Raw genomic sequence first — 227,457 nt, 5'->3', positions numbered from 1 at the left:
TCACCCAGCAGAGGGCCACGATCACCGTCATCACCAGCGGATAGCCGAACGTCCAGTGCCTTTCCGGCATGTAGTCGAAGTTCATGCCGTACACGCCGCAGGCCATGGTCGGCACGGCCAGGATCGCGACCCAGGCACTGATCCGGCGCATGTCCTCGTTCTGGGCGATGGTGACCTGGGCGAGATGGGCCTGAAGTATGGAGTTGAGGAGTTCGTCGAAGGCGGTGATCTGCTCGGTGACCCGGTCGAGGTGGTCGGCGACGTCCCGGAAGTACGTCTTGATCCGGGGGTCGACCTGCGCCGTCGGCTGGGTGGCCAGCTCCTGCATCGGCCGGTCCAACGGCGCCACCGCGCGCTTGAGTTCCAGCAGCTCACGCTTGAGCTGGTAGATCCGCCCCGCCCCGCCGCTGCCGCGCACGGAGAAGACCTCGCTCTCGACGTCGTCGATATCGACCTGGACCGCGGCCGTGACATCGAGGTAGTCGTCCACGACGAGGTCGGCGACGGCATGCAGCACGGCGGACGGGCCGAGCGCCAACTGCTCGGGCACGCACTCCAGTTGCTCACGGAGCGGGCCCAGTGAGCCATGTCCGCCGTGCCGTACCGTGATCACGAAGTCGGTGCCGGTGAAGACCATGATCTCGCCGGTCTCCACGACCTCGCTGGTGTCGGTGAGCCGGTCGTGATCGACATAGCGGACCGTCTTGAAGACGGTGAACAGCGAGTCGTCGTAGCGCTCCAGTTTGGGCCGTTGGTGGGCGTGGACCGCGTCCTCGACGGCGAGCGGATGCAGCCCGAACAACTCGACAATTCCGGCGAATTCCTTCTCGGACGGCTCATGCAGCCCGATCCAGACAAATCCACTGCCGGATTCCCGGACCCGGCGGATCGCCACATCGGCCGGGTGGTTGCCGTCCTGCCGCACGCCGTCCACGTACACCGCGCAGTTCACCACGGCGGTGCCGAGCGGCGAGCGCGCCGGGTGGCTGAGGTCGACCCCCCGGGTGCGCGGCTGCGGCAGCCGGACGGCCTTGCGGAGATTGCTGATCATCGACACCCGGCCAGTATGGCCCGCGGGGGGTCGTGAACGGTACGGCAAAGGGGCTGTTTTTACGCAGCGGCGCGGAGCGGGAACGCTCGGTTGCCGAGCGCCTTCCGGCGTCGGGCGGAGCCCCGGCACCGGGTCGTCCGCCCCGGTCCGGGCCGCCGCTCCACCCCCGCTCCGCACAACAAGGCCTGGGGTACGGGCCTTCGGGAGACGGGTACGGGCCTTCAGGAGACCAGGGCCGGCTGCCGCTGCTCCGGACCCGCGCCGCCCTCCGGTGCCGCCGGCTCCGCCCGCTCCGCCGCCTCCTGGGCGCGGACCCGCCGCGGCAGCAGGAACAGCAGGCCGAAGACGAGGACCAGGCCGCCGCAGACCCACCACAGGGCGTGGGTGGTGCCGTCGACGAAGGAGGCCCGCAGCGCGTCCGCGGCCCCGGCGCCGGTGCCTGCGCCGCCCGGCTGTCCCGTATCGCCGACGCCCCCGAAGAAGGCCACCGACGACAGGCCGAGGCCCAGCGCCATCCCCAGCTGGCCGGTGGTATTGAAGATGCCCGAAGCCGAGCCGGAGTGCTCGGCCGGCACCTCGGAGATCACCGTGTCGGTGATCGGGGCGACGATCAGCCCCATCCCGGCGCCCATCAGGAGCATCGCCGGGGCCAGCTGCCAGGACTCCAGCGCCGTGCCGTAACGCCCGGCCTCCCAGAGGTAGACCAGCGCACCGGACAGCATGATCAGCGCACCGGCCTGGAGGACCTTGCGGCCGAAGCGCGGCACCAGCCGCTGCACGGACACCCCGGCCGCGGTGGAGCAGGCGAGCGAGAACGGCACCCCGGTCAGTCCGGCGTGCAGCGGGCCCCAGCCCAGCCCCAGTTGCATATGGAGCGTCCAGACCAGGAAGAAGAGGCCGCTGACGACACCGAAGGCCAGCTGGACGCCGGCGCCGGCCGCGAAGGTCCTGACCTTGAAGAGCGGGAGTTCGACGAGGGGTGAGCCGTTCTTGCGGGCCTTGGCGCGCTCGTAGCGGACGAACACCGCCAGGACGAGCGGGCTCGCGGCCATCGAGACGAAGCCCCACAGCGGCCAGCCGGACTCCCGTCCCTGGGTGAGCGGGTAGAGCAGCATCAGCAGGCCCGCGGTGGCCAGCACGGTGCCGATCAGGTCGACGCGCAGGGCACGCGGGGCCCTGGACTCGGTGAGGAAGCGGCGGCCGAGCAGGATGCCGGCGATCCCGACCGGCAGATTGATCAGGAAGATTGGGCGCCATTCCAGACCGAAGAGGTTGCCCTCGGTGAGCAGGGCGCCGATCAGCGGACCGCAGACCGCGCCGAGGCCGATCACCGCGCCGAACATCCCGAAGACCTTGCCGCGCTCGTGCGCCGGAAAGGTGACGTGGATGATCGCCAGCACCTGCGGCACCATCAGTGCGGCCATCGCGCCCTGGAGCACCCGCGCGCCGACCAGCATCCCCGGGCCCGCCGCGAAACCGCACAGGGCGGAGGCGAGGGTGAAGCCGCCCATGCCGAGCAGGAACAGCTTCTTGCGGCCGTGGATGTCGCCGAGCCGGCCGCCGGTGATCAGGCCGAGGGCGAAGGCGAGGGCGTAGCCGGCGGTGACCCACTGGACGGCGCTGAAGGTCGCGCCGGTGTCCCGCTGGATGCTCGGGATCGCGATATTGACGATGGTCGCGTCGACCAGGTCCATGAAGGCGGCCGTCAGGACGACGGCGAGCGCGATCCGGCGTCTGCGGCCGGCCGCTCGCGCGGCCGCGGCGGCCGTCTCGGGGGCAGCGGGGACGGACGTGGTCATGACGTTCTCCAGGGGAACCGTGCGGAAGGGAGCGGAAGCCGGTGCCGAAGCCGTGGGTGCTGCGGATACCGGAGCCGATGGCGCCGGGCGGTGGCCGGCCGTCGGCGTCGTCCTCGACACTAGGCGGGATATAGGACAGCTCCGGTCCTACAGGGACCGGCATCATCGGTCCCATGAGTGAGACATCTGCGCGGCTGCTGAATCTGCTGTCCCTGCTCCAGACCCCGCGTGAATGGCCGGGCAGCGAGCTGGCCGGGCGGCTGGGGGTCACCTCCCGGACGATCCGCCGCGATATCGAACGGCTGCGCGAGCTGGGCTATCCCGTGCACGCCACGATGGGCGCGGAGGGCGGCTACCGGCTGGCCGCGGGCACCGCCATGCCGCCGCTGCTGCTGGACGACGAGGAGGCGGTGGCCATCGCGGTCGGCCTGCGCTCGGCCGCGGGCCACACCATCGAGGGCATCGAGGAGGCGTCCGTACGGGCGCTGGCCAAGCTCGAACAGGTCCTGCCGGCCCGGCTGCGGCGACGGGTGGGCACGCTCGGCACGGCCACCGTCCCGATGCCGGCCGGCGGCGGCCCGACCGTCGATCCGGAGCATCTGACGGTGCTCGCCGCGGCCATCACCAACCACGAGCGGCTGCGCTTCCGCTACCGGGCGGGCGCAGGACGGCACAGCAGGCGCCTGGTGGAGCCGCACCGCCTGGTCGCCTCGGGGCGCCGCTGGTATCTCGTGGCGTACGACAACGACCGCGAGGACTGGCGGATCTTCCGGGTGGACCGGCTGAGCGAGCCGTTCCCCACCGGTGTACGGACCCCGCCGCGCGAGCTGCCCGCCGCCGACGCGGGCGCCTATGTCCGGGAGCGGATGCAGGGGATGAGTGCGTCCCACCGGGCGGTGGCGACCGTGTGGGCACCGGCCGCGGAGGTGACCGCCCGGCTGGGCGGCCCGGCGGCGGGCGAGGTCGTCGCGGTCGGCGAGGCGTCCTGCCGCTGGCACAGCAGCGCCGACTCGCTGGAGTGGCTGGCGCTCCGGCTGGCCCTGCTGGGGTACGAGTTCACCGTCCACGAACCGCCGGAGCTGGCCGCGTATCTGCGGGCGATGGGCGGCCGGGTGAGCCGTGCGGCGGGGGCGGCGGAGGCGGCGGAGGTCGGCGGCGAGGAGGGCGGGCAGGCGGAAGGGACAGGGTGACGCATCCGAAGGAATACCCTAGGGGGGTATATGGTTGACTCGGGTAACGCGCACCCGCAGCACACCGAGGAGCAGGCATGACCACCGCGGTCGAAGAGCACGGCGTCGAATTGGAGATCGGCGGGATGACGTGCGCCTCGTGCGCCGCCCGTATCGAGAAGAAGCTCAATCGCATGGAGGGGGTCACCGCCACCGTCAACTACGCCACCGAGAAGGCCAAGGTGACCGTCGCGGCGGGCAGCGGTGTGGCGGCCGCCGACCTGATCGCCACCGTGGAGCGGACCGGCTACACCGCGGTCCTCCCGGAGCCGCCCGCCGCGGCGCCGGAGGCCGCAGGGCCCACCGGCGGCGAAGGCCGGAGCGGGACGGACGGCCGGGCCGACGGCGACGGGCCCGCCCCGCTCCGCCGGCGTCTGCTGATCTCCCTCGCGCTGTCCGTCCCGGTGGTGCTGATGGCGATGGTGCCGCCCCTCCAGTTCACCAACTGGCAGTGGCTTTCGCTGACCCTGGCCGCGCCGGTGGTGGCGTACGGCGCCTGGCCGTTCCACCGGGCCGCCTGGACGAATCTGCGGCACGGCAGCGCCACGATGGACACCCTCATCTCGATGGGCACCCTCGCCGCACTGGGCTGGTCGGTGTGGGCGCTGTTCTTCGGCACCGCGGGCATGCCCGGGATGACGCACCCCTTCGAGCTGACCATCGCCCGCACCGACGGCAGCGGCAGCATCTACCTGGAGGCCGCGGCCGGGGTCACCACCTTCATCCTGGCCGGCCGCTACTTCGAGGCGCGCTCGAAGCGGAAGGCGGGTGCGGCGCTGCGGGCGCTCCTGGAGCTGGGCGCCAAGGATGTCGCCGTGCTGCGCGACGGCCGCGAAGTGCGCATCCCCACCGCCGGCTTGAGGGCCGGCGACCGTTTCACCGTACGGCCCGGGGAGAAGATCGCCACCGACGGGACGGTGGTGGAGGGCTCCTCCGCCGTGGATGCGTCGATGCTCACCGGCGAGTCCGTCCCGGTCGAGGTCTCCCCCGGCGACACCGTCACCGGCGCCACCGTCAACGCGGGCGGCCGGCTGGTCGTCGAGGCCACCCGGGTCGGCACGGACACCCAGCTCGCCCGGATGGCGCGGCTGGTCGAGGACGCCCAGAACGGCAAGGCCGCGGCCCAGCGGCTGGCCGACCGGATCTCCGCGGTCTTCGTCCCGGTCGTGATCGTGCTCGCCCTCGGCACCCTCGGCTACTGGCTCGCCACCGGCGGGGGCGCGGTGGCCGCCTTCACCGCGGCCGTCGCCGTCCTGATCATCGCGTGCCCGTGCGCGCTGGGGCTTGCCACGCCGACCGCGCTGATGGTCGGTACCGGCCGCGGCGCCCAGCTCGGCATCCTGCTCAAGGGGCCCGAGGTGCTGGAGTCGACCCGGCGGGTGGACACCGTCGTCCTGGACAAGACCGGCACGGTCACCACCGGTGTGATGACACTGACCGGGGTCCACCTCGCCGAGGGCACCACCGAGCCGGAGGTGCTGCGGCTGGCCGGCGCGCTGGAGCACGCCTCCGAGCACCCCATCGCCCGCGCCATCGCCGCCGGCGCCGAGCAGCGGACCGCGGAGGGCGACGCTGCGGCGGGCACCCTGCCCACCCCCGAGGACTTCACGAACGTCCCGGGCCTGGGCGTCCGGGGCGTGGTCGAGGGACACGCCGTCCTGGTGGGCCGTGAGCAGCTGCTGAACCAGGGGTCCCAGTTCCTGACGCCCGAGCTGGCGGCCGCCAAGGCCGCGGCCGAGGCCGAGGGCCGTACGGCGGTCACCGTCGGCTGGGACGGCGCGGCGCGCGCGGTGCTGGTCGTCTCCGACGCGGTGAAGCCCACCAGCGCCGAGGCGGTGCGCCGGCTGCGGGACCTGGGGCTGACGCCGGTGCTGCTGACCGGCGACAACCAGGCCGTCGCGGCGGCGGTCGCCGCCGAGGTCGGGATCGACGAGGTGATCGCCGAGGTGCTCCCCGAGGACAAGGTGGCGGTCGTCGAACGGTTGCAGTCCGAGGGCCGCTCGGTGGCCATGGTCGGCGACGGCGTCAACGACGCGGCGGCGCTGGCCCGCGCCGACCTGGGACTGGCGATGGGCACCGGCACCGACGCCGCCATCGAGGCCGGTGACCTCACCCTCGTACGGGGCGACCTGCGCGCCGCCGCGGACGCCATCCGGCTGGCCCGCGCGACGCTCGGCACCATCCGGACCAATCTGTTCTGGGCGTTCGGCTACAACGTGGCGGCGCTGCCGCTGGCCGCGGCCGGGCTCCTCAACCCGATGATCGCCGGGGCCGCGATGGCGTTCTCCTCGGTCTTCGTCGTCGGCAACAGCCTGCGGCTGCGACGCTTCCGGGCGCTGTCCCGGTAGCGGGGAGCTTCCGCGCGCTGTCCCGGTGGCGGAGAGCGCGCGGGCGCTGTCCCGGTGGCGGAGAGCCTCCGGGACGCGCCCGCGAGCGGAGCAATACCCCGGGGAGGCCGTGGCTCTCCCGTTGGATCGGGCGGGCTGCTGCCCCTGCGTGATCCCGCCCCGCCGTCCGCGGGGCGCCCCTCACCCGTACGGGGCGCCCCGCGGACCCGGCACCACGGACCCGGCACCGCAGGCCGATCCCCCCGGTTCTGACAACTGTCTCCAGTTCTGGCGACCGAAGATTGGCAGTTCACGCAGCCGCCGGCCGGCACCGAGGGGTGAGACTGGTGACATACCGCCCACCCACGTACAGGGGAATTCATGACCGGGTCACGCGTCCTGGCTCTCGGCCATTACCAGCCCTCCGGCGTGCTCACCAACGACGACCTCGCCAAGATGGTCGACACCGACGACGCCTGGATCCGCAGCCGGGTCGGCATCCGTACCCGCCATGTCGCCGCCCCGGACGAGACGGTGGACTCCATGGCGGCCGCCGCCGCGGCCAAGGCCCTGGCCAACAGCGGCCTGGCCCCGCAGGACATCGACCTGGTGCTGGTCGCCACCTGCACGGCCACCGACCGCAGCCCGAACACCGCGGCCCGGGTCGCCGCCCGGCTCGGGCTGGACGCCCCCGCCACGATGGACCTCAACGTCGTCTGCGCCGGCTTCACCCATGCGCTGGCCACCGCCGACCACGCCATCCGCGCCGGTTCCGCGACCCATGCGCTGGTCATCGGGGCGGAGAAGTTCACCGGGGTCGTCGACTGGACGGACCGCTCGACCTGTGTGCTGGTCGGCGACGGAGCGGGCGCCGCGGTGGTCAGCGCCTCCCCGGAGCAGGAGATCGGTCCGGTGCTGTGGGGATCGGTGCCGCAGATGGGCGGCGCGATCCGTATCGAGGGCGAGCCCGCCCGGTTCGCCCAGGAGGGCCAGACCGTCTACCGCTGGGCGACCACCCAGCTGCCGGCCATCGCCCGCAAGGTGTGCGAGCGCTCCGGGATCGCGCCCGCCGATCTCGCCGGCGTGGTGCTGCACCAGGCCAACCTGCGGATCATCGAGCCGGTCGCGGAGCGGCTCGGCGCGGTCAACGCGGTGGTCGCCAAGGATGTCGTCGAATCCGGGAACACCTCCGCGGCATCCGTGCCGCTCGCCCTGTCCAAGCTGGTCGAGCGGCGCGAGATCAGCTCCGGTGCCCCGGTGCTGCTGTTCGCCTTCGGCGGCAACCTCTCGTACGCGGGGCAGGTCATCCGCTGCCCGTGAGGCGGGCGGTGCCGCGTCCGATTCGTTCAAGACCGTGGCCCGGCGGGCCGCCTACGCTCGCCGTATGACCACCACTTCTTCCTCCACCACACCGTCCACACCTCGGTTCGCAGCCGTCGGCATGGTCGTGGCCGACATGGCCGCGGCCCTCGCCTTCTACCGCCGCCTCGGCCTGGACGTCCCCGCCGAAGCGGACGGCGCCCCGCACGCCGAGGCACAGCTCCCCGGCGGTCTGCGGCTGATGTGGGACACCCAGGACACCGCGCGTGCCATCGACCCGGACTGGACGCCGCCGCAGGACGGCACCCCTACGGGGCTCGCGTTCGAGTGCGCAGGACCCGACGGGGTCGACGCGGTCTACGCGGAGCTCACCGCCGCCGGCTATACGGGCGAGAAGCCGCCGTGGGATGCGTTCTGGGGACAGCGTTACGCCGTCGTACAGGACCCGGACGGCCATGGGGTCGATCTGTTCGCGCCGCTTCCCCAGGGGGCGGGCGGGGTGCACCCGTAAGCCGGGTACCTCCGTAAGACAGTCCTCAGCCGATGTCCCCGGGGTGCTCGCGCAGGTACAGCGCGCCGCAGCTGTGGCAGAACGGCTCGCCCCTGCGCGTGCCCCAGACCTCGGCCGTTTGGGTGGCCGCGGCCGGTGCCAGCTCCCGCCCGCACATCGCGGTGGTGCCTTCCAGCCGCACCATGTGCCAGATCTTCACCGGCGTGTCCGCATGCGGCAGAACGCCTTCCTCGTACTCGGCGCGCATCTCGTGCTCCATGGCGGTGCACCTCCTACGCCCACGATGCGCCAGCCGGTCGGCGCCCACAACGGCAGTCGGGGCCCGACCCCCGGCCGGTGAACCCGCGCAGGCGCGTCAGAACACGGACCATCCGGTCAGCGTCGTGAAGTGGTCCAGGGCCGCGGCGCCCGCCACGGAGTTGCCGCGGGCGTCGAGTCCGGGGCTCCATACGCACAGCGTGCAGCGGCCGGGGATCACGGCGATGATGCCGCCGCCGACACCGCTCTTCGCGGGCAGCCCGACCCGGTAGGCGAACTCCCCGGCCGCGTCATACGTCCCGCAGGTCAGCATCACCGCGTTGATCCGCTTGGCCTCGCGGGCCTCCAGCAGGCGGCTGCCGTCGGCGCGCAGCCCGTGACGGGCCAGGAATCCGCCGGCGACGGCCAGATCCCGGCAGCTCATCTCGATCGAGCACTGCCAGAAGTAGTGCTCGATGACGCTGGGGACGGGGTTCTCCAGATTGCCGAAGGACGCCATGAAATGCGCCAGCGCGGCATTACGGTCGCCGTGTTCGGCCTCGGAATCGGCCACCGCCTGGTCGAAGGCGAGGTCCTCGTTGCCGCTCTCCTCGCGCAGGAAGTGCAGCATCGAGGTGCTGGCGTCGCCGGTGAGGGTCTGGAGCCGGTCGGTGACCACCAGGGCTCCCGCGTTGATGAACGGGTTACGGGGGATGCCGTTCTCCGCCTCCAGCTGGACGAGCGAGTTGAACGGCGTACCGGACGGCTCGCGGCCCACCCGCTGCCAGATGCTGTCGTGGCCGCCATGACTCTGGGCCATCACCAGCGCCAGCGAGAACGTCTTGGAGATGGACTGCACGGAGAACGGGGTCTCCCAGTCGCCGACCCCGTACACGTCGCCGTTGATATCGGCCACCGCGATCCCGAAACGGTCCGCGGACACCCGCTCCAGCGCCGGTATGTAGTCGGCGACCCGGCCCTGCCGCACGTACGGCCTGGCGTGGGCAGCTACCTCCTCGAGAACGGCCTGGTAGTCCATGACGGACACGCTAACCCGGGGCGAGCAGCACCCCCATCGGGGCCCCCGCCAGCGACTTCACCTCGCGGGCGAGGTGCGCCTGGTCCGCGTATCCGGCGCGCACCGCTACCTGTGCGTACGGCATCCCGGAGCGCGCCAGGTCGAGCGCGCGGACGAGCCGGAGCACCCGGGTCAGGGTCTTGGGGCCGTAGCCGAACGCGTCCAGGCTCAGCCGGTGCAGCTGGCGTTCGCTGAGAGCCACGGCGCGGGCCACCTCGGCGACGGGGCGGCCGCGGGCGAGCGCCGCGGCGACGGCGGAGGTACGGCCCCCTGTCGTGGTGGCATCCCGGAGGCGGGCCGCGGCGGTCTCCTCCAGAAGGCGGCCCACACCGCTCCCGCTGTCGGCCGCCCCCGCCTCCGCCAGCCGCCCGGCCAGCCCCCGTACCCGGCCGGCAGGCCACAGGTCCGCCAACGGCACCCGTTGATCGCGCAGTTCGTGGGCCGGTACGCCGAAGACGGCAGGGCCCTGGCCCGGCGCGAAGCGCAGCCCCACGATGGGGGTGCCTCCCCTGACCTCGGGGACACCGGGGAGGGCGCCGGGCACGACGTCCCCCGGGAGGTGCGGCCCGGTGTCGGGTCCCGCCACCAGCAGCCGGCCCCCGCTCCAGATCAGATCCGTACAACCGTCGGGCAGCACCGGGCGGGCCGGCAGGGTGGTGCGGGTCCACAGCACCGCGCCGGCCGGCCGGGCCGCCCGCTCCCGGTATCCGCCCGATACGCCGAATGGCTCGTCCGTGTCGCGCTCTTCGCCCACATCCCCCAGCCTGGCACGGGAACCCCACGGCCGTCCGCGCCGTTGATCCCTTACGACACGGACCGCACCGGAGGTGGCACATGGCAGGGTTTCTCGACCGCGCCAAGGAGCAGGCACGGCACGGACTGGAGCAGGGCAAGCAGAAGGTCGACGAGGTGCAGCAGAACCGCGCCGGCAACGAGCTGCTGAGAAAGCTGGGCGCCGCGTACTTCGCCGAGCGGCGCGGCAGCGGCTCGCCCGAGGCGACCCGGGACGCGCTCAACACCCTCGAGGCGCATGTCAACGCGCACGGGGACGCGTTCCTGCACTCGAACGGGTAGCGCAGGGCCCGGACAATGGGCAGCGTGACCAGCACCGCCCCCGGCCCGCTGCCGGACCCGCACGCCCTGCGCCCCCGTCTGCCCTCGCCCGTCCAGGAGATCGAGGACGAGCCGTTCGCGTGCCGCGGCGTACGGCTGCTGCTCAAGCGGGACGATCTGATCCACCCGGATCTGCCGGGCAACAAATGGCGCAAGCTGGCACCGAACCTGCGGGCCGCGGCCGCGGCGGGCGACCGCGCGCTGCTGACCTTCGGCGGCGCGTACTCCAACCATCTGCGGGCCACCGCGGCGGCCGGCCGGCTGCTCGGCTTCACCACCATCGGTGTGGTCCGCGGCGACGAACTGGCCGGCGCACCACTCAATCCTTCGCTGGCCCGCTGCGCCGCCGACGGTATGCGGCTGTACTTCCTCGACCGCGCCCGCTACCGCCGCACCGGCGATCCGGACGTGCTCGCCACCCTGCACGACCGCTTCGGCGACTTCCGGGTCATACCGGAGGGCGGCAGCAACTCCCTTGCCGCACAAGGCTGTGCGGAGCTGGGCCGGGAGCTGCGCGGGGTCGCGGACACGGCGGCGGTGGCCTGCGGAACGGGCGGCACACTGGCCGGGCTCGCCGCGGGGCTGGGTCCGGGGCAGCGCGCGCTGGGGCTTCCCGTACTCAAGGGCGGCCGCCCGCACTTCCTCCAGGAGACGGTCGAGGAGCTACAGCGCGCGGCGTTCGGCGGACCGCGCGGCGACTGGCGGCTGGACGACCGCTTCCACTGCGGCGGCTACGCCCGCCGCACCCCGGAACTGGACGCCTTCGCGGACGCCTTCGAGGACCGGCACGGGCTGCCCGTGGAGCGGGTCTACGTCGCCAAGCTGCTGTACGGGCTGACGACGCTGGCCGAGGAGGGCGCCTTCGCCCCCGGTAGCACGGTGGCCGCCGTGATCACCGGCACGCCCTGAACCGGAGTTCCCGGCCGGGACCGCGCCCCGCCCGCGGCCTGTCGGCGGCCTGTCCGCGGCGTCCCGTCCCGGCCGCCCTCGCGGCTACGAGGCGCCCTCCCGGTAGGCCGTCGCCTCCTCCAGATCCAGCCTGCGCAGCAGCGTCCGCAGCATCTCGTCGTCGATCCGGCGGGCGTCCCGCAGCTGGACGAACACCCGCCGCTCGGTGTCGATGATCTCCCGGGCCAGCCGTCGGTAGGTCTCGTCGGCGGACTCCCCGGTCACCTCGTTGACCGCGCCGAGCCGCTCCCACACGGAGTTGCGGCGCCGCTCCATGATCGTGCGCAACCGGTCGGCGAGCGGTCCTGGCAGCGCGTTGCGCTCGTTCTGGAGGAGCTCCTCCAGGCGCTCCTCGGCGGCGCGTGAGGCCTCGTTCTGCGCCTGCGCCTCGGCGAGCGTCTCGGCCTGGAGGTCCGGACCGGGCAGCTTCAGCACGCGGATCAGCGGCGGCAGCGTCAGTCCCTGGATCACGAGGGTGGCGATGACGGTGGTGAAGGCCAGGAAGAGCACGAGGTTGCGGGCCGGGAAGGAACCGTCGCCGGGCACGGTCGGCGGGATGGAGAACGCGATGGCCAGCGACACCACACCACGCATCCCCGCCCAGGCGACGATGACCGGTCCCTTCCAGGTCGCGTCCGGCTCGCGGGCACGGATCCGGGCCGACAGGGCGCGGGGCAGATACGTCGTGGGAAGGACCCACACGAAGCGCGACACGACCACGACGACGAACACCACGACCGCGTACCAGACGGCCTGCGCCGCGCCGAACTCCCCCAGTCCGCGCAGCACCACCCGCAGCTGGAGCCCGATCAGCGCGAAGACCGCGGACTCCAGGACGAAGGAGACCACCTTCCAGACGGCGTCCTCCTGGAGCCGGGTCTCGAAGTCGACCTGCCAGGAGCGGTGCCCCAGGTAGAGGCCGACCACGACGACGGCGAGCACCCCGGAGGCGTGGAGCTGCTCGGCCGCCGCATAGGCGAAGAACGGGATGAGCAGCGAGAGGGTGTTCTCCAGCAGCGCCGACTCGCGCAGCCGGACGCGCAGCCAGTGCAGCGGCACCATCAGGACGACACCGATGCCGATACCGCCCAGCGAGGCGACGGCGAACTCCTTGATCCCCTCGCCCCAGCCGGCGCCGGCCCCGAGGGCCGCCGCCAGCAGGACCTTGTACACGGTGATCGCGGTGGCGTCGTTGAACAGCGATTCGCCCTGGAGGATCGTGGTGACCCGGTGCGGCAGCCCGAGCCTGCGGGCGATGGCGGTGGCCGCGACGGCGTCCGGCGGAGCGACGACGGCCCCCAGGACCAGTGCCGCGGCCAGCGGCAGACCCGGGATGACGAGGTAGGCGACATAGCCGACCAGGAACGTCGCGACCAGGACATAGCCGACCGACAGCAGCGCCACCGGCCGCAGATTGGCCCGCAGATCCAGATAGGAGGCGTCCAGCGCCGCACTGTGCAGCAACGGGGGCAGCACCAGCGGCAGCACGATGTGCGGATCGAGGGTGTAGTCCGGGATTCCCGGGATGTAGGACGCCACGAGCCCCGCGGTGACCAGAACCAACGGCGCCGGGACGGGTGTGCGGCGCGCCAGCCCGGCGATCCCCGTGCTTCCCGCGACCAGAAAAAACAGCGGCATCACAGCCATCGGTCCCGTCCCGTCCCCGTACCCTTCGCCGCCCGTCCCGGCGATCTAACCTGGCCATCATGAGCGAGTGCACCCACGTTGCCGAGCTGCCGCGCCCCGAACCGGCCCCCCTGAGCGCCACCTGCCTGGAGTGCCTGGCTGTCGGCAGCCACCCCGTACAGCTGCGGAAGTGCCTGGTCTGCGGCCATGTCGGCTGCTGCGATTCGTCGCCGTACCGGCATGCGACCCGGCATTTCGAGGAGACCGGCCATCCCGTGATGCGGACGCACGAACCGGGCGAGTCCTGGTGCTGGTGCTTCACCGACCAGAAACTGGTGTGAAGCATCTCCGGGCACCCGTTTAGCCTGCACCTATGATCCGCGAAGCGACCCCCGACGACGTCCCCGTCATCCTGGCCATGATCGGCGAGCTGGCGGCGTACGAGCACGCCTCCGAGGCCGCGCAGGCCACCGAGCCGCAGCTCGACGAAGCCCTCTTCGGACCGCACCCGGCCGCCTTCGCACTGATCGCGGAGGCCGACGGCGCCCCGGTGGGCTTTGCCCTGTGGTTCCGGAACTTCTCGACGTGGACCGGCACGCACGGTGTCTATCTGGAGGATCTGTACGTCCGTCCCGAGGCGCGCGGCGGCGGCCACGGCAAGGCGCTGCTCGCGGCCCTCGCGGAGATCTGCGTGGCCCGCGGATACAAGCGTTTCGAGTGGCCAGTCCTGGATTGGAATGAACCGTCCATCGGTTTTTACCGGTCCGTCGGTGCCCAGCCCATGGACGAATGGACGGTCTTCCGGCTCACTGGAGAGGCACTGCACAACCTTGCGGGCGGCTCGCGGGTCAACGGAGCGTAATCGGCATCGATTTGACAGTGCACACCCCTAGCCACTGTCCGTACCCGTGGCTTTACAATCAGTGACAGCGACGGCGCCGGGCGACCCGGGGCCGGATCGCCGCCGGACGGCAGCCGTGCGCCTTCCGGGCGACACCGGCCCGCAGATCGCGATAGCGTCTCAGCCGAACCATGTGCAGCGCCGGATCGTTCTCCTTTCATCCGAGGGGAGAGAAGACCGGCGCGAAATATCCCGAACAACGCGAAAATCGCGCATTCCAGCTCAACCAGCTTGTGCCACCTTGGAGGTGAGGGTGTCCCAGATCGCAGGCGAGCCCGGGACTCAGGACTTCGTGGAAGTCCGTCTGCCCGCTGCGGGTGCCTACCTGTCCGTGCTGCGAACGGCCACGGCCGGCCTCGCAGCCCGCTTGGACTTCACCCTCGACGAGATCGAGGATCTGCGCATCGCGGTCGACGAGGCCTGCGCGATCCTGCTGCAACAGGCCGTCCCCGGCAGTGTGCTGAGCTGCGTCTTCCGTCTCATCGACGACGCACTGCAAGTGACCGTGTCCGCCCCGACGACCGACGGCCGTGCCCCCGAGCGCGACACCTTCGCCTGGACGGTGCTCTCCGCACTGGCCGGCAAGGTCGATTCCACCGTCGCCGAGGACCGTACGGTCACCATCAGTCTGTACAAGGAGCGCGGCGCCGGTCCCGGACCGTCATGACCGAACAGGGGGCCCCGTGAAAGATCTCGAACGCGGCGGGCGGATGGCGTCCAGTGCGACCATCCCCGAGCAGCAGGCCCGGCCGCATCCGGTGGGAGTGGACGACCACGGCGGCCGGTTGGACGCGGCGGAGCAGGCAGAGCGGGCGGACCACATGGAGCAGAGCGAGCAGCCGGGACAGCAGGCGCATCAGCACGATGCGCCGGCCCCCGAACACCAGGTGCAGGAACCACAGCATCCCCAGGCGCAGCCGCACGACCGCAGCGGCGCCCGGGCGATGTTCTACGAGCTGCGCAAGCTCCCCGACGGCTCCCCGGAGCGCGCGGAGCTGCGCAACACCCTCGTCCGTATGCACCTCCCGCTCGTCGAGCATCTCGCCCGGCGGTTCCGCAACCGTGGTGAGCCGCTGGACGATCTGACCCAGGTCGCCACCATCGGCCTGATCAAGTCCGTGGACCGCTTCGACCCGGACCGCGGCGTGGAGTTCTCCACATACGCCACCCCCACCGTCGTCGGCGAGATCAAGCGGCACTTCCGCGACAAGGGCTGGGCGGTCCGCGTCCCGCGCCGCCTCCAGGAGCTGCGGCTGTCGCTGACCACCGCGACCGCCGAGCTGTCCCAGCGGCACGGGCGGGCACCCACGGTCCATGAGCTGGCCGAGCATCTGGCGATCTCCGAGGAGGAGGTCCTGGAGGGGCTGGAGTCCGCCAACGCCTACAGCACCCTCTCCCTGGACGTCCCGGACACCGACGACGAGTCCCCGGCCGTCGCCGACACCCTCGGCGCCGAGGACGAGGCGCTGGAGGGCGTGGAGTACCGCGAGTCCCTCAAACCGTTGCTGGAGGACCTCCCACCGCGCGAGAAGAAGATCCTGCTGCTGCGCTTCTTCGGCAACATGACCCAGTCGCAGATCGCCCAGGAGGTCGGCATCTCCCAGATGCACGTCTCCCGCCTGCTGGCGCGCACCCTCGCCCAGCTACGCGACAAGCTCCTCGTCGAGGAGTGAGCGACGAATGAACGGGGCGGGCGGGGTCTTACGGGCTCCGCCCCTCGTGCGTTGCGGGCCCGGTCCCTCCCGTCAGGCCCGGCCGTCCGGACGGGCAGCACACGGGACGGCCCTCAGGGCGTCTCCCGCGGCCCGATGCCCAGCGCCTCGGTGGCCGTCGGATTGACCAGCAGGACGAGCACGACCAGCGCGGCCACGGCCAGCCCGACGCCGGCCGCGATCAGCGCGCCGCCACCGTTGACGAGCGTCCAGGCCACCGGCAGCGCCACGATCTGGGTGATCAGCGAGGGGCCCCGGCTCCAGCGGCGGCGCAGCCACAGCCCCCGCGCGGCCACCAGCGGCAGCACCGCGAGCGCCAGGACGGTCAGCCCGCCCATCACCGCCTGCTGCGGACTGTCCGGCGAACCGGCGAGACCCATGATCAGCATGTACGCGCCGAGGGCGGCCAGCGCGAGCCCTTCGACCGCGGTCAGCGCCGCCGCGGCGCTCAGCCGGGCGGGCCGCGGACCGGTCGGCTCGGGCGCGGTGGGGGCGCCGGCGGCTCGGGAAGCGGACTGTTTCTGCTGACTGCTCACCCCAGCAGGGTAGCGCCGGCGCTCCGGCCTGCGGGGCCGCCCCGGACCCGGACGGGACGTAGGGCCGGTACCAGCAGGTAGGTACGCTGCTCCATATGCGCGCACTTCTTGTGGTCAATCCCGCAGCAACCACCACCAGTGCCCGCACCCGTGAGGTACTCACCCACGCGCTCGCCAGTGACCTCAAGCTGGAGGTCGCACAGACGCAGTACCGCGGGCATGCCCGTGATCTTGCCCGGCAGGCCACGGAGGGCGGGGAGACCGACCTGGTGGTGGCGCTCGGCGGCGACGGCACGGTCAACGAGGTCGTCAACGGTCTGCTGGCGAACGGCCCCGATCCGGACTCGCACCCCCGGCTCGCCGTCGTCCCCGGTGGCTCCACCAATGTCTTCGCCCGCGCGCTCGGACTCCCCAACGACGTGGTGGAGGCGACCGGCGCCCTGCTGGACGCACTGCGCGACGGCAGCGAGCGCACGATCGGCCTGGGGCTCGCCGCGGGCACACCGGGCAGCGAGGACGAGGGCGTACCGGAGCGCTGGTTCACCTTCTGCGCGGGCTTCGGATTTGACGCCGGTGTGGTCGGCCGGGTCGAGCAGCAGCGCGAACGCGGCAAGCGTTCGACCCACGCCCTGTACGTGCGACAGGTCGTACGACAGTTCCTGGCCGAGGCGAACCGCCGGCGGAACGTCATCACCCTCGAACGCCCTGGCGGGGCCGAGGGTGCGGCGGAGCGTGTCGAGGACCTCGCGCTGGCCATAATCTGCAACACCGCCCCGTGGTCCTACCTGGGCAATCGGCCGATCTACCCGTCCCCGGACGCCTCGTTCGACACGGCCCTGGATCTGTTCGCACTGAGCAAGCTCTCCCCGCCCGCGGTGACCCGATACGCCACCCAGCTGCTGACGTCAACACCACAGCGCGGGCCCCGCGGCAAGCACGCACTCTCACTTCACGACCTCACGAACTTCACCTTGCATTCGCAGGTCCCACTCCCCTTCCAGATGGACGGTGACCACCTGGGGCTGCGTACGAGTGTGACGTTCACAGGCGTTCGCCGTGCACTGCGTGTGATTGTGTGAGCAGTAGGGCCTAAAGTCCTTTCACTCGAACGTTTAGGCTGGTTCCCACCCCCTGGAATGACGGCTGTGAGCTAGGCGACACCAAGGAATCAAAAAAAAGTTTCCGGAAGGGGTTGTATCCGCCGCCGAGGTTTGCGAGTCTCTTCATGGCGATCGGGACGGCCGCTTTACCGGCCCCCTTGAGAGCCCGAATCCTCCTCCTCATTCCACAGGACCGCACCAGTTCTCAACTGGAATTCGGCCCTTCCCTTGTGGAGGGATTCGTGAAAGCGTTCACATTCACAAGCAACGATCCCGTCACACGAGGAGATGGAGCAGCCATGGACTGGCGTCACCGCGCCGTTTGCCGCGAGGAAGACCCCGAGCTCTTCTTCCCTATCGGCAACACCGGTCCTGCGCTGCTGCAGATCGAGGAAGCCAAGGCCGTCTGCCGCCGCTGCCCCGTCATGGAGCAGTGCCTGCAGTGGGCGCTCGAGTCCGGCCAGGACTCCGGCGTCTGGGGTGGTCTGAGCGAGGACGAGCGCCGCGCGATGAAGCGCCGTGCAGCTCGCAACCGGGCGCGCAACGCCAGCGCCTGAGCCAGTAGCCCCGTGGCCCCCGAGCCGCAGCGCGCAGTACACCCGATGCACCCCCGGAGCTGACAGGCCCGGTCGTTATCGCATCGCAACAGCTTTGAGCCCCGGACCAGATGGGTCCGGGGCTTCCTGCTGTTCAGGGCCGGTCCGCGGGCGGCACCCGTGGGCCGGCCCGGTTGTCAGTGCGGCTTCTCGGCGCGCACGGGCACGTCGAAGATGACCTGCGTACCGCGCTCGGGCGCGGGCACCATGTCGAACTTTCCGCCCAACTCCCCCTCCACCAGGGTCCGTACGATCTGGAGCCCCAGGTTGCCGGCGCGATGCGGATCGAATCCCTCGGGCAGGCCGCGGCCGTTGTCCTGGACGGTGACCAGCAGTCGCGGCTCGGTTCGGCTGCCGCCGCGCACCGCGGCGACCTCGACCGTGCCCTGCTCCGCCTGGTCGAAGGCGTGCTCCAGGGCGTTCTGGAGCACCTCCGTGAGCACCATCGACAGCGGTGTGGCCACCTCGGCATCCAGGATCCCGAAGCGGCCGGTGCGCCGGGCGGTCACCTTGCCCGGGGAGATCTCCGCGACCATGGCCAGCACCCGGTCCGCGATCTCGTCGAACTCGACCCGTTCATCGAGGGTCTGGGACAGCGTCTCGTGCACGATCGCGATCGAACCGACCCTGCGTACGGCCTCGTTGAGCGCGTCGCGGCCCTGTTCGGAATCCATTCGGCGGGACTGCAACCGCAGCAGCGCGGCAACCGTCTGCAAATTGTTCTTCACCCGGTGGTGGATTTCCCGGATGGTGGCGTCCTTCGTGATCAGCTCCCGCTCGCGACGTCTCAGTTCGGTCACATCACGCAGCAGAACCAGTGAACCGCTGTGCATCCCCTTGGGTTTGAGCGGAATGGCGCGCAATTGAATGACGCCTTCTTCGCCCTCGACCTCGAATTCCCGGGGAGCCCAGCCGCTGGCGAGCTTGACCAGTGCCTCGTCCACCGGGCCGCGGGCGGGCGCCAGTTCGGCGGTGGTCTGGCCGAGGTGATGGCCCACGAGGTCGGCGGCGAGGCCGAGCCGGTGGTAGGCGGAGAGCGCATTGGGGCTGGCGTACTGGACGACACCGTCCGCATCGAGCCGGATCAGTCCGTCGCCGGCCCGCGGCGAGGCATCCATGTCGACCTGCTGGCCGGGGAAGGGAAACGTTCCGGCAGCGATCATCTGGGCGAGGTCGGACGCGCTCTGGAGGTAGGTGAGCTCCAGCCGGCTGGGGGTGCGCACGGTCAGCAGATTGGTGTTGCGGGCGATCACACCGAGCACCCGGCCCTCGCGGCGTACCGGGATGGACTCGACGCGTACCGGAACCTCCTCCCGCCACTCCGGGTCGCCCTCCCGCACGATGCGGCCCTCGTCCAGGGCGGAGTCCAGCATCGGGCGGCGGCCGCGGGGAACGAGATGGCCGACCATGTCGTCCTGATAGGAGGTCGGGCCCGTATTGGGCCTCATCTGGGCGACCGATACATAGCGGGTGCCGTCGAGGGTGGGGACCCACAGCACGAGGTCGGCGAAGGAGAGGTCGGAGAGCAGCTGCCACTCCGAGACCAGCAGATGGAGCCACTCGAGGTCGGTGTCGCTCAGAGCGGTGTGCTGGCGTACGAGATCGTTCATGGAGGGCACGTCTTGGAGCCTACCGGCGTACGGTGTATCTGTTGTGTCTGCACGGGCATGGACAAGTGAGAATGGTCTAGTCCAGAATTCAGCACAGACCTCCGCTCTCCCCGCACAGGAGGGCGGAACGAGGCCGAAAGCGCTCTCTGCCCTGACTGCGCCGAGGCCTCCGATCGACCGGTCCCTGGACGGGACCGCACCCCTACCGCACACAGGGGTGCCTTCCGCCCGCAAGGCGGGGCCGGCCGATGTCAGCTCCGGGCTGCGGTGCCGGACAGGTTGAGGGTCCTGTCCCGGCGCCGCGGCCCGCGGGTGCTTGCGGGGCCTTCGGCGGGCCTTCCCGCCCACCCCTCACACGCCGGGCATTCAGCGGCCTTCCAGCTCACCCTCTCCGACCAGGCCTTCAGCCAGTCGGCTCGCTCGCACTCTCCGGCCAGGCCTTCAGCGCCAGCTCGGCGATCGCCTCCAGTTCCGTACGCTCCGCGCCGTCCCGTGCCCCCTGGGACATGCCCTGGATAACGGCACCGACGAAGGCGGCCAGCGCGCCCGCGTCCGTGTCGGGAGGAAGCTCGCCGGAGGCGATGTCCGCCCGGATGGCGTCGGCGATCTCCCGGACGTTCGACAGCCTCTTCTCCCGCAGGGAGGCAGCGACTTCGGATGACGCGGGCGAAATATTCAGGGCGGCGCTGATGACGAGGCAGCCGCGGGGGCGGCCGGGCAGGGTGTATTCGACCGCGGCCTCGCGCAGCCCCCGTTCGACACCCCGGCGGGCGGTCGGCTCCTCGGCGACAGCGCGGGAGAGAAAGCCTCCGTAGTGCCGTCCGTACTCGGCCACGACCTCGTCGAACAGTGCCCGCTTGTCGCCGAAGGCGGCGTAGAGGCTGGGGGCACCGATGCCCATGGCGCGGGTGAGGTCGGAGATCGAGGTGGCCTCATAGCCCCGCTCCCAGAAGGACCGGACCGCCTGTTCCAGCGCCGTATCCCGGTCGAAGGACCGGGGCCGGCCGCGCTGCTTGCTCTCCTTGGTCGCCATGACGGAATTCTATAGCGGTCGGTACGGAAGGCGTGCTACGGTTTTTCTGTAGCGAGCGATACATAAAGCGCTCGGCGCAAGGAGCTGCGTGTTCCCGTGGGGGGCGCGTTCACATTCGGACCGGGGAGGGGCACGCCATGGGTGCGCTCAGCGGCAGGACGGCATTGGTGACCGGCGGCGGCAGGGGGATCGGCCGGGCGATCTCGGAGCGGCTGGGGAGGGACGGCGCGCGGGTGGCCGTGCATTACGGGCACGACGAGGCGGCGGCCAAGGACACGGTCTCGGCGATCGAGGCCGCGGGGGGCCAGGCCTTCACGATCCAGGCCGAGCTGGGGGCGGCAGGAGACGCCGAGGCACTGTGGACCGCGTTCGACGCACAGGCCGAGGGCGTGGACATCCTGGTCAACAACGCCGGAATCAACAAGGCGGTCGACGGAACACTCAAGGGCATCGGCGAAATGACGGCCCCGGATTTCGACCACCTCTTCGCGGTCAACACCAAGGCGCCGTTCTTCATCGTCCAGGAGGGGCTGACCCGTCTGCGGGACGGCGGGCGGATCATCAACATCTCGACGGGACAGACGCATGGCGCGGCCAAGCCCGAGCTGATCGCCTACGCCATGTCCAAGGGGGCGGTCAATGTGTTCACCTCGACCCTCGCCAAGATCGTGGGCCCGCGCGGGATCACGGTCAACGCGGTGGCGCCGGGGGCGGTGAACACCGATATGAACGCCGCCTGGCTGCGCGGCGAGGCCAATGCCGAGGCGCAGGAGCGGGTCAAGGGGATATCGCCGCTGGGCCGGATCGCGGGCCCCACCGAGATCGGCGACGTCGTGGCCTTTCTGGCGTCGGACGACAGCCGCTGGGTGACGGGCCAGTGGATCGACGCGACGGGGGGTGCGCTGCTCTGACGGGCCGCCGTCCGGGCGTACGGCCGGGTGGCCGGACGGTCACCGGATCGCCGGGAAAACGTGCCCGGCCGTTCGGATGCGCCGACGGGTTCCGGAGGTCACCCTCTGCTAGATTGGTCTATACCACATGAGACCATTCTCCAGAACGGCAGGCCAAGCGTGGAAGTTGTCATCGTTCCGGACGCCACGGCAGGCGGCGAGCTGATCGCGGGGGCCCTCGCCACCCTGCTGGGCCGTAAGCCCGACGCGCTGCTCGGTGTGGCCACCGGCTCTACCCCGTTGCCCATCTACGAGGCACTGGCAGCGAAGGTCCGGGCCGGCGCGGTGGACGCCGCACGGGCGCGCATCTGCCAGCTCGACGAGTACGTCGGCCTGCCCGCCGGGCACCCCGAGTCCTACCGTTCGGTGGTGCTGCGCGAGGTGGTCGAGCCGCTCGGCCTCGGCGAGGACTCGTTCATGGGGCCCGACGGTTCGGCCGAGGACGTCCAGGCCGCCTGCGAAGCGTACGACCGTGCGCTGAGCGAGGCCGGCGGGGTGGACCTCCAGCTGCTCGGCATCGGCACGGACGGCCACATCGGTTTCAACGAACCCTGCTCGTCGCTGGCTTCGCGTACCCGTATCAAGACGCTGACCCGGCAGACCCGGGAGGACAACGCCCGGTTCTTCGACAGCCTCGACGAGGTGCCGCACCACGTCATCACCCAGGGCATCGGCACCATCCTGGAGGCCCGCCACCTGGTGCTGCTCGCCACCGGCGAGGGCAAGGCCGATGCCGTGGCCCACGCCGTCGAGGGCCCGGTCGCCGCGCTGGTCCCGGCGTCGGCACTGCAACTCCATCCGCATGCCACGGTCGTCGTGGACGAGGCCGCGGCCGCCAAGCTGAAGCTCGCCGACTACTTCCGCGCCACTTACGCCGCGAAGCCGGGCTGGCAGGGCATCTAGGGCGGGGACGGGTCTTTCGGCGCGTCCTGGGGCAGGGCATCCCGCCGGGGCGCGGACGGTGCGCGGCCGGAGTGCAGCCGGGACACGGGGCCGGGGTGCAGTCGGGACACGACCCAAGGAGGTCCGGTGGGACGTCCGGCCGCGTGGTCTGCGCGTACCGGTTGTGAGCGCTGAGCGAGCGGCAGTTTCCGCAGGGACGAGCGGCGGGGTCCGCAGGGACGAGCGGCAGGTCTCGCCGGGTGTCCCTGCCGGGGCGACGGCGTTCCGCGTCGGTTTCTACGGAGTGTGGTGGTGCTCGCCCCCGTTCGTGGGGCTGAGGCCCGTGAGGGCTTCGGCGGCGGCTCGGCCGCAGACGCGGGCGGCGCCATGGGTGGCGATATGGGGTGCGCCCCGGGGCGGCGACTGGGGGACGCCCATTTCGACGACCGCGGTGTCGGGGCGGGCGGCGAGGAGGGTGCGCAGCGCGTCGGCCATCCAGGGGTGGCGGTGGACATCGCGGACCACGGCGACGACGCGGCGGTCACCGGCCGCCGTGAGCAGGTCGTCGATCAGCGCGGCGGGACCGGCCGCGGCGGCGGACTCGGCGGTGCAGGTGGCGGTCTCGGTGCCCGGGAGAAGGCGGGCCAGTTCGGCGGCGACGCCCCAGGGGGTGTCGTCCCCCACGGCGATGTTGGCAAGGGGGGTGAAGGCGGCGATGTATGCGGGCGCGGTCAGGGGCTCGTACGGGCCGTCGGCGGTGAGACGCAGGGCACGCCGGGCCGCGGTGAGGCCGATACCGGGCGCGGGCGCGGCCCCCTCCCCCGCGCTCGCGCTCCGGGTCCAGCGCGCCAGGGCGTGCACCCGTGCCGCGGCGTCGGCGAGCCGGCTCTCCGGCAGCTCGCCGTCGTGCACCGCCCTCACCAATGCGTCACGCAACCGCAGCACGGTGTCCTCGTCCGCCAGTCCGCCGCCCACACAAATGGCGTCGGCACCGGCCGCGATGGCCAGCACACTGCCGCGTTCGATGCCGTAGGTGGCGGAGATGGCCTGCATCTCCATCCCGTCGGTGACGATCAGCCCGTCGAAGCCGAGGCCGCCCTCGGCGGCGGGGGCGCGCAGCAGACCGTGCAGCGCGGCCGGGCTGAGCGTGGCGGGGCGGTCGCCGTCCAGGGCCGGCAGCAGGATGTGTGCGCTCATCACGGCCCGGGTGCCGGCGGCGACGGCGGCGCGGAACGGCACCAGTTCCCGTTCCTGGAGGGTGGCCAGATCGGCGGCGATGTGCGGCAGATCGTGGTGGGAGTCGACGGCGGTGTCGCCGTGGCCGGGGAAGTGCTTGGTGCAGGCGGCGACGCCGGCGGACTGGAGGCCGTCGACGTAGGCGGCGGTGTGCCGGGCGACCAGCTGCGGATCGGCGCCGAAGGAGCGGACGCCGATGACCGGGTTGGCGGGGTTGGAGTTGACGTCGGCGGAGGGCGCCCAGTTGAGGCTGATGCCGCAGTCGGCCAGCCGGCGGCCGAGTTCACGGGCGACCTCGCGGGTCAGTGCAATGTCGTCGACGGCGCCGAGCGCATGGTTGCCGGGGAAGGAGGAGCCGCCGCGCACTTCGAGCCGGGTGACATCGCCGCCTTCCTCGTCGACGGCGACGAGGACGTCCTCCCGTTCGGCACGCAACTGCTCGGTCAGCGCGGCGAGTTGGGCGGGGTCGGCGACATTACGTCCGAAGAGGCCGACCGAGGCCAGTCCCTCGCCGAGCCGGCGCAGCAGCCAGTCGGGGGCGGTGGTGCCGGTGAAGCCGGGCTGGAGGACGGCCAGCGCGTCGCGGGTGAGGGTGTCGGCGGAGCGTACGGAGCGTACGAGAGGCGTCATGGGCTGCGTTATCCCTTCACTGCGCCGGAGGTGAGACCGCCGACCGCCTTGCGTTGCAGGAACAGGAAAAGGACCAGGATCGGAACGGCGAAGATCGAAGCGGCAGCCATGGTGGCACCCCAGTCGTCGCCGAACTGGCTCTGGAACTGGGAGAGCCACAACGGCAGGGTGCCCATGGCCGGCTCCTTGTTGAGGACCAGTACGAGCGGGAATTCGTTCCAGGCGGTGATGAAACCGAAGAGCGACGTGGCCATCAGGCCGGGGGCCAGCAGCGGGAAGACCACCTTGAGGAACGCCTGCCGGCGCGAGCAGCCGTCGACCATCGCGGACTCCTCCAGCTCCTTGGGCACCGCGGCGACATAGCCACGAAGCGTCAGAAGGGTGAAGGGCAGCACCATCAGCATGTAGAAGCAGGTGAGCGGCACGAGGCTGTTGAGCAGGTCCGCGTCCCGGACGATCAGGTAGACCGAGATCACCATGACCTCCCAGGGGGCCATCTGGGCGATCATGAAGGTCAGCAGGACGCCCTTGCGGCCCTTGAAGCGCATACGGGTCAGGGCGAAGGCCCCGCAGAGCGCGATGACCAGCGACAGACCGACGGCGAGCACGGTCACCAGGACCGAGTTCCCCGCCAGGGTCCAGAAGTGCGGGGCGTTCACGGCCGTCGCGAAGTGCTCGACGGTGCCGTGGAAGGGGAACCATACGGGGTCTTCGGTGATGATGTCCCGGGTCGGCTTGAAGGCCGTGCTGAACATCCAGTAGACGGGGAAGGCGAAGCCGAGGGCGAGCACGATCGCCGTGGCGTTGGGCCAGATGCGGCCGGCGAGCGAGCGCTTCACAGCTCCTCCTCCTGCTTGAGGGTCAGACGCAGGTAGTACGCGGTCATCACCAGCAGCACCACGATCGTCAGCAGCGAGATCGCGGCCCCCATGCCGAAGTGGAGGTTTCCGACGCCCTCGGTGAAGGCGTAGATGGGCAGCGTCTCGGTGAGCCGGTCGGGACCGCCCTCGTTGATCGCAAAGATCTGCGGGAACGCCTTGAAGACCCAGATGATCTCCAGGAACGTCGTGGCCAGGAAGAAGGGCTTGAGGAACGGGAAGGTGACAGAGGTGAAGACCTTCCAGGTGCCGGCGCCGTCCATCCGGGCCGCTTCGTAGAGCTCCCTGGGGATGGTCGTGGTGGCGGCGTAGAGGTTCAGGGCCACGAAGGGCAGCGACTGCCACACGATCAGTACGGTGATGACGAAGAAGGTGGACAGCTGGGTGCCGACCCAGTCGTAGTGGGCCATGGCGTGCCAGCCGGCCTGGTCCAGCAGCCAGTTGACGACGCCGTAGCGGGAGTCGAAGAGCCACTGGAAGACGGTGGTGGCGGCGATCACCGGCATGGCCCAGGCCAGCACCAGCGCCAGGGACAGCGTGAGGCGCATCTTCTTGCCGAGCCGGGCCAGCAGCAGTCCGATCAGCACGCCGAGGACCATGATCAGGACGACATTGACCGCGGTGAAGACGAGGGTGCGGACGGTGACCCGCCAGAACTGCTCGCTGCCCAGGATCTCTTGGTAGTTCCCCGTCCCGCGCCAGTCGGTGAGGTGCTGGATCAGCTCCTTCATATTGAGGTTCTGGAAGGAGAGCAGGAGGTTGCGGACCATGGGCCAGCCCAGGAAGACCGCGGTCGCGAGCAGAGCCGGCAGCAGCAGGAGGTACGGGGCACGGCGGGCGGACGGATGAGGACTGTTACGGGCGGGAGGACGCGGAGCACCCCGCCCGGCCCGCCGGCCGCCTCCGCGCCGCGTGGGCGGTGCGCCTTCCTTGCCGGTCTGCGGCGCGGTCTTGTCCACCGCGTCGTCGAGCTGCACTGCCATGGGCCCTGCTCCCCCTTGCTGCCGTGAATCCTCGGTGCTCCTGCGGGAACGCCGCACGCCTGCGGGGCCGGGAAACGGCCGGCCCCGCAAGCAGCCGCCGGTTACTGCTTGGCGAGCCGTGCGTTGATCTCGGATTCGACGTCCTTGGCGGCATCGGCCGGGGACTTACCGCCGAGGACGGCCGTCATATAGCTCTTGATGGGGTTCGGCAGGTTCTCCACCGCGGCCCACTGCGGAATCAGCGGAGTGGTGCCGCCGGACTTCTCCGCGGCGGGCGCGGCGGCCGCGGCGGCCGGATTCTGCTGAGCGGCACCGGCCAGATCGGCGGACTTCGGGGTCCAGCCGGACTCCTTGACCATCTGTCCGTCGTTCTGCTTCGACAGGGCGACCTTCAGGAATTCCTTGGCAAGTTCCTGGTTCTTGCCCATACCGGCGACGGCGAAGTTCGAGCCGCCGAGGAAAACGCCCTCGGGCTTGGCCGCGGTCTCACCGGGGATGGTGAAGAAGCCGATGTCCTTCTTGATTTCCGGGTTGGCCTTGACGGCGGTGGCGGCCTCGTAGCCCATGGCGACGAGGGCGCCGGTCCTGCCCTTGGCGAAGACCTCACCCTGCTGCGGGGTGGCCTCGTCCTTGTTCTTGGGAGCGGTACTGAAGGCCTGGTACTGCTTGTAGATGTCCATGGCCTTGGAGACCTTGGGGTCACCGAGGTTGGAGACCCACTTGCCGCCCTGCTTCTTCACCAGGTCGGCGCCGGTGCCGATGGTCAGGCCGTCGAGGAAGTACCAGTTCTGGCCGGGGAGGTACAGCGGCTCGGCGTCGGTCTTCTTCTTGATGGTGTCAAAGGCCTTGAAGAGCTCATTGCGCGTCTTGGGGGTGCCCTTGAGGCCGGCCTCGGCCCAGATCTTCTTGTTGTACATCACCACGCGGTTTCCGGCGAACCACGGCAGTGCGTACTGCTTTCCGTCCACGAGCGAGGCCTTGTTGAAAGCATCGTTCCAGTCGGAGCCGATCTCCTTCTTCAGATCACCGAGTTCGGCCAGGGCACCCGCCTTGGCGTAGGCGGCGGTCTGGGTGTTGCCGATTTCGACGACGTCCGGCGGGGCGTCCTCGGAAAGGGCGGTGCTCAGCTTCTGCTGAATGCCGTTCCACTGCTGGACCTTGAACTCGACGGTGGCCCCGGTCTCCTTCTTGAACTGCTCGGAGACCTGTTTGGTCCACTGCGCCGGATTCGAACCGCTCATCACCCAAACGGTCAGCTTCTGGCCCTTGAAGCCATCCGCGCCCGCCTTGTTGCCGTCGCCGGCCCCACAGGCAGCGACACTCACCAGCATTCCCGCGACCGCCGTCGCCGCTATGAGCCCACGCTTCATTGCGCTCTCCCCCAAAGGCCGGGTGTGGTCTTTAATGGTTTAGACCAGTGCCCGCAGCTTGGCCTAGACCTTTTGGGGTGTCAAGGGTGTATAAGAGTCGCTGTCAGGTCCGTTACCGGACCGACACCTGGCAAGCCGGGACCTGCAAGGAAGCGCGGGAAACGCACCCGTGCCACGATGTGAGCCGCTACGTACGGAGGAGCCGGTGACGGCAGCGCGACAGGAGTCGGAGAGGCGGGTCATGGAGACGGACGGGGGCAACGGCGCCGAGAGCGGCGGTGGCACCGGCACGCGGACCGCGCGGGTACCCAAGTACTACCGCCTCAAGCGGCACTTGCTGGAGATCACCGAGACCTTGCCGCCCGGCACCCCGGTCCCACCCGAGCGCACCCTCGCCGCGGAGTTCGACACCTCGCGCACGACGGTGCGTCAGGCCCTCCAGGAGCTGGTCGTCGAGGGGCGGCTGGAGCGCATCCAGGGCAAGGGCACCTTTGTCGCCAAGCCCAAGGTTTCCCAGGCGCTGCAACTGACGTCCTATACGGAGGACATGCGGGCCCAGGGCCTGGAGCCGGCCTCCCAACTGCTGGACATCGGCTATGTCACCGCCGACGACCGGCTGGCCGGCCTGCTGGACATCTCCACCGGCGGCCGGGTGCTGCGCATCGAGCGGCTGCGGCTGGCCAGCGGCGAGCCGATGGCCATCGAGATCACCCATCTGTCGGCGAAACGCTTCCCCGCGCTCCGCCGGAACCTCGTCAAGTACACCTCCCTCTACACCGCACTGGCCGAGGTGTACGACGTCCGGCTGGCGGAGGCCGAGGAGACCATCGAGACCTCGCTGGCCACCCCGCGCGAGGCCGGTCTGCTGGGCACGGATGTCGGCCTGCCGATGCTGATGCTCTCCCGGCACTCGCTCGACGCCCAGGGGCAGCCGGTGGAGTGGGTGCGCTCGGTCTACCGGGGCGACCGCTACAAGTTCGTCGCCAGGCTGCGCCGCCCCACGGACTGACCCGCCGCCCCGGGGTCCGCCCCGGGGCCCGGCGCACCCCTCAGCAACCCCTGCGCATTTCCACCACATCCACCCCAAACGGGATGAATCAGTCAGTCGGCGGTACCGCGGAAGTGTCCCTCGTGTGGATTCTCCATACCGATATGCGGACAGCTAGTGACGCGCGCCACGCCGCTGCCATAGATTTCCAGCCGATTACGCAGGAGACAGCCAGGGGACGGAGCCGCGGTCATGACACAGTCAGCCGAATCACCGGGTCGCAGACAGGTGGTCACACCCTCGCGTGTGGTGACCGGGATCTGCCTGATCGTCCCCTTCGTGGCGATGCTGTGGGTGAGTTCCTACGCCAGGGTCGAGCCGAGGTTCATCGGGATCCCGTTCTTCTACTGGTACCAGATGGCGTGGGTGCCGATCTCGACCGTGCTCACGATGATCGCGTACAAGCTGGTCCAGCGTGAGCTGCGCGCCCGCAAGGGAGGTGCGGCCCAGTGACTCTCACCACGACCGCGGCGAGCACCTCCGAGGCACTCGCCGCTTCCTCGGCCAAGGGCGTCAACGGCGTGGCCCTCGCCGTCTTCGTCTTCTTCTTCCTGGCCGTGACGGTCATGGGCTTCCTGGCCGCCCGCTGGCGCAAGGCCGAGCAGTCCGCCAACCTCGACGAATGGGGGCTGGGCGGCCGCAGCTTCGGCACCTGGGTGACGTGGTTCCTGCTGGGCGGTGACCTCTACACCGCGTACACCTTCGTGGCCGTACCGGCGGCGATCTACGCGGCGGGCGCGTCCGGCTTCTTCGCCGTGCCGTACACGATCCTGGTCTACCCGCTCATCTTCACCTTCCTGCCCCGCCTCTGGTCGGTCTCGCACAAGCACGGCTACGTCACCACCTCCGACTTCGTCCGCGGCCGCTTCGGGTCCAAGGGACTGTCGCTGGCCGTGGCGCTCACCGGCATCCTCGCCACGATGCCGTACATCGCCCTCCAACTGGTCGGCATCCAGGCCGTCCTGGACGTGATGGGCATCGGCGGCGGCGAGCACACCAACTGGTTCGTCAAGGACCTGCCGCTGCTGATCGCGTTCGCCGTGCTGGCCGCATACACCTACTCCTCGGGGCTGCGCGCCCCGGCGCTGATCGCGTTCGTCAAGGACGGCCTGATCTATCTCGTCATCACCGTGGCGATCATCTACATCCCGATCAAGCTGGGCGGCTTCGGCGAAATCTTCGACACGGCCGGCAAGGCGCTCGCCCAGCCCGGCGCCGTCCCCGGCAAGCCGCGCGGCGAGCTGGTCAGCGGCCCGAACGCCCAGTGGGCGTACGCGACCTTGGCGCTCGGCTCGGCGCTGGCGCTCTTCATGTACCCGCACTCGATCACCGCGACGCTGTCCTCGCGCAGCCGCAACGTGATCCGCCGCAACACCACCATCCTGCCGCTGTACTCCCTCATGCTGGGCCTGCTGGCGCTGCTGGGCTTCATGGCGATCAAGGCCGGTACGGACATCCAAGGCAACCCGCAGCTGGCCATCCCGCAGCTGTTCGAGGACATGTTCCCGAGCTGGTTCTCCGGCGTGGCGTTCGCCGCGATCGGCATCGGCGCGCTGGTGCCCGCGGCCATCATGTCGATCGCCGCGGCCAACCTCTTCACCCGCAACGTCTACAAGGACTTCCTCAAGCCGGGCGCCACGCCCGAGCAGGAACACAAGGTCGCCAAGCTCGTCTCGCTGCTGGTGAAGGTCGGCGCGCTGGTCTTCGTCCTCACCATGGACAAGACGATCGCGATCAACTTCCAGCTGCTGGGCGGCATCTGGATCCTTCAGACCATGCCGTCCCTGGTCGGCGGCCTGTTCACCCGCTGGTTCCACCGCTGGGCACTGCTGGGCGGCTGGGCGGTCGGCATGCTCTACGGCACGCTCGCGGCGTACGGCGTCGCCAGCCCGACCCAGGCCCACTTCGGCGGCTCCAGCAAGGAGATCCCCGGCATCGGCGAAATCGGCTACATCGGCCTGACCGCCTTCGTCCTGAACGTCGTGGTGACGGTGGTCCTGACCATCGTCCTGAAGGCCGTAGGGGCCCCCGAAGGAACCGACGAGACCAGCCCCGCCGACTACACGGCGGACGCCGGCGACAAGGGCGTCTCCGTCGAACTGCCGCCGACGGCGGCGGAGGCACCGGCGGGGCACTGAACCGCCGGCCCGCACACGGCCACGGGCCGTCACGTCCCTTGAGGGGCGCGACGGCCCGTCGTCGTTTCAGACCCCGGGTCGCACACCGCTCAGGTTCAGTTCACCCACGTAAATCCGACCATGGCCGAGGCCACTGACAGGCACTGCGTGATCACTCACGACACACTAGATATGGGGGTGCACGCGAAGGGCCACCCCCACATGTATGCTCGTCCTCGCTGTCGCCGCAGGGGAATCCGGTGGGAATCCGGAACTGTCCCGCAACGGTGTTGGAGCGGGCTCGGCCGGCCGGACAACGGCCCCGGCACGCCGCCCGTGAAGTCCGAAGACCTGCCGACGGTACGCCCGCACCGCCATGGGTGCGGACGTCGATACGTCCGGGCCCCGAGGGTTGGGCCGGTGGACGCCGCGCGGTGTGCCCGCGCACCCCTGACCGTCACGGGGTGCCGCATGCCCGCGTGCGCCCGTCGCGTCCCGCCCCTCCCGGCCCCCGCCGAGTGAGGGAGAGCAGCACGTGACCATCGCGCCAACGGAGCCCGCGTCAGACGCCGAGGTCGTGCCGCCCGCGGTAGCCACGCCTGCCGGCACCGCCGACGGCGGACCGGGCCAGGACGGTCCGGGTGTCGCCCTGCTGCGCACCCTGACCGAGCTGACCGAGGATCTGACCGCGACCGACCCCGGCAAGGTGGCCGCCGCCGCCCTGCGCGGCCGGCATGCGGGCTCCGACGAGGCCGAACTGCGGTCGCTGGCCACCGATGCCGCGGCCGGTCTGATCGGTGACGAGCCGCAGTACTCCAAGCTCGCCGCGCGTCTGCTCACGCTCGCCATCGCGGAGGAGGCGGCCGGACAGGGGGCGGTCGCCTTCTCCGCCTCCGTCGAGGTCGGCCACCGGGAGGGCCTGATCGCCGACGAGACCGCGGAGTTCGTGCGGACCCACGCGGCCCGTCTGGACGCGCTGGTCGACAAGGCGCTGGCCGACGGCGCCGACGACCGGTTCGGCTACTTCGGCCTGCGCACCCTGCACTCGCGCTACCTCCTGCGGCACCCCACCACCCGTCAGGTCGTCGAGACCCCCCAGCACTTCCTGCTGCGGGTGGCCTGTGGCCTCGCCGAGGACCACAGCGACCGCGCCCTGGACGATGTCGCCGAGCTCTACCGCCTCACCAGCTCGCTGTCCTACCTGCCCTCCTCCCCCACCCTGTTCAACTCCGGTACCCGCCACCCGCAGATGTCGTCCTGCTACCTGCTGGACTCGCCGCTGGACGAGCTGGACTCGATCTACGACCGGTACCACCAGGTCGCGCGGCTCTCCAAGCACGCGGGCGGCATCGGCCTCTCGTACTCCCGTATCCGCGCCCGCGGTTCGCTGATCCGCGGCACCAACGGGCACTCCAACGGCATCGTGCCGTTCCTGCGCACCCTGGACGCCTCGGTCGCGGCCGTGAACCAGGGCGGCCGGCGCAAGGGCGCCGCCTGTGTCTACCTGGAGACCTGGCACGCGGACATCGAGGAGTTCCTGGAGCTGCGCGACAACACCGGTGAGGAGGCCCGCCGTACGCACAACCTGAACATCGCGCACTGGATCCCGGACGAGTTCATGCGCCGGGTGGAGGCGGACGCCGACTGGTCGCTGTTCTCGCCGTCGGACGCCCCGGAACTGGTGGACCTGTGGGGCGACGAATTCGACGCCGCCTACCGCAAGCTGGAGGCCGAGGGCCGGGCGCTCAAGCAGATCCCGGCGCGGGTGCTGTACTCCCGCATGATGCGCACCCTGGCGCAGACCGGCAACGGCTGGATGACGTTCAAGGACGCCGCCAACCGGACCGCCAACCAGACCGCCGAGCCCGGCCAGGTCGTGCACTCCTCCAACCTGTGCACCGAGATCCTGGAGGTGACGAACGACGGGGAGACCGCCGTCTGCAACCTGGGCTCGGTCAACCTCGCGGCGCACCTCGGCGAGAACGGTGAGATGGACTGGGCGCGGCTGGACGCCACGGTCCGCACCGCCGTCACCTTCCTCGACCGCGTGGTGGACATCAACTTCTACCCGACCGAGCAGGCCGGGGCCTCCAACTCCCGCTGGCGCCCGGTGGGTCTGGGCCTGATGGGCCTTCAGGACGTCTTCTTCCGGCTGCGGCTGCCCTTCGACTCGCCCGAGGCGCGGGAGCTGTCGACCCGGATCTCCGAGCGCATCATGCTCGCCGCCTACGAGGCGTCCGCCGACCTCGCCGAGCGGCACGGCCCGCACCAGGCGTGGTCCGCGACCCGCACCGCCCGCGGTGTGCTGCACCCGGACCACTACCCGAACGCGGAGCCGCGCTGGGCCGACCGCTGGGCGGCGCTGCGCACCCGTATCGCCGCGACCGGTATGCGCAACTCCCTGCTGCTGGCGATCGCGCCGACCGCGACCATCGCCTCCATCGCCGGCGTGTACGAGTGCATCGAGCCGCAGGTCTCCAACCTCTTCAAGCGCGAGACGCTGTCCGGTGAGTTCCTCCAGGTCAACGCCTATCTGATCGAGGAGCTCAAGGCCCTGGGGATGTGGGACGGGCGGACCCGTGACGCGCTGCGCGAGGCCAACGGCTCGGTGCAGGACGTCGAGTGGATCCCCAAGGAGATCCGGGCGCTGTACCGCACCGCCTGGGAGATCCCGCAGCGCGCCCTGATCGACATGGCCGCGGCCCGTACGCCCTACCTCGACCAGAGCCAGTCGCTGAACCTCTTCATGGCCGCGCCGACCATCGGCAAGCTCAGCTCGATGTACGCCTACGCCTGGAAGCGCGGCATCAAGACGACGTACTACCTGCGCTCCCGTCCGGCGACCCGGATCGCGCAGTCGGCGCGCGGCGGAGCCGCCGCCACCCCCGTGCCCGTACCGCAGCAGGCCACCGACCCCGAGGCGGTCGCCTGCTCCCTGGAAAACCCCGAGTCCTGCGAGGCCTGCCAGTAATGCCCCACCCGTCACCCGACCACCGCCCCTCAACGACGGCGCTGCGCGCCGAAGGCCCCAACGCACCCGAGACGAACGCCGCCGCCCACACGGCCACCACCGGCACGAAGAACCTCCTGGACCCGGGCTTCGAACTCACGCTGCGCCCCATGCGGTACCCGGAGTTCTACGACCGCTACCGCGACGCGATCAAGAACACCTGGACCGTGGAGGAGGTCGACCTCCACTCCGACGTCGCCGACCTCGCCAAGCTCTCGCCGGGCGAGCAGCACATGATCGGCCGGCTGGTCGCGTTCTTCGCGACCGGTGACTCGATCGTCTCCAACAACCTCGTGCTGACGCTCTACAAGCACATCAACTCCCCCGAGGCGCGGCTGTACCTGAGCCGTCAGCTCTTCGAGGAGGCCGTGCACGTCCAGTTCTACTTGACGCTGCTGGACACCTACCTCCCCGACCCGGACGACCGCGCCGCCGCCTTCGCAGCCGTGGAGAACATCCCGTCCATCCGGGAGAAGGCCCAGTTCTGCTTCAAGTGGATGGACTCGGTCGAGAAGATCGACCGGCTGGAGTCCACGTCCGACCGGCGCCGCTTCCTGCTGAACCTGATCTGCTTCGCGGCCTGTATCGAGGGGCTGTTCTTCTACGGCGCCTTCGCCTACGTCTACTGGTTCCGCTCGCGGGGCCTGCTGCACGGCCTGGCCACCGGCACCAACTGGGTCTTCCGCGACGAGTCCATGCACATGGAGTTCGCGTTCTCCGTGGTGGACACCGTCCGCGAGGAGGAGCCCGAGCTCTTCGACGACAAGCTGGAGCAGCAGGTCACCGACATGCTCAAGGAGGCCGTCGAGGCGGAGCTCCAGTTCGGCCGCGACCTGTGCGGTGACGGCCTGCCGGGCATGAACACCGACTCGATGCGCGAATACCTCCAGTGCGTCGCCGACCAGCGGTTGCAGCGGCTCGGCTTCGCGCCGGTCTACGGCTCGGAGAACCCGTTCTCCTTCATGGAGCTCCAGAACGTCCAGGAGCTGACCAACTTCTTCGAGCGCCGGGCATCCGCCTACCAGGTCGCCGTCGAGGGTTCGGTCTCCTTCGACGACGACTTCTAGAAGACGTACCGCGACGCCCCTTCGCCCCCGCCGCCCGCCGTTTGTGAGCGTTCTGTTACCTCGGCAACCGGAACCAGGGCCGTCACCTCTACCTGGGCATGAAGGGCACGAAGGAGCGTCGCCGGTTCATCGACTACCCACGCCAGGGACGGGAGGGTCCGCGCCGCTGGCTGCCGTCATGGCGCCAGTGGCTCGGCACCCTCTCGCTCGGCATCATCGGCCTGGCCGGGCTGTTCGCCGTGGTCTACGCGACCGTCGATATCCCGAACGAGAATGAGCTGGCGGGCAAGGAGGCCACCGTCTATTACTGGGCGGACGGCAGCCAGATGGTGAGTGTGGGCGCCGTCAACCGGCAGAACGTCACCCTCGACAAGGTTCCCGACTCCGTCGAGAATTCCGTGATCGCGGCGGAGAACGCCACCTTCTACACCGACGCCGGTGTCTCCCTCCAGGGCATCGGCCGTGCCCTGGTCAACATGGTCTCCGGCGAGGAGACCCAGGGCGGCTCCACCATCACCCAGCAGTATGTGAAGAACACCTATCTCTCGCAGGACCAGACGGTCACCCGCAAGATGAAGGAATTCATCATCTCGCTGAAGGTGAGCAACCAGAAGCCCAAGCAGGAGATTCTGCGCGGCTACCTCAACACCAGCTGGTTCGGCCGTGGTTCGTACGGCATCCAGGCCGCCGCCCACGCGTATTACGGCATTGACGCCAAGGAACTGGATCCCAGCCAGGGCGCCATGCTGGCGGCCTTGTTGAAGGGTTCGGAGCAGTACGACCCCGGACTGAGCGAGGCCAATCACGCGCGGGCCGTGGCACGGTGGAAGTGGATACTCGACCGGCAGGTCTCCACCGGGAAGATGAGCGAGAAGGAGCGGGCGAAGTACGACACCTTCCCCGAGCCCCGGGGGCTGTCGAAGCCCACCAGCCAGGCCGGCCAGACCGGTTATCTCGTCGATGTCGCCAACAAGTTCATCAAGTCCGACACCGGTCTGACCGACAAGGACCTGGCGCGCGGCGGCTATCGCATTCACACGACGTTCGACAAAAAGCGCACCCACCGGCTGGAAAAGGCAGTGAAGGACGTCCGCCGGGAGAACATCGATCCGCAGCAGCGCGCGGCCGACAATTATGTGGAGTTCGGCGCGGCCTCCGTGCGCCCCAAGGACGGGGCGATCGTCGCCCTCTACGGCGGTGCGGACGCCACCCGGCACTTCAGCAACAACGCGGACACCAGCGCGGTCCCGGCCGGCTCCGCCTTCAAACCGTTCGTGCTGGCGGCCGCACTCCAGCGGCCGGCCGACGAGCCGGCGGACGCCACGGCGCAGCCGGTGGTGGACCGGAAGACCGCGGTGCCGGATCTGAGCAGCGCGCTGATGAAGGCCCAGAGCCCGCCGTTCGTGCAGGCCGGACAGCGCATCGGGCTGGAGCGGATCCGGGACCTCGCGGTGGCCGCGGGGCTGCGCAAGGAGAGCATGGCCCGCCTGGAGCAGACCTTCCCGCTGGGCACCTCGGCCCCCAGCGCGATACGGATGGCGAGCGCGTACACCACGTTCGCCAACGGCGGGCTGCACACCGACCCGTACGCGGTGTCCGAGATGACCCACGACGGCAAGAAGGTACCCGGCCTCCAGCGCCGCGAGCCCGTACAGGTCCTCGACGCCGGGGTCGCCCAGCAGGTGTCCAGCGCCCTGGAGGGGGTGGGCTGGCGGAGCCTGGTGCAGGACAGCGGGACGGCCCAGCAGCCGGTCGCGGCCGGCCGCACGGAGCAGGGCGACCGGATGAAGTCGGCCTGGTTCATCGGCAGCCCGTTGGGCGTCGGCCCGGACTTCGGTCCCGGACCGGACAAGTGGGGCGGTGCCCGCCCCGGCCGGGTGCCCGGTGCCGTCGACGACAACGAGCCGACCACCGCCGTCACCATGTTCCGCAACAAGCCGGGAGCGCCCGAGCTGCTGCCGATGCAGGGCGTCGGCGGAGCGGGCACCGGGCTGGGGACGAGCATCCCGCCGAAGATCTGGCGCGCCTACCAGCAGGCGCCCTGAGCGAGCGGGGCGTCCGGCCGGCGGGCCGGGCGCCCCGCTCCGCCCGCGTCAGCCGTTGGCGACGACGGGGTAGCGCGGCTCCAGCTCGGCCATCTGCTTCAGCGCGTCCTTGCGGTCCCGCTTGCTGAGCCGGTCGATGTAGAGGTAGCCGTAGAGGTGATCGGTCTCGTGCTGAAGGCAGCGCGCGAAGTAGCCGGTGCCCTCGATCGCGACCGGCTCGCCCTTGGCGTCCTGGCCACGGACCACGGCGTAGTCGGGGCGGGCCAGCGAGGCGTAGGCGCCGGGCACGGACAGACAGCCCTCGTTGGAGTCGTCCAGGATCCGGCGCTCGGCCGGCAGCTCGTCCAGCACCGGGTTGCAGATCGCGCCGACGTGCCGGACGCCCTGGTCGTCCAGGCAGTCGTAGACGAAGACCTTCAGGTCCACACCGATCTGGTTCGCGGCCAGGCCCACGCCCTCGGCGGTCCGCTGGCTGGCGAACATGTCGTCGATGAGCTGGGCGAGCCGGTCGTCGAACTCCGTGACGTCCTTGCACGCCTTGTGGAGCACGGGGTTGCCGACGACCGTGATCGGCCGCGAGGTGCCACGCTCACGGTGGGCGGTCTCCCGCTCCTCGGCGTCCGTGACGTCGTCGCTGAATGCTTCGTCCACGCGCTGGTCACCATCTTGATCAAACACAGGCTGCTGGGCCATCTCCGCCGTACGCCTTCCTGAAAACCCTGAGTAGTCGCCCTACAGCCTACGGGGGCGCGGTCGGACTCTCAGCAGACCTCTTCCAGATCCCGCCATTCCCGGGTGTCCGGGCTGTCCGCGACCCAGCCGTCCAGCAGGCCGCGCACCAGGGCGGCGGGCGCCGCGATACCGCACTCGCGCTCCGGCACCCACAGCGAGCCCGAGCCCGCGGTGCGGTGTCCCAGCGGGCCGGGGTGACCGGGCTCACTGTGGTCGTGCGGGTCCAGATGCTCGCCGTCGCCCTCGTCGCTGGGCATCCGGCTCTCCGAGCACGTACGGCACAGCAGCCGGACCGAGGACGACCAGTCCTCGGCCGCGAAGCCCGCATCGGCCGCCAGCCGCTCCAGGGCGTCCCGGTCGGCCTCCGTGGCGGCCTCCAGGAGCACCACCCAGGTGGGGACCGGGGAGGGCGCCCACAGCTCGATCTCGTCGAAGACGGGATAGGCCCTCGTGGCACCGTCGGCGCCCGTGGCGGTGGTCCGCTCGCCGTGCGGGACGCCGTCGTGCAGCACCACCTCGCCCCAGCGCCGCCCGGAGGACGGCAGCGGGATCGACAGCACCTCGATACGGGCCGGGTCCAGCCGGCGGCCCCAGACCACCTCGGCCTCGCCCTCCGGGGAGAGCCGGACGGCAGCGCTGCCCAGGGCCATACCGAGCGGTTCGCCGGACGGCGAGCCCGTGCCGGGGACCTTGAGTCCGTAGGCCTGCCAGGAACGGCGGGCCAGCGGCCAGTCCTGTAGGGCGGTGGCGGCGATACCGACGTTCCACCAGTCGGGCGCCCCGGTCTCGCGGTCCAGCAGCGCGACCGCGCGCAGCCCGGCGGCTCTGGCCTGCTCCCAGTCGTGCCGGAACTTGTGCAGCAGGGCGAGGTTGAACCAGGACTCCGACAGCCACGGCTCCATGTCCGCGGCACGGGTCAGCAGCGCCCCCGCGTCCTCGTAACGGCCGTCGCCGATCAGCGTGAAAGCGCGGTCGGTCGCCTGCCGCCACGAGGCGGAGGGCCGGTGCCGTACCTTGCCGAAGATCCTCACGATTCCCGCCTGCTGGTTGCTCTTGATGCCGCTGAGGAGGGGTCCCGAGCGACGTCCGGGGCCTTCTGAGGGGCCCACTCGACAACCTGCCACAGATTGCCGTCGGGCTCAGCCTGGTTTGCTGGTCCCCCTGCGGCTCCTTGCCCTTCGCCGACCCCCTGAACCCCCTGAAAGGGGCTTCCTTCGCATCCAACCATGCCCATCTCGGAGGCCGCTCATTACCCATGGGTTCCACGACCTCGGGCACTTTGTGAAGGCGCAACGACGGGGAGGCGGCCCGCGCGAGCGGAAGACGGCCCCCGCAGGCCGCCGATGACCGCCGATGACCGTCCACGGCCCGTTTCCGGCCGCACCGGGGCACTACGCATACGGGAGGGCGTCGCACAGGCCGGAAGACTGGACGCGGCCCGTCCGGCGGCGCCGGACCCCGCCGCGACAGTCGGGCATCTCACACCGCCCGGCCACCGCACGCCAGGACCCTGGCCAGCGCCTCGACGACCCGGGGCTCGTGGTCCTGGGCGGTGGCCAGCCGCAGCCGCTCCAGGGCGCGCAGCGAGCCGCCCGGTCCCGCGGACTCCCCGGACAGATCGTCGTAGGCGTTGACGGTGCGGACGATACGCGCCGTGACCGGCTGGTCCCGGTACGGGTCGGCCTGCCGCTCGACGATCACCGCGACCTCCGCGGGGACCCCGGTCTGCCGGACCACGGCGCCGCCCAGCAGGGCGATCCGGCGCTGTTCGGCCGGCGGCAGCGGCGAGGTGGCCCCGTCCGGCACCGGGTCCAGGAGCGAGAGCTGGCCGATGTCGTGCATCAGGGCGGCGTATTCGAGAACGTCCAGATCCGGTTCGTTCAGCCCGAGTTCGCGGCCCACGGCGCGGCTGAGCGCGGCCACCCGGCGGGCGTGGCCGTGCGGGGTGTAGCCGGCGATCTCGGTGGAGCGGGCCAGCGAGGCGATGGTCTGGCGGTAGGTGGTGCGGACGGCCGCGAAGCGCCGGAAGGCGAACTGGGTCAGCAGCAGGGGCAGACAGAAGACCGGCAGCGCCCACAGCCCGGCGACCGCGGTGGCCAGCGAGATCACCACCCCGGTGGCACAGATCGCCGAGCCGATCCCGGGCAGCGCCCGCAACTCGTCGCGCAGCAGCGGCCCGTACGGCCAGCCGGTACGGGCGCGGGCGAGCGCCGCCGCCAGCACCGCGTCGCACAGCGCGGTCAGCGCCATCAGGCCGGTCATGAAGAGCGGATAGACCGGCCCGGAGGCCACCCAGGTGCCCAGCGTCCCGGTGTTGTAGAGCGGCTGGAAGCAGGTGGCGGCGAAGCCGATGGTCAGTATCCGGCGGGCGAGATGGTCCAGCGCCGGTCCCCGGCCGCGGGCGATCTGCGGGACGAGTCCGACCAGACCGGCCGCCAGGACCACGGCGACGGTCTGCGGTACGCCATGGGTCGTCGGCCGCCCGCCGGCCTCACCGAGCAGGGCGTACGCGAGCGCGCCGGCCGCACCGAGCGGGGCGCCCTCCCGTTCTCCCGGCGCCCGCCCGCCCCCGGCCGCCGGTGCGGGGCCCCAGCCCGCCAGCTCGCCCACCGCGATCAGCACCCCGAAGGCCAGCGCGATCCCGGGCTCGGCCAGGCCCTCCCAGAGCGTCTGGCCGAGCGACCAGCACGCCAGCGCACCGGCCGGGGCGTAGACCGCGGCGATCACGGCGCCGCCCCTTGCGGCCGGCATACCGGCGCGCGGGGGACGGGTGGCGCGGCCGTCCGCCGTCCGGCTCCCGGGCGGCCGGACCGTCCGGGGCCCCTCCGGGACGCCGCTCACCGCGCACCGTCCCGCCCGGCTCCTTCGGGCCGCAACTCGGGCCGCGGCGCCCGGCGCTGCCCGCCGGCGGCCGCCTCCCCGGCCCTCTGCGCCGTGCCGGCGCCCTGCTCCGCGACGGCGCCCTGCCCCTCGCGCACCGCACCGGTCTCCGCGTCCGCCGCCGTCACCAGGTCCGGGTGCCAGCCGTACCGGTCGAGCGACGCCGCCAGCGCCCGGACCATCCGCGCGTCGAACTGCTCCCCGGCACATTTGCGCAGCTCCTCCACGGCCGCCGGCACCGGCCGGGCCCGGCGGTAGGAGCGGGTCGAGGTCATCGCGTCGAAGGCGTCGGCGACCGCCACCACCCGTGCGCACTCCGGGATGTGATGGCCCCTCAGGCCGTACGGGTAGCCGCGGCCGTCCAGCCGCTCGTGGTGGTGCAGGATCGCCGCCCGCGCCTCCTCCAGGAAGCCGATACCGCGCACGATCTCGTGTCCGTACTCGGGATGCAGCTCGATGACCCGGCGCTCCTCGGGCGTCAGCGGCCCGTCCTTGCGCAACAGCCGGGTGGGGACGCCGAGTTTGCCGACGTCGTGCAGGATGCCGGCGAACCGCAGCACCTCCACCCGGTCCTCCGCCATGCCCAGCTCCCGGGCGATCATCACCGACGCGCGCCCGACCCGCTCGCTGTGCCCGCGGGTGTAGCGGTCCTTGATGTCCACGGCCTGCACGAGGGCGCGGATGGTGGCCTGATGGGCGGTGCGTTCACGGTGGTACTGGGCGAAGACCCAGCACGAGAGGCACATCGGCAGCAGCACCAGCAGCGCCGCCACGGGCCCGTACGAGCTGCGCCACAGGACCGCCATCATCAGCCCGGCCAGGCCGTGCACCAGATGCGGCCCCAGCGAACGGGTCAGCGCACCGCGCCAGGCGGTGCGCAGCGGGTGCCGCTCGGCGGCGACCAGCACACCGCCGTCGAGCACCGCGAGCACCGCGCAGAAGGTCGCGGCGGCGGCTGCGGCCGGCAGCAGCAGAACGGGGAACTGCGGTGCGGACAGCGGATGGTGGCCGATGGCCCGGAAGACCTGGGCGGCCGCGCAGCAGGCCAGCGCCAGCTCGGCGGCGTGCCAGAGCCGGCGGGCGGCGGCCGAGCGCGCCTCGGCCGGCCCGGTCAGCGCGCCGGGGACGGCGGCCAGCGCGGCCAGCGGCGGCGGCAGCAGAAAGACCCCGGCGAGCAGGACGGGGCTGGCCCAGCCGGCGACGGAGCCGCCGGACGCTCCGGCGGAAGCCGGGCCGTACGGCGCCCGGCCGCCCAGCAGCGGGCAGCGGTGCAGCTGTTCACACAGTGCGTACAAGATGGCCAGGGCCAGGGTGCTGCCCCAGGGGGCGCCGGCTCCGAGCCGTGACGCCGGGGCGGCACACAGCGCCGCGGCCAGTGTGGCGCAGCCGATATACCCTCGCGCGGCCGCCGGAAGTCCCCGCATCGCGCCCTCCTCACCGTGCCCACCGCTCTCCCCCACGCCCTTGAGGAGCAGAGAGACCCCGTTGCCCTGCCTCCGCAGTGCGCTGGGGTCCGGTGAGAATAGAGGGGCTGGGGCACCGGGGAAGGTGCATCAGCGGATCGGGCGGGACGAATCGCCCCGCCCCTCACCCCTTAGGGTGATGTGCCGCCTTATTCGGCCCGCGCGGTTTTGGTCCGTGCATCGGCGGAACCGGTCGCCTCGGCCGGACCGGTCCCCTCCTCGGATGCGGCCGCCCGCTCGCGCTGTGCCTGTTCCTTCTTGGCCTGTTCGAGCACGCTCACCTCGGGCACGGTCTCCCCGGCCCGGATGAGGTCGATCCGGCCCATGACCTTGGAGCGCAGATCGCTGGGGACGTCGTCATGGCCGCAGCAGCGCTTGACGAGCTTCTTGACCGCCTGCTCCAGGCCGTACTTCTCCAGGCACGGCGAGCACTCGTCGAGATGCACCTGGAAATCTGCGCACTCCCCCTCGGGCATCTCCCGGTCGAGATACTCGTAGAGGTGATCAAGGACCTCTGAGCAGTCCTTCTCATGCGGGTCTCCGCAGCTCATGATCCCGAGCCTTTCCGGTCGTGCGACTCCGACGTGCGCGCGGACTGCGGGTCCGCGGCCGCCGCCCCCGCCGGAACCAGCCCGCGCTCGCGGGCGTAATCCTCCAGCATGCCGCGCAGTTGGCGCCGGCCGCGATGCAGACGGGACATCACCGTGCCGATGGGCGTCCCCATGATGTCCGCGATCTCCTTGTACGCAAAGCCCTCGACATCCGCGAGGTAGACCGCGATACGGAATTCCTCGGGGATCTCCTGGAGCGCGGCCTTCACGTCCGAGTCGGGGAGATGGTCCAGCGCCTGGGACTCGGCGGAGCGCAGCCCGGTCGACATATGCGACTCGGCGCGCGCCAGCTGCCAGTCCTCGATCTCCTCGGCGGCGCTGCGCTGGGGCTCGCGCTGCTTCTTGCGGTAGGAGTTGATGAAGGTGTTCGTGAGGATGCGGTACAGCCACGCCTTGAGGTTGGTGCCCTCCCGGAACTGGTGGAAGGACGCATACGCCTTGGCGTACGTCTCCTGCACCAGGTCCTCCGCGTCGGCCGGGTTGCGCGTCATGCGCAGCGCGGCGGAGTACATCTGGTCCAGGAACGTCAGCGCGTCCCGCTCGAAGCGCGCATTGCGCGCGGCGGCGCTCTCCTGAGCCTTCTCCTCAGCCGTGCCGTCGGTCCCTGCGTCGGTACCGGTGACCGGACCCACCTCCTCCAACCCCGTCATGGATCCGGATGCGGACCCACCCGATTCGGAGAATAGACGACGATCCGGTACCGCCGCCGCTCCAGCCAGGGCGGGCTGCGTCACCTGCACCTGCGACCACGGCAGGTCAGCGGCCGGGCGGGCCGGGCAAGCGATTCCCATGCGGCGGACTCCCATTCCTCGTGCTTCACCGGACGTACTCGAGTACTACGCCTGGCACAACAGCCACGTCCGCCGGGGCATTCCCGGGGCCCGCATCAAGATCGGAGTCCCGGACCCGCGACCCGGAACGGCAAACCCGCTTGCCGCTCCGGCAAGCAGGCGCAACGGTCAGCCGAACATCCCGTCCAGCCAGGCCGCCACCGCGTCCGTGATCACGGCCATCGACTCCGCCTCGCCCACGCCCGCCTTCTTCGGCACCGCGAAGCCGTGGTCACCGTGCGCCACCTCGGTGATCTCCGTCCCCGGCGGGAACTCCTCCGGCCGGCCGAACGGATCCCGGCCGCCCTGGACGACCAGCGTCGGCACCCCGGCGCCGGTGAGCTCGTCGGCCCGGGACTTCTCCGGCCGGCCCGGCGGATGCAGCGGAAAGCTGAGCGCGAGTACCGCGTGTGCGCCCAGTTCCCGCGCCGTACGGCAGGCCACCCGGGCACCGGCACTGCGGCCGCCGGCGACCACCGGCAGCCCCGGCTTCTCCAGTGCCGGCCACAGCGCGGTCCATCCGGTGTCCAGGGTCTTCGGCGCGGGCGCCAGCTTCTTGCCCGCCACCCGCCACGGCTGCTCGACCAGCGCCACGGTGTACCCACGGGCCGGCAGCGCGGCGGCCAGGGCCCTCAGATCGCGTGCCTCGATGCCCCCGCCGGCGCCATGGCTCACGGCCACCACGGCCCGCGCCGGGGTGGCGTCGCGGTGCCAGGTGATCCGGGCGTCGCCCGCCGGTGTCGCGACCGTCTCGGTCTCCATCGCCCCTGTGCTCATACGCCCATCCTGCCCGTGCCTCGGCCGGAAGGTCGCCGCAGCACGCCAGGGCGGCGCCCGGGGACCTGCGGGCGGCCGGCACCGCGCGCCCGTCGCGGGTCAGAACAGCGTGCCCGCCTCGGGGCCGTCGAGCTCGGCGACCAGCTCGGGCCCGTTGTTGCGGACGTTGCTGACGCCGGTCGGGACGGGATGGGCGCGCATCAGCCCGGCCGGCGGCGGCGTCAGCAGGTCACGCACCTCGTCGGGGTCGGTACGGTCCGGGTCGAGCCAGGCGTCCCAGCGGTCCGGTGTCAGTACCAGCGGCATCCGGGGGTGGATCTCCGCCAGGGACTGCGGCCCCGGGCCGCCGCTCGCCCCGGCCAGCGGGGTGGTCTCGGCCTCCGTGGTGACGACCGTGCAGGTCACCCACCAGGCCAGCGGATGGTCGCCCGGCAGCGTCCGGTCCCGCCAGAATTCGTACAGCCCGGCCATCGCCATCACCGTGCCGTCGGCGGGCGTGACGAAGTACGGCTGCTTACGGGGCCGCTTCTTCTTGCCCTGCTCCTCCAGCTGCCGCTCCGCGGCGTCGGTGACCCACTCGAAATACCCGTCACCGGGGAGCAGGCACCGACGGGTCGCGAAGGCCTGCCGGAAGGACGGCTTCTCATGCACCGTCTCGGCCCGCGCATTGATCATCTTTGCGGCGGCCTCGGGTGATTTCGACCACGACGGGACCAGGCCCCACTTCAGCGTCCGCAGCTGGCGCGCCGGGCCGCCCGGCGGGAAGCCGTCCGCCGCCGCGCCCTTGAGGGGACGTTCGAGCACCGCGTGCACCTGGGCCGTCGGAGCAACGTTCCAACTGGGTGCCAGGGTCTCCGTCGGCTCCCACTGCTGAACGCCGAAGATTCCCACCAGTTCCTCGGGCCGTCGACTCGCTGCATACCTACCGCACATGCGTGCCACACTGCCATGCCACACGAAGGGGAGACATGGACACCGACCACCTCACCGACATATGGAGCCGGGTCTTCGGGACCCAGCCCGCCCCGTCGCTCTGGCTGGTGATCGTCACGGCGGTGCTCGCGCTGGGCGCCGTCGTCCCGCACACCGCCTGGCGGCTGGCACGCAACGCCATCACCATCGCCCACGAGGGCGGGCACGGACTGATCGCCCTGCTCACCGGCCGTCGCCTGGACGGCATCCGGCTGCACTCGGACACCTCGGGTCTGACCGTTTCGCGTGGCAAGCCGACCGGCCTGGGCATGGTGCTGACCGCCGCGGCCGGGTACATCGCACCGTCCCTGCTCGGCCTGGCGGGCGCCGCGCTGCTCGCCGCGGGGCACATCACGGCGCTGCTGTGGGGCGCGACCGCGCTGCTGCTGGCGCTGCTGGTCATGATCCGTAACGCCTACGGCGTGCTCACCGTCGTACTGACCGGCGCCGCTTTCGTGCTGGTCTCCTGGCTGACGACGGCGGATGTGCAGGCGGCGTTCGCCTATGCCGCGGTGTGGTTCCTGCTGCTGGGCGGAGTGCGGCCGCCGTTCGAACTGATGGGCAAGCGGCGCAAGGCACGCGCCGCGTCAGCGGCCCCTCCAGGGGTGGCGGTCGGGCGACGGGCGGGCGGAGCCGTGGACTCCGATCCGGACCAGCTGGCGCGCCTGACCCATGTTCCGGCGGCCCTCTGGCTCGGCCTGTTCCACGTGGTGACGCTGTGCTCCCTGATCGGCGGCGGGCGCTGGCTGCTCGGCCTGTGACGCCAACCGCCCCGGGGCGGCGGCCGGTTCCCGTACCGCCACGCCCAGGGGCGCCCACCGCATCCCCGCCCCCGGCACGGGAGCGCACTGCCCGTGCCATGTTCCGGAGGGGTTGCGCCGCTTTTGATCAAGATCGGCACCCTTGGCCAGCCATTAAAGTAAGGGCATGACCGAGAGCCCCGCACACCCCGCCCCATGGCCCGCCCCCCTCGCCGCCGGGGCCGTTGATGCCACCGTCACCGTGCCCGGCTCCAAATCGGTCACCAACCGCGGCCTGGTCCTGGCCGCCCTCTCCTCCGAGCCCGGCTGGCTGCGCCGGCCGCTGCGCTCCCGTGACACGCTCCTGATGGCCGAGGCGCTGCGCACCCTGGGCGTCGGCATCGAGGAGACGGCGTCCTCCAGCTCCGCCGGCTCCGCGGACTCCGCCGGGCAGCCCGGCGGCGGCGAGGCCTGGCGGATCATCCCGGCAGGCCTGCACGGCCCGGCCACCATCGACGTCGGCAACGCCGGCACGGTCATGCGCTTCCTCCCCCCGGTCGCCGCGCTCGCCGACGGCCCGATCCGCTTCGACGGCGACCCGCGCTCCTACGAGCGTCCGCTCGGCGGCGTGATCGACGCGCTGCGCGCCCTGGGCGCCCGGATCGACGACGACAACCGCGGCGCACTGCCGATGACCGTCTTCGGCAGCGGCGCACTGGACGGCGGTCCGGTCGAGATCGACGCGTCCTCGTCCTCCCAGTTCGTCAGCGCCCTCCTGCTGTCCGCACCGCGCTTCAACCAGGGCGTCGAGGTCCGGCACGTGGGCGCGGCGCTGCCCTCCATGCCGCACATCCGGATGACCGTCGACATGCTGCGCAGCGTCGGCGCGCAGGTGGACACCCCGGAGGCGGGCGGCGAGCCGAACGTCTGGCGGGTCACCCCCGGCGCCCTGCTCGGCCGCGATCTGGTCGTCGAGCCGGACCTGTCCAACGCCCAGCCGTTCCTGGCCGCGGCGCTGGTCACCGGCGGCCGGGTCACCATCCCTGACTGGCCCGAGCACACCACCCAGCCCGGCGACGCGCTGCGCGAGATCTTCACCGCCATGGGCGGTTCCTGCGAGCTGACCGACCGCGGGCTGACCTTCACCGGCAGCGGCCGTATCCACGGCATCGACGTCGACCTGAGCGAGGTCGGCGAGCTGACGCCGGGCATCGCCGCGGTCGCCGCCCTGGCCGACTCCCCCTCCACGCTGCGCGGGGTGGCGCATCTGCGGCTGCACGAGACCGACCGGCTGGCCGCGCTCACCAAGGAGCTCAACGAGCTCGGCGGCGATGTCACCGAGACCGCGGACGGGCTGCACATCCGGCCGCGTCCGCTGCACGGCGGGATCTTCCACACCTACGAGGACCACCGGCTGGCCACCGCCGCGGCGGTCATCGGCCTGGCGGTCGACGGTGTGGAGGTGGAGAACGTCGCCACCACCGCCAAGACCCTGCCCGACTTCCCCGCGATGTGGACGGACATGCTCGATCCGGCGGCCGTCCCCGCCCGGAGAGTCTGAGGGGTACCGCCGCCATGCGCCGCTACGGCAAGAACCCCGACGAGGACGACATCCGCGTCCGTCCCAACCCCAAGGGCAACCGCCCCCGGACGAACATCCGGCCCAAGCACGAGGACGCCGGTGAGGGTCTGGTGCTGACCGTCGACCGCGGCCGTCTGACCTGCCTCATCGAGGGCCGTACGGTCACCGCGATGAAGGCGCGCGAACTGGGCCGCAAAAGCGCGGTGGTCGGCGACCGGGTCGCCGTCGTCGGCGATCTGACCGGCACCAAGGACACCCTCGCCCGTATCGTCCGGGTCGAGCCGCGTTCCTCGACACTGCGCCGTACGGCCGACGATGACGACCCGTTCGAGCGGGTCGTGGTCGCCAACGCCGATCAGCTCGCGATCGTCACCGCGCTCGCCGACCCGGAGCCGCGCCCCCGGCTCATCGACCGCTGTCTGGTGGCCGCCTTCGACGCGGGCCTCGACCCGCTGCTGGTGCTCACCAAGTCCGACCTGGCTTCCGCGGACACCCTGTTGGAGTCCTACGGCGATCTCGGTGTCCCCTACCTCGTCACCAACCGCGACGAACTCGCCGACGGCAGCGCCGCCGACCGGGTCAGGGCGGCGCTGACGGGCCGTATGACGGCGTTCGTCGGACACTCCGGGGTGGGCAAGACCACCCTGGTCAACTCCCTGGTCCCGAAGCGCCGTCGGGCCATCGGCCATGTCAACGCGGTCACCGGCCGCGGGCGGCACACCACCACCTCCGCGCTGGCGCTCCCGCTGCCCGACGACTCGGGCTGGGTCATCGACACCCCGGGCGTACGGTCCTTCGGGCTGCACCATGTCGACCCGTCCCGGGTCATCCACGCCTTCCCGGATCTGGATCCCGGCACCGCCGGCTGCCCGCGGGCCTGTAGCCACGACGAACCGGACTGCGCGCTGGACGCATGGGTCGCCGACGGGCACGCCGATCCGGCCCGTCTCTACTCCCTGCGCCGTCTCCTGGCCACCCGCGAGCGACGCGAGGGCGACTGACCGCCGAAGTTTGCTGACGCCCGTCCGAGGTAAAGGCATAATCACACCAAGCCCGGCGTAGTGGTCCACCAGGCCCCGATCGCCAGGACGGGGCCGGAACGAGTGATGTTGACGTCCCGTCGATGCTCACGTAGGACCGGCCCCAGCTGACGGAGGCAATGGCACATGGCGTGGCTGCTCGTCGTGGTGGCGGGGATCCTGGAGACCGGCTTCGCGGTCTGCCTCAAGCTTTCGCACGGCTTCACCCGCCTCTTTCCCACCATCGCCTTCGCGGCCTTCGCCCTCGGCAGCTTCGGTCTGCTGACGCTGGCGCTGCGCAAGCTCGACGTCGGGCCGGCGTACGCGGTGTGGACCGGCATCGGCGCGGCCGGTACGGCGATTTACGGCATGGCCTTCCTCGGCGATGTGGTCTCCACCCTGAAGATCGTCTCCATCACCATGGTCATCGTCGGCGTGATCGGGCTACAGCTGTCGGGCTCGGCGCACTGATCCCGGGGCCTCGTCTCGGCACAGCGACCGGTGCCGGCCCCCGTTGCTCGGTGACGCCCGTCAATTCCTGCGGGCGCGTCACCCGCAGGACCCACGGCCGTGACACCCCGTCATCCCCGGTCGGCCGGCGGCGCGCCGACCGGCATCCGGGCGAAGGCCCCCCGTACGAGCCGGGACACCGCCTCCGTCTCCAGTTCCCGCCGCGCACGCTGTGCCGGTATGCGGCCCGGCGCCGGCACCATGCCGGGAGTCGGCGGGGCGACCACACAGGCCAGGGTCAGCCGCGCCGCGGTCTCGCAGGCGGTCCCCAGGGCGGGCAGCTCCTCCGCGGGCCAGTCGGGCTCCAGCGCCGCGACCGCCTGGTCGCAGAACCTGCCGACGAGCTCCGCGGGGCCCGGCAGCGGCCCCTCCACGGGCGCCGCGGCAGGCTGCGCGGGGACGCCGGGCCGGACGGCCGGTAGCTGTACGGCGTCGGCGGGCGCCGGCGCAGGGGTCGGCAGCCGGTCGCCCCAGCAGCCGGTCAAAGCGGCTCTGACCAGGGGATTGGCGCGGGCGGTGCGCAGCGTCCAGGCGGCCGCGGCCACCACCCGGCCCGCCGCGTCGCCCCGCGTTCCGGCGGCCGAGGCTCCCCGGGACAGCGCCCGTGCGACTCCGGCGAGATAGCTCTCGGTCTCCCGGCGGACCAGGGCGTGGGCGAGCCCTTCCTTGCTGCCGAACTCGTTGTAGAGGGTCTGCCGGGAGACCCCGGCGGCGGCCGCGACATCGACCATCCGTACGGCCGCCCAGGGCCGGTTCATCAGTGCCGTGTAGGCGGCATCGAGCAGGGATTCACGCGCTGCGGGCATCCGTCGCCTCCCACGGCTGCCGGCCCAGTCGGCCGGTGTGCGCACAGAATTGACGCGGCGCCAGATGCTGTCAAGGGTCGTCGCAGCACCCGCTCACCGGCGGGGCCCGGGGCCGTCACACGCCCGGCGGCGCATGGTCGTGTGGCTCCTGCGTATACCAATCGATACTGTTCGCACATGCCCGACTATCACGATGATCTTCGCCTCGGCCATGTCCTCGCGGACGCCGCGGACGCCGCCACCATGGAGCGCTTCAAGGCCCTTGACCTCAAGGTCGAGACCAAACCGGACATGACACCGGTGAGCGAGGCGGACAAGGCCGCCGAGGAACTCATCCGCGGCCAGCTCCAGCGGGCCCGGCCACGCGATGCGGTACTCGGCGAGGAGTTCGGCAGCGAGGGCGCGGGGCCGCGTCGCTGGATCATCGACCCGATCGACGGCACGAAGAACTATGTCCGCGGAGTGCCGGTCTGGGCGACGCTGATCGCGCTGATGGAGCGCGGCGAGGGCGGTGACCGCCCGGTGGTCGGCATCGTCTCCGCGCCGGCGCTCAACCGCCGCTGGTGGGCCGCCGACGGCCTGGGGGCCTTCACCGGCCGCAGTCTGACCTCCGCGAGCCGGCTCCAGGTCTCGAAGGTCGGCCGCATCCAGGACGCCTCCTTCGCCTACTCCTCGCTGACCGGCTGGGAGGAGCGCGGCAAGCTGCCCAGCTTCCTCGATCTGAGCCGGGACTGCTGGCGCACCCGGGCCTATGGCGACTTCTGGCCGTACATGATGATCGCCGAGGGTTCGGTGGACATCTGCGCGGAGCCGGAGCTGTCGCTGTGGGACATGGCGGCCTGTGCGGTGGTCGTGAAGGAGGCCGGCGGACAGTTCACCGGTCTGGACGGAAAGCCGGGTCCGCACAGCGGCAACGCCGCGGCCTCCAACGGTCTGCTGCACGAGGATCTGCTGAGTTACCTCGGCGACTCTGCCCGCTGACCTGCGGCGGGGCGGGGGATTCGGACACCCGTCCCGCAGTTGCCCCTTGTTGCATCGGCACCGGCATGTGAACATGAGAATCCCCCACTTTGTGAACTTGTGAATCCCTTCGCAAGCACACTCACCAAGGAGGTGGCTCCACTCCATGCCCATGCACGTCAAAGACGCCATGAGCACGGTGGTCCTCACCATCGGGCCCGCTCACACCCTCCGTCAGGCGGCGCAGCTGATGGCGGCCCGCCGCATCGGCGCGGCCGTGGTCCTCGACAACGACAACAGCGGCATCGGCATCCTCACCGAGCGCGACATCCTCAATTCCCTCGGCGCGGGCGAGAACCCCGACCGGGAGACCGCCCAGACCCACACCACCTCGGACGTGGTCTTCGCCGCTCCGGACTGGACCCTGGACGAGGCCGCGGATGCCATGGTGCGCGGCGGCTTCCGCCATCTGATCGTGCTCGACGACCATGAGCCGGTCGGGGTGGTTTCCGTACGCGACATCATCCGCTGCCGGTCGGCCGCCACGGAGCGGGCCCGCGCCGTACCCGCCTGAGCCGCGAACGGCCCCGGGCACGAACACCCCGGAGCCACCCGCACGAAGAGGCCGGAGCCCACTGGCGTCCGGCCTCTTCGTTTATTACGGCAAGCGACAATTGAGCAACCCCCACGGCAATCAACCACGTCCGCGAGAGCGGCGGCGGCTTAGCCGCAAAGGGCGCGCCCGTCAGCCGCGCAGGGCCTGGACCGCGGCTTCCAGCCGCTTGCCGTAGTCCGCGTCCGCCTTGCGGAAGTTCTCGATCGCCCGCTGGGCGATGTCGTCGCGGGAGACCTGGGAGATGAAGCCCGCCAGGTTGTCGATCAGGCGCCCCTTCTCGTCCTCCGACATCAGGCGGTAGAGCGTGCCGGCCTGGACGAAGTCGTCGTCCTCGGCATGCGAGGGCGCGGCCTGCTCGCCGGTGGGGCCGGTCACGGCGGCCGGCTGCCACAGGGGCCGGCCGGTCTCGGCCGGGCCGCCGAAGCTGTTGGGCTCGTAGTTCTTCTGTCCGGCGTGACGGCCGTCGTAGAGGGCACCGTCCCGGCCGTGGCTGCGCGCCTCGGTGGCGTGCGGGCGGTTCACCGGGAGGTGGTCGGCGTTGATGCCGACGCGGTAGCGGTGCGCGTCGCCGTACGCGAAGAGACGGCCCTGGAGCATCTTGTCGGGGGACGGGCCGATGCCCGGCACGAAGTGGTGCGGGGAGAAGACCGACTGCTCGACCTCGGCGAAGATGTTCTCCGGGTTGCGGTTGAGCTCCAGCTTGCCGATCTCGATCGGCGGGTAGTCCTCGTGCGGCCAGACCTTGGTCAGGTCGAACGGGTTGAAGCGGTAATCGGCCGCGTCCGCCGCGGGCATGATCTGCACCTGGACGGTCCAGCTCGGGAAGTCGCCCCGCTCGATGGACTCGCGCAGATCGCGCTGGTGGCTGTCCGGGTCGAGGCCGGAGGTCTCGGCGGCCTCGGAGGTCGTGAGGTTCTTGATGCCCTGGTCGGTCTTGAAGTGGTACTTGACCCAGAAGACCTCACCGGCGGCGTTGTTCCACTGGAAGGTGTGCGAGCCGTAGCCGTTCAAGTGGCGGTAGGAGGCGGGGATGCCGCGGTCGCCGAACAGCCACGTGACCTGGTGGGTGGACTCGGGCGAGAGGCCCCAGAAGTCCCAGACGTTGTCCGCCTCCTGCGAGCCGGTGTACGGGTCGCGCTTCTGGGTGTGGATGAAGTCGGGGAACTTGATGGCGTCCTTGATGAAGAACACCGGGGTGTTGTTGCCGACGAGGTCGTAATTGCCCTCTTCGGTGTAGAACTTCAGCGCGAAGCCGCGCGGGTCGCGCACCGCGTCGGCGGAGCCGAGGTTGCCCGCGACGGTCGAGAAGCGCAGGAAGGTCTCGGTCTGCTTGCCGACCTCGGAGAGGAACGCGGCGCGGGTGTACTCGGTCACATCCGCGGTCACCGTGAAGGTGCCGTACGCACCGGCGCCACGGGCGTGCACGATGCGCTCCGGGATGCGCTCACGGTTGAAGTGCGCGAGCTTCTCGATCAGGAGCTGGTCCTGGATGAGGCCGGGCCCGCCGATGCCGGCCGTCTCGCTGTTCTGGTTGTCCCCGACCGGAGCCCCGGACTCCGTGGTCAGCGGTCCGGTGGTGCTCTCTACCGACACGTGCGCCTCCTGAAAAGTCTTCTCCACCTGCCCTTGGCTTGCGCCGGTCACGATCCTACATTGGACAATGTCTAAGTCAAGAAGAAGCCGAAACTCACACTCGATCCGGCGATGGACCTGCGCTGCTACCCTGGCTGTATCTGACTGATGGGTGATTGGCATGAGTGACCTGCTGGAACGGCTCCGAGGGCGCGGCTGGCGGCTGACCGCGCAGCGACGCGTCGTCGCCGAGGTCCTCGACGGGGACCACGTCCACTACACCGCCGACGAGGTGCACGCGCTGGCATCCGACCGGCTTCCCGAGATCTCGCGCGCCACGGTCTACAACACCCTCGGCGAACTGGTCTCGCTCGGTGAGGTGATCGAGGTGAGCACGGACGGCCGGGCCAAGCGCTACGACCCCAACGCCCACCACGACCACCAGCACCTCATCTGCTCGCAGTGCGGCACGATCCGCGACGTCCACGTCCAGGGCGACCCGCTCTCCGCACTGCCCGAGCCGGAGCGCTACGGCTTCCAGGTCTCCGAGGTCACCGTGACCTACCGGGGCATCTGCCCCAACTGCCACGCCACGTCCTGACACCAAGGGGAGCCGGCCCCCGTCCGGGCCCTCCCCGCACCGCGTCACGCCGTACCCCCCCCCGAGCCCGCGTCCCTCCGGCCGCGGGCCGCTTCGCGTGCCCGGCCCGCCCACCGACCCCCGCTGCCACCCCGCACCCCACCTCCCCCACCGCACAGCCATGCCCGCACGCCCCTTGCCCGAATCTGACGCACCGTCATATCGTCGGCCGCGCCGCGCTTTCCGGCCACCGGGCCCGACCGGGCCCGCGCCCCGCACCACGGCGGCACCCTGTCCGCACTCCGCAAGGAGCACCCCGTGGGAGAGCCGCACCCTTCCCCCGCAGCGCACCGCCCACCCGCCGAGCCGTCCGCCCCTCGCCCACCGGCCCTGCGCGCCCGCGCCCTGACCCGCTCGTTCGGTCGCGGCCGCGCGGCGGTGGCCGCCCTCGGCCCCGTCGACGCCGAGATCGCACCGGGCGAATTCGTCTGTCTCGTCGGCCCGTCCGGCTGCGGCAAGTCGACCCTGCTGCGGATCGCCGCCGGGCTGCTGCGCCCCAGCGAGGGCGAGCTGGAGATCCGCGCGGGCACCGACCGGCCGGCCGCAATGATCTTCCAGGACTACGGCATCCATGACTGGAAAACCGTGCTGGCCAATGTCCGCTTCGGCCTCGACATCCAGCGCTTGCCCCGCAAGGAGGCCGACGCACGGGCCCGCTCCTGGCTCGCCCGGATGGGGCTCGCCGACTTCGCCGGCGCCTATCCGGCCGCGCTCTCCGGCGGGATGCGCCAGCGCGTCGCCATCGCCCGCGCGCTCGCCGTGGAACCGGAGATTCTGCTGATGGACGAGCCGTTCGCGGCCCTCGACGCCCAGCTGCGCACCCTCCTCCAGGACGAGCTGCTCGCCCTCACCCAGACCACCCGCACCACCACCCTCTTCATCACCCACAGCCTCGAAGAGGCCCTGGTGCTCGGTGACCGGGTCCTGGTGATGTCCGCCCGGCCCGGCCGGATCATCGCCGAACGCCGCCCGCCGTTCGGCCGTCCACGCACCGGCGCGGTCCGGGACACCCCCGAATTCACCGCCCTGAAGGCCGAGTTATGGCAGCTGCTGCGCAACGAGGTCGAAGGGTCCGCCACGGCACACCCGACCGCCGAGGGGGCCGTCCCCGCATGACCACCGCCCTGCACCCGCCCGGCCCCGGCCACGAGGACGGCCGGCCCACTCCGGCCGGCCGTCTCCTCGTCCGCCGCCCCGGCCCCCAGGAGCTGCGTCCCCGGCGTACCCACCGCCGCCGGCGCACCCTGGAGATCTCCCTCGCCGTCGCCGTCCCGCTGCTGCTCGTCCTGCTGTGGCAGCTGGCCGCCGACCGGGCCTGGATCGACGACCGCATCTACCCCGCGCCGTCCACGATCCTGGCCGACGGCTGGCAGCGCGCCCTGGCCGGCGACCTGTGGCCGGACGTGTGGGCCACGCTCCGGCGCGTGCTGGCCGGGTACGCCGTCGGCACCGTCTCCGGCTACCTCCTGGGCCTGCTGATGGGCTCGCTGCCGCTCGTACGGGCCGCCCTGGAGCCCCTCCTGGACGCCCTGTACGTCGTGCCCAAACTCGCCCTGCTGCCGGTCTTCCTCAACATGTTCGGGCTCGGCGAGGGGCCGCAGGTCGCCCTCGTCGCCGCCACCGTCTTCTTCTTCGTCTGGATCTCCACCATGGCGGCGGTGCTGGCCATCCCCTCCGGGCACCGCGACGCCGGCCAGGTGTTCGGCGCGAGCGCCTGGCAGATGTTCCGGCACGTCCTGCTGCCGGCCTCCCTGCCCGCCGTCCTGGTGGGCGCCCGGATCGCCGCGGGCGTGGCCGTCCTCGTCATCGTCGCCTCCGAGCAGATCGCCGCCACCGACGGCCTCGGCCATCTGATCTTCGACTCCCGTGCCCTGTTCCAGAACGACGTGATGTGCGTCGGCATCGTCTGTGTGGCCGTCCTCGGGGTGCTCTTCTCCGAGCTGGTACGGCTGGCCGGGCGCATCCTCACCCCCTGGGCACCGCGCGACCGCGGCCGGTCCCAGAGCTGACCCACCGCACCGACCCGTCCGTCCCGACGCCGCCCCGCACGGAGGTCCCATGCGCACCCGCACCACCACCGTCGCCGTGCTCCTCACCGCCCTCGCCCTCGGCGCGGGCTGCGCCGCCCACAAGGACGACGGCGCCCCCGCTGCCGGTCCCCGCACCATCAAGCCCGTACAGGGGTGCGGCAAGGCCTCCTGGACCGACCCCGCCGACCTCGCCCCGGGCCGCACCCCCGCGCGCTGTGACAAGGGCGCCCCGGCCCCGCGCCCCCTCGCCGAGCGCCGTACGCTCACGGTCGCCACCGGCACCCTCAACGCCGAGTACGTGGCCCCGCTGCGGCTGGCCCTCGCCAGGGGTGAGTTCCGGAAGGAGGGCCTTGACGTCCGGCTGAAGGTCCTGCCCACCCCGGAGGCGCTGCCGCTGCTGGCCAAGGGCGATCTGGACGCCCTGTGGGCGGCTCCCGAGGCCGCCGTTGTCAACGGCATCAACGGCGGTTTCGACATCCGCTGGGTGGCCGGCAACTTCTCCCCCGCCCCGCGGTCCAAGAGCGGTCTGTGGGTGCGTCTGAAGAGCGGGGAGAACGCCTCTTCGGTCTCCCTCAAGGGATCGAGGATGGGCACCATGATCGGGAAGGGCTCCGTGATCATGTACCCGATGGCCGCGTCCTTCGCCCGGCACGGCGCCGACCTGCACTCCGCCGCCTTCCAGCAGCTCGGCTCCGCCGACGTACTGACCGCCCTGACCGGCGGCGGGGTGGACTCCGCCTGGCTGCTCGACCCGGTCTGGCGGCGGGTCGACGGCGACCGGAAATACGCCTTCCTCGGCGGCCAGCCCCAGGGCGAACCGCTCGGCGGCGCCCTGTACGGGCCGACCCTGCTCCAGCGGGACCCGGACGCCGGGGTCGCCTTCCTGCGGGCCTACATCCGCACGGTCAACACGTACTTCGCCGGCGACTACAAGGCCGACCGGTCATTCGTCACCGGGCTGGCGGACCTCCTGGACCTCGACCGGACGATCCTCACCTCGGTGCCGTCGCTCCGGATGGACTGGGAGATCAGAAAGGGCACCGCGGACCGGCTCCAGAAGGCCTACCGGGACGCCGGCGTCACCAGGGGCGCCCCGCTGCCGGAGCACAGGCTGGTCGACCGCAGCCTGTATGCGGAGGCGGTCGGCCACCGGCTGCGACGGTAGAACGGCAGACATGACGAAGGCCCGGATTCTCAAGGAATCCGGGCCTTCGTCTTTTCAGTAGCGGGGACAGGATTTGAACCTGCGACCTCTGGGTTATGAGCCCAGCGAGCTACCGAGCTGCTCCACCCCGCGTCGTTGTTGCCGTAACTCTAACCCCAGGCCGACGACCAGCGCAAATCCCTTCCGCACGGCCCAGGGCCCGGCCCCGTGGACCGGGTCCTGGACCGCATGTGCGTGCCCGTAGCACCCGCTATGCGCTGAGCTCCTCCTGGAGCGCCGTCCGCAACCGCGCCGCACGCTCCGCCACCTCCGGCGGCCCCAGCTCGACGGCGCGCGCACACCAGCTCTGCGCCTCCGCGAGCGCACCGCGCCGGGCGGCGAGCAGCGCCAGCCGCAGCGCGGCCCGGCCATGGCCGCTCTCGGCGGCACGCTGCCACCACAGGGCGGCCTCGGGAAGGCTGCCCTCACGGGCCAGCAGCAGCCCGAGGTTGAAGGCACCGTTACGGCTGCCGGCCTCGGCGGCCGCGCGGTACCAGTCGGCGGCCTCGACGGCATCCCCGCGAGCCGCCGCGAACATGCCAACCCGCACCTGGGCACGACGGTGGCCCTGCCGCGCGGCCCGCTCGTACCACTGCACGCTCTCGTCGTCCGCCGTGCGCTCGCTGTCGGCCAGCCCCTCGCCCGCTGCCGCCGCCCTGCGGTCGAGCAGATCCGCGAGCCGGAAGGCCGCCTCGGCGCTGCCGCCGCCGGCCGCACAGCGCAGATTCCGCTCCGCGTCCTGAAGCTCACCGTCCCGCAGCTGCACGATGGCGACCTGGAGGGCCGCCTCCGTGTGCCCGGCCGCGGCCGCCCGCTCGTACCAGGTGTGTGCCGTACGCTCCGCACCGCGGCCGGCGAAGAGGATGCCGAGGTTGAACGCGGCATCCACGCTGCCCGCCTCGGCCGCCTTGGAGAACCACGGCTCGGCTCCCGCGGCGTCCCCGCGCTGGAGCAGCAGGATGGCCAGCGCGTTGGCGGCCTCACGGTGCCCGGCGTAGGCGGCCCGGCGGTACCACTGCTCACCGCGCCCCTCCCGGCCCTGCTCGGCGCAGAGCAGCCCGATGTTGTAGGCGCCGTTCACATCGCCGGCGTCCAGCGCGACGCGGTACCAGCGCTCGGCGCTCTGGAGTTCACCGCGGTCGGCGTGCAGCGCACCCAGCGCATTGGCAGCGTTGCCATCGCCGTCCTGGGCCGCCCGCCGCCACCACTCCGCGGCGCTCTCCTCGTCCCCCGCGTCACGCAGCAGGAAGCCCAGCGCACAGGCCGCACGGGCCTCGCCGTCCTTGGCGGCGGACAGATACCAGCGGCCCGCCTCCTGGACATCACCGCGGTCCTCCAGCAGCGCGCCCAGTTGCAGCGCCGCCCGCCGGTGGCCCCGCGCGGCGGCCTGGCGGTACCACTGCTCGGCCTCCTCCTGCTGGGTCAGCTCGCCGTACGCGGGCACCGCACGCCGTTCCGCGTCGCGGCCGTCCTCGATGAGCCGCGCGAGGCGGTAGGCGGCCTCGCGGTGGCCGCGCTCTGCGGCCGTACGGAACCAGCGCTCGGCGCCGATGTCGCCGCGGTGCTCCAGGAGGTCGGCGAGGGCGTATGCGCCCAGGCAGTGGCCGGACTCCGCGGACTGGCGCAGCCAGTACTCGGCCGCCGGCTCGTCACCGCGTTCGCGGTAGTGGCGCCCGAGGGCGTGCGCGGCGGCGGCGGAGCCGGCGACGGCCGCGATGCGCCACCAGCCGGCCGCCTCGTCCCCGTAGCCCCGCTGGTGCAGCAGGACGCCGAGGTTGTTGGCCGCGGCGCGGTCACCTGCGGCGGCCGCGGAGCGCAGATGCGACTCGGCGCCGTCGAGGTCACCGCGGCGCAGCAGCATCGCGCCGAGCGCGCTCATGGCGGCGGTGTCGCCCGCCTCGGCGGCCCGGCGGTACCCGGACTCGGTCACGGCATCGGACGCTTCGGCGGCCTCCGCGGCCTCCATCGCGTCCATGTGCAGCTCGGATTCGCGCCCGTCGTCGGGCGCATGCACAAACCGGTCCGTCTCCAACAACCTTGCCTTGTCCCCCATAAGACCCATCGTCGCATCACCTGTAACCCGCGTACACCTGGTATACCGCAGCCAGTGAGGTCACTTCAGCGGTTTGTCGACTTCCCGACACGACGACTTGTCAAACTCAAGCACACACCTTCCCCACATCGGCCGTGCGACCCGCTGTGACCGGTAACGACCTGAACACATGCCGAAGGCCCGGATCCTTGAGGATCCGGGCCTTCGGTCTTCCGTAGCGGGGACAGGATTTGAACCTGCGACCTCTGGGTTATGAGCCCAGCGAGCTACCGAGCTGCTCCACCCCGCGTCGTTGTGACTTCAAGGTATCACGGTAACGGGATGCCCCAGCACCACCGCGCCCCTGTGGCCGCCGGTGCGGAACCGGCGGCCACAGGGGCAGGGCATACGGCCGGCTCAGCCGCCCGGCTTGCCGCCCTTCTCGGACGCCTTCGCCGCGCGGTCCAGCGCCGCCTTGAGCTTCTTCTGGGCCTCGCCGTAACCGGCCCAGTCGCCCGAGGCACGCGCCTTCTCGCCCTCTTCGTAGGCCTTCTGGGCGTCGCCCAGGGCCTGCTGCACCGTCTGGCCGGACGGGGGCTGCTTACCGGTGTCGCCGCCCGGCGGTTCCTCGGTGCCCGTACTGGGCGCCTTCTTTCCGAAGACCACATCCAGCGCGTCCTTGAGGGAGTCCTCCAGGACGGGCTTGTTGTCGCCGTAGCTGACCAGCACCTTCTTCAGGAGCGGGTAGTTGGTGTTGGCGCCCCGCAGATACACCGGTTCGACGTAGAGCAGTCCGCCGTCCAGTGGCACGGTCAGCAGATTGCCGTACTCGATCTCCGAGTCGCCGAACTTCTTGAGGATGTTCAGCTCGTTGGCGATGACCGGATCGGAGTTGAACTTCGACTGCACCAGCTGCGGGCCGGGCACCGGTGTCTCCGACGGCAGCTTCAGCAATCTGATCTTGCCGTAGTCGCCGCTGGTCGCGTTGGCGTCGACGGCCATGAACGCACCGAGGTTGTCGCGCTTGTTGGGCGTGAAGGTCGTCGTCAGCGAGAACTGGCGGTTCTTCTGGTCCGGCATCTTCATGCTCAGGTAGTACGGCGGTACGGCGTTGCCCGACTTGGTCGTCGGGTCGTTCGGGATCTGCCAGCGTTCGGAGCCGGTGTAGAAGGTGCCCGGGTCGGTGACGTGGTACGTGGTCAGCAGCTGACGCTGCACCTTGAAGAGGTCCTGCGGGTAGCGCAGGTGCTCCTTGAGCGCCGGGCCGATGGCACTCTTCTTCTCGACGGTGCCGGGGAAGGACTTCATCCAGGTCTTGAGGACCGGGTCCTTGTCGTCCCACTGGTAGAGCTTGACCGAACCGTCGTAGGCGTCCACCGTCGCCTTGACGGAGTTACGGATGTAGTTGACCTGGTTCTGCTGGGCCACCACCGCCCGCTGTCCGTCGGTGAGCGAATCGGCCGTGCTGTCCCCGAGCGTGGTGCGCGAGGCGTACGGATAGCCGTTGCTGGTGGTGTAGGCGTCCACGATCCACTTGATCCGGCCGTCGATGACCGCCGGGTAGGCGTCGCCGTCGATGGTCAGCCAGGGGGCGACGGATTCGACGCGCTCCTTGGGCGTGCGGTTGTACAGGATCCGCGAGCCCTTGCCGATCGCGCCGGAGTAGAGGATCTGCGGCTCCCCGAACGCCACCGCGTACGCGGCACGGTTGACCGGGTTGGCGAGGTTGACGCCGCTGTTGCCCCGGTAGCTGTAGCTCTTCTCGCCGCTGTCGTCGGAGTAGTCCAGTTCCTTCTGCGGACCTCCGACGATGGAGTACTGCGAGGTCTTCTCGCCGTAGTACACCCGCTGCTGGTACGGGGGGAGCTGCCCCTTGGACGGCAGATCCGACTCGGTGTACTTCGGACCGCCGCCTTCGGAGGCCTCGGTCCCCTTGGCCGCGACCGCGCCGTAGCCGTGGGTGTACTTGAAGTGGTCGTTGATCCAGTTGCGCTCGGGGATACCGGCGATGTTCAGCTCGCGCAGACCGATGACGGTGTCCTGCTCGGCGCCGCCCTTGTCCTTGTAGCGGTCGACGTCGAGGGTGGAGGGGAACTGGTAGTACCCGCGCACCTGCTGCTGTTGCTGGAAGGCCGGCGAGACCACGTTCGGGTCGAGCAGCCGCATGCTGGCCGTGGTGTCGGCGTCATCGCGCAGCCGCTGGCTGTCCGCCTTGGCGGTGGGCTGGTAGTCGCCCTTGTACGGCGTGACCTCGGAGTCCTGGATGTCGTACGCATCCCGGGTCGCCTTGATGTTCTGCTTGATGTACGGCGCTTCCTTGGCCTGCTCGTTCGGCTGGACCTGGAACTTCTGCACGATCGCCGGATAGAGCCCGCCGATGAGGACCGCCGAGAGCACCATCAAGCCGAAGCCGATCACCGGCAGCTGCCACGTCCGCCGCCAGAGGGTGGCGAAGAACAGCATCGCGCAGATCGCCGCGATGAAGAACAGGATCGTCTTCGCCGGGAGATAGGCGTTGGCGTCGACATACCGCAGGCCCGTCCAGTTGTCGGCCGACTTCAGGCCGCTGGACTTGACCGCCAGGCCGTACCGGTCGAGCCAGTAGGCGATCGCCTTGAGCGAGACGAAAATGCCCAGCAGCACCGACAGATGGCCGGTGGCCGCCGCGGTCGCCCGCGAGCCGGGGCTGGTCAGCCGCAGCCCGCCGTAGAGGTAGTGCGTCAGCGCCGCGGCGACCAGGCACAGCACCGCACAGGCGAAGCCGAAGCTCAACAGGAAGCGGTACCAGGGCAGGTCGAAGGTATAGAAGGCGATGTCCTTGCCGAACTGCGGGTCCGTCTTGCCGAACGGCACGCCGTTGACCCACAGGAGCCAGGTACGCCACTCGCCGGAGGCGGAGGCCCCGGCGATCAGGCCGATCACCGCGGTGACCGCGATCAGCGCCCACTTCTTGAACGGGGCGATCCCCATCCGGTAGCGGTCCAGGCTCTGCTGCTCCACGGACATCGCGCTCAGCGGCGGCCGCAGCCGGTGCGCCAGCCAGACGTTGACGCCGACGGCCACGGCCATCAGGACGCCGAAGGAGAAGAACAGGCCGATCTTGGTCCACAGGGTGGTGGTGAAGACCGAGGAGTACTTGACCGAGCGGTACCAGAGCCAATCGGTCCAGAACCCCGCAAACATCACGAAGAGCATGGCCAAAACGGCCAGCACACCCAACGTCATGAGCAGGGTCCGGATCCGCCGCGATGGTCGGCCGACTCTGATCCGTGGCCCTGTCGGGCCTCCGCCGCGGTCCGGCATCTGGAAAGCCAAGGTGCGCACCTCGAAGTTCGCTGTCGTGTTGAGCAGGCCCGGCGATAGTAGGACCCACCGATGCAACTTACGAAGGCTTTACTCAGTTCCCGCTTTCCGGGGTACACAAGGCACGATGTTGAGCATGACCAACCTCCCCGTTGACGGCACCCCCCTCGCCGCCGACCCCCTGACCCGCGCGGTGCTCGAGATCGACGAGTACAGCGCCGGGCTCGGCTGGGATCAGCCCGCCCGACTGTTCGCCCTCGTCGACACCGCCAAGCTGCGCGAGCAGGAGCCCTCGCTCGCCGCCCAGCTCGGCATCGACGACTCCACCACCGCGTCCCTGACCCCCGTGGAACAGGACGAGATCCCGGCGGGCGTCCCGCTGGACGAGTTCCTCGCCACCATCGCCTGGCCGGATGCCGTGGCCGGCTGTGCGCTGACCGTGGAGCGGCTGATGCTGCCGCCGTCCGCGGAGGACTCCGAGCCCGCGGGCATGGACGAGGCGCAGCTCGCCAAGTGGGTCGCCCGGCACCCGGACCGCCAGGAGGTCCGGATGACAGTGGCCGTACTGCGCGACGGACGGCGTGAGTCGGCGCTGCGGCTGCGCGAGAAGGACTCCACGTCCGAGGTGCTCACCGGCTCGGCGCTGGTGCCGGGCCTCGCGGAAGCGCTGGCGGCGACGTTCGAGGGCTGACCGCGGCCGCCAGGGCTGACACCCGGGCCGGACGTGCGCGTCCGGCCCGGAGGGCTCCCCGGCCCTCCGGGCCGCTAGGACCGGGCTGCGGGGCTACAGCTCGGCAGCCCGGCGGTGTCGCCCTTGCGGATCTTCTCCAGCGCCTTGACGGCGTCGCCTATGGTGCCGACCTTGACCAGGGTGAGCCCCTGCGGGGTGTCCTTGGCCGCGGCGGCGCAGTTCTCCTTGGGCGTCAGGAAGAACTCCGCGCCCTTGTCCCGCGCACCGACCGTCTTCATCGAGATGCCACCGATCGGGCCGACCTTGCCCTTGTCGTCGATGGTGCCCGTACCGGCCACGAACTTGCCGCCCGTCATGTCCCCGGGCGTGAGCTTGTCGACGATGCCGAGCGCGAACATCAGCCCGGCGCTCGGGCCGCCGACATCGGCCAGCTTGACGTCGATGGGGAACGGGAAGATGTGATCCACCCCGGCCTGGATGCCCACGATGGCGCGGCCGTCGTCCGCCTTCTGCGTGGTGATCGCGATCTGCTTCGCGCCGGTCCGGGGCTTCTTGCCCTGCTTCTCCGCCGCGGCGGCGTCCTTGGCGGGGATGATCGTGAAGACGACCTTCCCGCCCGGCTTGTGACGGGTGACGAGCTTGGCGACATCGCCGGTCTGCCTGACCTCCGTGCCGTCCACCGCCTTGATCACATCGCCCGCGTGCAGCCGCCCGTCGGCCGGCTTGTCCTTGACGACGGACCCGACGACGGTCTGGCCGGCGAACGGGACGTGCAGCTGACTGAGGGCGGAGGACTTGGCGCTCTCCTGGGACTGGCTGAACTCCTCGGCGTTCTCCTGGTCGGCCTGCTCGGCCGTCTGCCCCTCGGGGTAGAGCGTCTTGTGCGGCACCACGGCGTTGTCGTGGTCGAGCCAGCCGTACACCGCTTCGAAGAGGTTCATGTGGTAGTCGGGGCCCGTGACGCGGACGGTGGTCATGTTGAGATGACCGGTCGTCGGGTACGTCTTGCGTCGCGAGATCTGCAACACCGGCTCACCGTCGTGATCACCGAGGGTGTTGACCGTCGGTCCCGGTGACATCTCGGAATACGGCACGGGGATCAGCACCCCGGCGCAGAGCAGCGCGATCAGCATCAGGGTCGAGGCGAGCAGCGTCGCGGTGCGGCGTGGCATGGAACGACAGTACGGGACGGGTATGACAACCGGCCCGCGGGGCCGTCCGTACGAGGTCGAACACCCGCCCGTACGCGGCCGTCACCCCGAAGGGTGGCGCTTGCTTCCGCGAACCACCGGAGAACGTCAGACGGGGTCCGAGGCGGGGTCGGGAACGGAATGCTCTCTTTCCATGGCGTCACGGAACCGTGCATAGCCCGCGAGCTCTGCCACATCCCCGGTCCTGCGGTTCCGTAGGGCCCAGCTGCTCCACGCCGCGGCAATCAGCCCGGCACCCACCGGAATCAGCAACCAGAGGAGCGCACCCATCAGCGACCTCCCAACCCCTTTTACGACCGCGATCGACGAATAAGCAGATTAACCATCTGCTGGGTCAACGCTTGCGCCAGGGGGCGGGTTACGCAACCGGAGCACAAGGCACCGGTTCGGCCTCGTGTTCGCAGGCCACCACCCCATGGCCACAGGGCCATTGCCCGCTGCGTCTTTCGTATCCCCTGCCCCGGGAACGCCTCGTTACGCACCGGGCAGATCTCCGTCTTGGAGGCCTAATCCCCTCCCGCCCCCAGAAGAAGGCGCTACGCGCCTACCCATTCTTCGGTGCCGTCGGAAAACGTCTGATGCTTCCAGATCGGTACCTCGTGCTTGAGGTCGTCGATCAGCTTGCGGCAGGCCTCGAACGCCTCGCCCCGGTGCGGGCAGGACACCGCGACGACCACGGCAAGATCACCGATGCGCAGATCGCCCACGCGGTGGACGGCGGCCAGCGCCCGCACCGGGAAGTCGGCGATCACCTTCTCTGCGATCCGGCGCATCTCCGCCTCGGCCGTCGGGTGCGCGGAGTAGCCCAGGCCGTCGACGTCGGCGCCGTTGTCGTGCGAGCGGACCGTGCCGACGAACAGGGCCGTGCCGCCCGCCGCCGTGTCTCCCACGGCCGCGAACACCTCGTCCACGGACAGCGCGGTGTCGCGGATCTCCAGGAGCCGGATCGGATCCGCCGCGGCCTGCTCACCGGGGTGGTCGCGGCCGGGGGACGAAGGGGAGGGCGTACCAGACATACCCCCATCGTGCCGTACGCGGGCACGGCGGGGAATGGCCCTTTCCGCCGGTCGTCCCGGCCGCCGTATGGAGACTCCTCCAGCCCGATGGAGGCTCCCCGGCCCGCCGGCCCGGTTCCGCTCAGAGGCGGCGGCGGGCCTTACGGGCGCGCCGCACCAGAGCGGCGGTGCCCAGGAGGGCGACGGTGGCGCCGGCGGCACCCGCGGCGGTGGCGTCCTTGCGGCCCAGCCGGCGGCCGGCGACGGTGTGCCGTCCGGCGACCTCTTCCAGGAGCTCGGCGAGCACCTCCTCGTTCGTCCACCGGGGCCGCCAGCCCGCATCGTGCAGCCGGCTGCCGCTGACCACCCACGGGTGCATCGTGTACGCGAGGTCCCCTGCGGGCGACGGCGTCAGGCCGATGCGGTGCAGCCGGGCGGCGGCGCCCAGGGCCACCGAGGACGGCAGCTCCATGCGACGGATGCCGGAGAGCTCCTCGACCTCCTCCTGCTCCAGCCAGCCGTCGCAGCCCACCGCCAGTTCGCCGTCGACCTTCTCCAGCGCGGCGAACTCCAGCGCGCTGACCAGGTCCTCGACATGGCAGAACTGCCAGGCGGGGCGGGATCCGGCGACGACCAGGAGGCGGGGCGATTCGAAGTAGCGGGTCAGCGCGGTGTCCGTGCCGCCCACCAGGACGGTGGGTCGCAGCACGGTGACGTTCAGGCCGGGGTGTGCACGCGGCGCGCGGTGTGCCAGGTGTTCGATCTCCAGGAGGTCGCCGACACCCGTGGCGTCCGCAGTGGCCCGCAGCTCGGCGTCCTCGGCCAGCGGGACGTCGTTGTCGGGCAGCGCCCCGTAGACCATGGCGGAGGTGCACAGCACCACCCGGTGGACGCCGGCGGCCGCGGCGGCGGTGAGCACGGTCTGGGTGCCGCGCACGTTGTACGCGGTGCGCGCCGCGTCGTCGGTCTCCAGGTCGAGGTCGAGCGCCAGGTGCACGACGACATCCGCGCCGCGCAGCTTCTCGGCGATGGCCGGGTCCCGGACGTCCAGGACGTGCCAGTGCGCCTCGGCGACGTCGCCGCGCCGCTCGTCGATGGCCACCACCTCCTTGACCTCGTCCGAGGCGACCAGGGCGCGCGTCAGCAGCGCACCCACTCCGGAGGCGGCTCCGGTGACGGCCACCACTGGCCGGCGCAGTGGCCGGTCCGTGGCCCCGCCTGCGGTGGTGCCTGTCTTCTCGGTCTGGGCCGCAGCGTTTCGCGCTGCGCGAACGGTCGGATCTGGGGAACTCACCGGGCGTCTCCAGCGGTTGTCTTCAGTGCGGACGTGTGGTCATGCGTGCGCACCAGGTGGCGTCCATCCTGCCCCAGCCACCGGGACAGCGAAGCACCGAGCCCCGAAGCGGTCCGGGTGTCTACGCTGGAGGTGATGTCGGGCAGCCGCCGTCGGCCACCTGGTCGGCGGCCCTACGAGCCGAGGAAACCCGTGAGTGACACCCCATTTGGATTCGGCCTTCCGCCGGAGGAGCCGGAGGACGGCGACAACGGCAAGAAGAAGGGCGGCCAGGGAGGTAGCCAGGGCCCCGCGGACCCCTTCGGGTTCGGCGGCGGGAGCGGCGGCGCGGACAACCCGTTCGCGGCGCTCTTCGGCGGCATGGGCGGCCCCGGCGGCGAAATGAACCCTGGCGACCTGGGCGCCGCCTTCCAGAAGCTCGGACAGATGCTCTCCTACGAGGGCGGCCCGGTGAACTGGGACATGGCCAAGGACATCGCGCGGCAGACCGTCGCGCAGGGCGCCGAGAACGGCAGCAAGGACGCCAGCCTGTCGCCGGGCGAGCGGACCGCGGTCGAGGAGGCCGTGCGCCTCGCCGACCTGTGGCTGGACGGTGTGACGTCCCTGCCGTCGGGCTCCGGCTCGGTGGTGGCCTGGAGCCGCGCCGAGTGGGTCGAGGAGACGCTCCCGGTGTGGAAGGACCTGGTCAACCCGCTCGCCGAGCGCGTCGGGGCGGCCATGGGCGACGTGCTTCCCGAGGAGATGCAGGCCATGGCGGGCCCGCTGCTCGGGATGATGCGCTCCATGGGCGGCGCGATGTTCGGCACCCAGATCGGCCAGGCGCTGGGCGTGCTCGCCGGTGAGGTCGTCGGTTCGACGGACATCGGACTTCCGCTGGGGCCGGCCGGCAAGGCCGCGCTGCTGCCCGGGAACATCGCGACGTTCGGCGAGGGCCTGGGCGTGCCGGAAGAGGAAGTGCGGCTGTATCTGGCCCTGCGCGAGGCCGCCCACCAGCGGCTCTTCGCCCATGTGCCGTGGCTGCGCTCGCATCTGTTCGGTGCCGTCGAGGGCTATGCGCGCGGCATCAAGGTCGACACGACCAAGCTGGAGGATGTGGTCGGCCAGATCGATCCGCAGCATCCCGAGGAGCTTCAGAACGCCCTTCAGCAGGGCATGTTCCAGCCCGAGGACACCCCGGAGCAGAAGGCGGCTCTGGCGAGGCTGGAGACCGCGCTGGCGCTGGTCGAGGGCTGGGTGGACGCGGTGGTGCACGCCGCCGCCAAGCCGCATCTGCCGTCCGCGGACAAGCTCCGTGAGACGCTGCGGCGGCGCCGGGCGAGCGGTGGCCCCGCCGAGCAGACGTTCTCGACGCTGATCGGTCTCCAGCTGCGTCCGCGGCGGCTGCGGGACGCCTCGCGGCTGTGGGCGTCGCTGACGGACGCGCGGGGCCTGGAGGGCCGCGACGGCCTGTGGGAGCACCCTGACATGCTGCCGACGGCGGCCGATCTGGACGACCCGGACGGCTTTGTGCACCACGAGCAGCCGGACTTCTCCGAGCTCGACAAGATGCTGGGCGAGGCCGCGAGCGGCGGCAAGCCGGCACCGGGCAAGCCCGCCCCGGGGAACGACGGCCCGGGGAAGGACAGCCCGGGGAACGACGGCCCGGACGAGGCTCCCGGTGAGGGCAAGGGTGACGACGCCACGTGAGTCTGCATGCGGAGGCGGCGCGGATGCTCAAGGAGTGGTCCGCGCCGTCCGACGGCCAGGAGCAGCTGCGGCTGGCGTACCTGGACCACCTCGCCGCTCATCAGGACGGCATGTGGAAGCCCTGCAAGGACGGGCATCTCACGGCCAGCGCGCTGGTGATCGATCCGGCCGGCGGCCGGGTGCTGCTCACCCTGCACCGCAAGCTGGAGATGTGGTTGCAGATGGGCGGCCACTGCGAGCCGGAGGACGCCACACCGGCCGATGCCGCGCTGCGTGAGGCGCGGGAGGAGTCCGGGATCGCGCAGGGGCTGACGCTGCTGCCCGGTGGCCCGGTGCGGCTGGACCGTCATCACACGCCGTGCGCGGTGCATCTGGACGTCCAGTACGCGGCGCTGGCGCCCGCGGACGCGGTGGCGGCGATCAGCGACGAGTCACTGGATCTGCGGTGGTTCGCCTACGACGAGGTGCCCGGCGTCGCCGATGCGTCGGTGGTGCGCCTGGTGGAGCGCACCCGGGCACTCCTCTAGCGGCAGCGGCCCCACAGCGCACGCACTCCGGCGCCCACCCCCGGAAGGGGCGGGCGCCGGAGTGCGTCAACAGTGCATCGACAGGCGTCAGTTGGTGAAGATGTTGCCCTGGTTCTGTCCCCGGGCGCCCTGCTGGCCCATGCCGAACTGGGCGGCCGCACCGGAGCCGATGACGGCGTTCTGCGGCGGCAGCAGCTCGCTGGGCTGGACCAGTGCGTAGCCCTGGCCGAGGAAGCTGAGCTCCCAGCCCTCGCCCGTGTTGCCGCGCCGCCGCCACACCCCGGAGGAGTGCGTCTGCGCCTGCATCTGCACGCGCAGCGAGGCGGACCAGGCGACCACCGCGTCGGCGTCGGCGTTGACGTACTTCTCCGGCGTGACCTGCATCATCAGCGGCTGGCCGGAGGTCATCAGGGCGACCTTGCCCCGTCCGGAGATGTTGAGCTGATACTTGCCGGTGCCGGAGATGCCGTACTGGCTGTCGACGGAGACGACGTCCCAGTGGAGGCCGGAGTCCAGTGCCAGGACGTAGCTGCTGTCGACGGTCAGGCCGTCGTGGTCGATGTCGACGACATGGACGTACTGGCCGAGGTTGGCCAGATAGACCGTGCCCTGCCCGGAGACGCGCATCAGGTCGAGGCCCTCACCGGAGTGCGCGCGGGCCCGGTGCTGGCCCTGGGTCTGGTAGTTGCCCTCGAATTCGAGCAGCCCCTGGTAGGCGACCATCGTGCCCTTGCGGGCGAGGACGTCCTCGTGGCCCTGGAGGGCGACGCGCAGCAACTGGCTGTTCTGTAGCGCGTAGCGGTCCTGGGTCTGTGCCTCGGTGAAGGCGAAAAGCGGACTCTGCATTGGGTGTTCGTCCTCCCCCTCAGCCCCGGGCCCGGAGCCGGTCGGTGCTGTCCTCGCTGGGCTGGACGACGACGAACCCCTCGCCGGAGAAGCCCAGTTGGTATGCCTCGCCGCTGCCGCGTCCGATCATCGAGGACGCCTTGAAGCTGCGCTTGCCCTTCATCTTCAGATGCGTCGACCAGGCGACCAGGGCGTCCGGGTCCACATAGGTCTCGTCCTCGCCGCGGCCGCAGTCGACGACGATGGGCGTGCCGCGGGAGGTCAGGGCGACCCAGCCGGTGCCGGAGATACCGACGTTGAAGAGTCCCTGGCCGGCGAACTTCGCCATGCCCTTGACGCGCTGTACGCCCCACTGGAGCTGGGTGTCGAAGGCGAGGAGGTTGGTGCCGTTGACGGAGAGCGAGTCACCGTTGAGGTGGATGCAGACCACGTCGGCGCCGTAGTCGGCGAGATAGAGCACGCCGTCGCCGGAGCACTTCATCAGGGGTGCGCCTTCGCCGGTGAGCCACTGGGAGGCCATCTGGCGGACGGCGGGCGGGTTCGGCTCGTACTGGACGAAACCTTCGTAGGCGACCATCGAGCCGGTGCGTGCGAAGACGTCCTGGCCGCTCTGCATGGCGATCTTCACCATGGCACTGCCGTGGTTCTCCATACGGGCGGCGGGCGGGGTCGGGACGTAGCCCGACAGCTGCTGCTGGTTCATGACGGGCTCCCTCAGACCTCGTAGGGCTGGACGACGATGAAGTTGCCGGGCGCGCCGCGGAACTGGAGGTTCACGGTCTCGCCGGAGTGGCCGGGGAAGGCGTGCCGGCGCAGGCTCACCTGACTGGAGATGATCACCTGCGAGGCCGCGGACCAGGCCACGATGGCGTTGGCGTCGGCGAAGGTGGTCGGGGTGACCGGCAGCACGACCGGGGTGCCCTGGGTCTTGACGACGAGGGTGCCGGTCCCCTGGAACTGCATGGTGAACAGGGCGCCACCGGGGATGCCGTGTCCCTCGATCCGGCGGACCTCGTGCTGAAGCGACTCATCGAAGGCGAGGACGCTCTCGGCGGACACACAGATGGCGTCGCCCTGGAGCTCGATGGGGTGGACGTGGGCGCTGTTCTCCGCGAAGAAGACCTGGCCCTGGCCGGTGCAGCGCATCAGCTGCATCTCCTGGCCGGTGGCGTTGCCGACGATCCGGCCGCGGAAGCCGGCGCCCTTGTAGCCGAAGTCGACCTTGCCCTGGTAGAGCACCATGCTGCCCTGGCGGGCGAGCACCGGCTGGCCGTCGACGCCGAGGTCGACGCGGATCAGCCTGCTGTTCTGCGGGGCCCAGCGCTGGCCGGTGGGAGCTTCCTTGTACTTGTCCAGTACGACGCCGAGGCCGGGGCCGCCGCCCTGGGGCACGGCCGGTGCCTGGCCGCCCGGGTACGGGGCACCCGGGGGCGGCCCCGGCTGTCCGTACGGGGCGGGCTGGCCCTGCGGGGCGCCGTAGCCGCCGGGCGGCGGGGCGGGCTGGCCGTAGGGCGGCGCCTGCGGGGCCTGCTGGCCGGGGAAACCTCCGGGCGCGGTCTGCGACTGCCCGTAGGGGTCCTGGCCGGGTGCCGGCTGGCCGTAGGGGGCCGGCGGCTGCTGGCCGGGCGGTCCGGGCACAGCGGGCGGGGCCATCGGCGCGGCGATGGTGGGCGCGTTGTGCACCTGCGGGGCCGTGGGCTGCGGTGCGGGCGCCGGCTGCGGTGCGGCCGGGGGCGCTTGGGGCGCGCCCTGCGGCGGGCCGAAGTCGGGCGCGGGCTGCGACGGTACGGGCGCGGCGGCGGGCGCCCCGAAAGACGGTGCCGGGGCCGCCGCTCCGGGGGGCGGCGCGAAGCCGGGCGCGCCCTGTGCTGCCGCGGGCTGCTCCGGCGCCGCCTCGGCCTCTTCGGCGACCTCGCCGCCGAAGTTCTTCAGCAGCGCGTCGAGTCCGCCGTCGAAGCCCTGGCCGACCGCGGCGAACCGCCAGACGTCCTTGAGGTAGAAGTCGCCGAGCATGACGGCGCGCTCGGTGCTGAACTCGCTGCCCGTGAAGGAGTAGCGGGCGACCTCTTCACCGCCGGCCACGATCCGGAGGTAGCCGGGGCCGATCTGGGAGACCTGGCCCGCTCCGTCGAGTGCGGCGGTGAAGGAGAGCTTCTGGATGTGCGACGGGATCTTGTCGAGGGTGACCCGGAACGACTCGCTGTCGCCGGCCTGCGCCCCGAGCAGCTGGATCGACTCCTCGGGCGACTTGGGCTGGTTGAAGAAGATGAAGTACCGGTCGTCGGACAGCCGCTCGTCGGCATCCAGACCGAAGCAGCTGATGTCGAAGGTCAGGCCGGGCCCGGCGATCTGCACACCGACGTACAGATCCGTTCCCGCCGTCAGATCACCGATTTTGGCCTTGTGGCCCCGCTGGAATTCCCTGGCCATACGTAACGCCCGTCCCCCGCTCCCGCTGTGAGTTCTTCTGCGCGGCCAGGCTAACCGCTGGCGCCGACAGCGGGCGATGCCGGGGCACGGCGGATCTCGTCCGGTTTCGCGCGGTCAATCACCACGGGCGGCGGGCAGATGGGGCAGCCGGTCTGCCGCGACCACTCCTTCGAGGTAGCCGCGGGCCCGCTCCGTACGGGGGTAGGCCTCCAGCAGGCGCCAGAACCGGGGGCCGTGGCCGGGGACGAGCAGATGGGCGAGTTCGTGCAGCAGGACGTAGTCGATGACGTACTCCGGCATGCCCTGGAGGCGGTGCGACAGGCGGATACTGCCCTCGGCAGGGGTGCACGAGCCCCAGCGGGTGTTCTGGTTGGTCACCCAGCGCACCGACGCGGGGCGGGCCCGGCCCTCCAGATACTGGCCGGACAGCCGCCCGGCGCGCTCGGCCAGCTCGCCGTCGCCCAGTATCCGCTTGCTCTCCTGGGCGGCGAGCTTGTCCAGCATGACGGTGACCCAGCGCTGCTCCTCGGCCTCGGACATACGGGCCGGAATCAGGACAACCGTGCGGTCGCCCTCGCGGTACGCCGAGACCGTTCTGCGCCGTCGTGAGCTGCGGCGCACCTCGACGGCGCTGGTGCCGGACCCCCGGGACGGGGGGCTCGGGGCAGCCCTGCGCGATGTGTCAGCGGCGCGGCGCAAGGGTGTCTCCCCTGGGCCGTGGGAAGGGTCGGCGGGCACGCGCCCGACGTTACCCGCTGGGGCTGCGGGAAGTCCCGCCCCGCGGACGGTTCGCCACCGAACCACTCCATGGCGTGCACCGCTTGTATGACGAATACCCACCGCCTGTGGATAACTTCCGCGGGGATCGGCCGTTCGGCGCATGCTGTGAGCCGGACGACGAAGGACGGGGGCGGAGATGGGACATCCGATGCTCAAGCCCGCGCTGCGGCGCGGCTGGCAGGACAGGGAAACGGTGCGCTTCGGCGTGGCGCCGGCGCATGCGAGGGTGGTCGGCCCGGTCGACACGGCGACCGGCAGCTTCCTCTCGCTGATCGACGGCACGCGCACGATGCAGCAATTGATCGAGGAGGCCGCACTGCTGGACCTCCCGCCCGAGCACGCACGGGGCGTGGTGGACCGGCTCGGCGCGGCCGGTCTGCTGGAGGCCCCCACCGCGGGCGGGGCGGCGGCCGAGGCCGTACGGGCGGACCACGCCGCCTTCGAGCAGCTGCGGCCCGACCTGGCTTCGCTGTCGGTGCGGCATCCGGAACCCGCGGGCGCCCTGGGCCGGATGGGGGCGCGGCGCGCGGTCCGGGCCAAGGTCAAGGGGGCCGGGCGGGTCGGCGCCGCGATCGCGGCACTGCTCTCGGCCTCGGGGATCGGCCGGGTGGAGGTGTTCGACGGCGGCATGGTCCAGCCGTGGGACGTGATGCCCGGCGGGCTGCCGGCCGAGCGGATCGGCGAGCGGCGCGGTGCCGCCGCGCAACGGCTGGTGCACCAGTCCTCCCCCTGGGGCCGTACCCCGCGGCCGCGGGTCCCGGTCAGCGAGTCCGGCGAGCCCGGGTTGTCCCTCGTGGTGCTCGCCCCGCGCGACGGGCTCGGCGCCTACGCCCCCGACCCCGTGATCTCCGAGCCGTTGCTCACTGCCGGAATCCCGCATCTTTACGCCGGGGTGATCGAGGGCACGGGTGTGGTGGGTCCGTTGGTGCTGCCCGGAGGTTCGGCCTGTGCCCGCTGCGATGAATTACGCCGTACGGACGCGGAGCCTGCCTGGCCGCGTCTGCTGGCGCAGTGGCGGTCGGGCCGTGGCTCCCCCGCGGTGCCGGCCTGCGATGCCGCGCTGGCCACGGCGGTCGCGGGGGTCGCCGCCGTCCAGGCGCTCACGTTCCTCGACGGTGAACTGCCGCCGTGCACAGGGTCGCGGATGGAGCTCGCGTCGCCATGTGCGAGCGTGCGGACGGTGCGTATCGAGCCGCATCGGGAGTGCGGCTGCGGCGCTGCCGTCCCGCTGAGTACGGCAGGCGCCTCGGCTCCTCGGCCGTGACACGCCACAATGACGGAGTAACCCCGGTTGGGGGACAGTGTGAGTTGGAGGGGCGCATGTCTGATCTTCCCCGCAAGGCGGTCACCCGCACCGCCAAGCTGGCCGCGCTGCCACTGGGGTTCGCCGGCCGTGCCACCTGGGGCCTCGGCAAGCGGATCGGCGGCAGATCCGCCGAAATCGTCGGCCGGGAGCTTCAACAGCGCACCGCCGAACAGCTCTTCAAGGTCCTCGGTGAGCTGAAGGGCGGGGCAATGAAGTTCGGGCAGGCACTGTCCGTCTTCGAGTCGGCGCTGCCCGAGGAGATCGCCGGCCCCTACCGCGCCGCCCTGACGAAGCTTCAGGAGGCGGCGCCGCCGATGCCGACGAGCACGGTGCACTCGGTGCTGGCCGAGCAGCTCGGCGAGGACTGGCGCGAGCTGTTCGAGGAGTTCGAGGACAAGCCGGCCGCGGCGGCCTCGATCGGGCAGGTCCACCGCGCGGTGTGGCACGACGGCCGTGAGGTGGCCGTCAAGGTGCAGTATCCGGGCGCCGGCCAGGCGCTGCTGTCCGACCTGGCGCAGCTGAGCCGGTTCGCCCGGCTGCTGGGCCCGCTGATCCCGGGCATGGACATCAAACCGCTGATCACCGAGCTGCGCGACCGGGTCTCGGAGGAGCTGGACTACTCCCTGGAGGCGGAGTCCCAGCGGGCGCATGCCGAGGAGTTCGCCGACGACCCGGATGTCGTGGTGCCCGCCGTGGTCCACCAGTGCGACGAGGTCCTGGTGACGGAGTGGATGGAAGGCATGCCGCTGTCGGAGGTGATCGCCGACGGCACCGACGAGCAGCGCAACCGGGCCGGTCAGCTCCTCGCACGCTTCCTCTTCTCCGGCCCCGCCCGTACGGGCCTGCTGCACGCCGACCCGCACCCGGGGAACTTCCGGCTGCTGGCCGGGGACTCCCCCGACGGCCCCGTCGAGGAGTGGCGGCTGGGGGTGCTGGACTTCGGCACCGTCGACCGGCTGCCCGACGGACTGCCGCCGACGATCGGCACCTCGCTGCGGATGACACTGGACGGCGAGGCGGACGCCGTCTACCAGCTGCTGTGCGAGGAGGGCTTCGTCAAGGAGTCCATCGAGCTGGATCCGGACGCGGTACTGGAATATCTGCTGCCGATCATCGAACCCGCCCAGGTGGACGAGTTCACCTTCACCCGGAGCTGGATGCGCCATCAGGCGACCCGGATCGGCGATCCGCGCTCCCCCGCCTACCAGTTGGCCAAACAGCTCAATCTGCCGCCCGCTTACCTCCTGATCCACCGTGTGACGTTGAGCACGATCGGTGTGCTGTGCCAGCTGGGGGCGGCGGTACGGCTGCGCGACGAACTCGAGGCATGGCTGCCCGGCTTTGTACCCGAGGAGGAGCCGGCCGGCCCGGAGGTGACCGGCATCGCCCTTGAGGACGAGGACATCAGTGTGGACCTCGGCAAGGAGGCCGTCGAGGAGACCCCGGCCTGAGCGGGCCCGCCGGGCGGCACGGGCCCGGCCGTCCGCCGCTCCTGCCACCGGAGCGGACGGGACGGCCCGAGCGCCCGCCGGCCCCGGTGCCGCCCGGTCTCACCACCAGCTCGAATCCAGGCGTCCCTCGATGGCCCCGATGTTCTCCCGCGCGCAGCTGTCACAGAAGTAGCGGCGCTCACCGTTCTCGACGGAGCAGGTCCAGGTCGGCGGAGAGCCCTCGGTGACCGCGCCACAACCGGCGCACGCTGTGTCCCCGTCAGCCAACTCCGCCTGTTCATGCGTCTTCTGGTCCACCAGCCGACGATATCCCCGCCAGCCCCGCGAAAGCGGGATACAACGCACGATGGGGCCCGCCCTGTCGGACGGACCCCATGGGTGGCGGTATCAGCACGCCGCCTTACTGCATCACGGCCATCGCCAGTGCACGGCGGGCACGGAGCGACGCGCGCTCGGCGCGCCGCTGCATACGCCGCGCGGCGGCGAGCCGATGAGCCCTGCGTTCCGATTCAGCCTCTTGGAGGCGTTCGTGCATATGCGCACGCGCCAGGGCTTCTGGGATGAGTTGCATGGCGAGATTCCTGTTCTGACGCGACTCGATCGCGTCGGCGTTCACATTCACGGGGACGGGGGTGTCGGTGAGGGAGGGGTTCATCGTGAGGTCCTGCTTCTGGGGATCCCGTGTGACGGGATGGTCGATCGTTCCTGTGCCGATGGAGTTCATGCCGCAACCGGGTTCTTGCGCGGACGGCCACGCGGACGCTTCCGGGGTACGACGACGCCCTGGACGAAGAGCTCGCCGCCCCAGACGCCCCACGGCTCACGACGGTCTTTGGCACCGGCGAGACAGGCCTCACGGACGGGACAGCTCTGGCACAGCGTCTTGGCGTACTCGACGTCGGCCGGGGACTCCGCGAAGAAGACCTCGGGGTCATACGTGCGGCACGGAACAGCGGCGCCGAGGCGGTCGATCTCGTCGTCGAGCTCGGTGAGGGGCAGCAAGGGGTTCTCCTGAGGGTCGGGCGGAGGGATCAGGTCGGTCGCTACGGACGGGGTGTGCGTCTGGAGTTGCACGGTGGTGTGTTCCTCGTCTGTTCGGCCCGGCTGGTGGCGGGCGCGTGGGCAAACAAAAGGGCCGCGGATCCCGGTGTGGGTTCCGCGGCCCTGGAAGGTGCCGACCTGATCGTGCCGATCAGGCTGGATCTCTCCAGGGTTCGAGGCCGCGGTAGGCCCACATTTCATGCTGCGTCTGGTACTGCTTCCGGGATCCGGCACCATTGGCCGCCGCGAAGACAAGGGCATTCGCCGATGCCGTCGTTGCTGCTACCGCAGGTGCCTCGGTCGGTCGCGCGGTGCGCTCACTGCGCGTCAGCACAGCGAGGGACTCGGGGCGCGCGACCTCGATACCGGACAGGCGGCCGAAGCCGGACAGACCGGTACCGGGGAGCGAGGAGCCGAGCGGGCAGGTGGCGACGACCGAGAGATCGGTCATTTTGTCGGTCTTGATGATGCTGATCACTGGGCTCGCCTCCTCTCGGCGTCTCGGTGGACCGGGAATCCCGTTCCAGGGTGTTCAAGTACAGCACGGATCCATCGGATCTCGGAAGATTCCGTTGTCTCCGTGCTTCCGAAGGCTATGGGGATGCGCTCCGCGCGCGCAAACTATTTTTCCGACGAGTTTTTCGCGGTGTCCTCGGAGCCGTCTTCCGAGGCCCCCACGAGCTCCTCGCCGGCACAGATTGCCAGCACATCACTGCCGTAGCGGTCGAACTTCCGCCGCCCCACTCCTGAGATGGCCGCAAGCTCCGATTCGGTTCCCGGAACGGCCTCCGCGATCGCCATCAGTGTCTTGTCGGTGAAGACGCAGTAGGCGGGCTGCCGGGAGCGCGCGGCCTGCTCGGCCCGCCACTCGCACAGCCGCTCGTAGAGCGCCTCGTCGAGCTCCGAGGGGCAGTCCTCACACCGCATCAGCTTCATCTCGCCCGCGTCCGTGAGGGTCCTGTTGCAGACCCGGCAGCGGGCCGGGCTGCGGTGCTTGGGACGCCGCGCCACCGCCGCCGCCCCGTCGCCTCGCTCGACGCCCCCCGAGACCGCGCCCGGCGTGCGACGGCCGGCCACCGCCCCGGAACCGGGCCGCAGGCCGCTGAGGAAGCGGCTGGCGCGGCGGGAGGCCCGCCCACCGGGAGAGCGCGCCAGCGACCAGGACAGGGCCAGATGCAGCCGGGCGCGGGTGACGCCGACATACAGCAGCCGGCGCTCCTCCTCTATCTGCTCATCGGTCTTGGCGTAGGTGATCGGCATCATGCCTTCGGTGAGGCCGACCAGGAAAACGGCGTCCCACTCCAGGCCCTTTGCGGCGTGCAGGGACGCGAGCGTCACCCCTTCGACCGTCGGGGCGTGCTGCGCGTTGGCCCGCTCGTCCAGCTCGGCGACGAGGTCGGCGAGGGTGGCCGCGGGCCGGGCCTCGGCGAAGTCCTCGGCGAGCCGCACCAGAGCCGCCAGCGACTCCCAGCGGTCGCGGACCGCCCCTGAACCGGCCGGCGGCCGACTCGTCCAGCCCATGTCGCTGAGCACCGCCCGCACCTCGGACGGCAGGTCCACGGCGTCGTCGAGCAGCGCGTCGTTGGCGCCGAAGCGGGCCGCGCCACGCAGCTTGACGCCGGCCTCGCGCACCTCGGGCCGCTCGAAGAACCGCTCGGCGCCCCGCAGCTGATACGGCACGCCGACGTCGGCCAGCGCCTGCTCGTAGACCTCGGACTGGGCGTTGATACGGAAGAGCACGGCGATCTCGCCGGCGGGCACACCGGAGGCGATCAGGTCACGGATCCGGCGGGCGGTGCCCTCGGCCTCGGCGGGCTCGTCGGCGTACTCCGTGTACACGGGCTCGGGCCCGGCCGCGCGCTGCGAGATCAGCTCCAGCCGCTGCTCGGCTGCGCGCCCCTTGGCCTGGGTGAGGAGGCCGTTGGCGAGGTGCACGACCTGGGGGGTGGAGCGGTAGTCGCGGACGAGCTTGACGACCGTCGCGTTCGGGTGGCGGGTGCGGAAGTTGAGGAGGTGGTCGGGGGTGGCGCCGGTGAAGCTGTAGATCGTCTGGCTGGCGTCGCCGACCACACAGAGGGTGTCGCGGTCCCCCAGCCAGAGCTCCAGCAGCCGCTGCTGGAGCGGGCTGACGTCCTGGTACTCGTCGACCACGAAGTGCTGATACTGGGCACGGACCTGCTCGGCGATGTCGTGCCGGTCCTGGAGCACACCGACCGTGAGCAGCAGCACATCCTCGAAGTCGATGCTGCCCCGCTCCCGCTTGAGCTGTTCGTACGTGCGGTAGATCTGCCCGATCTCGGCGGCGTCGCGCGGCGCCTCGCGACCGGTCTTGACGACCGCGGCCGGATAGTCGGCCGGCACGGTCTGGGTGACCTTGGACCATTCGATCTCGGCCGTGACATCGCGCAGCTCATTGCGGTCGAACCGGATGCCGCAGCGGGCGGCGGCCTCGGCGACGAGCTGGATCTTGCGGTCCAGCAGCCGCGGGACCTCGCCGCCGACGGCCTTCGGCCAGAAGAACTGGAGCTGCCGCAGGGCCGCGGAGTGGAATGTCCTGGCCTGGACCCCGCCCGCGCCGAGCTGCCGCAGCCGACCGCGCATCTCGCCGGCCGCGCGGGCCGTGAACGTGACCGCAAGCACACTCGCGGGCTGAAGGATTCCCGCCCGTACCCCGTAGGCGATCCGGTGGGTGATCGCGCGGGTCTTGCCCGTGCCGGCGCCGGCCAGCACGCAGACGGGGCCGTGCAGAGCCGTGGCGACCTCGCGCTGCTCGGGGTCGAGCCCGTCGAGCACCCCGTCGGCCGAGTCAGGCACCGGCGGGAAAAGAGAGGAGTGCGTTGCTGCTGTCACCCCGCCATGCTGCCAGGTCCACAGAGGCGTCCGGGACCCCTGTCCACAGCCACCGCACCCCGGTCCTACGCATCGCGGCCGCTGTGGACAACCGACGACGCGCCGGCGCGTCGGATGCTTTGCTGTGTGCAGGCGGTCGAGGGGGCGGGAGGCGACGGTCGAGCGCACGGGAGGCGAGCGGGCGTACGGCGGGCGCCCGCCCGCTCCCAGCCTTCACACGGTCCGCGTTCGGGTTCCGGCGCAGGTCCGGATGCGGGTCCGGGGCTCGGTTCGCGGCGTCGGGAGTGGGTCGCCCAGGGGCCCGGGAATGGCTGGGGCTCGATGTTCGTTGTGGTGCTTGGCCGCGCCGAGCAGGGCGTCGGGTGGTATTGATCAAGACTTAACGAAGGAGCGCGGGACGCATGGCGGGCACTGTGACGATGTACAGCACGACCTGGTGCGGCTACTGCCGTCGGCTGAAGGGTCAGATGGACCGCGAGGGCATCGCGTACACCGAGATCAACATCGAGCACGACCCGGAGTCGGCGGCGTTCGTGGAGAAGGCGAACGGCGGCAACCAGACGGTGCCGACCGTGCTGTTCCCCGACGGTTCGACGCTGACCAACCCGTCCCTGGCGCAGGTCAAGCAGAAGGTCGGGGCCTGACGGCTTCTCCGAGGGAGCTTTTTCTCGGAGCAAGCTTCGCCTTTGTGGTTCTCCGGAGGCCCTTCGCCTCTGCGGCGACGCGGCTTCCCGGAGGTTGCGTGGCTCCCCCGGCAGTGTCTCCCCCGGCAGCGGTGGTTTCCGGATGAGCAGCACCGTTCCGGGGTGGCAGCGCCGTTCCGCTGAGGGGTTCCGTTCCTTCTGAGGGGCGGGCCCGCGCCGGATGAGTGCCTACAGCGCGTACAGCATGTACAGAGGGCCGTCGGCCGGATCCATCATGTGGTGGATCCGGCCGGCGGCCCTCCGTGTGTGCGTGAGGGCGTCAGGCGTCCGGGCCGCCGTACAGCCGCCCGCCCGTCCGCCCGGTGCTCACGGCCTGGGCAGCGGCTTGCCGTACCAGAGCTCGATGAGGCGGGCGGCGATGGAGATGCCGTACGGCGGGAGGACCTCGCCGGATTCGAAGGCGGCGCGCAGATCCTCCCGGGAGAACCAGCGGGCCTCTTCGATCTCCTCGCCGTCGACCTGGATCTCGGAGGAGGTGGCGCGCGCCATGAAGCCCAGCATCAGACTGGAGGGGAACGGCCAGGGCTGGCTGGCGACGTACTCCACCTCGCCGACGACGACACCGGCCTCCTCGAAGACCTCGCGGGCCACCGAATGCTCGATGGACTCGCCCGGCTCGACGAACCCGGCGAGGGTGGAGAAGCGGCCTTCGGGCCAGTGGACCTGGCGGCCCAGAAGCGCGCGGTCCTCCTCGTCGGTGACGAGCATGATCACGGCCGGGTCGGTGCGCGGGTAGTGCTCGGCGCCGCAGGCCGGGCAGCGGCGGATGTGGCCCGCCGCGGCGATGACCGTGCGCTCGCCGCAGCGTGAGCAGAAGCGGTGCAGCCGCTGCCAGTTCTCCAGGGCGACGGCGTGGACGAGCAGTCCGGCGTCGCGCGGGGACAGCAGCAGACCGGCCTCGCGCAGGCCTGCCGGGCGCGCGGACTGGTCCATGCGGCCGGGCAGCGAGTCCTTCTGGAGGGCGAAGTAGCTGACGCCCTCGTCGTCGGTGCCGAGGTAGTAGCGGTGCGCCTCGGTCATGGGCGCCTCGAAGGACGGCGTCATGATCAGCTCGGTGCGGCCGTCAGGGGTGTCGTCGATCAGCGCCTGTCCGCCGGACACCACGAAGACGCGCGTCGTCGGGTGGCTCCAGGCCGCCGCCAGCCAGGCTTCGTCGAGGCGATGATGGGCGGAGCGGTCAATTCCGCTCGGCGCGCTGAAGGTGAGCGGCCGGCCGGCGGTGTGGTCGGTCCAGGTGGTCACTGCTGTTTCCAACTCCCCCTATGGCGTGGGTGATTGCTGCGTACGGGCGCGGAGCGGTACGGCGGTGCGCGGTCACGTCGTGCGCCAGGTCTCCGCCAGGTCGCCCCACAGGTGGGCGGCGGTCTCGACGCCCTTCATCAGCAGGTCGAGCTCGACCTTTTCGTTCGGTGCGTGCCAGCCGTCCGACGGGACGGAGATGCCGAGGAAGAGGACCGGGACGCCGAGGACGTCCTGGAGGTCGGCCGCGGGCCCGGATCCGCCCTCGCGGGTGAAGCGGATTTTCTGTTCGAAGGCCCGGCCCATGGCGCGGACGACGGACTGGAGCGCGGGGTGGTCGAGCGGGGTGAGGCAGGGGCGAGTGGCGCCCCAGAAGGTGATCTCGTGGCGGATGCCTGCCGGGAGGGTCGCCGCCACCCAGTCGCGTACGGACTGCTGCACGGCGGCCGCGCTCTGGCCCGCGACCAGCCGGAACGACAGCTTGAGCTGGGCGGCGGACGGCACGATGGTCTTGCCGCCGGGGCCCTGATAGCCGCCGCCGATGCCGTTTACCTCGGCGGTGGGGCGGGCCCAGATGCGCTCCAGGGTCGTGGTGCCGGCCTCGCCGAGAGGGGCGTGGGAGTGCGCGGTGCGCAGCCACTCCTCCTCGTCGAAGGGCAGCTCGGCGAAGAGTTCCCGCTCACGGTCGGTGAGCTCGATCATGCCGTCGTAGAACCCGGGGACAGCGACCCGGCGGTCGGCATCGTGCAGCGCGGCGGCCAGCCGGGCGGCCTCGGTGGCGGGGTTGGGGACCGCGCCACCGAACGAGCCGGAGTGAATGTCCTGGTCAGGGCCGTAGAGGTCGATCTGGCAGTCCGTCAGGCCGCGCATGCCGGTGCACACCGTGGGGGTGTCCCTGGACCACATGCCGGTGTCGGAGACGATCACCGCGTCACAGGCGAGGCGGTCGGCGTGCTTCTCGATCAGTGCCGGGAAGTTCGGTGAGCCGGACTCCTCCTCGCCCTCGATGAGCAGCTTGAGGTTGACGGCGGGGGCGGTGCGGCCGGTCGCGGCGAGATGCGCGCGCACGCCCAGGGTGTGGAAGAACACCTGGCCCTTGTCGTCGGCGGCGCCGCGGGCATAGAGCTTGCCGTCGACGGTCTGCGGCGTGAAGGGGTCGGTGTGCCAGCCGTCCTCGCGGGCGGCGGGCTGTACGTCGTGGTGGCCGTAGACGAGCACGGTCGGCGCGGCGGGGTCACCGGAGGGCCACTCGGCGAAGACCGCGGGCAGGCCGCCGGTCTCCCAGATCTCGGTGGCCGCAAAGCCGGTGTCGGTGAGCTTCGCGGCGAGCCATTCGGCGCTGCGGCGCACATCGCCGGCGCGCTCCGGGTCGGCGGACACGGAGGGGATGCGCAGCCAGTCGGCGAGGTCCTCGAGGAAGGCTTCGCGGTGGAGGGTGATGTACGCGCGGACGGCGCTGTCCGGGGTGTTGCTCATACGGCCGAGCCTATCGGCCTTCCGGCGGAGGCCGGTCGGCGGTCTCGCCGAGGAGGATGCGCTCCAGTCCGGCCCGGCCGGGCAGCCGTGCGGGTCTGACCACCTCGCCACTACGGACGTAGAGGAAGGCGGCGCCGACGGCGGACGGCGGCAGGCCGTACCGCTCGGCCCAGGCGAGGCGGTAGACGGCCAGCTGGAGGGGGTCGGCGCTGTGGGCACGGCCGGTTTTCCAGTCGACGATCTCGAAGCGGTCGCCGTCGGGGCCGGGCTCTTTGTAGACGGCGTCGATCCGGCCGCGGATCACGCGTCCCGCGAGGGTCAGCTGGAAGGGGGCTTCGACCCGGAAGGGTGTGCGGTGGGCGTAAGGGGTACGGGCGAAGGCCTCCTTGAGGGTTTCGAGGTCGTGCTCGTCGACGATTCCGGCCGCGTCGTCCTGCTCGGCGCCGGGCAGCTCGTCGGGGCCGAGCAGCGGCAGCGTGAGCTCTTCGAAGCGGGATTCGACCCAGGCGTGGAAGCGGGTGCCGCGGCGGGCGCCGGGCTGTGGCGGGCGCGGCATGGGGCGGGCGAGCTCGCGGGCGAAGCCGTGGGGGTCGGCGGCGAGGCGGAGCAGCTGGGTGGCGCTGAGCGCGGAGGGCAGCGGGACGTCTCGGACGGTGGCGCGGGAGCGGCGCAGCTCGGCGGCGAGCGCGTCCAGATCGCGGTCCCAGGACCCGACGGTGCGGCGTTCCTCGGGGAGGAGGGTGTGGGGGGCGGCATCGCCGGGGTGGACGGTGCCGGGGCCGGTGGGGGCGGTGAGATCGGGTTCGGTGGAGCGCTGGGCGACGATATGGGCGCGGAGGGGGGCGGGCCCGTCTTCGGGGGTGCCGTGCGGCGGGCCGTCGTGGGACGGAGTGCCGTCGTCGGAGGGGCTGGGGCCCGGCACCCCGTGCGGCGCGGCGTCGTCGTCGAACGGGGCGGTCACGGGCGCGCCGTACGGGGCCGCGTCGTCGAACGGCGGGGCGTCGTCGAACGGGCCGGCTTCAGCCGCGTCGTACGGGTCGCACGGGTCATACGGGCCGGTGGCCCAGGGCTCGTCCGGCGGTGGCGGCGGCCAGTCGGGGTTGTGGACGGACAGGGACGGCGGGGCGGCGGCGGGGACAGCCGGCTGTCCCGTCCTGCGGTCCAGATGGGCGCGGACCGTGGCCGCGGCGGTGCGGCGGCGGGCCGTGGCCGTGGGGTCGAGGGGCAGCGGCCAGGCCTGTTCCGTGGCGGCCTCGGAGAGGGCCGGGTTCTCCTCGCCGTCCTCGGGGGCCTCGGCCCAGTGCTCGATCTCGCCGTGTCCTGCTTCGCAGTGCGTGCGCAGTGCCTCCAGGAAGGCGGACGGGCCGCGCGGCCGTTTCTGCTGGGGGCCCCACCAGTGGCCGGAGCCGAGCAGCAGGGAGCGGGGGCGGGTGAAGGTGACGTAGCCGAGGCGGAGCTCCTCGGTCTCCTGGTGCTGCTTCATCGCCTCCTTGAAGGACTTCAGGCCGCGGGCGGCCCATTCTCCGACGTCGGGGAGGGTGGCGGCGTCGCCGCGCAGGGCGTGCGGGAGGACCTTGGGCCGGCTGGTCCAGGACTCGCGGGCCTGTTCGCTGGGGAACTGCTTGGTGACCAGGCCGGGTACGGCGACGACGTCCCATTCCAGGCCTTTGGACTTGTGGGCGGTCAGCACCTTGACGGTGTTGTCGCCGCCGGGCAGGGAGCTGTCCAGGCCCTTTTCGTACTGGACGGCGGTGCGCAGGAAACCGAGGAAGGCCAGCAGGGTGGCGTCGCCGTCGAGGGATTCGCCGCCCTGTTTGGCGGCGAATCCGGCGGCAATGTCGAGGAAGGTGCCGAGTGTTTCGCGGCGGCGTGCGGCGAGGGCGTGCGGTGAGGCGGACAGTTCGACTTCCAGGCCGGTGGCGGCCAGCACCCGGTGGAGCACGTCCATGAGCGGGTCGCCGAGGGAGCGGCGCAGGTCGCGGAGTTCGGTGGCGAGGTAGGCGAAGCGCACCCGTGCCTCGGCGGAGAACGGGAGCCCGTCGTCGGGTCCGTCGGCCTCCAGGAAGGTGTCGAGCGCGTCGGCGAGCGAGATGGTCTCGGCCGGGTCGACGCCTTCGACGGCCTCGGCGAGGCGCTGTCCGGGGTCGTCGGACGGCGCGGCGCGGTGGACGAGGGTGCGGGCGCGGCGGCCGAGGAGCGCGAGGTCGCGGGGGCCGATCCGCCAGCGCGGGCCGATCAGCAGGCGGACCAGGGCGGCGTTGGCCGTGGGGTCCTGGAGCACCTCGCAGACGGCGACGAGGTCGGCGATCTCGGGCAGATGCAGCAGCCCGGAGAGGCCGACGACCTCCACGGGGATGTCACGGCCGACCAGTTCGCCCTGGATACGGGCGAAATCGGCGGCGGTGCGGCACAGTACGGCGATCTCGCCGGGCGGGGTGCCGGTGCGGACGAGGTGGGCGAGGGAGTCGGCGAGCCAGGCGAGCTCTTCGGCGTGGGTGGGCAACAGGGCGCAGCGGACGATGCCGTCGCGTTCGGCTCCGGGGGCGGGGCGCAGCGCTTCGACGCCCTCGTGCATCCGGCGCAGTGGTGCGGCGAGGCCGTTGGCGAGGTCGAGGAGGCGGCCGCCGCTGCGGCGGTTCTCGCTGAGGGCGTACCGGCGGGCGGGGGTGCCGTACTGGAAGGGGAAGTGGGCGGGGAAGTCGTCGAGGTTGGCCACGGAGGCGCCGCGCCAGCCGTAGATGGCCTGGCAGGGGTCGCCGACAGCGGTGACGGCATGCCCGGTGGCGGGCCCGGTGCCGGAGCCGAAGAGGCCGGACAGCAGCAGTCGTTGGGCGACGGAGGTGTCCTGGTATTCGTCGAGGAGGACGACACGGAATTCGTCGCGCAGGATCCGGCCGACTTCGGGGCGGGTGGTGGCGAGGGTCGCGCAGTGGGCGATCTGGTCGCCGAAGTCGAGGAGGTCGCGGCGGCGTTTCTCGGCGCGGTAGGCGATGACGAGGTCGAGCAGTTCCAGGCGGCCGCGGGCGGTTTCGGGGACCTTGCGCAGGTCGGCGTTGGTGAGTTTCACCCCGTCGAGGGCGGCGAGCAGCTCGGTGTCGTACGTGCGGAGCGCGGCGGGGTCCACGAGATGCTCGGCGAGCTCGGCGTCGAGGGCGAGGAGGTCCTCCACGAGGGAGGGCAGGGAGGTGGTGAGCGCCGGGTAGGGACCGGGGGCGGCACGGAGGGTGCGGGCGGCGAGCTGGAAGCGGGTGGCGTCGGCGAGGAGCCGGGCGCTGGGCTCCAGGCCGATGCGCAGGCCGTGGTCCTTCAGGAGCTGGCCGGCGAAGGCGTGGTAGGTGGAGATCCGCGGCTCGCCGGGGGGCTGGTCGGTGGCGGAGCCGGCGGCGTCGAGCGGGAGCGCGTCGGGGTCGGTGACTCCGGCGGCGAGGAGCGCGGACCTGACGCGTTCGGCGAGCTCGCCGGCGGCTTTGTTCGTGAACGTCAGCCCGAGGACCTGTTCGGGGGCGACCTGGCCGGTGCCGACCAACCACACCACGCGCGCGGCCATCACCGTGGTCTTGCCCGAACCGGCTCCGGCCACGATGACCTGCGGGGCGGGCGGAGCGGTGATGCACTCCGTCTGCTCCGGCGTGAACGGGATGCCGAGGAGCTCTTTGAGCTGCTCGGGGTCGGTGAGGCGAGCTGACACAGCGAAAACCGTAACGGGCAGCACTGACAATCGCGGCCTCCCGCGGCGTCAGCGCAGGTCACGGGGGGAGGGAGGGACGCCGGCGGGGTGTCCACGACGCGCGGCCCCCGCGCCTCCTCCACCTGCTTCCTCCCGAGGTGCCGCTCGTCCGCGCCCGCTCACTCCACCACGTGCCGCCCTTCCGGCTGTGCGCTGCACGACGCCCGGAAGGTGCAGTGGGTGCAGTGCGTCCCGGTGGTGGGCGTGAACCGCTCCTCCAGTACGCGGCCCGCGGCGGTGGCGAGCAGTTCGCCGACCCACTCTCCCCCTGGCTGCGCCGGAGGGTCCCCCGCCTCCAGCGGCTGCTGCGCCTGTACGGAGGGCAGCGCGTCGCCGCCTTCCTTCTGGGCCGCGCCCAGCCGCAGATGCACCAGTTCCGCGCCGCCCGGCTGTGGTGTGCGGCCGTCGAAGGCCTCGTCCACCGCGCCCTCGCGCACCGCGAGCTGGTAGACGGCGAGCTGGGGGTGGCGGGCGACCTCGGGGCCGGTCGGTTTCTGTTTGCCGGTCTTGAAGTCGACGACGTACGCCCGTCCCTGCGCGTCCCGGGAGACGTGGTCCATGCTGCCTCGGATGCGCACCTCGTAGGCGCCGGCCCGGAGGGTGAGGTCGAAGCCGTGCTCGGTGGCGACGGTCTCCCGGCCGCGGGTCTCGCGTTCCATGACGTGCCAGCGCAGGAAGCGCTCCACGGCCGCGCGCGCGGTCTCCTTTTCCTGGCGTGACTTCCAGGGGGCGTCGAAGGCGAGGGCGTCCCATACGGAGTCCAGCCGCTCCATCAGGACGGACAGATCGGCGGGTGTGCGGCCGGAGGCGACCTCGTCGGCGAGCACATGCACCACGTTGCCGAAGCCCTGGGCCGCGGTGGCGGGCGCGTCCGCCTTGACCTCGCGGCCCAGGAACCACTGGAGCGAACAGGTGTTGGCGAGCTGGTCGAGGGCGCTGCCGGAGAGGACGACGGGGCGGTCGCGGTCGCGGAGCGGGACGGTGCTGTGGGTGGGTTCGTGCAGGCCCCACCAGTTGTCCGGGTGGGCGGCCGGTACCAGGGGGTGGTGGTCGTCGTCGTGCAGGGCCGCCAGCTTCGCGAGCCGCTGGGCGGCGGCCTCGCGCAGCGCCGGGGTGGCGGCCGGGTCGACGGTGGTGGCGCGCAGTTCGGCGACGAGCGCGGCCACCGAAAGGGGGCGGCGCGGGCGGCCGGTGACGTCCTGGGGGGCGACGCCCAGCTCGGTCAGGAAACGGGACGGCTGGTCCCCGTCGTCGGCCGCGGCCTTCACGGCGGTGACGACCAGGCGTTCGCGGGCGCGGGTGGCGGCCACGTAGAACAGCCGGCGTTCCTCGGCGAGCAGCGCGCCCGGGGTGAGCGGCTCGGCCAGGCCGTCGCGGCCGATCCGGTCGGCTTCCAGGAGCGAGCCGCGCCGGCGCAGGTCGGGCCAGAGGCCCTCCTGTACCCCGGCGGCGACGACGAGCCGCCATTCCAGGCCCTTGGCGCGGTGCGCGGTCATCAGCCGTACGGCGTCGGGGCGCACGGTGCGGCGGGTGAGGGTGTCGGCGGCGATGTCCTGGGCGTCGAGTTCCTCCAGGAAGTTGAGGGCGCCGCGGCCGCCGGTACGTTCCTCGGCGCGGGCCGCGGTCTCGAACAGCGCGACGACGGCGTCCAGGTCCCGGTCGGCGTTGCGCCCGGCGGCGCCGCCGCGGTGGGCGGCCCGCTCCAGGCGCTGCGGCCAGGGGGTGCCGTCCCACAGCTCCCACAGCGCCTGTTCCGCGGTGCCGCCGCCGGCCAGCAGTTCGCGGGCCTTGCGCAGCAGCAGGCCGAGCCGCTGGGCGCCGCGTGCGTAGGCGGGGTCGTGGGCCACCAGGCGCTGCGGTTCGGCAAGCGCCTGGGCGATCAGTTCGTCGGAGGGCCGCGGCAGGGGCTGCCCGGCGGCCCGTTCCTCCTCGCGCAGGGCGCGCCCCAGCCGGCGCAGGTCGGCGGAGTCCATGCCGCCCAGGGGGGAGGTCAGCAGGTCCAGGGCGGTCGCGGCATCGAGCCAGCGGCGGGCGGGGTCACCGGGGCCGGTTTCACCAGGTTCGGCGGATGTGACCTCCCCGGATTCGGCACCGACGGTTTCGGCCTCCCCGGAGCCGTCGCCACCGGATTCGCCCACACCGGCGTCAGCATCACCGGCCTGGGTGTCACCCGCATCGGCACCGGCATCACCCGCATCGACGTCACCAAGGTCCGCCTCCCCAGATGCCTCCCCGGCCCCCTCTCCACCGAATTCGCCCTCTTCAAACGCACGCTCGCCGGCGTCAGCGCCCGCAGTCCCCCGCCCCAACGCGGCCCGTGCCACCGCCCGCAGCGCCGTCAGCAGGGGCGCGACCGCGGGTTCATGGCGCAGTGGGAGATCGTCGCCGTCGATGTCGAGCGGGACCCCGGCAGAGGTGAGCGCACGGCGTACGCCGGGGAGCGAGCGCCCCCCGGCGCGGACGAGGACGGCCATCTCGCGCCAGGGCACGCCGTCTTCCAGGTGGGCGCGGCGCAGGATGTCGGCGATGTTGTCGAGTTCGGCGCCGGGCGTGGGGTACGTGTACACCTCGACTCGGCCGCCGTCCCGTACGGGCACGGGCTCGCGGTGGGCGCGTACCTTCTGGGCCGGGAGGCGGGTGAGCGGCATCCGGCGGGTCAGCAGCCGGGTGGCGGCGAGCAGGTCGGCGCCGGAGCGCCGGGAGGTGCCGAGTACGGCCACCGGGGCGGGGGTGCCGTCGCCGCGCCGGAAGGTCTCGGGGAAGTCGAGGATGCCGTTGACGTCGGCGCCCCGGAAGGCGTAGATCGACTGGTCGGGGTCACCGAAGGCGACGAGCGTGCGTCCCGGGGAGCCCGGCGCCGCCGTCGCTCCGTGGTTGCCGGCGAGCGCGCGCAGCAGCCGTACCTGGGCGACGTCGGTGTCCTGGTACTCGTCGACGTAGACCGCGTCATAGGCGGCGGCCAGCTGCGCCGCGACGTCGGTGCGCTCGGCGAGCAGCACTGCGCGGTGCACCAGCTCGGCGTAGTCCAGGACGCCCTGGCCGTCCAGGACGTCGAGGTATTCGGCGAGGAAATCGGCCGCGGCGCTCCAGTCGGGGCGTCCGGTGCGCCGGGCGAAGTCGCCGAGGGCGTCCGGGCCCAGGCCCAGTTCGCGGCTGCGGGCGAGCACCGCGCGGACCTCGTCGGCGAAGCCGCGGGTGGTCAGGCAGGCCCGCAGCTCGTCCGGCCAGCTGACCCGGGCGCGCCCGGCGCCGGCCAGCTCCGCCTGTCCTTCGAGGAGCTCACGGACGACGAGGTCCTGCTCGGGTCCGGACAGCAGTCGCATCGGGTCGGCGAAGAGGTCGGCGTCCTGGTGGGCACGGACCAGGGCGTAGCAGAAGGAGTGGAAGGTCGTCGCCTGCGGGATGCCCGCCCGTGACCCGCCGCTCCCCGTCCCGGAAGGCCCGTCGGGCTGTCCCTCCGGATCCGTCAGCCGGGCCGCGAGCCGGTCGCGGAGTTCGACGGCGGCCTTGCGGCTGAAGGTGAGGACGAGGATCCGCTCGGGGTCGGTGCCTGCTCGCACCCGGCGGGCCACCGACTCCACCAGCGTGGTGGTTTTCCCGGTGCCCGGCCCGGCCAGCACCAGCAGCGGCCCGTGCCGGTGGTCAACCACGGCGCGCTGGGCTGCGTCCAAGGCAGGAGGAGCCACCCGCCCCGGCGGGGTACGCACCAGCCGGTACGTGCCGGCGGCACCCCGCGGCGCCGCCCGGTGGGGCTGCGTCTGCGGGCTGGCCGAGAAGGAGGAACTCACGTGGATCGCCGGTCCTGAGGAGGGTGCTCGTCGTGGTGCGTAGGCGGTGCGCGGGCGCTGCGGGCCGGCCGGACAGGTCGTCCGGCTGCGTGGCGCGCGGCGTGGCCGTCGTCGTGACGGCAGTGCCCGACGCTACGCCAGGTGGCACCCGAGCCGCAGCGCGTCCCACAGCCCGTCGCGCGATGCCGTGGGCGCTACGTCGCTCGATGCCGTCGGCGCCAGGGGGACGCCTCCTACGGAGCCGCGCCGTCGTCCGGGCGCCCGTCCCAGCGGGCCCGCCGCATGTCGAGCCGCGGTATGTGGTCCTCGGCCGTCCGCTCGGCGGTGCGCAGGGGTGTGCCCTCCTCCCGGTAATGGGCCAGCGCGCGCAGTTCCTGGCCGGGCAGCAGCCGCCCGTCCGCGCGCACCACCCGCCACCAGGGCACCGCGCCGCCGTAGAGCGCCATCACCCGCCCGACCTGGCGCGGTCCGCCCACCCCTCGCCCGCCACCGTCCTTTGCCGGAACCCCTTCGGGCTGCCCCTCGTCTTCGAGCCACTCCACGACATCGCCGTACGTCATCACCCGGCCCGCCGGGATCAGCTCCGCAACGGCCAGGACCCGTTCTGCGTATGCGGGGAGTTCGCCCTCGGCCATATCTCCGGTCCCACTCATTCGGTCCATCCTGCCGCACGGCACCGACAATGGGATCGGACACACGGTCCCGCGCCCCCAGGAGGTCGGCGGCAAGGCGCCGCCAGGCCCGGCGCGGGGAGGATGATCCACTTCCCGCGCCCCCCGAAATGCACCCTGATGCCCCCCTCCACCGGTCGGCCGTGCCACCATCTTCCGGACGGTGACTGGTGATACGAGATCAAGAAGAGACGGCCGAGCAGCAGGGTGCGGCGCCTCCACGGGAGGCGGGCGCCCCTGAGGCGCTGGCCGTCGGCGCCGCCGGCACCGCGCCCGAACCGGCCGCGCCGACCGAGCGGCCGATGCGGCAGCAGGCGGCGCGACAGGGGAAGCACCAACGGAGGCCGGATACGGCTTCCGCTACCGAAAAGGCGAGCACGATCGAGAAGGCCGAACGACCCGGGGCGTCCGAGAGGCCGGAAGAGCCCAAGGAGCCCGAGCCACCCGAGCGGCACGAGGAGGAGAGGAACAGCAAGCAGCCCGAAGAGGCACAGGACGGACCGGCCGCGCGCGACCAGGGCGAGGAGCCGGCGTCCGGCGCGGCCCCGGGCAGGCCCCACACGGGCTCGCACCGTTCCGACCTGGGCTCCGACGAGTACGGCGAGTTCCATGTCGACCGGGTCTCCGGCGACGAGCCGCTGCTGCCCGCCCGGGTGCACCGGCCCGCCGACCTGCTGCGGCTGCTGCTCGGCATCGCCGGGATCGCCCTCGTCCTCGGGCTCGCCACCTTCGCCCACGGCACCACCCAGGGCCTGGCGCGGGACATCGGCACCGGCGCGAAGGCCGCGCCCCCGTTGCTGATCAACCTGGCGGGGCTCACCTCCAGCGTCGCGGTGCTGATCGTGCCGGTGGCGTTCGCCGTCGAGCGGCTGATCAAGCGGGACGGGCTGCGGATCGCGGACGGTGTGCTGGCCGCGGTCCTCGCCCACGGGGTGTCGCTGGCCGCCGACCTGTGGGTGGCCGACGCCGCGCCCGCGTCCATCCGGGCCGCGCTGACCCAGCCCCTCGACAACGGTTCCCTCTCCGCTCCGGTGCACAGCTATCTGGCGCCCGTGATCGCCTATATGACGGCCGTGGGGATGTCCCGGCGGCCACGCTGGCGGGTCGCGATGTGGTGCGTGCTGCTGCTGGACGCGTTCGCGGTGCTGGTCGGGCGGTACACCACGCCGTTCGCGATCGTCACGACCGTGCTGATCGGCTGGACCGTCGCCTACGGCACCCTCTACGCGGTCGGCTCCCCCAACGTCCGCCCCACCGGCCAGAACCTCCTCGCGGGGCTGCGCCGGGTCGGCTTCCACCCGGTCTCCGCACTGCGTGCGGAGGACGCGACCACCACGGACCCGTCCGAGCACCCCGACCGCGGCCGCCGCTACCTCGTCACCCTGGAGGACGGCCCGCCGATCGATGTCACCGTCGTCGACCGCGAGCAGCAGGCCCACGGCTTCTTCTACCGCGTGTGGCGCCGGCTCTCGCTGCGCGGCATCAACCAGCGCCGCAGTCTCCAGTCGCTGCGCCAGGCGCTGGAGCAGGAGGCGCTGCTGGCGTATGCGGCGATCGCGGCCGGCGCCCATGCCCCGAAGCTGATCGCCACCTCCGAGCTCGGCCCGGACGCGGTGATGCTGGTCTACGAGCACATCGGCGGCCGCACCTTCGACTCGCTGGCCGACGAGGAGATCACCGACGCGCTGATGCACAGCGCCTGGCGGCAGGTCGAGGCGCTCCAGTCCCGGCGGATCGCGCACCGGCGGCTGGTCGGGGACGCGCTGCTGATGGATCGTTCCGGCACGATCGTCCTGACCGAGCTGCGCGGCGGCGAGATCGCTGCCGGTGACCTCGTGCTGCGGATGGACATCGCCCAGCTGCTGACCACCTGCGGTCTGCGGGTCGGCGCCGAGCGCGCGGTGGCCGCGGCCGTCGAGGTGCTCGGCCCGGACGCGGTCGCCGACAGCCTGCCGCTGCTCCAGCCGATCGCGCTGAGCCGCACCACCCGCGCGACGCTGCGCCAGCTGGCCCGTGAGCGCTCCAAGCGGGAGCGCGAGGCGGTGCTGGAGGCCTCCCAGGCCGCCAAGGAGGCGCGGGAGGCACGCGAGGAGGCGGGCCCGAAGGACCGCAAGACGATCCGGGCCGAGCGGCATGCGGAGAAGAACGCCGAGAAGCGGGCCCTCGACGAGGCGACCGAGGAGGCCCGCGAGGAGGATCTGCTCGCCCAGATCCGCCGGCAGGTGCTGCTGATCCGTCCGACGGCGGTGATCGAACCGGCCCGTCTGGAGCGGCTCAGCCCGCGCATCCTCATCAGCTGGATCGCCGGTGCCTTCGCGGTGTATCTGCTGCTGTCGCAGCTCACCAACTTCAACCTCGGCGATGTGATCAGCCGGGCCGAGTGGGTGTGGGTGCTGGTGGCGATGTTCTTCTCGGCGCTGACGTATATCGCGGCGGCAATGAGCCTGCTGGGGTTCGTCACGGAGAAGGTCTCGTTCGTCAAAACGGTCATCGCGCAGATCGCGGGCAACTTCGTGAAGCTGGTGGCGCCCGCGGCGATCGGCGGTGTGGCGCTCAACACCCGCTTCCTCCAGCGCGCCGGGGTCCGTCCGGGCCTTGCGGTGGCGAGTGTCGGGGCGTCCCAGCTGTTCGGCCTGGGCAGCCACGTTCTGCTGCTGCTGACCTTCGGCTATCTGACCGGCACCGAGCAGACACCGACGATCTCGCCGTCCCGCACGGTCATCGCCGGGCTGCTGACCGTGGCCGTACTGGTCCTGATCGTCACCGCGGTCCCGGCAATGCGGAAGTTCGTCTCGACCCGGGTGCGCTCGCTGTTCGCGGGAGTGGTCCCGCGGATGCTGGACATCCTCCAGCGGCCCGGGAAGCTGGTCACCGGCATCGGCGGGATGCTGCTGCTGACGGCGGCGAACGTGATGTGTCTGGACGCCTCGATCCGGGCGTTCGGCGGCGGCGACACGATCAGCTACGCGAGTATCGCGGTCGCCTTCCTCGCCGGTAACGCACTGGGGTCGGCCGCGCCGACTCCGGGCGGTGTGGGCGCCGTCGAGGGCGCGCTGATCGGTGCGCTGACGTTCGCCGGGCTCGCCGCCGACACGGCGTTCCCGGCGGTGCTGCTGTTCCGGCTGATGGTCTTCTGGCTGCCGGTGCTGCCGGGCTGGCTGGCCTTCACCTATCTGACGCGCAAGGGCGAGATCTGAGCGGAGGCCGACGCCGTACCGGCCGGGAAGCACCCGCCCGTACGCGCCGCGCACAGCGCAAAGGCGCCGGTCCGTGGTGAACGGACCGGCGCCTTTGCGCTGTGCTGCCGGGACCTCTCGTACGAGACCCGGCGAAGGCCTGGAGGCCAGGAGGCCTAGTAGACCGGCTTCTCCGGCTCGACGGTGTGGACCCAGCCGATGACGCCGCCGCCGACATGCACCGCGTCGGCGAAGCCCGCGGACTTGAGGACGGCCAGGACCTCGGCGGAGCGGACGCCCGTCTTGCAGTGCAGGACGATCTTCCGGTCCTGCGGGAGGTCCTGGAGGGCGGTGCCCATCAGGAACTCGTTCTTCGGGATCAGCTTGGCGCCGGGGATCGAGACGATCTCGAACTCGTTCGGCTCGCGGACGTCGATGATCTCGATCTTCTCGTCGCCGTCGATCCACTCCTTGAGCTGCTTGGGAGTGATCGTCGAGCCAGCCGCCGCCTCCTGGGCCTCCTCGGACACGACGCCGCAGAAGGCCTCGTAGTCGATCAGCTCGGTGACGGTGGGGTTCTCACCGCAGATGGCGCAGTCCGGGTCCTTGCGGACCTTGACCTGCCGGTACGTCATCTCCAGGGCGTCGTAGATCATCAGCCGGCCGACCAGCGGGTCGCCGATGCCGGCGAGCAGCTTGATGGCCTCGTTGACCTGGATGGAGCCGATGGAGGCGCACAGCACACCGAGGACGCCGCCCTCGGCGCAGGAGGGCACCATGCCCGGCGGCGGGGGCTCGGGGTACAGGCAGCGGTAGCAGGGACCGTGCTCGCTCCAGAACACCGACGCCTGGCCGTCGAAGCGGTAGATCGAACCCCAGACGTACGGCTTGTTCAGCAGCACACAGGCGTCGTTGACCAGGTAACGGGTGGCGAAGTTGTCCGTGCCGTCGACGATCAGGTCGTACTGCGCGAAGAGCTCCATGACGTTCGTGGAGTCCAGGCGCTCTTCGTGGAGGTTCACGGTGACGTACGGGTTGATGCCCAGCACCGTGTCCTTGGCGGACGCGGCCTTGGAGCGGCCGATGTCCGCCTGGCTGTGGATGATCTGGCGCTGCAAGTTCGACTCGTCGACCTCGTCGAACTCCACGATACCGAGCGTGCCGACGCCGGCCGCGGCCAGATACATCAGCGCGGGCGAGCCCAGGCCACCGGCGCCGACACACAGCACCTTGGCGTTCTTCAGCCGCTTCTGCCCGTCCATCCCGACATCGGGGATGATCAGGTGGCGGGAGTACCTGCGGACCTCATCGACGGTGAGCTCGGAAGCGGGCTCGACCAGGGGTGGCAGCGACACGGGGACTCCGTTGGTCGGTCTTGATGGGGTTCCCCCCGCCCTAGCGGAGCCGAGACCGGGGGAGCTTGCTCTGCCCGTAACACTGCCACGCCCTTCTTCATTCCGAGACACCTGTTCCGATGCGCGAGACGATTTCGTCCCAGCAGCCGGGCAGCGGCTCCCGGGCGCCGCCGACAGCGCCCGGCACCGGGGCGGGACGACGGCCGGTGACGTACCCGGCGCCCGCTCCGATCCTCCCGCCGGCCCTCAAGAAGCAGGGAGACACCCCCGCGGCCGCCTGCGACCGGCCGAAGGGGCACGCACCCCGCGTCCCAGCATGCGGACGCACGTCTCACGATGCCGGGTGCGGGCGGTGCCGGTGGGGCCGGTCAGATACGGCATGCGGCCTCCATCCAGATGTCGGCCAGGGACTCCTCCAGTCCGATCCGGGGGCGCCAGCCGAGCCGGTCGCGGGCGGTACGGACATCCGCCTGCTGCCAGGTGCCGCAGCCGTCCGGATACGGGGAGGTGGCGGGCGGGGAGCCGACCGGGTGCTCGGGGGACGGGCCGGGGATGACCAGCCGGGCCGGCGGGGAGTCGAGTTCGTGGAGCGCGCCGCCGAAGCCGGCGACCCGGGCCAGCACGGACGCCGCCTCCCGCAGCCGTACGGCGCGGCCGGTCCCGATGTTGACGACGCCCTGGGCGGCGGACAGCGAAGCGGCGTGCACCGCGCGTGCGACATCGCGGACATCGACGAAGTCCCGTTGCACGCCGAGCCCGCCGAGCTTGAGCTCGTTGTCGCCGGACTGCATGGCGCGGCGCATCGCCTCGGCGAGCCGGCCGAGCGGTGATCCCGCCGGGGTGCCGGGGCCGACCGGCGAGAAGATCCGCAGCACGACGGCGTCGAGCCCGGAGCCCAGCACCAGCTCGGTGGCGGCGAGTTTGCTGACGCCGTACGGGCCGCCGGGGCGCGGGACCGCGTCCTCGGCGGTGGACGAGCCGGGCTGGGAGGGCCCGTATTCGGAGGCGCAGCCCAGGTGGACGAGCCGGGCACCGCAGCTGCTGCGCCGCAGCGACTCGCAGATGGTGGCGACCGCGACGGTGTTGTGCCGGGTCAGCTCGCGGGCACCGCCACGGGTGGCGCCCGCGCAGTTGACGACGACCCCGGGGTGGACCGCGTCGAAGAAGCGGGTGAGCGCCCCGGGACTGCCGGTGGCCAGGTCGAAGCGGACGTCGGCGTCGTCCCCCCGCCCGAGGGCGGTGAGCTGGACGGCGGGGTCGGCGAGCAGGCGGTCGGCGACATAACGGCCCAGGTAGCCGTTGGCGCCGATGAGCAGCACCCTCATCGTGCGACCCCCCGGTCCGCGTGGCGTGTGGTCGGCTGGACGTTCATGTGTCGTGCTCCTAAGGCGGATCGAGGGAAGCAGGTCGGCTTCGGCCGCGGCGTCGGCGTCCGCCCAGGGGGCGGGGCCCACGTGGGGGGTGAGGTCCGCGGGGAAGAGGCCGAAGCGGCTGTTTCGGGGGGCCGCTTCGGGGGTGGTGCGTGGTGGGGGTGCCCGTGTGGGGGGACCGGGAGTCGGGGGCCGGGGGTCGTCCGGAGGGTCACGGCCGGTGCGCCTCCGCCGGGCCGGAGGGAGCCGGCCCGTGGGCGCAGGCGCCGGTGAGCGCCCGCAGGCCGTGGACGAGGAGGCCGAGTGCGGCGGCCGTGCAGGCCACGGCGGGTACGGCGGCCGGCCCGCCGGCGGTGGCCAGCGCCTCGACCGGGAGGCCGAGCGGCGGCAGACCGGGGAGCCGGGCGATCAGCACCAGGGACAGGGCGAAGGCCTCCAGGGCGGCGGCCGAGGCCAGGCCCGTGGCGGCCGCCTCGGGGAAACCGTGCACGGCCAGCAGCCGGGCGAGGAAGAGCAGCACGCCCAGTGCGGCGGCCGCGACCACCGCCATCGTGCCGTCGTCACCGAAGACGGCGTCCGCGCCGAGGAGCAGCGCCACCAGCGCGCCCAGGAAGAGCAGGGTGGTGGCAAGCAGTAACGGCCGGACCCGGGCGGCGAGTTCTCCCAGGCCCCGGCTGGCGGCCAGGCCACGCCGCCCGCGCACCGCGAACCAGTGGGCGCAGCCGGCCGCGGGGGCGAGGGAGAAGGCCAGTGCCACGGCGGTCGCGACGGCGGCCCGGGGCGCGGCGTACGGGAGATCTGGGCCGCCGGCCAGCAGTTGCCGGAGCAGCCAGTCGCCGTACACCGCGTACCCGGCCGTCCAGCAGACCCACAGGCCGGCGGTCCGCGGTCCGGCGCCCCGGTGGCGTCGTCGCAGCGGTCCGGACCGGACGCCCAGCCGGACGGCGAGGACGACCAGCACGCCGCCCGCGGCGCCGACGGCGGTACGTACGTCGGCAGGGGCCGCGCCGACCGAGGCGAGGGCGGCCACCGCCGCGACGCAGACGGCGCCGGGCAGCAGGTGCAGCACCCCGCGCACGCTCCGGGAGCCCCGGGCGGCGGCGGGCGCGGCCGCCGGCTCGGGCGCGGCCGCCGGGGTGCTGGCCGGGTCGGCGCGCGGCACCCGGGCGTAGAGCTCCTCGGCGAGCGAGAAGACGTCACGGTGCCGGAAGCGGGCGGCCGTACGGTCGGTGACGCCGTGCGCCTCCAGGCCGGCGGCGATCTCCAGCGCGTCGACGGCGCGGGCACACAGCTCCTGGTGGTGGTGCATCAGGGACCGCACGGGGTCGGCGGGGCCGCGGCGGGCGGGGCGGGAGGCCTCCTTGCGCGGCGGCGCGGTCCGGGCGGCGCCCCCTTCCTCCATGGCCGGTGCGGCGCGGGTGGCTCCGCCGTCGGGTGTGGTCACAGCACGTCCCCTCTCCCCCGGGCCGCCGCACAGCCGCCCCGGCCGGGGCGGGAGTGCGGCAGGCGCCACCGGGCCGGGCGCCCGCGGTCACCGGGGAGGGCGTACGCCGGGCTGCCCGGACGGCCGCCGCGCCGACGACCGTCCCGGCGGCCGGGCTGCGCCACATCCGCCATGCCCGTCACCAGTGCCACGCCCACCAGACCCATCGCACACATCACGTCCAGCACAGCCGTCACCACCGCTCTCTCTCCCTTGCTCCGGTCACGCCGGTCTGATCGCCGGACCCTCCCTGTTTCCTCAGCTGTCCCGCCCCTCGGATTCCGGCCGCCCCTCGGATTCCGGGCGCTCCTCCGGACTCCGCGCACCCGCCGGCCTGCACCGGCAGGGCGGTGGCCCGCTCCTCCTCGGGGACCGCCCAGCTCGGCGTGCGAGCGGCGGGTACGGCGGTCCGGGTGGCGGCGCCGGTCACGGCCCAGCGGCCGGGGACATGGGACTCGGCGGGGCGGGCGAAGGGCTGCGGTACGCCCTGTGCGTCCCGCCCGCGGAAGGCGACCGGGCGGGACGGGGTGTGGGAGATCAGCTCCAGGTAGATGCCACGAAATGCCGCGACGTTCTGCTCGACGGTGAACAGCTCCAGCGCCCGCGCCCGGGCCGCCGCGCCCAGCCGGGCCCTGCGGTCCGGGTCGCCGAGCAGCGCGGTGCAGGCCTCGGCGAGGGCCCGGGGGTTGCGCGGCGGGACGACCAGGCCGGTGCCCCCGATGACTTCACAGACCGCGCCGGCATCGGTCGAGACCGTGGCGCGGCCGCAGAACATCGCCTCCACCAGGGAGCGCGGAAAGCCCTCGATGACGCTGGAGAGCACCACCACCGCAGCGGAGGCATAGGCGTCCTCCAGGGCCGGCACCTCGGGGCTGCCGATCTCCTCGAAGCTGACCGGGCTCTCGCCGACGGTGCGGGCGTCGGCCGCCTCGTCGGGGAAGAGCTGGGCGGCCAGCGCCCGGCAGTGCGCGAGATATCCGGACGCCTGGGGGTCGCGGCCGACGCCGCCGATGATCCGCAGGGTGGCCTCCGGTTCGGCCTTGCGGATCTCGGCGAAGGCGTGCAGCAGCGCGAAGAGGTCCTTCGAGGGCTCGACGCTGCCGACCCACACCAGCGTCTTGGAGTCGTCCGCCGCGGCGTCCGCGACGGCGGCGAGGGGGGCGGCGTCCATGCCCGGGTAGACCGTGCGCAGCCGGGCGCGGTCGGCGCCGCAGCGCTCCTGCCAGCGGCGGGCGCGGGTGTTGCCGGGAGTGATCAGCGCGGCCTGCGCATAGGTCTCGGCGGCCAGCGCGCCCTGAAAGGCCGCGAGCAGCGCGCGCACCGGCGCACTCAACGGCGGGGCGGCGCGCGCGAGATAGTGCTCGCGCAGCCGTACGCCGTACTCGGTGACCAGGAGCGGGGTGCCGAAGAAGCGTTTGGCCAGCAGCCCCGGAAGGGCGGCCGCGCCACCTGAGGTGGCATGGCACAGATCCACACCGCCGAGCCCGGGGCCGTGCCGGTCGCCGTACCAGTCCAGGGACAGCGGCCGCAGCGCGAGGGCGAGCCGGGCGGTGACCGCCAGCAGATCGTTGACCTGTGCGCCCTGGGCGGCGGGCAGTGCGTGGGGGCCGTGGCAGGCGGCTTCCAGGGTGCGTACGGCGTCCTCGGAGTGCAGCAGGGCGGGCAGTCGGCCACGTTCCCTGGCGAGTTCGGCGAGCCCGTAGAGACCGCCGGCGAAACGGTCCGCCTTGCCGGTCGCGGCGGAGCCGCCGGCACCGTCGGGTACGGCCGGCGGGTCCCCGGCCGGCTCGCCCCCGTGGGGCGCGCCCCTGGCCGGCTCGTCTCCTGGAGGCACAGTGGCGAAGGCGGTCACGAGATCGCCGAAGCACTCGGCGAAACGGCGCCGTTCGCGCCGTCCGGGGCCGCGGCCCTTGCGCTCCTCGGCCCGCCCGCCGCGCCCGGCGGAGAACTCCCCCCACAGTGGCGCGCTGCGCACCAGCCGTACGTGCTGCGGCAGTTCGGTCCGGCCGCACGCTTCCTGGCCGGGGCCGGTGCTCAGGGCGTAGACCTCGAAGTCATGGCCGGTGAGCCCGCGCACGAGCCGGTCGCACCACGCGTGCGGCTCACCGGACACATACGGATAGCCACCTTCGGTGAGCAGTCCAATACGCATGAGTGCACCCCCGTCCTCCCTGTCGGCGTCCCCGGCGGGCCGGCGGCACGGCCGCCACCTGCGGGAAGAAGCTATGCAAAGGGCCGGTGGCGCGATGGACGGTTGTCCATCGCGCCACCGGAAGGGGTGAAAGCACGTAACTTTCCACCCCTGAGGGCGTTTCGACGCGCTATGTGATGGCCGGGACACGGCGCGTAGTGCCCGGCGCCGCACCGCGACCTGCGGTTCGAGCGCGGGGACGGCGGCCGGCAGCCCCTGGGCGCGGGACTGCCGCGGAGGGCCTACGGGTCGCCGCGGGCCGCAGCCGGGGTGAGGGCAGGCCGGGCGCGCGCCGTGCCGGGCGAGCGGTCCGGTCAGCGCGAGCGGCGTCCGCTCAGCGCTGGGTGGGGAACGGCCAGGAGTTGGGCCGGCAGGTCACCCCGTCGGTCGTCAGGAACTTCGTCTGCTGCATCATCACCGGGGCGAGCGCCCCCTTCCGGGAGCAGCTCTCGTGGTTGTGGCCGAGGCGGTGGCCGACCTCATGATTGATCAGCATCTGCCGGTAGGCGTACATCTTGTCGTGGCCGTAGGTCTGAGCGCCCTGTGCCCAGCGGTATGCGTTGATCATGACCCGGTCGGTCGCCGCCGAGTCACAGGAGACGTTGTCCTCGCTGGTGTCGAGGCCGGACTTGGCGCACCACGTGTCGGTGGTCCCCGGGCTGGCCAGCGTGATCACGAAATCGGCGTCGCCGGATGCCACCCGCTGGAAGGCCATCCGCCCGCCGTGTGCCCAACTCCGCTCATCGTTGAGGGTCTTGTGCACCGCCTCGGCGAACAGCTCGCCGTCCAGCGGCAGCCCCTCCTCGATGTCGACGCGGTAGCTCAGCACCTTGCCGCGTCCGGGCGCCTTGGCCTCGCTGCTGACCGGCTTGAACCGGCCGCTGGCCGTCAGATGGGCATCGAGCGGGAAGACCTGCGTCATCTGCTCGTCGTAACCGGCGGGCTTGGCGTCCTGGGTGGGCCTGGCGTGTGACCTGGAGGCGTCGTCGCCGACCCCGTCGGTACGGTCGTTGCCGCTGCGCGTCTGCGGTTCGCCGCCGTCCGTGCGCTGTTCGGCGACCTGGCCCGCGATGACCACGGCGAGCACGGTGGTCACGGCCGCGGCCGCGGCGCCGGTGAACGTCCGGCCCTTGCCGCCCTTCCTGCTGCCGTGCCGCGACTCCTCCGCTGCGTCTTCCCCGTCGACCCCGTCGCCGTCCTGGTCCGCCGGATCGCCCGGACCGGCCCCGTCCGCGCCGAATGCGGCCCGTGGGTCCGCACCGTCGTCCTCGTTCCGGTCGAAGACCACCGACCGCCCGGTGAACCGGCCGCCGGGGGGCAGCCCGTCCTTGCCGGGCCCGTACGGACCGGCCGCGGGGCCCGCCGTCCGGGGCGCTCCGGCCCGGAACACATCGTCGTCCGGGTCGTCCGCGCCGCCCGGCCCGCCGGTGCGGCCGGGGAACGGCCCGGCGTCGAAGGCGTCCATATAGTCGCGTCGCGGCCCGGGCCCGCTGCCCGGTGCGGCGAGCGGTGGTGCGCCGAACATCTCCGCGCGCGGCCGAGGGATCTTCGGCGCGCCCCGGCCGGGCTGCACCGAGGACGCCGGTGCACCGGGGAACGCGCCCCAGCCGCCACCCGGCTCATGCTGTTCGGGATGCCCGCCGCGCACCGCATCGCCGTCGAACGGCTCGCGCCTGCGGCGGCCCCGGCCCGGCTGCTGCCCGGGTGCACCGCCCCCCGAGGGGCTGTTGCCGGGCGGACCGGCCGTCTCCGGAGTTTCCGCAGCGGTCTCGGGCCGGCCTCGGCGGCTATGGCGTCCCACGGGGCGTGTCAGCTCCTGCCCGCATCAGCGGTCACATCGGTCACTTCACTGTCGAGCAGCTCGCGGACGGCCCGCGCCACTGTCTCCGGGTACTCCATCATCGCCACATGCCCCGCCTCCGGCAGCGTCAGCAGTCGCGAACCGCGGAATGCCGCGGCCGCCCGCCGCGCCATCCGGAAGGAGACCAGGCGGTCGCGCCCACCGTAGACGAGAAGGGTGGGAGCGAGCACTCTCTCTGCCTGACGCCACAAATTGTGCTGTCCGCCGAGCGTGTAGGCGTTCACCAGTCCGCGCGCCGAGCGCTCCATCACCTCCCAGAAATAAGGGAGTTCGAGCCGTCGCGCATATTCGTCGGCCGCGGCGTTGAACCCTTCGGGGCTGACCCGGCCGGGGTCGCCGTAACAGAGCGCCAGCACCTCACGGGTGCGGCGCTCGGGCGTCCAGTCGTGGGTGAGCCGGCCGAAGAGCCCGGCGATACCGGGGACGGCGAGCAGCGCCGTGGGCACCGCCGTCCGCTGCGGCCGCAGTTCGGGCAGTGCCGGGGAGATCAGCGTCAGGGTGCGGACGAGATCGGGGCGCACGGCCGCCACCCGGGTCGACGCGGCACCGCCCATGGAGTTGCCGATGAGGTGGACGGGGCCGCGGCCGGCCGCGTCGAGGTACCGGATGACCGCGCGGGCCTGCGCGGAGACGGAGTAGTTGCCGTCGTCGGGCGGCGGGGACTGCCCGAAGCCGGGCAGGTCGATCGCCTCGCCGTCCACCCGGTCGGCGAGCAGCGGCATCAGGTCCGACCAGTTCTGCGAGGAGCCGCCGAGACCGTGGACATAGAGCGCGGGCACGCGGTCGCGTCCGGCGCCGTCGCCCACGGCGCCGTCCGGTGCGTCGCCCCCTCGCGCGGGCTGCCCGGCCGACGCCCGTACGGTCAGCGTCAGGCCCGGCAGGCTCACGGTGCGTACCGTCTCCGCCCCGCCGGCCCGGCCGGGACCGGCCGGCGGTACCGGGAGAGCGGCGGTCGCGGTGTCCGGCGACTCGGTCGAAGACATGGGCACGATGTTACGAGACGATCACACCCCCGTTCGTGTGTCCGCCGTCACACACCGCATCGCGCTGCCGCGGCCACTCTCCTACGCTCGTAGGCGAGGGCAGCCGCCCCGGCCCCTGCTTTCATGCCAGGCACCAGCCGACGAACGAGCACGCGGGAAAGGGAGCCACCATGCGCGTCGACCCGACAGACCCGGAGACCTTCGAGGAGCAGAGCGACGCCGCCGAGTTCGACATCGAAGCGCCCGAGGCGGACGCCGCCGAGCAGTACGCCGACCTCGCACCCCGGAGCGACGAGCCGCTGACCGGTACCGACCCGGACGAGGCGAACGAGGCGGATCGCGCCGAACAGGCCCGCGTCGTGGAGCTCAACGAAGACGAATACCGATGACCTGGGACGTTATGTCAGCTTCTGGTGAAGGGGCCGGGCAGAAATTCTCGGCCCGGACCGCGCACAGCCGGGTTACCCAAAAGTACGATGGCGACCGCGGTGCACCATCTTGTGCGGGCCGCGTACGGAACCACTTCTGGGAGGCAGCGTGAGCGCCATCGAGCAGACCGAGGCGGCGCGCCCGCGGGGCACACGCCTGCCACGCCGAGCCCGGCGCAACCAGCTTCTGGGCGCTGCCCAGGAAGTTTTTGTCGCACAGGGCTACCACGCGGCCGCGATGGACGACATCGCCGAGCGGGCGGGCGTCAGCAAGCCCGTGCTCTACCAGCACTTCCCGGGCAAGCTGGACCTCTACCTCGCCCTGCTCGACCAGCACTGCGAGGCCCTGTTGCACTCGGTGCGTGCGGCGCTCGCGTCGACGACCGACAACAAGCAGCGGGTCGCCGCGACGATGGACGCCTACTTCGCGTACGTGGAGGACCCGGGCGGCGCCTTCCGGCTGGTGTTCGAGTCGGACCTCACCAACGAGCCGGCGGTCCGCGAGCGGGTGGACAAGGTGTCGCTGGAGTGCGCCGAGGCCATAAGCGCGGTGATCGCCGAGGACACCGGGCTGTCGCGGGACGAGTCGATGCTGCTCGCCGTGGGCCTGGGCGGTGTCTCCCAGGTGGTGGCGCGCTACTGGCTGTCCTCGGAGAGCAAGGTCCCGCGGGACACCGCGGTACAGCTGCTGACCTCCCTCACCTGGAAGGGCATCGCGGGCTTCCCGCTGCACGGCAGCGACACACAGTGACCGTGTTCGCTGCGGGCGTTGCCCATGGCGTCCTGCGCGTCCCCGTACCGGGCTAATGTGTGCTGCGTACGGCGCGGATGGCCGCGCACCCTCCCCCAGCTGACGCCGGGGGACCCCAGACCGTCGGAGGGACAAAAGCCGTGGAGGTCAAGATCGGCGTGCAGCACGCGCCCCGCGAGATCGTTCTGGAGAGCGGGCAGTCTGCCGAAGAGGTGGAGAGCGCGGTGTCCGACGCGCTGGCCGGCAAGTCACAGCTGCTGAGCCTGGTGGACGACCACGGTCGCAAGGTCCTGGTCCCGGCGGACCGGCTGGCCTATGTGGAGCTCGGCGAGCCGACCACCCGCAAGGTCGGGTTCGGCGCGCTCTGAGCGGGGGGCGCCGGATGCGGCGCCCGCAGGTGACAAAGGGCGGCGGCCCGGAGGGTTTCACTCCGGGCCGCCGCCCTTTTCCGCCCGTTCCGCGCGTCGGCCGCGCATTTTTCCGCCCTCGGAGCCGGACCCCGGGCCGCCGCATTTCCGCAGATCAGGCCGTTCGAGTCGGTCCGCCTGGGCTGATCGGGCAGGCCACCCGCGCCGGGAGGGTTGCTGCCGGTGCCCCTTGGGTACGACCGCCTACGACCGATTTGTTCAGCTGATCGGCATCGCACGCGGGAGGGAACAGCATGATCTTGGAAGCGCTCGGCGCCGTGCTCATCGGCTTCGCCATCGCCCTGTCCGCGACCCGATGGCTGCCCGACCGTTTCCCGGCCCGCCCTCTCACACTGGCGACCGGCCCGGTCGCGGCACTGCTCGGCGCACTGCTCACCCGCTCGATCCTCGGCCCCGGCCATCCCGTCCAGGTGACGGTGGCCGCGATCGCCGTGGGGGCGGCTCTGCTGTCGGTTCTGGCGCGCCCGCCGCGCCGGCGTCTTCGGCAGCCGGCCACGCCATTGAAGGGGCACCGGACGGCCTGAACCGCCCGGTGCGCCCACAGGGACGTCAGGCCGCGAGCCCCAGCGCCGCCATCCGCTTGGTGTGCGCCTCGGTGATCCGCGAGAACATCCGGCCCACCTCGGCCAGGTCGAAGCCGTCGGCCACGCCGCCCACCAGCATCGTGGAGAGCGCGTCGCGGTCCGCGACGACCCGCTGCGCCTGCGAGAGCGCCTCGCCCATCAGACGGCGGGCCCACAGCGCCAGCCGCCCGCCGACGCGGGGCTCGGCCTCGATGGCCGCGCGCACCTTCTCCACGGCGAATGAGGCATGCCCGGTGTCGTCGAGCACGGCCAGCACCAGACCACGGCTGTCGGAGTCCAGCCGGGCCGCGACCTCGCGGTAGAAGTCACTGGCGATCGAGTCGCCGACATAGGCCTTGACCAGGCCCTCCAGCCAGTCCGACGGTGCGGTCTGGCGGTGGAACTCGTCCAGGGCGGCGGCGAACGGCTCCATCGCCTCGTTCGGCTCCGCCTCGATCTGCGCGAGCCGCTCCCGCAGCCGCTCGAAGTGGTGGAACTCGGCCGAGGCCATCTTGGCCAGCTCGGCCTTGTCGTCCATCGTCGGCGCCAGCTTGGCGTCCTCCGCCAGGCGCTCGAAGGCGGACAGCTCGCCGTATGCGAGCGCGCCGAGCAGATCGATCACGGCGGCCCGGTACTGCGGGTCGGCGGATGCCTGCGCCCAGTTCTGGGCGGCGATCCCGGTGTGTTTTTGCGCGTCAGCCGCGGCGTTGTCAGGCGTTCCCATGACGGGCACAATAGCCCGCTCGGCCGCTCGGGGAAGGCCCTGGTCAGCCACTCCCGTTCACCCGTACGAACGGCGGCGGGACCCGGCCCCCGGCGTTGCGGCGGGCCGTGATGTATTCCTCACTCATACAAGCCTTCGGATGGACGCGCCGTATCCGGGGTACAGTGGTATTTGGACCTGCCGAGTATCGGTGGGTCGTTCCACGAAGCGGATGCCCGGTCGGTGGCCCGATCGGCTCCAAACCGACCGCCCTCTATTGCGGCGCGTAGCAGACATACGCACAGCAAGAGGGACACCGCTCGCGGCAGGAGTGCCTGAGCGTTGGCAGTGGTCCCGCCCCACCGGCCGCACACAGGCCGGCCCGTACGAACCCGTACGACGGTGCGGTACGACCCCCTTCGCCGCCTCACGCCGCGTCTCACAGAAGAGGCAAGATTCTGTCTACATTTCGAGACCTCGGGATTTTTCCCGAGACGGCCGAGTCGCTGGAAGCCGTCGGCATCATCTCCCCCTTTCCCATCCAGGAGCTGACGCTCCCCGTCGCCCTCGCCGGCAACGACGTCATCGGCCAGGCCAAGACCGGCACGGGTAAGACCCTGGGCTTCGGCCTGCCGCTCCTTGAGCGCACCACGGTCCCCGCCGATGTCGAGGCGGGCCGCGCGCGGCCCGAGCAGCTGACCGACGCGCCGCAGGCCCTGGTGGTCGTCCCGACCCGCGAGCTGTGCCAGCAGGTCACCAACGACCTGCTCACCGCCGGCAAGGTGCGCAATGTCCGGGTGCTGGCGATCTACGGCGGCCGTGCCTACGAGCCGCAGGTCGAGGCGCTGAAGAAGGGCATCGACGTCGTCGTCGGTACGCCCGGCCGGCTGCTCGACCTCGCGGGCCAGCGCAAGCTGAACCTCTCCCAGGTCAAGAGCCTGGTGCTGGACGAGGCCGACGAGATGCTCGACCTGGGCTTCCTGCCCGACGTCGAGAAGATCATCCAGCTGCTGCCGGCCAAGCGCCAGACGATGCTGTTCTCCGCAACCATGCCCGGCCAGGTCATCTCCCTGGCCCGCCGCTACATGTCGCAGCCCACGCACATCCGCGCCACCGCGCCGGACGACGTGGGCCAGACCGTCGCCAACACCACCCAGCACATCTTCCGCGCCCACTCCATGGACAAGCCGGAGCTGGTCTCCCGCATCCTCCAGGCCGAGGGCCGGGGCCTGGCGATGGTGTTCTGCCGTACGAAGCGGACCGCCGCCGATATCGCCGACCAGCTCGCGCGCCGCGGCTTCGCCTCCGGCGCCGTGCACGGCGACCTCGGCCAGGGTGCCCGCGAGCAGGCGCTGCGCGCCTTCCGCAACGGCAAGGTCGACGTCCTGGTCTGCACCGACGTCGCCGCCCGCGGCATCGACGTCGAGGGTGTGACGCACGTCATCAACTACCAGTCCCCCGAGGACGAGAAGACCTACCTGCACCGCATCGGCCGTACGGGCCGGGCGGGCGCCAAGGGCACCGCGGTCACCCTCGTCGACTGGGACGACATCCCGCGCTGGAAGCTGATCAACAAGGCGCTGGACCTGGCGTTCGACGAGCCGGAGGAGACCTACTCCACCTCGCCGCATCTGTACGAGCAGCTGAACATCCCCGCGGGCATCAAGGGTGTGCTGCCGCGCACCGAGCGCACCCGGGCCGGGCTGGCCGCCGAAGAGGTCGAGGACCTCGGCGAGACCGGCGGCCGCGGCCGCGGCCCCCGTAAGGCCGCCGCCGTCGTCGAGGAGGAGCGCCCCCCGCGCACCCGTACGCCGCGCCAGCGCCGCCGGACCCGTGGCGGCACGCCGACGGACGGCCCCGCCGCCGAGGCCCCGAAGACCGGATCGCCGGCCGCCGCCGAGGGCACCGAGGATGCGGAGGCCGCCGGACCGCGTCAGCCGCGCCGGCGCCGCCGTACCCGCGGCAGCCAGACCACGGGCGCAGCGGTCGTGGCGGCCCCGGCCGCCGAGGCGCCCGCTGCTGCCGTCGTGGCCACCGAGGCTCCGGCCGAGCCCGCGAAGCCGCGCCGCCGCCGTCCCCGGATCACCCGTCCCGAGGACACCGGGACCTTCCAGACCGTCGAGGTCGCCGCGAGCGCGCTCGCGGCGCAGGGCGCGGCGGTCGCCGCCGAGGCCGTGACCGAGCCCGCCGAGGCGCCGGCCACCCCGCGCCGCCGGACCCGCAGCGCCGCCAAGGCCGCCGCGGCAACGGCACCGGCCTCCGTGACGGAGACCGTGACGGACGCCGCGGTGGAGGCTCCCGCCAAGCCGAAGCGGACCCGCAAGAGCGCTGCCGCCAAGGCCGCCGAGGCCGTGGTGGACACGGCCGAGGCCGCCGTGGAGGCGCCGGCCAAGCCGAAGCGGACCCGCAAGTCCGCCGCCGCCAAGCCCGCCGCCGAGAGCGCCGTCGACACTGCCGAGGGCGCTGTGGAGGCACCGGCCAAGCCCAAGCGGACGCGGAAGACGGCGGCCGCCGCGAAGTCCACGGCGGACGCACCCGCCGCCGAGGACGCCCCTGCCAAGCCGAAGCGGACCCGCAAGAGCGCCGCCGCCAAGGCCGCGGAGGCGACGGACACCGCCGAGGCCAAGCCGGTGCGCCGCCGCACCCGCGCCAAGGCTCCCGCCGCCGAGGCGACGCCCGAGAGCTGAGCCTCTCCCCCGGCTGACGCCGGGATCCCCGGCCCGACGACCCGGCCCCGCACCCCGCGGGCGCCGGGTCGTCGGCGTCCCGCCCCGGTTTTACCGACCGGCCCGGATAGCCTCACCTCATGAGCAGGCCGCCCTCCCTCACACTGCCCCCGTGCGCGCGTGCGTACCGACTCGACACCGAGCGCGGCACCTTCGCCGTACAGGACGCCCGGCCCGATGCCGCGCCGATCGGGACCGCCCTGCTGGTGCCCGGATTCACCGGCAGCAAGGAGGACTTCGTCGCTCTGCTCGCACCGCTCGCCGCGGCCGGGTTCCGGGCGGTCGCGGTGGACGGGCGCGGGCAGTACGAGTCCCCCGGCCCCCACGATGAACGGGCATATGCACAAAGGGAGTTGGCGCTCGATGTGCTGGCTCAGGCGCAGGCCCTGCGGGAGCCGGACGGCGGGCCGGTGCATCTGCTGGGGCACTCACTGGGCGGGCTGGTCACCCGGGCCGCGGTGCTGCTCGACGCGTCCCCGTTCCGTTCCCTCACCGTGCTCAGCTCCGGGCCCGCCGCGATCGATCCGTCCCAGCAGGCCCGGGTGCGGATGCTGATCGAAGCGCTCGGCAGGCTCGACATGGAGAGTGTCTGGCAGGCGATGCGCGAACTGGATCCTCCGGAGGCGGCGGAGGCGACGACGCCGCCGGAGATCGGCGCGTTCTTGCACCGTCGTTGGCTGAACACCGTCCCCGAGCAGCTGATCGCGACCGGCCGTCAGATGCTGGAGGAGCCCGACCGGGTGGCCGAGCTGGCCCGTACCGGGCTTGCCACGCATGTCGTCTCCGGAGCCGTCGACTATGCCTGGCCGGTGCCGTCGATGGATGCGATGGCCGAGCGGCTGTCCGCCCGGCGCACCGTCATCGAGGGCGCCGAGCACTCCCCCAACGCCGAACGGCCGGAGAAGACGGCCGAGGCGCTCACCGGGTTCTGGAGCGGTGTGGGCTGAGCGCCGTCCGGTCGTGGGGACCGGCCGTCTGCCGTGTGGGCCGAGCGGGCGGTGTCGCCAGGACAGCGCCGGGCGGTTCGGCGAGCATCGAAGAAGGCGGGCCCTCACCGGCGCCCGGCCGACACCGGCTACGGACGAAGGGCTCGACCATGACCGAGAATCCGGCGACTCCCCCGGCCGGCGCCGAGGACGGCCCGCACGGCATCGCGCTCACCCGGACCTTCGACGCCCGCCGCGAGCTGGTCTTCGAGGCCTGGACGACGCCCGAGCACTTCGCGTACTGGTTCGGCGGGGAGCTGGAGGTGCCGGTCGGCCGGATGGCGATGGACGCCCGGCCGGGCGGGGTGTGGAGTCTGGTCATGCGCACCCCGGACGGCGGCGAGCTGCCGTTCTCCGGTGTCTACCGCGAGGTCGCCGTGCCGGAGCGGCTGGAGTTCACCCTCAAGGACGCGTCCGCGCCGAGCGGCACCGAGGGTGAGATCGTCCGGGTCACCCTGACCGATCTCGGGGACCGAACGGAGATGGCCTTCCGCCAGCTCGGCGGCAACCTCACCTCCGAGCAGTACCGCCAGGCGGAGGCGGGCTGGGCGGGCTTCTTCGACCGCCTCGGCGAGCTGCTGGCGAGGGCCTGAGCCGGGCTCTGCGCGACGCTCCGGCCACGGGGCGGGGCCGGGGCCGCCATGAGCCGTCGCGTTCCTGGAGAAGGCGCCCTGGCCGCGATCTTTGAGCGGCGCCCCGGTCGCGGTCCGTGTGAGGGCCCTTAGGGGCCCTGGTCCCTAAGGGGCCCCTAGTACTGCCCCTGGACGTGGTCCCAGAAGCCGTCGCGCAGGACGCGCCGCAGATCGGCATGGCTGCGCAGGGAGTGCCGCAGCAGCGCCTCCGCGGCGGTCAGCAGTTCCTGGTCGACGGCGCCGGGCAGATACGGGTGGCCCGGCAGCAGCCCGGCCACCCACTCGCGGCCGCGTTCCGACAGCCACTGCGCGGCGACCTGTGCGCCGACGAAGCGGACCTCTTCACGGCTGGGCGCAGGCCCCTCGCCCGCCGTCTGCTCGCTGTATTCGACGCCGACCCGCCGGGTGACGTACGGCTTGCAGAACTCCAGGTCGAAGGTGCGCGCACTGTCGACCTCCCACAGCAGCGGCTCGGCCTGATTGCGGCCGCCCGAGGCCTCGATGCCCCACAGGTGCACCCGGGCGCCGTAGCCCTGCGCCGCCTCCACCGCGGAGACCAGGTCCTCGTCCCCGCCGATGAGCACCGCATCGCTGATCGCGCGGTGCCGGGCCAGCGACTCCAGATCCGAGCGGATCAGGGAGTCGACGCCCTTTTGCTGGTTGTTGGCGTTGAGGTTGCCGAGCCTGACCTTCACATCGGGCAGCTCGGCGATCCGCTGCTGCTCCTGGGTGTGGATCCGGCGGCGGGCGCCGTCGTACCAGTAGACGCGCAGCAGGCGGCTGTCCGGGAAGATCATCCGGGCCTTGTCGATGAAGGCCTCGATGATCCCTTCGGCGTCGAGGTCGAAGGCCCTGCGGTCCTCCGTGCCGGCGACCAGCCGTCCCGCCGCGGCGTAGACATAGCCCGCGTCCACGAAGGCCGCATGGGTGGACGGGGTGGTGGCGACCTCGGCGAGCACCCGGGTGAGCAGCTCGTTGGTGCGCTCGATCCCGGCGGCGAGCGCGGTGAGGTCGGTGGGGCCCGTGGGCCGGACGTCGTTCATACGGGTCCCATTGTCCGGGCGGTCACTCCGCGGGCACAACTGCGCACGCTCGTCGTATTTAGACCGTCGAAATTTTTCTTTAGCGTAGGGAATGATTGCACTGGGCAGGTCGTTGTACCTGTACAGAGCGCCCGGCAGCGACGCCTGGCCGCTCGTCTACCCAAGAGTTCTCCGCAGGAGGATCAGACGAAGGGAGAAGCCGTATGCGCTTCGAGATCATGCGCCTGGACGATGTCGACGGCACCGCCGTGGACAGCACCGTCGTGGACGCCGCCTCCGTCAACCGGATCGTGCAGCAGGCCGCCGCCATAGGCCAGCGCATCTACATCCGCCCGGCCGAAACCGCCGCCCGCTGACGCCTCACCCGCCGCCCGACGAACGCGAGCGCACCGCCGGCCGAGCCCGGCACGGCAGCACCGCATGAGCGCCCCCGTACGAACACGTCGTACGGGGGCGCTGCGGTGTCCGCGGCCGCCTCTCGGGGCCCGTGCGGGGGTCAGGCTCCCTGGATCACCTGGAGCACGCCGTTGATGATCTGCTGCACGGCGAGGGCGGAGAGCATCATGCCCGCCAGCCGCGTCACCAGGACCACCCCGCCGTCCTTGATCACGCGGATGATCACCAGCGAGAACCGCATCACCAGATAGAGCACCACGTGGATCGCCGCGATCGCCGTCCAGACGGAGATGTGCGCGGCCACCCCGTGCGCATGCTGCACCGCGAGGATCACCGACACGATCGCGCCGGGCCCGGCCAGCAGCGGCATGCCCAGCGGCACCAGCGCCACATTGACGTCCTTGGTCTGGGTCGGCTCCTCCGACTTCCCGGTCAGCAGGTCCAGCGCGACCAGCAGGAGCAGCAGTCCGCCCGCGATCATCAGCGCGGGCGTCGAGATGTGCAGCCGACCCAGGATCTGCCGGCCGAAGAGGCCGAAGACGGCGATGACGCAGAAGGCGACGGTGGCCGCCTGCCAGGCCATCCGGCGCTGCACCTTGGCCGGCCGGCCGGAGGTCAGGGCCAGGAAGATCGGGGTGATACCCGGTGGATCCATGATCACGAAGAGGGTGACGAAGAGCGTACTGAAGACAGCGATGTCGAACACGGTGAAGGCCTTGCGAGAGGTGGTACGGGACGAGCACTCACGGGCGGCGCACGGGCGCGGTCCCGTAAAGGAGCGGAAAGCGGGGGAAGCTGTCGGGCGGCGGCGGGCGCAGACGCTCTGCGCACGGTGCGGACGGCACCGGGCAGGTGTCGAGGCCCCCGGGGTGGGGGCGCGCGGCGCGGCCGGCGGCCGTGGTGGGGTCAGCCGCCCGTGCCGGGAACGGGGAAGGCGCCGGTCGCGCGGCGCACGATCTCGCCGTAGATCTCCGGGTCGGTGGTGTATTCGCCGAGGCGGCAGGTCTTGCGGCTGCCGTGGTAGTCGCTGGAACCGGTGGCCAGCAGGCCGAGGTCGGCGGCCAGGCCGCGCAGCCGCGCACGGGTGGGCGCGTCGTGGTCCATGTGGTCGACCTCGATGCCGTCGAGGCCTGCCGCGGCCAGTTCGGCGATCGCGCTCTCCGGTACACAGGAGCCGCGCTTGACGGCCAGCGGATGCGCGAAGACGGTGACCCCGCCCGCGGCCTTGACCAGCCGGATCGCGTCGAACGGGTCGAGCTCGTGCTTCTGTACGTACGCCCGGCCGTCGTTGGCGAGCCACTCGGAGGTGAAGGCGTCCGAGACGGTGCCGATCAGGCCCAGGTCGACGAGGGCGGTGGCGATGTGCGGCCGTCCCACGGCGCCGTCCCCGGCGATCCGGGCGACCTGCTCCCAGGTGATCGGCACACCGAGCTCGCGCAGCTTGGCGACCATGCCCTGGGCCCGCGGCACCCGGTCGTCCCGCACCAGCTCCCGCTCCCGGGCGAGTTCCGGCTCCTCGGGGTCGAAGAGGTAGGCGAGCATGTGCAGGCTCACCCCGTCGATCCGGCAGGAGAGTTCGGCGCCGGTGACCAGCGTCAGCCCCGCGGGCAGCGCGGCACGCGCCTCGGCATGCCCGCCGACGGTGTCGTGGTCGGTGAGCGCGACGACGTCCAGCCCCGCGGCCGCGGCGCCGCGCACCAGCTCGGCGGGGGTGTCCGTACCGTCCGACGCCGTGGAGTGGGTGTGCAGATCGATGCGCACGACGCGGACTCCAGACCGTGGGGGACGGATACGGGACGGGGCCCGGCAGGGACGCCGGGCGGAAGTGCACCGTAGGGGGACCTCAGAAGGATACCGGGCGGCCGGTAGCGTCCGTCGCCCGTCGGAGGGTGAGCGGCGCCACCCCGCCGCCCGGCGGCCGCGGCCCGTGGCGCCGGCGTGCGGCCCTCAGCCCAGAATCCGCGGCGAGATCGCCCCGCACGGCAGCAGATCCACCTCGGCGCCCGCCTCCCGCAGATCCGTCAGCACCAGCTCGTCGTACAGCAGCAGCCCCGACTGCTCGGGCCAGGCGATCGCCCAGAGCCACAGCCCGCGCGCCTCGCCCGCGAAGACCGCACGGTCGGGGGGCACATCGTCGACATGCCACAACGGGGTCGGCCGGCCGGCCGCGAGCACCTTGGCGTGCGGTGGTTTGTCCACGCACATATGGGGACCGGGGTCGGGGCCGTCGATACCGGCATAGCGCGCGCCGAGTCCGACGCCCAGCTCCTCGGCGATCAGCAGCAGTTCGCCGGGGCCGCCGAGCGGTCCGGGGCCCGTACAGGCCACCGCGGTCGCACGGCCGCCGCTGCGGTCGTCGCCGGCGCAGGCCACGCCCGTGAACAGCCAGCCGACCGGCAGCGGCCAGGGCATCCATACGGGCACCTGGGCGCGGTGCACCACCACACCGAGCGCCTCGACGCTCGGCGGGACCACGGGCTGGAGTGGGTGCACGGTGCCGTGCAGCGTGCACTGCCAGGTGTCGGAGAAGAGACCGGGCGCCCGTACCCGGCCTCCGCACTTCGGGCAACTGGGTTCGCCCCTCATAGGCATCCACGGTCCTCCAGCCCCGGCGCCCCGTCAAGGACGATCACCCGACCGGTGTGCCCCGAATCACGTACGGCGCCGCGCATTTGACCGGTTTCCCGGCCCGCGCCTCCCCGCCAGGACAGGTAGTTGCCACTTGCACTCTTTAGCGTACCTAACTTATTGTGTGTAAACGTCAACGATCTTGGCGGACCCACGGGGCAGCGGGGGTCAGGGATACGCAACCGGCAACGGGAAGGGGAACCGCAGCATGAGCGGCACGAAGAGCAGCGGCCACGGCCGCGCGGACGATCCGTTCGAGGAGGGCGGCACGTCCCTCCTGCGCCAGCCGAAGGCCGTATGGGCCACGGCGGGCGCCTCGGTCGTGGCCTTCATGGGCATCGGCCTCGTCGACCCGATCCTCCCCTCGATCGCCCAGGGCCTGCACGCCACCAACAGCCAGGTCTCCCTCCTCTTCACCTCCTACTTCCTGATCACCGCCGTCGCGATGCTGGTCACCGGATTCGTCTCCAGCCGTATCGGCGGCCGGAAGACGCTGCTGGCCGGACTGGCACTGGTGGTGGTCTTCGCCGCGCTCTCCGGCATGTCGGGATCGGTCGGCGAACTCGTCGGCTTCCGGGCCGGCTGGGGCCTGGGCAACGCCCTGTTCGTCTCCACCTCGCTGGCGGTCATCGTGGGCGCCGCGGCCGGCGGGAGCGCAGCGGCGATCCTGCTCTACGAGTCCGCGCTGGGGCTCGGGATGGCCTGCGGCCCGCTGCTCGGCGCGGTCCTCGGCGACATGAAGTGGCGCTACCCGTTCTTCGGCACCGCCGCCTTGATGGCCATCGGCTTCCTCGCCATCACGGCCTTCCTCAAGGAGCAGCCCAAGCCGGCCCGCAAGACCTCGCTCCTCGACCCCGTCAAGGCCCTCGGCCACGGCGGCCTGGCCTCCGCCGCCGTCTCCGCGTTCTTCTACAACTACGCGTTCTTCACGGTGCTGGCCTTCACCCCGTTCGTGCTGAACATGTCGCCGTACAAGTCCGGTGGGGTGTTCTTCGCCTGGGGTGTGCTGCTCGCGGTGTTCTCGGTGATCGTGGCGCCCCGGCTCCAGCACCGCTTCGGCTCGCTGAAGGTGCTGGGCGCCTCGCTGCTGCTGCTCGCCGCCGACCTGCTCGTACTGGGCTACGGCGACCACACCACCGCCGTCGTCTGCACGGTCGCGTCCGGCGCCTTCATCGGCCTGAACAACACCGTCTTCACGGAACTGGCCCTGGGCGTCTCGGACGCGCCGCGTCCGGTGGCGAGCGCCGGCTACAACTTCGTGCGGTGGTTCGCGGCGGCGGCCGCACCGTTCCTCGCGCCCAAGATCGAGGAGTGGACCGACATCCATATCCCGTTCGTGATCGCGGCCGCGGCGGCAGTGGTCGGCGCCGCCATCGTCGCCCTCCGGCGCCGGGCGCTGACCCTCCACGCCGAGGAACGGGAGCCGCAGCACGCCGTGCAGGACGGGGTGGCCGTCTTCGCCGACTGAGGCGGAACCCGCGCGCCCGTCCGTCTGCCGTCCCGCACAAGGAAACTGACGCCCCGTCCGCCCTCTCTTCCGGAGGGCGGACGGGGCGCGCCGCCGTAGCGGCTCAGTCGAGCGGTACGCCCGCGCGCAGCGGGTCGCGCAGGTCCGTGCCGCGCTCCAGCCAGCGCTTCTCCAGGGCCTCGGCGCCGTGCACCCGCTTCCAGGCGGCCTCGTTGGGCGTCATCGGCAGCAGCGGCAGAAACCGGACCGGCTCCCTCGGATCGTCGAGTTCGAGGTCCTCGACGAGCCCCCCGGGCGATGCGACCAGGACCGAGGTGAAAGCCGCCTCCGGCCACAGCGGCTCCCCCACGTCCAGCGAGGCACCGGGAGCCACGACCACCCCCTCGACCTGCGGCGACGCGGCGAGCACGGCGAGCGGCCTGAGCACCTTGTCGCTCTCCACGCGGCCGGCCCTTACGGACAGCAGGAGTTCGGCGCGCGGGCCCCGCAGGGGATCGGCCAGTACGACGGTGGGATCGGCCATGGGCTGCGCGGACATCCCGAGCGTGGCGTAACGGACCACCCCGTTGTCCACAAAGCGGAGGACCTCGATACGGTCGGTGCCGAGGAAGGTGACGGCGGCGCGCGCGTCCGGCTCGCCCAGGGTTGTCCGCAACCGGGCCTCGACCAGCTCAAGAACGTCAGACATGCCGCGAGCATACGGCCGGTCCCGCACCCGGCCGGCACCTCGGCGGTCTCCCCCGGGCTCCGTCCGGGGGGCTCCGTCGCAGCGCCCGTCCTTCGTATGGAACAGGCAAAGCGGCACCGTAACGCTTCAGGCGGCTGATAGCCTTGCCGTCTGGTCAGGGAATGACGTCGTCCCCCAACGGGGACCGGCCGGAGGAGGTGGGGCTGCGGTGGATCCGAGTCGACCGTGCAGTACCGATAGTTCTCCTGTCATCCCCTTCGCGCAGCGAATCTCCTGATCCGAGAGCTTCCGTACCCCGCCGCTCAGCGGCGAAACCAGGGAAGCACCTTTGCGCCGGATGTAGATGACGGAAGAGCGCCTTCGACTCTTTGTTCCGTGTTTTCTGCGAACTGCCGTCAGTGTCCCCGCACGGAGCGCCGCCCGCTTTGCGGACGTACAGCCGATGACGCCTTGTACGTCCACGTTCCGGGCAGCGTTGCGCCCCGCGCTCGCAGCTGACGGCCGGCCCGTGAAGGAGCCTGCCATGTCGATGATCCGTGACCTGCGTGCCGCCGTCCGTCCGTCCCGGCGTCGCGACGACGCCCCGTACCGCTACGAGTCCGTCCCCTGCGCGAACAGCGCCATCGTCGACTGCGGTGTGTACCGCGAGGGCCGCCGGGTGAGCGAGCACGTCAGCCCGGCCGAGGCGATGGCCGGGGTCCGGGCCGAGGGCGGCTTCGCCTGGATCGGACTGCACGAGCCCACCGAGGCCGAATTCGCCGGTATCGCCCAGGAGTTCGGGCTGCACCCGCTCGCCGTCGAGGACGCCGTGCACGCGCACCAGCGCCCCAAGCTGGAGCGCTACGACGAGACCCTGTTCACCGTCTTCAAGACGGTCCACTACGTGGAGCACACCGAGCTGACCGCGACCAGTGAGGTGGTGGAGACCGGCGAGGTGATGTGCTTCACCGGCCGGGACTTCATCGTGACCGTGCGGCACGGCGGCCAGGGCTCCCTGCGTGCGCTGCGGCACCGGCTCCAGGACGACCCGGAGCTGCTGGCCAAGGGGCCGTCCGCGGTGCTGCACGCCATCGCCGACCAGGTCGTCGACGGCTATATGGCGGTGGCCGGTGCGGTCCAGGACGACATCGACGAGGTGGAGATCGACGTCTTCAGCTCGGGCACCAACGGCAAGGGCAACGGCGGCAAGGGCTCCCCCAAGGGGGGCGACGCCGGGCGGATCTATCAACTCAAGCGTGAGGTACTGGAGTTCAAGCGCGCGGTGTCGCCGCTGCTGCGGCCGATGCAGCTGCTGAGCGAGCGCCCGATGCGGCTGGTCGACTCCGACATCCAGAAGTACTTCCGGGATGTCGCCGACCACCTCGCGCGGGTCAATGAGCAGGTGCTGTCCTTCGACGATCTGCTCAACTCCATCCTTCAGGCCAACCTCGCGCAGGCGGCCGTCGCGCAGAACGAGGACATGCGCAAGATCACGGCATGGGCGGCGATCTTCGCCGTGCCCACGATGATCGCCGGGATCTACGGCATGAACTTCGACTACATGCCCGAGCTGCACTGGAAGTTCGGCTACCCCGCCATGATGCTGGCGACGGTCGCCCTCTGCTTCGGCATCCACCGCGGGTTCAAGCGCAACGGGTGGCTGTGACCTCGGCCGTGTGACGTCCGGGTCCGCCCTGTCTCAGGGCCTGGGCGGGCCCGGGGGGCCTCGGCACGGAGACATTAGGCTGGACCGCATGACGGAGACCGTGTCGCAGGCCTTGCAGGATCGGGCGCTCATCGAAGAGGCCACGAAAAAGTCCGGCCTCATCTGGGTGCGGGGAAGCGCCGGCCCGGCCCGGGCGCTGTGGCATCTGTGGCACGACGGCGCCGCCTGCCTCATCGGGGACGGGTCCGGCGAACAGCCGCTGGCCGACCTCGGGCTCACCGACGGCGGTACGGCGACGGTCACCGTACGCAGCAAGGACAAGGGCGGCCGGCTGATCGCCTGGCAGGCCAGGGTGGTCGAGCCGGCGCCCAGGAGCGAGGCCTGGCAGTCCGCCGTCGACGAACTGAAGGGCAAGCGCCTCAACGCGCCGGACGCCGACACCCTCACGGAGCGCTGGGCGCGCGAGTGCCGGGTGCTGCGGCTGGAGCCGACCGGGGAGGCCGGGCAGCGCCCCGGGCAGATGCCGGAGGACTCGCACGCCGCGCCGCCGCTGGCGACCTCCGCGATCACCCGGCGCCCCGCTCCGGCCGCGCTGCCGAGGCTGCTGCGGCGGGGGCGTAAGGGCTGAAGCCCGGGACGTGCGGGCCGAGCCCGGCGCGTCAGGCCGGTGCATCAGGCCAGCGCATCAGGCCAGCGCATCAGGCCGATGCGGCCTCCGGGGCCGGCCGCACCCGGCGAGCTGCCGGGCCGGGGTCCGTCCCCGGCGCTCAGCCCTTGCCGGCGATCTTGCTGCCGTAGTCGACGACCTGGTCCTTGGCCGGGGCCTTGAGGTCCACGCTCTTGCCCCAATCGGCCAGCCGGACCACCCCCGCACCGCCGGCGCGACGCAGCCGCAGCGGGTAGGGCGTGCCCTCCAGCGAGACGTCCAGGGTGCCGCCGGAGCCCGCCCCGGCCGCCACCCGGATGGTGCGTACGCCGTTGATGTCGCTGCGGTCACCGGTCGTCAGCTTGCCGTGCAGCCCGAGCAGGCCGGCGAGCAGGGTGTCCTTGTCGGTGAAGCCGCTGAAGCGCTTGTAGACGGGGTCGGTGGCGGGCACCTTGACGTACTTGCCGCCGAGCTTGTCCGCCGCCTGGTTGGGTGCCCCCTGCGCACCGCTCTTCTCGCCGGCCCAGAAGGCCGCGTTCGCCTTCAGATAGAGCGCATCGCCGACCCGCAGCAGCTGGAAGGCGGCCGCCTTCGTGGTCAGCTCGCCCTTCGCGCCGTCCTTCGCCAGACTCATGTCGAGCTTGTAGGTGCGGCCCTGGCTGACGACGTTGCCGGAGAGGTGCACCGTATCGGCGCGCTGGGCCGCGGCCCGTGCCTTGGACTCGATCTTCGAGGCGGGCAGCTTTCCCACGCCATTGGTGCCGGCGTCCGGGTCTTCTTCCCCACCACAGCCCGTCAGCGCCGCGGCCAGTACCGCACAGGACGCCCCCACGAGCGCGGCCCGTCCCGTACGACGGGTTCCGGCCAGGGATCGGGGGCCGGCCCCCTGGGGGATTGCACTCACGTGGGCTCTGCCTCCTGATGCGGGTGACCTCGACAGCAGTACGGCAGCGTACCTGGGCCGCGCACGGTCTTCGGCGGGGTGCGTGGCGGTCACCCTACGGCCTCTCCCACCAGGGCGGCGGGGGCCGGGGCGCGTTAGCCTGAACCCGAATTGATGCCTTATTTCGGTGCCGAACGGGAGAAAGGGCGGCACTCTGCATGGCAGTGGTGACTCCCCGGGTCTTTGTCTCCCACCTCGCCGGCATCGCCGTCTTCGACCCCAACGGCGACCAGGTCGGCCGGCTGCGGGACCTCGTCGCGCTGCTCCGGGTCGGCGACCGCCCGCCACGGCTGCTCGGCGTGGTCGTCGAGGTGATCAGCAGGCGCCGGATCTTCGTGCCCATGACGCGGGTGACCGGAGTGGAGTCCGGCCAGATCATCATCACCGGCGTGGTCAATATGCGGCGCTTCGAACAGCGGACGTCCGAGACGCTGGTGCTCGGCGAGCTGCTCGACCGGCGGGTGCGGCTGGTGGAGACCGGCGAGGAGGTCACCGTCCTCGACATCGGCATCACCCAGCTGCCGGCCCGCCGTGACTGGGAGATCGACAAGGTCTTCGTACGGAAGGGCAAAGGCGGGGCGCTGCGCCGCAAGGGCGAGGTGCTGACCGTCGAGTGGTCCGCAGTGACCGGCTTCTCGCTGGAGGAGCACGGGCAGGGGGCGGAGAGCCTGCTCGCCACCTTCGAACAGCTGCGGCCCGCCGACCTCGCCGGCGTACTGCACCACCTCTCCGCCAAGCGGCGCGCCGAGGTGGCCGCGGCGCTCGACGACGACCGGCTGGCCGATGTCCTGGAGGAGCTGCCGGAGGACGACCAGGTCGAGATCATCGGCAAGCTGAAGGACGAGCGGGCCGCCGACGTCCTGGAAGCGATGGACCCGGACGACGCCGCCGATCTGCTCTCCGAACTACCCGAGGAGGAGAAGGAGCGGCTGCTGGCGCTGATGCGGCCGGAGGAGGCCGCGGATGTGCGGCGGCTGATGGCGTACGAGGAGCGGACCGCGGGCGGTCTGATGACCACCGAGCCGATCGTGCTGCGCCCGGACGCGACGGTCGCGGACGCCCTGGCACGGGTGCGCGACCCGGACCTCTCGCCCGCGCTGGCCGCCCAGGTCTATGTCTGCCGGCCACCGGACGAGACCCCCACCGGCAAGTATCTGGGCCTGGTGCACTTCCAACGGCTGCTGCGCGACCCGCCGTTCACCCTCGTCAGCTCGATCGCCGACACCGATCTGCCGGCCCTGCCACCGGACACCCCGCTGCCGGAGGTGACCAGCTATCTGGCCGCGTACAACATGGTCGCGGCTCCGGTGGTGGACGAGGGCGGGGCGCTGCTGGGCGCGGTCACCGTCGACGATGTGCTGGACCATCTGCTGCCGGACGACTGGCGCGAGGACGGTCTGCACGGCTCGGCGGCGGCCGGTCTGACCGGCGACAGGCATGCCGGGGAGCGGGCCGATGGGCGCTGAGGAGCGGGAGAGCGGCCGGGAACGGTCGCGGGCGAACGGCGCCTCGGCGGTGCGCCGGGGCGCCACCGACCGGCCGCGGGTCCGTCTCGACCAGCCGCGCGCACCGCGCCGTACGTTCCTGCCGGAGTACGACCCGGAGGCATTCGGGCGGCTGTCGGAGAAGATCGCCCGCTTCCTGGGGACCGGCCGCTTCATCGTCTGGATGACCGTCACCATCATTGTGTGGGTCATCTGGAACACGACGGCGCCCAGCAGTGTGAGGTTCGATCAGTACCCGTTCATCTTCCTGACGCTGGCGCTGTCGCTCCAGGCGTCGTACGCCGCACCACTGATCCTGCTGGCGCAGAACCGCCAGGACGACCGCGACCGGGTCACCCACGAGCAGGACCGCAAGCAGAACGAGCGCTCCATCGCCGATACCGAGTATCTGACCCGGGAGATCGCGGCCCTGCGGCTCGGTCTGGGCGAGGTCGCCACCCGCGACTGGATCCGCTCCGAGCTCCAGGACATGCTGCGGGATCTGGAGCTGCGGCAGCCGGCCGGTGCGGAGAGTGACGAACGCGACCGCTGACAGGCTTTCCGGAGGCACCCTCACGCGCCGTACCATCGGGACATGGCTACCGACACTCCCCCAGGCGCCGCGCCGAGCGAGGACGCGATCCGCGAAGCGCTCGCGACGGTGAACGACCCCGAGATCCACCGTCCCATCACCGACCTGGGGATGGTCAAATCGGTCGACATCGCTGCGGACGGCGCGGTGGCGGTCGTGGTCTACCTCACCGTCTCCGGCTGCCCGATGCGCGAGACGATCACCAACAACGTGCGCGACGCCGTCACGAAGGTCCCCGGCGTCACGGGCGTCTCGGTGGAGCTCGATGTGATGAGCGACGAGCAGCGCAAGGAACTGGCGACCTCGCTGCGCGGCGGCACCGCCGAGCGCGAGGTGCCGTTCGCCCAGCCCGGTTCGCTGACCCGGGTCTACGCCGTGGCCTCCGGCAAGGGCGGTGTCGGCAAGTCGTCGGTGACCGTCAACCTCGCCGCGGCGATGGCCGCCGACGGCCTGAAGGTCGGTGTCGTGGACGCCGACATCTACGGCCACTCCGTGCCCCGCATGCTGGGCGCCTACGGCAAGCCCACCCAGGTCGAGAACATGATCATGCCGCCGTCGGCGAACGGCGTGAAGGTCATCTCGATCGGCATGTTCACCCCCGGCAACGCCCCCGTCGTCTGGCGCGGCCCGATGCTGCACCGCGCGCTCCAGCAGTTCCTCGCCGACGTCTACTGGGGCGACCTCGACGTCCTGCTGCTGGACCTGCCCCCGGGCACCGGCGACATCGCGATCTCGGTGGCTCAGCTGGTGCCGAACGCCGAGATCCTGGTCGTCACCACCCCGCAGCAGGCCGCCGCCGAGGTCGCCGAGCGGGCCGGTTCGATCGCCGTGCAGACCCACCAGAAGATCGTCGGCGTGGTCGAGAACATGTCCGGGCTGCCCTGCCCGCACTGCGACGAGATGGTCGATGTCTTCGGCACCGGCGGCGGCGAGCGGGTCTCCGAGGGCCTGACGAAGACGACCGGCACCCAGGTGCCGGTGCTCGGCGCCATCCCGATCGACGTCCGGCTGCGCGAGGGCGGCGACGAGGGCAAGCCGGTCGTGCTGACCGACCCCGACTCCCCCGCCGGCTCGGCGATCCGCGCGATCGCGGGCAAGCTGGGCGGCCGGCAGCGGGGCCTCCAGGGCATGTCGCTCGGCATCACCCCGCGCAACAAGTTCTGAGACCGCGGCCGCGGCCGGTTCCCCGAGGGTGGGGGCCGCCGTGGACGCCGGCTCCCGGATGATGCGGAAAGGGGCGGGCCCGTACGGGTCCGCCCCTTTCCGCGTGGCCGTTCAGCCGTCGTACGCCGCCAGGTCCTGGATCACCGAGAAGCCCAGCCCGTATGCGCTCATCCCGCGCCCGTAGGCACCGATGTGCACGCCCTCGGGGCCCTCGCTCGCCGAGCCGGCCAGCACCCAGCCGTACTCGGACTCGCGGTAGGCGAACGACGTCGGGGTGCCGTCCACCGGCAGCATCAGCTCGCTCCAGCTCCCGCCGCCGAGATCGTCGGCCAGCTCCCAGGCGAGCATCGTCTGCTGGTCCAGCCAGTCCTGACGCAGCGTCCGGTCCATCTGGGTCGGCCAGGTCTGCGCGAGCAGGCCCGACCCGGCGAGCCAGGCGGCCGTCGAGACCGAGGTCGCCTCCAGTACGCCGGTGCCGTCGGCGCTGCGCCGTACGGGGCGGCTGGCGACCGTGACCACTACTGCGAACCGCTCGTCCTGCGGGGGTTCCACCTTGATCGTGGGCTCCTCGCCGTGCCCGGTGGCGCCGTGCTCGACGGTGCCGTCCGCGGCCGCGCCTACCTGCATCAGCCAGCGCGGACCGGTGAACGCCTCGTCGAGGCCGTACCACGGGAACGCGGCCAGCAGATAGCCGTCGACCTTCCGGCCGGCCTCGGCGGACACCCCTTGTGCCGCTGTCCGACTCGTCGTCTCCATCTGCGCGGAGCCTCCTTGTTGCCCTGCGTCGTGGGCGGCCCGCCCCCCTCAGGCGACCGAACCCCGGACACCCGGAGCATAGCCATAGGCGTCAACACAGCCGGTCATACCGGTGTGTGTCAGGTGGCGTCGGAGTCGAACGGCGGACGCTCGTCCGGCTGACGGCTTCCGGCCTTCTTCACCAGGTCAGGGCGCCCGGCGGAGGCGGCCGGGGGCTCCTTGGACAGGCTGGGACCTGCCCCGTTCGAGGGCGTGGCGGAAGGGGCACTGTCGTGGCCGTTGACGGCGTCGGTGACCTCGGCCATCTCCTTCTTCAGGTCGAAGCCGTTGCGGATCTCCTGAAGGTCCTTGAGGCCGTACTCGTCCTTCTCCAGGACATGCTTGCGCACGAAGTTCTTGGGCTTGAGGTCCTCGAACTCGAAGTCCTTGAAGTCCGGCCCCAGCTCGCTGCGGATGTCCTCCTTGGCGCTGTCGGAGAACGCCCGCACCTTGCGGATGAAGCCCATGACGTCCTGGATGACCTTGGGGAGCTTGTCCGGGCCGAAGATGAGCACCGCAAGGATCACGAGCGCCACCAGCTCGAGGGGTCCTATGTCGAAGAACACCTTGCAGCTCCTTGGGTAATCCGCGGCCTTCGTCGGCCTATGGGCCAGGCCGCCTATCACGGTACCTGGCCCCGTACGTCGGGCGGGAGTCGCCCGCCCCAACACCATGCAAACGATCAGCCCGTGCTGGAGGAACCCAGGCTGAGCCGTACGGACCGTTCCTTGCCGCCCCTGTGGAGGGTGAGCGCCAGCGTGTCGCCGGGCCGGTGGCTGCGGATCTTGACGATCAGCTCCTCGCCGCTGTGCACCGGGGAACCGTCCACGGTGGTGATCACATCACCGGCCTTGATCCCCGCCTTGGCGCCCGGTCCGTCCGGGATGACCGGCGGCTTGCCGCTCTTGCTGTGCTCGCTGACCCGCGCCCCGTCACCGGCGTACTCCATCTCCAGGGTCAGGCCGATTACCGGATGCGTCGCCCGGCCGGTGTTGATCAGCTCCTCGGCCACCCGCTTGGCCTGGTTGATCGGTATGGCGAAGCCCAGCCCTATGCTGCCGCCCTGGCCGCCGCCGCCCAGTCCGCTGCCGCTGTCGGCCGCCCGGATGGCGCTGTTGATGCCGATCACCCGCGCCTTGGCGTCCACCAGCGGGCCGCCGGAGTTGCCCGGGTTGATGGGCGCATCGGTCTGGAGCGCGTCCACGTACGAGACATCGCTGCCGTCGCCCTTCTCGCCGCCCGCGGTGATCGGGCGCTGCTTGGCGCTGATGATCCCGGAGGTGACGGTGTTGGCGAGGTCGAACGGCGCGCCGATCGCCACCACCGGGTCGCCGACCTGCACGGAGTCGGAGTTGCCGAGCGTGAGCGGCCGCAGTCCCGTGACGCCCTCCACCTGGATGACGGCGAGGTCGTAGCCGCCGTCCTCGCCGACGACCTTGGCCTTGGCCGTCTCGCCGCCGCTGAAGGTCACCGAGATCTCGCCGCCGCTGCCGGCCGGCTGGACGACATGGTTGTTGGTGAGGATGTGGCCCTGGCGGTCGAGGACGAAGCCGGTGCCGGTGCCCTGCTCGGCGCTGCCGCGTACGTGGATGGTGACCACCCCGGGCAGCGCGCTCCGGGCGATCCCGGCGACGCTGTCGGGCCTGCGGCCGGCCTCGTCACCGGCGGACTGCGGAAGCCTGATGTCGTTGATCCCGCCGTAGCGCTCGACGTATGCGCCGATGCCGCCGCCGATGCCGCCCGCGAGCAGCGCGAGCGCCACCGCGCCGGCGACCAGCAGCCCCCGCCGGCGGCGGCGTTCGTGCCGTGGCTCGGCGACGGGTCCGCCCTGGAGCGGCGCGCTCCAGGGGTCGTACTGCTGCCAGGCGCCGTGGGAGGCGGACGGCTGTCCCTGGGCGGAGGCCGGGCCGTGGTCGCCGGGCAGGCCGGAGAAGGGCTGCGGCGGGGCGGCGTACGGCCCGGCCGCGGCTGCCGGGCGTGGACCGCCGTCGCCGGGGTGCGGGAGGAAGGCGCCGTCCGCGGCGTTCCGCGCCCCGTCGGGTCCGGCGGCCGGTCCGGCCGCCGTGTCCAGGGGGGCGGTCCGCGGACCGGTGGGGTGCGGTGCGGTGGGCTGCGGGCCGGTGGGCTGCGGTGCGTCGGTCCGGGAGGCGGTGGTCGGGGCGGAGGCGGTCTGCGGGGGGCCGGACTTCTGGAGTCCGGGCCGGTGGGATGCGGCGGGCTCGGCGGCCGGGCGGGGGTGCGCGGCGTCGGCCGTCCCGGCCGGCTGCGGCTGCTCGCCGGGGGGCGTGAGCGGCGGGAGGTCCTCGACGGTCGTCCCCGGCCCGCCCGTCGGCGAAGCGGGCGGTGCGGCGGGCTGCGCCGGACTCGGGTAGCCCGCACCCGGAACCACGCCCTGCGGGGCCGCAGGGGCACCGTACGGGGGCTGCGGCCCGGCGGCCGGCGGGAGCACGGTGCCGTGTGCGGGGGTCGCCACCGGCCGCTGTACGGGCGGCGCGGGCGCCCACGGCCCGGGGCCGCCGTACGGAGGGGTGCCGTACGGGTCCTCGGGATGCAACGGCTGCTGCCGCTGCGGCGCCGCGCTCGGGGTCTCGGCCGCTACCGGCACCGTGGGCGGTACCGGAGCGGGGGCCGCCACCACGGTCGGGGCCGTTTCGTCCGCAGCCGCGGGCCGTGTCCCGTCCCGCACGTCCCCGGCCACCCGGCGGAGCGTCACGGTCGACGGCACCGGGCGCGCACCGCTCGGCCCGGCGCCCGCGGCCCCGGGATCCTCCTGCGGCGTCCCGTTCGCGGCCCGCACGCCCCCGGCCACCGTCAACCCATCGTCCGCCGGGGCCGCTTCGGGCGCCTCGGCGCTCCCGGAGGACGGGTTTGCCACACCTGCTTCCGAGGCGTTCCGCGGCTCGGGCGGGCGCACGATCCAGTCCTCCGCCTCCTGCACATCGGACGCGCCGGCCCCCGTCCCGCCCGCCGGGCCGTCGGCGGACGGCATCGCCTGCGGACCGGCGGAGGGTTCCGTGCGCGGGGTGCCTCCCGGGCGGCTCCACCACTTCAGCTTCGGCCCGGCGGCCTTACCGTCGTCCATGCTCTCCCCAGAATTCGCCCGCGGTCGTGCGCGGGCCACCGCCACCTCGCGGCACGCGCCCGGTCAGGGGTGCGCCGCCCCACCGCGATTCAACCAGTTCCGAGGGGGGCTGCGCAGGGGACGGTCAGTGGTGGGCGGAGGTTGAGCCAGGGGCGGAGGGGCCTGCCGCGGCCGCGGAACCGATCAGCGGACGCATGGGCTCCAGGGGCGGGAGCCCCGGCGGGTTCTTCCGCACGGGGGCGTTGCCGGTCGCGGCGGCCAGCGGCGCGAGGTGGTACGCCGAGGCCGGACCGGTCGCGGCTATCAGCGGCGACAGGCCGAAGCGTCCCGCCGGGGCGGTCGCTGCCGCCGACGACTGCGGGGAGGGGGGCGCGGTGGTGGGACCGTACAGGGTCATGGCGCTGGGGGCCGGGGCCATGGTGGGACCGCCGGACGGCTGCTGCCAGGCGCCGGACCGGAAATTCTTGGCGGGAAACTCCTCACGGCGCAGGAGGGAATTACTGTCGGCCGCCGGGCTGACGCTGAGCGGGGTGACGGCCGTGCCGCCGCCGTCGACGCGTCCGCCGGGCAGATCCACCGCCGCCTCCAGCGGGAGGGCGCCGCCCAGCGCGAAGGCCGCGAGCGAGACCGCACCGGCCGCCGCGAAAGCGAACCGGCGCCGCTGCGCGGGCCGGTCGGTCTCCTGCACACGGAAGCCGCGCGCGCGGGACTGTGGGGGCACCGCTGCCATGGCATGGCCGGAGTGGCTGTCGGAGGGGAGGTAGCGGAACGCGCCGCCGCCGCGGGCGAAGTCGCCGCGTCCGAAGCTGCCGTTGCCGAGCCGGCTGCCGGGACCGCCGGGGTCGCCGCCGGGCAGCTGTTGCAGCCGTGCCAGCAGCCCCTCGGACGGTCCTGGGGGTGCCGTCTCGGCGAATACGCTTTTGAGCCGACGCTGGGCGTCGGCCTCTGCTTTGCACCGTCCGCATGTCGCAAGATGCGCGAGCACCCGCTCGCGTGCGTCATGCCCCAACTCGCCGTCGACCAGAGCCGCGAGGCGGTCGCCGAGATGCTGCTCGGCGGGGGACGGACCGCCCATGGCACTCACGCGATTCCGACCTCCCCCGTGGGCACCACGGCCAGCGAGCGCCGCTGCTCACGCTCTTCGGCGCGCGTGGCCGGAGCGCGGTGCTTGAGCGCCTTGCGCAGATGGGAGCGGCCGCGGTGGATCCGGCTGCGGACCGTACCGAGCTTGACACCGAGCGTCGCGGCGATCTCCTCGTACGACAGGCCCTCGATGTCGCACAGGACGACGGCGGCACGGAACTCGGGCGCGAGGGTGTCCAGCGCCTGCTGCACATCGGCATCGAAGTGGGTGTCGTTGAAATGCTGCTGCGGGGAGGGCTCACGGCTGGGGAGCCGCTCGGCGGCATCGTCACCCAGCGCATCGAAGCGGATGCGCTGACGGCGGCGGACCATGTCCAGGAAGAGGTTGGTGGTGATCCGATGCAGCCAGCCCTCGAAGGTGCCGGGGGTGTACGTCGACAGCGAGCGGAAGACGCGGACGAAGACCTCCTGGGTGAGGTCCTCGGCGTCGTGCTGATTGCCGGTGAGGCGGTAGGCGAGGCGGTAGACCCGCGCACTGTGGGTGCTGACGATCTCCTCCCAGCTGGGCGGAGTCCACGCCTGCGCATCCGCGTCTGCGGCAAAGGTCGCGGTCGTTGCGGAGTCGGCGACGGGGGCCCCTCCCACGGCCTTGGGGCCATGGGGGCGGGAACGGTCAGCAGTGTTTGTCACGGATTTCGGCTCGGCGAACGACCTCTTCAAGCGCCTCAGCACCCCTCGGTCACCCGCCGCAGCCGCACCTCCCCTGGTGGCTCTGGTGGTGTCCAGTAGAGCCCCTACCATATCCACCTCGCCCGTTAGCTCCGGATAAGCAGTTTTGACCTGCATTTGGTCCTGCTGCGTGTCTCGCGCGGTCTTCACCGGTCCATCCCCCCGTCTTCCCCCTGCCTCTCCTCAACGTCCAGTCCCATCTGCGGGTTCCCGCACGCAGCGGATACAGTCACGGTTGCGTCAACTACGGGGACAGGAGAGGGCCATTACCGGCAACCGGCAGACGAACTTGGCATTCGCCGAGGCGTACGGCGCCGGGACCATCGACGACAGCGCCGAGGCCGCCCTGCGCTGGGCCCGTGACTGCGCGCGCGAAGCCGGCATCCGGACGGTGACGACCGGCACCGGCGCGGCCCTGCGTCTGCTCGCCGCCACCACGGACGCCAAAGCGGTCGCCGAGATCGGCACCGGCACCGGCGTGTCGGGCATCTACCTCCTGCACGGCATGCGTCCCGACGGGGTGCTGACCACCGTGGATCTCGAACCCGAGCGGCAGACGTTCGCCAAGCAGGCGTTCCGTTCGGCCGGCTTCGCCGGGAACCGCGCCCGCTTCATTCCGGGCCGCGCCCTGGACGTGCTGCCCCGCCTCGCGGACGGCGGCTACGACCTGGTGTTCTGCGACGGCGACCTGATGGAGTGCCTGGAATATCTCGCTGAATCGTTGCGTCTGCTGCGCCCCGGCGGCCTGGTCTGCTTCGAGGGCGTCTTCGCCGACGGCCGTACGGTCGACTCCGCGATGCAGCCCGCCGAGGTACTGCGGCTGCGGGAACTGCTGCGGGCCGTCCGGGAGAGCACCACGCTGGTGCCGGCCCTGCTGCCGGTCGGCGACGGCCTGCTCTGCGCGGTCAAGCGCGGCTGACCTGCATCGGTACCGGCACCGGTTCCGGGGGAGGACAGGAAACGGCCCCGGCACGTGGCGCGCCTTCACTGCGCGCCACGTTCCGGGGCCGGGGTATCTCGGCTGGGGATACCGGGTCAGCCCCGGGAAACCGCCGGTTGCGCCGCCCTTGTCAGACGGTGACCTTGTCCAGGGCCTCACCCAGGGCCTTGGCTTCGTCGGGGGTCAGCTCGACGACGAGCCGCCCGCCGCCTTCGAGCGGAACGCGCATGACGATGCCCCGCCCCTCCTTGGTCACCTCGAGCGGGCCGTCACCCGTCCGCGGCTTCATGGCCGCCATGCTCGTTCCCCTTCCTGAAACCAGCTCAATCAAGCTCATCTCAGCCGACGGCCCGAATAGGCACGTGTCACCGGCATCGAACAGATTGCTTCCAGGCCATTATCCCGCATCGAACGACCCGATGACCAACATCGGGCAGCATCCCTTCGGCAACCCGCTCACTCAAACCCCCTCAATTCGGGGAGGTGGCTGCAATACTTCTCCGCCCGGCGACCTCCGACGCGCCCGCAATCTTTGATGTACGTCACATGCCGGGGCCCGATGATCTCCGGCATCCTGAGCGCTGACTGCCGCTGCCGAGCAGTCCGAGCCGCGACGGAGGGGACTCCACACAATGGCCGACACCGTGCTCTATGACGTGACCGACGGACTCGCGACGATCACTCTCAACCGCCCCGACGCGATGAACGCGCTGAACATCGAGGCGAAGGTCCTGCTGCGGGACACCCTCAAGGAGGCGGCCGCCGATCCGGCCGTACGCGCCGTTCTGCTGACCGCCACCGGGCGCGCCTTCTGCGTCGGGCAGGATCTCAAGGAGCACATCGGCCTGCTGGCCGAGGACCGGGCCAATGGCACCGGCGGCACCATGAACACCGTGCGTGAGCACTACAACCCGATCGTGACGGCGCTGACCGAGATGCCCAAGCCCGTGGTCGCGGGCGTCAACGGGGTCGCCGCGGGGGCCGGCGCGGGTTTTGCGCTCGCCGCCGACTACCGCGTCGTCGCCGACTCCGCGGCCTTCAACACGTCCTTCGCGGGCGTCGCGCTGACCGCGGACTCCGGGGTGTCCTGGACGCTGCCCCGGCTGATCGGCCATGGCAGGGCCGCCGATCTGCTGCTCTTCCCGCGCAACATCAGCGCCCAGGAGGCGTACGACCTGGGAATCGCCAACAAGGTGGTCCCGGCCGACGAGCTCGCCGCCCAGGCCGCGGCCGTCGCCCGCCGGCTGGCCCAGGGCCCGACCGCCGCGTATGCCGCCCTCAAGGAGTCGCTGGCCTACGGGGCCGGGCACACGCTTGCCGAGACCCTCGGCAAGGAGGACGAGCTCCAGGGGCGGGCCGGGGCGTCGGAGGACCACCGGATCGCGGTCGAGGCGTTCGTGAAGAAGGAGAAGCCGGTCTTCCTGGGCCGCTGACCCGCACCCGCTGAACCGGCCACGCTTCCACGGCCCCGCTGAACCGCACCCGCTGAACCGGTCCGGGTCAGCCGGCCGCCGCTTCCACGGCCTGCCGGACATGGCAGTCCGCCAGATGGTCGTTGACCAGGCCGCATGCCTGCATCATCGCGTACGCGGTGGTCGGGCCGACGAAGCGGAAGCCGCGCTTCTTGAGGTCCTTGGCGAGCGCCGTCGACTCCGGGGTCACCGGCTGTAGATCGCTGACCGTGCGCGGCACCGGCCGGCCGGCCCGGTCGGGGGCGTAGGACCAGATGAGGCCGTCGAGTTCGCCCGGGGCCAGTTCGGCGGCGATCCTGGCGTTGTTGATCGTCGCGGCGATCTTGGCGCGGTTGCGGATGATGCCCGGGTCGGCGAGCAGCCGCTCGGCGTCCGCGTCCGTGAACCGCGCCACCCCGGCGATCCGGAAATCGGCGAACGCGGCGCGGAAGCCGGGGCGGCGGCGCAGGATCGTGATCCAGGAGAGCCCGGACTGGAACGCCTCCAGGCTCATCCGCTCGAAGAGGGCGTCGTCGCCGTGGACCGGCAGGCCCCATTCGGTGTCGTGGTAGGCGCGGTAGTCGGCCATCTGCGCCGACTCCATGCCCCAGGGGCAGCGCGGGATGCCGTCCGGTTCCGTCACCACGCCGCTCATGCCCTGTCCACGCCTTCCTGGTCCGTCCCGGACGCTTCGGATGTCCCGGGGTGCTCCGGTGCGCCGGGCCCGGGGGCCGGCCGCGTCTCCTTGACCGGCCCGAGCACGGGCGGGCCGTCCTGTATCAGCCCCGGGCCGCCCATGGCGGAGGCGTGCGCTCCGGCCAGCGCGGCCTCCAGCTCGGCGATCCGGGCGTCCCGCTCGGCGAGTTCGGCGCCCAGGCGGTCCAGGACGTCGTCGACCTCGTCCATGCGGTAGCCACGGACGGTCACCGGAAAGCGGACGGCCTCCACATCGGCGCGGGCCACCGGGCGGTCCTCCGGCAACGGGTCGTACAGCCGGTCCGGCTCGGCGTCCCGCAGCCCACCGCCGTCACCGCCGCCGACGACGACGAGGGTGACGGCGGCCACCACCACGACCATCGCGATCAGCAAGAACCAGAACACGACCAACTCCCCGACTATGTGCCTGCACTGATCGTGCCATGCGGGTGTGACAGTTAGGGTCGCTCCCGGACCATGGAGAGGGAGTCAGGGAATGCTGCGGCTGGGGAATCGCGAGTTCGGGGCGCACGAGCCGGTGATCATGGCGATCGTCAACAGGACGCCGGACTCGTTCTACGACCAGGGCGCCACGTTCCGTGACGAACCCGCGCTGGCCCGGGTGGAACAGGCGGTGGCCGACGGTGCCGCGATCATCGACATCGGCGGCGTCAAGGCCGGTCCCGGCGAGGAGGTCAGCGCCGAGGAGGAGGCCCGCCGCACGGTCGGGTTCGTGGCCGAGGTGCGCAAGCGCTTCCCCGATGTGGTGATCAGCGTCGACACCTGGCGGCACGAGGTCGGCGAGGCGGTCTGCGAGGCCGGCGCGGATCTGCTCAACGACGCCTGGGGCGGGGTCGATCCGCGGCTCGCGGAGGTCGCGGCGCGCTACGACGTGGGTCTGGTGTGCACGCACGCGGGCGGCGCCGAACCGCGCACCCGCCCGCACCGGGTGACGTACGACGACGTGATGGCGGACATCCTGCGGGTGACGCTCGGACTGGCCGAGCGGGCCGTGGAGCTCGGTGTCCGGCGGGACGCGATCATGATCGATCCGGGGCACGACTTCGGGAAGAACACCCGGCACAGCCTGGAGGCGACCCGCCGGCTGGGCGAGATGACGGACACCCCCTGGCCGGTGCTGGTCTCGCTGTCCAACAAGGACTTCGTCGGCGAGACGCTCGACAAGCCGGTCAAGGAGCGGGTGCTCGGCACCCTCGCGACCACCGCCGTCTCGGCCTGGCTGGGCGCGCAGGTCTACCGGGTCCACGAGGTCGCGGAGACCCGTCAGGTGCTGGACATGGTGGCCTCGATCGCCGGCCACCGGCCCCCGGCGGTCGCCCGCCGGGGACTGGCCTGAGGAGTCCGGGCCTCAGATCCCGACCTCCTTGGTCACCAGCGCGATCGCCTCGTCCACGTCGTCGCTGAGGTGGAAGAGCTCCAAGTCGTGCATCGACGCCTTCCCCTCAGCGATGAGGGTGTCGCGCAGCCAGTCGACCAGTCCGCTCCAGTAGGCCGTGCCGAACAGCACGATCGGGAAGCGGGTGACCTTACGGGTCTGGACGAGGGTGAGCGCCTCGAAGAGCTCGTCGAGGGTGCCGAGCCCGCCGGGGAGCACCACGAACCCCCGGGCGTACTTCACAAAACACGTCTTGCGGACGAAGAAGTAGCGGAAGTCGACCCCGAGGTTCACGTACTCGTTCATGCCCTGCTCGAAGGGCAGCTCGATGCCCAGTCCGACGGAGGTGCCCCCGGCCTCGTTGGCGCCCTTGTTGGCGGCCTCCATGGCGCCGGGGCCGCCGCCGGTGATCACCGCGAACCCGGCCTGGACCAGCGCCCGTCCGATCCGTACGGCGGCGTCGTACTCCTTGGAGTCGCGCGGCGTACGGGCCGAGCCGAAGACGCTGACGGCCGGGCCGAGCTCGGCCAGCGCGCCGAAGCCCTCGACGAACTCCGACTGGATGCGCATCACGCGCCAGGGATCGGTGTGCACCCACTCGGAGGGGCCTTCGGAGTCCAGCAGGCGCTGGTCCGTGGTGCCGGTACGCACCTGGTCCTGGCGGCGCAGTACGGGACCCAGCCGCTGCTCCTCAGGGACCGGTGCTCCCTCGGGACTGGCCATGTCGTGCTCCCTCCGCTGGCAGATCGTTTGCCGTTTCAGCGTAGATCCGCCGACGTGAAGAGCAGGGGAATTCGCCGGGTATGCGGTCGGGCGGCGGCCGGTCCCGGGAGCTGCGGCCGGGCCGTCAGGCGGTCAGCCAGGCGCGCAGCCGCTCCTCGCAGTGCAGGATGCGGTCGGTCTCGACCCGTTCGTCCTTCTTGTGTGCAAGCAGCGAGTAGCCGGGGCCGTAGTTGACGGCCGGGACGCCCAGCGCACTGAAGCGGGAGACATCGGTCCAGCCGAACTTGGGCATCGCGCTGCCGCCGACGGACTCCATGAAGGCCTTGGCCGCCGGGTGGGAGAGTCCGGGCAGCGCGCCCGGGGAGTGGTCGTCGACGACGAACTCGTCCACCGGGCAGTCCGCGAAGACCTCGCGCACGTGGGCCAGCGCCTCGTCGGGGCTGCGGTCCGGTGCGTAGCGGAAGTTCACGGTGACCGTGCAGGCGTCCGGGATGACGTTGTTGGCGACGCCGCCCTCGACGCGTACGGCGTTGAGGCCCTCGCGGTATTCGAGGCCGTCGATGACCGGGCGGCGCGGTTCGTACGCCGCGAGCTTCGCCAGGATCGGGGCGGCGGCGTGGATCGCGTTGGCGCCCATCCAGCTGCGGGCGGAGTGGGCGCGCTCACCGGTGGTGCGCAGCAGGACCCGCAGGGTGCCCTGGCAGCCGCCCTCCACCTGGCCGTCGGAGGGCTCCAGGAGGACGGCGAAGTCGCCGGCGAGCCAGTCGGGGTGGGCGTCGGCGACATGACCGAGCCCGTTGAGGTGCGCGGCGACCTCTTCCTGGTCGTAGAAGACGAAGGTCAGGTCGCGGTTGGGTGCCGGGACCGTGGCGGCCATCCGCAGCTGGACGGCGACGCCGGACTTCATGTCGCAGGTGCCGCAGCCCCACAGGACGCCGTTCTCGTCCAGCCGGGAGGGGACGTTGCCGGCGATCGGCACGGTGTCGAGATGGCCGGCGAGCACCACCCGCTCCTCGCGCCCCAGGTGCGTACGGGCCACGACGTTGTTGCCGTGGCGGTCGACGGTCAGATGCGGGAGCGCGCGCAGGGCGTGCTCGACGGCGTCGGCGAGGTCCTTCTCGTTGCCGCTCTCGGAGGGGAAGTCGACGAGCTGCGCGGTGAGCGCGGCGGCGTCGAGCGACAGGTCGAGGGCGGGGTGGTCTGTGCGGCGCTCCATGAATCCGACCCTATCGGCAGCACTCCAGTACGGTGGGCCCGTGTCCGCGCAGCCCTCAGCCCCCCTCCGCCGCAGCCGCCGGTGGCGTATCACCGCGGCCGTCTCCGTACTGATCGGACTGGCCGTCTACCTCGTGGTGCAGTACGTGACCGGTGGCCCCGGGGCGCCGAGCTGCACGGTGCGCGCCGAGGGCGCCGCCGAGGCCTACGAGCTGTCCCCGGAGCAGGCCGCGAACGCCGCGACGATCTCGGCCGTGGCCTCCTCGCGCGGGCTGCCGGAGCGGGCGGTGACCATCGCGCTGGCGACCGCGATGCAGGAGTCGGGGCTGCGCAACATCGACTTCGGCGACCGGGATTCGGTCGGGCTCTTCCAGCAGCGGCCGTCGCAGGACTGGGGCACCGTGAAGAAAATCATGGATCCCGTCTACTCGGCCGGGGAGTTCTACCGGCATCTGGCGAACGTGCCCGGCTACTCCCGGCTGCCGCTGACCGTCGCCGCGCAGAAGGTCCAGCACAGCGGCTACCCGCAGGCCTACGCCAAACACGAGGCGAACGCCGCACAGTTGACCGGGGCGCTCACGGGACGCGACCAGGGCGCGATGACCTGCACCGAGAGCCGCCCGGTGGGCAGCGGGGGCGCCGACGCCGCGAAGGTGCGGGAGAAGCTGGTGCGGGAGTTCGGCCCCCAGGTGCTGCCACGGGCGGGCGGCCCCGGCGGCCGTAGCGCGGGCGACGGGCGCGGCGTGACGATACCGGTGAGGTCGGCCGGTCCGGTGGTGGCCGCGGGCGATGCCTCGCGGCGCGGCTGGGAGCTGGCGACGTGGGCGGTCGCGCACTCCGCCGAGCTGCACATCGAACAGATCTCTTACGCCGGCCGGACGTGGACCGCGGCCGATTCGGGGAAGGGCTGGCAGCAGAAGCCGGCCGCTTCCGCGGCGGCCGCGCGCAACGTTCGTATCATCACCGAGCAATAGTTCGCCGGGTCCCCCTAAAGGGGCATGGGCGGCAATTCCTTTGATGCGCTGGGGAGTTGGCCGGACCGCGTGGGTGCGCTCGGCCAATTCCCTTGCGCGCAAAGGGCTGTGACGTTTTGGCAGCCCACCGGGCCGTGCGCATATTGCCCTTCTTTCTCCAGGGCGGATTATGTGACGCGTTACCAACTCTTTACCGGAGTTCACCGCAACCTTCGGGGTTCTGACGCGGTAGTCAGTGCGTCCGCCAGGCGGACATGGCACATCTGTCAGAAGTACGAGTCCTTCTCCGTCAAAGGAGCACCATGTCCCTCCCCGTTACGCGTCGGATCGCCCGAGCCGCCCTGCTCGTTGCAGTGGGTGCCGCTCCCGTGGTCGCTGCGGCCGGTTCCGCGACCGCTGCGGAACCGGCCGCCAAGGCACTCGGCGGGCTGACGGCGCCCCTGGACTCCCACAACACCAGCGAGACCCTCGACCACACCGCGCGCCACGGCGTCGGCCTGGTGAACGAGGCCGGCAGCAAGGCGGCGACGAAGCTCGCCCCGGCACTCGTCGAGACGGCCGGCCCGGTCGTGAAGAAGGCCATGCCGCTCACCCAGGGCGCCGCCGACAAGGCGGAGAGCGTGGTCCGCCCGGTCGCCAAGCACGGCGTCACCACCAACGCGCTGCCGCTCGCCAAGGACCTGGTCGGGTCGCCCCAGGGCCTGCTCGCCCCGGCTCAGAGCCTGCTCGGCGGCCTCCCGCTCGGCAGCCGCTGACCGGCCGGCAGTCCGCCCGTACGACGCGCAGGGGCCCGGGGAGTTCGCTCTCCCCGGGCCCCTGCGCGTGGTTGCGCGTCGTTGCGCGTCGTTCAGTGGCGGCGGCTCACTCCGCCAGCCGGCGCACCGCGGCGGCCACCCGCTCGTCGGTGGCGGTGAAGGCGATCCGTACGAACCGCTCCCCCGCGGCGCCGTAGAAGTCGCCGGGGGCGACGAGGATGCCGCGCTCGGCGAGCTCGCCGACGGTGTCCCAGCAGGGCTCGTCACGGGTCGCCCAGAGGTAGAGCGAGGCCTCGCTGTGCTCGATGCGGAAGCCCGCGGTCTCGAACGCGGAACGCAGCGCGGCGCGGCGGCGGGCGTAGCGCTCGCGCTGCTCGGCGACATGGGCGGTGTCGCCCAGCGCCGCGACGGTGGCGGCCTGGACGGGCGCCGCGATCATCATGCCGCCGTGCTTGCGGATCTGGAGCAGGTCGCCGAGGACCGCGGCGTCGCCGACGAGGAACGCGGAGCGGTAGCCGGCGAGGTTGGAGCGCTTGGAGAGGGAGTGGACGGCGACGAGGCCGTCGTGGGAGCCGCCGCAGATGTCCGGGTGCAGCACGGAGACCGGGTCGGCCTCCCAGCCCAGTTCGAGGTAGCACTCGTCGCTGAAGACAAGCACACCGTGCTCGCGTGCCCAGGCGACGGTGCGGCGCAGCTCGTCGGCGCTCAGCACCCGGCCGGTCGGGTTGGACGGCGAGTTCAGCCAGAGCAGCTTCAGGCCGCTGGGGTCCAGCTCCCAGGGCTCGTCGTAGACGACCGGCTCGGCCCCGGCCAGACGGGCGCCGACCTCGTACGTCGGGTAGGCCAGGCGCGGGTAGCCGACCTTGTCCCCGCGGCCCAGGCCCAGCTGGGTCGGCAGCCAGGCCACCAGCTCCTTGGAGCCGACGACCGGCAGCACGTTGGTGTGCTCCAGGCCCCGGGCGCCGAGACGGTCGGCCGCCCAGCCGGTGAGCGCGTCCCGCAGCGCGGCCGTGCCCCACACCGTCGGATAGCCCGGACTGTCGGCCGCGGCGGTCAGCGCCTGCTGCACCACCGCGGGAACCGGGTCGACCGGGGTGCCGACGGAGAGGTCGACGATGCCGTCGGCGTGCGCCGCGGCGGTGGTCTTGTACGGCTCCAGGCGGTCCCACGGGAAGGCGGGCAGGCGGTCGCGGAGCGACGCGCGGGGGGAGACGGGCTGGGGAGACGATGCTGCGCCCACGGTGCTCTCTTTCTCAGTGGTGCGGGACACCGGCGCACAACGCAGCGGTCCCGTACGGCGAGGTGGCCGTACGGGACCGGGCGGCGCCGTGCGACCTCCCCCGGCTCACACCGGGGGGCGCCCCCGACGACGTCGGAGGCGAAGGGGAGCGGGCGGGCTCCCCCTCGGTCCTCGGGTCGTTACTGGTTCTGCGGCGGCAGCGCCGCGATGAACGAGTGATCGCGGTCGATCAGGCCGAGCTTGCTGGCGCCACCGGGCGAGCCGAGCTCGTCGAAGAACTCCACATTCGCCTTGTAGTAGTCCTTCCACTCCTCCGGGGTGTCGTCCTCGTAGAAGATGGCCTCGACCGGGCAGACCGGCTCACAGGCACCACAGTCGACGCATTCGTCCGGGTGGATGTACAAGGACCGCTTGCCCTCGTAGATGCAGTCGACCGGGCACTCCTCGATGCACGCCTTGTCCTTGACGTCGACACAAGGCTGCGCGATGACGTAGGTCACGCTGTCGTTCCTCCTCGGTAGGGCCGGCGGACCGATTGGCAGTACCGCCGCTGGGCGCGCGGGAGCGCGGCGTCGTCGATGCCCGCCATCTAGTATCTCCGTTCCCGGGCGCGAGACGAACAAGAGGGGCGGTTTGAGCGATGGAATTCCTGGCCGGCGGCCACGCGGAGGTCCGCATCACCCGTGCTGACGTGGGCAAAAGGGTATCCGTCCGGCGTCTGACCGGGGGTGGGGCGGGGGAGGCGACGTTCACGGACGCGGTCGGGGTTCTCACATCCTGGGACGAAGGTGTGCTGAGCATCACACGGCGCAACGGTGAGTGCGTCCGGATCGCGGAGTCCTCGCTGGTGGCGGCCAAGGTGGTGCCCGCCCGTCGCCCGGCCACCACCGCCCGGGGGGCTGCACACCCCTCCTCGACGGAGCCGGTCCGCCGGCGAGGGCCGGCGGCCACCGCCCGGGAGCTCCAGCAGGTCGCGGCCCGTGGCTGGCCCGCTGTTGAGACAGCGCGTCTCGGGGAATGGACACTGCGGGCTTCGGGGGGATTCACCCGCCGCGCCAACTCCGTCCTGCCGCTCGGCGAGGCCGGTGTCCCCCTGGACACCGCGCTGGAGCGGATCGGCCAGTGGTATGACGAGCGCGGGCTGCCGGCGGTGATCGTGGTCGCCACGGGGCGGGCGGACACCGATGAGGAGCTGGCCGCGGCGCTGGCGGAGCGCGGCTGGGCCGACGAGCGGCACACCACGGTCCGGACCGCGGCACTGGCACCGCTCGCCGACACCGACGCGGACCTTTCCCGCGTCGCGCTGTCCCGGGAACCGGACGCGGACTGGCTGGCCCTGTACAACCGCACCGGCGAGGCCGACCGGGCCGACGAGGCCGCGCGAAACGCCCTGAAGGTGCTGACCGGCGGCCCCTCGGTGTGGTTCGCGACGGTGCACGACGCGGACGGCGGGACGGCGGCGATCGGGCGGCTGGTCGTCGACGGGCGCTGGGCGGGCTTCGCGGCGCTCGAAGTGGCGCCGGCCGCACGCCGTCAGGGGCTGGCCACGCTGGTGATGGCGGCGCTCGCCGAGCGGGCCCTCGCGGAGGGCGCCTCGGCGGCGTATCTCCAGGTCGAGGCGGACAACACGGGAGCCCTCGCGTTCTACGACCGGCTCGGCTTCACCGACCACCACGGCTACCACTACCGGCGCGCCCTGCCGGGCGGCGGCCGGCACTGAAGGGGTGTCCCTCCCATGCCCCACCCACCCGAGCCTGAGCCGGAGCCGGACGACGCCCGCGCCGCACGGCGGCAGCAGTTCGCCGACGCCGCGCGCGCCGAGCGGCCCGATCTGGCACTGCTGTGCCTGCTGATCGGCGCCGAGGCCGATCCGGCGCTGGACGAGGCCGGTCTCGACGCGGCCCAGATCGAGCTGGACCGGCTGGCCGGCCTGCTGCCGTTCTCCCCGGCCGGCGGCCCCGGCGCCTGGGCCCGCAATCTTGCCGAGCTGCTCGGCACCCGGTGCGGCTTCGGCGGCTCACCCGCCGACTACCGGCGGCTGGAGTCCTCGCTGCTGCACGAGGTGCTGCGGCGGCGCCGGGGCCTGCCGATCCTGCTGTCGGTGGTGTGGATGGAGGTGGCGCGGCGGGCCGGCGCACCCGTCTACGGGGTCGCTCTGCCCGGTCACTTCGTCGTCGGCTTCGGTGATCCCGCCGGCGCGCATGTCCTGGCCGATCCGTTCGCGGGCGGGCGCCTGCTCACCGCGGAGGACGCAGGGCTGCTGGTCGCGGGCGCGAGCGGTGAGCCGCTGAACGAGCGGATGATGACGCCCGCCGACCCGCTGGAGACCGTGCTGCGGGTGCTGAACAACATCCGGGCCTGGGCGCAGGCGCGCCCGGAGCACAGCGCGGTGCAGCTGTGGGCGCTGGAGCTGTCGCTGCTGCTGCCGAGCCATCCGGCGCGACTGCGCCATGAGCGCGCCCAACTCCTCGTCCAGCGCGGCGAGTTCCTCGCCGGAGCGGCCGAGCTGGAGGAGTACGCCCGGGTGGTGGCGGCCGTCGAGCCGGCCGGTGCGACCGCGATACGGCGTCAGGCCGCCGCGGCGCGCGCCATGCTCAACTGAGCGGCGGCGGGGCTGCGCCGGACGACCAGCACGGTCGCGTCGTCCTTGAGCTCGCCGTCGGTGAAGCTTTCCAGATCGGCACGGAGGGTACGGGCCAGCTCGGCGGGCTCCAGGCCCGTCCACCCGGCCAGCCGTTCGGCCAGCGGGTAGAACTCGCCGTCCTTGCCGCGTGCCTCGGTCACCCCGTCCGTGCACAGCACCAGCCAGTCGTCGGGCTCGGGGTGGACCCGGACGCTGTGGCGGGGCTCGCCGCTGAGCCCGCCCAGGCCGAGCGGCAGTCCGCCCTCGCCCTCCCGGCGCTCGGAGACCTTCCCGCCGCGGACCAGGTAGTACGGAATATGGCCGCAGGAGAGCACCCGGCCCTGCGCCGGGCCGCGCACCTCCATCAGCAGCGCCGTGACAAAGCGCTCGTCGGCGCCCTGCTCGACCGAACGGGTGTTGTAGCGGGCCAGCGCCTGCTCCATGCGCTCGGCCACCGAGTCCAGCGACTCCAGATGCTGTGCGGCCTCCCGGAACGACGCCAGCACCTCCAGGCCCGCGCCGATCGCCGGCATGCCCTTGCCCTGCACATCGCCGATCATCAGCCGGAGCCCGTGCGGCGTGTCGATGGCCTCGTAGATGTCGCCGCCGACCCGGGCGCCCTCCTGGGCGGAGACATAGAAGCCGTACGCCTCGACGGGCCCCGCGTTGAGCGGCAGCTCGCGCAGCATCGCCCGCTGCACCGTGTCGGCCACCAGGCGCGTACGGGCATGCAGTGCCTCCCGCTGGAGGCGGGTGCGGCACAGCATCAGGGAGAAGACCGCCACCAGGATCACGCCGAAGATGCCGACGACCCGGCTGGCCGGGGCCCAGTCGGGGACCGTGAAGATGTCGACGTAGGTCAGGCACACGACGAAGACGGCTGCCACCAGGAGCGTCATCCGGAACGACCAGCGCAGCGCGGCGTACAGCGGGGCAATGCCCAAGAAGGCCGAGATGTGCAGCTCAGGGCTGGTCGTGGCGTCCAGGACCGCGACGACGAAGATCGCGAGGATCAGCAGCGCGGGGGCGAGGTGGCTGCTCTCCGTGGGTCGGTCGGCAGGCATAACACTTCAAGAGTGCGGGACACCGACCGGCACCGCACCGGGGCGAAGGCCCCCGGGGGCGGCGGGGCCGGAGGTCCGGGCCCCGGGTGCCTGGCCGGTGGCTGCCCGCTGCCTACAGCCAGCCCTTGTCGCGGGCCGTGCGGACCGCCTCGGCGCGGTTGCGGGCACCCGTTTTCTGGATGGCGGTGGAGAGGTAGTTGCGGACGGTGCCCTGGGACAGATGCAGGGCACCGGCGATCTCGGCGTTGGTGGAACCGTCGGCGGCGGTCCGCAGCACCTCCCGCTCCCGCTCGGTCAGCGGGCTGGCGCCGTCGGCGAGCGCGGCCGCCGCCAGCACGGGGTCGATGACCCGCTCGCCGCGCAGGACGCGTCGTACCGCATCCGCGAGCCGGGCCGCCGGGGCGTCCTTGACCAGAAAGGCGTCGGCGCCGGACTCCATCGCGCGGCGCAGGTAGCCGGGGCGGCCGAAGGTGGTGAGGATGACGATCTTCACGCCGGGCAGTTCGGCACGCAGCGCGGCCGCGGCGTCCAGTCCGCTGAGGCCGGGCATCTCGATGTCCAGCAGTGCGACATCCACGGTGTGGGCCCGCGCGGCCGGGAGCACCTCGTCCCCGCGCGCCGCCTGGGCCACGACCTCCAGATCGGCCTCCAGCGACAGCAGCGCGGCCAGCGCCTCCCGGACCATGGACTGGTCCTCCGCCAGCAGCAGTCTGATCACGCGGGCCAGCTTAAGGCGTACGGGAGGGGCGGTTCGGCTCGGTGCCGCCTCGGTCCGTTGGCCCCCTGGCCGGTTGCGGGCGGGCGGTGCTCCTACGCCGGGCCGTTGAGGGGCTCGGGGGATATCTCCGGGGCGAGGACTGCGCTGGTCGCCGGGGCGGCGGTGCCCAGGGGGACGACGGCGCGCAGGGCGAAGCCGGGGCCGCGCGGGGCAGGGCCGGTTTCCAGCCGGCCGCCGGCCCGGGTGAGGCGTTCGCGCAGACCGCTGAGGCCGTTGCCGTCGTGCTGGGCGCGGGGCGGGCCGGCGCCGTCGTCGAGCACCGCAAGGCACAGCGAGCGGCTCTCGTCGGCCTCCCACTCCTCGCTGAGCAGCAGCTCGCAGTGGCGGGCGCCGCTGTGCCGTACGACGTTGGTGACGGCCTCCCGCAGCGCCCAGGCCAGCGCGCTCTCCTCATCCGGCGCGAGCCCCCGGTACTCGCTCTCCAGGGCCGGGTCGGCGGTGACCTCGACTCCTGCCGTGCGCAGCGCGGCCCGCGCCCCGGCCAGCTCGACGGCGAGCCGGGGTCTGCGGTAGCCGGTGACCGCCTCCCGCACATCGACCAGCGCCTGCCTGCTGACCTGTTCGATGTCGGCGACCTGCCGGGCGGCGTCGGACGGCCGGTCGGGCAGCATCCGCCCGGCCAGTTCGCTCTTGAGCGTGATCAGCGAGAGGGAGTGGCCGAGGAGGTCGTGCAGATCGCGGGCGAGGCGGAGCCGCTCGTCGTTGGCGGCCAGGCGGGCGACCTCCTGGCGGGCGGCGCGCAGCTCCGTGGTCGTACGGATCAGATGCTGCACTCCGACCATCATGAAGCCGCTGCCCAGCGCGGGCAGGCCGTAGGCGAAGAAGTAGTAGGCGCGGATCTCCGGATAGCGCGCCCCGACGGCGAGCAGCACCGCGGCCACCAGCGGGATGGCCCAGCGGGACTGCCGCCAGGGCAGTACCACGGCACAGGCCACGCTGGTGAAGATGAACAGCACCAGCCACGAGAAGTCCAGCGTCCACGAGAGGGCGGTGGACAACGCCAGCATCAGGGCCAGAGCGGCGTACATCAACGGGCCGGTGGTCTTCCGCCACATGTGACGGAAGACCACGACGAAGTAGGAGAGCACGAAGGCCCCGAGCCCCAGGCCGCCCCCGATCCGCTCGGTGGTGGAGGCGCCGACCCGCAGCAGCTGGCCCACCGGGCCGGCCAGATACAGCAGCCAGATGCCGAGCCACATCATCTTGCCGACCGCCTGGCGGCGCGTACGGGGCGGCTGCCCGATCATCATGGGGCCGGCGCCCTTGGGCTCGCTCGTCATCTCCCGTGCCTCACGCCTTCCGGGTGTCCTTGCGGTAGAGCCAGGCCGCGGCGCCGGTGAAGACCAGCAGATACCCGGCCAGGATGGCCATGTCTTTCCCGTGCGGGGCCTGGCCGGCCTCGACGGCGGTGCCGAGCGCGGTGTACGCGTGGGTCGGCAGCCACTCGGCGATGTTCTGCACCCACTGGGGCAGGATCGTCAGCGGCATCCACAGGCCGCCGAGGAACGCCAGGCCGAAGTAGCACAGCATAGAGATCGGGCGGACCGCGTCACCAGTGGCCAGATAGCCGATGGCGACGCCCAGGGCGGCGAAGACGAAGCTGCCGAGCCAGGTGCCCGCGGCGATGGCGATCCACTGCCAGGCCTCGAGACGTACGCCCTTGACCACCGCGGCGACGAGCATGACCAGCAGGATCGACGGCAGGCTGACGGTCGCGGCGGCGGCCATCTTGGCGGCGACATAGCCGCGTCCGGGCAGCGCCGTCAGCCTCAGCTGCCGCACCCAGCCCTTCTCCCGCTCCTTGGCGATCCGCTCGCTGTTGCCCAGCAGCACCGCGGTCATGGCACCGAATGCTGCCATCGACACCATGAAATAGAGCCCCATGTCCAGCTTCATACCGGGGATCGGCTTGCTGTCCGCGCCGCCGGCGATGATCAGATACAGCGCCGGCGGGTAGATCACCGAGAAGAACATGAACTTCTTGTTGCGCAGTGCGCGGATGATCTCCAGCTTGATCAGAGTGGTCATCGGGCCGCCTCCTCGGCGGTGGCGGAGGTCGCGTCGGAAGCGGTGGTCAGGGCGATGAAGGCCTGTTCCAGGCCGAGGCCGGAGACTTCGAGGTGGTGCGGGTAGACGCCGAGGCCGTAGAGGGCGTGGACGGTGGCGTCGGCGTCGTGCGACTGGAGGCGGACCGTGCGTCCGGAGACCTCCAGGGCGGTCAGGCAGGGCAGGCCGTGCAGCGCCTCGCGGTCGACCGGCTCGTCGAGCTCGAAGGTGACCCGGCGGGCGCCGGCCCTGGCCTTGATCTCGGCGGCCGTGCCGTCGGCCAGCACCCGGCCGCGGTGCAGCACGATCACCCGGTCGGCTATCTCGTCGGCCTCTTCGAGGTAGTGGGTCGCGAAGAGGACCGTACGGCCCTGCTGGGCCTGTTGGCGCATCGCGCCCCAGAAGGCCTGCCGGGCGGAGACGTCCATGCCGGTGGTCGGCTCGTCCAGCACGATCAGGTCGTTGGCGCCTGCGGTGGCGAGGGCGAAGCGCACCCGCTGCGCCTGACCGCCGGAGAGCTTGTCGACCATGCGGTCGGCGATGTCGGTGATAGCGGCGGTGGCCAGGATCCGGTCGAGCGGATAGCCGCGCGGATGCAGATCGCGGGCGAGCCCGACCAGCTCCTTGACCTTGACGCCGTCCATCAGGCCGCCGCTCTGGAGCATCGCGCCGACCCTGCCCTGCTCGATGGCGCGCTGCGGGGTCGTGCCGAAGAGGGTCACGCTGCCGGAGTCGGCGCTGCGCAGCCCGAGGAGCAGGTCGAGGGTCGAGGACTTGCCCGCGCCGTTCGGGCCGAGGAGGGCGACGGTCTCCCCCGGGGCCAGCTCCAGATCCAGGTCGGCCACCGCGCGCACCGCGCCGTAACTCTTGCTGACCTGCCGGAAACTGACCACGGGTGCCCGGCCCGCCCCCTGCGCGGTGGTGGCTGTGGTGGTCGCTGTGGTCGTCATGCTCTTCAGCTTCCGGGATCCGCACCGCGCACGGCAGTGCCGACTGTATGCACTGTGCCATGACATCTGTCATGGGTGAGGCCCCCTGGGGGACTTCTCGGGGTGTGCCGAGAAGCCGCCCTGCGGGGGCCTCTTACCTGCGGGTTCGCGCCGGGTGGCGGTCAGTTGCCGTTCGTGGCGATGGTCTGGACCCGCTCCGCCGCGCCGGTGCCGAGCAGGGCCTTGCCGACCGCGCTCGCCACCTCCTCGACGCTGACCGGGTGCTTGGAGCCGTCGCCCTTGGTCACCATGACGCCGTTGAAGGTGTCTCCGTAGAGCTGCTTGAGAGCCGGCCGGTCGTAGTACGGCACCAGACCGCCGTCGACGATCTTGAAGGACAGGAACTTCGGGATGGACTTCTGCGGGCTGAAGGAGACCGTGTGCGCCGCGTCCGTACGGACCGTCACCAGGCCGGACATCGCGGGCTTGGCGAACTGCTCCAGCGCCTTGTCCACCGCGGCCTTGTCGACCTGCGGCTGCTGCGTGCTCGCGGCCAGCACCACCGGTGCGTCGGCTCCGGTCGTGGCGCGGTTGCGGTAGGCGTCGGTGACCTTCTTCTTGGACGCCTTCACATCGATCGCCTTGTGGGGCACGCCGTAGTGCGGCACCGCCTTGCCGTTCTCGAAGGTGATCCCGCCGTCCTTGGCGGCGCCCGAGGGCCCGGCGACGTTCGCCAGGGCGATCTGGAGCTTCTCGTCGTCGACGACCACCTCCGGCTCGGCCGTGCGCGTACCGCCGAACAGCGAGCCGATGACGGAGACCGGGTTGTAGTCCCGGCCGGCCGCCTTGCGGACCGTCGCCTGCGGGTCGATGTCCAGACCGGCCTTGTCGGGTTCAAGGGTCGCGGCCTTGCCGTCGACGGTGAGCTTGAGCGGCGTGGCGCGGCGGCCCTTGAGCGCCGTCTCCAGCTTCTTGACGGCGTCTTCCTTGGTGGTGCCGCCGATGTCCACGCCCAGCGCGGTGGTGCCGTTGGGCACATCGGCGTGGTCGAGCAGCAGCCCCGCACCGTAGGCGACACCCGCCAGGACCACGACGGCAACGCCCACGAGAACGAGCTTGTTGCGGCCCTTCTTGGGCGGGTTGATCGGCTCGGGGATCTTGGGCCGCGGCTTCGGAGCGGCCCTCTCACCGTCATCGCCCGGGGCCGCCGCGAACGGCGACGGGGACGACGGCCCCTCGGCCCCGGGGACCTTCGGGATACCGCTGACCAGCGTGTCGCCGGACACCCGGCCGCGGTCGCCGAGGGCGCCCGCCTGGGGATCCTTGGCGCCGCGCTTGCCCTTCGGGCCGCCGGGCGCCGTGCCCTGGGGACCGCCGGGCAGTCCGCCCGCGATACCGCCCGCGGCACCGAGGCCACTGCCGGGACCGGCGAGCGGGGCCGGCGGCTGCGGGGTGAGCTCCGCGGTGTCGTCGCTGATCGGGGGCGTGCTGCCGGTGCCGGGGTTGCTGAAACCGGGCGGGAGGTTGAGCGACGCATTGCCGCGCGCCGGCCCGGTCGTGGGGCCGCTGGGGCCGCCCGCCGGGGCGTCGAACGGGGTGTGGTCCCGGGTGGGACCGGCGGCGGCGTCGAACGGCGAACCGCTGCCGGGGGCCGCACCGTCGAACGGCGAAGCGCCGCCCGGCCGGCCCTCGTCGAACGGCGAACCGCCGCCCCGCGGACCGCTGTCGAACGGCGGGGCGCCGCCCGGCTGGGCACCGCCGCCCGGCCGGCCTCCGCCGTCGAACGGCGAGGCGCCGTCCTGCGGGGCCGGGTTGTCGGAGAAGTACGGCAGGTCGGGACGCTGCGGCGGCTTGGCACCGGCCGGCGGCCGCGGCGGGGTCGCACCGCCCGGGGCGGGCGGCATGGCATGGGACCCGGTGGAGGACTGCTGCCCCTTGCGCGGCGCGAACCACTCACTGGGCTTCTCGGCCCGGCCGCCCGCGGGAGCCTCGTCCGCCGGAGCGTCGGGCCGGGGGGTGTTGGCCGTGCGCTCCGCGTTCCGCTCGCTGCCGCGGGCGGGGCGGGGCGCGCCTCGGGAACCGGCGGAACCGCCGGAACCGGATGATCCGCTCATGCCGGACTCCTCACCGACGGGCTTGCGCACGACGACCGGCGGGATGGGGCGCGACCCCGGAATGTTGATCTTGATCCGCGTCGTCAGTGTGGTCTCGGTTTTGGGCTCCTCCGGCTGCGCCGCGGCACCGGGCGCCGGCGCCTGGTCGGCATCTCCCCTGGGCGAGCCGTACGGCGGCGTCCCTGAGGGGTACGCGGCTCCGCCACGGCCCTGAGGGCCGGAGGACGAACTGTCAGATTCACGACTCAAAGCAGGTTCTCCCGGTTGGCTCCGCCGCTCGTCAGAGATGATCCCCGGCCACAGGCCGGGGGGTGCCCCCAGGGCGGCGCGACGGCGCGCACCACCATACTGTCCGCCGCGGGCGGCCACCCGGGGAGCGTACGAACACCGCCGCCGCGCGCAAACCCCCGGCCCCCGGTCCGTTCACCCGGAGCCGCGCGGCATCCGTCCCGTTATGGCCCACGTCATCCGCCAACTCGGCCGTACCGGACGCCCATAGCGCCCACCCGGGCGGCGGTGGCGCAGATCACAGCGACCAGAATGCCGCCGAGCAGGAAGATGTACGAGCCGAGCCCCGCGCCGAAGAAAAAGTCGCCCTCCGGCCGGACATTGCTGACCAGCAGGAACACCGTGACCAGCCATGCCGCACCGGGCACCAGGACGCCCGCAGAGGTGCCGGTCGCCCGGCCGCCCCCGTAGAAGAGGCCACCGACACCGGCCAGCGCCAGCACCAACCCGCCGGGGAACCAGGCCGCTTGCACCAGCGTTCCGGCGAACGCGACCAGCCCGCCCGCGACCAGCAGCAGCACATATATGCCCACCCGGCCCGGCGTCAGCGGCGCGGTCAGCGCGGCACCGGCTGTCGGCACCACGGGAGCGCCGGACCGCGCACCGGACGTACCGCCCGCGCCCGCCCTCGACCGCTGCCCCTTGCCGGAGGCCGCACCGCCCTTGCCGCCGGACGCCGCGGCACCCTTACCGGAGGCCGCGCCGCCGTTTCCCTCGGCACGGCCGCCGCCGCCCTTCGCCGTACTCATTCCGCCGCCTCCTCGATCCGGGCACTCTCCTCCATACCCACCATTTCGCCGATACCCGCGAAAAGGTCGTCCTCGCGCGCGCCACCCGCGGCGCCCGGCACACCGCGCACCAGCCGATAGTGCTCCGTGCCGAACAGCGGCTGGCCCAAGTCGTTGGAGAGCGCGAAGAACGGCCCGTCGACCGCGATCTGGGTGTAGTGCGCCCGCATCGCCGCGGCCTTCGCGGCCCTGTGCGCCGGATCGCCGGTGAGGGACGCCGTGACCTCGGAGTCCGGCACCACCCCTGGCACATCGTCGACGGTGGCGACTCCGGGGAAGGTGTGGCCGGCCGCCCGCAGCCGCTCGAAGCCCTCCTCGACCACGGACCGGGGGTTGCAGTTCCAGTAGATCTTCCCGATCTGATGCGCGCTGCCCAGCTCGGGCCGGAAATCCGCCTGCGCGGCCAGCTCGGCGCCGCGCATGGCCACCCGGTGGGCCTGGATGTGATCGGGGTGGCCGTACCCGCCATTCGGGTCATAGGTGACCAGGACCTGCGGCCCGACCTCACGGATCACGGCCACCAGATGGGCGGCCGCCTCGTCGAGCGGGGCCTGCCAGAAGGCGTCGGGACGCTCGTTCTGCACCGCGCCCATCATCCCGGAGTCCCGGTAGCGGCCCGGCCCGCCGAGGAAGCGGTGGTCCGTGACGCCCAGGGCCTCCATCGCGGCGGCCAGCTCACGGGCGCGGTACGGGCCGAGGGCGTCGTCGCGGTCCGGCGCGAGAGCGGCCAGCTCGGGCGGGATGACCTCGCCCTCCTCGCCGAGTGTGCAGGTCACCAGAGTGACCAGCGCGCCCTCGGCCGCGTACTTGGCCATGGTCACGCCGTTGTTGATCGACTCGTCGTCGGGGTGCGCATGCACCAGCAGCAACCGGCGGGAGAAGGCCGGGCGCGAAGCGCTCCCCCCGGAGGGGGCCGGCCGGGGGCGGGCGGGCTGATCGGTCATACCGACAGCCTACGAGCCGCCCGGTCCGCCTCCCGCAGGCGATCCCGCCCGCCACCCGTACGCCCGGCCGGAGGACGGGCGCACGGGTGGCGGGACCGGCCGGGGAGGGATCAGAACTTGATGTTCCCCAGCATGCCGGCGACGTTCGTCGTCAGCTGCTTGATCGAGGGAGCGATGGACGAGCTGGCCAGATAGAAGCCCAGCAGCATGCACACAAACGCATGCGCGGCCTTCAGTCCGGACTTCCTGACAAGCAGGAAGACGATGATCGCCAGCAGCACCACCGCCGAAATCGAGAGTGCCACGGCGGCTCACCTCCAAGTACTCGCGTTCCGAACAGAGTTGATGGTGGCACAGACCGTCTTCACGCACCTGCGCACCGGGGTATGCCAAGGGCTCTTTACCCCGTACCCACTACGCGCAAGGGATCATAACTTTCCGTCCTAGCGCATAAGTCGGAGCACGGAAGCAGAGCGGGGGCGCACACGATCTTCACGAGCGCGACCGCGGTGAGCCCGTGCCCGTTTAGGCTCGGGCCATGACCGGACAGCCTTCGTTCCCGCGGCAATACGCCCGTACGCAGCGCTTCACCCTGGGCGCACCGCGCGGCTACGCCATCTCCCCCGACGGCACACGTGTCGCCTTCCTCCGTTCCCGTGCGGGCACCGACCGCAGCCAGCAGTTGTGGGTGCTCGACCTGGAAGCGGGACGGGAGTTCACGGCCGCCGACCCGCAGGCGCTGCTGGCCGGCGCCGAGGAGGACCTTCCCCCGCAGGAGCGGGCCCGCCGCGAGCGCAGCCGGGAGAGCTCGGCGGGCATCGTCGGCTATGCGACGGACTCCGCCGTGGAGTTGGCGGCGTTCACCCTTTCCGGCCGGCTGTTCGTCTCCGAACTACGGGCCGGCACCACCCGTGAACTTCCGGTCCAAGGGCCGGTCGTGGACCCCCGTCCCTCGCCGGACGGCCGACAGGTGGCCTTTGTGGCGGACGGCCGGCTGCGGGTGGTCGCGGTGGACGGCGCCGCGACCGCCGACGGGGGCGACGGCGGCCCGGCGGGCGCCGCGCCCGCGGACCGGGTGCTGGCCGAGCCCGACGGGCCCGAGGTGACCTGGGGTCTCGCGGAGTTCATCGCGGCCGAGGAGATGGGCCGCTACCGGGGCTTCTGGTGGTCTCCGGACAGCGATGCGGTGCTGGCCGCGCGGGTCGACGAGGCGCCGGTGCAGCGCTGGTGGATCTCCGACCCCGCCCATCCGGACCGGGAGCCCGCGCGGGTCGCTTACCCGGCAGCGGGGACCCGCAACGCCGAGGTCACCCTGACGCTCTTCGGCCTGGACGGCTCGTGCACGGACATCGGCTGGGACACCGAGCGCTACCCCTACCTCGCGCGCGTCCACTGGTCGTCGGCCGGGCCGCCGCTGCTGCTCGTCCAGGCCCGCGACCAGCGCGACCAGCGCTATCTGACCGTCGACACCACGACCGGTGCGACCCGGACGGTGCACGAGGAGGAGGACGAGGCGTGGGTCGAGCCGTTCCCCGGGGCGCCGGCCTGGACGCCGGACGGGCGGCTGGTGCGGATCTCTGACGAGGGCGGTGCGCGCAAGCTGTTCGTCGGCGACCGCCCGCTGACCGGGGCGCCGCTGCACGTCCGGGCCGTTCTGGACATCGGCGAGGAGGACGTCCTCTTCTCCGCGAGCGGCACCGAGATGCACGACATCGGCGTCTACCGCGCCTGGTTCCGCGGCAGCGGTGACCAGGGCGGCTGGGAGCGGGTGGGCGAGCGCCCGTATCCGACGGTGTCCTCCGCGGTGCGCGGCGGCATGGTGACCGTGCTGTCGCAGACCTCACTGGAGCGGCCCGGCACCCAGGTGGACGTGGTGCGGCTGGATCCCGACGGTGGGGAGAAGACCCTCGCCACGATCGGCTCCTGTGCCGAGGAGCCGGTGCTGACCGCCCGCCCCCGTCTCGTGCGCGCCGGGGAACGCGAGATTCCGTGCGCGGTGCTGCTGCCCGGGGGATATAAGGAGGGCGACGGTCCGCTGCCGGTGCTGATGGATCCGTACGGCGGTCCGCACGGCCAGCGGGTGATCGCCGCGCACCACGCCCATCTGACCTCCCAGTGGTTCGCCGACCAGGGGTTCGCGGTGATCGTCGCGGACGGCCGGGGCACCCCGGGCCGCTCCCCCGCATGGGAGAAGGCGATGTTCCGCAACCTCGCGGACGTCGCCCTGGACGACCAGGTCCACGCCCTCCAGGCACTGGCCGGATCCTTTCCTCTGGACATGGAGCGGGTGGCGATCCGCGGCTGGTCCTTCGGCGGCTATCTCGCGGGGCTGGCGGCGCTGCGCCGCCCCGATGTCTTCCATGCGGCGGTGGTCGGTGCGCCGGTGACCGATCTGCGGCTGTACGACACCCATTACCAGGAGCGGTATCTCGGCCACCCGGACGAGGAGCCGGCCGTCTACGCGGCGAACTCGCTGATCACCGACGACGGGCTGTCCGGAGCGGTGGAGCCGCACCGTCCGATGCTGATCGTGCACGGCCTCGCGGACGACAACGTGGTGGTGGCGCACTCGCTGCGGCTGTCCTCGGCGCTGCTGGCGGCGGGCCGCCGGCACGAAGTGCTGCCGCTGTCCGGGGTGACGCACATGGCCTCACAGGAACAGGTGGCCGAAAACCTACTGCTGCTGCAAGTCGACTTCCTCAAGCGGTCGCTGGGGATGCCGTCCTGAGGACGTAGCGCTTGCGGGGCCCGGAGCCGTCTCACCAGCCGGGTGGAAGCCTGGACGGCGGGGGCGGGGCGTGCAGCGGCCGCGCCTCGCCCGGGGCGGCGCCGTAGGCCAGCACACCGTCCGCATCCCGGGAGGCGTCCGGTGTGCCGGGCCGGGCCGCCGCGACCAGCGCGGCCAGCCCGGCGGCGGCCACGAAGGCCGCGGTCGCCACCTCCAGCCGGGCCTGGACGGGCAGTGCGGCGAACCGGCCGAACTCCCCGGTGCGCACGGCGAAGACGAGCGCCACGGCCCCGTGCACGAGCAGCAGGGCCGCGGCCGTCATCGCGGCCGGCCTGGCCCAGGCCGCGCGGCGCAGCACGGCGGCCGCGGCCCCCACTGCCAGCAGCGCGAGCGCCGCCGCCTGCCAGTGGACCGGGGGCTGGAGCAGGGCACGGAAGACGGAGGCGTCGCCGAGCAGCCCCTTGCGGTAGACGGCCCCGCCGAGCTGCACCTGCCAGTGGATCTCCCAGCCGGCCACGGCGAGTCCGGCGGTTCCCAGGAAAACGGCGGCCGTGACGGCCGGTCCCCTGTACGGCCTGCCGGGCCGCTCGGGGTCCGCTCCGTACGGCACCGCGTGGACCACTCCGTACGCCGCTGACGCCCCCTCCGGCAGCCCGCGCACCGCGTGCCCGGCCCGCCGGCCCGCCCGGCCGCCGGACTTCCGGCCCGCCACGACCACCACGACCAGTGCGGCCGCCAGCGTGAGCTGGGCCAGGGCGGTCAGCCGCGCCCGCTCCGTGAGCCCGTTGTCCAGCCCCTGGAGCCAGCCCGCGCCCAGCACCCACACCAGCGGGATCCGCAGCAGTGCGGTGGCGGCCGCCAGCGAGAGCAGCGCCCCCGCGGCCACGGACGAGGGGACGGCGCCGCGCAGGGTGGCGACCGCGGCGGTGAGCGCGCCGAGCACCAGCAGCGGGTCGAGCGCCGAGGTGGCCCAGGCGGTGAACTCCCGTGGCCGGCGGGCCTCGCCCAGCCAGGTCCACCACACGTCCGCGCCGTGCTGGGCGATCGTCAGATCCCGGATGATCCAGGCCGCGGTGAGGAGTGCGAGCAGCAGGCAGAGCAGTGCGCCGATGCCGCGTGCGCCGTGCGTGAGAACGCCGTCCCGCCCTGTGGACACGGCCAGCCCCCCGTCCGTGTCGATGTACCTGGGTGGTCCATGGCAGCCCCGTTCAGGGGGTGCCCACCGCAGGTCTACTCCAGACCTGGCGCAGGGACAACACGCCCGCGGGGGGACGAGGGGAGAAATCCCCCGAAACGGCAACCGGCCGGAACGCCACCTGGCGTCCCGGCCGGTCTACGGCACCCGCACGGCCGTACGTTGTTCATCATGGCGCGTCCGTATATCGGTGTTGCGACAGTGAAGTTGCCTTCATGTTAAAGAAGTTTGTGGCGATATGTCCCCCATGCCGTATATCCCGCCCACCTGTCAAGCACGCCATGGGATCAACTTGCGCAATCTTCGCTCAAGAAGTAGACGACCTGTTCACGAGCACACCCGATCCCCTTGACTCCGCCATAAATCACTTGCGAAAGTCCGCTCATCCAGCGGTGCATTCGGTGCCGCTTCACGTTCCAAGAGAACTCGGCGCGGGGGCACTTCGCGATGACTAGTCCATCCCAGACCGCGGGGACCACGACCGACACCCCTGGTCTTGGCCCCGAAGGACTGACCTCGAAGAAGAACGGAAAAAACGGCAAAAACGATCCACTGCAAGGCCGTTCGCCCGGCCAGCTGATGTGGACGCGCTTCAAGCGCGACCGGATCGGCGTCATCAGCGCCGGCGTCGTGCTCTTCTTCTTCCTGATCGGCGTGCTCGCACCGGTCATCTCCAAGATCTACGGGAAGGATCCCTACACCCGTTACGGGCAGATCACCCCGGGGCTCCTGGTCAACCAGTACCCGGCCGGGCCCAACGGCGGGATCTCCGGAGACTTCTGGTTCGGCATCGAACCCGGCCTGGGCCGCGATGTCCTCATGCAGCTGCTCTACGGCATCCGCAACACGCTGGGCCTCGCCGTGGGCATCACCCTGGTCTCGGTGCTCACCGCGATCCTGCTGGGGGTCGCCGCCGGCTACTTCGGCGGGCGCATCGACTACTTCATCGGCCGGTTCATCGACCTGCTGATGGCCTTCCCGAACCAGCTCTTCTTCGTCGCCTTCGTGCCGGTCATGGGCGCCGTCTTCGTCGCTCCCGAGGACGAGATGCCCGAGTGGCTGCGCGCCGGAATCATCATCCTGGTCATGTGGTTCCTGGGCTGGATGAGCCTGGCCCGTCTGCTGCGCGGCCAGGTGCTGTCGCTGCGCGAGCGGGAGTTCGTCGAGGCCGCCAAGGTCAGCGGCGCCTCCCCGTGGCGGATCATCCGCCGCGAGCTGGTGCCCAACGTGATGACGCCGATCCTGGTCCAGACGACCTACATGCTGCCGAACTTCGTGACCTCCATCGCGGGGCTCTCGTTCCTCGGCGTCGGTCTCGTCGAGCCCACGCCCGACTGGGGCCGGATGTTCGCCAACGCGGCGGACTACTACCGCAACGACATCACGTACTTGTTCTTCCCCGGCCTCGCGATGGTCATCTTCATCGTCGCGTTCAACCTGCTCGGGGACTCGGTCCGGGACGCCTTCGACCCGAAGAGGGCTCGGTGAATCCGTTCCGCGGGGGGGTGCTGCCACCCCACCAGCACCGCATCAGTCAGGCAGCAGCAACGGATCAACGACAGGCAGGTGCATCCACCACCATGAGCAACGTTCGTATGCGCAGAGCGCGCGCCACCGTCGTGGCGCTGGCCGCGGGGGCCATGGTCCTCACCGCGTGCAGCAGCGGCGCCGGCAAGGGCGCCGGCGGCGACGACGCCCGCAAGAACGCCGAGAAGCAGCGCGCCCAGATCACCTTCGGTGACGCGGCCGCCTCCAAGGGGCCGGCCGAGGCCGTTCCCGGCGCCACCCCGGGCGGCACCATCAAGGTCTACCAGCGTGACACCTACGCGCACCTGGACCCGGCGCAGATCTACGTCTCGGACCAGGGCACCGTCGCGAGCCTGCTGTTCCGCAGGCTCACGAACTTCCACCTGGACAACAAGGGCAAGTACACCGTGGTCGGTGACCTCGCCACGGACAGCGGTCAGAAGACCGACGGCGGCAAGACCTGGACGTACAAGCTCAAGGACGGCATCAAGTTCGAGGACGGCAAGCCGATCACCTCGGCCGACATCCGCCACACCTTCGAGCGGACGTTCGCGGACTTCATCTCCAGCGGCCCGACGTACGTGCAGCGCTGGCTGGCCGACTCGGCGGACTACCGCAAGCTCCTCAAGGGCGGCCCCTACGAGGGGAAGCACCTGCCCAAGGACGTGCTGGACACGCCGGACGACAAGACCATCGTCTTCCACTTCAAGAAGCCCGTGGGTGACCTGCCCTACGCGCTCGCCATGGCGGGCTACGGCGCGGTCGAGAAGAGCAAGGACACCAAGGAGAAGTACGACAAGGCCCCGGTCGCCTCGGGCCCGTACAAGATCCAGCCCGGCTCGTTCAAGAACGGCAAGGGCATCACGCTGGTCAAGAACAGCAAGTGGGACCCGAACAGCGACATCACGCGTCACCAGTACGCCGACAAGTTCGACGTCCAGTTCAGCGTGGCCTTCACCGACTCCACCCAGCGTCTGATGGCCGACAACGCGGACAACCAGACCGCGGTCAGCTTCAACAACCAGGTCGACGCCGCGAGCATGCAGCAGGTCGCCAACGACCCGAAGATCAAGGCGCGTTCGACCTCCGGCTACCAGCCCTACGTCGGCGTCATGAACTTCAACATGCGGCGCCTGAAGGACAAGAAGATCCGCGAGGCCATCGCCTACGCGCTGCCGACCCAGGCCGTCCTCGACGCCTACGGCACCCCGGGCGGCGGTGAGCTGGCCGGCAGCTACATCAGCCCGACGCTGACCGGCTACAAGGACATCGACCCCTACGGCAAGCTCAAGAAGCCGCTGGGCGACGTCGAGAAGGCCAAGAAGATCCTGAAGGACGCCGGCAAGTCCGGCATGAAGCTGACCTACGCGCACAACACGGCGACCGAGCCGTCGAAGTACTCCGTCGCGGTGGTCGACAACCTCAAGAAGGCCGGCTTCGACGTCCAGAGCAAGGAACTGCCCTCGGACACCTACTACGACATCATCGGCAAGACGGACAACAAGTTCGACCTCTACCCCTCTGCGTGGGGTGCGGACTGGCCGAGCGCGCTGACGGTGCTCCCCTCGGTGTACGACGGCCGGCAGATCCAGGACGGCGGGACCAACTACTCGCTGTACAACAACCCGGCGACCAACAAGGAAATCGACCGGATCGAGCAGGAGACGGACCAGAAGAAGGCGGCGGACGACTGGTTCGCGCTCGGCGAGAAGATCCTCAAGGAGGACCTGCCGCAGATCCCGACCTTCTACTACAAGCAGATCCAGCTCCACGGTTCCAAGGTCGGCGGCGTCGTGAACAACGACATCATCAGCTCCGTCGACCCGACCAAGATGTACGTCAAGAAGTAACCGCGACCGTTCCGGTTACTCCGGCACCCGGTGTGCCCGCCTCACAGGGCGGGCACACCGTGCCACCTCTCACCCCACACCTCCGCTGCCCCACGAGAGCTGCGATCTGCCATGCTTCGATTCCTCTTCCGCCGGTCTCTCGGCGCGATCGTGATCTTGCTGCTCATCAGCGCGTTCACGTTCTTCCTCTTCTTCGCCGCCCCCAGGGACCCCGCGCTGCTAGCGTGCGGAAGGAACTGTGGCCCCGACGCACTCGCGATCATCCACAAGAACATGGGGCTCGACCAGCCGATCCTGGTGCAGTACTGGAACTTCATGTCCGGCATCGTCACCGGCCGTGACTTCGCCCAGGGGCCGTGTCCCGCGCCCTGCTTCGGCTACTCCTTCGCCACCGGCGACGCGGTGTGGAGCACCATCGTCGACCGCTTCCCGATCACCCTGTCGCTGACCCTCGGCGCCGCCGCGGTCTTCCTGCTCGTCGGTCTGGCCACCGGTATGGTCGCCGCCTGGAAGCAGGGCTCGCTGATCGACAAGTTCTTCAGCTCGGCCTCGCTGGTACTCAGCTCGATGCAGATCTACTTCGTCGGCCCGATCGTGCTGGCGTTGCTGGTCTACAACACCAATCTGCTGGGGCAGCCCAAATACGTCCCCATCACGCAGGATCCCGCCGGCTGGTTCATGGGCCTGCTGATCCCGTGGTGTGTGCTCTCGATCATCTTCACCGCGCAGTACACCCGTATGGCGCGCTCCGCGATGATCGAGCAGCTCCAGGAGGAACACGTCCGCACGGCCCGCGCCAAGGGGATGTCGGCCAAGACGGTCTTCTTCCGCTACGCCTGGCGCGGCTCGCTGATCCCCATCGTCACCATCTTCGGCATCGACCTCGGCACCCTCTTCGGCGGCGCCATGATCACCGAGGTGACCTTCGCCCTGCCGGGTCTGGGCACCCTGTCGATGCAGTCGGTGCTCAACACCGACCTGCCCACGGTCATGGGCGTGATGCTCTTCGCAGCCGCGTTCATCATCCTGTCCAACATCGTCGTGGACGCCTGCTACGCGTTCATCGACCCGCGCGTGCGTCTGGCCTAGGAGAACCACCAGTGACCACACTCACCAAACCCGAGGGTGCGCCGGTCCCGACCGGATCTGATGCGTTTCTCTCCGTACGCGACCTGCATGTGCGGTTCTCCACCGAGGACGGCATCGTCAAGGCGGTCGATGGTCTCTCCTTCGATCTGGAACGCGGGCAGACGCTCGGCATCGTCGGCGAATCGGGCTCCGGCAAGTCGGTGACCAACCTCGCCGTCCTGGGGCTGCACGACCCGAAGGCCACCAAGATCGGTGGCGAAATCGTGCTGGACGGCCAGGAGTTGACCGGGGCCAGGGACAAGACCCTGGAGAAGCTCCGTGGCAACAAGATGGCCATGATCTTCCAGGACGCGCTGACCTCCCTGTCGCCGTACTACACGATCGGCCGGCAGATCGCCGAGCCGTTCATCAAGCACACCGGCGCCACCAAGCGCGAGGGCCGGCTGCGCGCCATCGAGATGCTGACCAAGGTCGGTATCCCGCAGCCCGACCTGCGGGTGGACGACTATCCGCACCAGTTCTCCGGCGGTATGCGGCAGCGCGCCATGATCGCCATGGCGCTGGTCTGCAACCCTCAGCTCCTGATCGCCGACGAGCCGACCACCGCCCTGGACGTCACCGTCCAGGCGCAGATCCTCGACCTCCTCAAGGACCTCCAGCAGGAGTTCGGCTCCGCGATCATCCTGATCACCCACGACCTCGGCGTGGTCGCCAACACCGCGGACGACGTGCTGGTGATGTACGCGGGCCGGGCCGTCGAGCGGGGCTCCGTCAAGGAGATCCTCACCCAGCCCCGGCACCCGTACACCTGGGGCCTGCTGAGCTCCATGCCGCGGCTCTCCTCGGACGTCAGCGAGGCGCTGCACCCGATTCCCGGCTCCCCGCCGAGCCTGCTCAACCCGCCCTCCGGCTGCGCCTTCCACCCGCGCTGCGGCTTCACCCAGGAGGTCGGCGGTACCCGCTGCACCGACGAGCGGCCCGCGCTGGAGCTGGGGCGGGCGGCCGCGTGCCATCTGAGCACCGAGCAGAAGCAGACCCTCTTCACCGAGCAGATCAAGCCCCGGCTGGGCTAGGGAGCTATCACCATGACAGACAACGTCACCCTCCCGGCGCCCCGCGGCGCCGCGCCCGCCCCGGGCGAGCCGCTGCTCACCGCCGAGGGACTCACCAAGCACTTCCCGATCTACGGCGGCTTCCCGTTCAAGCGACGGGTCGGCGCGGTCCAGGCGGTCGACGGCGTCGACCTGACCGTGCACGCCGGCGAAAGCTTCGGCCTGGTCGGCGAGTCGGGCTGCGGCAAGTCCACCACCGGACGGCTGCTCACCCGGCTCATGAAGCCGACCGCCGGCAAGATCACGTACGCGGGCCGGGACATCACCCACGCCGACCGCAAGGAACTGGCGCCGATCCGGTCCGAGATCCAGATGATCTTCCAGGACCCGTATGCCTCGCTGAACCCGCGGCAGACGGTCGGCACCATCATCGGCGGCCCGATGGAGATCAACGGGATCAACCCGCCCGGTGGCCGGGAGAAGCGGATCCGGGAGCTCCTGGAGACCGTGGGTCTCAGCCCGGAGCACTACAACCGCTTCCCGCACGAGTTCTCCGGCGGCCAGCGGCAGCGCATCGGCGTGGCCCGGGCGCTCGCCCTGGAGCCGAAGCTGATCATCGCCGACGAGCCGGTCTCCGCGCTCGATGTCTCCATCCAGGCGCAGGTCGTCAACCTGCTCCAGAAGCTCCAGCGTGAGCTGGGCATCGCGTTCCTGTTCATCGCCCACGACCTGGCGATCGTGCGGCACTTCAGCGAGCGCGTCGCGGTGATGTACCTCGGCAAGATCGTCGAGGTGGGTACCCGCGACGAGATCTACAACCGGCCGCGCCACCCGTACACCCACGCGCTGCTCTCGGCGGTGCCGGAGGCCAAGCTGGTGGAGAGCGAGGAGGAGGACCGCGAGCGCATCCGCCTCGCCGGTGACGTCCCCTCCCCCGTCAATCCGCCCTCCGGCTGCCGGTTCCGTACGCGGTGCTGGAAGGCGCAGGACAAGTGCGCGACCGAGGAGCCGCCGCTCGTCCAGATCACCGGGAACAAGACCGGCCACCTCACGGCCTGTCACTTCCCCGAGGAGCCGACGACCGCGGCCCGCGACGAGGACATCATCCTCGACCCGGCGCTGGCGGCGATGGAGGACATCGAGCCGGCCGGCGAGGTCGGCAAGACCGACTAGCGACGGCCGCCGCTCAATGCCGGAGCCCGCTTCCCCTACGGGAGGCGGGCTCCGGCATGTGCTCCTCCGGGGGCCGCGACGGGCTGCCCGCCGTACGGCTACTCGCTCGGCACGACCTGCCGCTCCTCCGCGAAGTGACAGGCCGAGGCGTGCCCGGCCGGTCCCGCCGGCTCCCGGAACTGCGCGGGCACTTCCAGTGGCGGCACGACATCCGCGCACAGCTGCTGGGCCTTCCAGCAGCGGGTGCGGAAGCGGCATCCGGACGGCGGGTGGGCGGGCGAGGGGACCTCGCCCGCCAGCAGGATGCGGTCCCGTTGGGTACGGGCGTCCGGGTCGGGGACGGGCACGGCGGACAGCAGGGCCTGGGTGTACGGATGGGTGGGGTGCTCGTAGATCTGGTCCTCGGTGCCGATCTCGGCGAGCCGGCCCAGGTACATCACCGCGACGCGGTCGGAGATGTGCCGTACGACGGACAGATCGTGGGCGATGAAGACGTACGACAGGTCGAACTCGTGCTGCAACTGCTCCAGCAGATTGACCACTTGGGCCTGAACGGAGACGTCCAGCGCGGAGACCGGCTCATCGGCGACGATGATCTCCGGGCGCAGGGCGAGACCGCGGGCGATGCCGATGCGCTGGCGCTGTCCGCCGGAGAACTGGTGCGGATAGCGGTTGATGTACTCGGGGTTGAGCCCGACCACGTCCAGGAGTTCCCGGACCTTTCTGCGGCGGTCGCCCTTGGGGGCCACCTCGGGGTGGATCTCGTACGGCTCGCCGATGATGTCGCCGACGGTCATCCGGGGGTTCAGGGAGGTGTAGGGGTCCTGGAACACCATCTGGATGTTGCGGCGTACGGCCTTCAGCGCCCGGCCGGAGAGCGTGCTGATGTCCTCGCCCCGGTAGCGGATGCGGCCCGCCGTCGGGCGTTCGAGGCCGACCAGCAGCTTGGCGACCGTGGACTTGCCGCAGCCCGATTCGCCGACGATGCCGAGCGTTTCCCCTTGGTGGAGGTCGAAGGAGACCCCGTCGACGGCCTGGACGGCGCCGACCTGCTTCCTGAGGAGCACACCCCGGGTGAGCGGGAAGTGCTTGACCAGGTCGCGGATCTCCAGGATCGGTTCCGTCGTACCGGCCGCCGGGGTGCCGCTGTCACCGTGCGCCATCGAGGGTCTCCTTCCAGAAGTGGCAGGCGCTGGCCCTGCCGGGTCCGGCCTCGTAGAGCGGCGGAAGGTCGGTGCGGCAGATGTCCTGGGCCAGCGGGCAGCGCGGATGGAAGGGGCAGCCCGGTGGGATGGCGGTCAGATTGGGCGGCAGGCCCTTGATCGCGTACAGCCGCTGTCCCTTCTGGTCCAGCCGCGGGATGGAGTCCAGCAGGCCGCGGGTGTACGGGTGGGCGGGTGCCTTGTAGAGCTGGTGGACGGGGGCGGTCTCGACGATCCGGCCCGCGTACATCACCGCGATGGTGTCGGCGACATCCGCGACCACCCCGAGGTCATGGGTGATCAGGATCAGGCCCATGGTGAGTTCGCGCTGGAGTTCCGCCAGCAGATCCATCACCTGCGCCTGGACGGTGACATCCAGGGCCGTGGTCGGCTCGTCCGCGATGATCAGCTCCGGGCCGAGGGACAGCGCCATCGCGATCATGATGCGCTGGCGCATACCGCCGGAGAACTGGTGCGGGTAGTCGCCCACCCGCTCCCTGGCCGCGGGAATGCCGACCCGCTCCATCAGCTCCACGGCCTTGCCACGGGCTCCCTTACGGGACATCCCCTCGTGGACCTGGAACATCTCCCCGAGCTGTGCCCCGACGGTGAGGACCGGGTTCAGCGAGGACAGCGCGTCCTGGAAGATCATCGCCATCTTCGCGCCGCGGACCCGGCGCCGTTCTTCCTTGCGCAGGGTGAGCAGATCGCGCCCCTGGAAAAGGATCTCGCCGCCGGTGACGAACCCCGGCGGCGAGTCGAGGATGCCCATCACGGCCTGTGCGGTGACGGACTTGCCGGAGCCCGACTCCCCGAGCACCGCCAGCGTCTGGCCCGGCGCCACGCGGTAGCTGACGCCGTTGACGGCCTTCGCCACACCGTCCCGGGTGCGGAACTCGACCCGCAGATCGCGCACGTCCAGCAGGGCCGTGTCCGCGAGCGCCGTGGCGCCGCCCGCGGGCGTTCCGGCCGTGTCCTCGTTCGTCATCGTCCGGCTCCTCAGCGCAACTTGGGGTCGAGGGCGTCGCGCACCGCGTCGCCGAGCATGATGAACGCCAGCACCGTGATGCTCAGCGCGCCCGCGGGCCACAGCAGCATGTGCGGTGCGCTGCGGATGTACGTGGAGGCCGTGGAGATGTCGATGCCCCAGGAGACGGTGGGCGGCTTCAGGCCCGCGCCCAGATAGGAGAGCGTCGCCTCCAGCGCGATGTACGTACCGAGCGCGATGGTGGCGACGACGATGACCGGCGCGATCGCGTTCGGTGCGATGTGCCGCAGCAGCATCCGCCCGTTGCCGGCGCCCAGCGCCCGTGCGGCCTGGACGTAGTCGTTCTGCTTGGCGGTGACGACGGAGCCGCGGGCGATCCGGGAGATCTGCGGCCAGCCGAGCAGCACGATGAAGCCGACCACCGGCCAGACCGTGGTGCTGGTGACGACGGAGAGGAACACCAGGCCGCCGAGGATCACCGGGATGCCGAAGAAGATGTCGGCGAGCCGGGAGAGCGAGGTGTCCCACCAGCCGCCGAAGAAGCCGGCCAGCCCGCCCAGCAGGCTGCCGAGCAGCGCCGCGCCGGTCGTGGCGCAGACTCCCACCGTGATGGAGGCGCGGGCACCGTAGACCACGCGGGTGTAGACATCCCGGCCCTGCGTGTCGAAGCCGAAGGGGTGGCCGGGCTGGGAGCCCTGCTGCGCCTTGGCGAGGTCCGCGCGGTACGGGTTGCCGGTGGCGATCAGCTGCGGCCAGATGGCGATGATCACCAGGAAGACGATGACCAGCGCGGAGACCACGAAGACGGGGTTGCGGTACAGATCGTGCCAGGCGTCGCTCCACAGGCTGCGGGGCTTGCCGAACAGTTCCCCGCCGGGTGGGCCGCCGCCCGGCGGGGCGGCACCGGGCCGCCGCTCAAGCGACTCCGCCTCGCCGATGGCCAGTGCGGCGGAGCCGCCGTCGCCATGACCCATGGCTTCCTTCGGGACGTAGGACTCAGGCATAACGGATCCTCGGGTCGAGGACGGCGTACAGCAGGTCGACGAGGAGGTTCGCCAGGAGGAAGACCAGCACCAGGATGGTCACGAAGCCCACGACGGTCGGCGAGTTCTGCCGCAGGATGCCCTGATAGAGCTGGAATCCGACGCCATGGATGTTGAAGATGCGCTCGGTGACGATCGCGCCGCCCATCAGGGCGCCGATATCCGTGCCGATGAAGGTGACGACCGGGATCAGCGAATTGCGCAGCAGATGGCGGGTGATGACGCGGTGCCGGGGCAGGCCCTTGGCGAGGGCCGTACGGACATAGTCGGCGCGGGCGTTCTCCGCGATCGAGGTCCGGGTCAGCCGGGTCACATAGGCGAGCGAGACCAGCGCCAGCACCAGCCCCGGCAGCAGGAGTTCGTTCAGGGGTGCCTCCGGGGCGACGGACGGCGCGGCCCAGCCCCACTGCACCCCGAACACGAACTGGAGCAGATAGCCGCTGACGAACGTCGGGATGGACACCACGACGAGGCTGAGGACCAGCACCGTGGTGTCGATGTCCCGGCCGCGCCGCAGCCCGCTGAACACACCCAGCACGATGCCCACCACCATCTCGATCACAATGGCGACGATCGTCAGCCGTAGCGTGACGGGAAAGGCACTGGCCATCAGTTCGGTGACCGACTGGCCGTTGAACGCGGTGCCGAAATTCCCCTGGAAGATCTGCCCCATGTAATGCAGATACTGCTTCCACAGCGGCTCATCTAGGTAGAGGTCGCTGCGGATCTGCGCGGCGGTGGCGGGGTCGGGCGCCCGGTCGCCGAACATCGCGGCCACGGGGTCGCCCAGCGCATAGACCATGAAGAAGATCAGAAACGTACTGCCGATGAACACCGGGATCATCTGGAGCAGCCGCCGGATCACATAGCGTCCCATGAAGCGCCAACCTCCCTCGCACCGCTGTCAGTTGACCTTGATTTCGTTGTAGACCGGAACGCTGAACGGATTCAGCGCAACATTGCTGATCCGGTCCGAATAACCACCGCTGCCGTTCTGGTACCACAGCGGAACGGCCGGCATCTGCTGGGCGAGGATCTTCTCCGCGTCCTGGAACTTCGCGACGGCCTGGCCGGTGTCCGTTGCCGCATTCGCCTCGTTCACCAGCTTGTCGAAAGCGCGGTTACTGAACTTGCCGTCGTTGGATGAGGCGTTGGTGTAATACAGCGGCTGAAGGAAGTTCTGGATCAGCGGATAGTCCATCTGCCAGCCGGCCCGGAACGGACCCGGCATCCGCTTGGCCGTGATCTTGTTCCGGAAGTCGGCGAAGGTCCCGACCGGGTTCCCGACGCAGGCGTTGTCGTCCCCCAGGGACTTGTTGATGCTGTTGCAGGTGGCGTCGATCCAGTCCTTGTGGGACCCCGTATCGGCGTTGTACGTGAGGGTCATCCTCCCGCCGGGAATCCCGCCGCCCTCCTTGACCAGCTGCTTGGCCTGTGCCGCGTCGAACACACAGGCATCGCCGCACAGTCCCGGCTTGTACCCCCCGTCCGCCCCCAGCACCGGCGAGGTCCAGTCCGTGGCGGGCGTCCGGGTCTTCTGGAAGATCTCCCGGGTGATCTGGTCCCGGTCGATCGCCATCGAGATGCCGCGCCGCACCTTCTCCGCGCCCGGCCGGTTCCACCTCTTGTCGTACATGGGGAAGGTGAGGGTCTGGATGATCCCGGCCGGCTGATTGATATAGCGGCCGCCGAGATCCGACTTCACATGCTTGAGCTGCGCGGCCGGAATGTCGTCGACCAGATCGAGGTTGCCGGCCTGGAGATCGGTATAGGCGGTGTTGTTGTCCGTGTAGACCCGCAGATCGATGCCGCCGTTCCGTGCCGGATCGTCACCCGGATACTTCCCCCACTTCCGCATTCGCAGCACGGACCCCTTCTCGTAGGAGTCCACGAGATACGGCCCGTTCCCCACGGGCTTTTGGATCCAGGCATCGTGATCCCGGAAGAATGCCTGCGGCAGCGGCATGAAGGCCGAGTAGCCCAGCGTGTCCGGCCAGCTGGAGAACTTCTGGTTGAGCTTGACGGTGAAGGTCCTGTCGTCCTTCACCACCAGCCCCGACAGCGTCTTGGCCCGAGGGATCCCGCCGTCCGGGTGCACCTGCGCAAAACCGTCGATGTACTGGAAGAATGCCGCGTTCTTCTGCTTGTTGCTCAGCAGCGCCCCGTAATTCCAGGCATCCACAAAAGACTTGGCGGTGACCTTCTCGCCATTGCTGAAGGTCCAGCCGGGTTTCAGCGTCACCGTGAAATTCTGCGAATCCGACGTCTCGATCCGGTCCGCCATCACATTCTCCGCCGCGCCCGTCTTCGGGTCGTAGCGCTTGAGCCCCCGGAACAGCATCTCCAGAACCTTGCCGCCCTGGACCTCATTGGTGTTCGCCGGCTCCAGCGGATTCTGCGGATCGCCCCACGACGAGCTGACCACCCCGGAACGGCCGGCCCCCGCTCCGCCCCCGCACGCCGTGGCCACGAGAGCGACGCCTACGGCGCAGACGCCCCACTTCGCGCGCGTGGCTCCGCGCATGACGCCTCCTCAGGTCCGGGATCATGCCTGAGGCCTGTCCGGCGGATCAGGGGCGGGCAGGCCCTAGGCCACATAAGATCGCAAAGCGGGACGTACCGCACTCCGGCGGCGACCGCCACTGCTCCGAAAACCTGAGAAACCCCTCGGATGCCCGAGCGGGGGGGCGCGTACGCAGATCCGGGCCGCCGCCCCGGCCCGGGGCGGACATCCCTGAACGCGGCACCGGGAGATCCCTATGTGGCGCCGGGAGATCCTTATATGTGGTGCACGGACTCCACCGCATACAGCCGCGGATCGAATCCCTCCGCCAGCGCGGCGGCCTGCGTCATGTGCTCCTGTGCCGTCGGATCGGCCAGCATCGCCCGGAAGTGCGCCTCGCTCTCCCACTGCGCATAGTTGACGACCCGATCGCCGTCCGCACTTGCGTGGATATTCGCCGAGATGAATCCCGGCCGGTCCTTCATCGTCTCCTCGGTGGCCCGGCTCAGCAGCGCCACCAGCTCCGCCTGCCGCTCCGGCAGCACGGTGAACACATTGATGAGCGTGGCGATCTCGCGCCCGGTCTCGATCTTCGTCGTCCTTGCCATACCGCCAGTCTCCCGCCGACCACTGACAACGGGCCGCGAAGGGCCCCTGTACTGCGCCGGCACAGCAAAGGGCGCCCCTCACGCGGAGGGGCGCCCCATCACTTCAGGCCATCATCCCGGCCCGGACGGGCCCGGACGGCCGGACCGCAGCCGGTGTTACCGCTTGGCGCGCGACGCGGTGCGGCCGCGCTCCTTCTGGTCCAGGACGACCTTGCGGATACGGACCGTCTCCGGGGTGACCTCGATGCACTCGTCGTCGCGGCAGAACTCCAGCGACTGCTCCAGGGAGAGCTTGCGCGGCGGAACCACGTTCTCGGTGGTGTCCGCGGAAGCCGCACGCATGTTGGTGAGCTTCTTTTCCTTGGTGATGTTCACGTCCATGTCGTCGGCGCGCGAGTTCTCGCCGATGATCATGCCCTCGTACACCTCGGTGCCCGGCTCCGTGAAGATCACGCCGCGCTCCTGGAGGTTGATCATCGCGAACGGCGTGACCGAACCGGAGCGGTCGGCGACCAGCGAACCGTTGTGGCGGGTGCGCAGCTCGCCGAACCACGGCTCGTGGCCCTCGAACAGGGAGTGCGCGATGCCCGTACCGCGGGTCTGGGTCAGGAACTCCGTACGGAAGCCGATCAGGCCACGCGACGGCACGATCCACTCCATACGGATCCAGCCGGAACCGTGGTTGGTCATGGTCTCCATACGGCCCTTGCGGGTCGCCATCAGCTGCGTGATGGCGCCGAGGTGCTCCTCGGGGGAGTCGATCGTCAGGCGCTCGATCGGCTCGTGCAGCTTGCCGTCGATCTCCTTGGTGACGACCTCGGGCTTGCCGACGGTCAGCTCGAAGCCCTCCCGGCGCATGGTCTCGACGAGGATGGCCAGCGCCAGCTCGCCACGGCCCTGGACCTCCCACGCGTCGGGACGCTCGGTGTCCAGGACGCGCAGCGAGACGTTACCGATCAGCTCCTTGTCCAGGCGGTCCTTCACCTGGCGGGCGGTGACCTTGTGGCCCTTGCCGCCCTTGCCGACCAGCGGCGAGGTGTTGGTACCGATGGTCATCGAGATGGCCGGCTCGTCGACCGTGATCAGCGGCAGCGCGACCGGGTTCTCCGGGTCGGCCAGCGTCTCGCCGATCATGATGTCCGGGATACCGGCGACCGCACAGATGTCACCGGGGCCGGCCTTTTCGGCGGGCTTGCGGGTGAGCGCCTCGGTCATCATCAGCTCGGTGATGCGGACGTTGGACATCGTGCCGTCACGCTTGATCCACGCGACCGTCTGGCCCTTCTTCAGCTCGCCCTGCTCGACCCGGAGCAGCGCGATACGGCCGAGGAAGTTGTCCGCGTCGAGGTTGGTGACGTGGGCCTGGAGCGGGGCCTCCTCGTCGTACTCCGGCGCCGGGACGTGCTCCAGCAGGGTGGTGAAGAACGGCTGGAGGTTCTCGCTGTCGGGGGGGACGGTGCCGTCCTCCGGCTTGGTCAGCGAGGCGACGCCGTCACGGGCGCAGGCGTAGACGATCGGGAACTCGATCTGGTCCTCGTCCGCGTCCAGGTCCAGGAAGAGGTCGTAGGTCTCGTTGACGACCTCGTCGATCCGGGAGTCGGGGCGGTCGGTCTTGTTGATGCACAGGATGACCGGCATCCGGGCCGAGAGGGCCTTGCGGAGCACGAAGCGGGTCTGCGGGAGCGGGCCCTCGGAGGCGTCGACCAGCAGGACGACCGCGTCCACCATCGACAGACCGCGCTCGACCTCGCCACCGAAGTCGGCGTGGCCGGGGGTGTCGATGATGTTGATCGTGATCGGGTCCCCGCCGTCCTTGGGGTGATACTTCACCGCCGTGTTCTTGGCGAGGATCGTGATGCCCTTCTCACGCTCCAGGTCGTTGGAGTCCATCATCCGGTCGTCGAGCTTCTCGGCGGCGTGTTCGGCGAAGGCGCCGGCCTGCTTGAGCATGGCGTCGACGAGGGTCGTCTTCCCATGGTCGACGTGGGCGACGATGGCTACGTTACGAATGTCGTGGCGCGTGGGCATACTGGCGGCGCTTCTCCCGGAATCGTGGGTGGCGGCACGTCCATGCGGTACGCGCACCTGCCGGGCATAACGAAGCCACGGCCTCACCCCATCGTACGGGGCTGCGGCAGCATTGGCCGCCGCAGCCCGTACGCACACCGCCTGACCTGCGATTTCTTACCTTTTATCCGCGGAGATGCGGCCCTACTTCTGGTAGCCGATGTCCTGGAAGCGGGGCGTGGCGAAGCCGAAGGCGCCGACGTTGGCGAGCGTCTTCTTCGTGGCCACCAGCTCGGGCCGCTGGTAGAGCGGAATCGATCCGGCGGCCGCCCAGATCCGGGCGTCGGTCTGTGCCATCAGCGTGCGCGAGGAGCCCTCGTCCAGCTCGGAGGCGGCCTGGTCGAAGAGCTGGTCGATGTGGTCGGTGCCGACCCGGGTGTAGTTCTGCTCGACGGTCAGCGAGCCGTCGGGCGCGGGCTGCGGCTTGGCGTAGATCGGCCGGGCGTCGGTCGCCGGGTAGGCGGTGCCGGGCCAGGAGTACAGCGCCAGGTCGAAGTCGCCGGAGGCGATGTGGTCCTGGAAGTAGCTGGCGTCGGAGACCCGCTGGAGGGAGGTCTGGATGCCGATCTTGCCGAGCATCGTGGCGATCTGCCGCCCGACGGTGCGCAGCTGCTGGGAGCCGGCACCGTCGGGAAGCACGAAGCGCAGGGTGAGCGGCCTGCCGTTCTTCTTGACGGCGGCGATCCTGCCCTCCTTGTGCCCGGCCGGCAGCGGTGCGGCCACCGCGTCGGCACGCCGCTCGGCGGCCGCGTGCAGGGCGCCCGGGTGGCCGCCCGACCCCGGCAGATGCGGGGCCTGTCCGGTCTCGATCAGTTCGGCGGCGCCGAGCGCCTGTGCCGCGCGCTTCTTGTACCGCTTGTACTTGGCGTACGCCGCGGACTCGGTGTCACCGTCCGCGCCCTCCTTCTCACTGGCGGCCGCCTCCTTGTAGAACGAGGCGCTCTGCCGCAGCAGGGCGGACTGCTGCACCTCGGAGCCCACCGCGCCCGTGAAGGACAGCGGGGCCTCGGCCGCGGCGGGCCGGACGCCTTCCTGGTCGCCCCTGGCGGGCGGGGCGGCGTGGCCGGAGCGGGCCGGGTTGCGGTCGTCGGCACCGGCGTCGTATTCGCCCTCCGACCGGTCGTCGGCGGACTCGTCCCCGTAGCGGTCGTCCGACGGGTCGAAGCCGTCCTCGTCCCCGTCGGCACGCCCCGCGTCCGGGGCCGGTGCGCCCGCCTTCTCACCGGCCTGCTGACGGTCGGCGCCGTCGCTCTTCCAGCCGGCATCGGCGAGCAGCGCCTTGGCCGCACCGGTGTCCTGGCCGCCGAGCGCATCGCTGTGGTCCTGATAGCCGTGCTGCTCGGCCATCAGCAGATGACTGCCGAGCGGGCGGGACGGCAGGTCGAGCGGCTTGAGGACGGTGTCCGCGAGCGCCTGGCGGTCGATGGCGCGGGCCACCGCGCGGCGCACCCGGTCGTCGGCCAGCGGCCCGCTGCTGCCGTTGAGGGCGAGCTGGGTGTAGGCGGGCTCTAGCGCCTTGCGGATGGTGTAGTCGCGCAGTGCGGCGTTCTCCGCGGCGACGGTCTTGGCGTCCGACCGGGCACCGGCCCGGTTCTTGTCGCCCTGCGGGGCCGCATTGCCGTCGCCGGCCTTCTTGGGGCCGTGGGATGCGGCGCGGCGGGCGGAGGCGACCCGCTTCGCGGCGACCTGGTCGACCGCGGCGACATCGACACTCCCGTTGGCGAGCGCCGCGGCCCGCTTGTCGCCGGGCAGTGACTCCAGCACGATCTTCTTGAGCTTGGCGGGCTCGCCCCACCACTTCGGGTTGCGTACGAGGACGACATGGCCCGCCTCGGCGTCCCGCTTCTGGACCAGGAACGGACCGGCGCCGACCTTGAGCTGCTCGCGCGCGCCGTCGTTGAAGGCGTCGGCGCTGCCCATCACGCTCCTGGGGTAGAGCGGGGTGAACAGGGACTTCCAGTCGGCGTAGGGGCGGGCAAAGGTGACCTTGACCTCGTGGGCGCCCGCGCCCTGTTCGACCTTGGCGATCCGGTCGTAGCCGGCGTTGCGGGCGGTCCAGAAGGCGTTGTCCTTACCGCGCAGCGCGGTCCACTGGGCGATGAAGTCGGCAGCGGTGATGGCCGTGCCGTTGCTCCACCGCGCCTTGGGATTGATCTTGTAGGTGACGACCTGCTTGGGGTCGCGGGTGCTGATGTCCGCGGCGTCCAGGTAGTCGGCGTTGCGCTGCGGCCGGCCGCTCGCGTCGATGGTGAACATGCTGGGCAGCACCGCGCCGGCGATCCGCGTGGTGGTCGGGTCGGCGTCGGACTGGAAGGCGTTCAGGGTGCCGGGCATCCCGTCGACGGCCCAGCGCAGGGTGCCGCCGTTCTTCAGCTCGCCGCGGGGCGCGGGCGCGATGTCCTGGGACGTCGCGACGGACGTGTCCCGGGTGTCGTCGCTGCATCCGGTCAGGGCCGGCAGCGGGAGCAGCACCCCCGCCGCGATGAGCGCGGCACAGCGGCGTCCGCGGCACACCGGGCGGCGGCCTGAGGGGTGGTCGTGGTCGGTCATGACGGTTACCTCCGGGCTCGCCCGCGCCGCGCCGCGCGCCGCCTGGGCCCTGACCGGCGCACCACGTTCGGCCGACTTTGCGGCTCATCACATCTATGGCCCCCCTACTGAAAGCGACCGCGCCCGGACCGGCCGCCCGACACGTCGGCCACAGCGCCAAGGCCACCCGCCCGGCCCAACAACAGGCCCCTGGAGCAGGCGGAAACGGGGCTGCGCGGCGGTGCGGGCGACCGCGCGCGCCGGCTCTTCCCGTATCGGCGTTCGAACTACGCCGCGGCGCATGGTTGCCGAAACGCACCGGTTCGAGTCGTAATCGCGCCCGACCCCTTCCCAACCCCTACTGTGACGCGCGACACTCTCGGGCGCATGAGATCGCCCACCACACCTTCAAAAGTGAGGGCATGTTATGTCCCTTCAGGACGAATTGACGGCGGTTGAACGCAGCCTGGACGGCCTGGTCCGGTCGGTGGGAAGGCTGGAGACGCAGCTCGACGCCGGTCTGGACATCCGGCGGGTCCGCACTGACGCGGACCATCTGCGCGAGAGCCTCGCGCTGTTGAAGCAGAGCGTGGCGGCCGGTCCACCCCGCCGTAAGAGCGTCGTTGTGGACGAGATGGTGCCGATCTCCGATGCCCCCTACAACTCGGCGCTGTGGACCGACGCCCAGGACGAGGGACTCGGCTCCAGGAACGGCCACGCACCCTAGGGACAACCCCTGGTCGCCCTGGGGGGCTACCCCTGGTGGAGGCCCCTTAAGGGGTGGCCTCGCCCCACTCAGACCCCTACCCCGTTGCCGCCCCGGAGGAAAGCATTCCGGCCGGAGCGCCCTTCACGGAGACCGACGTTGGCCACTGGAACCGAACCCTCCTCACCAGCGCCCGCGACCGGTGTGCACACCGCCTCGCGTGCCACCATCCCCGCCCGTCATCTGCGCACCGACCGCTGGTGGCTGGCGCCGGCCGGCACCGCCGCCGGGCTGTTCGCGTTCATCGTCTACTCGACCTGGCGGGCGTTCGCGAACGCCGACTACTACGACGCGCCCTATGTGTCGCCCTTCTACTCGCCCTGTCTGGCGGAGAACTGCCGCACCATGCGCGGCGGCCCCAACTGGGAGCTCTTCGGCAGCTGGTGGGGCCTGTCCCCCGCGCTGCTCATCCTGATCTTCCCGCTGGGCTTCCGGCTGACCTGCTACTACTACCGCAAGGCCTACTACCGCGGCTTCTGGGCCTCGCCGCCGGCCTGCGCGGTCGCCGAGCCGCACAAGAAGTACACCGGTGAGACCCGCTTCCCGCTGATCCTTCAGAACATCCACCGCTACTTCTTCTACTTCGCGGTGCTGGTGGCGGGCGTGCTGACCTACGACACGGCGCTCACCTTCCGCGACGAGAACTACGCCTGGGGCCATATGGGCCTGGGCACCCTGGTCTTCCTCGCCAACATCGTGCTGATCTGGGCGTACACCCTCTCCTGCCACTCCTGCCGGCACATCATCGGCGGCCGGCTGCGGCACTTCTCCAAGCATCCGGTCCGCTACCGGATGTGGGGCTGGGTCGGCAAGCTCAACGAGCGGCACATGCTGCTCGCGTGGTCCTCGCTGATCAGCGTGGCCGTAGCGGACTTCTATGTCTTCCTGCTGGCCAGCGGGGCCATCACGGACCCGCGTTTCTTCTGACGACAGCATCTCCTAAGGAAAGGTGTGCCCTCTGATGGCGCATGTGGACCGGCAGGCATGGGACGTGGTCGTGGTGGGCGCCGGCGGCGCCGGACTGCGTGCCGCCATCGAGGCCCGCGAAGCCGGCATGCGGACGGCCGTGATCTGCAAGTCCCTGTTCGGCAAGGCCCATACGGTGATGGCCGAGGGCGGTATCGCCGCCAGCATGGGCAACGCGAACGAGCACGACAACTGGCAGGTGCACTTCCGGGACACCATGCGCGGCGGGAAGTTCCTCAACCAGTGGCGGATGGCCGAGCTGCACGCCCGCGAGGCCCCGGACCGGGTGTGGGAGCTGGAGACCTGGGGCGCGCTCTTCGACCGGACCGCGGACGGCCGGATCTCCCAGCGCAACTTCGGCGGCCATGAGTATCCGCGCCTCGCGCACGTCGGTGACCGTACGGGCCTGGAGCTGATCCGCACCCTCCAGCAGAAGATCGTCTCGTTGCAGCAGGAGGACGAGCGGGAGTTCGGCGCGTACGACGCCCGGCTGAAGGTCTTCCAGGAGTGCACGGTCACCCGGGTCCTCAAGACGGACGGAAGGGTCTCCGGCGCCTTCTGCTACGAGCGGGAGTCCGGCCGCTTCTTCGTCCTGGAGGCCCCTGCGGTGGTGCTGGCCACCGGCGGCATCGGCAAGTCCTTCAAGGTGACCTCGAACTCCTGGGAGTACACCGGCGACGGGCACGCGCTGGCGCTGCTGGCCGGGGCGCCGCTGATCAACATGGAGTTCGTGCAGTTCCACCCCACCGGCATGGTCTGGCCGCCGTCGGTGAAGGGCATCCTCGTGACCGAGTCCGTCCGCGGTGACGGCGGGGTGCTGCGCAACAGCGAGGGCAAGCGCTTCATGTTCGACTACATCCCGGATGTCTTCAAGGAGAAGTACGCCCAGACCGAGGACGAGGGCGACCGCTGGTACGAGGACCCGGACAACAACCGCCGCCCGCCCGAACTGCTGCCCCGCGACGAGGTCGCACGCGCCATCAACGCCGAGGTCAAGGCGGGCCGCGGCTCCCCGCACGGCGGCGTCTATCTGGATGTCTCCACCCGGATGCCGGCCGAGGTGATCAAACGCCGGCTGCCGTCGATGCACCACCAGTTCAAGGAACTGGCGGATGTGGACATCACCGCCGAGCCGATGGAGGTCGGCCCGACCTGTCACTACGTGATGGGCGGGGTGGACGTGGAGCCGGACACCGCGGCGGCGACCGGCGTACCGGGCCTGTTCGCGGCGGGCGAGGTGGCCGGCGGGATGCACGGCTCCAACCGGCTCGGCGGCAACTCGCTGTCCGACCTGCTGGTCTTCGGCCGCCGGGCGGGGCTGCACGCGGCCGAGTACGCGGCGTCGCCGGCCGAACGGCCGGTCCCCGACCCGCTCCAGATCGACGCGGCGGAGGCGGAGGCGCTGCGCCCCTTCAGCGCCGAGGACGAGGCGGACACCGGCCGCGAGCCGGGCCCGGCGGAGAATCCGTACACCCTGCACCAAGAGCTCCAGCAGGCGATGAACGACCTGGTCGGCATCATCCGCAAGGAGAGCGAGATGTTCGAGGCCCTGAAACGGCTGGCCGATCTGCGGGTACGGGCCCGCCGGGCCGGCGTCGAGGGGCACCGGCAGTACAACCCGGGCTGGCATCTGGCCATCGATCTGCGGAACATGCTGCTGGTCAGCGAGTGTGTGGCGCGGGCGGCGCTGGAGCGCGAGGAGAGCCGGGGCGGGCACACCCGCGACGACCATCCGGCGATGGACCGCACCTGGCGCAACATCAATCTGGTCTGTGAATTCGCCGGTCCGCAGGGCGATGCGCGGTCCGCCGAAGCGGCGCTGGGCCAGATCCGGCTCTCCCGCCGCGAGACCCCGCCGATCCGCCGCGACCTTCTGGAACTGTTCGAGAAGGACGAGCTGGCGAAGTATCTGACCGACGAGGAGCTGAGCCGGTGAGCGTGTCGCAGGAAGAGCAGCAGTCCGGCGTCTACCAGGCGCACTTCAGGGTGTGGCGCGGCGACACCGGCTCCGGGGACCTGGAGGACTTCAAGGTCGAGGTGCACGACGGCGAAGTGGTGCTGGACATCATCCACCGCCTCCAGGCGACCCAGGCCCCCGATCTCGCCGTGCGCTGGAACTGCAAGGCGGGCAAGTGCGGTTCGTGCAGCGCGGAGATCAACGGGCGGCCGCGGCTGATGTGCATGACCCGGATGTCGGTCTTCGACCGTACGGAGACGATCACGGTCACGCCGATGCGGGCCTTCCCGGTCATCCGCGACCTGGTCACCGATGTGTCCTTCAACTACACCAAGGCCCGCGAGATCCCGGCGTTCGTGCCGCCCCCGGAGCTGGCCCCCGGTGAGTACCGCATGCAGCAGGAGGATGTGGGCCGGTCGCAGGAGTTCCGTAAGTGCATCGAGTGCTTCCTGTGCCAGGACACCTGCCATGTCGTCCGTGACCACGAGGAGAACAAGGCCGCCTTCGCCGGTCCGCGCTTCCTGATGCGGGTGGCCGAGCTCGATATGCATCCGCTGGACGCGGCCCCGGAGTCCGGTATCGACCGCAAGCGCAGCGCGCAGGACGAACACGGGCTGGGCTACTGCAACATCACCAAGTGCTGCACCGAGGTCTGCCCCGAAAACATCAAGATCACCGACAATGCGCTGATCCCGCTGAAGGAGCGCGCCGCGGACCGTAAGTACGACCCGCTGGTGTGGCTCGGGAACAAGATCCGGCGTCGTGGCGAATGAACTGAACGGACGCGGGCGGGGCCCGGGGTGCGCCCGGGGCTCCGCCCGCGTCCGCGGAACGGGCTCAGCAGCGCTAGAACAGGCTCAGCAGCGCTTCCGCCGGGTCCACCGCGGCCGACTCCCCGTCCGGCAGCGCGAGTTCGAACCACACGGTCTTGCCGCGCGGGGTACGGCGGCTGCCCCAGCCCTGGCTCAGCAGACCGACCAGCTGGAGCCCGCGGCCGCCCTCGTCGGTGTCCCGGGCGCGGCGGCGGCGGGGCTGGGCGAGATCGGCGTCCCAGACCTCGCAGACCAGGGTGCGGTCCAGCAGCAGCCGCAGCCGGATCTCACCGTGGCCGTGCCGTAGCGCATTGGTCACCAGCTCGCTGACCAGCAGCTCCGTGGTGTCGACCAGGTCCTGGAGGCCCCAGTCCGTCAGCTGGTCACGGGCGAGTTCGCGGGCGCGGGCCACCGAACGGGCCTCCGGCGCCAGACTCCAGTCGCCCACCGCGTCCTTGGGCAGCCCGTGCACCCGCGCCATCAGCAGCGCGATGTCATCCTCGCCGTGCGAGGTGTCCATGGCGCTCAGGACCTGGTCGCAGGCGTCCTCCAGCGGACGGTCGGCGCCCGAGAGGGCCGTCCGGAACGCCTGGAGCCCCTCCTCCAGCGGATGGTGGCGGGACTCCACCAGGCCGTCGGTGTAGAGCGCCAGCAGCGCACCGTCCGGCAGCTCGACCTCGATCTCCTCGAACGGTTCGCCGCCGACGCCCAGCGGCATCCCCGGCGGGACGTCGAGCAGCAGCGCGTCCTCGCCGTCCTCGACCAGCACCGGCGGCAGATGCCCGGCGTTGGCGAACGTACAGCGCCGGGTGACCGGGTCGTAGACGGCGTAGACGCAGGTGGCGAGGTAGACCTCGGAGAGGTCGGCGGTCCGGGCGGAGCGCCGCGGCTCGCCCGTGCCCTCGGACCGGCTGCGGGCGGAGCGCGCGCTGGACGACCGGCCCTCGCCGTCGCCGCCGAGCCCGCGGGCGATCTCGTCGAGCGCCGAGAGCACCTCGGCAGGCTCCAGGTCCAGCAGCGCCAGGGTCCGTACCGCGGTGCGCAGTTCTCCCATCGCCACGGCGGCGCGCAGCCCGCGTCCCATGACATCGCCGACGACCAGCGCCGTACGGTGGCCCGGGAGTTCGATGACATCGAACCAGTCGCCGCCGACCTCGGTGGCGGTGGTGCCGGGCAGGTAGCGGCAGGCGATGTCCAGACCGGCGGCCTCGGGGTCGCCGGGCGGCAGCAGGCTGCGCTGCAATATGAGTGCGCGTTCGTGCTCACGGCGGTAGAGGCGGGCGTTGTCGATACAGACCGCGGCGCGCGCGGCCAGCTCGACGGCCAGCGCGGTGTCACGCTCCCCGAACGGCTCGCTGCCCTTCGTACGGGTGAACTGCACCAGTCCGACGACGGTGTCCCTGGCGACCATCGGGACGGCGAGGGTGGAGTGCACCACCGCGCCCAGCTCCGGCCCGTCGTCACTCTCCCGGCCCGGGATGATCTGGGCGTGGGCGGTCCGCAGGGCGCCCGCGCAGGGGGAGTTGAAGGGGTAGCGGTGGACGGCGCCGACCGCGACCGCGCCCGGTGCGTCGCCGGGGGCGGTGGGGAGCGGGGCGTCCGACACGGCGCTGGCGAAGGCGACCCGGCGCAGCTCCGCGCTGCCGTCGCTCATACCGGGCGGGGCCTCGTCGCCCGACAGCAGGCCCTGGTAGAGGTCCACCGAGGCCAGATCGCAGAACTGCGGTACGGCGACGTCCAGAAGAGTGCGGGCGGTGGTCTCCAGATCGAGGGAGTTGCCTATCCGGGCGCCGGCTTCGTTGAGCAGGGCGAGGTTACGGCGGGCGCTGGCGGCCTCGCGCTCCGCCCGCCGACGGCCGGTCACATCCGCGGCGAGCGCCGCGACACCGATCGGGCGGCCGCTGGCGCCGTGCAGCCGGTAGAGCGACACCGACCAGCGGCGACGGTCCTCCTCGCCGGGCGCCATGCCGACCAACTGCATTTCGGTGACCGGCTCTCCGGTCTCCAGGACGCGGCGCAGCGCGGCCGTCATCCGCTCGGCCTCGGAGCGCGGCAGGAAGTCGTGCGGACCGCAGCCGCGGTACTTGCTCGCCGGGCCGCCGAAGACCGTGGCGAACCGTTCGTTGACCCGCAGCAGCCGCAGATCCGTGCCGAACAGAGTGAAACCCATGGGAGATTGACCGAAAACGGCCTGCGAGGCGGCGAGGTCGGTCTCGATGCCGCGCAGCGCCCGGACATCGACGACGAGACAGACCGCGGCCCGCTCACCGTTCTCGTCGCGCGAGGGCATCACATAGATCTCGGCGAGCCCGTCGGCGCCCCCGCCCTCTTCCCTGCGGTAGGGCACCAGGCCGGTCCACTCCCGGCCGTCGAGGATCTCGGACACCTTGCGGCGGCTGGTCGCCCGCAACTCACGGGGGACGAAGGCCTCGACGGGGTCCTTGCCGAGCGCGTAACGGGCGGGGATGCCGAGCATGTGCTCCGCCCGCTCACTCCACTGGTCGATCCGCCCGTCGGGCCCGAGCGAGAAGGAGGCCACGCGGATGTAGTCATAGATCGATCCAGGCCGGCTGCTCTGCCATATGGGCGGACCTTGCAGCTCGCGCGCGCGCGGAAAGGCACCTGGTTCACCGGAGCCGTCCGCACCGCCCTGACCATCGGCCTGTGCGGGTTCTGCCCCGCCAGATGACATCTCGCTCACGAGCCCCGTCCCCTCCAGCTCATCGTGCCCGGACCGGACCCGCCTGAGTATCCAGCACCTCGGCTATCCGGAACACGGTCTTCACGATCACAGCACAGTCTCGATCGCAGCCCATCTACAGAATGTCGATGAATTGGCAACGATCAGTACCCCACCTCTCTCCTAACCAGCCACCGAGAGCTCGAACCACACTGTCTTGCCACTCTTTCCGCGACGGGTCCCCCAGCGCCGCGAACTGCATGCGACCAGCTGCAATCCACGGCCCCCCTCGTCGTCAGGAGCGGCGTCGCGCTCCTGTGGCGGATCGGGCAGCGGATCGGAGACCTCGACGAGCAGCCCGTCGGTGTTCAGCAGCACCATACGGACTCCGATCGGCCCGCTGGCATGACGCAGGGAGTTGGTGACGAGCTCGCTCACGAGTAGTACGGCCATATCGGCGGCGCCGTTCAGCCCCCAGTCGATCAGCACCCGCCGGACGGCCGTGCGGGCCGTGCGCACCGCACCGGGGTCGGCCGGAAAGCTCCATTCGGCCGTGGGTGCACCGGAGGCCTTGCCGCGCCTGCGGACGTTCCCGGAGTCCGGCTCCGGGACCCCTGCCGCTGCGCTGTCGCTCACGCCGATCACATCCCAGCCCGATGGCATCCCCGTCCCCTTGCCTACACCGAAGGGGTCAATCTGGACATACCCGATATCCATGCCCCAGTACCGCCTGCAACGGTGCACTGTGGCGCAAATGAAACATATCGGCGCGCCGGGGCAAGGCAGCCGAGACGGGGGGCAGGTATGTGCGCTGAAGGCGTCCGTACGGGCAGGGGGCGCGGGGGCGCGCGATGGCGGCCCCGGGAGCCGGTGCGGGCCGCGTAGGGGCCGGCGTGGACCGCGTACGTGCCGGTGCGGGCCGCGTAGGGGCCGGCGTGGACCGCGTACGGGCCGGTGCGGGCCGCCCAGGGGCAGGTGCCGACGGCCCAAGGGGCGGTGCGGACGTCGTACGGGCCGATCCGGACGCCGTACGGACCGGTGCGGCGGCTACGGCCGTACGCTCGGCGCCCCCGCCGTTGTCGCCAGCCGGCGCATCGCCTCGGCGACCGCCGGGCGGTCCTGGTCCAGCCAGTCGACCTGGGACTCCTCGCCGGGCAGCAGCCAGCGCAGCTCGTCGTGATCCTGGAGGGGCCGCGGCACCCCGGACACCAGCCGGGCCGTCCACACCTGGAGGACATAGCCGGGCCGCAGCACCCACTCGCCCGGAATCCGCTCCAGGGCGGCCGCCTCGACACCCAGCTCCTCGCGCAGCTCTCGCTCCAGCGCCCGCTCGGGTCTCTCGTCGTCCTCCACCTTGCCGCCGGGCAGCTCCCAGCGGCCGGCCAGCGCAGGCGGTGCGCTGCGCCGTGCGGCCAGCAGCCGCCCGCGCTCGCACACCGCTCCGCCCACCACTACGCGCACGGTCGTCATGCGCGGCAGCCTACGTCTCCCGCCCTCGTCCCGCTTCCCCGCCCGCCGTCCCTCAGGTCGTCGCCCGATCGGCCTTTTCGACCACATAAAGCTGCTGGCGGCCCCGCGTTTCGAGCCGGGTGGCCACCCGCTCCGCCTCCGCCCGGGTGGCATAGCGGCCCACGCGATACCGGTTGCCACCTTCGTCCTGGCGGATGACGAGCCAGGGGAGCACCGCTCCACCCTCGGTCATTGCGCCCCTCCGTCCGCCGCGTAGCGCGCCGTTGCACGCCCCTGGTCTGCTGATGCCGAAATCGCAATCCGCATATGCCCGACCCTACGCCCGACCTTCACTCAGCGGATATGGATTTACACAAAGAGGTACCGAACCGGCCACCCGCGGGCCCCCGGCGTACCGGAAGCGGCCTGCGAGTGGCCGGTGGGCCCGAGAGGCGCTCGGGCAACGTATGGAGCGGTGGGGGGCTCAGGCCCCGACGGGCGCCTTGGCCTCTTCGGTCTCCGCGGCGTCGTCCTCGTCCGCCGCCTGGATCTCGGCCTCGGCCTGGAGCAGCGTCGGGTTGCGCCAGGAGCTGCGCACACCCCAGTAGTAGAAGGCGAGGCCGATCGCCGCGACCACGAGGATGTCCCAGCCCTCCGGCAGATAGCCCTTGCCGCCGAAGTCCTTGCCGCCCATGTACGAGACAGCGGCCATGACCAGCAGGTACGCCACCATCCAGGCACCGGCCTTGAGGTGCGGACGCAGCTGGGCCCACGGCTTGCGGCCCTGGGTCAGCGGCTTGCCGATCTCGTACCAGGCCCAGACCGGCAGCCCGACGGCCATGATCAGGATGACCTTGCCGGTGAGCGGCCAGCGGCCCCAGTACAGGACCAGCGAGCCGAAGATCATCGCGATCGGCGCGATGACCGGCATCGCCCGCAGCTTGACCGGGCGCTTGAGGTCCGGGGACAGCCGGCGCAGCGACATCACCGCGACCGGTCCGGTGATGTACGAGATGACCGTGGCGACCGAGACGATCTCGGCGAGCGAGCCCCAGCCGCGGAAGACGGCGAGGAACAGGAAGGCGATCGCGAGGTTGAGCAGCAGCGCCGGACGCGGCACACCGGTCTTCTTGTCCACCTTGCCGAAGATGCCGGGCAGATGGCCGTTCTCCTGCACGCCGTGGATCATGCGCGAGGTGGTGGCCGCGTAGATCATGCCCGTACCGGACGGCGAGACAAAGGCGTCCGCGTACAGCAGCAGCGCCAGCCAGTTCAGGCCCCAGGCCACCGCGAGGTCGGCGAGCGGCGAGTTGAAGCCGAGACCGGCCCAGCCGCCGCCGGCGGCGAGCTTGTCGCCCGGCACCGCCATCAGGAACGCGACCTGAAGCGCTACATAGATGACCAGCGCGATCACGATCGACCAGACGACGGCCTTCGGGAGCGACTTGCCGGGGTTGCGGGCCTCACCGGCCATGTTCAGCGGTGACTGGAAGCCGTTGTAGGCCCAGACGATGCCGGAGACCGCGACGGCGGTGAAGACCGAGCTCCAGCCGTTCGGCGTGAAGCCGCCGTGGTGGACGATGTTGCTGGTGTCGAAGTGCGCGAACATCAGCGCGCTCGCGGTCAGCACCGGGACGACGACCTTGAAGACCGTGATCGCGGTGTTGGTCTTCGCGAACAGCGAGATCGCGAACCAGTTGAGGAAGAAGTAGAAGATCAGCAGGACGCTGGCGAGCCCGACGCCGGTGCCGGTCAGCTCCTTGCCGTCGTAGAGCGCATGCGTCCAGCCGAAGTCCCAGGAGCTCATGTACTGGACGGAGGCGGTGGCCTCACCCGGGATGACCGAGACGATCGCGATCCAGTTCGCCCAGGCCGCGAGGTATCCGGCGAGCGAGCCGTGCGAGTACTGGCCGTAGCGGACCATGCCGCCGGCCTTCGGGAACATCGATCCGAGCTCGGTGTAGGTGAGCGCGATCGTGAGAGCGACGAGCGCACCGATGATCCAGGCGAGGATCGCGGCCGGGCCGGCGATGGCAGCGGCGCGTTCGGCCCCGAAGAGCCAGCCGGAGCCGATGATGGACCCGAGACCCGTGGCGGTCAGGGCGATGGTCCCGAGGGACCGACGGTAATTCGAGTGCGAGCCCTGCTCCGCGCTCGGGGTCTTCGTCGTGCTCACGTGCTTGGTCTCCTGGTCTTCCCCCGTGCCGTGCACAAACTTCGCCATCGTAAGAGCGAATCGGATGGTCGACTTCCCACAGCTGCCCGAAAATCCCGCCCAGTTGAGGCTGTGTGAGGTTTCCCACGCCAAGATCCAGCCACCATTTGCCCACCAAATGGAACAAATGGGGCGCCACTCCGAGAACCATGGCCACCCACAGGGCGTCTGGCGCACGCGCGGAGGGAGAGAAGAAGACCGGCCGGCTACTTCACGGGGAGGTGGTACGCGACCCGGTAACGGTCCGCGAGGGTGACCACATCGGCCGTCTCGACGGGCCTGCCACCCGCGTAATACGTACGCGAAACGACCAGCACCGCATGCCCCGGCACCCCGCCCAGCGTCATGGCCTCCTCCGCCAGCGCCGGCCGCGCCCCGACCTCCTCGACGACGTTGTCCACCACCACATCGATGGCCGCCATCCGCTCGACCACCCCGCGCCCCGCCAACGGCCCCTCCTCCGGGAGCATCACCGGCGTCCGCCCCGTCACCTCCAGCGGTTCCCAGGAGGTCGAGAGCATCGACGGCTCGCCCTCCGCCCGGAAGACATAGCGCGTCCGCATCACCTTGGCGCCCTGCGGGATGCGCAGCCGGGCCGCTATCACCGGACCGGCCGGCTCCTGCTCGCTGTGGGACTCCCAGGTGCCCCGCACCCGTTCGTCCGTCTGCTCCTGCCGGAACGGCGTACAGCCGCCCGCCGACTGGAATCCGACGCGGGCGATACGGCGCGGGACGGGCCGCTCGCGCACATAGGTGCCCGACCCCGAGCGGCCCTCGACCAGCCCCTCGGCCATCAGGACCTTGCGCGCCTCCAGGGCGACGGTGTCCGAGACCCCGTATTCCTCGCGGATGCGCGCCTGAGAGGGGAGGCGGGTGTGCGGCGGCAGCACCCCGTCGACGATCTTCTGGCGCAGGTCGCCGGCGACGCGAAGGTACGCGGGCTGCTCACCGAAAGGCACGTGCCCCTCCCAACAGCTTGACAGTCAGCAACAGCGTGGCAACCGCGCGTTGCCGACCGCAAGCTTGGGCCAGGTATTCACCTGATGTGATGAAACCCAGCTCAGCCCGTGTAAACGAGCGAGAACCGGCACCGGAGGCCCTCACACCCCCACCCCGCGCCACCCCACCCCCTCTTTCCACCCGGTAGCCACCTCCCATGCATGTCACGATCGAAAAGGGAGCACGATCCAAGTCGACGCCCGCCACCACGCCCGGCAGGCGGAAGACGGCACCCGGCACCCGGCACCCGGAAAAGCAGGACACGGAAACGCGGGGCGCAGAACGTGCAGGACGCGGAAACGCAGGACGCGGAATCAGGACGGGAAGGAAGGGACCCCATGCCCGCCGAACCCCACCTCTCCCCCATGCCCAGGGACTGGCAGCGGGCGCTCGCCGTCGTCGCCCACCCCGACGACCTCGAATACGGCGCCGCGGCCGCCGTCGCCGAATGGACCGCCGCCGGACGCGAGGTCAGCTACCTGCTGGTCACCCGCGGTGAGGCGGGCATCGACGGGCTCGCGCCGGCCGAGTCCGCCACGATCCGCGAGGCCGAGCAACGGGCCGGCGCCGCGCTGGTCGGCGTCCACACCGTCGAGTTCCTCGACCAGCATCACGACGGCGTCATCGAGCCCGGCCGGGCGCTGCGCCGCGACCTGTCCGCGGCCATCCGGCGCCACCGCCCCGAGCTGCTGCTCACCCTCAACCACCACGACACCTGGGACGGCGGCCACTGGAACAGCCCGGACCACCGGGTGGTCGGCCGGGCCGTCCTGGACGCGGCGGGCGACGCCGGCAACCGCTGGATCTTCCCCGAGCTCGCCGGCGCGATGGGCCTGGCGCCCTGGAACGGTGTCCGCTGGGTGGCCGTGGCCGGCTCCCCGCACCCCACACACGCCGCCGAGGTCGGCCCCGGCATCGACCGCGCGGTCGCCTCACTGGCGGCCCACGGCGCGTACATCACGGGCCTGCGCGGCACCGAACAGGACCCACGCGCCTACGCCCGCACCTTCATCGAGCAGATGCTGCGCTCCGGCGGCGACCGCTACCGGGGCCGCCCGGCCACGCTCTTCCAGCTCTTTCCCCGCTAGGGGTGCCCGGCGGGAGGGGCCGGTCCGCCTGCCGCCCCCGTGTTCGCCGGAGACCTTCGGCAATCTGCTGCCCGGCACCGGCTAGGCGGCACTGCCGTGTCACCGCCACCAGCACCGCTATCTGCACCGCCACCACCACCCCAACCGCCGATACCGCGGCGATATGCCCCCTCCATAGCGTCTTGTCGTCAACGCAACACCACCACCACGAAGGGACGTTGCGACATGCGCAAGCTCATGGCCGCCACCGCGGCCGCCGGTGCCGCACTCATGATCGGCGCCACCGCGAGCACCGCCACCGCAGCCGCCTCATCCGACCCGTACACCAATCCCTGGAACGAGAGCGTCGCCGGAGCGCACAGCTCCGGCACGATGACCACCGTATGGGGGGACGAGGGCGGCGCGGTGACGGCCAAGGGCAAGCTGACGGTCACCGCCCCGAAGGGCTGTTACACCATCTCGGTCGGTGTCGGTTTCATAGGCAAGCCGAGGGGCCCGCAGATCTGGCACAAGTCCCCGCAGAAGCAGTGCGGTCCCGGCACGCTGGACATCACCGCCACCATCGGCCCCGCCTCGTACTGGGACGGCCCCTGGGTCACCATCTGCAAGGACGGCGACACGAGCAAGGCCTGCAAGAACTGACGCTCCGGCCGGACGGTCCGTCACCGGCCCGGCCGACCTGAGGAATCGGGGCCCGGGCCCGCCCCGGGCCCTCGGTCCCTCCGCCGCGCGCCGTAGCGGATGACCTGCAGCCGACCGGGCCGCTTCTGTGGGCCGTCGGTGGCACAGCGGACGCTGCCCGCTTGCGCCTCCCGTCCAGTTCCCTCACCGCGCTGAACAATCGCCGGGCCAGGACGTACGCACGCGTCTCAGCTGACTGAGGGGAACGACCGATGGACGGAGCGGAACATCCGGGTCGCAGGGCTCTGCTCGCCGGCGGATTTGTCGTCGCCACGGCCGCACTCACGGGGTGCTCGTCGACGAGCTCCGAGCCCTCGACGGCCGGCGCCTCGCCGCTGGGGCGGCAGGCTTCACCGCAACCGCGGCCGACCACGCCCGCAGCGGCCTTCACCCGACTGATGGACGGCAACAAGCGCTGGGTGAGCGGGGACCTCCAGCATCCCGACCGTGACCCGGACCGGCGCGAGCTCGTGTCCCAGAAACAGGAGCCCTTCGGGTCGGTCCTCTCGTGCATCGACTCCCGGGTGCCGCCTGAACTCCTCTTCGACACCGGGCTGGGCGATCTCTACGTGATGCGCACAGGCGGGGAGGCAGTCGGCCCGGTGGTCACAGGTTCCGTGGAGTACGGGCCCATGACCAGCGGCACACCGCTCATCGTGGTCCTCGGCCACCAGCGCTGCGGCGCCATCGAGGCGGCGTACAAGTCGTTCCGTGACGACAAACCGCTGCCCGGCAACCTGGAGGCGATCGCCAGGGCGCTGCGGCCGGCGTACCAGCAGACAGTCCGGCAAGGCGGCGCCGACCCGGTCGACACCATGGCCCGCGCCCAGGTCACCCTGACCGCGACCGACCTGCGCGCCAACGACGACCTGGCCCCCCTCGTGAAAAAGGGCAGCCTCGCCGTGATCGGCGCCTACTACTCACTCGACACCGGCAAGGTCGAAGTCCTGTCCGGCGCGCCGTACTGACCGCCCGGAGGAGGCGGACGTCCCGTGGTCAGACCGGCCCCGGATGTGAACGGAGCCGTCCCCTGAGACGCCCCGCCACGGAGGTCCGGCACCACGTCGACACGAACACGGAAGGGGCCGGGCTCCGTTGAGCCCGGCCCCTTCCGGCCTGTACACGTGCCGGACAGCCTCACGTGCGGAGCGCCCCGCTCACACGTTGAACCGGAACTCCACCACGTCCCCGTCCTGCATCACATAGTCCTTGCCCTCCATGCGGGCCTTTCCGGCTGCGCGGGCCTCGGCGACCGAGCCGGTTTCGACGAGTTCGGCGAAGGAGATGACCTCGGCCTTGATGAAGCCCTTTTGGAAGTCGGTGTGGATGACGCCGGCGGCCTCGGGGGCGGTGGCGCCCTTCTTGATGGTCCAGGCCCGGGTTTCCTTGGGGCCGGCCGTCAGGTAGGTCTGAAGGCCGAGGGTGTTGAAGCCGACGTGCGCGAGGGTGGCCAGGCCGGGCTCCTCCTGGCCGACGGACTGGAGGAGTTCCAGGGCCTCGTCCTCGTCCAGCTCGGCGAGGTCGGCCTCCAGCTTGGCGTTCAGGAAGATCGCCTCGGCCGGCGCGACGAGGGCGCGCTGCTCGTTCTTGAAGTCCTCGTCGGTCAGCTCGTCCTCGTCGACGTTGAAGACGTAGAGGAAGGGCTTGGTGGTGAGGAGGTGGAGGTCGTGCAGCAGCTCTTCGTTGCCGGAGCCCTGGACGATTCCCGCGGCGAAGAGCGTCTCGCCCTTCTCCAGGATCGCCTTGGCCTCCTCGACCGCCTTGACCTTCGGGGCGATGTCCTTCTTGATGCGCGACTCCTTCTGGAGGCGCGGCAGGACCTTCTCGATGGTCTGGAGGTCGGCGAGGATCAGCTCGGTGTTGATCGTCTCGATGTCGCTCTTGGGCGAGATCTTGCCGTCGACGTGGACGACGTTCTCGTCCTTGAAGGCGCGGATGACCTGGCAGATCGCATCGGACTCGCGGATGTTCGCGAGGAACTTGTTGCCCAGGCCCTCACCCTCGGAGGCGCCGCGGACGATGCCCGCGATGTCGACGAAGTCGACGGTGGCCGGGAGGACCTTCTGGGAGGAGAAGATCTCCGCCAGCTTGGCCAGCCGCGGGTCGGGGACGCCGACGACGCCGACATTCGGCTCGATGGTGGCGAACGGGTAGTTGGCCGCCAGCACGTCGTTCTTGGTCAGGGCATTGAACATGGTCGACTTGCCGACATTCGGCAGACCGACGATTCCGATCGTGAGCGACACGTGGCGACTCGACTTCCGAGCGAGAGGTGGTGGGGTGGGCACGGTCCCGGAGGGCCGATCCACCAGTCTACGGGGCGGCCGGGCCCGCGCCGCCGCCACCGGGACCGGCCGCACCCCGCCCGGCCCGCGGGCCCGGGAGATTCGGCCCCGACGCTCGGCCCAATGTGCGTGTCCCGTAACCGGTTAATCCCACTTAGCGGCCTACCGTTGACGAGTGGAGCAACACGAAGCGCGCACCCCCCAGCACAGCCCGCCGCGGTCCGCCCGCCCGCCCGCGGGCCAGGACGCCCGGCTCCCGCGCCCCGCGGAGGCAGTGGCCCCCGATCCCGACGACGACTTTCTCACCGCGATGCGGGCCTCCGGGTTCGCGTCCGTACCGGCGTCCGCACCCGCGGTCGTCCATGCCGCGGCGCGCGGTCCGGCGCAGGCCGGGCCCGCCCGTGCGCCTGCCAGGGCTCCCGCACCCGCGGTCCCGGGGCGCGCCCCGGCCCTGCCACAGGGCATGGAGTCCTCGACCGTCTACCGGGCGCGGCCGCAGCGCCCCGCCCTGCCCGCCGCGGCGCCCGCCCTGCGGCGCCGGATGCCGGCGGCCAAGCTCACCGGTCTCGGTTGCTGGCTGCTGGCGACGGTGGCGCTGCTGGCCTTCGCCTTTGTGGACCGGCTGCTGTTCGGCGGCGCACCGGCCGCGTACGGCGTCTGCTATCTGCTGGTGGGCGTCGCCGCGGCGCTGTGGGTCAGGCCGTACGACCTGGTCATTGCGCCGGTCACGCTGCCGATCGCGTTCACGCTCGGTGCGCTGCCCATCCAGCGCGGCGCGGACGGGTTCGACGGGCTGCTGATGGGCGTCTTCACCGTGCTCGCGCTGAACGCGGGCTGGCTCTATGCCGGCACGCTGATCTGCGCCCTGCTCGCGATCGTCCGCCGGGTGCTGATCATCGCCCGGCGTCGGGCCAGCCGACCGGCGAGTCGACCGCAGAGCGGACCGCACGGTCAGCAGGAGCGGCCGCCGGCGCGGACGGCCGACCGGGGGCGGCCGCGGCCGGGGAACCGTCCACGGCAGGTGGCTCGCCAGCCCGAGCGGCGTACGCAGCCATCGCGGCCCCCACAATCCCCGCGTTGTTCTGAAGCTGAGCCGGCACGATCTCCGCGCTGATGTGCTCGATCAGCGGCAGGAACTTCTCCGCCTTGCGGCTCACCCCGCCGCCGATCACGAACAGCTCGGGCGAGAAGAGCATCTCCACATGGGCGAGGTACTTCTGGACCCGGTGGGCCCAGTGCTGCCAGCTCAGCTCCTCGTCCTCCTTGGCCTTGGTGGAGGCGCGCTTCTCGGCGTCGTGGCCGTGCAGCTCCAGATGGCCGAGCTCGGAGTTGGGCACGAGACGGCCGTCGGTGAAGACGGCGCTGCCGATGCCGGTGCCGAGGGTGAGCACGATGACCGTGCCGGTCCGGCCGGCGCCCGCGCCGAAGCGCATTTCGGCCAGGCCGGCCGCGTCCGCGTCGTTGAGCAGGGTGACGGGGCTGCCGCCGGACTCGCCGCACAGCCGCGTGGTGAGCAGGGAGGCGGCGTCGAGGCCGATCCAGCCCTTGTCGACATTGGCGGCCGAACGGGTCGTCCCGCCGGTGACGACACCGGGGAAGGTCGCCCCGACCGGCCCCGACCACCCGAAGTGGTCCACGACCTCTTTGACGCCGTCGGCGACCGCATCCGGGGTGGCCGGATGCGGGGTCAGCACCTTGTAGCGCTCCTCCGCGAGAGCGCCGCGCTCCAGATCCACCGGGGCACCCTTGATGCCCGATCCACCGATGTCCACACCGAAGACCTTCATGGGGAAAGGCTAGGCGTCGACGGGGCCGCTCGCCCCCGGGATGGAACGACAGGAGGACCCGACGGCAAGCGGCAGCAGCGGGGGTCAGCCCTCGGTGGCCGCCTGGGCCTCGGCGCGCAGATCGCGGCGGAGCTCCTTGGGCAGCGAGAACGCGATGGACTCCTCGGCGGCCGTGATGGTCTCGACGTCCTCGTAGCCGCGCTGGGCGAGATAGTCCAGGACGCCGTGGACGAGGATCTCGGGGACGGACGCGCCGGAGGTGACACCGACCGTGCCGACGCCCTCCAGCCAGGCCTCGTCGATCTCCTCCGCGTAGTCGACCAGATGGGCGTCGCGGGCGCCGGCGCCCAGTGCGACCTCGACGAGGCGCACGGAGTTCGAGGAGTTCTTGGAGCCGACGACGATGACGAGATCGGCCTCGGCGCCCATCTGCTTCACCGCGATCTGGCGGTTCTGGGTGGCGTAGCAGATGTCGTCGCTGGGCGGCGAGAGGAGGTTGGGGTAGCGGCCCTTGAGCGCGTCGACCGTCTCCATCGTCTCGTCGACCGAGAGCGTGGTCTGGGAGAGCCAGACGACCTTCTCCGGGTCGCGGACCTCGACATTGGCGACGTCGTCGGGACCGTCGACGAGGGTGATGTGCTCGGGCGCCTCACCGCTGGTGCCGACGACCTCTTCGTGGCCCTCGTGGCCGATCAGGAGGATGTCGTAGTCCTCGTTGGCGTAGCGGACGGCTTCCTTGTGGACCTTGGTGACCAGCGGGCAGGTGGCGTCGATGGTGGCGAGCTTGCCGCGCTTGGCTTCTTCGTGGACGACCGGGGCGACGCCGTGCGCCGAGAAGATGACGATGTTGCCCTCGGGCACCTCTTCCGTCTCGTCGACGAAGATGGCGCCCTTCTTCTCGAGGGTTTTCACGACGTACTTGTTGTGCACGATCTCGTGGCGTACGTAGACGGGGGCGCCGTACTGCTCAAGGGCCTTCTCGACGGCGATCACGGCGCGGTCCACGCCCGCGCAGTAACCCCGGGGGGCGGCGAGCAGGACCTTGCGCTGGTCGCGCGGAGCGTCTTCGCCCGGGGTGGCAGCGGGCGTCGGGCTGGGCGAGGAAGTCATGCGTCCCATCGTAAAGCCGTGGCCCTGCCGGGAAGATCGCGCCTTTGTTCCAGACTGAGGACGGCACGGAGCGAGGAGGCAGGATGCCGGGCACGATCGGCGGCACGGGCGGCCAGGGAGCGGGCGGCGACGCCATCCCCGCCGCCGACGGGGACGGGCACACCGGCGCCCCCGGCGGGCTGCGGCGGACGCTGACCTTCCGGGACCTGATCGTCTACGGGCTGCTGTTCATCGCCCCGATGGCGCCGGTCGGGATCTTCGGCACGCTCCAGGCCACGTCGCACGGCGCGATCACCCTCGTCTACCTCGTCGCGACCGTCGCGATGGCGTTCACCGCGTACTCGTACGCCCAGATGGTGCGGGTCGCCCCGCAGGCCGGGTCGGTCTATACGTACGCCCGGGTCGGGCTGGGCGAGGGCGCGGGGTTCGTCGCCGGATGGATGGCGATGCTGGACTATCTGCTGATTCCGGCGGTGGCGTACCTGTTCTCCGGGATCGCGCTGCATGCGCTGGTGCCGTCCGTGCACCAGTGGGTGTGGACGGCGCTGGCGGTGGCCGTGACCACGCTGCTGAACCTGTGGGGCGTACGGACCGCGGCCCGGGTCGGCTTCGCGGTGCTGGCCATGGAGATCGTGGTGCTCGCGGTGTTCGTGGTGTCGGCGGCCGCCGAGCTGCTCGCGCACGGGGCGCCGCGCGGCTGGGCCGTGCCGCTGACCGGTGAGGGCGGTTTCGCGGTCGGTGCGGTGCTGGCCGCGGTGTCGGTGGCGGTGCTCTCCTATCTGGGCTTCGACGCGATCGCGTCGTTCGCCGAGGAGGCCGCGGGCCCGGCGGTCACCGGGAAGGGCGGCCGGGGGCCCGGCGGGCCGGACCGGGTGGCGCGGGCGGTGCTCACCTGTCTGGTGGTGGCCGGTGTGCTGTTCGCCGTGCAGACGTATCTGGCGGCGCTGCTGATGCCGATGAGCGCGGCGGAGCTGGCGGCCCGGCCCGGGGAGCAGGGCGGCGCCTTCTACGCCACGGTCGATGCGGCGGTGGGCGGCTGGCTGCGTGATCTGGTGGCGGTGAGCAAGGCGGTCGGCGCGGCGTTCGCGGCGCTGGCAGGGCAGGCGGCGGCCGCCCGGCTGCTGTTCGCGATGGCCCGGGACCGGCGGCTGCCGGGGGCGATGTCGAAGGTGGACGCGGGCAGCGGGGTACCACGCAGGGCGCTGCTGGGGGCGGCCCTGGTGACGCTGGTGGCGGCGGTGTGGGCGGCCCGCAGGGACGACGGGCTGGAGCAGTTGTCGTCGGTCGTGAACGTGGGGGCACTGACCGCGTTCGGGCTGCTGCATGCGGCGGTGATCGGCTGCTTCTGGATCCGCCGGGCGGGCGGGGCGCCGAGCGTGCTGCGGCATCTGGTGGTGCCGTTGCTGGGGCTGGCCGTGGTGGTCGCGGTGATCGTCAAGGCTGCCGGCGCCGCCCAGGCCGTGGGCGGGGCCTGGCTGGTGGTGGGGCTGGTGGTGCTGGCGGTGCAGTACCGGGAACGGGCGCGGGCGGGCGGATTGCAGGGCTGACGGGCGGGGGGGGCGGGCCGGGCGCGGGCGGGCCGGAGACGGAGCCGACGGGCGCGGCGCGGGCAGGGCACGGGTGGGGCCGGGGAAGCCGACGGGCGCGGCGCGGGCCGGTGGATGCCACGGCGGAGCCGCTCGCCCGGCCGTCGCCCGTCCGGCCCACGCACCGCAGGAGCGCCGCCACTGTCAGTGCCCGCCGTTAGTCTCGCTCGTATGGCTGTTTCTACGTCCCCGGAAACGCCGATCCCGGTCGGCGAGGTGTCCCGGCTCATCGGCGGTTGGATCGACCGGCTCGGCGCGGTGTGGGTCGAGGGGCAGATCACCCAGCTCTCGCGGCGCCCCGGCGCGGGTGTGGTCTTCCTGACGCTGCGTGACCCGTCGTACGACATCTCGGTGAGCGTGACGTGCTACCGCCAGGTCTTCGACAAGGTCGCCGACGTGGTGAGCGAGGGCGCCCGGGTGGTGGTGCACGCCAAGCCGGAGTGGTACGCCCCGCGCGGCCAGCTGTCGCTGCGGGCCGCCGAGATCAAGCCGGTCGGCGTCGGTGAACTCCTCGCCCGGCTGGAGCAGTTGAAGAAGTCGCTGGCGGCGGAGGGGCTGTTCGCGGCGGACCGCAAGAAGCCGCTGCCGTTCCTGCCGCAGCTGATCGGGCTGGTCTGCGGCCGGGCGAGCGCCGCGGAGCGGGACGTCCTGGAGAACGCCAGGCACCGCTGGCCGGCCGTCCGCTTCGCGGTGCGCAATGTGCCGGTGCAGGGGGTGCATGCGGTCCCGCAGGTGGTCGCGGCCGTCCAGGAGCTGGACGCGCTCCCCGAGGTGGACGTGATCATCGTGGCGCGGGGCGGCGGCAGCGTGGAGGATCTGCTGCCGTTCTCCGACGAGCAGCTCGTGCGGGCCGTGAGCGCGGCCGTGACGCCCGTCGTCTCGGCGATCGGCCACGAGCCGGACACCCCGCTGCTGGACCTGGTCGCCGATCTGCGCGCCTCGACGCCGACCGACGCGGCGAAGAAGGTGGTGCCGGACGTGGGCGAGGAGCTGGCCCGGGTCCAGCAGCTGCGGGAGCGGGCGCTGCGCGCCGTCGACGGCTTCCTCCAGCGGGAGGAGCGGGGGCTCGCGGCGGCGCTTCAGCGGCCGTGCATACAGCGGCCGCAGCGGATGGTCGAGGACCGCGAGGAGCAGGTCATCGCGCTGCTGGAGCGCGGCCGGCGGACCCTGGGGCATCTGCTGGACCGCGCGGACTCGGAGCTGACGCACACCCTGGCCCGGGTGGTCGCGCTCTCCCCCAAGGCGACGCTGGAGCGCGGTTATGCGGTGCTCCAGAAGCCGGACGGGACGGCGGTGCGCTCACCGGGCGAGGTCGACGCGGACGACGCGTTGCGGGCCCGGGTGGCCGAGGGCGAGTTCCGGGTGCGGGTGGACGGCGTCCCGGGCGCTGTCACACCCCCCGAATAGTGCAAAGGCAGACTCTTAGGGTGGGAGACATGGCGAAGGCGAAGACGGATGGCGCGGCGGACGCGGAGCAGGGTGCGGCGGCCGGCGCGGCGGCCCCGGTGGAGTCGGTGGACTCCACGCTGGGCTATGAGCAGGCGCGGGACGAGCTGATCGAGGTCGTCCGCAGCCTGGAGGCGGGCGGCACGACGCTGGAGGAGTCGCTCGCGCTGTGGGAGCGCGGCGAGGCACTGGCGAAGGTCTGCCGGCGCTGGCTGGACGGCGCACGGGCGCGACTGGACGCCGCGCTGACGGAGCCGTCGGACGAGCCGGAGGCGGAGCGCGCCTAGGGGGCGTCTTCCCGGTCTCCGTGGATCGGCCTCCGCGGCAGAGGAAGCGAAACGCTGTGAACCGTCTCACAACACCCGCGGTTTAGTTGAATCTTAATCTATCTGGATTACAGTGGTTTCCCGTACGACCCCTGTCGCACGTGCATGATCACTACTGTCTTCAGTGCCACAGAACCCGAACACCCAGCTCACTCACCGAGGTGCCCTCATGTCTCTCGCCCTTGACGCCGCCGCTCAGGACCTCCTGTTCCGGGAGGCCCAGACCGCCAACACGTTCACGGACGAGCCGGTCACCGACGAGCAGGTCCAGGCCGTCTACGACCTGGTGAAGTTCGGCCCGACCGCCTTCAACCAGTCGCCGCTGCGGATAACCCTGGTCCGTTCGCAGGAGGCCCGTGAGCGCCTGGTCAACCACGCCATGGGCGCCAACGGCCCGAAGACCCTCGGCGCGCCGCTGACCGCGATCCTCTCCGTGGACCTGGACTTCCACGAGAAGCTGCCGCAGCTCTTCCCGCACGCCCCGGGCATCAAGGACACGTTCTTCTCCGAGGCCGCGCGCCGCGAGGTGGCCGGCACCCAGAACGCCACCCTCCAGGCCGGTTACTTCATCGTCGGCATCCGCGCCGCCGGCCTGGCCGCAGGCCCGATGACCGGCTTCGACTTCACCGGCGTCGACAAGGAGTTCTTCGGCGACGGCAAGCAGAAGTCCTTCCTCATCATCAACATCGGCAAGCCGGGCGCCGACGCCTTCTCCCCGCGCTCCCCGCGGCTGACCTTCGACGAGGCCGTCGCCACCGTCTGAGCGGACGCCCGCAGGGAACCCGTAAGAATCCCGTAGGGAACCCGCAGGGACCCGTAGGGACCGTAGGGCACACGTCCCGCACAGGTCCGCGCATCGATGAGGCCGCCGCACCCCTCCGGGTACGGCGGCCTCATCGGCGTCCGGAGGGGCTCAGCCCTTCTTCGCCACCAGTGCGGCGGCCAGGTCGGCGAGCCGCCCGTAGGGCGCGGTACCGGTGACGACCGTGGTCACCCCCGACTCCTCGCGGACCAGTGCGTTGTACTTGTCGCCCTTGTAGCGGTCCCATTTCTTGCTGCCGACGGCCTGCTTGCCCTCGACCTTGGCCGCGCCGAGCGTGACCTCCTGGATGAACTTCCGCGGCGTGGCGTCGCTCTGCTCGACGGCCGCGTACTGCTGCTCCGGGTCGAGCAGGCCCAGATGCCAGGCGCCGCCCTTGCCGTCCTCGTTCGCCTTGTACGAGACGGAAGTGGCGCGCCAGGTTTTGGGCAGCCCCTCGGGCGCGGCGACCGCGTAGGGCGCCGCCCGCCGGGCCGTGATCAGTTCGACGCGGTAGTCGACCGTCTTGACCGCGTTCTTCGCCGCGTCCGCGCTCTCGTCGTGCGGGATGAAGATGTAGATCGCGCCGACGAGAGCGCCGATCACCGCCAGCGACAGGACCATGTCCCGCACCGTTTGCCTGCCTCGCATACCTGCCACGCCCCTATGGTCCCCCATCCCCGCCGCTCCCCCGACAGGCCCCCCGGCAAAGCCGGTGACCTGCGCAAACGACCAGGTGACCGACTCCCCCACGGGCGCTCATGCGAAGGGCCCTCTGCTCATTTTGGCGGCCTGGAGATACTGTGAACCTCCGGGGGAAACCCCCGCACCCCCGCACAGCCACCCTCATTCCTTCACGGCCGTCGCCGTTCAGAAAGGTGCGCTCGATGAGCGAGCATCATCTCCCGTCCCCACTTGAGGTCAGCCCCGAAGCCCCGGACCGCAACCTCGCCCTGGAGCTCGTCAGGGTGACCGAGGCCGGTGCCATGGCGTCGGGCCGTTGGGTGGGGCGAGGTGACAAGAACGGCGCGGACGGCGCGGCGGTCAAGGCCATGCGCGCCCTGATCCACACCGTCTCGATGAACGGCGTCGTGGTCATCGGGGAGGGCGAGAAGGACAACGCCCCGATGCTCTACAACGGCGAGCGCGTGGGTGACGGGACCGGCGCGGAGTGCGACGTGGCCGTGGACCCGGTGGACGGGACGACGCTGACCGCCAAGGGCATGGCGAACGCCGTGTCCGTGATGGCGGTGGCCGAGCGCGGCTCGATGTTCGACCCGTCCGCGGTCTTCTACATGGACAAGCTCGCCACGGGCCCGGAGGCGGCGGACTTCGTGGACATCACGGCGCCGGTGGCCGTGAACATCAAGCGGATCGCCAAGGCGAAGAAGTCCGCGGTCGAGGACGTCACGGTCGTCATCCTGGACCGGCCCCGCCACGACGGCCTGGTCAAGGAGGTCCGGGAGGCCGGGGCCCGGATCAAGTTCATCGCCGACGGCGACGTGGCCGGCGCGATCATGGCGGCCCGTGAGGGCACCGGCGTGGACCTGCTGCTGGGCATCGGCGGTACACCCGAGGGCATCATCGCGGCCTGTGCGCTGAAGTGTCTGGGCGGCGCGTTCCAGGGCAAGCTGTGGCCCAAGGACGACGAGGAGCGGCAGCGGGCGCTGGACGCCGGGCACGACCTGGACAAGGTGCTGGAGATCGGCGACCTGGTCCGCGGTGACAACGTCTTCTTCGTCGCGACCGGCATCACCGACGGCGAGCTGCTGCGCGGGGTGCGCTACCGCGCCGAGAACGCCTACACCCAGTCCCTGGTGATGCGTTCCAAGTCCGGCACCATCCGCCAGATCGACTCCCAGCACCGGCTGTCCAAGCTGCGTGCGTACAGCTCGGTGGACTTCGAGCGCCCCAGCTGATCCCGTACGGGCCGCACGGCACCGCATGCACTTCGCCCCCGCCGGAGAGTCTCCGGCGGGGGCGAAGTGGCCCATACGCCCTGGGGTGCGTGCGATGGGCCGAAGCCGCTCGCGCGGCCGTCTAGCCGGCCGCGGGCATATGGGCCGCGCGCTGGAGCTCGGTCTCCCGGCGGCGTCGGCGGGTCAGCACGACCCGGCGCTCGGCCGCGGTCAGACCGCCCCAGACGCCGTACGGCTCGGGCTGGAGCAGCGCATGCTCCCGGCACTCGACCATCACGGGACAGCGGGCGCAGACCCGCTTCGCGGCCTCTTCTCTGGCCAGTCGCGCGGCGGTCGGCTCCTTGGACGGGGCGAAGAACAGCCCGGCTTCGTCCCGGCGGCACACCGCCTCCGAATGCCAGGGGCCGGCCTCGTCACGAGCAGGCATTTGCTGGGACGGAACGACAGCGGCATCCTGCAGGGGCTGATGCGGTAGCAGCACGGTCTACTCCTGACGACGGCTTCGGCGCGAGAACCACCCTTGCCCGTCTCGCTGCGCACGGCCTGTTTCCGCACCCCGCAGCCGTACGAGAGACGATGCACCAGCCCTACCCGCTGTACGCACGCTTATGCACACCGTGGCGATCGTGCGACAACGAGACAATCGCGGGTGACGTCCCCTTCCGTGGGTCGGCCGCCGCGGTGCCGCGGCCGACGGCCGTACGCGGCCTCAGGCGCCCTCGCCCCCGCGGAACCGGTCCCGGCGCTCGCGGCGCTCGGAGCGCCGGCGCTCGTGCCATTCATGCCGGCCCGCGCGCAGTTCCTGATGGCGTTCGCGCCGCTCCTCGCGCAGCTCGTGGCGCAGCTCCCGGTGCCCCTCGCGCAGCCGGTCGCGCAGATCGCGGATCCAGGCACCGCGCTTGGGCTTGGCCTCCACGCTGCCCAGCACGGCATAGCCGTTGACCAGGACCTGCGGGGCGTGGGTGTCCTCGGCGTCATGCGTCTCGACCTCGAAGCTGCCCAGGACGCCGGAGCCGCTGCTGCGCAGCGTGATGTTCTCCGGGACCCGGATCTCCACGCTGCCGAAGATCGCCGTGACGTTGATCTGGACCTGCTGCTGCGGGAAGACCGCCTCGGTCAGATCGATCTCGACTGAGCCGAAGAACGCGAAGGCGTTGATCCGCGCGGGGGCCTGCCAGCGGCCCTTGCGGACGGAGGCGCTGAAGATCGCGACGAGGTTCTGGTCCGGGACCGGGGCGCCGGGGCCGTAGACATACGCGTCCGGTCCCGGCTGCGCGCGCCCGGCGCCCGCCGCGGGCAGGTCCCGTACGACGGGCTCCAACTCGCCCATGGTCTTGGCGCGGTAGACGGTGTCGATCCGCTCGGCGTGCTCCTCCGGGTCCAGCCGTCCCTCCGCCAGCGCCTCGCGGAGGATCTCGGCGACCCGGTCGCGGTCCGCGTCCGACGCACGGATGTCGCCCTCGGCCACGGCGGGCCGCGCGGACGCCGTCTTGGTCATGTTCACCGGCTGCCGCTCCCGGGGCCGGTCCTGCTTCTGAAGCGGTCCGGGCGGGGTCTCGGGGCCCGGTCGTCCCCCGTTGTCTGCTTCCACGGCCCCAGCGTACCGAAACGCGATAGATCGCGACCAGGGATCGACGCGACAGGTCTCGCGCGTACTGAGCCTTACCTCACAGCGGCGTCCGCACGCCAGGGTTCTACGCTGTGGAGGCGCTGCCGTAGATGCCAGCCGGACCTCTCCGAGTAAGGAATGACCTTCGATGCCGGAATTCGCCTACACCGACCTTCTCCCCGTAGGTGAGGACACCACGCCGTACCGCCTCGTCACCGCGGAGGGCGTGAGCACCTTCGAGGCCGATGGACGGACGTTCCTCAAGGTCGAGCCGGAGGCGCTGCGCAAGCTGGCCGCCGAGGCGATGCACGACATTTCGCACTACCTGCGCCCGACGCACCTCGCCCAGCTCCGCAAGATCCTGGACGACCCCGAGGCCAGCTCCAACGACCGCTTCGTCGCGCTCGATCTGCTGAAGAACGCCAACATCGCCGCCGCGGGCGTCCTGCCCATGTGCCAGGACACCGGCACCGCGATCGTGATGGGCAAGCGCGGCCAGCAGGTCCTGACCGAGGGCGGCGACGAGGCCGCCCTCTCCCGCGGCATCTACGACGCCTACACCCAGCTGAACCTGCGCTACTCGCAGATGGCTCCGCTGACGATGTGGGACGAGAAGAACACCGGCTCCAACCTCCCGGCCCAGATCGAGCTGTACGCGACCGACGGCGGCGCCTACAAGTTCCTCTTCATGGCCAAGGGCGGCGGCAGCGCCAACAAGTCCTTCCTCTTCCAGGAGACCAAGGCGGTCCTCAACGAGGCCTCCATGATGAAGTTCCTGGAGCAGAAGATCCGCTCGCTCGGTACGGCCGCCTGCCCGCCGTACCACCTCGCGATCGTCGTCGGCGGTACGTCGGCCGAGTACGCGATGAAGACCGCCAAGTACGCCTCCGCGCACTACCTCGACGAGCTGCCCGCCGAGGGCTCGCCCACCGGCCACGGCTTCCGCGACAAGGAGCTGGAGGAGAAGGTCTTCGAGCTGACGCAGAAGATCGGCATCGGCGCGCAGTTCGGCGGCAAGTACTTCTGCCACGACGTCCGCGTGGTCCGCCTGCCCCGTCACGGCGCGTCCTGCCCGGTCGCCATCGCCGTCTCCTGCTCCGCGGACCGCCAGGCCGTCGCGAAGATCACCGCCGAGGGCGTCTTCCTGGAACAGCTGGAGACCGACCCGGCGCGCTTCCTCCCGGACACCACCGACGAGCAGCTGACCGAGGGCGCGGGCCCCGACCTCGACGCGGTCGCCATCGACCTCAACCGCCCCATGGACGACGTCCTGGCCGAGCTGACCAAGCACCCGGTCAAGACCCGCCTCTCCCTCACCGGCACCCTGGTCGTCGCCCGCGACATCGCGCACGCCAAGATCAAGGAGCGGCTGGACGCCGGCGAGGAGATGCCGCAGTACCTCAAGGACCACCCGGTCTACTACGCGGGCCCGGCCAAGACCCCCGAGGGCTACGCCTCCGGCTCCTTCGGCCCGACGACCGCCGGCCGGATGGACGCCTACGTCGAGCAGTTCCAGGCGGCCGGCGGCTCGAAGGTCATGCTGGCCAAGGGCAACCGCTCCCAGCAGGTCACCGACGCCTGCGCCGCGCATGGCGGCTTCTACCTCGGCTCCATCGGCGGCCCCGCCGCCCGGCTGGCCCAGGACTGCATCAAGAAGGTCGAGGTCCTGGAGTACGAGGAGCTCGGCATGGAAGCGGTCTGGAGGATCGAGGTCGAGGACTTCCCCGCCTTCATCGTCGTCGACGACAAGGGCAACGACTTCTTCCAGGACCCGGCACCGACGCCGACGTTCACGAGCATTCCGGTGCGTCAGGGCAACTGACCCATCGAGTTTCCGGAGAGCCCCTGGCGCGCTACGCGCCGGGGGCTCTTGCCGTTGTGCCGCTTCCGGCCTGCCCAGCCCGACCTCGGTCGCGCTCACCCAGGCACCCAGCAGCCCGCCGTGATCGTCAACTACGCGCCGAGAGGTCGTCAGGAACCAGGCATCAGAGCGCCGTTCCCGATTTCTCGTCTTGGAAACTGGGACCCCTTGCGCCTCAGGTCAGTTGCTCGCGATCATCGACCACGACAGAGCAGGCCGGGGAGGAAACCCATGAAGGTCACCAAGCTTGTGAGCACCTGCGACATCAAGGATTGCCCCACGATCTACGCCACCGACAGGGGAACCCTGCTGGTGCAGGGCGAGACTCCCGCGGATCACGGGCTGGAGATTCCCGCACACGAGACCGTGGTGGAAATCCCGACGGAACTTGTGCATGACCTCATTCGGAAGAGCATTCGTGGCGCTTAAAACTCTCAGCGAACTTTTCGACACCTTCGAGCTGGAGGCGTTCCGGCTGGAGACCCTGGACGACTACAGCCGGTCGGGAAACGCGGAAACCTACCAAGCATTTCTCGCCGGAGAGCCTCAGCCGGCCGACTACAACGAGGCCTGGGTATCAGAACTCCATTCTCACACAAGCAAGGGAAAGCGCGTCTATCGCGTTCACGTTCTCTCACGACCGCTTACCCCCTACCTACGCTTCGAACTGGGCTGGGGATACCAGAAGAACACGACAGGTGGTGAAGAGTTCTTCATTCTCGATACCACCGAACGACCTAACCCCCTCGAAGAGGCACCAGATTTTTGGCTCTTCGATGAGACAACCCCCGTCGTCATGCACTACGACGACACGGGCGCCATGGCTGACCGGGAGGTTCTGGGCGGAGAACGGGCAACAGAGTTCATGGCATACCGGGATGCGGCCATGGCTCATGCCGTGCCGTTCTCGGAATGGTGGGCCAAGCACGGCACGTGAGGCGAGGAGAGCTGGGAGCCGCACTGCGGGCGCTTCGGCGGGCATCCGGGAAGGAGGCCAAAGTCGTCGCCCGCAGTGCCGTCATGTCTGCCAGCAAGTTGAGCAAGATTGAAACGGGGAAGGCCGCTCCGTCCGTCGTAGACGTGGAGCGCATTCTTACGACCATCGGCGTTTCCGATGAGGTCAAGGCGGAGTATCTGGAGGCTGTCCGGACCGAAGCCACGGAGGCCACGGCTTGGCGCCTCATCCGCCGCATGGGGGTACACAAGGCCCAGCAGCAGACCAGAGCGCTGGAAGCACACATGGTGTTGCTGCGGCTGTTCCAGCCGGCATTGGTCCCCGGCTTGCTACAGACGCCCGAGTACATCCGGGCGATTCTCTCCCGGCATGACCTCGGCGAAGACGTACTCACCCGCACCATCGGCGTCCGCATTGAACGCCAGCAGGCTCTCTACGACTCCACGAAGGAACTCCACTTCATCATCACTGAGCCGGTACTGCGGTGGCGCATTGTGTCGGCAGCCAGGATGGCGGAGCAAGTCGACAGACTCGTCTCACTTTCACGCCTGCCCAACATAGACATCCGCATCGTCCCGCTGTCCGTACAACAGCAGGACATTGCGAATCACGCCTTTGTCATCCGGGATGACAGGACGGTCACCGTCGAGACGATTCATGCAGAGGTCGTTGTCACGGACCCCAGAGATGTTTCCGTTTATGTGCGCAAGTTCGAGGGGTTCGCATCCATCGCGCTGGCCGGTAACGACATGCGCGCCATGCTCGAAAGCATCCGCGACGACTTCTTGCGCGAACAGGAAACCAGCTAGGCAGCGTCCGCCCGACAGGGAAACATTGCATGCCACGGTCGGGAATTGACCAGGAGGCAAGCAACGATGAGGGACACAAGAACGACGATGGCACCGCCCGTTTACCTGGCCCCCCTCTCAGCCGGCCGACGCCGGCCACGGAATGCGGCGTTTGTTCCGCGCTGGCCAAGCAGCGCGTGGAGGCAGAGACAGCGGGCAACTTTTCAGCGGTGGCGGACTGCAATGTCGAGCTCCGGAATCACCCCCACCGCAGGGCAAGTGACCTGAAACTCCTATGACTTCCGCTGCGGAAGCCCCTGAGGTCCATGGGTCATGTCATCGACGGTATGGCGGTGTGACCTCTCACGAAAACACGAAAAGAGGAGGTTGGCAGATGAATGTTGCGACTGTCGATACGTACGGGAATCGCACGCCCGACGCCGAGGGATGGCGCGGAGTCCCCTTCCGGCACCCCAGCGAGCTGACGGATACCGCCCATGCCGACGGCGGGAAGCACGACGCCGGGCCCATGCCCCCGGAGGCGCCCCGCGACCCCGCACCGCAGGGCGGCGACGGTAACTAGAGGGGAACACAGAAATCCCCCTGTCCAGGAGGGGTACGGGGAAATGCGTCCGCGACCGGCCGAGCGGCACCTTTCGGCCCGTCCGCGACTCAATACCAAGCCCCGCGCCTTCCTCAACGGTCGGAGCGACCGTGCGCACCCCGTCGTCCGTACCCGAAACTCGCTGGCGGGCTTGTGTCCGCGCGGTCGAATATGGGCCGCATGAGTGACCAACCCGCACGATGGAGTCAGGCAAGCGTCTACCCCGATATGTGGGCCGACCCGGACGACGACCCCCGCAACAGCGACGGTGTCAGTCCGGACGGCGAGCTTGCGACGCTTCAGGACTTCCTGACGAACTACCGCATGACCCTGCGGATGAAGTGCGAGGGCCTGGACGCGGAGCAACTGGCGCGTCGGTCGGTTCCGCCGTCGACGATGTCACTGCTCGGCCTGCTCCGGCACCTCGCCGAGGTGGAGCGGGACTGGCGCAACTGGATCAGCGACGGCGAACCGCTGCCGAAGCTGTACGGCGAGCGTGACGCGGACTTCAACGGCGCTGTCGGCGAGCAGGCCGAGGTCGACGCCGCGTACTCCGATCTGGCGCGCGAGCAGGCCGCGACCGACGCCGCGCTGGCCGAGCACCCGGATCTGAGCGAGCGTCTGGGGAAGGACGGGTTCGCCGTCCGGGAGCTGCTGGTGCACCGGGTCGAGGAGTACGCCCGTCACTGCGGGCAGGCCGATCTGTTGCGCGAGTGCATCGATGGAAGGGTGGGGCAGTAGCGGGGGCCGGGGGCTGAGTCCGTCGCCGGAGGCGCAGGCGCAGGCAGGATTGCGGTGCGCCCGCTGAACATCCGCCTGCCGACTCGCCACCGAGCCGGGGTGCCCTACTCCCTCGGCCCCAGGCCGTCACTCCCTGGCGGCCCTCTCCGAACGCTCGGAGAGGGCCCACCTCACCGCCAGGGCTTGTGCGGGGTGGCGCTAGCGCCCGCGATGACGGGGGCAGGCGCACGGTGGCCAGGACTGGCTGAGCCCGTACACGTCGAGCGGCTCACCGGCCACGACATGCACCGGCGCCCGCTCCTGCGTGACCACGCCGTCGCGGCTCGCGGTGTAGACCCGCAGGGTCATCAGGGACTGCCGGGGCGGTGGGCCCGACGGTGTGCGGTCGTCGGCGTTCACCAGACCACCTCAGCGGGCTTCGGCTGCCGTTCGTACGCGGCGTAGTAGGGGCGGACGAGGGGTGACGCGTCGCCGTCGAGCGGTCGTTCGACGGGTCGGTCTCCGCCGCGGGCCGCGCGGGGGAGCCGGGGCGGGCTCCACGGCAGCACGAGGACCGTACGGACGGTCACGGGGCGGCCACACGCGGAGGGGGCGGGCGCCCGGTGCCGGCCCGGTGCTCGCGGGATGAGTAAAGCCCGCACCCACGCGAGGCAACGGGCAATAGGTTGAAGCATGTTGACGCTCCTGAGATTGCTCAGCGTTGGCCATGCCCCGGGGCCGTTCGCGCGACCGCCGGGGTAATTACCTTCTGTGTCCTCATGGTTGCTCTGCGCTGGCTACGCTCAACAGAGGGTTGTTGTCCCAGATCACGTTCGGGACAGGGAGGGATAGGCCTATGACCTTCGAAGCGCGAGAACTTTCACCAGACCGCTCGGTGCGCGACCTCTTCGGCGCTGAGTTGCGCCGCCACCGGGAGCAGGCAGGCATGTCACTACGACGACTCTCCGAGGTGGTGAACTACAGCAAGTCCCAACTGGCCCGGATCGAGGCCGCCGAGTCGCTGCCGTACGACGATCTGCCGACGAAGCTGGACGCATGCTTTGGCACGGGCGAGCTCTTCGCTCGCTTGCACACCCTCGCGAAGAGGGAACCGTTCCCCGGCAAATACCGCCGCGTCATCAGCGAGATCGAGAGTAGGGCCGCGGTCATCGAGGAGTACGCGAGCGCCACGATTCCTGGTCTCCTCCAGACTCGGGAACTTGCGGAAAAGTCACTGCGATGCCGTAACCCCTACGCCTCGGATGCCGAGGTCGCGAGCTTGGTACGGGCCCGGATCGATCGACAGGCCCTGCTGGACAAGCCCAAGCCACCGCGATGCTGGTTCATCCTCGACGAGGCAGTGTTACGGCGCCCGGTCGGTGAACCCGAGGTGATGCGCCAACAGATGTCCGCCCTGGTCGAGGCGGGTATGAGACCACATCTCACCATTCAGTTACTGCCGTTCGCGGCTGGTGGGCACGCAGAGGCAGGCAGCTCGCTCATGCTCTACACCCTGCCGCACCAACCGTTGACGGCCTATGAAGAAGGCAGCCACTCCGGGACAATTATCGAAAACCAGAGCGACGTCGCCGTCCGCCGTGAGAACTACGATCTGCTCAGGGCCATGGCCCTCTCGCCCCGCGACTCCGAGGCGATGATCCGAGTGGCAATGGAGGACTGGACGCCATGCGAGCCGCCCCTGACCTGAGTACTGCCGTCTGGCGCAAGAGCAGTTACAGCAACAACGAAGGTGGCGTGTGCGTCGAGGTCGCCGACGAGATACCCGGCCTCGTCCCCGTCCGTGATTCCCAACGCCCCCACGGCCCCGCCCTCCTCATCCCCCACCACGCCTGGGCCGCGTTCATAGCAGGGCTGAAGGGTGAGTGCCCCGCAGCCAGGTGACTTACGGGTGTGCCCGGGAACAGATCGCCGTTCCCGGGCACTGACATAGGTATGAGTGACAACAGCGCATTCGGCGACTCCCACGGCTTTCGGACCGAGCACGACTCCATGGGGGAGGTGCAGGTGCCCGCGCATGCCAAATGGCGGGCGCAGACGCAGCGTGCGGTGGAGAACTTCCCGGTCTCCGGGCAGCGGCTGGAGCGGGCGCACATCGAGGCGCTGGCCCGCATCAAGGGGGCGGCCGCCATGGTCAACGGGGAGCTGGGGGTGTTGGACAAGGGCATCGCGGAGGCCGTCCAGGAGGCCGCCGCCGCGGTGGCGGAGGGACAGTGGGACGACCACTTCCCCATCGACGTGTTCCAGACCGGGTCCGGGACATCGTCGAACATGAACACCAACGAGGTCATCGCGACGCTGGCGAGCGAGCGGCTGGGGCGGGCGGTCCACCCGAACGACCACGTCAATGCCAGTCAGTCGTCCAATGATGTCTTCCCGTCCTCGATTCATATCGCGGCGGCCTCGGCCGTCCTCAACGATCTGATTCCGGCGCTGGAACATCTCGCGGAGTCGCTGGAGCGGAAGGCGGAGGAGTTCGCCGAGGTCGTGAAGTCGGGGCGGACGCATCTGATGGATGCGACGCCGGTGACGCTGGGGCAGGAGTTCGGCGGCTATGCCGCCCAGGTGCGGTACGGCGTCGAGCGGCTGCGGGCCTCGCTGCCGCGGCTGGCGGAACTGCCGCTGGGCGGTACGGCGGTGGGGACGGGGATCAACACGCCGCCCGGGTTCTCGGCCGCGGTGATTGCCGAAGTGGCGCGGGCGACGGGGCTGCCGCTGACGGAGGCGCGGAATCACTTCGAGGCGCAGGGGGCGCGCGACGGGATCGTCGAGACCAGCGGGCAGTTGCGGACGATCGGGGTCGGGCTGACGAAGATCGCCAACGATCTGCGGTGGATGGCGTCGGGGCCGCGGACCGGGCTCGCGGAGATCGCGCTGCCGGATCTTCAGCCGGGCTCGTCGATCATGCCGGGGAAGGTCAACCCGGTGATCCCGGAGGCGGTGCTGATGGTCGCGGCGCAGGTCACCGGCAATGACGCGACGGTGGCGGCGGCCGGGGCGGCGGGCAACTTCGAGCTGAATGTGATGCTGCCGGTGATCGGGAAGAACGTGCTGGAGTCGGTGCGGCTGCTGGCCAATGTCTCCCGGCTGCTGGCGGACCGTACGGTCGACGGGATCACCGCGAACGTGGAACGGGCCCGTGAGTACGCCGAGTCGTCGCCGTCGGTCGTCACTCCGCTCAACAAGTACCTCGGCTACGAGGAGGCCGCGAAGGTCGCCAAGAGGTCCGTCGCCGAGCGGAAGACGATCCGTGAGGTGGTCCTCGAAGGCGGCTATGTCGAGCGGGGGCTGCTGAGCGAGGAGCAGTTGGACGAGGCGCTGGACGTACTGCGGATGACGCACCCCTGAGCCGGGCCCGCCCTCCGTCCCCCGTCCCGCACGCGGAGGTTCCTGTTGCGGCGCGGGTTCCGGGGGGCGGCCCGCATTATCATGCCCGTAACGCCCGGTGCGGCTCATGTCACGGCGCGCTTCATGCCACGCCTCTAAGATCTGCGCATGACAGCGGACATGGTGGACACGACGGAAGGCGAGACAGCCGGCGGACGCGGGACGGCCGGTGCGAAGGGGGCGGCGGACCGCGCGGCGGGAGGGACGCGCTGGGCGCCGGGGGACCACATCCTGTGGCGTTATCGCGACAACGCCGACGCCGCGCGGTTCCACATCTGCCGTCCGATGACCGTGGTCCAGGACACCGACGAGCTGCTCGCGGTGTGGATGGCGCCGGGCACCCCCTGCATCAAGCCGGTGCTCGCCGACGGCACGCCGGTGCACCGCGAGCCGCTGTCCACCCGCTACACCAAACCCCGCCGGACCGCCCACGACGAGTGGTTCGGCACCGGCGTGCTGAAGCTGGCCCGGCCCGGTGACCCGTGGTCGGTGTGGCTGTTCTGGGAGCGTGGCTGGCAGTTCAAGAACTGGTACGTCAATCTGGAGGAGCCGCGCCGCCGTTGGGCGGGCGGTATTGACTCCGAGGACCACTTTCTCGACATCTGTGTCTATCCGGACCGGCACTGGGAGTGGCGGGACGAGGACGAGTTCGCGCAGGCGCAGCGGGACGGGCTGATGACGGACGCACGGGCCGCCGAGGTCAGATCGGCGGGGCGGGCCGCGATCGCACAGATCACGGCCTGGCGCGAGCCGTACGCCGAGGGCTGGGAGGACTGGCGGCCCGATCCGGCCTGGGAAGTCCCCGGGCTCCCGGACGACTGGGACCGCGCACCGGAACGTTTGCGGTCGTGAGGGAGCGAAGCGACTTCACGCGACGGAAGGGGGTGAACCGTGGAAAGCTGCGCCTATGGGCAAAGCTGTTTCCCGCGGGGCGAGGAGCGGGGCCGAGCCCCCTTGCTGCGCCCCGGGTCTTCAAACGTAGGATCGTCCTCCGCAAGACTGCACAGGCGCAACTCCAGAACGGGAAAACGAACTTGACCGCGGTCGCAGGAGGGGCGAGGTCGTGAGTGCAACTCACTACGACGGATACGAGGGGCTGAACCGGTTAGCACTGGACCGGGCCGGCCAGGCCGAGGCGTTCGACGCGATCGGTGACCGGTACGACGACGCCTTTCCGCACAAGGAGGGCCAGCTCGCCTCGGGCGCCTGGCTGGCCGGAACCCTGCCCGCAGGCTCACGCATCCTGGATCTCGGATGCGGTACGGGCCTGCCGACCGCCCGTCAGCTCGCGGACGCCGGACACCGCGTCGTGGGTATCGACCTCTCCCCCTCGATGGTCGAACTGGCCCGGGAGAACGCCCCGGACGCCGCCTTCCACCGGCTGGACATCGCAGATCTGCGCGGCGGCCGGCTCGGCGGCCCCGGCTCCTTCGACGGTATCGCCGCTTATTTCTCGCTTCTGATGCTGCCCCGGGCGGAAATCCCTTACGCACTGGGCATGCTGCATGATCTGCTACGACCCGAGGGGCTGTTGGCCCTGTCCATGGTCGAGGCGGATGTGGACGACTTCACCATTCCGTTCCTGGGCAACTCGATCCGGGTATCGGGTTACCTGCGGGACGACCTGCGCCGGGTCGTGCACGACGCGGGTTTCGACGTCGTCGGGGAGGACGCCTACGCATACGCCCCGGCGAGTACGGACGTACCACCCGAGATCCAGCTCTTTCTGCACCTGCGACGCGCCTGAGACGCAGCGCGTTGGGCGCGTCCCGCACGGGCGGCGCGCTCGGAACGTGGCACGTCGGGCGCACAGCCCCGGACGGATGGAATCCCACGCGTGACGGAGCACCCCACCTCCCACGAATCGCGGCGGTCGGCCTCGACCGCCGCGGACTCGGCGTCCCCTGCTCGGGGGCCGGCCGGGACGGCGTCGTACGGCGCGGTCCCCGACCCGCGCAGCGCCCACCAGCAGCCCGCCACGGCCGGGTTCGCTCCGGTGCCGGGCACCGGGTTCGCGGTGCGCGGCGGTGACGACATAGGCCTTGCCGGTGTCGCCGTCACGGCCTCGGCCGGTGCACCGGCCGGCCACCACGACGACGAGCCGGCCGCGGATCACGGCGCGGCGCGGCGGGACCCGTCGGCGGACGCGGACGGTACCGCCGCGGGCCACACCGACGGGCGCACCAGCGATCACAGCGCCGCGCACAGCGGCGGTCATGCCGCCGCACGGGACGCTTCGGCCCCGTACGGCGACGCGTACGGGGAGGTGGCCATGCCTGCGGGAGGACGGCCGGGCGGGGCGGCGGATGCGGGGCGGGAAACGGCTCGCGCCGGACGGCGGATGGCGCAGGGCGCGGTGGGCCGCGCCGAGGCGCCGGAGCCGGGCGAGGAGCCGCATCACGGGCAGCGCCCGCACCATGGCGGCGAGGGCATCGGGCGGCCGCGGGAAGGCGGCACTCCGGGCGGCTCCGGACGGTCGCGGCCGCGGGGCGGCGAGCCGGGCGGAACGGTGCCGGAGCAGCCGTCGGCGCCGCACGGCGGGCGGTCCGCGGGCCCGGACGACCACCGGAGCGAGGCGGCGCGGCCGACGGCCGGGGAGGCCATGGCGGACCGGCTGACCGGGCAGACCGGACCGCCGCAGGGCCCGCCGCCCGTTCCCCCGGCCCGCTCGGCGCATCCGGGCGAGAGCAGTGAGGTGGCCGCGGCCCGGCAGGCGGGCGGCGACCGGCTGCGCTTCATCGGGGCGGCGACCCGGCGGATCGCCCGCGGGATCGACCTCGACGAGATCGTGCTCGGGCTGTGCCGGGCGACGGTGCCGACGTTCGCCGACGCCATCCTCGTCTATCTGCGGGATCCGCTGCCGGTGGGCGACGAGCGCCCGACCGGCCCGGTGGTGCTGCGGCTGCGCCGTACCGACCGTATTCCGGAGGAGCCGGACACCAACGGCGCCCGGCTGCCGGTGCTGCCCGCGCAGCCCGATCTGGGTCCGGCGATGGGCGGCAGCGCGGCGGAGCTGGCCGAGGTGGAGCCCGGCGGCCCGCTGGCCGAGGTGCTGCGGGGCGTACGGCCGCTGTTCGGCGAGGCGCAGGCGGCGCGGACGGCGCTGCCGGAGCTGCTGGGTCCCGACCCGCGGCTGCCCAGCGGCCACCGGGTGATCCTGGCGCCGCTGCGCGGCCGCCGGCGGGTGATCGGTGCGGCGGTGTTCCTGCGCCGCCCGGACCGGCCGGCGTTCGAGCCGGACGATCTGCTGGTGGCGGCGCAGCTGGCGACGCACACCGCGCTGGGCGTGGACAAGGCGGTGCTCTACGGCCGCGAGGCGTACATCGCCGACGCGCTCCAGCGCACGATGCTGCCGGACTCGCTGCCGCAGCCGACCGGGGTCCGGCTGGCCAGCCGCTATCTGCCGGCCGCCGAGACGGCACGGGTGGGCGGCGACTGGTACGACGCGATCCCGCTGCCGGGCAGCCGGGTGGCGCTGGTCGTCGGCGATGTCATGGGCCACTCGATGACCTCTGCCGCGATCATGGGCCAGTTGCGTACGACCGCGCAGACGCTGGCGGGGCTGGACCTGCCGCCGCAGGAGGTGCTGCACCACCTCGACGAGCAGGCGCAGCGGCTGGGCACGGACCGGATGGCGACCTGCATGTATGCGGTGTACGACCCGGTGGCGCACCGGATCACCATCGCCAACGCGGGGCATCCGCCGCCGGTGATGCTGCACCGCGGCGGGCGCGCCGAGGTGCTGCGGGTCCCGTCGGGCGCGCCGATCGGCGTCGGCGGGGTGGACTTCGAGGCGGTGGAGCTGGACGCCCCCGCGGGCGCCACGCTGGTCCTCTATACGGACGGTCTGGTCGAGTCGCGCATCCGGGACGTGTGGACCGGTATCGAGCAGCTGCGGGAGCGGCTGGCGGAGACGGCCCGGCTGACGGGTCCCAACCCACCGCCGCTGGAGCCGATGTGCGACGAGGTGCTGGACATTCTGGGCCCCGGCGACCGCGATGACGACATCGCGCTGCTGGCGGCCCGGTTCGACGGGATCGCGCCTAGCGATGTCGCGTACTGGTATCTGGACCCGAAGGCGCAGACGGCGGGGCAGGCCCGGCGGCTGGCCCGGCGGGCGCTGGCACGCTGGGGTCTGGAGGAGCTGACCGACCAGCTGGAGCTGCTGGTCAGCGAGGTGGTGACGAATGCGGTGCGGTATGCGGAGCGGCCGATCACGCTGCGGTTGCTGCGGACGGACGTACTGCGCTGCGAGGTCGGCGACGATGTCCCGCAGCTGCCGCGGCTGCGCCAGGCCCGGCCGTCGGACGAGGGCGGGCGGGGGCTCTACCTGGTCAACCGGATGGCGAGGCGCTGGGGCGCGACCCGTCTGAGCATGGGAAAGGTCGTCTGGTTCGAGCTGTCGATGCCTCCGGGGGCCCAGCGCCCCTGACTCCGGGCGGCGCACGGCGCCCTGTCCCACATATTGGACCCCGTCTGAGACCGGACGGGGTCCAACTTTTACCGACGTGCCGTCGGGGTAGTTGACTGCTTGGGTGGACGTAAGGGACTGACCGCCCAATTCGGGACTGACCGACCCCTACTCCCCGTCGTCGAACAGGAGGCATTCCTCCATGACCAGCAGCGCGCAGAACGTCCCGCGCACGACGAACAACGCCGGCATTCCGGTGGAGAGCGACGAGCACTCACTCACTGTGAGTCCGGACGGCCCCATCCTGCTCCAGGACCACTACCTCATCGAGAAGATGGCCCAGTTCAACCGCGAACGGGTCCCCGAGCGGGTGGTGCACGCCAAGGGCGCCGGCGCCTACGGTTTCTTCCAAGTCACCAATGACGTCAGTCAGTTCACGAAGGCGGATCTCTTCCAGCCGGGCAGGACCACCGAGATGCTGGCCCGCTTCTCGACCGTCGCGGGTGAGCAGGGCTCCCCCGACACCTGGCGCGACCCCCGTGGCTTCGCCCTGAAGTTCTACACCGAGGACGGCAACTACGACCTGGTGGGGAACAACACCCCGGTCTTCTTCGTCCGGGACACAATCAAGTTCCAGGACTTCATCCGTTCGCAGAAGCGCCGCCCGGACAACGGGATGCGCGACAACGACATGCAGTGGGACTTCTGGACGCTGTCGCCGGAGTCCGCCCACCAGGTCACATGGCTGATGGGCGACCGCGGCATTCCCAAGAGCTACCGCCACATGAACGGCTACGGCTCGCACACCTATATGTGGGTCAACGCCGGCGGCGAGAAGTTCTGGATCAAGTACCACTTCAAGACCGACCAGGGCATCGACTTCCTCACCCAGGAGGACGCGGACCGGATCGCCGGCGAGGACGGCGACTGTCACCGCCGCGATCTGTTCGAGGCCATCGACGGCGGCAATGCCCCGTCGTGGACGCTGTATGTGCAGGTCATGCCGTTCGCGGACGCCCCGGACTACCGGTTCAACCCGTTCGATCTGACCAAGGTGTGGCCGCACGGCGACTACCCGCTGATCGAGGTCGGGCGGATGACGCTCAACAAGAACCCCGAGGACTACTTCATCCACATCGAGCAGGCGGCGTTCGAACCGTCCAACATGGTGCCGGGCGTCGGCCCGTCGCCGGACAAGATGCTGCTGGGCCGGCTGTTCTCCTACGCGGACACCCACCGCTACCGCATCGGCCCCAACTACGCCCAGCTGCCGCCCAACCGGCCGCACGTACCCGCCCACTCGTACGCGAAGGACGGACCGATGCGGTACGAGCCGTCCCGCGCGGCCCGGCCCTACGCGCCGAACAGCTACGGCGGCCCAGCGGCGGACACCCTGCGCTACGGGGAGCCCGCGGGCTGGGAGACCGGCGGCGCGATGGTCCGCGAGGCCTACACGCTGCGCCGCGACGACGACGACTTCGGCCAGCCGGGCACGATGGTCCGCCAGGTCCTCGACGACGCGGCCCGCGACCGGCTGGTGGGCAACGTGTCCGGCCATCTGCTGAACGGCGTCAGCCGTCCGGTGCTCGACCGCGCGCTCCAGTACTGGCGCAACATCGACAAGAACGTGGGCGACCGGATCGCCCACAAGGTGAACGGCGGCTGAGGCGCCACCGCCCCGGCACAGCAGCCCCGTGACAGCAACGGCCCCCGCCGGTGAGGCGGGGGCCGCGCTGCTGTGACGTCGGGACCGGGGTCAGTTGAAGCCGGTCAGGCTGTCGGCTTCGTCTCCGCCGGGGCCGTTCCCGTTGCCGCCCGTCGGGTTGCCGTCCCCGCCGGCACCGCCGCCGCCGTCCACCCCGCCGTCCGGCGAGCCGGAGCCGGACGGGATGGGCGGGCTCGGGCGTCCGCTCTGGGACGGCGAGGCAGGCCCGCTCGGCTTCGACGGGCTCGGCGAGGGCGAATCGCTCGGCTTCTTGGACGGGCTCGGGCTGGTCGACGGCGTGTCGCTCGGCGTCGGGGTGGGGGTCGGGGGGATCGCGGCACCCAGGTTGGTGTCCAGCTCGAAGTCCGCGCCGGTGTTGTCGCCCAGCGCCGCCTCGGTGTAGTCCGCCCACACCCGGGCCGGGTAGCCGCCGCCGTTGACCCGGCTGCCGCCGCCGGTGCCCTTGAGGGTGACCTGCCGGCCGCCCTGGGGGGACTCGCCGAACATGCCGACGGCGGTGACCAGCTTGGGCGTGTAGCCCACGAACCAGGCCGACTTGTCGTCGTCGGAGGTACCGGTCTTGCCGGCCGCCTTGTAGGCGGTGTTCTTCACGGCCTCCGAGGCGGTGCCGTCGTTGACCACACCCGTCAGTACGGAGGTGACGGTGTCGGCGGTCTTGGGGCTGAGCACCTGGTCGCCGATCGGGTCCTTCAGCGGGACCTTCGTCTCGACGCCGTTGACGCTGTGCGTGGCCTTGGTGACCATGGTCGGGGTGACCTTTTTGCCATGGTTGTCCAGGGTGGCGTAGGCGCCTGCCATCTGGAGCGGGCTGGCGCCCATGGTGCCCAGGGTCATGGCGGGCTTGACGTCCATCTTGTCGTCCATGCCCAGGCTGACCGCGGTCTCCTTGACCTTGTCCAGGCCCGCGTCCGCGCCCATCTGCGCGAAGACCGCGTTGACGGAGTTGTTGGTCGCCGTCTGGACGCTGATCTTCCCGTACTCGCGCTCGTCCTCGTTGGGCGGCGCGAAGGCGATGTTGCCGCCGACGACCGGACGGCGGTTACGGCCGTCGTAGATCGTGTTCGGGTTGATCGGGAGGCCGTCCCGGGTGACCGCGTTGTTCTCCATCGCCGACGCCAGGATCAGCGGCTTGAAGGTGGAGGCGGCCTGGTAGTCGGTGCGGGTGGCGTTGTTCCGGTAGTGCTTCGGCGGGCCCTCGCCGCCGTACATCGCCACGATGTGGCCGTTCTTGGGGTCCACCGAGGTGGCACCGAGCTGGGCGTCCCCGTCGACCTTGCGCTTCTTGGAGTCGAGGTCGTCGAGGAGCTTGCGCTTGACCGACTTCTCCAGCGCCTGCTGCTTGTTCTTGTCGATGCCGAGGGTGACCGTCCAGCCGCCGGCCGCGAACTGCTTCTCGTCGACGCCCTGCGCGAAGAGCTCCTGCTTGGCCTGCTCGATGAGGTAGCTGTTCTGACCGCTCACACCGGGCGGCGGCTTGGGGTCGTTCGGCTTCTGGAAGGTCTGCTTGCGCCGCTCCTCCGCGGGCAGCCACTTCATCTCGACCATGTTGTCGAGGGTGTAGGCCCAGCGCTCCTTGACCCGCTTCCGGCCGGACGGGGTCGCGCTGGTCCAGTCGTACTGGCTCGGCGCCTGGAGCAGCGAGGCCAGGTAGGCGCCCTGCGAGACGGTGAGCTTCTCGACGTCCACGCCGTAGTAGGCCTGTGCGGCTGCCTGGATGCCGTAGGCGCCGCGGCCGTAGTAGCTGGTGTTGATGTAGCCGGCGAGGATGTCGTCCTTGCCGAACTTGTTGTCCACCTTGAGCGAGATGACGATCTCCTGGAGCTTGCGGGAAACCGTCTGCTCCTGGCTCAGGTAGTAGTTCTTGACGTACTGCTGGGTGATCGTCGAACCACCCTGCTTGCCGCGGCCCATCACCGTGTTGAGGATGCCGCGCGCGGTACCCATGAGGTCGACGCCGGAGTCGTGATAGAAGTTCTTGTTCTCGGCGGCGACGAAGGTGCGCTGGACGTCCTTGGGTATGCGGCTGAGCGGGACGTTCTCGCGGTTGCGCAGACCGGTACGCGCCATGACCTTGCCATTGGCGTACTTGTAGACGTTGCTCTGGAGCTTGGCTTCGTTGTTCCCCTTGGGGATGTCCACGTACAGATACAGGCCGATGAAGCCGAGGATGCCCAGCAGGCACACCCCGAGGAAGGCTCCGAGGAGCTTCTTCCAGGTGAAGAACCGGCGTATGCCGGACTTCTTGTCCTTCGGTTTGGCCCGGCGGGCGCTTCCCTGTCGCGCCCGTCTCGCGTCCGCTCGGCCCATCGCTTCAGCAACTCCAGTCGTTCCGCCCCCAGCTAATTCAGCTGTTGAAGCTAACACCGCATCTGTCAACAAATACTCATCGATCAAGGCTTTTCCCAACGTGACAAACAGCACCCGGCTGGGCGGAACCAAGGGGTGGGTTTTGCGCGTCGCCGTCGCCTCACCTGGGATCTTGTCGCCGGACATCCCTGATACGAGCACTGGACACCCCGCCGCAGCGGGCTTAAAGTGATATCAGTTTGCTAGACCAGAGACATCACCCATTGCGGCCGACATCACGTGCCGTACAGGGAGAAACGGGGATCCCATGTCCGATCAGACACCGTCCGACCGGAGCGCCGGCCCCGGCGAGGACCTCGCCGTGGACGCTCCCGAGATGCCCCGCCCGCAGGTCCGCGAGGTCCCGGCGCACAGCATTCCGGGCGGCCTCGCCCTGCTGCTGAGCGTGCTCGGGGTGGCGCTGGGCATCGCCGTGATCATCGTCGGCGGCATACTCGGCGACGGCGGCGACAAGGCGGCCGGAGTGCCGATGATCATCGCCGGCGTCCTGCTGCTGCTCGGCTCCTTCTTCTGCATGACCGGCGTGAAGATGGTCGCGCCCGGCGAGGCCCGGGTCATCCAGCTCTTCGGGCGGTACGTCGGCACCATCCGCACCGACGGTCTGCGCTGGGTCAACCCGCTCACCAGCGCCCGGAAGATCTCCACCCGGGTGCGCAACCACGAGACCGCGGTCCTCAAGGTCAACGACGCCTACGGCAACCCGATCGAGCTGGCCTCGATCGTGGTCTGGAAGGTCGAGGACACCGCCCAGGCGCTCTTCGAGGTCGACGACTTCCTTGAGTTCGTCGCCACCCAGACCGAGGCGGCCGTCCGGCACATCGCGATCGAGTACCCCTATGACGCCCACGACGAGAACGCCCTCTCGCTGCGCGGCAACGCCGAGGAGATCACCGAGAAGCTCGCCCTCGAACTGACCGCACGGGTCCAGGCCGCCGGCGTACGGATCATCGAGTCCCGCTTCAGCCACCTCGCCTACGCCCCCGAGATCGCCTCCGCGATGCTTCAGCGGCAGCAGGCCGGCGCGGTGGTCGCGGCCCGCCAGCAGATCGTCGAGGGCGCGGTCGGCATGGTCGAGCAGGCGCTGGACCGGATCAGCCAGCAGGGCATCGTCGAGCTGGACGAGGAGCGGAAGGCGGCCATGGTCAGCAATCTGATGGTGGTGCTGTGCGGCGACCGGGCCGCCCAGCCGGTCCTGAACACGGGCTCCCTCTACCAGTGAGCACCGAACCCGAGGGGCCCGGCGCCGAGCGCGAGCGGGCCCCCGCGCGACGGCCGCAGCAGCGCAAGCAGGTGCTGCTGCGGCTGGACCCGTTGATCCACGACGCGCTGGCCCGGTGGGCCGACGACGAGCTGCGCAGCGCCAACGCACAGATCGAGTTCCTGCTCCGCAAGGCCCTGTCCGAGGCGGGCCGGCTGCCCCGGGGAGCGGGGGCGATTCCGCGGCGGGGGCGGCCGCCGAAGGAACAGAAGGACGACTAGACACTCGATCTATACATAGTGCGGACATGCCTCCTGTGGAGTGCGCGGCATGACCCCGGCCCGGCACGCCGCCCGCAGGCCCCACGGGGCGGCGCCCCTGCCCGCACTCCGCGAGGCCCGCCCATGGCCTCCGCCGCAACCACACCCGGCGCCGGCACCGTGCTGTACCGCTATACAGCACGCGTATACACCAGCAACACACCCACGAGTAAGGTGGTCCGCATGTCAATCGGTCATACGCTGCTGGGCCTCCTGGAGTCCGGCCCCCGCCATGGCTACGACCTCAAGCGGGCCTTCGACGAACACTTCGGCCAGGACCGCCCGCTGCACTACGGGCAGGTCTACTCCACGATGTCCCGGCTGCTGAAGAACGGCCTGGTCGAGGTGGACGCCGTGGAGGCCGACGCCGGTCCGGAGCGCAAGCGGTATGCGATCACGGACGCCGGGATCACGGACGTCGCCCAGTGGCTGGCCCGCCCGGAGAAGCCCGAGCCGTACCTCCAGTCGACGCTCTACACCAAGATCGTCCTGGCCCTGATGACCGACCGCAACGCCGCCGAACTGCTGGACACCCAGCGCGCCGAACATCTGCGGCTGATGCGCGGGCTGACCGAGCGCAAGCGCACCGGCGACCTCGCCGACCAGCTGATCTGCGACCACGCCCTCTTCCACCTCGAAGCCGATCTGCGCTGGCTGGAGCTGACCGCCGCCCGGCTCGACAAGCTGGCGGAGGCGGTCCGCGTATGACGCCGGAGGGGTCCCTGCTCGCGGCGGAGGGGCTGCACAAGACCTACGGGGCGACACCGGCGCTGGACGGCGCGGAGTTCTCCATCCACCCGGGTGAGGTCGTCGCCGTCATGGGCCCGTCCGGCTCCGGCAAATCGACCCTGCTGCACTGCCTCGCCGGGATCATCAGCCCGGACTCCGGAACCGTCCGCTACGGTCCGCACACGCTCACCGCGCTGAACGACGCCCAGCGCAGCGCCCTGCGCCGTACCGACTTCGGCTTCGTCTTCCAATTCGGCCAGCTGGTACCGGAGTTGACCGCCCTGGAGAATGTCGCCCTGCCGCTGCGGCTGAACGGCACCAAGCGCAAGGAGGCCGAGCGCCAGGCCCGCGAGTGGCTGGAGCGGCTGGAGGTCGAGAAGGTGCAGGGGCAGCGGCCCGGCGAGATATCCGGCGGCCAGGGCCAGCGGATCGCGGTCGCCCGCGCCCTCGCCACCCGGCCGCGGGTCGTCTTCGCGGACGAGCCCACCGGCGCCCTGGACTCGCTCAACGGCGAACGCGTCCTGACCCTGCTGACCAACGCCGCCCGCGACACCAACGCCGCGGTCGTCCTGGTCACCCACGAGGCCCGGGTCGCCGCCTACTCCGACCGCGAGATCGTCGTCCGCGACGGCAAAGTGAAGGACATGCTGGCGGGCTTGATATGAGCCTGCTGCGCTCGCCCACCGGCCGCGGCCGTGGTGGCGAGGGCACACCGGCCGCTCCCGCGCCCCGGGACCCGATCGCCGCCGCGCGCACCGGCCCCGTGGCCTGGGCCCGTGACCTCGCGATGGGGATGCGGTTCGCGGCGGGCGGCGGCCGCGAGGGCTGGATCCGTACGGCACTGACCGCCGCCGGCGTGGCCCTGGGCGTCGCCGTGCTGCTGCTCTGCTCGTCGGTACCGCCCCTGCTGGACTCCTGGCACGGCCGGGAGAAGGCCCGCGAGAACCTGGGCCAGACCCACGCTCCCCCGCCCTCCGACCGCACCGTGCTCTACACCTCGGCCGACACCACCTTCCGCGGTGCGCCGATCCGCGGCCGCCTGGTCCGCCCCGACGGCGCGCATCCGCCCGTGCCGCCGGGCATCGGCCATCTCCCCGGCCCCGGACGGATGCTGGTCTCCCCGGCCCTCAAAAAGCTGCTGGCCTCCCCCGACGGTGCGCTGCTGCGCGGCCGGCTGGACTACGAGGTGGCCGGTGTGATCGGCGACGACGGTCTGAGCGGCCCGCAGGAGCTCACCTACCTCGCGCAGCGCGCCACGCTCAAGGCTCCCGATGCCTATCGCATCGACCATTTCGGCAAGAACTGGCAACCGCCGCCGATGCGGGCGCCCGTCGTCCTCCTCGTGATCATGACGTGTGTGGCGCTGATGACGCCCATGATGGTCTTCATCGGCACCTCCGTACGGTTCGGCAACGAGCGCCGGGAACGCCGGCTGGCCGCGCTCCGGCTGGTCGGCGCCGATGTCCGGACGACCCGCCGGATCGCCTCCGGTGAAGTGCTGTGCGGTTCGCTGCTGGGGCTGCTGGCGGGCGGGGCGCTGTTCCTGGGCGCCCGGCAGTTCGCTTCGGTGGTCACCCTGTGGGGCGTCAATGTCTTCCCCTCGGACGTGGCCCCCGCCCCGCTCGCCGCGGCGCTGGTCGCCGTGCTCGTGCCGACGGCGGCGGTCGTGGTGACACTGTTCGCGCAGCGGGGCGTCACCGTCGAGCCGCTGGGCATCGTCCGCTTTAACCGGCCCACGGTCCGCCGCCGGCTGTGGTGGCGGGTGGCGCTGCCCGCCGTGGGCGCTCTGCTGCTGGTGCCGCTGGCCCGGACGCAGCCGTGGCGCGACACCCCGCTCAACACCTTCCGGCTCGCGACCGGCTCGATGCTGCTGCTGTTCGGCGTCACCGTCCTGCTGCCCTGGCTGGTGGACGCGGTGGTCGGCCGGCTGCGCGGCGGCCCGGTCCCCTGGCAACTCGCCGTCCGCCGCCTCCAGTTGAGCAGCGGCTCGGCCACCCGCGCGGTCAGCGGCATCACCGTCGCGGTGGCCGGCGCGATCGCCATCCATATGCTCATGACCGGTATGCAGGCCGGCTACGCCCAGGCGTACGCGGAGTCCGGCAAGCTCCCGCGGATCGGCCTGTGGGGCAACGCAGAGGGCTGGCCGCAGACCCAGCGGGCACTCACCGCGCTGCGCGCCACCCCGGGGGTGACGGCGGTCCGCGGCACGATCGACGCGAACATCGGCCGGCTGCCGGCCGCCGGGCCCTCCCCGGCCGGTGCACCGAACTCGACGATCGCCGTGGCCGACTGCACCGAGCTGCGCAAACTGGCCCGTCTGGACTCCTGCCGGGACGGCGAGGTGTTCCTCACCGATGCCCCGCGCCGGGACCCCGCCCTCACGCCCGGGGCGCGGATCAGCCTCAACCCCCCGTACGCCACCGAAGTTCCGCAGACACCGCACCCCTGGACGATCCCCGCGGCGGCCCGCGGTGTCCGGCTGCTCGACCACGGACGCGGCCCCGACCGCGTCCCGTACCACCTGCTGGCCACACCGTCCGCGGTCGACACCGGCCGGTTCAGCCACCCCACCACGGAGATCAAGATCGATTTCGATCGCGGCACCCCGGACGCCGTGGAGCACATCCGCAACACCGTGGCCCATATCGACCCGACGATGAACGAGTTCTCCGCCCTCGACAATCCGCATGACGAGCAGTACTCCAGCGTCCGCGACGGCCTGTTCGCCGGCGCCGCCCTCACCCTGCTGCTGATCGGCTCGGGCCTGATCATCTCCACCGTCGAGCAGCTCCACGAGCGCCGCCGGCTGCTGTCCGCCCTCGACGCGTACGGCACCCGCCGCGCCACCCTGGGCTGGTCGGTGCTGTGGCAGACCGCCCTCCCGGTCGCGCTCGGCCTGGGCCTGGCGCTGGGCTGCGGGCTGACGCTGGGGGCGCTGCTGCTGACGATGATCGACAGCACGGTGACGGTCGACTGGCCGGTGGTAGCGGGGATCACCGGCATCGGCGGCGGAATGATCCTCTTGGTGACGCTGCTGAGCCTGCCGCCGCTGTGGCGGATGATGCGGCCCGACGGGCTGCGGACGGAGTGAGCACGCCGATGCCCGGTACGTCCCGTCCGGCCCGGGGCGCGGCCGTCCGCCGCTGGGCTGCCGACCTCGCCATGGGTGCCCGGTTCGCCGTCACCGGCGGCCGCGAGGGCTGGATCCGTACGGCGCTGACCGCGCTCGGCGTCGGCCTGGGCGTCGCCGTGCTGCTGCTGGCGACGGCCGTCCCGAACATATGGAACGCCGCCATGGACCGGCAGCGGGCCCGCACCGTCGTACCCGCCGCGGAGGGGACCGGGCCCTCGGACCGGACCCTGCTCACCGCCCCGTCCGGCAGTACCTACCGCGACCGGCCGGTGTACGGCCGGATCCTGGCGGCCGAGGGGCCCCGCGCGCCCGTACCGCCGGGCCTGTCCCGGCTGCCGGGGCCCGGCGAAATGGCCGTCTCCCCCGCCCTGTCGGACCTGCTGTCCGCCCCCGAGGGCGCACTGCTCAAGAAGCGCTTCCCGCATCTGCGGATCACCGCCACGATCGGCGACTCCGGGCTCATGTACCGCGGTGAACTCCTCTTCTACCGAGGCAGCGACGACCTGCGGCGGCCCGGCGACGGCGTCGAGCGGATCACCGCCTTCGGCGACCGCGGGGACCCGTTCCGGGCCAGTCCCCTGGTGGTGCTGGTCATCATCGTGAGCTGTGTCGCGCTGCTGGCTCCCGTCGCCGTCTTCATCGCGACCGCGGTGCGCTTCGGCGGGGAGCGCCGCGACCAGCGGCTGGCCGCGCTGCGGCTGGTCGGCGCCGACCGGGCCGCCACCCGGCGGATCGCCGCCGGCGAGGCGCTGGCCGGTGCGCTGTTCGGGCTGCTCACCGGCGCCGCGATCTTCCTGGCCGGCCGCATTCCGCTCTCCGGCATCTCCCTTCTCGAAATCGGCGTGTTCCCTTCCGATGTGGCGCCCGATGCCGTGCTCGCCGGATGCGTCGCGCTGGCCGTCCCGCTCTGTGCGGTCGGCGTCACCCTGGTCACCATGCGGCGGGTCACCGTCGAGCCGCTGGGCGTCACCCGCACGGCTCCGCCGTCGCGCCGCCGGCTGTGGTGGCGGCTGCTGCTGCCGGTCGCCGGAGCGGCGCTGCTGCTGCCGCAGGCGGTCTTCGGGCTGGGCGGCGGCGACGCCGCCAACGCCCAGGTGATCCTCGGTGTCGCGCTGCTTCTGCTGGGCGTGGCGGCGCTGCTGCCGTGGCTGGTGGACGCCGTGGTGGCCCGCCTGGACGGCGCGGGCCCCGGCGGCCCGTCCTGGCACCTTGCGGTGCGGCGCCTCCAGTTGAGCAGCACCGCGGCCGGCCGTTCGGTCAGCGGGATCACCGTCGCGGTGGCCGGCGCCCTCGCCGTACAGCTGCTGCTGACCGGCGCCCAGAGCCCCGACGAGCAGCCACGCGGCCCCGCATGGACCGTCGTCGACGCGCGCGACGACACGGTGCCCGCCGCCCGTGCCCCGGAAATGTACGCCCGGCTGCGCGCGGCCGTGGGTGTCCGCGCGGCGCACACCGTGGTCTCCGGCTACGCGGACTCCGCCCGCCACCACCAGACCCAGGCGCATACCGCGCCCGGCGGGGGCGACGACCCCGAGCCGTATCCGGTGGCCGTCGCCGACTGCGCCACCCTGCGCCAACTCGCCGATATCGGCGCCTGTTCCCAGGGCAGTGTCTTCCTCGTCAAGGACCCCGAAGGCCCTTCCCACCCGCGCCAGGGCGAGCGGCTGGCCCTCGACCCGGTCGGCAGCCGCAGCGACCACCGGGCACCCGCCCTCTGGTCCGTCCCGCGCACCGCCCGCACCGCCACCGCCAAGCCCTCCGGACTCAGGCCCGCCTTCCTCACCCCCGGCCTGCTCGCCACCCCGGAGGCCCTGCCCCCCACGCTGCTGCGCCACCCCCACGTCACCGTCCTGCTACGGCTCGACCCGCACACCCCGGACGCGATCGAATACGTCCGCAACACGGCCGCCGCGATCTCCCCGCAGATCGGCTTCACCACCTTCGGCGTCGGCGGCATCACCGACATCGACACCCTCGACTCCGCCCGCCACGGCCTGACCGCCTGCGCCGCCGCCGTGCTGCTGCTGATCGGCTGCGGCCTGCTGATCACCGCCCTGGAGCAACTCCGCGACCGCGCCCGAGTGTTGTCCGCCCTGGACGCCCTCGGCACCCCGCGCGCCGTGCTGGGCCGCTCGGTCCTGTGGCAGACGGCCGTCCCGGTGGCCCTCGGCCTGGCGCTGGCGCTCGGCTGCGGACTGGCCCTCGGCTCGCTGCTCCTCCACATGGCCAACCGCCCCTTGCAGGCCGACTGGTGGGGCATCCTCGTCCTCACCGGCACCGCGGCGGTCGTCGTCCTCGGCGTCACCGTCCTCTCCCTGCCGCTGCTGTGGCGCCTGATGCGCCCGGATGGGCTGCGTGCGGAATGAATCTGCGAGATCATTTCGCACGCAGCAGTGCCCACCAACTGCCCAAGGGGGACCCTTCATGCGCCGGCTCGTCTACGGCATCGCCTCCACGCTCGACGGCTTCCTCGCCGGCCCTGACGGCACGGACCCCACGGGCCCGGACGGCTTCTGGCCGATCGCCGACGACTACCTCAAGCATCTGGCCGCCGAACTCCCGGAGGTCCTCCCCGTCCACGCCCGGTCGGCACTGGGCATCACGGACGAGGGCACCCGCTTCGACACCGTCCTGGAAGGCCGCCGCACCTACGAGATCGGCCTCCGGGCCGGCCTCACCGACGCCTACCCCCACCTGCGGCACCTCGTCTTCTCCCGGACCATGGAGCAGAGCCCGGACCCGGCGGTGGAGCTGGTGGCCACCGACCCGGTGGCGAAGGTACGCGAGCTGAAGCGCACGGACGGCAAGGACATCTGGCTGCTGGGCGGCAGCGCACTCGCCGGGGCGCTCTACCCGGAGATCGACCAGCTGCTCCTCAAGCTCAGCCCGCTCACCCTCGGCACCGGCCTCCCCCTCTTCTCCCGGGACACCGCCTTCGACCCCCGCACCTGGGAACTCACCGAGCACACGGTCCTCCAGAGCGGCGCGGCCTTCCTGACATACGACCGGGGCGTCGCGGTCTGAGACAGCCGCGCATCCCCGCCCCGGCGAGCGAATCACTCCCGTAGCCCCGCGGCGCACAGGCCGGACGGGAGGTCGCAGCAGCCTTCGAAGCGGCCCCGGCCCTGCTGCGCCCGAGGGCCCCGTGTCGAGCGATCCACGAACGGAGGAACGTGGTCGTACGAGACGTGTGCGGGTGCCCCTGCCTACGATGATGGCCTCGATACCAGCCATCAGGAGGCACTACATGTCTGCCGCAGCAGTCGAGCACCCTCATGACGGCAAGCTGCCCAGCCTGCTCGAGGTGGCCGCACAGCTCACCGAGAAGCTCCCTGGCTACCGCATCGAGATCATCGGGGGAGACCTCACCGTGACGCCGCCCGCCGACGGCCCGCACGCCGATTCGCTGACCGACCTCATCTTCGCTTTCGCTGCTGCGCACGGAGCGGAGACACGAGTGGCTCAGGCCATGGGCGTATGGCTCCCCGACGGCCCCGAGGACTACGCCATCCCCGACCTCGCCGTCGTCGACGCCGACTACCGCGATCACCTCGTGGCGGACAACTGCTACGACCCGGTTGTCTTCCGGATGGTGCTGGAAGTGACGTCTTCCAACTACGCCACCGACCTCAAGACGAAGGTCGCCGCGTACGCGATCGCCAAGATCCCGGTCTACGTCATCGTCGACCGCAAGAAGGACCGCATCCACACCCTGACCGACCCGTTCGCCAACGAATACCGCAACCACAGCGTCCACGCCCCCGGCCAACGCGTCACCCTCCCCGATTCCATCGGCGCCGAGATCACACTCGACGTCGAGGCAATCCTCTCGGTCGCCCGCCCCTGACCCTCACCCCCCGGCCATCCGCACCGGCAGCCCCCGCAGCGCCCCGCGCAGGGCGCCCGCGAACTCCTGGAACTCCTCCTGGCGGGCGGCGCCCGTCCGCATGGCGAGGGCGATCCTCCGCGAGGGTGCCGGGTCGGCGAAGTAGCCGGTCGTGAGCTGGTCGTTGCGGCCGGTTTCGACGCGTAGTGCGGTGCGTGGCAGCAGGGTGACGCCGAGTCCGCCGGCCACCAGCTGCACCAGGGTGGACAGGCCCGCCGCGCTGGTCGTCACGGGGGTGTTCTCGTCCCGGCCGGCCTCCCGGCAGATGTCCAGGGCCTGGTCCCGCAGGCAGTGGCCCTCGTCGAGCAGCAGCAGGTCCAGTTCCTGGAGCGCCTGGCGCGGGATGTCGCCGCGGCCGCCGAGCCAGTGCTCCTTGGGGGCGACCAGCACGAAGTCCTCGTCGAAGAGCGGGAGTTCGGTGACCTGGGGGACGCCCAGGGGCACGGCGAGCAGGAGCAGGTCGAGGCGTCCGTGGGACAGACCCTCCAGGAGGGAGGCGGTCTGTTCCTCGTGCACCTGGAGGTCCAGGTCGGGGTAGGTCTCATGGACCAGCCGCAGTACGGCGGGCAGCAGATACGGGGCGACGGTCGGGATGACGCCGAGCCGCAGCACGCCCGTGAACGGCGCACGGGCCGCCTCCGCCTCCTCCAGCAGATCGCCGACGGCCTCCAGGACCGTCCGGGCCCGGGCGGCCAGCCGCTCCCCCGCGGGCGACAGCAGCACCTTGCGCGTCGTACGCTCCAGCAGTTGCACTCCGAGGGTCTCCTCCAGCGCGGAGACCGCCCCGGACAGCGCCGGCTGGCTCATCCCGATCTCGGCCGCCGCCTCGCGGAAATGCAGATGCTCGGCCACCGCCGCGAACGCCCGCAGCTGGGCCAGGCTGGGCTGGCGGGGCCTGCCGCCCTGACTCGCCGGTGAAGCCACTGATAACCACCTCCGATCAACATCAACCAGTCTAGCTATTTCCCTGATCAATGCCTGCTGTGCCACTGTGTAACCCGTCCAAGCCTCAAGGAAAGTCCCCAAAAGGGACTTTCTGCGCAACAAGGAGAGTACGTGCTCACTGTCGGTGACAAGTTCCCCGAGTTCGACCTGACCGCCTGCGTTTCGCTGGAGCAGGGCCAGGAGTTCGAGCAGATCAACCACAAGACCTACGAGGGCAAGTGGAAGATCGTCTTTGCGTGGCCCAAGGACTTCACCTTCGTGTGCCCCACCGAGATCGCCGCCTTCGGCAAGCTGAACGACGAGTTCGCCGACCGTGACGCCCAGGTCCTCGGCTTCTCCGGCGACTCCGAGTTCGTGCACCACGCCTGGCGCAAGGACCACCCGGACCTGACCGACCTGCCCTTCCCCATGCTCGCCGACTCGAAGCACGAGCTCATGCGCGACCTGGGCATCGAGGGCGAGGACGGCTTCGCGCAGCGCGCCGTCTTCATCGTCGACCAGAACAACGAGATCCAGTTCACCATGGTGACCGCCGGTTCCGTCGGCCGTAACCCCAAGGAGGTCCTGCGGGTCCTCGACGCTCTTCAGACCGACGAGCTGTGCCCCTGCAACTGGTCCAAGGGCGACGAGACCCTCGACCCGGTCGCGCTTCTCTCGGGCGAGTAATTCTCCGCTAGCGAACTGGAGGCTGATCTGACATGGCTCTCGACGAACTCAAGTCCGCCGTACCGGACTACGCCAAGGACCTGAAGCTGAACCTCGGCTCGGTCATCGGCAACAGCGACCTGCCGCAGCAGCAGCTGTGGGGCACCGTGCTGGCCTGCGCGATCGCCTCGCGCTCGCCGAAGGTGCTGCGCGAGCTGGAGCCGGAGGCGAAGGCGAACCTCTCCCCCGAGGCCTACGCCGCCGCCAAGTCGGCCGCCGCCATCATGGCGATGAACAACGTCTTCTACCGGACCCGGCACCTGCTGTCGGACCCGGAGTACGGCAACCTGCGCGCCGGTCTGCGGATGAACGTCATCGGCAACCCGGGCGTGGACAAGGTCGACTTCGAGCTGTGGTCGCTGGCCGTCTCGGCCATCAACGGCTGCGGCATGTGCCTCGACTCGCACGAGCAGGTGCTCCGTAAGGCCGGTGTGGACCGCGAGACGATCCAGGAGGCCGTCAAGATCGCGTCGGTCCTCCAGGCCGTCGGCGCCACTCTGGACGCCGAGGCCGCGCTCGCCGAGTAATTCACGGCACGCGCGACGCACACCGACAGAACCCCGCAGACAGGATGTCTGCGGGGTTCTGTGTGTCCAGGAGCCGGTGGGACTACGCCGGGGGCTCCTCGGTCCGGCGCGGCACCCGGGGCGGGGTCGGCGCCACCGAGATCGCGGTGGCACCGCGCGGGGCCACCGACATCCGCAGCGCCTGCTCCTTGGAGTACGAACGGAGGTAGCCGACCACCGTGTTGGTGACCGCCACCAAGGGCACCGCGACGACCGCACCGCCGATGCCCGCGATCAGCCCGCCCGCGGCGACCGACAGGATCACCGCCAGCGGATGGACCCGGACCGCCCGGCCCAGGATGAACGGCTGGAGGACGTGGCCCTCGATCTGCTGGACGGCCAGCACGACCGCCAGCACCATCAGGGCCGTGAACACCCCGTTGGCGACCAGGGCGATGACACACGCCAGCGCGCCCGAGACCACCGCGCCGACCAGCGGGATGAAGGCGAACAGGAAGATGAAGACGGCGAGCGGGACGGCCAGCGGCACATTGAGGAAGTAGAGGCCGATACCGATGAAGATGGCGTCGATCAGGGCGACGACGACCGTGCCGCGCACATAGGCGGTCAGCGTCCGCCAGGCCCGCGGCCCGGCGCCCGCCACTCCCTCGCGGGCCGCGCCCGGGACCAGGTTGAGCAGCCAGTTCCAGATCCGCCGGCCGTCGTAGAGCAGGAAGAGCGTGGTGAACATCGCCAGCAGGATGCCGGTGAACACCTCGAGGACGACGGTGACGCCTTCCAGGCCGACCGAGGTGATCGCCTCGGTGTTGGCGCCGACCGCGTCCTGGAGGTTCTTGGCGATGTGGTTGATCTGAGACTCGGTCACATGGAACGGGCTCTTCAGCAGCCAGCCCTTGAGCTCGGTGATGCCCTCCTGGATGCGGCTGGAGACCGAGTCGATGTTGTCCTGGACCTGCCAGACCACGAACCATCCGACCAGGCCCATGACGACGAACCCGCCGATGAAGGTCAGCGCGGTGGCCGGCCCGCGCGGCAGCCCGCGCTGGCGCAGCCACGCCACCGTCGGCTGGAGCAGCGCGGTGATCAGCGTCGCCGCGATGAAGGCCAGCACGACCAGTTCGATGGTGGTGATGACCCGGGCGAGCACCCAGAGCGTGGCGGCCAGCACCAGCAGCCGCCAGCCCGCCTCGGCGGCGACCCGTACACCCCACGGCACCGCGTC

203 protein-coding genes, 2 tRNA genes, 1 pseudogene and 1 riboswitch (2 of these 207 only partly in view) are annotated in these 227,457 nt (G+C 71.3%); of the genes and pseudogenes, 100 read left to right on the top strand and 106 right to left on the bottom strand.

Features of this window, described 5'->3' with window-relative positions:
- Together IF67_RS0102895 and IF67_RS0102890 are read right to left on the bottom strand one after the other, a co-directional pair.
- Positions 1–1,051 carry the 5' portion of a magnesium and cobalt transport protein CorA gene (locus IF67_RS0102895; RefSeq protein WP_030981746.1) on the bottom strand. It extends 35 nt beyond the left edge of the window, so 1,051 of the gene's 1,086 nt are visible here — the first part of the coding sequence; it begins with the start codon at positions 1,049–1,051; its stop codon lies off the left edge, out of view.
- A gap of 221 nt (positions 1,052–1,272) precedes the next feature.
- Complete coding sequence (locus IF67_RS0102890) at positions 1,273–2,850, bottom strand: MFS transporter (RefSeq protein WP_037838618.1); 1,578 nt, start codon at positions 2,848–2,850, stop codon at positions 1,273–1,275.
- Between the two features lie 173 nt (positions 2,851–3,023).
- Between IF67_RS0102890 and IF67_RS0102885 the strand changes: the two genes are divergently transcribed.
- The 4 genes from IF67_RS0102885 to IF67_RS0102870 all read left to right on the top strand — a co-directional run bounded on the left by IF67_RS0102885 (position 3,024) and on the right by IF67_RS0102870 (position 8,237).
- Complete coding sequence (locus tag IF67_RS0102885) at positions 3,024–4,040, top strand: helix-turn-helix transcriptional regulator (RefSeq protein WP_030981743.1); 1,017 nt, start codon at positions 3,024–3,026, stop codon at positions 4,038–4,040.
- Positions 4,041–4,117: 77 nt separating this feature from the next.
- Positions 4,118–6,427, top strand: coding sequence for a heavy metal translocating P-type ATPase (locus IF67_RS0102880; protein ID WP_030981741.1), 2,310 nt, complete (start codon positions 4,118–4,120; stop codon positions 6,425–6,427).
- 360 nt (positions 6,428–6,787) lie between these two features.
- Positions 6,788–7,726: a beta-ketoacyl-ACP synthase III gene (locus tag IF67_RS0102875; RefSeq protein ID WP_030981739.1), complete on the top strand. Its 939-nt coding sequence runs from the start codon at positions 6,788–6,790 to the stop codon at positions 7,724–7,726.
- Between the two features lie 64 nt (positions 7,727–7,790).
- Complete coding sequence (locus IF67_RS0102870) at positions 7,791–8,237, top strand: VOC family protein (protein ID WP_030981737.1); 447 nt, start codon at positions 7,791–7,793, stop codon at positions 8,235–8,237.
- Positions 8,238–8,262: 25 nt separating this feature from the next.
- Here the strand turns inward: IF67_RS0102870 and IF67_RS0102865 are convergent, their stop codons facing one another.
- The 3 genes from IF67_RS0102865 to IF67_RS0102855 all read right to left on the bottom strand — a co-directional run bounded on the left by IF67_RS0102865 (position 8,263) and on the right by IF67_RS0102855 (position 10,306).
- On the bottom strand, positions 8,263–8,496 hold the full coding sequence (locus IF67_RS0102865; RefSeq protein WP_030981735.1) for a hypothetical protein: 234 nt from the start codon (positions 8,494–8,496) through the stop codon (positions 8,263–8,265).
- A 96-nt stretch (positions 8,497–8,592) separates the two neighbouring features.
- Positions 8,593–9,513 (bottom strand): glutaminase, encoded by a 921-nt coding sequence (locus IF67_RS0102860; protein WP_030981733.1) that lies wholly within the window; start codon positions 9,511–9,513, stop codon positions 8,593–8,595.
- Between the two features lie 10 nt (positions 9,514–9,523).
- Positions 9,524–10,306 carry a helix-turn-helix transcriptional regulator gene (locus IF67_RS0102855; protein WP_051817498.1) on the bottom strand — a complete coding sequence of 261 codons (783 nt, stop codon included), beginning with the start codon at positions 10,304–10,306 and terminating at the stop codon, positions 9,524–9,526.
- Between the two features lie 80 nt (positions 10,307–10,386).
- On the opposite strand from IF67_RS0102855, the gene IF67_RS0102850 reads away from it, so the two are divergent.
- The gene (locus IF67_RS0102850) at positions 10,387–10,626 is read left to right on the top strand and encodes a hypothetical protein (RefSeq protein ID WP_030981729.1); all 240 of its coding nucleotides are present in this window, start codon (positions 10,387–10,389) and stop codon (positions 10,624–10,626) included.
- Positions 10,627–10,641: 15 nt separating this feature from the next.
- On the top strand, positions 10,642–11,574 hold the full coding sequence (locus IF67_RS0102845; RefSeq protein ID WP_051817496.1) for a 1-aminocyclopropane-1-carboxylate deaminase/D-cysteine desulfhydrase: 933 nt from the start codon (positions 10,642–10,644) through the stop codon (positions 11,572–11,574).
- Between the two features lie 84 nt (positions 11,575–11,658).
- Here IF67_RS0102845 and IF67_RS0102840 read toward each other — a convergent pair whose 3' ends face one another.
- Positions 11,659–13,260 (bottom strand): Na+/H+ antiporter, encoded by a 1,602-nt coding sequence (locus tag IF67_RS0102840; RefSeq protein ID WP_030981725.1) that lies wholly within the window; start codon positions 13,258–13,260, stop codon positions 11,659–11,661.
- Between the two features lie 59 nt (positions 13,261–13,319).
- Between IF67_RS0102840 and IF67_RS0102835 the strand changes: the two genes are divergently transcribed.
- The 4 genes from IF67_RS0102835 (at position 13,320) to IF67_RS0102820 (ending at position 15,813) form a co-directional block, all read left to right on the top strand.
- Positions 13,320–13,580, top strand: a complete 261-nt coding sequence (locus IF67_RS0102835; RefSeq protein ID WP_030981723.1) for a UBP-type zinc finger domain-containing protein — start codon at positions 13,320–13,322, stop codon at positions 13,578–13,580.
- A gap of 32 nt (positions 13,581–13,612) precedes the next feature.
- Entirely contained in the window at positions 13,613–14,101 is a 489-nt protein-coding gene (locus IF67_RS0102830; protein ID WP_030981721.1) for a GNAT family N-acetyltransferase, read from the top strand.
- Between the two features lie 292 nt (positions 14,102–14,393).
- Positions 14,394–14,807 carry an anti-sigma factor gene (locus IF67_RS0102825; protein WP_003985353.1) on the top strand — a complete coding sequence of 138 codons (414 nt, stop codon included), beginning with the start codon at positions 14,394–14,396 and terminating at the stop codon, positions 14,805–14,807.
- A 43-nt stretch (positions 14,808–14,850) separates the two neighbouring features.
- The gene (locus tag IF67_RS0102820) at positions 14,851–15,813 is read left to right on the top strand and encodes an RNA polymerase sigma factor SigF (protein WP_030981718.1); all 963 of its coding nucleotides are present in this window, start codon (positions 14,851–14,853) and stop codon (positions 15,811–15,813) included.
- A 113-nt stretch (positions 15,814–15,926) separates the two neighbouring features.
- On the opposite strand, the gene IF67_RS0102815 is transcribed toward IF67_RS0102820, so the two are convergent.
- Positions 15,927–16,388: a hypothetical protein gene (locus tag IF67_RS0102815; protein ID WP_030981716.1), complete on the bottom strand. Its 462-nt coding sequence runs from the start codon at positions 16,386–16,388 to the stop codon at positions 15,927–15,929.
- Between the two features lie 95 nt (positions 16,389–16,483).
- Between IF67_RS0102815 and IF67_RS0102810 the strand changes: the two genes are divergently transcribed.
- Positions 16,484–17,467, top strand: coding sequence for a diacylglycerol/lipid kinase family protein (locus tag IF67_RS0102810; protein ID WP_030981715.1), 984 nt, complete (start codon positions 16,484–16,486; stop codon positions 17,465–17,467).
- A 320-nt stretch (positions 17,468–17,787) separates the two neighbouring features.
- Positions 17,788–18,045: a WhiB family transcriptional regulator gene (locus tag IF67_RS0102805; protein WP_003983230.1), complete on the top strand. Its 258-nt coding sequence runs from the start codon at positions 17,788–17,790 to the stop codon at positions 18,043–18,045.
- 176 nt (positions 18,046–18,221) lie between these two features.
- Here IF67_RS0102805 and IF67_RS0102800 read toward each other — a convergent pair whose 3' ends face one another.
- Both IF67_RS0102800 and IF67_RS0102795 read right to left on the bottom strand, forming a co-directional pair.
- Positions 18,222–19,694 carry a sensor histidine kinase gene (locus IF67_RS0102800; RefSeq protein WP_030981713.1) on the bottom strand — a complete coding sequence of 491 codons (1,473 nt, stop codon included), beginning with the start codon at positions 19,692–19,694 and terminating at the stop codon, positions 18,222–18,224.
- Between the two features lie 403 nt (positions 19,695–20,097).
- Positions 20,098–20,727, bottom strand: a complete 630-nt coding sequence (locus tag IF67_RS0102795) for a TetR/AcrR family transcriptional regulator (RefSeq protein WP_030981711.1) — start codon at positions 20,725–20,727, stop codon at positions 20,098–20,100.
- 137 nt (positions 20,728–20,864) lie between these two features.
- Here IF67_RS0102795 and IF67_RS0102790 point away from each other — a divergent pair, with 137 nt between their 5' ends.
- Positions 20,865–21,638 (top strand): SDR family oxidoreductase, encoded by a 774-nt coding sequence (locus tag IF67_RS0102790; protein ID WP_030981709.1) that lies wholly within the window; start codon positions 20,865–20,867, stop codon positions 21,636–21,638.
- Between the two features lie 159 nt (positions 21,639–21,797).
- Positions 21,798–22,580, top strand: a complete 783-nt coding sequence (gene nagB / locus IF67_RS0102785; RefSeq protein WP_030981707.1) for a glucosamine-6-phosphate deaminase — start codon at positions 21,798–21,800, stop codon at positions 22,578–22,580.
- A 276-nt stretch (positions 22,581–22,856) separates the two neighbouring features.
- Here the strand turns inward: nagB and IF67_RS0102780 are convergent, their stop codons facing one another.
- The 4 genes from IF67_RS0102780 to IF67_RS0102765 form a co-directional block, all read right to left on the bottom strand.
- The gene (locus IF67_RS0102780) at positions 22,857–24,425 is read right to left on the bottom strand and encodes a glycoside hydrolase family 3 protein (RefSeq protein ID WP_030981706.1); all 1,569 of its coding nucleotides are present in this window, start codon (positions 24,423–24,425) and stop codon (positions 22,857–22,859) included.
- Positions 24,426–24,433: 8 nt separating this feature from the next.
- Positions 24,434–25,264: a carbohydrate ABC transporter permease gene (locus IF67_RS0102775; RefSeq protein WP_030981705.1), complete on the bottom strand. Its 831-nt coding sequence runs from the start codon at positions 25,262–25,264 to the stop codon at positions 24,434–24,436.
- The gene (locus IF67_RS0102770; protein ID WP_030981704.1) at positions 25,261–26,286 is read right to left on the bottom strand and encodes a carbohydrate ABC transporter permease; all 1,026 of its coding nucleotides are present in this window, start codon (positions 26,284–26,286) and stop codon (positions 25,261–25,263) included. Before IF67_RS0102770 ends, IF67_RS0102775 begins: the two co-directional genes overlap by 4 nt.
- A gap of 101 nt (positions 26,287–26,387) precedes the next feature.
- Positions 26,388–27,656, bottom strand: a complete 1,269-nt coding sequence (locus IF67_RS0102765) for an extracellular solute-binding protein (protein WP_037838616.1) — start codon at positions 27,654–27,656, stop codon at positions 26,388–26,390.
- A 241-nt stretch (positions 27,657–27,897) separates the two neighbouring features.
- Here IF67_RS0102765 and IF67_RS0102760 point away from each other — a divergent pair, with 241 nt between their 5' ends.
- The 6 genes from IF67_RS0102760 (at position 27,898) to IF67_RS0102730 (ending at position 36,943) form a co-directional block, all read left to right on the top strand.
- Positions 27,898–28,665, top strand: a complete 768-nt coding sequence (locus IF67_RS0102760; protein ID WP_030981700.1) for a GntR family transcriptional regulator — start codon at positions 27,898–27,900, stop codon at positions 28,663–28,665.
- 231 nt (positions 28,666–28,896) lie between these two features.
- The gene (locus IF67_RS0102755) at positions 28,897–29,157 is read left to right on the top strand and encodes a DUF3311 domain-containing protein (RefSeq protein WP_030981698.1); all 261 of its coding nucleotides are present in this window, start codon (positions 28,897–28,899) and stop codon (positions 29,155–29,157) included.
- The gene (gene mctP, locus IF67_RS0102750) at positions 29,154–30,842 is read left to right on the top strand and encodes a monocarboxylate uptake permease MctP (protein WP_051817494.1); all 1,689 of its coding nucleotides are present in this window, start codon (positions 29,154–29,156) and stop codon (positions 30,840–30,842) included. Before IF67_RS0102755 ends, mctP begins: the two co-directional genes overlap by 4 nt.
- Positions 30,843–31,070: 228 nt before the next feature.
- Positions 31,071–31,174, top strand: a riboswitch (cobalamin riboswitch).
- A gap of 182 nt (positions 31,175–31,356) precedes the next feature.
- Positions 31,357–33,792, top strand: a complete 2,436-nt coding sequence (locus tag IF67_RS0102745) for a ribonucleoside-diphosphate reductase subunit alpha (protein WP_030981694.1) — start codon at positions 31,357–31,359, stop codon at positions 33,790–33,792.
- Positions 33,792–34,898 (top strand): ribonucleotide-diphosphate reductase subunit beta, encoded by a 1,107-nt coding sequence (locus IF67_RS0102740; protein WP_051817492.1) that lies wholly within the window; start codon positions 33,792–33,794, stop codon positions 34,896–34,898. Before IF67_RS0102745 ends, IF67_RS0102740 begins: the two co-directional genes overlap by 1 nt.
- 98 nt (positions 34,899–34,996) lie before the next feature.
- Positions 34,997–36,943, top strand: a complete 1,947-nt coding sequence (locus tag IF67_RS0102730) for a transglycosylase domain-containing protein (RefSeq protein WP_030981691.1) — start codon at positions 34,997–34,999, stop codon at positions 36,941–36,943.
- Between the two features lie 48 nt (positions 36,944–36,991).
- Here IF67_RS0102730 and def read toward each other — a convergent pair whose 3' ends face one another.
- The 8 genes from def to IF67_RS0102690 form a co-directional block, all read right to left on the bottom strand.
- The gene (def, locus tag IF67_RS0102725; protein WP_030981689.1) at positions 36,992–37,636 is read right to left on the bottom strand and encodes a peptide deformylase; all 645 of its coding nucleotides are present in this window, start codon (positions 37,634–37,636) and stop codon (positions 36,992–36,994) included.
- Positions 37,637–37,704: 68 nt separating this feature from the next.
- Positions 37,705–38,706, bottom strand: a complete 1,002-nt coding sequence (locus IF67_RS0102720; RefSeq protein ID WP_030981687.1) for a tetratricopeptide repeat protein — start codon at positions 38,704–38,706, stop codon at positions 37,705–37,707.
- Positions 38,707–39,154: 448 nt separating this feature from the next.
- The gene (locus tag IF67_RS0102715; RefSeq protein WP_051817573.1) at positions 39,155–40,426 is read right to left on the bottom strand and encodes an HD-GYP domain-containing protein; all 1,272 of its coding nucleotides are present in this window, start codon (positions 40,424–40,426) and stop codon (positions 39,155–39,157) included.
- An 86-nt stretch (positions 40,427–40,512) separates the two neighbouring features.
- Complete coding sequence (locus IF67_RS0102710; RefSeq protein ID WP_078889232.1) at positions 40,513–41,979, bottom strand: HD-GYP domain-containing protein; 1,467 nt, start codon at positions 41,977–41,979, stop codon at positions 40,513–40,515.
- Positions 41,980–42,167: 188 nt separating this feature from the next.
- Positions 42,168–42,569 carry a mycothiol system anti-sigma-R factor gene (gene rsrA, locus IF67_RS0102705; protein ID WP_030981681.1) on the bottom strand — a complete coding sequence of 134 codons (402 nt, stop codon included), beginning with the start codon at positions 42,567–42,569 and terminating at the stop codon, positions 42,168–42,170.
- Positions 42,566–43,261 carry a sigma-70 family RNA polymerase sigma factor gene (locus IF67_RS0102700; RefSeq protein ID WP_030981679.1) on the bottom strand — a complete coding sequence of 232 codons (696 nt, stop codon included), beginning with the start codon at positions 43,259–43,261 and terminating at the stop codon, positions 42,566–42,568. Before IF67_RS0102700 ends, rsrA begins: the two co-directional genes overlap by 4 nt.
- Before the next feature lie 327 nt (positions 43,262–43,588).
- Positions 43,589–44,221, bottom strand: a complete 633-nt coding sequence (locus tag IF67_RS0102695) for an alpha/beta family hydrolase (RefSeq protein WP_030981678.1) — start codon at positions 44,219–44,221, stop codon at positions 43,589–43,591.
- 114 nt (positions 44,222–44,335) lie between these two features.
- The gene (locus tag IF67_RS0102690) at positions 44,336–45,169 is read right to left on the bottom strand and encodes an SOS response-associated peptidase (protein WP_030981677.1); all 834 of its coding nucleotides are present in this window, start codon (positions 45,167–45,169) and stop codon (positions 44,336–44,338) included.
- Positions 45,170–45,204: 35 nt separating this feature from the next.
- Between IF67_RS0102690 and IF67_RS0102685 the strand changes: the two genes are divergently transcribed.
- The 4 genes from IF67_RS0102685 to IF67_RS0102670 all read left to right on the top strand — a co-directional run bounded on the left by IF67_RS0102685 (position 45,205) and on the right by IF67_RS0102670 (position 49,020).
- A complete protein-coding gene (locus tag IF67_RS0102685; RefSeq protein ID WP_030981676.1) occupies positions 45,205–45,969 on the top strand; it encodes a M50 family metallopeptidase in 765 nt (254 codons plus the stop codon).
- 166 nt (positions 45,970–46,135) lie between these two features.
- Positions 46,136–47,509, top strand: coding sequence for a 3-phosphoshikimate 1-carboxyvinyltransferase (aroA, locus tag IF67_RS0102680; protein WP_030981675.1), 1,374 nt, complete (start codon positions 46,136–46,138; stop codon positions 47,507–47,509).
- Between the two features lie 14 nt (positions 47,510–47,523).
- Positions 47,524–48,531, top strand: a complete 1,008-nt coding sequence (rsgA, locus tag IF67_RS0102675) for a ribosome small subunit-dependent GTPase A (RefSeq protein WP_030981674.1) — start codon at positions 47,524–47,526, stop codon at positions 48,529–48,531.
- Between the two features lie 165 nt (positions 48,532–48,696).
- On the top strand, positions 48,697–49,020 hold the full coding sequence (locus tag IF67_RS0102670) for a DMT family transporter (protein ID WP_030981673.1): 324 nt from the start codon (positions 48,697–48,699) through the stop codon (positions 49,018–49,020).
- A 110-nt stretch (positions 49,021–49,130) separates the two neighbouring features.
- Here the strand turns inward: IF67_RS0102670 and IF67_RS0102665 are convergent, their stop codons facing one another.
- Entirely contained in the window at positions 49,131–49,865 is a 735-nt protein-coding gene (locus IF67_RS0102665) for a TetR/AcrR family transcriptional regulator (RefSeq protein ID WP_030981672.1), read from the bottom strand.
- 177 nt (positions 49,866–50,042) lie between these two features.
- Here IF67_RS0102665 and hisN point away from each other — a divergent pair, with 177 nt between their 5' ends.
- Together hisN and IF67_RS0102655 are read left to right on the top strand one after the other, a co-directional pair.
- The gene (gene hisN, locus IF67_RS0102660) at positions 50,043–50,846 is read left to right on the top strand and encodes a histidinol-phosphatase (protein ID WP_030981671.1); all 804 of its coding nucleotides are present in this window, start codon (positions 50,043–50,045) and stop codon (positions 50,844–50,846) included.
- Positions 50,847–50,997: 151 nt separating this feature from the next.
- On the top strand, positions 50,998–51,399 hold the full coding sequence (locus tag IF67_RS0102655; protein ID WP_030981669.1) for a cyclic nucleotide-binding/CBS domain-containing protein: 402 nt from the start codon (positions 50,998–51,000) through the stop codon (positions 51,397–51,399).
- A 171-nt stretch (positions 51,400–51,570) separates the two neighbouring features.
- On the opposite strand, the gene IF67_RS0102650 is transcribed toward IF67_RS0102655, so the two are convergent.
- Positions 51,571–53,034: a catalase gene (locus tag IF67_RS0102650; RefSeq protein WP_030981667.1), complete on the bottom strand. Its 1,464-nt coding sequence runs from the start codon at positions 53,032–53,034 to the stop codon at positions 51,571–51,573.
- A 160-nt stretch (positions 53,035–53,194) separates the two neighbouring features.
- Between IF67_RS0102650 and IF67_RS0102645 the strand changes: the two genes are divergently transcribed.
- From IF67_RS0102645 to IF67_RS0102630, 4 genes are all read left to right on the top strand, one after another.
- Positions 53,195–53,614: a Fur family transcriptional regulator gene (locus IF67_RS0102645; protein WP_030981666.1), complete on the top strand. Its 420-nt coding sequence runs from the start codon at positions 53,195–53,197 to the stop codon at positions 53,612–53,614.
- 297 nt (positions 53,615–53,911) lie between these two features.
- The gene (locus IF67_RS0102640) at positions 53,912–54,769 is read left to right on the top strand and encodes an ABC transporter ATP-binding protein (protein ID WP_030981664.1); all 858 of its coding nucleotides are present in this window, start codon (positions 53,912–53,914) and stop codon (positions 54,767–54,769) included.
- Positions 54,766–55,662, top strand: coding sequence for an ABC transporter permease (locus IF67_RS0102635; RefSeq protein WP_030981662.1), 897 nt, complete (start codon positions 54,766–54,768; stop codon positions 55,660–55,662). Before IF67_RS0102640 ends, IF67_RS0102635 begins: the two co-directional genes overlap by 4 nt.
- 49 nt (positions 55,663–55,711) lie before the next feature.
- Positions 55,712–56,848, top strand: a complete 1,137-nt coding sequence (locus IF67_RS0102630; protein ID WP_030981659.1) for an ABC transporter substrate-binding protein — start codon at positions 55,712–55,714, stop codon at positions 56,846–56,848.
- A gap of 58 nt (positions 56,849–56,906) precedes the next feature.
- Here the strand turns inward: IF67_RS0102630 and IF67_RS0102625 are convergent.
- From IF67_RS0102625 to IF67_RS0102610, 4 genes are all read right to left on the bottom strand, one after another.
- A tRNA-Met gene (locus IF67_RS0102625) sits at positions 56,907–56,980 on the bottom strand.
- Positions 56,981–57,098: 118 nt separating this feature from the next.
- Positions 57,099–58,949, bottom strand: a complete 1,851-nt coding sequence (locus IF67_RS0102620; protein ID WP_199812671.1) for a tetratricopeptide repeat protein — start codon at positions 58,947–58,949, stop codon at positions 57,099–57,101.
- A 206-nt stretch (positions 58,950–59,155) separates the two neighbouring features.
- Positions 59,156–59,229: transfer RNA gene (locus tag IF67_RS0102615), tRNA-Met, on the bottom strand.
- Between the two features lie 107 nt (positions 59,230–59,336).
- A complete protein-coding gene (locus tag IF67_RS0102610) occupies positions 59,337–62,144 on the bottom strand; it encodes a UPF0182 family protein (RefSeq protein ID WP_030981655.1) in 2,808 nt (935 codons plus the stop codon).
- Between the two features lie 214 nt (positions 62,145–62,358).
- On the opposite strand from IF67_RS0102610, the gene IF67_RS0102605 reads away from it, so the two are divergent.
- A complete protein-coding gene (locus tag IF67_RS0102605) occupies positions 62,359–62,913 on the top strand; it encodes a PPA1309 family protein (protein ID WP_030981653.1) in 555 nt (184 codons plus the stop codon).
- Positions 62,914–62,987: 74 nt separating this feature from the next.
- Here IF67_RS0102605 and IF67_RS0102600 read toward each other — a convergent pair whose 3' ends face one another.
- The 4 genes from IF67_RS0102600 to IF67_RS0102585 form a co-directional block, all read right to left on the bottom strand.
- Positions 62,988–64,085 (bottom strand): PDZ domain-containing protein, encoded by a 1,098-nt coding sequence (locus IF67_RS0102600; RefSeq protein WP_030981651.1) that lies wholly within the window; start codon positions 64,083–64,085, stop codon positions 62,988–62,990.
- Between the two features lie 126 nt (positions 64,086–64,211).
- A complete protein-coding gene (locus tag IF67_RS44600) occupies positions 64,212–64,394 on the bottom strand; it encodes a hypothetical protein (RefSeq protein WP_030981650.1) in 183 nt (60 codons plus the stop codon).
- A 266-nt stretch (positions 64,395–64,660) separates the two neighbouring features.
- Positions 64,661–65,140: a molybdenum cofactor biosynthesis protein MoaE gene (locus IF67_RS0102590; RefSeq protein ID WP_030081816.1), complete on the bottom strand. Its 480-nt coding sequence runs from the start codon at positions 65,138–65,140 to the stop codon at positions 64,661–64,663.
- Positions 65,141–65,261: 121 nt separating this feature from the next.
- The gene (locus IF67_RS0102585; protein ID WP_030981648.1) at positions 65,262–66,413 is read right to left on the bottom strand and encodes an SDR family oxidoreductase; all 1,152 of its coding nucleotides are present in this window, start codon (positions 66,411–66,413) and stop codon (positions 65,262–65,264) included.
- A 192-nt stretch (positions 66,414–66,605) separates the two neighbouring features.
- Between IF67_RS0102585 and IF67_RS0102580 the strand changes: the two genes are divergently transcribed.
- Positions 66,606–68,099 (top strand): zinc-dependent metalloprotease, encoded by a 1,494-nt coding sequence (locus IF67_RS0102580; RefSeq protein ID WP_030981646.1) that lies wholly within the window; start codon positions 66,606–66,608, stop codon positions 68,097–68,099.
- Positions 68,096–68,626 carry an NUDIX hydrolase gene (locus tag IF67_RS0102575; RefSeq protein ID WP_030981644.1) on the top strand — a complete coding sequence of 177 codons (531 nt, stop codon included), beginning with the start codon at positions 68,096–68,098 and terminating at the stop codon, positions 68,624–68,626. Before IF67_RS0102580 ends, IF67_RS0102575 begins: the two co-directional genes overlap by 4 nt.
- Positions 68,627–68,713: 87 nt before the next feature.
- Here IF67_RS0102575 and IF67_RS0102570 read toward each other — a convergent pair whose 3' ends face one another.
- The 4 genes from IF67_RS0102570 to IF67_RS0102555 form a co-directional block, all read right to left on the bottom strand.
- Entirely contained in the window at positions 68,714–69,472 is a 759-nt protein-coding gene (locus tag IF67_RS0102570) for an AIM24 family protein (RefSeq protein ID WP_030981643.1), read from the bottom strand.
- Between the two features lie 19 nt (positions 69,473–69,491).
- The gene (locus tag IF67_RS0102565; protein WP_030981641.1) at positions 69,492–70,175 is read right to left on the bottom strand and encodes an AIM24 family protein; all 684 of its coding nucleotides are present in this window, start codon (positions 70,173–70,175) and stop codon (positions 69,492–69,494) included.
- A gap of 11 nt (positions 70,176–70,186) precedes the next feature.
- On the bottom strand, positions 70,187–71,902 hold the full coding sequence (locus IF67_RS0102560) for a TerD family protein (protein WP_030981640.1): 1,716 nt from the start codon (positions 71,900–71,902) through the stop codon (positions 70,187–70,189).
- A gap of 114 nt (positions 71,903–72,016) precedes the next feature.
- Complete coding sequence (locus tag IF67_RS0102555) at positions 72,017–72,640, bottom strand: M48 family metallopeptidase (protein ID WP_374211056.1); 624 nt, start codon at positions 72,638–72,640, stop codon at positions 72,017–72,019.
- A gap of 178 nt (positions 72,641–72,818) precedes the next feature.
- Here IF67_RS0102555 and IF67_RS0102550 point away from each other — a divergent pair, with 178 nt between their 5' ends.
- Together IF67_RS0102550 and IF67_RS0102545 are read left to right on the top strand one after the other, a co-directional pair.
- A complete protein-coding gene (locus tag IF67_RS0102550) occupies positions 72,819–73,946 on the top strand; it encodes a ThiF family adenylyltransferase (protein ID WP_030981636.1) in 1,128 nt (375 codons plus the stop codon).
- Between the two features lie 56 nt (positions 73,947–74,002).
- A complete protein-coding gene (locus IF67_RS0102545) occupies positions 74,003–75,439 on the top strand; it encodes an ABC1 kinase family protein (protein ID WP_030981634.1) in 1,437 nt (478 codons plus the stop codon).
- Between the two features lie 99 nt (positions 75,440–75,538).
- On the opposite strand, the gene IF67_RS38725 is transcribed toward IF67_RS0102545, so the two are convergent.
- From IF67_RS38725 to IF67_RS0102520, 5 genes are all read right to left on the bottom strand, one after another.
- A complete protein-coding gene (locus IF67_RS38725) occupies positions 75,539–75,736 on the bottom strand; it encodes a hypothetical protein (protein WP_037838614.1) in 198 nt (65 codons plus the stop codon).
- Between the two features lie 103 nt (positions 75,737–75,839).
- Positions 75,840–76,163, bottom strand: coding sequence for a hypothetical protein (locus IF67_RS0102535; protein WP_030081835.1), 324 nt, complete (start codon positions 76,161–76,163; stop codon positions 75,840–75,842).
- Entirely contained in the window at positions 76,160–76,513 is a 354-nt protein-coding gene (locus IF67_RS0102530) for a WhiB family transcriptional regulator (protein ID WP_030981630.1), read from the bottom strand. Before IF67_RS0102530 ends, IF67_RS0102535 begins: the two co-directional genes overlap by 4 nt.
- Positions 76,514–76,631: 118 nt before the next feature.
- Positions 76,632–76,958 carry a hypothetical protein gene (locus tag IF67_RS0102525; protein WP_030981628.1) on the bottom strand — a complete coding sequence of 109 codons (327 nt, stop codon included), beginning with the start codon at positions 76,956–76,958 and terminating at the stop codon, positions 76,632–76,634.
- A gap of 143 nt (positions 76,959–77,101) precedes the next feature.
- Complete coding sequence (locus IF67_RS0102520; RefSeq protein WP_051817490.1) at positions 77,102–79,330, bottom strand: ATP-dependent DNA helicase UvrD2; 2,229 nt, start codon at positions 79,328–79,330, stop codon at positions 77,102–77,104.
- A gap of 401 nt (positions 79,331–79,731) precedes the next feature.
- Between IF67_RS0102520 and IF67_RS0102515 the strand changes: the two genes are divergently transcribed.
- Positions 79,732–79,974: a mycoredoxin gene (locus IF67_RS0102515; protein WP_030981625.1), complete on the top strand. Its 243-nt coding sequence runs from the start codon at positions 79,732–79,734 to the stop codon at positions 79,972–79,974.
- A gap of 366 nt (positions 79,975–80,340) precedes the next feature.
- Here IF67_RS0102515 and nudC read toward each other — a convergent pair whose 3' ends face one another.
- The 5 genes from nudC to IF67_RS0102490 all read right to left on the bottom strand — a co-directional run bounded on the left by nudC (position 80,341) and on the right by IF67_RS0102490 (position 90,917).
- Positions 80,341–81,276 carry an NAD(+) diphosphatase gene (gene nudC, locus IF67_RS0102510; protein WP_030981623.1) on the bottom strand — a complete coding sequence of 312 codons (936 nt, stop codon included), beginning with the start codon at positions 81,274–81,276 and terminating at the stop codon, positions 80,341–80,343.
- 72 nt (positions 81,277–81,348) lie between these two features.
- Positions 81,349–82,749, bottom strand: a complete 1,401-nt coding sequence (locus IF67_RS0102505; protein WP_030981621.1) for a dipeptidase — start codon at positions 82,747–82,749, stop codon at positions 81,349–81,351.
- A gap of 10 nt (positions 82,750–82,759) precedes the next feature.
- Positions 82,760–86,437, bottom strand: a complete 3,678-nt coding sequence (locus IF67_RS0102500) for a UvrD-helicase domain-containing protein (protein WP_030981620.1) — start codon at positions 86,435–86,437, stop codon at positions 82,760–82,762.
- Between the two features lie 158 nt (positions 86,438–86,595).
- Positions 86,596–90,264, bottom strand: coding sequence for an ATP-dependent helicase (locus IF67_RS0102495; RefSeq protein WP_030981618.1), 3,669 nt, complete (start codon positions 90,262–90,264; stop codon positions 86,596–86,598).
- A 233-nt stretch (positions 90,265–90,497) separates the two neighbouring features.
- Positions 90,498–90,917 carry an MGMT family protein gene (locus tag IF67_RS0102490; RefSeq protein ID WP_030981616.1) on the bottom strand — a complete coding sequence of 140 codons (420 nt, stop codon included), beginning with the start codon at positions 90,915–90,917 and terminating at the stop codon, positions 90,498–90,500.
- A 188-nt stretch (positions 90,918–91,105) separates the two neighbouring features.
- On the opposite strand from IF67_RS0102490, the gene IF67_RS0102485 reads away from it, so the two are divergent.
- Positions 91,106–94,132: a lysylphosphatidylglycerol synthase domain-containing protein gene (locus IF67_RS0102485; RefSeq protein WP_030981614.1), complete on the top strand. Its 3,027-nt coding sequence runs from the start codon at positions 91,106–91,108 to the stop codon at positions 94,130–94,132.
- A 155-nt stretch (positions 94,133–94,287) separates the two neighbouring features.
- Here IF67_RS0102485 and moeZ read toward each other — a convergent pair whose 3' ends face one another.
- From moeZ to IF67_RS0102445, 7 genes are all read right to left on the bottom strand, one after another.
- Complete coding sequence (gene moeZ / locus IF67_RS0102480; RefSeq protein ID WP_030981612.1) at positions 94,288–95,466, bottom strand: adenylyltransferase/sulfurtransferase MoeZ; 1,179 nt, start codon at positions 95,464–95,466, stop codon at positions 94,288–94,290.
- A gap of 368 nt (positions 95,467–95,834) precedes the next feature.
- Positions 95,835–96,791, bottom strand: coding sequence for an NAD-dependent epimerase/dehydratase family protein (locus tag IF67_RS0102475; protein WP_030981611.1), 957 nt, complete (start codon positions 96,789–96,791; stop codon positions 95,835–95,837).
- Between the two features lie 256 nt (positions 96,792–97,047).
- Positions 97,048–98,280 (bottom strand): hypothetical protein, encoded by a 1,233-nt coding sequence (locus IF67_RS38715; RefSeq protein WP_078889229.1) that lies wholly within the window; start codon positions 98,278–98,280, stop codon positions 97,048–97,050.
- On the bottom strand, positions 98,277–98,519 hold the full coding sequence (locus IF67_RS44110) for a hypothetical protein (protein WP_030981609.1): 243 nt from the start codon (positions 98,517–98,519) through the stop codon (positions 98,277–98,279). The genes IF67_RS38715 and IF67_RS44110 overlap by 4 nt, the downstream gene beginning before the upstream one ends.
- Positions 98,513–100,471 (bottom strand): DUF3492 domain-containing protein, encoded by a 1,959-nt coding sequence (locus IF67_RS0102455; RefSeq protein WP_030981607.1) that lies wholly within the window; start codon positions 100,469–100,471, stop codon positions 98,513–98,515. Before IF67_RS0102455 ends, IF67_RS44110 begins: the two co-directional genes overlap by 7 nt.
- 373 nt (positions 100,472–100,844) lie before the next feature.
- Positions 100,845–102,158, bottom strand: a complete 1,314-nt coding sequence (locus tag IF67_RS0102450; RefSeq protein ID WP_030981605.1) for a DUF3152 domain-containing protein — start codon at positions 102,156–102,158, stop codon at positions 100,845–100,847.
- Positions 102,159–102,319: 161 nt separating this feature from the next.
- Positions 102,320–103,354: an alpha/beta hydrolase gene (locus tag IF67_RS0102445; RefSeq protein WP_030981603.1), complete on the bottom strand. Its 1,035-nt coding sequence runs from the start codon at positions 103,352–103,354 to the stop codon at positions 102,320–102,322.
- A 170-nt stretch (positions 103,355–103,524) separates the two neighbouring features.
- On the opposite strand from IF67_RS0102445, the gene IF67_RS0102440 reads away from it, so the two are divergent.
- From IF67_RS0102440 to IF67_RS0102425, 4 genes are all read left to right on the top strand, one after another.
- The gene (locus IF67_RS0102440) at positions 103,525–103,743 is read left to right on the top strand and encodes a hypothetical protein (RefSeq protein ID WP_030981602.1); all 219 of its coding nucleotides are present in this window, start codon (positions 103,525–103,527) and stop codon (positions 103,741–103,743) included.
- Between the two features lie 148 nt (positions 103,744–103,891).
- Positions 103,892–104,533 carry a TetR/AcrR family transcriptional regulator gene (locus IF67_RS0102435; RefSeq protein WP_030981600.1) on the top strand — a complete coding sequence of 214 codons (642 nt, stop codon included), beginning with the start codon at positions 103,892–103,894 and terminating at the stop codon, positions 104,531–104,533.
- Between the two features lie 140 nt (positions 104,534–104,673).
- On the top strand, positions 104,674–104,901 hold the full coding sequence (locus IF67_RS0102430; protein WP_030981599.1) for a DUF3107 domain-containing protein: 228 nt from the start codon (positions 104,674–104,676) through the stop codon (positions 104,899–104,901).
- Between the two features lie 293 nt (positions 104,902–105,194).
- A complete protein-coding gene (locus IF67_RS0102425) occupies positions 105,195–105,485 on the top strand; it encodes a hypothetical protein (protein WP_030981596.1) in 291 nt (96 codons plus the stop codon).
- Between the two features lie 25 nt (positions 105,486–105,510).
- Here the strand turns inward: IF67_RS0102425 and IF67_RS0102420 are convergent, their stop codons facing one another.
- On the bottom strand, positions 105,511–106,248 hold the full coding sequence (locus IF67_RS0102420; RefSeq protein WP_030088969.1) for a ferritin-like fold-containing protein: 738 nt from the start codon (positions 106,246–106,248) through the stop codon (positions 105,511–105,513).
- A gap of 314 nt (positions 106,249–106,562) precedes the next feature.
- Between IF67_RS0102420 and IF67_RS0102415 the strand changes: the two genes are divergently transcribed.
- The 3 genes from IF67_RS0102415 (at position 106,563) to IF67_RS0102405 (ending at position 110,532) form a co-directional block, all read left to right on the top strand.
- Positions 106,563–108,914, top strand: a complete 2,352-nt coding sequence (locus IF67_RS0102415) for a DEAD/DEAH box helicase (protein ID WP_107050150.1) — start codon at positions 106,563–106,565, stop codon at positions 108,912–108,914.
- A 119-nt stretch (positions 108,915–109,033) separates the two neighbouring features.
- The gene (locus IF67_RS0102410) at positions 109,034–109,900 is read left to right on the top strand and encodes an alpha/beta fold hydrolase (protein WP_030981592.1); all 867 of its coding nucleotides are present in this window, start codon (positions 109,034–109,036) and stop codon (positions 109,898–109,900) included.
- Positions 109,901–110,049: 149 nt separating this feature from the next.
- Positions 110,050–110,532, top strand: coding sequence for an SRPBCC family protein (locus IF67_RS0102405; RefSeq protein ID WP_051817485.1), 483 nt, complete (start codon positions 110,050–110,052; stop codon positions 110,530–110,532).
- A gap of 155 nt (positions 110,533–110,687) precedes the next feature.
- On the opposite strand, the gene IF67_RS0102400 is transcribed toward IF67_RS0102405, so the two are convergent.
- Positions 110,688–111,614, bottom strand: a complete 927-nt coding sequence (locus tag IF67_RS0102400) for an NYN domain-containing protein (protein WP_030981588.1) — start codon at positions 111,612–111,614, stop codon at positions 110,688–110,690.
- A 203-nt stretch (positions 111,615–111,817) separates the two neighbouring features.
- On the opposite strand from IF67_RS0102400, the gene IF67_RS44105 reads away from it, so the two are divergent.
- A complete protein-coding gene (locus tag IF67_RS44105; RefSeq protein ID WP_199812669.1) occupies positions 111,818–111,970 on the top strand; it encodes a hypothetical protein in 153 nt (50 codons plus the stop codon).
- Between the two features lie 140 nt (positions 111,971–112,110).
- Here the strand turns inward: IF67_RS44105 and IF67_RS0102390 are convergent, their stop codons facing one another.
- The 3 genes from IF67_RS0102390 to IF67_RS0102380 all read right to left on the bottom strand — a co-directional run bounded on the left by IF67_RS0102390 (position 112,111) and on the right by IF67_RS0102380 (position 114,596).
- Positions 112,111–112,716: a MarC family protein gene (locus IF67_RS0102390; RefSeq protein ID WP_030981586.1), complete on the bottom strand. Its 606-nt coding sequence runs from the start codon at positions 112,714–112,716 to the stop codon at positions 112,111–112,113.
- Between the two features lie 200 nt (positions 112,717–112,916).
- Positions 112,917–113,771, bottom strand: coding sequence for a PHP domain-containing protein (locus tag IF67_RS0102385; RefSeq protein WP_030981584.1), 855 nt, complete (start codon positions 113,769–113,771; stop codon positions 112,917–112,919).
- A 186-nt stretch (positions 113,772–113,957) separates the two neighbouring features.
- Complete coding sequence (locus IF67_RS0102380) at positions 113,958–114,596, bottom strand: DUF6758 family protein (RefSeq protein WP_030981583.1); 639 nt, start codon at positions 114,594–114,596, stop codon at positions 113,958–113,960.
- A 250-nt stretch (positions 114,597–114,846) separates the two neighbouring features.
- Here IF67_RS0102380 and IF67_RS0102375 point away from each other — a divergent pair, with 250 nt between their 5' ends.
- Positions 114,847–116,106, top strand: a complete 1,260-nt coding sequence (locus IF67_RS0102375; RefSeq protein WP_030981580.1) for an MFS transporter — start codon at positions 114,847–114,849, stop codon at positions 116,104–116,106.
- A 103-nt stretch (positions 116,107–116,209) separates the two neighbouring features.
- Here IF67_RS0102375 and IF67_RS0102370 read toward each other — a convergent pair whose 3' ends face one another.
- Positions 116,210–116,794, bottom strand: coding sequence for a suppressor of fused domain protein (locus IF67_RS0102370; protein WP_030981578.1), 585 nt, complete (start codon positions 116,792–116,794; stop codon positions 116,210–116,212).
- Positions 116,795–117,317: 523 nt separating this feature from the next.
- On the opposite strand from IF67_RS0102370, the gene IF67_RS0102365 reads away from it, so the two are divergent.
- Complete coding sequence (locus IF67_RS0102365) at positions 117,318–118,439, top strand: magnesium and cobalt transport protein CorA (protein WP_030981576.1); 1,122 nt, start codon at positions 117,318–117,320, stop codon at positions 118,437–118,439.
- Between the two features lie 88 nt (positions 118,440–118,527).
- Entirely contained in the window at positions 118,528–119,067 is a 540-nt protein-coding gene (locus tag IF67_RS0102360; RefSeq protein ID WP_030981574.1) for a hypothetical protein, read from the top strand.
- A gap of 139 nt (positions 119,068–119,206) precedes the next feature.
- On the opposite strand, the gene IF67_RS0102355 is transcribed toward IF67_RS0102360, so the two are convergent.
- Positions 119,207–119,989: a hypothetical protein gene (locus tag IF67_RS0102355; RefSeq protein ID WP_030981572.1), complete on the bottom strand. Its 783-nt coding sequence runs from the start codon at positions 119,987–119,989 to the stop codon at positions 119,207–119,209.
- Positions 119,990–120,186: 197 nt separating this feature from the next.
- Here IF67_RS0102355 and IF67_RS0102350 point away from each other — a divergent pair, with 197 nt between their 5' ends.
- The 3 genes from IF67_RS0102350 to IF67_RS0102340 are packed head-to-tail and all read left to right on the top strand — an operon-like array spanning position 120,187 to position 123,268.
- On the top strand, positions 120,187–121,494 hold the full coding sequence (locus IF67_RS0102350; RefSeq protein ID WP_030981571.1) for a magnesium transporter MgtE N-terminal domain-containing protein: 1,308 nt from the start codon (positions 120,187–120,189) through the stop codon (positions 121,492–121,494).
- The gene (locus IF67_RS0102345) at positions 121,484–122,065 is read left to right on the top strand and encodes a DUF1003 domain-containing protein (protein WP_030981569.1); all 582 of its coding nucleotides are present in this window, start codon (positions 121,484–121,486) and stop codon (positions 122,063–122,065) included. The genes IF67_RS0102350 and IF67_RS0102345 overlap by 11 nt, the downstream gene beginning before the upstream one ends.
- A 42-nt stretch (positions 122,066–122,107) precedes the next feature.
- Positions 122,108–123,268, top strand: a complete 1,161-nt coding sequence (locus IF67_RS0102340; protein ID WP_030981567.1) for an Mrp/NBP35 family ATP-binding protein — start codon at positions 122,108–122,110, stop codon at positions 123,266–123,268.
- 111 nt (positions 123,269–123,379) lie between these two features.
- Here IF67_RS0102340 and IF67_RS0102335 read toward each other — a convergent pair whose 3' ends face one another.
- From IF67_RS0102335 to sigE, 5 genes are all read right to left on the bottom strand, one after another.
- Positions 123,380–124,024 carry a hypothetical protein gene (locus IF67_RS0102335; RefSeq protein WP_030981565.1) on the bottom strand — a complete coding sequence of 215 codons (645 nt, stop codon included), beginning with the start codon at positions 124,022–124,024 and terminating at the stop codon, positions 123,380–123,382.
- A gap of 119 nt (positions 124,025–124,143) precedes the next feature.
- Entirely contained in the window at positions 124,144–124,629 is a 486-nt protein-coding gene (locus tag IF67_RS0102330; protein ID WP_030981563.1) for a sec-independent translocase, read from the bottom strand.
- Between the two features lie 116 nt (positions 124,630–124,745).
- Positions 124,746–127,145 (bottom strand): trypsin-like peptidase domain-containing protein, encoded by a 2,400-nt coding sequence (locus IF67_RS0102325; protein WP_030981560.1) that lies wholly within the window; start codon positions 127,143–127,145, stop codon positions 124,746–124,748.
- Positions 127,146–127,269: 124 nt separating this feature from the next.
- Positions 127,270–128,229: a zf-HC2 domain-containing protein gene (locus tag IF67_RS0102320; protein ID WP_030981558.1), complete on the bottom strand. Its 960-nt coding sequence runs from the start codon at positions 128,227–128,229 to the stop codon at positions 127,270–127,272.
- Positions 128,226–128,918, bottom strand: coding sequence for an RNA polymerase sigma factor SigE (sigE, locus tag IF67_RS0102315; protein WP_030981556.1), 693 nt, complete (start codon positions 128,916–128,918; stop codon positions 128,226–128,228). Before sigE ends, IF67_RS0102320 begins: the two co-directional genes overlap by 4 nt.
- A 274-nt stretch (positions 128,919–129,192) precedes the next feature.
- Here sigE and IF67_RS0102310 point away from each other — a divergent pair, with 274 nt between their 5' ends.
- A complete protein-coding gene (locus IF67_RS0102310; protein WP_030981554.1) occupies positions 129,193–129,876 on the top strand; it encodes an O-methyltransferase in 684 nt (227 codons plus the stop codon).
- Between the two features lie 151 nt (positions 129,877–130,027).
- On the opposite strand, the gene IF67_RS41060 is transcribed toward IF67_RS0102310, so the two are convergent.
- Positions 130,028–130,195, bottom strand: a complete 168-nt coding sequence (locus IF67_RS41060) for a DUF3117 domain-containing protein (protein WP_006603288.1) — start codon at positions 130,193–130,195, stop codon at positions 130,028–130,030.
- Between the two features lie 334 nt (positions 130,196–130,529).
- On the opposite strand from IF67_RS41060, the gene IF67_RS0102300 reads away from it, so the two are divergent.
- Positions 130,530–131,330 (top strand): enoyl-CoA hydratase/isomerase family protein, encoded by an 801-nt coding sequence (locus IF67_RS0102300; protein ID WP_030981552.1) that lies wholly within the window; start codon positions 130,530–130,532, stop codon positions 131,328–131,330.
- Between the two features lie 67 nt (positions 131,331–131,397).
- Here the strand turns inward: IF67_RS0102300 and IF67_RS0102295 are convergent, their stop codons facing one another.
- Together IF67_RS0102295 and IF67_RS38710 are read right to left on the bottom strand one after the other, a co-directional pair.
- Complete coding sequence (locus IF67_RS0102295) at positions 131,398–132,003, bottom strand: DNA-3-methyladenine glycosylase I (protein WP_030981550.1); 606 nt, start codon at positions 132,001–132,003, stop codon at positions 131,398–131,400.
- Positions 132,000–132,449 carry a DivIVA domain-containing protein gene (locus IF67_RS38710; protein WP_037838608.1) on the bottom strand — a complete coding sequence of 150 codons (450 nt, stop codon included), beginning with the start codon at positions 132,447–132,449 and terminating at the stop codon, positions 132,000–132,002. The genes IF67_RS0102295 and IF67_RS38710 overlap by 4 nt, the downstream gene beginning before the upstream one ends.
- 91 nt (positions 132,450–132,540) lie before the next feature.
- On the opposite strand from IF67_RS38710, the gene folP reads away from it, so the two are divergent.
- On the top strand, positions 132,541–133,401 hold the full coding sequence (folP, locus tag IF67_RS0102285; RefSeq protein WP_030981546.1) for a dihydropteroate synthase: 861 nt from the start codon (positions 132,541–132,543) through the stop codon (positions 133,399–133,401).
- 12 nt (positions 133,402–133,413) lie between these two features.
- Here folP and IF67_RS0102280 read toward each other — a convergent pair whose 3' ends face one another.
- Positions 133,414–134,163 carry a TIGR00730 family Rossman fold protein gene (locus tag IF67_RS0102280; protein ID WP_030981545.1) on the bottom strand — a complete coding sequence of 250 codons (750 nt, stop codon included), beginning with the start codon at positions 134,161–134,163 and terminating at the stop codon, positions 133,414–133,416.
- A gap of 124 nt (positions 134,164–134,287) precedes the next feature.
- Complete coding sequence (gene dapE, locus IF67_RS0102275; protein ID WP_030981543.1) at positions 134,288–135,379, bottom strand: succinyl-diaminopimelate desuccinylase; 1,092 nt, start codon at positions 135,377–135,379, stop codon at positions 134,288–134,290.
- 40 nt (positions 135,380–135,419) lie between these two features.
- Between dapE and IF67_RS0102270 the strand changes: the two genes are divergently transcribed.
- On the top strand, positions 135,420–136,352 hold the full coding sequence (locus IF67_RS0102270; protein WP_030981541.1) for a hypothetical protein: 933 nt from the start codon (positions 135,420–135,422) through the stop codon (positions 136,350–136,352).
- Between the two features lie 302 nt (positions 136,353–136,654).
- Positions 136,655–137,107: an ATP-binding protein gene (locus IF67_RS0102265; RefSeq protein WP_234340950.1), complete on the top strand. Its 453-nt coding sequence runs from the start codon at positions 136,655–136,657 to the stop codon at positions 137,105–137,107.
- Between the two features lie 106 nt (positions 137,108–137,213).
- Here the strand turns inward: IF67_RS0102265 and dapC are convergent, their stop codons facing one another.
- Entirely contained in the window at positions 137,214–138,347 is a 1,134-nt protein-coding gene (gene dapC / locus IF67_RS0102260) for a succinyldiaminopimelate transaminase (RefSeq protein WP_030981537.1), read from the bottom strand.
- A gap of 179 nt (positions 138,348–138,526) precedes the next feature.
- On the bottom strand, positions 138,527–138,847 hold the full coding sequence (gene fdxA / locus IF67_RS0102255; RefSeq protein WP_030981535.1) for a ferredoxin: 321 nt from the start codon (positions 138,845–138,847) through the stop codon (positions 138,527–138,529).
- 140 nt (positions 138,848–138,987) lie between these two features.
- Here fdxA and IF67_RS0102250 point away from each other — a divergent pair, with 140 nt between their 5' ends.
- Both IF67_RS0102250 and IF67_RS0102245 read left to right on the top strand, forming a co-directional pair.
- A complete protein-coding gene (locus IF67_RS0102250) occupies positions 138,988–140,067 on the top strand; it encodes a GNAT family N-acetyltransferase (protein WP_030981534.1) in 1,080 nt (359 codons plus the stop codon).
- A gap of 15 nt (positions 140,068–140,082) precedes the next feature.
- Positions 140,083–140,949, top strand: a complete 867-nt coding sequence (locus tag IF67_RS0102245; protein WP_030981532.1) for a transglutaminase-like domain-containing protein — start codon at positions 140,083–140,085, stop codon at positions 140,947–140,949.
- Here IF67_RS0102245 and IF67_RS0102240 read toward each other — a convergent pair.
- The 9 genes from IF67_RS0102240 to IF67_RS0102200 form a co-directional block, all read right to left on the bottom strand.
- Complete coding sequence (locus IF67_RS0102240; RefSeq protein ID WP_030981530.1) at positions 140,916–142,034, bottom strand: PP2C family protein-serine/threonine phosphatase; 1,119 nt, start codon at positions 142,032–142,034, stop codon at positions 140,916–140,918. The genes IF67_RS0102245 and IF67_RS0102240 overlap by 34 nt on opposite strands.
- A gap of 112 nt (positions 142,035–142,146) precedes the next feature.
- Positions 142,147–142,752 (bottom strand): response regulator transcription factor, encoded by a 606-nt coding sequence (locus tag IF67_RS0102235; protein ID WP_030981528.1) that lies wholly within the window; start codon positions 142,750–142,752, stop codon positions 142,147–142,149.
- Positions 142,753–142,844: 92 nt separating this feature from the next.
- A complete protein-coding gene (locus IF67_RS0102230; RefSeq protein WP_030981526.1) occupies positions 142,845–144,092 on the bottom strand; it encodes a sensor histidine kinase in 1,248 nt (415 codons plus the stop codon).
- Positions 144,093–144,102: 10 nt separating this feature from the next.
- A complete protein-coding gene (locus IF67_RS0102225) occupies positions 144,103–144,840 on the bottom strand; it encodes an ABC transporter permease (protein ID WP_030981525.1) in 738 nt (245 codons plus the stop codon).
- The gene (locus IF67_RS0102220) at positions 144,837–145,808 is read right to left on the bottom strand and encodes an ABC transporter ATP-binding protein (protein WP_030981523.1); all 972 of its coding nucleotides are present in this window, start codon (positions 145,806–145,808) and stop codon (positions 144,837–144,839) included. The genes IF67_RS0102225 and IF67_RS0102220 overlap by 4 nt, the downstream gene beginning before the upstream one ends.
- A 161-nt stretch (positions 145,809–145,969) precedes the next feature.
- The gene (locus tag IF67_RS0102215; RefSeq protein WP_030981521.1) at positions 145,970–148,150 is read right to left on the bottom strand and encodes a hypothetical protein; all 2,181 of its coding nucleotides are present in this window, start codon (positions 148,148–148,150) and stop codon (positions 145,970–145,972) included.
- 215 nt (positions 148,151–148,365) lie between these two features.
- Positions 148,366–148,938 carry a DUF6113 family protein gene (locus IF67_RS0102210; protein WP_030981518.1) on the bottom strand — a complete coding sequence of 191 codons (573 nt, stop codon included), beginning with the start codon at positions 148,936–148,938 and terminating at the stop codon, positions 148,366–148,368.
- Positions 148,935–149,921, bottom strand: coding sequence for an N-acetyl-1-D-myo-inositol-2-amino-2-deoxy-alpha-D-glucopyranoside deacetylase (mshB, locus tag IF67_RS0102205; RefSeq protein WP_030981517.1), 987 nt, complete (start codon positions 149,919–149,921; stop codon positions 148,935–148,937). The genes IF67_RS0102210 and mshB overlap by 4 nt, the downstream gene beginning before the upstream one ends.
- 110 nt (positions 149,922–150,031) lie before the next feature.
- Positions 150,032–150,226 (bottom strand): hypothetical protein, encoded by a 195-nt coding sequence (locus IF67_RS0102200; RefSeq protein ID WP_030981515.1) that lies wholly within the window; start codon positions 150,224–150,226, stop codon positions 150,032–150,034.
- Between the two features lie 233 nt (positions 150,227–150,459).
- Between IF67_RS0102200 and IF67_RS0102195 the strand changes: the two genes are divergently transcribed.
- Positions 150,460–152,649, top strand: coding sequence for a prolyl oligopeptidase family serine peptidase (locus IF67_RS0102195; protein WP_030981512.1), 2,190 nt, complete (start codon positions 150,460–150,462; stop codon positions 152,647–152,649).
- Positions 152,650–152,680: 31 nt separating this feature from the next.
- Here IF67_RS0102195 and IF67_RS0102190 read toward each other — a convergent pair whose 3' ends face one another.
- Entirely contained in the window at positions 152,681–153,805 is a 1,125-nt protein-coding gene (locus tag IF67_RS0102190; RefSeq protein ID WP_030981510.1) for a hypothetical protein, read from the bottom strand.
- 486 nt (positions 153,806–154,291) lie between these two features.
- On the opposite strand from IF67_RS0102190, the gene IF67_RS0102185 reads away from it, so the two are divergent.
- The 5 genes from IF67_RS0102185 to IF67_RS0102165 all read left to right on the top strand — a co-directional run bounded on the left by IF67_RS0102185 (position 154,292) and on the right by IF67_RS0102165 (position 160,535).
- Complete coding sequence (locus IF67_RS0102185; protein WP_030981508.1) at positions 154,292–155,332, top strand: ABC transporter permease; 1,041 nt, start codon at positions 154,292–154,294, stop codon at positions 155,330–155,332.
- Positions 155,333–155,424: 92 nt separating this feature from the next.
- On the top strand, positions 155,425–157,221 hold the full coding sequence (locus IF67_RS0102180) for an ABC transporter substrate-binding protein (RefSeq protein ID WP_030981507.1): 1,797 nt from the start codon (positions 155,425–155,427) through the stop codon (positions 157,219–157,221).
- A 111-nt stretch (positions 157,222–157,332) separates the two neighbouring features.
- Positions 157,333–158,310, top strand: a complete 978-nt coding sequence (locus IF67_RS0102175; protein WP_030981504.1) for an ABC transporter permease — start codon at positions 157,333–157,335, stop codon at positions 158,308–158,310.
- 11 nt (positions 158,311–158,321) lie between these two features.
- Complete coding sequence (locus tag IF67_RS0102170) at positions 158,322–159,383, top strand: ABC transporter ATP-binding protein (RefSeq protein WP_030981502.1); 1,062 nt, start codon at positions 158,322–158,324, stop codon at positions 159,381–159,383.
- A gap of 12 nt (positions 159,384–159,395) precedes the next feature.
- Positions 159,396–160,535: an ABC transporter ATP-binding protein gene (locus tag IF67_RS0102165; RefSeq protein WP_030981500.1), complete on the top strand. Its 1,140-nt coding sequence runs from the start codon at positions 159,396–159,398 to the stop codon at positions 160,533–160,535.
- A gap of 98 nt (positions 160,536–160,633) precedes the next feature.
- Here IF67_RS0102165 and IF67_RS0102160 read toward each other — a convergent pair whose 3' ends face one another.
- The 8 genes from IF67_RS0102160 to IF67_RS0102125 all read right to left on the bottom strand — a co-directional run bounded on the left by IF67_RS0102160 (position 160,634) and on the right by IF67_RS0102125 (position 171,496).
- Positions 160,634–161,698, bottom strand: a complete 1,065-nt coding sequence (locus tag IF67_RS0102160) for an ABC transporter ATP-binding protein (protein ID WP_030981499.1) — start codon at positions 161,696–161,698, stop codon at positions 160,634–160,636.
- Positions 161,685–162,725: an ABC transporter ATP-binding protein gene (locus IF67_RS0102155; protein ID WP_199812667.1), complete on the bottom strand. Its 1,041-nt coding sequence runs from the start codon at positions 162,723–162,725 to the stop codon at positions 161,685–161,687. Before IF67_RS0102155 ends, IF67_RS0102160 begins: the two co-directional genes overlap by 14 nt.
- A gap of 11 nt (positions 162,726–162,736) precedes the next feature.
- Positions 162,737–163,729 (bottom strand): ABC transporter permease, encoded by a 993-nt coding sequence (locus IF67_RS0102150; RefSeq protein WP_030981495.1) that lies wholly within the window; start codon positions 163,727–163,729, stop codon positions 162,737–162,739.
- Positions 163,722–164,645 carry an ABC transporter permease gene (locus IF67_RS0102145; protein ID WP_030981494.1) on the bottom strand — a complete coding sequence of 308 codons (924 nt, stop codon included), beginning with the start codon at positions 164,643–164,645 and terminating at the stop codon, positions 163,722–163,724. Before IF67_RS0102145 ends, IF67_RS0102150 begins: the two co-directional genes overlap by 8 nt.
- Before the next feature lie 27 nt (positions 164,646–164,672).
- Entirely contained in the window at positions 164,673–166,292 is a 1,620-nt protein-coding gene (locus IF67_RS0102140) for a peptide ABC transporter substrate-binding protein (protein ID WP_030981491.1), read from the bottom strand.
- A 254-nt stretch (positions 166,293–166,546) separates the two neighbouring features.
- A complete protein-coding gene (locus IF67_RS0102135) occupies positions 166,547–166,879 on the bottom strand; it encodes an antibiotic biosynthesis monooxygenase family protein (RefSeq protein WP_030981489.1) in 333 nt (110 codons plus the stop codon).
- A gap of 156 nt (positions 166,880–167,035) precedes the next feature.
- On the bottom strand, positions 167,036–168,907 hold the full coding sequence (gene typA, locus IF67_RS0102130) for a translational GTPase TypA (protein ID WP_030981487.1): 1,872 nt from the start codon (positions 168,905–168,907) through the stop codon (positions 167,036–167,038).
- 183 nt (positions 168,908–169,090) lie between these two features.
- Positions 169,091–171,496: an ABC transporter family substrate-binding protein gene (locus tag IF67_RS0102125; protein ID WP_030981486.1), complete on the bottom strand. Its 2,406-nt coding sequence runs from the start codon at positions 171,494–171,496 to the stop codon at positions 169,091–169,093.
- A 406-nt stretch (positions 171,497–171,902) separates the two neighbouring features.
- Here IF67_RS0102125 and IF67_RS0102120 point away from each other — a divergent pair, with 406 nt between their 5' ends.
- From IF67_RS0102120 to IF67_RS0102105, 4 genes are all read left to right on the top strand, one after another.
- Positions 171,903–172,202: a hypothetical protein gene (locus IF67_RS0102120; RefSeq protein WP_030981484.1), complete on the top strand. Its 300-nt coding sequence runs from the start codon at positions 171,903–171,905 to the stop codon at positions 172,200–172,202.
- A gap of 138 nt (positions 172,203–172,340) precedes the next feature.
- Complete coding sequence (locus IF67_RS0102115; RefSeq protein WP_030981483.1) at positions 172,341–173,168, top strand: hypothetical protein; 828 nt, start codon at positions 172,341–172,343, stop codon at positions 173,166–173,168.
- A gap of 34 nt (positions 173,169–173,202) precedes the next feature.
- Positions 173,203–175,143: a fumarate reductase/succinate dehydrogenase flavoprotein subunit gene (locus IF67_RS0102110; RefSeq protein WP_030981482.1), complete on the top strand. Its 1,941-nt coding sequence runs from the start codon at positions 173,203–173,205 to the stop codon at positions 175,141–175,143.
- Positions 175,140–175,937 (top strand): succinate dehydrogenase/fumarate reductase iron-sulfur subunit, encoded by a 798-nt coding sequence (locus IF67_RS0102105; RefSeq protein WP_030981481.1) that lies wholly within the window; start codon positions 175,140–175,142, stop codon positions 175,935–175,937. The genes IF67_RS0102110 and IF67_RS0102105 overlap by 4 nt, the downstream gene beginning before the upstream one ends.
- Before the next feature lie 73 nt (positions 175,938–176,010).
- Here the strand turns inward: IF67_RS0102105 and IF67_RS0102100 are convergent, their stop codons facing one another.
- The 6 genes from IF67_RS0102100 to IF67_RS0102075 all read right to left on the bottom strand — a co-directional run bounded on the left by IF67_RS0102100 (position 176,011) and on the right by IF67_RS0102075 (position 183,279).
- Positions 176,011–178,668 carry a SpoIIE family protein phosphatase gene (locus IF67_RS0102100; RefSeq protein WP_420708600.1) on the bottom strand — a complete coding sequence of 886 codons (2,658 nt, stop codon included), beginning with the start codon at positions 178,666–178,668 and terminating at the stop codon, positions 176,011–176,013.
- A 171-nt stretch (positions 178,669–178,839) separates the two neighbouring features.
- Complete coding sequence (locus IF67_RS0102095) at positions 178,840–179,301, bottom strand: ATP-binding protein (protein ID WP_030981479.1); 462 nt, start codon at positions 179,299–179,301, stop codon at positions 178,840–178,842.
- 402 nt (positions 179,302–179,703) lie between these two features.
- Positions 179,704–180,126, bottom strand: a complete 423-nt coding sequence (locus tag IF67_RS0102090; RefSeq protein ID WP_030981478.1) for a (deoxy)nucleoside triphosphate pyrophosphohydrolase — start codon at positions 180,124–180,126, stop codon at positions 179,704–179,706.
- A gap of 52 nt (positions 180,127–180,178) precedes the next feature.
- Positions 180,179–180,358, bottom strand: coding sequence for an SPOR domain-containing protein (locus IF67_RS0102085; RefSeq protein WP_030981477.1), 180 nt, complete (start codon positions 180,356–180,358; stop codon positions 180,179–180,181).
- Between the two features lie 231 nt (positions 180,359–180,589).
- On the bottom strand, positions 180,590–182,329 hold the full coding sequence (locus IF67_RS0102080; protein WP_234340948.1) for an APC family permease: 1,740 nt from the start codon (positions 182,327–182,329) through the stop codon (positions 180,590–180,592).
- A 197-nt stretch (positions 182,330–182,526) separates the two neighbouring features.
- The gene (locus IF67_RS0102075) at positions 182,527–183,279 is read right to left on the bottom strand and encodes a GntR family transcriptional regulator (RefSeq protein ID WP_030981475.1); all 753 of its coding nucleotides are present in this window, start codon (positions 183,277–183,279) and stop codon (positions 182,527–182,529) included.
- 378 nt (positions 183,280–183,657) lie between these two features.
- On the opposite strand from IF67_RS0102075, the gene IF67_RS0102070 reads away from it, so the two are divergent.
- From IF67_RS0102070 to IF67_RS38705, 3 genes are all read left to right on the top strand, one after another.
- Positions 183,658–184,407 (top strand): PIG-L deacetylase family protein, encoded by a 750-nt coding sequence (locus IF67_RS0102070; RefSeq protein ID WP_030981473.1) that lies wholly within the window; start codon positions 183,658–183,660, stop codon positions 184,405–184,407.
- A gap of 225 nt (positions 184,408–184,632) precedes the next feature.
- The gene (locus IF67_RS0102065; protein WP_030981472.1) at positions 184,633–185,049 is read left to right on the top strand and encodes a hypothetical protein; all 417 of its coding nucleotides are present in this window, start codon (positions 184,633–184,635) and stop codon (positions 185,047–185,049) included.
- 251 nt (positions 185,050–185,300) lie between these two features.
- Entirely contained in the window at positions 185,301–186,056 is a 756-nt protein-coding gene (locus IF67_RS38705) for a carbonic anhydrase (RefSeq protein WP_030981469.1), read from the top strand.
- Between the two features lie 189 nt (positions 186,057–186,245).
- On the opposite strand, the gene ychF is transcribed toward IF67_RS38705, so the two are convergent.
- Positions 186,246–187,334, bottom strand: a complete 1,089-nt coding sequence (gene ychF / locus IF67_RS0102055; protein WP_030981467.1) for a redox-regulated ATPase YchF — start codon at positions 187,332–187,334, stop codon at positions 186,246–186,248.
- Between the two features lie 349 nt (positions 187,335–187,683).
- On the opposite strand from ychF, the pseudogene IF67_RS45925 reads away from it, so the two are divergent.
- Positions 187,684–188,253, top strand: a pseudogene (locus IF67_RS45925) (DUF6542 domain-containing protein); the annotation flags it as partial.
- Positions 188,254–188,266: 13 nt separating this feature from the next.
- Here the strand turns inward: IF67_RS45925 and ppgK are convergent.
- On the bottom strand, positions 188,267–189,160 hold the full coding sequence (gene ppgK / locus IF67_RS0102050; protein ID WP_030981465.1) for a polyphosphate--glucose phosphotransferase: 894 nt from the start codon (positions 189,158–189,160) through the stop codon (positions 188,267–188,269).
- 84 nt (positions 189,161–189,244) lie between these two features.
- The gene (locus IF67_RS0102045; protein ID WP_030981463.1) at positions 189,245–190,270 is read right to left on the bottom strand and encodes a 4-hydroxy-3-methylbut-2-enyl diphosphate reductase; all 1,026 of its coding nucleotides are present in this window, start codon (positions 190,268–190,270) and stop codon (positions 189,245–189,247) included.
- Positions 190,271–190,353: 83 nt separating this feature from the next.
- Between IF67_RS0102045 and IF67_RS0102040 the strand changes: the two genes are divergently transcribed.
- From IF67_RS0102040 to IF67_RS0102025, 4 genes are all read left to right on the top strand, one after another.
- On the top strand, positions 190,354–191,817 hold the full coding sequence (locus IF67_RS0102040) for an APC family permease (protein ID WP_030981461.1): 1,464 nt from the start codon (positions 190,354–190,356) through the stop codon (positions 191,815–191,817).
- A 210-nt stretch (positions 191,818–192,027) separates the two neighbouring features.
- On the top strand, positions 192,028–193,263 hold the full coding sequence (xseA, locus tag IF67_RS0102035) for an exodeoxyribonuclease VII large subunit (RefSeq protein WP_030981459.1): 1,236 nt from the start codon (positions 192,028–192,030) through the stop codon (positions 193,261–193,263).
- Between the two features lie 29 nt (positions 193,264–193,292).
- Entirely contained in the window at positions 193,293–193,589 is a 297-nt protein-coding gene (locus tag IF67_RS0102030; RefSeq protein ID WP_030981457.1) for an exodeoxyribonuclease VII small subunit, read from the top strand.
- Between the two features lie 208 nt (positions 193,590–193,797).
- Positions 193,798–194,391, top strand: a complete 594-nt coding sequence (locus IF67_RS0102025) for a malonic semialdehyde reductase (protein WP_030981456.1) — start codon at positions 193,798–193,800, stop codon at positions 194,389–194,391.
- 150 nt (positions 194,392–194,541) lie between these two features.
- On the opposite strand, the gene IF67_RS0102020 is transcribed toward IF67_RS0102025, so the two are convergent.
- Positions 194,542–195,078: a DUF4245 domain-containing protein gene (locus IF67_RS0102020; RefSeq protein WP_078889224.1), complete on the bottom strand. Its 537-nt coding sequence runs from the start codon at positions 195,076–195,078 to the stop codon at positions 194,542–194,544.
- 236 nt (positions 195,079–195,314) lie between these two features.
- On the opposite strand from IF67_RS0102020, the gene glpX reads away from it, so the two are divergent.
- Positions 195,315–196,346, top strand: coding sequence for a class II fructose-bisphosphatase (gene glpX / locus IF67_RS0102015; protein WP_030981453.1), 1,032 nt, complete (start codon positions 195,315–195,317; stop codon positions 196,344–196,346).
- Between the two features lie 121 nt (positions 196,347–196,467).
- Here glpX and IF67_RS0102010 read toward each other — a convergent pair whose 3' ends face one another.
- Both IF67_RS0102010 and IF67_RS0102005 read right to left on the bottom strand, forming a co-directional pair.
- A complete protein-coding gene (locus tag IF67_RS0102010; RefSeq protein WP_199812666.1) occupies positions 196,468–196,773 on the bottom strand; it encodes a WhiB family transcriptional regulator in 306 nt (101 codons plus the stop codon).
- Positions 196,774–197,055: 282 nt separating this feature from the next.
- Positions 197,056–197,937, bottom strand: a complete 882-nt coding sequence (locus tag IF67_RS0102005) for a DUF1707 SHOCT-like domain-containing protein (RefSeq protein WP_234340947.1) — start codon at positions 197,935–197,937, stop codon at positions 197,056–197,058.
- 166 nt (positions 197,938–198,103) lie between these two features.
- Here IF67_RS0102005 and IF67_RS0102000 point away from each other — a divergent pair, with 166 nt between their 5' ends.
- The 6 genes from IF67_RS0102000 to IF67_RS0101975 all read left to right on the top strand — a co-directional run bounded on the left by IF67_RS0102000 (position 198,104) and on the right by IF67_RS0101975 (position 202,904).
- Entirely contained in the window at positions 198,104–199,777 is a 1,674-nt protein-coding gene (locus IF67_RS0102000; protein WP_030981451.1) for a fumarate hydratase, read from the top strand.
- Positions 199,778–200,047: 270 nt separating this feature from the next.
- Entirely contained in the window at positions 200,048–200,245 is a 198-nt protein-coding gene (locus tag IF67_RS0101995; RefSeq protein WP_030981449.1) for a hypothetical protein, read from the top strand.
- Positions 200,211–200,753, top strand: a complete 543-nt coding sequence (locus IF67_RS0101990; RefSeq protein WP_030981447.1) for a DUF6879 family protein — start codon at positions 200,211–200,213, stop codon at positions 200,751–200,753. The genes IF67_RS0101995 and IF67_RS0101990 overlap by 35 nt, the downstream gene beginning before the upstream one ends.
- Positions 200,729–201,580: a helix-turn-helix domain-containing protein gene (locus IF67_RS0101985; RefSeq protein WP_199812665.1), complete on the top strand. Its 852-nt coding sequence runs from the start codon at positions 200,729–200,731 to the stop codon at positions 201,578–201,580. The genes IF67_RS0101990 and IF67_RS0101985 overlap by 25 nt, the downstream gene beginning before the upstream one ends.
- A gap of 373 nt (positions 201,581–201,953) precedes the next feature.
- Positions 201,954–202,142 (top strand): hypothetical protein, encoded by a 189-nt coding sequence (locus IF67_RS0101980; RefSeq protein WP_030981443.1) that lies wholly within the window; start codon positions 201,954–201,956, stop codon positions 202,140–202,142.
- A gap of 201 nt (positions 202,143–202,343) precedes the next feature.
- Entirely contained in the window at positions 202,344–202,904 is a 561-nt protein-coding gene (locus IF67_RS0101975) for a DinB family protein (protein WP_078889223.1), read from the top strand.
- Between the two features lie 198 nt (positions 202,905–203,102).
- On the opposite strand, the gene IF67_RS0101970 is transcribed toward IF67_RS0101975, so the two are convergent.
- Positions 203,103–203,303, bottom strand: a complete 201-nt coding sequence (locus IF67_RS0101970) for a hypothetical protein (RefSeq protein ID WP_030981440.1) — start codon at positions 203,301–203,303, stop codon at positions 203,103–203,105.
- Positions 203,300–203,473: a hypothetical protein gene (locus IF67_RS43565; protein ID WP_158713028.1), complete on the bottom strand. Its 174-nt coding sequence runs from the start codon at positions 203,471–203,473 to the stop codon at positions 203,300–203,302. The genes IF67_RS0101970 and IF67_RS43565 overlap by 4 nt, the downstream gene beginning before the upstream one ends.
- A 266-nt stretch (positions 203,474–203,739) precedes the next feature.
- Here IF67_RS43565 and IF67_RS0101960 point away from each other — a divergent pair, with 266 nt between their 5' ends.
- The 7 genes from IF67_RS0101960 (at position 203,740) to IF67_RS0101935 (ending at position 212,365) form a co-directional block, all read left to right on the top strand.
- Complete coding sequence (locus tag IF67_RS0101960; protein WP_030981438.1) at positions 203,740–204,591, top strand: helix-turn-helix domain-containing protein; 852 nt, start codon at positions 203,740–203,742, stop codon at positions 204,589–204,591.
- Positions 204,570–204,785 carry a DUF397 domain-containing protein gene (locus IF67_RS41045; protein ID WP_078889222.1) on the top strand — a complete coding sequence of 72 codons (216 nt, stop codon included), beginning with the start codon at positions 204,570–204,572 and terminating at the stop codon, positions 204,783–204,785. Before IF67_RS0101960 ends, IF67_RS41045 begins: the two co-directional genes overlap by 22 nt.
- Before the next feature lie 51 nt (positions 204,786–204,836).
- Positions 204,837–206,249 (top strand): class II fumarate hydratase, encoded by a 1,413-nt coding sequence (locus tag IF67_RS0101955; RefSeq protein WP_030981437.1) that lies wholly within the window; start codon positions 204,837–204,839, stop codon positions 206,247–206,249.
- 147 nt (positions 206,250–206,396) lie between these two features.
- Entirely contained in the window at positions 206,397–207,140 is a 744-nt protein-coding gene (locus tag IF67_RS0101950) for a DUF402 domain-containing protein (RefSeq protein ID WP_078889221.1), read from the top strand.
- A gap of 211 nt (positions 207,141–207,351) precedes the next feature.
- The gene (locus IF67_RS0101945) at positions 207,352–208,035 is read left to right on the top strand and encodes a class I SAM-dependent DNA methyltransferase (RefSeq protein WP_030981435.1); all 684 of its coding nucleotides are present in this window, start codon (positions 207,352–207,354) and stop codon (positions 208,033–208,035) included.
- Between the two features lie 525 nt (positions 208,036–208,560).
- Positions 208,561–210,720: a SpoIIE family protein phosphatase gene (locus tag IF67_RS0101940; protein ID WP_420708598.1), complete on the top strand. Its 2,160-nt coding sequence runs from the start codon at positions 208,561–208,563 to the stop codon at positions 210,718–210,720.
- A gap of 181 nt (positions 210,721–210,901) precedes the next feature.
- Positions 210,902–212,365: a catalase gene (locus tag IF67_RS0101935; protein ID WP_030981433.1), complete on the top strand. Its 1,464-nt coding sequence runs from the start codon at positions 210,902–210,904 to the stop codon at positions 212,363–212,365.
- 90 nt (positions 212,366–212,455) lie between these two features.
- On the opposite strand, the gene IF67_RS0101930 is transcribed toward IF67_RS0101935, so the two are convergent.
- The gene (locus IF67_RS0101930; protein ID WP_030981432.1) at positions 212,456–214,732 is read right to left on the bottom strand and encodes a transglycosylase domain-containing protein; all 2,277 of its coding nucleotides are present in this window, start codon (positions 214,730–214,732) and stop codon (positions 212,456–212,458) included.
- Positions 214,733–215,039: 307 nt separating this feature from the next.
- Here IF67_RS0101930 and IF67_RS0101925 point away from each other — a divergent pair, with 307 nt between their 5' ends.
- The 8 genes from IF67_RS0101925 (at position 215,040) to IF67_RS0101890 (ending at position 224,019) form a co-directional block, all read left to right on the top strand.
- The gene (locus IF67_RS0101925) at positions 215,040–216,011 is read left to right on the top strand and encodes an SPFH domain-containing protein (RefSeq protein WP_030981431.1); all 972 of its coding nucleotides are present in this window, start codon (positions 215,040–215,042) and stop codon (positions 216,009–216,011) included.
- Positions 216,008–216,271, top strand: a complete 264-nt coding sequence (locus tag IF67_RS0101920) for a hypothetical protein (RefSeq protein WP_030981430.1) — start codon at positions 216,008–216,010, stop codon at positions 216,269–216,271. The genes IF67_RS0101925 and IF67_RS0101920 overlap by 4 nt, the downstream gene beginning before the upstream one ends.
- Before the next feature lie 222 nt (positions 216,272–216,493).
- Positions 216,494–217,018, top strand: coding sequence for a PadR family transcriptional regulator (locus tag IF67_RS0101915; RefSeq protein WP_030981429.1), 525 nt, complete (start codon positions 216,494–216,496; stop codon positions 217,016–217,018).
- On the top strand, positions 217,015–217,704 hold the full coding sequence (locus IF67_RS0101910; RefSeq protein ID WP_030981428.1) for an ABC transporter ATP-binding protein: 690 nt from the start codon (positions 217,015–217,017) through the stop codon (positions 217,702–217,704). Before IF67_RS0101915 ends, IF67_RS0101910 begins: the two co-directional genes overlap by 4 nt.
- Positions 217,701–220,130, top strand: a complete 2,430-nt coding sequence (locus tag IF67_RS0101905; RefSeq protein ID WP_030981427.1) for an FtsX-like permease family protein — start codon at positions 217,701–217,703, stop codon at positions 220,128–220,130. The genes IF67_RS0101910 and IF67_RS0101905 overlap by 4 nt, the downstream gene beginning before the upstream one ends.
- Before the next feature lie 8 nt (positions 220,131–220,138).
- The gene (locus IF67_RS0101900) at positions 220,139–222,538 is read left to right on the top strand and encodes an FtsX-like permease family protein (protein WP_030981425.1); all 2,400 of its coding nucleotides are present in this window, start codon (positions 220,139–220,141) and stop codon (positions 222,536–222,538) included.
- Positions 222,539–222,596: 58 nt separating this feature from the next.
- Entirely contained in the window at positions 222,597–223,196 is a 600-nt protein-coding gene (locus tag IF67_RS0101895) for a dihydrofolate reductase family protein (protein ID WP_030981424.1), read from the top strand.
- Positions 223,197–223,419: 223 nt separating this feature from the next.
- Positions 223,420–224,019 (top strand): Uma2 family endonuclease, encoded by a 600-nt coding sequence (locus tag IF67_RS0101890; protein ID WP_030981423.1) that lies wholly within the window; start codon positions 223,420–223,422, stop codon positions 224,017–224,019.
- Between the two features lie 3 nt (positions 224,020–224,022).
- On the opposite strand, the gene IF67_RS0101885 is transcribed toward IF67_RS0101890, so the two are convergent.
- Positions 224,023–224,982 carry a hydrogen peroxide-inducible genes activator gene (locus tag IF67_RS0101885; RefSeq protein WP_051817479.1) on the bottom strand — a complete coding sequence of 320 codons (960 nt, stop codon included), beginning with the start codon at positions 224,980–224,982 and terminating at the stop codon, positions 224,023–224,025.
- A gap of 132 nt (positions 224,983–225,114) precedes the next feature.
- Here IF67_RS0101885 and IF67_RS0101880 point away from each other — a divergent pair, with 132 nt between their 5' ends.
- Complete coding sequence (locus IF67_RS0101880) at positions 225,115–225,669, top strand: peroxiredoxin (protein ID WP_030084285.1); 555 nt, start codon at positions 225,115–225,117, stop codon at positions 225,667–225,669.
- A gap of 32 nt (positions 225,670–225,701) precedes the next feature.
- A complete protein-coding gene (locus IF67_RS0101875; protein WP_030084287.1) occupies positions 225,702–226,235 on the top strand; it encodes an alkyl hydroperoxide reductase in 534 nt (177 codons plus the stop codon).
- Between the two features lie 82 nt (positions 226,236–226,317).
- Here the strand turns inward: IF67_RS0101875 and IF67_RS0101870 are convergent, their stop codons facing one another.
- Positions 226,318–227,457, bottom strand: the 3' portion of a protein-coding gene (locus IF67_RS0101870) for an AI-2E family transporter (RefSeq protein WP_030981421.1). 402 nt of this gene lie beyond the right edge of the window; only the last 1,140 of its 1,542 coding nucleotides appear in the window; its start codon lies beyond the right edge, outside the window; it ends in the stop codon at positions 226,318–226,320.

The organism is Streptomyces sp. NRRL S-1813 (assembly GCF_000719605.1).
In the GTDB taxonomy this organism is placed as follows: domain Bacteria; phylum Actinomycetota; class Actinomycetes; order Streptomycetales; family Streptomycetaceae; genus Streptomyces; species Streptomyces decoyicus.
Note: the sequence above shows the minus strand (reverse complement) of the source record. Positions and strands in the feature narration are given on the sequence as shown.

What these genes read in the sequence shown, in the direction of transcription:
- IF67_RS0102890 (WP_037838618.1), bottom strand. Translation starts at nt 2,850, where the DNA reads ATGACCACGTCCGTCCCCGCTGCCCCCGAGACGGCCGCCGCGGCCGCG.
- IF67_RS0102885 (WP_030981743.1), top strand. Translation starts at nt 3,024, where the DNA reads ATGAGTGAGACATCTGCGCGGCTGCTGAATCTGCTGTCCCTGCTCCAG.
- IF67_RS0102880 (WP_030981741.1), top strand. Translation starts at nt 4,118, where the DNA reads ATGACCACCGCGGTCGAAGAGCACGGCGTCGAATTGGAGATCGGCGGG.
- IF67_RS0102875 (WP_030981739.1), top strand. Translation starts at nt 6,788, where the DNA reads ATGACCGGGTCACGCGTCCTGGCTCTCGGCCATTACCAGCCCTCCGGC.
- IF67_RS0102870 (WP_030981737.1), top strand. Translation starts at nt 7,791, where the DNA reads ATGACCACCACTTCTTCCTCCACCACACCGTCCACACCTCGGTTCGCA.
- IF67_RS0102865 (WP_030981735.1), bottom strand. Translation starts at nt 8,496, where the DNA reads ATGGAGCACGAGATGCGCGCCGAGTACGAGGAAGGCGTTCTGCCGCAT.
- IF67_RS0102860 (WP_030981733.1), bottom strand. Translation starts at nt 9,513, where the DNA reads ATGGACTACCAGGCCGTTCTCGAGGAGGTAGCTGCCCACGCCAGGCCG.
- IF67_RS0102850 (WP_030981729.1), top strand. Translation starts at nt 10,387, where the DNA reads ATGGCAGGGTTTCTCGACCGCGCCAAGGAGCAGGCACGGCACGGACTG.
- IF67_RS0102845 (WP_051817496.1), top strand. Translation starts at nt 10,642, where the DNA reads ATGGGCAGCGTGACCAGCACCGCCCCCGGCCCGCTGCCGGACCCGCAC.
- IF67_RS0102840 (WP_030981725.1), bottom strand. Translation starts at nt 13,260, where the DNA reads ATGGCTGTGATGCCGCTGTTTTTTCTGGTCGCGGGAAGCACGGGGATC.
- IF67_RS0102835 (WP_030981723.1), top strand. Translation starts at nt 13,320, where the DNA reads ATGAGCGAGTGCACCCACGTTGCCGAGCTGCCGCGCCCCGAACCGGCC.
- IF67_RS0102830 (WP_030981721.1), top strand. Translation starts at nt 13,613, where the DNA reads ATGATCCGCGAAGCGACCCCCGACGACGTCCCCGTCATCCTGGCCATG.
- IF67_RS0102820 (WP_030981718.1), top strand. Translation starts at nt 14,851, where the DNA reads ATGGCGTCCAGTGCGACCATCCCCGAGCAGCAGGCCCGGCCGCATCCG.
- IF67_RS0102810 (WP_030981715.1), top strand. Translation starts at nt 16,484, where the DNA reads ATGCGCGCACTTCTTGTGGTCAATCCCGCAGCAACCACCACCAGTGCC.
- IF67_RS0102805 (WP_003983230.1), top strand. Translation starts at nt 17,788, where the DNA reads ATGGACTGGCGTCACCGCGCCGTTTGCCGCGAGGAAGACCCCGAGCTC.
- IF67_RS0102800 (WP_030981713.1), bottom strand. Translation starts at nt 19,694, where the DNA reads ATGAACGATCTCGTACGCCAGCACACCGCTCTGAGCGACACCGACCTC.
- IF67_RS0102795 (WP_030981711.1), bottom strand. Translation starts at nt 20,727, where the DNA reads ATGGCGACCAAGGAGAGCAAGCAGCGCGGCCGGCCCCGGTCCTTCGAC.
- IF67_RS0102790 (WP_030981709.1), top strand. Translation starts at nt 20,865, where the DNA reads ATGGGTGCGCTCAGCGGCAGGACGGCATTGGTGACCGGCGGCGGCAGG.
- IF67_RS0102780 (WP_030981706.1), bottom strand. Translation starts at nt 24,425, where the DNA reads ATGACGCCTCTCGTACGCTCCGTACGCTCCGCCGACACCCTCACCCGC.
- IF67_RS0102770 (WP_030981704.1), bottom strand. Translation starts at nt 26,286, where the DNA reads ATGGCAGTGCAGCTCGACGACGCGGTGGACAAGACCGCGCCGCAGACC.
- IF67_RS0102765 (WP_037838616.1), bottom strand. Translation starts at nt 27,656, where the DNA reads ATGAAGCGTGGGCTCATAGCGGCGACGGCGGTCGCGGGAATGCTGGTG.
- IF67_RS0102760 (WP_030981700.1), top strand. Translation starts at nt 27,898, where the DNA reads ATGGAGACGGACGGGGGCAACGGCGCCGAGAGCGGCGGTGGCACCGGC.
- IF67_RS0102755 (WP_030981698.1), top strand. Translation starts at nt 28,897, where the DNA reads ATGACACAGTCAGCCGAATCACCGGGTCGCAGACAGGTGGTCACACCC.
- IF67_RS0102740 (WP_051817492.1), top strand. Translation starts at nt 33,792, where the DNA reads ATGCCCCACCCGTCACCCGACCACCGCCCCTCAACGACGGCGCTGCGC.
- IF67_RS0102730 (WP_030981691.1), top strand. Translation starts at nt 34,997, where the DNA reads ATGAAGGGCACGAAGGAGCGTCGCCGGTTCATCGACTACCCACGCCAG.
- def (WP_030981689.1), bottom strand. Translation starts at nt 37,636, where the DNA reads ATGGCCCAGCAGCCTGTGTTTGATCAAGATGGTGACCAGCGCGTGGAC.
- IF67_RS0102715 (WP_051817573.1), bottom strand. Translation starts at nt 40,426, where the DNA reads ATGCCGGCCGCAAGGGGCGGCGCCGTGATCGCCGCGGTCTACGCCCCG.
- IF67_RS0102710 (WP_078889232.1), bottom strand. Translation starts at nt 41,979, where the DNA reads ATGCGGGGACTTCCGGCGGCCGCGCGAGGGTATATCGGCTGCGCCACA.
- rsrA (WP_030981681.1), bottom strand. Translation starts at nt 42,569, where the DNA reads ATGAGCTGCGGAGACCCGCATGAGAAGGACTGCTCAGAGGTCCTTGAT.
- IF67_RS0102695 (WP_030981678.1), bottom strand. Translation starts at nt 44,221, where the DNA reads ATGGAGACCGAGACGGTCGCGACACCGGCGGGCGACGCCCGGATCACC.
- IF67_RS0102690 (WP_030981677.1), bottom strand. Translation starts at nt 45,169, where the DNA reads ATGTGCGGTAGGTATGCAGCGAGTCGACGGCCCGAGGAACTGGTGGGA.
- IF67_RS0102685 (WP_030981676.1), top strand. Translation starts at nt 45,205, where the DNA reads ATGGACACCGACCACCTCACCGACATATGGAGCCGGGTCTTCGGGACC.
- aroA (WP_030981675.1), top strand. Translation starts at nt 46,136, where the DNA reads ATGACCGAGAGCCCCGCACACCCCGCCCCATGGCCCGCCCCCCTCGCC.
- rsgA (WP_030981674.1), top strand. Translation starts at nt 47,524, where the DNA reads ATGCGCCGCTACGGCAAGAACCCCGACGAGGACGACATCCGCGTCCGT.
- IF67_RS0102670 (WP_030981673.1), top strand. Translation starts at nt 48,697, where the DNA reads ATGGCGTGGCTGCTCGTCGTGGTGGCGGGGATCCTGGAGACCGGCTTC.
- IF67_RS0102665 (WP_030981672.1), bottom strand. Translation starts at nt 49,865, where the DNA reads ATGCCCGCAGCGCGTGAATCCCTGCTCGATGCCGCCTACACGGCACTG.
- hisN (WP_030981671.1), top strand. Translation starts at nt 50,043, where the DNA reads ATGCCCGACTATCACGATGATCTTCGCCTCGGCCATGTCCTCGCGGAC.
- IF67_RS0102655 (WP_030981669.1), top strand. Translation starts at nt 50,998, where the DNA reads ATGCACGTCAAAGACGCCATGAGCACGGTGGTCCTCACCATCGGGCCC.
- IF67_RS0102645 (WP_030981666.1), top strand. Translation starts at nt 53,195, where the DNA reads ATGAGTGACCTGCTGGAACGGCTCCGAGGGCGCGGCTGGCGGCTGACC.
- IF67_RS0102635 (WP_030981662.1), top strand. Translation starts at nt 54,766, where the DNA reads ATGACCACCGCCCTGCACCCGCCCGGCCCCGGCCACGAGGACGGCCGG.
- IF67_RS0102630 (WP_030981659.1), top strand. Translation starts at nt 55,712, where the DNA reads ATGCGCACCCGCACCACCACCGTCGCCGTGCTCCTCACCGCCCTCGCC.
- IF67_RS0102620 (WP_199812671.1), bottom strand. Translation starts at nt 58,949, where the DNA reads ATGGGTCTTATGGGGGACAAGGCAAGGTTGTTGGAGACGGACCGGTTT.
- IF67_RS0102610 (WP_030981655.1), bottom strand. Translation starts at nt 62,144, where the DNA reads ATGACGTTGGGTGTGCTGGCCGTTTTGGCCATGCTCTTCGTGATGTTT.
- IF67_RS0102605 (WP_030981653.1), top strand. Translation starts at nt 62,359, where the DNA reads ATGACCAACCTCCCCGTTGACGGCACCCCCCTCGCCGCCGACCCCCTG.
- IF67_RS0102600 (WP_030981651.1), bottom strand. Translation starts at nt 64,085, where the DNA reads ATGCCACGCCGCACCGCGACGCTGCTCGCCTCGACCCTGATGCTGATC.
- IF67_RS44600 (WP_030981650.1), bottom strand. Translation starts at nt 64,394, where the DNA reads ATGGGTGCGCTCCTCTGGTTGCTGATTCCGGTGGGTGCCGGGCTGATT.
- IF67_RS0102590 (WP_030081816.1), bottom strand. Translation starts at nt 65,140, where the DNA reads ATGTCTGGTACGCCCTCCCCTTCGTCCCCCGGCCGCGACCACCCCGGT.
- IF67_RS0102570 (WP_030981643.1), bottom strand. Translation starts at nt 69,472, where the DNA reads ATGCAGAGTCCGCTTTTCGCCTTCACCGAGGCACAGACCCAGGACCGC.
- IF67_RS0102565 (WP_030981641.1), bottom strand. Translation starts at nt 70,175, where the DNA reads ATGAACCAGCAGCAGCTGTCGGGCTACGTCCCGACCCCGCCCGCCGCC.
- IF67_RS0102560 (WP_030981640.1), bottom strand. Translation starts at nt 71,902, where the DNA reads ATGGCCAGGGAATTCCAGCGGGGCCACAAGGCCAAAATCGGTGATCTG.
- IF67_RS0102550 (WP_030981636.1), top strand. Translation starts at nt 72,819, where the DNA reads ATGGGACATCCGATGCTCAAGCCCGCGCTGCGGCGCGGCTGGCAGGAC.
- IF67_RS0102545 (WP_030981634.1), top strand. Translation starts at nt 74,003, where the DNA reads ATGTCTGATCTTCCCCGCAAGGCGGTCACCCGCACCGCCAAGCTGGCC.
- IF67_RS0102535 (WP_030081835.1), bottom strand. Translation starts at nt 76,163, where the DNA reads ATGAACTCCATCGGCACAGGAACGATCGACCATCCCGTCACACGGGAT.
- IF67_RS0102515 (WP_030981625.1), top strand. Translation starts at nt 79,732, where the DNA reads ATGGCGGGCACTGTGACGATGTACAGCACGACCTGGTGCGGCTACTGC.
- IF67_RS0102505 (WP_030981621.1), bottom strand. Translation starts at nt 82,749, where the DNA reads ATGAGCAACACCCCGGACAGCGCCGTCCGCGCGTACATCACCCTCCAC.
- IF67_RS0102490 (WP_030981616.1), bottom strand. Translation starts at nt 90,917, where the DNA reads ATGAGTGGGACCGGAGATATGGCCGAGGGCGAACTCCCCGCATACGCA.
- IF67_RS0102475 (WP_030981611.1), bottom strand. Translation starts at nt 96,791, where the DNA reads ATGAGGGTGCTGCTCATCGGCGCCAACGGCTACCTGGGCCGTTATGTC.
- IF67_RS0102455 (WP_030981607.1), bottom strand. Translation starts at nt 100,471, where the DNA reads ATGCGTATTGGACTGCTCACCGAAGGTGGCTATCCGTATGTGTCCGGT.
- IF67_RS0102445 (WP_030981603.1), bottom strand. Translation starts at nt 103,354, where the DNA reads ATGTCTTCGACCGAGTCGCCGGACACCGCGACCGCCGCTCTCCCGGTA.
- IF67_RS0102440 (WP_030981602.1), top strand. Translation starts at nt 103,525, where the DNA reads ATGCGCGTCGACCCGACAGACCCGGAGACCTTCGAGGAGCAGAGCGAC.
- IF67_RS0102425 (WP_030981596.1), top strand. Translation starts at nt 105,195, where the DNA reads ATGATCTTGGAAGCGCTCGGCGCCGTGCTCATCGGCTTCGCCATCGCC.
- IF67_RS0102420 (WP_030088969.1), bottom strand. Translation starts at nt 106,248, where the DNA reads ATGGGAACGCCTGACAACGCCGCGGCTGACGCGCAAAAACACACCGGG.
- IF67_RS0102410 (WP_030981592.1), top strand. Translation starts at nt 109,034, where the DNA reads ATGAGCAGGCCGCCCTCCCTCACACTGCCCCCGTGCGCGCGTGCGTAC.
- IF67_RS0102405 (WP_051817485.1), top strand. Translation starts at nt 110,050, where the DNA reads ATGACCGAGAATCCGGCGACTCCCCCGGCCGGCGCCGAGGACGGCCCG.
- IF67_RS0102400 (WP_030981588.1), bottom strand. Translation starts at nt 111,614, where the DNA reads ATGAACGACGTCCGGCCCACGGGCCCCACCGACCTCACCGCGCTCGCC.
- IF67_RS44105 (WP_199812669.1), top strand. Translation starts at nt 111,818, where the DNA reads ATGCGCTTCGAGATCATGCGCCTGGACGATGTCGACGGCACCGCCGTG.
- IF67_RS0102380 (WP_030981583.1), bottom strand. Translation starts at nt 114,596, where the DNA reads ATGAGGGGCGAACCCAGTTGCCCGAAGTGCGGAGGCCGGGTACGGGCG.
- IF67_RS0102375 (WP_030981580.1), top strand. Translation starts at nt 114,847, where the DNA reads ATGAGCGGCACGAAGAGCAGCGGCCACGGCCGCGCGGACGATCCGTTC.
- IF67_RS0102370 (WP_030981578.1), bottom strand. Translation starts at nt 116,794, where the DNA reads ATGTCTGACGTTCTTGAGCTGGTCGAGGCCCGGTTGCGGACAACCCTG.
- IF67_RS0102365 (WP_030981576.1), top strand. Translation starts at nt 117,318, where the DNA reads ATGTCGATGATCCGTGACCTGCGTGCCGCCGTCCGTCCGTCCCGGCGT.
- IF67_RS0102360 (WP_030981574.1), top strand. Translation starts at nt 118,528, where the DNA reads ATGACGGAGACCGTGTCGCAGGCCTTGCAGGATCGGGCGCTCATCGAA.
- IF67_RS0102350 (WP_030981571.1), top strand. Translation starts at nt 120,187, where the DNA reads ATGGCAGTGGTGACTCCCCGGGTCTTTGTCTCCCACCTCGCCGGCATC.
- IF67_RS0102345 (WP_030981569.1), top strand. Translation starts at nt 121,484, where the DNA reads ATGGGCGCTGAGGAGCGGGAGAGCGGCCGGGAACGGTCGCGGGCGAAC.
- IF67_RS0102340 (WP_030981567.1), top strand. Translation starts at nt 122,108, where the DNA reads ATGGCTACCGACACTCCCCCAGGCGCCGCGCCGAGCGAGGACGCGATC.
- IF67_RS0102335 (WP_030981565.1), bottom strand. Translation starts at nt 124,024, where the DNA reads ATGGAGACGACGAGTCGGACAGCGGCACAAGGGGTGTCCGCCGAGGCC.
- IF67_RS0102325 (WP_030981560.1), bottom strand. Translation starts at nt 127,145, where the DNA reads ATGGACGACGGTAAGGCCGCCGGGCCGAAGCTGAAGTGGTGGAGCCGC.
- IF67_RS41060 (WP_006603288.1), bottom strand. Translation starts at nt 130,195, where the DNA reads ATGGCGGCCATGAAGCCGCGGACGGGTGACGGCCCGCTCGAGGTGACC.
- IF67_RS0102300 (WP_030981552.1), top strand. Translation starts at nt 130,530, where the DNA reads ATGGCCGACACCGTGCTCTATGACGTGACCGACGGACTCGCGACGATC.
- IF67_RS0102295 (WP_030981550.1), bottom strand. Translation starts at nt 132,003, where the DNA reads ATGAGCGGCGTGGTGACGGAACCGGACGGCATCCCGCGCTGCCCCTGG.
- folP (WP_030981546.1), top strand. Translation starts at nt 132,541, where the DNA reads ATGCTGCGGCTGGGGAATCGCGAGTTCGGGGCGCACGAGCCGGTGATC.
- IF67_RS0102280 (WP_030981545.1), bottom strand. Translation starts at nt 134,163, where the DNA reads ATGGCCAGTCCCGAGGGAGCACCGGTCCCTGAGGAGCAGCGGCTGGGT.
- dapE (WP_030981543.1), bottom strand. Translation starts at nt 135,379, where the DNA reads ATGGAGCGCCGCACAGACCACCCCGCCCTCGACCTGTCGCTCGACGCC.
- IF67_RS0102265 (WP_234340950.1), top strand. Translation starts at nt 136,655, where the DNA reads ATGTCCCTCCCCGTTACGCGTCGGATCGCCCGAGCCGCCCTGCTCGTT.
- IF67_RS0102250 (WP_030981534.1), top strand. Translation starts at nt 138,988, where the DNA reads ATGGAATTCCTGGCCGGCGGCCACGCGGAGGTCCGCATCACCCGTGCT.
- IF67_RS0102245 (WP_030981532.1), top strand. Translation starts at nt 140,083, where the DNA reads ATGCCCCACCCACCCGAGCCTGAGCCGGAGCCGGACGACGCCCGCGCC.
- IF67_RS0102240 (WP_030981530.1), bottom strand. Translation starts at nt 142,034, where the DNA reads ATGCCTGCCGACCGACCCACGGAGAGCAGCCACCTCGCCCCCGCGCTG.
- IF67_RS0102230 (WP_030981526.1), bottom strand. Translation starts at nt 144,092, where the DNA reads ATGACGAGCGAGCCCAAGGGCGCCGGCCCCATGATGATCGGGCAGCCG.
- IF67_RS0102225 (WP_030981525.1), bottom strand. Translation starts at nt 144,840, where the DNA reads ATGACCACTCTGATCAAGCTGGAGATCATCCGCGCACTGCGCAACAAG.
- IF67_RS0102220 (WP_030981523.1), bottom strand. Translation starts at nt 145,808, where the DNA reads ATGACGACCACAGCGACCACCACAGCCACCACCGCGCAGGGGGCGGGC.
- IF67_RS0102210 (WP_030981518.1), bottom strand. Translation starts at nt 148,938, where the DNA reads ATGAGTACGGCGAAGGGCGGCGGCGGCCGTGCCGAGGGAAACGGCGGC.
- mshB (WP_030981517.1), bottom strand. Translation starts at nt 149,921, where the DNA reads ATGACCGATCAGCCCGCCCGCCCCCGGCCGGCCCCCTCCGGGGGGAGC.
- IF67_RS0102195 (WP_030981512.1), top strand. Translation starts at nt 150,460, where the DNA reads ATGACCGGACAGCCTTCGTTCCCGCGGCAATACGCCCGTACGCAGCGC.
- IF67_RS0102185 (WP_030981508.1), top strand. Translation starts at nt 154,292, where the DNA reads ATGACTAGTCCATCCCAGACCGCGGGGACCACGACCGACACCCCTGGT.
- IF67_RS0102180 (WP_030981507.1), top strand. Translation starts at nt 155,425, where the DNA reads ATGAGCAACGTTCGTATGCGCAGAGCGCGCGCCACCGTCGTGGCGCTG.
- IF67_RS0102175 (WP_030981504.1), top strand. Translation starts at nt 157,333, where the DNA reads ATGCTTCGATTCCTCTTCCGCCGGTCTCTCGGCGCGATCGTGATCTTG.
- IF67_RS0102165 (WP_030981500.1), top strand. Translation starts at nt 159,396, where the DNA reads ATGACAGACAACGTCACCCTCCCGGCGCCCCGCGGCGCCGCGCCCGCC.
- IF67_RS0102160 (WP_030981499.1), bottom strand. Translation starts at nt 161,698, where the DNA reads ATGGCGCACGGTGACAGCGGCACCCCGGCGGCCGGTACGACGGAACCG.
- IF67_RS0102155 (WP_199812667.1), bottom strand. Translation starts at nt 162,725, where the DNA reads ATGACGAACGAGGACACGGCCGGAACGCCCGCGGGCGGCGCCACGGCG.
- IF67_RS0102150 (WP_030981495.1), bottom strand. Translation starts at nt 163,729, where the DNA reads ATGCCTGAGTCCTACGTCCCGAAGGAAGCCATGGGTCATGGCGACGGC.
- IF67_RS0102145 (WP_030981494.1), bottom strand. Translation starts at nt 164,645, where the DNA reads ATGGGACGCTATGTGATCCGGCGGCTGCTCCAGATGATCCCGGTGTTC.
- IF67_RS0102140 (WP_030981491.1), bottom strand. Translation starts at nt 166,292, where the DNA reads ATGCGCGGAGCCACGCGCGCGAAGTGGGGCGTCTGCGCCGTAGGCGTC.
- IF67_RS0102135 (WP_030981489.1), bottom strand. Translation starts at nt 166,879, where the DNA reads ATGGCAAGGACGACGAAGATCGAGACCGGGCGCGAGATCGCCACGCTC.
- typA (WP_030981487.1), bottom strand. Translation starts at nt 168,907, where the DNA reads ATGCCCACGCGCCACGACATTCGTAACGTAGCCATCGTCGCCCACGTC.
- IF67_RS0102125 (WP_030981486.1), bottom strand. Translation starts at nt 171,496, where the DNA reads ATGACCGACCACGACCACCCCTCAGGCCGCCGCCCGGTGTGCCGCGGA.
- IF67_RS0102120 (WP_030981484.1), top strand. Translation starts at nt 171,903, where the DNA reads ATGTCCCTTCAGGACGAATTGACGGCGGTTGAACGCAGCCTGGACGGC.
- IF67_RS0102110 (WP_030981482.1), top strand. Translation starts at nt 173,203, where the DNA reads ATGGCGCATGTGGACCGGCAGGCATGGGACGTGGTCGTGGTGGGCGCC.
- IF67_RS0102100 (WP_420708600.1), bottom strand. Translation starts at nt 178,668, where the DNA reads ATGTCATCTGGCGGGGCAGAACCCGCACAGGCCGATGGTCAGGGCGGT.
- IF67_RS0102090 (WP_030981478.1), bottom strand. Translation starts at nt 180,126, where the DNA reads ATGACGACCGTGCGCGTAGTGGTGGGCGGAGCGGTGTGCGAGCGCGGG.
- IF67_RS0102085 (WP_030981477.1), bottom strand. Translation starts at nt 180,358, where the DNA reads ATGACCGAGGGTGGAGCGGTGCTCCCCTGGCTCGTCATCCGCCAGGAC.
- IF67_RS0102080 (WP_234340948.1), bottom strand. Translation starts at nt 182,329, where the DNA reads ATGGCGAAGTTTGTGCACGGCACGGGGGAAGACCAGGAGACCAAGCAC.
- IF67_RS0102070 (WP_030981473.1), top strand. Translation starts at nt 183,658, where the DNA reads ATGCCCGCCGAACCCCACCTCTCCCCCATGCCCAGGGACTGGCAGCGG.
- IF67_RS0102065 (WP_030981472.1), top strand. Translation starts at nt 184,633, where the DNA reads ATGCGCAAGCTCATGGCCGCCACCGCGGCCGCCGGTGCCGCACTCATG.
- IF67_RS38705 (WP_030981469.1), top strand. Translation starts at nt 185,301, where the DNA reads ATGGACGGAGCGGAACATCCGGGTCGCAGGGCTCTGCTCGCCGGCGGA.
- ppgK (WP_030981465.1), bottom strand. Translation starts at nt 189,160, where the DNA reads ATGAAGGTCTTCGGTGTGGACATCGGTGGATCGGGCATCAAGGGTGCC.
- IF67_RS0102045 (WP_030981463.1), bottom strand. Translation starts at nt 190,270, where the DNA reads ATGACTTCCTCGCCCAGCCCGACGCCCGCTGCCACCCCGGGCGAAGAC.
- IF67_RS0102040 (WP_030981461.1), top strand. Translation starts at nt 190,354, where the DNA reads ATGCCGGGCACGATCGGCGGCACGGGCGGCCAGGGAGCGGGCGGCGAC.
- xseA (WP_030981459.1), top strand. Translation starts at nt 192,028, where the DNA reads ATGGCTGTTTCTACGTCCCCGGAAACGCCGATCCCGGTCGGCGAGGTG.
- IF67_RS0102030 (WP_030981457.1), top strand. Translation starts at nt 193,293, where the DNA reads ATGGCGAAGGCGAAGACGGATGGCGCGGCGGACGCGGAGCAGGGTGCG.
- IF67_RS0102025 (WP_030981456.1), top strand. Translation starts at nt 193,798, where the DNA reads ATGTCTCTCGCCCTTGACGCCGCCGCTCAGGACCTCCTGTTCCGGGAG.
- IF67_RS0102020 (WP_078889224.1), bottom strand. Translation starts at nt 195,078, where the DNA reads ATGCGAGGCAGGCAAACGGTGCGGGACATGGTCCTGTCGCTGGCGGTG.
- glpX (WP_030981453.1), top strand. Translation starts at nt 195,315, where the DNA reads ATGAGCGAGCATCATCTCCCGTCCCCACTTGAGGTCAGCCCCGAAGCC.
- IF67_RS0102010 (WP_199812666.1), bottom strand. Translation starts at nt 196,773, where the DNA reads ATGCCTGCTCGTGACGAGGCCGGCCCCTGGCATTCGGAGGCGGTGTGC.
- IF67_RS0102000 (WP_030981451.1), top strand. Translation starts at nt 198,104, where the DNA reads ATGCCGGAATTCGCCTACACCGACCTTCTCCCCGTAGGTGAGGACACC.
- IF67_RS0101995 (WP_030981449.1), top strand. Translation starts at nt 200,048, where the DNA reads ATGAAGGTCACCAAGCTTGTGAGCACCTGCGACATCAAGGATTGCCCC.
- IF67_RS0101990 (WP_030981447.1), top strand. Translation starts at nt 200,211, where the DNA reads ATGACCTCATTCGGAAGAGCATTCGTGGCGCTTAAAACTCTCAGCGAA.
- IF67_RS0101985 (WP_199812665.1), top strand. Translation starts at nt 200,729, where the DNA reads ATGGTGGGCCAAGCACGGCACGTGAGGCGAGGAGAGCTGGGAGCCGCA.
- IF67_RS0101980 (WP_030981443.1), top strand. Translation starts at nt 201,954, where the DNA reads ATGAATGTTGCGACTGTCGATACGTACGGGAATCGCACGCCCGACGCC.
- IF67_RS0101975 (WP_078889223.1), top strand. Translation starts at nt 202,344, where the DNA reads ATGAGTGACCAACCCGCACGATGGAGTCAGGCAAGCGTCTACCCCGAT.
- IF67_RS0101960 (WP_030981438.1), top strand. Translation starts at nt 203,740, where the DNA reads ATGACCTTCGAAGCGCGAGAACTTTCACCAGACCGCTCGGTGCGCGAC.
- IF67_RS41045 (WP_078889222.1), top strand. Translation starts at nt 204,570, where the DNA reads ATGCGAGCCGCCCCTGACCTGAGTACTGCCGTCTGGCGCAAGAGCAGT.
- IF67_RS0101955 (WP_030981437.1), top strand. Translation starts at nt 204,837, where the DNA reads ATGAGTGACAACAGCGCATTCGGCGACTCCCACGGCTTTCGGACCGAG.
- IF67_RS0101950 (WP_078889221.1), top strand. Translation starts at nt 206,397, where the DNA reads ATGACAGCGGACATGGTGGACACGACGGAAGGCGAGACAGCCGGCGGA.
- IF67_RS0101940 (WP_420708598.1), top strand. Translation starts at nt 208,561, where the DNA reads ATGCCTGCGGGAGGACGGCCGGGCGGGGCGGCGGATGCGGGGCGGGAA.
- IF67_RS0101935 (WP_030981433.1), top strand. Translation starts at nt 210,902, where the DNA reads ATGACCAGCAGCGCGCAGAACGTCCCGCGCACGACGAACAACGCCGGC.
- IF67_RS0101930 (WP_030981432.1), bottom strand. Translation starts at nt 214,732, where the DNA reads ATGGGCCGAGCGGACGCGAGACGGGCGCGACAGGGAAGCGCCCGCCGG.
- IF67_RS0101925 (WP_030981431.1), top strand. Translation starts at nt 215,040, where the DNA reads ATGTCCGATCAGACACCGTCCGACCGGAGCGCCGGCCCCGGCGAGGAC.
- IF67_RS0101915 (WP_030981429.1), top strand. Translation starts at nt 216,494, where the DNA reads ATGTCAATCGGTCATACGCTGCTGGGCCTCCTGGAGTCCGGCCCCCGC.
- IF67_RS0101910 (WP_030981428.1), top strand. Translation starts at nt 217,015, where the DNA reads ATGACGCCGGAGGGGTCCCTGCTCGCGGCGGAGGGGCTGCACAAGACC.
- IF67_RS0101905 (WP_030981427.1), top strand. Translation starts at nt 217,701, where the DNA reads ATGAGCCTGCTGCGCTCGCCCACCGGCCGCGGCCGTGGTGGCGAGGGC.
- IF67_RS0101900 (WP_030981425.1), top strand. Translation starts at nt 220,139, where the DNA reads ATGCCCGGTACGTCCCGTCCGGCCCGGGGCGCGGCCGTCCGCCGCTGG.
- IF67_RS0101895 (WP_030981424.1), top strand. Translation starts at nt 222,597, where the DNA reads ATGCGCCGGCTCGTCTACGGCATCGCCTCCACGCTCGACGGCTTCCTC.
- IF67_RS0101890 (WP_030981423.1), top strand. Translation starts at nt 223,420, where the DNA reads ATGTCTGCCGCAGCAGTCGAGCACCCTCATGACGGCAAGCTGCCCAGC.
- IF67_RS0101875 (WP_030084287.1), top strand. Translation starts at nt 225,702, where the DNA reads ATGGCTCTCGACGAACTCAAGTCCGCCGTACCGGACTACGCCAAGGAC.